Origin of the sequence: Planotetraspora sp. GP83 (assembly GCF_041262585.1) — a bacterium.
Taxonomy (GTDB): domain Bacteria; phylum Actinomycetota; class Actinomycetes; order Streptosporangiales; family Streptosporangiaceae; genus JAOEGB01.
This window is the reverse complement of the sequence record NZ_JBGCBZ010000013.1, coordinates 1-225,993: the sequence shown is the minus strand read 5'-3', so window position 1 is coordinate 225,993 and position 225,993 is coordinate 1. Positions and strand designations below refer to the sequence as shown.

202 protein-coding genes, 3 tRNA genes, 1 other RNA gene and 1 pseudogene are annotated in these 225,993 nt (G+C 69.8%); 109 read left to right on the top strand and 98 right to left on the bottom strand.

The features are described from left to right. Both ABH927_RS20120 and ABH927_RS20115 read right to left on the bottom strand, forming a co-directional pair. Positions 1 to 344, bottom strand: a 344-nt coding sequence (locus ABH927_RS20120; RefSeq protein WP_370023719.1) for a hypothetical protein, incomplete at its 3' end; no start/stop codon positions are given. Positions 345 to 432: 88 nt separating this feature from the next. Next, complete coding sequence (locus tag ABH927_RS20115; RefSeq protein ID WP_370023718.1) at positions 433 to 1,182, bottom strand: hypothetical protein; 750 nt, start codon at positions 1,180 to 1,182, stop codon at positions 433 to 435. Between the two features lie 324 nt (positions 1,183 to 1,506). On the opposite strand from ABH927_RS20115, the gene ABH927_RS20110 reads away from it, so the two are divergent. From ABH927_RS20110 to ABH927_RS20090, 5 genes are all read left to right on the top strand, one after another. Beyond that, positions 1,507 to 2,121, top strand: coding sequence for a dihydrofolate reductase family protein (locus tag ABH927_RS20110; RefSeq protein WP_370023716.1), 615 nt, complete (start codon positions 1,507 to 1,509; stop codon positions 2,119 to 2,121). 143 nt (positions 2,122 to 2,264) lie between these two features. Beyond that, complete coding sequence (locus tag ABH927_RS20105; RefSeq protein ID WP_370023715.1) at positions 2,265 to 2,420, top strand: hypothetical protein; 156 nt, start codon at positions 2,265 to 2,267, stop codon at positions 2,418 to 2,420. Between the two features lie 699 nt (positions 2,421 to 3,119). After that, positions 3,120 to 3,962 (top strand): IS5 family transposase, encoded by an 843-nt coding sequence (locus ABH927_RS20100; protein ID WP_370023713.1) that lies wholly within the window; start codon positions 3,120 to 3,122, stop codon positions 3,960 to 3,962. A 180-nt stretch (positions 3,963 to 4,142) separates the two neighbouring features. Continuing rightward, on the top strand, positions 4,143 to 4,781 hold the full coding sequence (locus ABH927_RS20095) for an HAD family hydrolase (RefSeq protein ID WP_370023711.1): 639 nt from the start codon (positions 4,143 to 4,145) through the stop codon (positions 4,779 to 4,781). 546 nt (positions 4,782 to 5,327) lie between these two features. Continuing rightward, positions 5,328 to 6,374 (top strand): hypothetical protein, encoded by a 1,047-nt coding sequence (locus ABH927_RS20090; RefSeq protein ID WP_370023710.1) that lies wholly within the window; start codon positions 5,328 to 5,330, stop codon positions 6,372 to 6,374. A 46-nt stretch (positions 6,375 to 6,420) separates the two neighbouring features. Here the strand turns inward: ABH927_RS20090 and ABH927_RS20085 are convergent. Continuing rightward, positions 6,421 to 6,751: pseudogene (locus ABH927_RS20085) on the bottom strand (IS5/IS1182 family transposase); the annotation flags it as partial. Positions 6,752 to 6,812: 61 nt separating this feature from the next. Here ABH927_RS20085 and ABH927_RS20080 point away from each other — a divergent pair. Together ABH927_RS20080 and ABH927_RS20075 are read left to right on the top strand one after the other, a co-directional pair. Then, a complete protein-coding gene (locus tag ABH927_RS20080; protein WP_370023708.1) occupies positions 6,813 to 7,628 on the top strand; it encodes a transposase in 816 nt (271 codons plus the stop codon). A 296-nt stretch (positions 7,629 to 7,924) separates the two neighbouring features. Continuing rightward, complete coding sequence (locus ABH927_RS20075; RefSeq protein WP_370023706.1) at positions 7,925 to 8,968, top strand: PAS domain S-box protein; 1,044 nt, start codon at positions 7,925 to 7,927, stop codon at positions 8,966 to 8,968. A 14-nt stretch (positions 8,969 to 8,982) separates the two neighbouring features. On the opposite strand, the gene ABH927_RS20070 is transcribed toward ABH927_RS20075, so the two are convergent. The 5 genes from ABH927_RS20070 to ABH927_RS20050 all read right to left on the bottom strand — a co-directional run bounded on the left by ABH927_RS20070 (position 8,983) and on the right by ABH927_RS20050 (position 13,678). Beyond that, the gene (locus ABH927_RS20070; RefSeq protein WP_370023705.1) at positions 8,983 to 9,861 is read right to left on the bottom strand and encodes a helix-turn-helix transcriptional regulator; all 879 of its coding nucleotides are present in this window, start codon (positions 9,859 to 9,861) and stop codon (positions 8,983 to 8,985) included. A gap of 54 nt (positions 9,862 to 9,915) precedes the next feature. Further along, positions 9,916 to 10,815 (bottom strand): SDR family oxidoreductase, encoded by a 900-nt coding sequence (locus ABH927_RS20065; RefSeq protein WP_370023703.1) that lies wholly within the window; start codon positions 10,813 to 10,815, stop codon positions 9,916 to 9,918. Between the two features lie 78 nt (positions 10,816 to 10,893). Then, complete coding sequence (locus ABH927_RS20060) at positions 10,894 to 11,631, bottom strand: SDR family oxidoreductase (protein ID WP_370023702.1); 738 nt, start codon at positions 11,629 to 11,631, stop codon at positions 10,894 to 10,896. Positions 11,632 to 11,708: 77 nt separating this feature from the next. Continuing rightward, positions 11,709 to 12,716 carry an aldo/keto reductase gene (locus tag ABH927_RS20055; protein ID WP_370023700.1) on the bottom strand — a complete coding sequence of 336 codons (1,008 nt, stop codon included), beginning with the start codon at positions 12,714 to 12,716 and terminating at the stop codon, positions 11,709 to 11,711. Continuing rightward, positions 12,713 to 13,678: an alpha/beta hydrolase gene (locus ABH927_RS20050; RefSeq protein WP_370023698.1), complete on the bottom strand. Its 966-nt coding sequence runs from the start codon at positions 13,676 to 13,678 to the stop codon at positions 12,713 to 12,715. Before ABH927_RS20050 ends, ABH927_RS20055 begins: the two co-directional genes overlap by 4 nt. A gap of 360 nt (positions 13,679 to 14,038) precedes the next feature. Here ABH927_RS20050 and ABH927_RS20045 point away from each other — a divergent pair, with 360 nt between their 5' ends. Further along, the gene (locus ABH927_RS20045) at positions 14,039 to 14,698 is read left to right on the top strand and encodes a response regulator (RefSeq protein ID WP_370023696.1); all 660 of its coding nucleotides are present in this window, start codon (positions 14,039 to 14,041) and stop codon (positions 14,696 to 14,698) included. Here the strand turns inward: ABH927_RS20045 and ABH927_RS20040 are convergent. The 4 genes from ABH927_RS20040 to ABH927_RS20025 all read right to left on the bottom strand — a co-directional run bounded on the left by ABH927_RS20040 (position 14,688) and on the right by ABH927_RS20025 (position 18,278). After that, positions 14,688 to 15,050, bottom strand: coding sequence for a response regulator (locus tag ABH927_RS20040; protein WP_370023694.1), 363 nt, complete (start codon positions 15,048 to 15,050; stop codon positions 14,688 to 14,690). The two genes, ABH927_RS20045 and ABH927_RS20040, sit on opposite strands and share 11 nt — an antisense overlap. 287 nt (positions 15,051 to 15,337) lie before the next feature. Continuing rightward, a complete protein-coding gene (locus ABH927_RS20035; RefSeq protein ID WP_370023692.1) occupies positions 15,338 to 16,372 on the bottom strand; it encodes a DUF4331 family protein in 1,035 nt (344 codons plus the stop codon). A gap of 283 nt (positions 16,373 to 16,655) precedes the next feature. After that, on the bottom strand, positions 16,656 to 17,483 hold the full coding sequence (locus ABH927_RS20030; protein WP_370023690.1) for an NAD(P)-dependent oxidoreductase: 828 nt from the start codon (positions 17,481 to 17,483) through the stop codon (positions 16,656 to 16,658). Between the two features lie 84 nt (positions 17,484 to 17,567). After that, a complete protein-coding gene (locus ABH927_RS20025) occupies positions 17,568 to 18,278 on the bottom strand; it encodes an SDR family NAD(P)-dependent oxidoreductase (RefSeq protein ID WP_370023728.1) in 711 nt (236 codons plus the stop codon). Positions 18,279 to 18,463: 185 nt separating this feature from the next. Here ABH927_RS20025 and ABH927_RS20020 point away from each other — a divergent pair, with 185 nt between their 5' ends. Further along, positions 18,464 to 21,043, top strand: coding sequence for a hypothetical protein (locus ABH927_RS20020; protein WP_370023688.1), 2,580 nt, complete (start codon positions 18,464 to 18,466; stop codon positions 21,041 to 21,043). Positions 21,044 to 21,067: 24 nt separating this feature from the next. Here the strand turns inward: ABH927_RS20020 and ABH927_RS20015 are convergent, their stop codons facing one another. Then, positions 21,068 to 22,537 carry an ATP-binding protein gene (locus ABH927_RS20015; RefSeq protein WP_370023686.1) on the bottom strand — a complete coding sequence of 490 codons (1,470 nt, stop codon included), beginning with the start codon at positions 22,535 to 22,537 and terminating at the stop codon, positions 21,068 to 21,070. A 282-nt stretch (positions 22,538 to 22,819) separates the two neighbouring features. Between ABH927_RS20015 and ABH927_RS20010 the strand changes: the two genes are divergently transcribed. Next, on the top strand, positions 22,820 to 23,425 hold the full coding sequence (locus tag ABH927_RS20010) for a cysteine hydrolase (RefSeq protein WP_370023684.1): 606 nt from the start codon (positions 22,820 to 22,822) through the stop codon (positions 23,423 to 23,425). Positions 23,426 to 23,473: 48 nt separating this feature from the next. Here the strand turns inward: ABH927_RS20010 and ABH927_RS20005 are convergent, their stop codons facing one another. From ABH927_RS20005 to ABH927_RS19990, 4 genes are all read right to left on the bottom strand, one after another. Further along, positions 23,474 to 26,428, bottom strand: a complete 2,955-nt coding sequence (locus tag ABH927_RS20005; protein WP_370023682.1) for a BTAD domain-containing putative transcriptional regulator — start codon at positions 26,426 to 26,428, stop codon at positions 23,474 to 23,476. A 127-nt stretch (positions 26,429 to 26,555) separates the two neighbouring features. Next, positions 26,556 to 26,894 (bottom strand): hypothetical protein, encoded by a 339-nt coding sequence (locus ABH927_RS20000; RefSeq protein WP_370023680.1) that lies wholly within the window; start codon positions 26,892 to 26,894, stop codon positions 26,556 to 26,558. A 161-nt stretch (positions 26,895 to 27,055) separates the two neighbouring features. Further along, on the bottom strand, positions 27,056 to 27,199 hold the full coding sequence (locus tag ABH927_RS19995; RefSeq protein ID WP_370023678.1) for a hypothetical protein: 144 nt from the start codon (positions 27,197 to 27,199) through the stop codon (positions 27,056 to 27,058). Positions 27,200 to 27,326: 127 nt separating this feature from the next. Further along, complete coding sequence (locus ABH927_RS19990) at positions 27,327 to 30,188, bottom strand: BTAD domain-containing putative transcriptional regulator (RefSeq protein ID WP_370023676.1); 2,862 nt, start codon at positions 30,186 to 30,188, stop codon at positions 27,327 to 27,329. Positions 30,189 to 30,701: 513 nt separating this feature from the next. Here ABH927_RS19990 and ABH927_RS19985 point away from each other — a divergent pair. Genes ABH927_RS19985 through ABH927_RS19965 form a run of 5 tightly spaced genes read left to right on the top strand, consistent with a single transcriptional unit; the run spans position 30,702 to position 38,690 of the window. After that, the gene (locus tag ABH927_RS19985) at positions 30,702 to 31,886 is read left to right on the top strand and encodes a glycosyltransferase family 2 protein (RefSeq protein ID WP_370023674.1); all 1,185 of its coding nucleotides are present in this window, start codon (positions 30,702 to 30,704) and stop codon (positions 31,884 to 31,886) included. 1 nt (position 31,887) lies between these two features. Beyond that, complete coding sequence (locus ABH927_RS19980) at positions 31,888 to 34,164, top strand: right-handed parallel beta-helix repeat-containing protein (protein ID WP_370023672.1); 2,277 nt, start codon at positions 31,888 to 31,890, stop codon at positions 34,162 to 34,164. Further along, entirely contained in the window at positions 34,161 to 36,074 is a 1,914-nt protein-coding gene (locus ABH927_RS19975) for a right-handed parallel beta-helix repeat-containing protein (protein ID WP_370023670.1), read from the top strand. The genes ABH927_RS19980 and ABH927_RS19975 overlap by 4 nt, the downstream gene beginning before the upstream one ends. Before the next feature lie 3 nt (positions 36,075 to 36,077). Beyond that, a complete protein-coding gene (locus ABH927_RS19970) occupies positions 36,078 to 37,274 on the top strand; it encodes a right-handed parallel beta-helix repeat-containing protein (protein WP_370023668.1) in 1,197 nt (398 codons plus the stop codon). A 57-nt stretch (positions 37,275 to 37,331) separates the two neighbouring features. Beyond that, positions 37,332 to 38,690, top strand: coding sequence for a UDP-glucose/GDP-mannose dehydrogenase family protein (locus tag ABH927_RS19965; RefSeq protein WP_370023666.1), 1,359 nt, complete (start codon positions 37,332 to 37,334; stop codon positions 38,688 to 38,690). 120 nt (positions 38,691 to 38,810) lie between these two features. Here the strand turns inward: ABH927_RS19965 and ABH927_RS19960 are convergent, their stop codons facing one another. The 3 genes from ABH927_RS19960 to ABH927_RS19950 all read right to left on the bottom strand — a co-directional run bounded on the left by ABH927_RS19960 (position 38,811) and on the right by ABH927_RS19950 (position 42,372). Further along, on the bottom strand, positions 38,811 to 39,029 hold the full coding sequence (locus ABH927_RS19960; RefSeq protein WP_370023664.1) for a hypothetical protein: 219 nt from the start codon (positions 39,027 to 39,029) through the stop codon (positions 38,811 to 38,813). A gap of 148 nt (positions 39,030 to 39,177) precedes the next feature. Then, a complete protein-coding gene (locus ABH927_RS19955; protein ID WP_370023662.1) occupies positions 39,178 to 39,816 on the bottom strand; it encodes a maleylpyruvate isomerase N-terminal domain-containing protein in 639 nt (212 codons plus the stop codon). Between the two features lie 84 nt (positions 39,817 to 39,900). Further along, positions 39,901 to 42,372, bottom strand: coding sequence for a polysaccharide lyase 8 family protein (locus tag ABH927_RS19950; RefSeq protein WP_370023660.1), 2,472 nt, complete (start codon positions 42,370 to 42,372; stop codon positions 39,901 to 39,903). Positions 42,373 to 42,706: 334 nt separating this feature from the next. Between ABH927_RS19950 and ABH927_RS19945 the strand changes: the two genes are divergently transcribed. After that, complete coding sequence (locus ABH927_RS19945) at positions 42,707 to 42,976, top strand: hypothetical protein (RefSeq protein WP_370023658.1); 270 nt, start codon at positions 42,707 to 42,709, stop codon at positions 42,974 to 42,976. Between the two features lie 303 nt (positions 42,977 to 43,279). Then, positions 43,280 to 44,038 carry a trypsin-like serine protease gene (locus ABH927_RS19940; protein WP_370023656.1) on the top strand — a complete coding sequence of 253 codons (759 nt, stop codon included), beginning with the start codon at positions 43,280 to 43,282 and terminating at the stop codon, positions 44,036 to 44,038. On the opposite strand, the gene ABH927_RS19935 is transcribed toward ABH927_RS19940, so the two are convergent. Next, positions 44,010 to 45,044, bottom strand: a complete 1,035-nt coding sequence (locus tag ABH927_RS19935; RefSeq protein ID WP_370023654.1) for a carbohydrate kinase family protein — start codon at positions 45,042 to 45,044, stop codon at positions 44,010 to 44,012. The genes ABH927_RS19940 and ABH927_RS19935 overlap by 29 nt on opposite strands. Before the next feature lie 17 nt (positions 45,045 to 45,061). Beyond that, the gene (locus ABH927_RS19930; RefSeq protein WP_370023652.1) at positions 45,062 to 45,613 is read right to left on the bottom strand and encodes a PLP-dependent transferase; all 552 of its coding nucleotides are present in this window, start codon (positions 45,611 to 45,613) and stop codon (positions 45,062 to 45,064) included. A 31-nt stretch (positions 45,614 to 45,644) separates the two neighbouring features. Between ABH927_RS19930 and ABH927_RS19925 the strand changes: the two genes are divergently transcribed. Beyond that, positions 45,645 to 48,017: a transketolase-like TK C-terminal-containing protein gene (locus ABH927_RS19925; protein WP_370023650.1), complete on the top strand. Its 2,373-nt coding sequence runs from the start codon at positions 45,645 to 45,647 to the stop codon at positions 48,015 to 48,017. Positions 48,018 to 48,111: 94 nt separating this feature from the next. Here the strand turns inward: ABH927_RS19925 and ABH927_RS19920 are convergent, their stop codons facing one another. The 4 genes from ABH927_RS19920 to ABH927_RS19905 form a co-directional block, all read right to left on the bottom strand. Next, positions 48,112 to 48,549 (bottom strand): DoxX family protein, encoded by a 438-nt coding sequence (locus ABH927_RS19920; protein ID WP_370023648.1) that lies wholly within the window; start codon positions 48,547 to 48,549, stop codon positions 48,112 to 48,114. 126 nt (positions 48,550 to 48,675) lie between these two features. After that, the gene (locus tag ABH927_RS19915; RefSeq protein WP_370023646.1) at positions 48,676 to 49,950 is read right to left on the bottom strand and encodes an RNA polymerase sigma factor; all 1,275 of its coding nucleotides are present in this window, start codon (positions 49,948 to 49,950) and stop codon (positions 48,676 to 48,678) included. Positions 49,951 to 50,044: 94 nt separating this feature from the next. After that, positions 50,045 to 50,401: a YciI family protein gene (locus ABH927_RS19910; protein ID WP_370023644.1), complete on the bottom strand. Its 357-nt coding sequence runs from the start codon at positions 50,399 to 50,401 to the stop codon at positions 50,045 to 50,047. Between the two features lie 193 nt (positions 50,402 to 50,594). Next, positions 50,595 to 53,552 (bottom strand): BTAD domain-containing putative transcriptional regulator, encoded by a 2,958-nt coding sequence (locus tag ABH927_RS19905; RefSeq protein WP_370023642.1) that lies wholly within the window; start codon positions 53,550 to 53,552, stop codon positions 50,595 to 50,597. Between the two features lie 378 nt (positions 53,553 to 53,930). Here ABH927_RS19905 and ABH927_RS19900 point away from each other — a divergent pair, with 378 nt between their 5' ends. From ABH927_RS19900 to ABH927_RS19845, 12 genes are all read left to right on the top strand, one after another. Beyond that, a complete protein-coding gene (locus tag ABH927_RS19900) occupies positions 53,931 to 55,370 on the top strand; it encodes an aspartate aminotransferase family protein (RefSeq protein WP_370023640.1) in 1,440 nt (479 codons plus the stop codon). Then, the gene (locus tag ABH927_RS19895) at positions 55,352 to 56,386 is read left to right on the top strand and encodes an NAD-dependent epimerase/dehydratase family protein (protein WP_370023638.1); all 1,035 of its coding nucleotides are present in this window, start codon (positions 55,352 to 55,354) and stop codon (positions 56,384 to 56,386) included. Before ABH927_RS19900 ends, ABH927_RS19895 begins: the two co-directional genes overlap by 19 nt. Before the next feature lie 117 nt (positions 56,387 to 56,503). Beyond that, on the top strand, positions 56,504 to 57,421 hold the full coding sequence (locus ABH927_RS19890) for a UbiA prenyltransferase family protein (protein WP_370023636.1): 918 nt from the start codon (positions 56,504 to 56,506) through the stop codon (positions 57,419 to 57,421). A gap of 89 nt (positions 57,422 to 57,510) precedes the next feature. Further along, positions 57,511 to 58,533, top strand: coding sequence for a glycosyltransferase family 2 protein (locus tag ABH927_RS19885; RefSeq protein WP_370023634.1), 1,023 nt, complete (start codon positions 57,511 to 57,513; stop codon positions 58,531 to 58,533). Then, positions 58,530 to 59,558, top strand: a complete 1,029-nt coding sequence (locus tag ABH927_RS19880) for a glycosyltransferase family 2 protein (protein WP_370023632.1) — start codon at positions 58,530 to 58,532, stop codon at positions 59,556 to 59,558. The genes ABH927_RS19885 and ABH927_RS19880 overlap by 4 nt, the downstream gene beginning before the upstream one ends. Further along, positions 59,555 to 60,550, top strand: a complete 996-nt coding sequence (locus ABH927_RS19875) for a hypothetical protein (protein ID WP_370023630.1) — start codon at positions 59,555 to 59,557, stop codon at positions 60,548 to 60,550. Before ABH927_RS19880 ends, ABH927_RS19875 begins: the two co-directional genes overlap by 4 nt. A gap of 14 nt (positions 60,551 to 60,564) precedes the next feature. Continuing rightward, complete coding sequence (locus tag ABH927_RS19870) at positions 60,565 to 61,860, top strand: endonuclease/exonuclease/phosphatase family protein (RefSeq protein ID WP_370023629.1); 1,296 nt, start codon at positions 60,565 to 60,567, stop codon at positions 61,858 to 61,860. Between the two features lie 26 nt (positions 61,861 to 61,886). Then, a complete protein-coding gene (locus tag ABH927_RS19865) occupies positions 61,887 to 62,918 on the top strand; it encodes a glycosyltransferase family 2 protein (protein WP_370023627.1) in 1,032 nt (343 codons plus the stop codon). Positions 62,919 to 62,922: 4 nt separating this feature from the next. Continuing rightward, positions 62,923 to 64,014, top strand: a complete 1,092-nt coding sequence (locus ABH927_RS19860; protein ID WP_370023626.1) for an endonuclease/exonuclease/phosphatase family protein — start codon at positions 62,923 to 62,925, stop codon at positions 64,012 to 64,014. 227 nt (positions 64,015 to 64,241) lie between these two features. Then, positions 64,242 to 66,674 carry a hypothetical protein gene (locus ABH927_RS19855; protein ID WP_370023625.1) on the top strand — a complete coding sequence of 811 codons (2,433 nt, stop codon included), beginning with the start codon at positions 64,242 to 64,244 and terminating at the stop codon, positions 66,672 to 66,674. A gap of 772 nt (positions 66,675 to 67,446) precedes the next feature. Further along, a complete protein-coding gene (locus ABH927_RS19850; RefSeq protein WP_370023623.1) occupies positions 67,447 to 68,547 on the top strand; it encodes a glycoside hydrolase family 19 protein in 1,101 nt (366 codons plus the stop codon). A gap of 213 nt (positions 68,548 to 68,760) precedes the next feature. Beyond that, positions 68,761 to 70,044 carry a PP2C family protein-serine/threonine phosphatase gene (locus tag ABH927_RS19845; RefSeq protein WP_370023622.1) on the top strand — a complete coding sequence of 428 codons (1,284 nt, stop codon included), beginning with the start codon at positions 68,761 to 68,763 and terminating at the stop codon, positions 70,042 to 70,044. A 52-nt stretch (positions 70,045 to 70,096) separates the two neighbouring features. Here ABH927_RS19845 and ABH927_RS19840 read toward each other — a convergent pair whose 3' ends face one another. Both ABH927_RS19840 and ABH927_RS19835 read right to left on the bottom strand, forming a co-directional pair. Beyond that, positions 70,097 to 71,224: a glutamate--cysteine ligase gene (locus ABH927_RS19840; protein ID WP_370023620.1), complete on the bottom strand. Its 1,128-nt coding sequence runs from the start codon at positions 71,222 to 71,224 to the stop codon at positions 70,097 to 70,099. A 189-nt stretch (positions 71,225 to 71,413) separates the two neighbouring features. Next, complete coding sequence (locus tag ABH927_RS19835) at positions 71,414 to 72,565, bottom strand: glutathione-independent formaldehyde dehydrogenase (protein ID WP_370023618.1); 1,152 nt, start codon at positions 72,563 to 72,565, stop codon at positions 71,414 to 71,416. 297 nt (positions 72,566 to 72,862) lie between these two features. On the opposite strand from ABH927_RS19835, the gene ABH927_RS19830 reads away from it, so the two are divergent. The 3 genes from ABH927_RS19830 to ABH927_RS19820 are packed head-to-tail and all read left to right on the top strand — an operon-like array spanning position 72,863 to position 75,050. Further along, positions 72,863 to 74,269 (top strand): PP2C family protein-serine/threonine phosphatase, encoded by a 1,407-nt coding sequence (locus tag ABH927_RS19830; protein ID WP_370023617.1) that lies wholly within the window; start codon positions 72,863 to 72,865, stop codon positions 74,267 to 74,269. Continuing rightward, positions 74,266 to 74,631, top strand: coding sequence for an STAS domain-containing protein (locus ABH927_RS19825; protein WP_370023615.1), 366 nt, complete (start codon positions 74,266 to 74,268; stop codon positions 74,629 to 74,631). Before ABH927_RS19830 ends, ABH927_RS19825 begins: the two co-directional genes overlap by 4 nt. A 17-nt stretch (positions 74,632 to 74,648) precedes the next feature. Then, a complete protein-coding gene (locus tag ABH927_RS19820) occupies positions 74,649 to 75,050 on the top strand; it encodes an ATP-binding protein (RefSeq protein ID WP_370023613.1) in 402 nt (133 codons plus the stop codon). Positions 75,051 to 75,159: 109 nt separating this feature from the next. Here ABH927_RS19820 and ABH927_RS19815 read toward each other — a convergent pair whose 3' ends face one another. Continuing rightward, complete coding sequence (locus ABH927_RS19815) at positions 75,160 to 77,253, bottom strand: catalase (RefSeq protein ID WP_370023611.1); 2,094 nt, start codon at positions 77,251 to 77,253, stop codon at positions 75,160 to 75,162. A 259-nt stretch (positions 77,254 to 77,512) separates the two neighbouring features. Here ABH927_RS19815 and ABH927_RS19810 point away from each other — a divergent pair, with 259 nt between their 5' ends. Continuing rightward, on the top strand, positions 77,513 to 79,402 hold the full coding sequence (locus ABH927_RS19810; RefSeq protein WP_370023609.1) for a LamG-like jellyroll fold domain-containing protein: 1,890 nt from the start codon (positions 77,513 to 77,515) through the stop codon (positions 79,400 to 79,402). Between the two features lie 690 nt (positions 79,403 to 80,092). Here ABH927_RS19810 and ABH927_RS19805 read toward each other — a convergent pair. Next, positions 80,093 to 80,527: a DUF2243 domain-containing protein gene (locus ABH927_RS19805; RefSeq protein ID WP_370023607.1), complete on the bottom strand. Its 435-nt coding sequence runs from the start codon at positions 80,525 to 80,527 to the stop codon at positions 80,093 to 80,095. A 276-nt stretch (positions 80,528 to 80,803) separates the two neighbouring features. On the opposite strand from ABH927_RS19805, the gene ABH927_RS19800 reads away from it, so the two are divergent. From ABH927_RS19800 to ABH927_RS19790, 3 genes are read left to right on the top strand one after another with little or no spacing between them, the layout of a single operon-like run. After that, positions 80,804 to 82,558, top strand: coding sequence for a PHP domain-containing protein (locus ABH927_RS19800; protein WP_370023605.1), 1,755 nt, complete (start codon positions 80,804 to 80,806; stop codon positions 82,556 to 82,558). 8 nt (positions 82,559 to 82,566) lie between these two features. After that, positions 82,567 to 83,157 carry a hypothetical protein gene (locus tag ABH927_RS19795; RefSeq protein ID WP_370023603.1) on the top strand — a complete coding sequence of 197 codons (591 nt, stop codon included), beginning with the start codon at positions 82,567 to 82,569 and terminating at the stop codon, positions 83,155 to 83,157. A gap of 39 nt (positions 83,158 to 83,196) precedes the next feature. Next, entirely contained in the window at positions 83,197 to 84,192 is a 996-nt protein-coding gene (locus tag ABH927_RS19790; protein ID WP_370023601.1) for an endonuclease/exonuclease/phosphatase family protein, read from the top strand. A gap of 68 nt (positions 84,193 to 84,260) precedes the next feature. On the opposite strand, the gene ABH927_RS19785 is transcribed toward ABH927_RS19790, so the two are convergent. Beyond that, positions 84,261 to 84,509 carry a hypothetical protein gene (locus ABH927_RS19785; RefSeq protein WP_370023599.1) on the bottom strand — a complete coding sequence of 83 codons (249 nt, stop codon included), beginning with the start codon at positions 84,507 to 84,509 and terminating at the stop codon, positions 84,261 to 84,263. A 21-nt stretch (positions 84,510 to 84,530) separates the two neighbouring features. Continuing rightward, positions 84,531 to 85,580, bottom strand: a complete 1,050-nt coding sequence (locus tag ABH927_RS19780) for an NAD-dependent epimerase/dehydratase family protein (protein WP_370023598.1) — start codon at positions 85,578 to 85,580, stop codon at positions 84,531 to 84,533. 207 nt (positions 85,581 to 85,787) lie between these two features. On the opposite strand from ABH927_RS19780, the gene mads6 reads away from it, so the two are divergent. From mads6 to ABH927_RS19765, 3 genes are read left to right on the top strand one after another with little or no spacing between them, the layout of a single operon-like run. Continuing rightward, positions 85,788 to 87,221 carry a methylation-associated defense system protein kinase MAD6 gene (gene mads6 / locus ABH927_RS19775; protein ID WP_370023596.1) on the top strand — a complete coding sequence of 478 codons (1,434 nt, stop codon included), beginning with the start codon at positions 85,788 to 85,790 and terminating at the stop codon, positions 87,219 to 87,221. A gap of 58 nt (positions 87,222 to 87,279) precedes the next feature. After that, positions 87,280 to 87,921: a response regulator gene (locus ABH927_RS19770; RefSeq protein ID WP_370023594.1), complete on the top strand. Its 642-nt coding sequence runs from the start codon at positions 87,280 to 87,282 to the stop codon at positions 87,919 to 87,921. 52 nt (positions 87,922 to 87,973) lie between these two features. After that, positions 87,974 to 88,381 carry a pyridoxamine 5'-phosphate oxidase family protein gene (locus ABH927_RS19765; protein WP_370023592.1) on the top strand — a complete coding sequence of 136 codons (408 nt, stop codon included), beginning with the start codon at positions 87,974 to 87,976 and terminating at the stop codon, positions 88,379 to 88,381. Here ABH927_RS19765 and ABH927_RS19760 read toward each other — a convergent pair. The 3 genes from ABH927_RS19760 to ABH927_RS19750 all read right to left on the bottom strand — a co-directional run bounded on the left by ABH927_RS19760 (position 88,332) and on the right by ABH927_RS19750 (position 92,626). Further along, positions 88,332 to 90,089 carry a GAF domain-containing protein gene (locus ABH927_RS19760; protein WP_370023591.1) on the bottom strand — a complete coding sequence of 586 codons (1,758 nt, stop codon included), beginning with the start codon at positions 90,087 to 90,089 and terminating at the stop codon, positions 88,332 to 88,334. The genes ABH927_RS19765 and ABH927_RS19760 overlap by 50 nt on opposite strands. A gap of 147 nt (positions 90,090 to 90,236) precedes the next feature. Continuing rightward, positions 90,237 to 91,202, bottom strand: a complete 966-nt coding sequence (gene cydB, locus ABH927_RS19755) for a cytochrome d ubiquinol oxidase subunit II (RefSeq protein WP_370023589.1) — start codon at positions 91,200 to 91,202, stop codon at positions 90,237 to 90,239. Positions 91,203 to 91,237: 35 nt separating this feature from the next. Continuing rightward, complete coding sequence (locus ABH927_RS19750) at positions 91,238 to 92,626, bottom strand: cytochrome ubiquinol oxidase subunit I (RefSeq protein WP_370023587.1); 1,389 nt, start codon at positions 92,624 to 92,626, stop codon at positions 91,238 to 91,240. A 122-nt stretch (positions 92,627 to 92,748) separates the two neighbouring features. On the opposite strand from ABH927_RS19750, the gene ABH927_RS19745 reads away from it, so the two are divergent. The 3 genes from ABH927_RS19745 (at position 92,749) to ABH927_RS19735 (ending at position 94,709) form a co-directional block, all read left to right on the top strand. Continuing rightward, positions 92,749 to 93,375, top strand: a complete 627-nt coding sequence (locus ABH927_RS19745; protein WP_370023585.1) for a uridine kinase — start codon at positions 92,749 to 92,751, stop codon at positions 93,373 to 93,375. Positions 93,376 to 93,406: 31 nt separating this feature from the next. Next, complete coding sequence (locus ABH927_RS19740) at positions 93,407 to 94,120, top strand: maleylpyruvate isomerase family mycothiol-dependent enzyme (RefSeq protein WP_370023583.1); 714 nt, start codon at positions 93,407 to 93,409, stop codon at positions 94,118 to 94,120. A gap of 250 nt (positions 94,121 to 94,370) precedes the next feature. Next, positions 94,371 to 94,709 carry a hypothetical protein gene (locus ABH927_RS19735; protein ID WP_370023581.1) on the top strand — a complete coding sequence of 113 codons (339 nt, stop codon included), beginning with the start codon at positions 94,371 to 94,373 and terminating at the stop codon, positions 94,707 to 94,709. A gap of 282 nt (positions 94,710 to 94,991) precedes the next feature. On the opposite strand, the gene ABH927_RS19730 is transcribed toward ABH927_RS19735, so the two are convergent. Together ABH927_RS19730 and ABH927_RS19725 are read right to left on the bottom strand one after the other, a co-directional pair. Continuing rightward, positions 94,992 to 97,628 carry a DUF4118 domain-containing protein gene (locus ABH927_RS19730; protein ID WP_370023580.1) on the bottom strand — a complete coding sequence of 879 codons (2,637 nt, stop codon included), beginning with the start codon at positions 97,626 to 97,628 and terminating at the stop codon, positions 94,992 to 94,994. Between the two features lie 59 nt (positions 97,629 to 97,687). Then, on the bottom strand, positions 97,688 to 98,458 hold the full coding sequence (locus ABH927_RS19725; RefSeq protein WP_370023578.1) for a CPBP family intramembrane glutamic endopeptidase: 771 nt from the start codon (positions 98,456 to 98,458) through the stop codon (positions 97,688 to 97,690). A 111-nt stretch (positions 98,459 to 98,569) separates the two neighbouring features. Between ABH927_RS19725 and ABH927_RS19720 the strand changes: the two genes are divergently transcribed. Next, complete coding sequence (locus ABH927_RS19720; RefSeq protein ID WP_370023576.1) at positions 98,570 to 99,196, top strand: hypothetical protein; 627 nt, start codon at positions 98,570 to 98,572, stop codon at positions 99,194 to 99,196. Between the two features lie 15 nt (positions 99,197 to 99,211). Here the strand turns inward: ABH927_RS19720 and ABH927_RS19715 are convergent, their stop codons facing one another. Beyond that, the gene (locus ABH927_RS19715; RefSeq protein ID WP_370023574.1) at positions 99,212 to 100,231 is read right to left on the bottom strand and encodes a polysaccharide deacetylase family protein; all 1,020 of its coding nucleotides are present in this window, start codon (positions 100,229 to 100,231) and stop codon (positions 99,212 to 99,214) included. A 256-nt stretch (positions 100,232 to 100,487) separates the two neighbouring features. On the opposite strand from ABH927_RS19715, the gene crcB (ABH927_RS19710) reads away from it, so the two are divergent. From crcB (ABH927_RS19710) to crcB (ABH927_RS19700), 3 genes are read left to right on the top strand one after another with little or no spacing between them, the layout of a single operon-like run. Continuing rightward, positions 100,488 to 100,961: a fluoride efflux transporter CrcB gene (crcB, locus tag ABH927_RS19710; RefSeq protein WP_370023571.1), complete on the top strand. Its 474-nt coding sequence runs from the start codon at positions 100,488 to 100,490 to the stop codon at positions 100,959 to 100,961. Next, positions 100,958 to 101,311 (top strand): DUF190 domain-containing protein, encoded by a 354-nt coding sequence (locus ABH927_RS19705; protein WP_370023569.1) that lies wholly within the window; start codon positions 100,958 to 100,960, stop codon positions 101,309 to 101,311. Before crcB (ABH927_RS19710) ends, ABH927_RS19705 begins: the two co-directional genes overlap by 4 nt. A gap of 13 nt (positions 101,312 to 101,324) precedes the next feature. After that, positions 101,325 to 101,684, top strand: a complete 360-nt coding sequence (crcB, locus tag ABH927_RS19700; RefSeq protein ID WP_370023568.1) for a fluoride efflux transporter CrcB — start codon at positions 101,325 to 101,327, stop codon at positions 101,682 to 101,684. 64 nt (positions 101,685 to 101,748) lie between these two features. On the opposite strand, the gene manA is transcribed toward crcB (ABH927_RS19700), so the two are convergent. The 3 genes from manA to ABH927_RS19685 form a co-directional block, all read right to left on the bottom strand. Beyond that, the gene (gene manA / locus ABH927_RS19695) at positions 101,749 to 102,888 is read right to left on the bottom strand and encodes a mannose-6-phosphate isomerase, class I (RefSeq protein WP_370023566.1); all 1,140 of its coding nucleotides are present in this window, start codon (positions 102,886 to 102,888) and stop codon (positions 101,749 to 101,751) included. 269 nt (positions 102,889 to 103,157) lie between these two features. Further along, positions 103,158 to 106,196 (bottom strand): DUF222 domain-containing protein, encoded by a 3,039-nt coding sequence (locus tag ABH927_RS19690; protein ID WP_370023565.1) that lies wholly within the window; start codon positions 106,194 to 106,196, stop codon positions 103,158 to 103,160. 431 nt (positions 106,197 to 106,627) lie between these two features. Continuing rightward, complete coding sequence (locus tag ABH927_RS19685; protein WP_370023564.1) at positions 106,628 to 107,137, bottom strand: hypothetical protein; 510 nt, start codon at positions 107,135 to 107,137, stop codon at positions 106,628 to 106,630. Between the two features lie 189 nt (positions 107,138 to 107,326). On the opposite strand from ABH927_RS19685, the gene ABH927_RS19680 reads away from it, so the two are divergent. After that, on the top strand, positions 107,327 to 108,733 hold the full coding sequence (locus ABH927_RS19680) for an LCP family protein (RefSeq protein ID WP_370023562.1): 1,407 nt from the start codon (positions 107,327 to 107,329) through the stop codon (positions 108,731 to 108,733). 21 nt (positions 108,734 to 108,754) lie between these two features. Here ABH927_RS19680 and ABH927_RS19675 read toward each other — a convergent pair whose 3' ends face one another. Then, complete coding sequence (locus tag ABH927_RS19675) at positions 108,755 to 109,789, bottom strand: hypothetical protein (protein ID WP_370023560.1); 1,035 nt, start codon at positions 109,787 to 109,789, stop codon at positions 108,755 to 108,757. A gap of 386 nt (positions 109,790 to 110,175) precedes the next feature. Here ABH927_RS19675 and ABH927_RS19670 point away from each other — a divergent pair, with 386 nt between their 5' ends. From ABH927_RS19670 to ABH927_RS19625, 10 genes are all read left to right on the top strand, one after another. Then, positions 110,176 to 111,186 (top strand): sulfate ABC transporter substrate-binding protein, encoded by a 1,011-nt coding sequence (locus ABH927_RS19670; RefSeq protein ID WP_370023559.1) that lies wholly within the window; start codon positions 110,176 to 110,178, stop codon positions 111,184 to 111,186. A gap of 4 nt (positions 111,187 to 111,190) precedes the next feature. Then, complete coding sequence (cysT, locus tag ABH927_RS19665) at positions 111,191 to 112,051, top strand: sulfate ABC transporter permease subunit CysT (protein WP_370023557.1); 861 nt, start codon at positions 111,191 to 111,193, stop codon at positions 112,049 to 112,051. Continuing rightward, complete coding sequence (locus ABH927_RS19660; protein WP_370023555.1) at positions 112,044 to 112,841, top strand: sulfate ABC transporter permease subunit; 798 nt, start codon at positions 112,044 to 112,046, stop codon at positions 112,839 to 112,841. Before cysT ends, ABH927_RS19660 begins: the two co-directional genes overlap by 8 nt. Before the next feature lie 5 nt (positions 112,842 to 112,846). Continuing rightward, positions 112,847 to 113,812, top strand: coding sequence for a sulfate/molybdate ABC transporter ATP-binding protein (locus ABH927_RS19655; protein ID WP_370023553.1), 966 nt, complete (start codon positions 112,847 to 112,849; stop codon positions 113,810 to 113,812). Positions 113,813 to 113,815: 3 nt separating this feature from the next. Then, complete coding sequence (locus ABH927_RS19650) at positions 113,816 to 114,208, top strand: Rrf2 family transcriptional regulator (RefSeq protein WP_261588256.1); 393 nt, start codon at positions 113,816 to 113,818, stop codon at positions 114,206 to 114,208. 53 nt (positions 114,209 to 114,261) lie between these two features. Beyond that, positions 114,262 to 115,770: a serine/threonine-protein kinase gene (locus ABH927_RS19645; protein WP_370023550.1), complete on the top strand. Its 1,509-nt coding sequence runs from the start codon at positions 114,262 to 114,264 to the stop codon at positions 115,768 to 115,770. A 137-nt stretch (positions 115,771 to 115,907) separates the two neighbouring features. Next, positions 115,908 to 116,840 carry an ATP-binding protein gene (locus ABH927_RS19640; RefSeq protein ID WP_370023548.1) on the top strand — a complete coding sequence of 311 codons (933 nt, stop codon included), beginning with the start codon at positions 115,908 to 115,910 and terminating at the stop codon, positions 116,838 to 116,840. Between the two features lie 32 nt (positions 116,841 to 116,872). Beyond that, positions 116,873 to 117,259 (top strand): SCO5389 family protein, encoded by a 387-nt coding sequence (locus tag ABH927_RS19635; RefSeq protein WP_370023547.1) that lies wholly within the window; start codon positions 116,873 to 116,875, stop codon positions 117,257 to 117,259. A gap of 131 nt (positions 117,260 to 117,390) precedes the next feature. Then, positions 117,391 to 117,522, top strand: a complete 132-nt coding sequence (locus tag ABH927_RS19630; RefSeq protein WP_370023545.1) for a hypothetical protein — start codon at positions 117,391 to 117,393, stop codon at positions 117,520 to 117,522. Between the two features lie 172 nt (positions 117,523 to 117,694). Then, positions 117,695 to 118,342: a GNAT family N-acetyltransferase gene (locus ABH927_RS19625; RefSeq protein WP_370023543.1), complete on the top strand. Its 648-nt coding sequence runs from the start codon at positions 117,695 to 117,697 to the stop codon at positions 118,340 to 118,342. Positions 118,343 to 118,469: 127 nt separating this feature from the next. Here ABH927_RS19625 and ABH927_RS19620 read toward each other — a convergent pair whose 3' ends face one another. Further along, entirely contained in the window at positions 118,470 to 118,997 is a 528-nt protein-coding gene (locus tag ABH927_RS19620) for a hypothetical protein (RefSeq protein ID WP_370023542.1), read from the bottom strand. A 321-nt stretch (positions 118,998 to 119,318) separates the two neighbouring features. Between ABH927_RS19620 and ABH927_RS19615 the strand changes: the two genes are divergently transcribed. Then, positions 119,319 to 122,333, top strand: a complete 3,015-nt coding sequence (locus ABH927_RS19615) for a BTAD domain-containing putative transcriptional regulator (protein ID WP_370023540.1) — start codon at positions 119,319 to 119,321, stop codon at positions 122,331 to 122,333. A 293-nt stretch (positions 122,334 to 122,626) separates the two neighbouring features. Here ABH927_RS19615 and ABH927_RS19610 read toward each other — a convergent pair whose 3' ends face one another. After that, positions 122,627 to 124,105 carry a methyltransferase gene (locus tag ABH927_RS19610; protein WP_370023727.1) on the bottom strand — a complete coding sequence of 493 codons (1,479 nt, stop codon included), beginning with the start codon at positions 124,103 to 124,105 and terminating at the stop codon, positions 122,627 to 122,629. Between the two features lie 131 nt (positions 124,106 to 124,236). Here ABH927_RS19610 and ABH927_RS19605 point away from each other — a divergent pair, with 131 nt between their 5' ends. Beyond that, the gene (locus tag ABH927_RS19605; protein ID WP_370023539.1) at positions 124,237 to 124,608 is read left to right on the top strand and encodes a hypothetical protein; all 372 of its coding nucleotides are present in this window, start codon (positions 124,237 to 124,239) and stop codon (positions 124,606 to 124,608) included. Here the strand turns inward: ABH927_RS19605 and ABH927_RS19600 are convergent. Then, a complete protein-coding gene (locus tag ABH927_RS19600) occupies positions 124,595 to 125,185 on the bottom strand; it encodes a TetR/AcrR family transcriptional regulator (protein WP_370023537.1) in 591 nt (196 codons plus the stop codon). The genes ABH927_RS19605 and ABH927_RS19600 overlap by 14 nt on opposite strands. A gap of 72 nt (positions 125,186 to 125,257) precedes the next feature. Between ABH927_RS19600 and ABH927_RS19595 the strand changes: the two genes are divergently transcribed. From ABH927_RS19595 to ABH927_RS19585, 3 genes are all read left to right on the top strand, one after another. After that, entirely contained in the window at positions 125,258 to 125,734 is a 477-nt protein-coding gene (locus tag ABH927_RS19595) for a winged helix-turn-helix transcriptional regulator (protein ID WP_370023535.1), read from the top strand. 75 nt (positions 125,735 to 125,809) lie between these two features. Continuing rightward, on the top strand, positions 125,810 to 126,640 hold the full coding sequence (locus ABH927_RS19590) for an SURF1 family protein (protein ID WP_370023533.1): 831 nt from the start codon (positions 125,810 to 125,812) through the stop codon (positions 126,638 to 126,640). Between the two features lie 69 nt (positions 126,641 to 126,709). Further along, a complete protein-coding gene (locus ABH927_RS19585; protein WP_370023531.1) occupies positions 126,710 to 127,906 on the top strand; it encodes an amidohydrolase family protein in 1,197 nt (398 codons plus the stop codon). Positions 127,907 to 127,950: 44 nt separating this feature from the next. Here the strand turns inward: ABH927_RS19585 and ABH927_RS19580 are convergent, their stop codons facing one another. The 5 genes from ABH927_RS19580 to ABH927_RS19560 all read right to left on the bottom strand — a co-directional run bounded on the left by ABH927_RS19580 (position 127,951) and on the right by ABH927_RS19560 (position 131,835). After that, the gene (locus tag ABH927_RS19580; RefSeq protein WP_370023529.1) at positions 127,951 to 128,670 is read right to left on the bottom strand and encodes a DUF1684 domain-containing protein; all 720 of its coding nucleotides are present in this window, start codon (positions 128,668 to 128,670) and stop codon (positions 127,951 to 127,953) included. A 9-nt stretch (positions 128,671 to 128,679) separates the two neighbouring features. Then, entirely contained in the window at positions 128,680 to 129,018 is a 339-nt protein-coding gene (locus tag ABH927_RS19575; protein WP_370023527.1) for a YkvA family protein, read from the bottom strand. Between the two features lie 79 nt (positions 129,019 to 129,097). Further along, a complete protein-coding gene (locus tag ABH927_RS19570) occupies positions 129,098 to 130,132 on the bottom strand; it encodes a PHB depolymerase family esterase (RefSeq protein WP_370023525.1) in 1,035 nt (344 codons plus the stop codon). Between the two features lie 30 nt (positions 130,133 to 130,162). Further along, positions 130,163 to 131,122, bottom strand: coding sequence for an LLM class F420-dependent oxidoreductase (locus ABH927_RS19565; protein ID WP_370023523.1), 960 nt, complete (start codon positions 131,120 to 131,122; stop codon positions 130,163 to 130,165). 65 nt (positions 131,123 to 131,187) lie between these two features. After that, the gene (locus ABH927_RS19560; RefSeq protein ID WP_370023521.1) at positions 131,188 to 131,835 is read right to left on the bottom strand and encodes a TetR family transcriptional regulator; all 648 of its coding nucleotides are present in this window, start codon (positions 131,833 to 131,835) and stop codon (positions 131,188 to 131,190) included. A 167-nt stretch (positions 131,836 to 132,002) separates the two neighbouring features. On the opposite strand from ABH927_RS19560, the gene ABH927_RS19555 reads away from it, so the two are divergent. Further along, positions 132,003 to 132,731 (top strand): hypothetical protein, encoded by a 729-nt coding sequence (locus ABH927_RS19555; RefSeq protein WP_370023519.1) that lies wholly within the window; start codon positions 132,003 to 132,005, stop codon positions 132,729 to 132,731. 19 nt (positions 132,732 to 132,750) lie between these two features. Here ABH927_RS19555 and ABH927_RS19550 read toward each other — a convergent pair whose 3' ends face one another. The 5 genes from ABH927_RS19550 to ABH927_RS19530 all read right to left on the bottom strand — a co-directional run bounded on the left by ABH927_RS19550 (position 132,751) and on the right by ABH927_RS19530 (position 136,659). Beyond that, positions 132,751 to 133,824: an aspartate-semialdehyde dehydrogenase gene (locus ABH927_RS19550; protein ID WP_370023517.1), complete on the bottom strand. Its 1,074-nt coding sequence runs from the start codon at positions 133,822 to 133,824 to the stop codon at positions 132,751 to 132,753. Next, on the bottom strand, positions 133,821 to 135,095 hold the full coding sequence (locus ABH927_RS19545; protein ID WP_370023515.1) for an aspartate kinase: 1,275 nt from the start codon (positions 135,093 to 135,095) through the stop codon (positions 133,821 to 133,823). The genes ABH927_RS19550 and ABH927_RS19545 overlap by 4 nt, the downstream gene beginning before the upstream one ends. 88 nt (positions 135,096 to 135,183) lie before the next feature. Beyond that, the gene (locus ABH927_RS19540) at positions 135,184 to 135,714 is read right to left on the bottom strand and encodes a DUF5063 domain-containing protein (RefSeq protein ID WP_370023513.1); all 531 of its coding nucleotides are present in this window, start codon (positions 135,712 to 135,714) and stop codon (positions 135,184 to 135,186) included. Continuing rightward, entirely contained in the window at positions 135,707 to 136,306 is a 600-nt protein-coding gene (gene recR, locus ABH927_RS19535; RefSeq protein WP_370023511.1) for a recombination mediator RecR, read from the bottom strand. Before recR ends, ABH927_RS19540 begins: the two co-directional genes overlap by 8 nt. Before the next feature lie 5 nt (positions 136,307 to 136,311). After that, on the bottom strand, positions 136,312 to 136,659 hold the full coding sequence (locus ABH927_RS19530; RefSeq protein WP_370023509.1) for a YbaB/EbfC family nucleoid-associated protein: 348 nt from the start codon (positions 136,657 to 136,659) through the stop codon (positions 136,312 to 136,314). 551 nt (positions 136,660 to 137,210) lie between these two features. Between ABH927_RS19530 and ABH927_RS19525 the strand changes: the two genes are divergently transcribed. Beyond that, entirely contained in the window at positions 137,211 to 138,623 is a 1,413-nt protein-coding gene (locus ABH927_RS19525) for a GAF domain-containing protein (protein ID WP_370023507.1), read from the top strand. Between the two features lie 637 nt (positions 138,624 to 139,260). Here ABH927_RS19525 and ABH927_RS19520 read toward each other — a convergent pair. Together ABH927_RS19520 and ffs are read right to left on the bottom strand one after the other, a co-directional pair. Then, on the bottom strand, positions 139,261 to 141,840 hold the full coding sequence (locus tag ABH927_RS19520; RefSeq protein ID WP_370023505.1) for a DNA polymerase III subunit gamma and tau: 2,580 nt from the start codon (positions 141,838 to 141,840) through the stop codon (positions 139,261 to 139,263). Between the two features lie 42 nt (positions 141,841 to 141,882). After that, positions 141,883 to 141,978, bottom strand: an RNA gene (ffs, locus tag ABH927_RS19515) — signal recognition particle sRNA small type. Between the two features lie 82 nt (positions 141,979 to 142,060). Between ffs and ABH927_RS19510 the strand changes: the two genes are divergently transcribed. Next, positions 142,061 to 142,146 (top strand) — tRNA-Ser (locus ABH927_RS19510). A 111-nt stretch (positions 142,147 to 142,257) separates the two neighbouring features. On the opposite strand, the gene ABH927_RS19505 is transcribed toward ABH927_RS19510, so the two are convergent. From ABH927_RS19505 to ABH927_RS19495, 3 genes are all read right to left on the bottom strand, one after another. Then, positions 142,258 to 142,914, bottom strand: a complete 657-nt coding sequence (locus ABH927_RS19505) for a protein-L-isoaspartate(D-aspartate) O-methyltransferase (RefSeq protein ID WP_370023503.1) — start codon at positions 142,912 to 142,914, stop codon at positions 142,258 to 142,260. Positions 142,915 to 142,937: 23 nt separating this feature from the next. Further along, complete coding sequence (locus tag ABH927_RS19500; protein WP_370023501.1) at positions 142,938 to 144,362, bottom strand: NAD(P)/FAD-dependent oxidoreductase; 1,425 nt, start codon at positions 144,360 to 144,362, stop codon at positions 142,938 to 142,940. A gap of 107 nt (positions 144,363 to 144,469) precedes the next feature. Beyond that, the gene (locus ABH927_RS19495; RefSeq protein WP_370023499.1) at positions 144,470 to 145,978 is read right to left on the bottom strand and encodes a dolichyl-phosphate-mannose--protein mannosyltransferase; all 1,509 of its coding nucleotides are present in this window, start codon (positions 145,976 to 145,978) and stop codon (positions 144,470 to 144,472) included. A 252-nt stretch (positions 145,979 to 146,230) separates the two neighbouring features. Here ABH927_RS19495 and ABH927_RS19490 point away from each other — a divergent pair, with 252 nt between their 5' ends. Together ABH927_RS19490 and ABH927_RS19485 are read left to right on the top strand one after the other, a co-directional pair. Further along, positions 146,231 to 147,097, top strand: coding sequence for a neutral zinc metallopeptidase (locus ABH927_RS19490; protein ID WP_370023497.1), 867 nt, complete (start codon positions 146,231 to 146,233; stop codon positions 147,095 to 147,097). Between the two features lie 78 nt (positions 147,098 to 147,175). After that, positions 147,176 to 147,472: a type II toxin-antitoxin system VapB family antitoxin gene (locus ABH927_RS19485; protein WP_370023495.1), complete on the top strand. Its 297-nt coding sequence runs from the start codon at positions 147,176 to 147,178 to the stop codon at positions 147,470 to 147,472. A gap of 89 nt (positions 147,473 to 147,561) precedes the next feature. On the opposite strand, the gene ABH927_RS19480 is transcribed toward ABH927_RS19485, so the two are convergent. The 4 genes from ABH927_RS19480 to ABH927_RS19465 all read right to left on the bottom strand — a co-directional run bounded on the left by ABH927_RS19480 (position 147,562) and on the right by ABH927_RS19465 (position 149,284). Then, positions 147,562 to 147,646 (bottom strand) — tRNA-Ser (locus ABH927_RS19480). Positions 147,647 to 147,803: 157 nt separating this feature from the next. Continuing rightward, positions 147,804 to 148,268 (bottom strand): tRNA adenosine(34) deaminase TadA, encoded by a 465-nt coding sequence (gene tadA / locus ABH927_RS19475; RefSeq protein WP_370023493.1) that lies wholly within the window; start codon positions 148,266 to 148,268, stop codon positions 147,804 to 147,806. 23 nt (positions 148,269 to 148,291) lie between these two features. Continuing rightward, on the bottom strand, positions 148,292 to 148,774 hold the full coding sequence (locus ABH927_RS19470) for a tRNA adenosine deaminase-associated protein (RefSeq protein ID WP_370023491.1): 483 nt from the start codon (positions 148,772 to 148,774) through the stop codon (positions 148,292 to 148,294). Positions 148,775 to 148,789: 15 nt separating this feature from the next. Continuing rightward, complete coding sequence (locus ABH927_RS19465) at positions 148,790 to 149,284, bottom strand: tRNA adenosine deaminase-associated protein (protein WP_370023489.1); 495 nt, start codon at positions 149,282 to 149,284, stop codon at positions 148,790 to 148,792. 135 nt (positions 149,285 to 149,419) lie between these two features. On the opposite strand from ABH927_RS19465, the gene upp reads away from it, so the two are divergent. From upp to ABH927_RS19435, 6 genes are all read left to right on the top strand, one after another. Continuing rightward, positions 149,420 to 150,058, top strand: coding sequence for a uracil phosphoribosyltransferase (gene upp / locus ABH927_RS19460; protein ID WP_370023487.1), 639 nt, complete (start codon positions 149,420 to 149,422; stop codon positions 150,056 to 150,058). A gap of 113 nt (positions 150,059 to 150,171) precedes the next feature. Continuing rightward, a complete protein-coding gene (locus ABH927_RS19455) occupies positions 150,172 to 150,405 on the top strand; it encodes a three-helix bundle dimerization domain-containing protein (RefSeq protein ID WP_370023485.1) in 234 nt (77 codons plus the stop codon). A gap of 95 nt (positions 150,406 to 150,500) precedes the next feature. Beyond that, complete coding sequence (locus ABH927_RS19450) at positions 150,501 to 150,659, top strand: hypothetical protein (protein WP_370023483.1); 159 nt, start codon at positions 150,501 to 150,503, stop codon at positions 150,657 to 150,659. A 12-nt stretch (positions 150,660 to 150,671) separates the two neighbouring features. Next, a complete protein-coding gene (locus ABH927_RS19445) occupies positions 150,672 to 151,199 on the top strand; it encodes a PH domain-containing protein (RefSeq protein ID WP_261587806.1) in 528 nt (175 codons plus the stop codon). A 134-nt stretch (positions 151,200 to 151,333) separates the two neighbouring features. After that, positions 151,334 to 152,662 carry a helix-turn-helix domain-containing protein gene (locus ABH927_RS19440; RefSeq protein ID WP_370023481.1) on the top strand — a complete coding sequence of 443 codons (1,329 nt, stop codon included), beginning with the start codon at positions 151,334 to 151,336 and terminating at the stop codon, positions 152,660 to 152,662. A 99-nt stretch (positions 152,663 to 152,761) separates the two neighbouring features. Continuing rightward, positions 152,762 to 153,451 (top strand): FadR/GntR family transcriptional regulator, encoded by a 690-nt coding sequence (locus ABH927_RS19435; RefSeq protein ID WP_370023479.1) that lies wholly within the window; start codon positions 152,762 to 152,764, stop codon positions 153,449 to 153,451. A 6-nt stretch (positions 153,452 to 153,457) separates the two neighbouring features. Here the strand turns inward: ABH927_RS19435 and dnaN (ABH927_RS19430) are convergent, their stop codons facing one another. The 3 genes from dnaN (ABH927_RS19430) to ABH927_RS19420 form a co-directional block, all read right to left on the bottom strand. After that, entirely contained in the window at positions 153,458 to 154,549 is a 1,092-nt protein-coding gene (dnaN, locus tag ABH927_RS19430; RefSeq protein WP_370023478.1) for a DNA polymerase III subunit beta, read from the bottom strand. A gap of 114 nt (positions 154,550 to 154,663) precedes the next feature. After that, positions 154,664 to 155,311 (bottom strand): response regulator, encoded by a 648-nt coding sequence (locus tag ABH927_RS19425; RefSeq protein ID WP_370023476.1) that lies wholly within the window; start codon positions 155,309 to 155,311, stop codon positions 154,664 to 154,666. Continuing rightward, positions 155,302 to 156,807: a histidine kinase gene (locus ABH927_RS19420; protein ID WP_370023474.1), complete on the bottom strand. Its 1,506-nt coding sequence runs from the start codon at positions 156,805 to 156,807 to the stop codon at positions 155,302 to 155,304. Before ABH927_RS19420 ends, ABH927_RS19425 begins: the two co-directional genes overlap by 10 nt. Before the next feature lie 133 nt (positions 156,808 to 156,940). Here ABH927_RS19420 and ABH927_RS19415 point away from each other — a divergent pair, with 133 nt between their 5' ends. The 3 genes from ABH927_RS19415 (at position 156,941) to ABH927_RS19405 (ending at position 159,166) form a co-directional block, all read left to right on the top strand. Beyond that, positions 156,941 to 157,816: an ABC transporter ATP-binding protein gene (locus tag ABH927_RS19415; RefSeq protein ID WP_370023472.1), complete on the top strand. Its 876-nt coding sequence runs from the start codon at positions 156,941 to 156,943 to the stop codon at positions 157,814 to 157,816. A gap of 41 nt (positions 157,817 to 157,857) precedes the next feature. Next, complete coding sequence (locus ABH927_RS19410; protein ID WP_370023470.1) at positions 157,858 to 158,628, top strand: ABC transporter permease; 771 nt, start codon at positions 157,858 to 157,860, stop codon at positions 158,626 to 158,628. Between the two features lie 73 nt (positions 158,629 to 158,701). Beyond that, positions 158,702 to 159,166, top strand: a complete 465-nt coding sequence (locus ABH927_RS19405) for an SRPBCC family protein (RefSeq protein ID WP_370023468.1) — start codon at positions 158,702 to 158,704, stop codon at positions 159,164 to 159,166. 9 nt (positions 159,167 to 159,175) lie between these two features. Here ABH927_RS19405 and ABH927_RS19400 read toward each other — a convergent pair whose 3' ends face one another. Together ABH927_RS19400 and ABH927_RS19395 are read right to left on the bottom strand one after the other, a co-directional pair. After that, positions 159,176 to 162,721 (bottom strand): protein kinase domain-containing protein, encoded by a 3,546-nt coding sequence (locus tag ABH927_RS19400; protein WP_370023466.1) that lies wholly within the window; start codon positions 162,719 to 162,721, stop codon positions 159,176 to 159,178. Between the two features lie 116 nt (positions 162,722 to 162,837). Next, positions 162,838 to 164,172 carry a carotenoid oxygenase family protein gene (locus ABH927_RS19395; protein ID WP_370023465.1) on the bottom strand — a complete coding sequence of 445 codons (1,335 nt, stop codon included), beginning with the start codon at positions 164,170 to 164,172 and terminating at the stop codon, positions 162,838 to 162,840. A gap of 227 nt (positions 164,173 to 164,399) precedes the next feature. Here ABH927_RS19395 and ABH927_RS19390 point away from each other — a divergent pair, with 227 nt between their 5' ends. From ABH927_RS19390 to ABH927_RS19375, 4 genes are all read left to right on the top strand, one after another. Continuing rightward, the gene (locus tag ABH927_RS19390) at positions 164,400 to 164,975 is read left to right on the top strand and encodes a PadR family transcriptional regulator (RefSeq protein WP_370023463.1); all 576 of its coding nucleotides are present in this window, start codon (positions 164,400 to 164,402) and stop codon (positions 164,973 to 164,975) included. 74 nt (positions 164,976 to 165,049) lie between these two features. Then, positions 165,050 to 165,628, top strand: coding sequence for an AAA family ATPase (locus ABH927_RS19385; RefSeq protein ID WP_370023461.1), 579 nt, complete (start codon positions 165,050 to 165,052; stop codon positions 165,626 to 165,628). Further along, entirely contained in the window at positions 165,625 to 165,930 is a 306-nt protein-coding gene (locus ABH927_RS19380; protein ID WP_370023459.1) for a hypothetical protein, read from the top strand. Before ABH927_RS19385 ends, ABH927_RS19380 begins: the two co-directional genes overlap by 4 nt. Then, positions 165,915 to 166,517, top strand: a complete 603-nt coding sequence (locus ABH927_RS19375) for a LuxR C-terminal-related transcriptional regulator (RefSeq protein ID WP_370023457.1) — start codon at positions 165,915 to 165,917, stop codon at positions 166,515 to 166,517. Before ABH927_RS19380 ends, ABH927_RS19375 begins: the two co-directional genes overlap by 16 nt. A gap of 7 nt (positions 166,518 to 166,524) precedes the next feature. Here ABH927_RS19375 and dnaB read toward each other — a convergent pair whose 3' ends face one another. Next, positions 166,525 to 167,892 carry a replicative DNA helicase gene (gene dnaB, locus ABH927_RS19370; protein WP_370023455.1) on the bottom strand — a complete coding sequence of 456 codons (1,368 nt, stop codon included), beginning with the start codon at positions 167,890 to 167,892 and terminating at the stop codon, positions 166,525 to 166,527. Positions 167,893 to 168,193: 301 nt separating this feature from the next. Between dnaB and ABH927_RS19365 the strand changes: the two genes are divergently transcribed. Next, the gene (locus tag ABH927_RS19365) at positions 168,194 to 169,519 is read left to right on the top strand and encodes an MATE family efflux transporter (protein ID WP_370023453.1); all 1,326 of its coding nucleotides are present in this window, start codon (positions 168,194 to 168,196) and stop codon (positions 169,517 to 169,519) included. Between the two features lie 7 nt (positions 169,520 to 169,526). Here the strand turns inward: ABH927_RS19365 and ABH927_RS19360 are convergent, their stop codons facing one another. From ABH927_RS19360 to rpsF, 7 genes are all read right to left on the bottom strand, one after another. Further along, entirely contained in the window at positions 169,527 to 170,270 is a 744-nt protein-coding gene (locus ABH927_RS19360) for an amino acid ABC transporter ATP-binding protein (protein ID WP_370023451.1), read from the bottom strand. Continuing rightward, positions 170,267 to 171,214 (bottom strand): amino acid ABC transporter permease, encoded by a 948-nt coding sequence (locus ABH927_RS19355; protein WP_370023449.1) that lies wholly within the window; start codon positions 171,212 to 171,214, stop codon positions 170,267 to 170,269. Before ABH927_RS19355 ends, ABH927_RS19360 begins: the two co-directional genes overlap by 4 nt. Positions 171,215 to 171,223: 9 nt before the next feature. Continuing rightward, positions 171,224 to 172,102: an ABC transporter substrate-binding protein gene (locus ABH927_RS19350; RefSeq protein ID WP_370023447.1), complete on the bottom strand. Its 879-nt coding sequence runs from the start codon at positions 172,100 to 172,102 to the stop codon at positions 171,224 to 171,226. Positions 172,103 to 172,273: 171 nt separating this feature from the next. Beyond that, the gene (gene rplI / locus ABH927_RS19345; protein ID WP_261587790.1) at positions 172,274 to 172,720 is read right to left on the bottom strand and encodes a 50S ribosomal protein L9; all 447 of its coding nucleotides are present in this window, start codon (positions 172,718 to 172,720) and stop codon (positions 172,274 to 172,276) included. Between the two features lie 18 nt (positions 172,721 to 172,738). Next, positions 172,739 to 172,975, bottom strand: coding sequence for a 30S ribosomal protein S18 (gene rpsR / locus ABH927_RS19340; RefSeq protein ID WP_061256131.1), 237 nt, complete (start codon positions 172,973 to 172,975; stop codon positions 172,739 to 172,741). An 81-nt stretch (positions 172,976 to 173,056) separates the two neighbouring features. Then, positions 173,057 to 173,599, bottom strand: a complete 543-nt coding sequence (locus ABH927_RS19335) for a single-stranded DNA-binding protein (protein WP_370023443.1) — start codon at positions 173,597 to 173,599, stop codon at positions 173,057 to 173,059. A 92-nt stretch (positions 173,600 to 173,691) separates the two neighbouring features. Next, entirely contained in the window at positions 173,692 to 173,982 is a 291-nt protein-coding gene (gene rpsF, locus ABH927_RS19330; RefSeq protein ID WP_261587788.1) for a 30S ribosomal protein S6, read from the bottom strand. Between the two features lie 184 nt (positions 173,983 to 174,166). Here rpsF and ABH927_RS19325 point away from each other — a divergent pair, with 184 nt between their 5' ends. Beyond that, positions 174,167 to 174,505 (top strand): hypothetical protein, encoded by a 339-nt coding sequence (locus ABH927_RS19325; protein ID WP_370023725.1) that lies wholly within the window; start codon positions 174,167 to 174,169, stop codon positions 174,503 to 174,505. 120 nt (positions 174,506 to 174,625) lie between these two features. Here ABH927_RS19325 and ABH927_RS19320 read toward each other — a convergent pair whose 3' ends face one another. Then, positions 174,626 to 174,802, bottom strand: a complete 177-nt coding sequence (locus ABH927_RS19320; protein WP_261587786.1) for a hypothetical protein — start codon at positions 174,800 to 174,802, stop codon at positions 174,626 to 174,628. Between the two features lie 158 nt (positions 174,803 to 174,960). On the opposite strand from ABH927_RS19320, the gene ABH927_RS19315 reads away from it, so the two are divergent. Next, positions 174,961 to 175,749, top strand: coding sequence for a deoxyribonuclease IV (locus ABH927_RS19315; protein ID WP_370023440.1), 789 nt, complete (start codon positions 174,961 to 174,963; stop codon positions 175,747 to 175,749). A 49-nt stretch (positions 175,750 to 175,798) separates the two neighbouring features. Here the strand turns inward: ABH927_RS19315 and ABH927_RS19310 are convergent, their stop codons facing one another. The 3 genes from ABH927_RS19310 to ABH927_RS19300 all read right to left on the bottom strand — a co-directional run bounded on the left by ABH927_RS19310 (position 175,799) and on the right by ABH927_RS19300 (position 181,089). Beyond that, entirely contained in the window at positions 175,799 to 177,058 is a 1,260-nt protein-coding gene (locus ABH927_RS19310; protein WP_370023438.1) for a glycosyltransferase family 87 protein, read from the bottom strand. Between the two features lie 172 nt (positions 177,059 to 177,230). Beyond that, the gene (locus tag ABH927_RS19305; RefSeq protein WP_370023436.1) at positions 177,231 to 178,538 is read right to left on the bottom strand and encodes a glycosyltransferase family 87 protein; all 1,308 of its coding nucleotides are present in this window, start codon (positions 178,536 to 178,538) and stop codon (positions 177,231 to 177,233) included. Positions 178,539 to 178,674: 136 nt separating this feature from the next. Next, the gene (locus ABH927_RS19300; RefSeq protein ID WP_370023434.1) at positions 178,675 to 181,089 is read right to left on the bottom strand and encodes a transglycosylase domain-containing protein; all 2,415 of its coding nucleotides are present in this window, start codon (positions 181,087 to 181,089) and stop codon (positions 178,675 to 178,677) included. Positions 181,090 to 181,314: 225 nt separating this feature from the next. Here ABH927_RS19300 and ABH927_RS19295 point away from each other — a divergent pair, with 225 nt between their 5' ends. Together ABH927_RS19295 and ABH927_RS19290 are read left to right on the top strand one after the other, a co-directional pair. Beyond that, positions 181,315 to 181,443 carry a hypothetical protein gene (locus ABH927_RS19295; RefSeq protein ID WP_370023432.1) on the top strand — a complete coding sequence of 43 codons (129 nt, stop codon included), beginning with the start codon at positions 181,315 to 181,317 and terminating at the stop codon, positions 181,441 to 181,443. A 126-nt stretch (positions 181,444 to 181,569) separates the two neighbouring features. Next, on the top strand, positions 181,570 to 181,785 hold the full coding sequence (locus tag ABH927_RS19290) for a hypothetical protein (RefSeq protein ID WP_370023430.1): 216 nt from the start codon (positions 181,570 to 181,572) through the stop codon (positions 181,783 to 181,785). A 147-nt stretch (positions 181,786 to 181,932) separates the two neighbouring features. Here ABH927_RS19290 and ABH927_RS19285 read toward each other — a convergent pair whose 3' ends face one another. Further along, a complete protein-coding gene (locus tag ABH927_RS19285) occupies positions 181,933 to 182,346 on the bottom strand; it encodes a DUF5318 family protein (protein ID WP_370023428.1) in 414 nt (137 codons plus the stop codon). Between the two features lie 125 nt (positions 182,347 to 182,471). Here ABH927_RS19285 and ABH927_RS19280 point away from each other — a divergent pair, with 125 nt between their 5' ends. Both ABH927_RS19280 and ABH927_RS19275 read left to right on the top strand, forming a co-directional pair. Further along, positions 182,472 to 183,104: a helix-turn-helix transcriptional regulator gene (locus ABH927_RS19280; RefSeq protein WP_370023426.1), complete on the top strand. Its 633-nt coding sequence runs from the start codon at positions 182,472 to 182,474 to the stop codon at positions 183,102 to 183,104. A 35-nt stretch (positions 183,105 to 183,139) separates the two neighbouring features. After that, positions 183,140 to 184,219 carry an inositol-3-phosphate synthase gene (locus ABH927_RS19275; protein WP_370023424.1) on the top strand — a complete coding sequence of 360 codons (1,080 nt, stop codon included), beginning with the start codon at positions 183,140 to 183,142 and terminating at the stop codon, positions 184,217 to 184,219. Between the two features lie 99 nt (positions 184,220 to 184,318). Here ABH927_RS19275 and idi read toward each other — a convergent pair whose 3' ends face one another. After that, the gene (gene idi / locus ABH927_RS19270; protein WP_370023422.1) at positions 184,319 to 184,900 is read right to left on the bottom strand and encodes an isopentenyl-diphosphate Delta-isomerase; all 582 of its coding nucleotides are present in this window, start codon (positions 184,898 to 184,900) and stop codon (positions 184,319 to 184,321) included. 112 nt (positions 184,901 to 185,012) lie between these two features. Here idi and ABH927_RS19265 point away from each other — a divergent pair, with 112 nt between their 5' ends. Further along, complete coding sequence (locus ABH927_RS19265) at positions 185,013 to 186,311, top strand: MFS transporter (protein ID WP_370023420.1); 1,299 nt, start codon at positions 185,013 to 185,015, stop codon at positions 186,309 to 186,311. A 26-nt stretch (positions 186,312 to 186,337) separates the two neighbouring features. Here the strand turns inward: ABH927_RS19265 and ABH927_RS19260 are convergent, their stop codons facing one another. Both ABH927_RS19260 and ABH927_RS19255 read right to left on the bottom strand, forming a co-directional pair. Continuing rightward, on the bottom strand, positions 186,338 to 187,621 hold the full coding sequence (locus tag ABH927_RS19260) for an adenosylmethionine--8-amino-7-oxononanoate transaminase (RefSeq protein WP_370023418.1): 1,284 nt from the start codon (positions 187,619 to 187,621) through the stop codon (positions 186,338 to 186,340). Positions 187,622 to 187,652: 31 nt separating this feature from the next. Continuing rightward, complete coding sequence (locus ABH927_RS19255) at positions 187,653 to 189,086, bottom strand: CCA tRNA nucleotidyltransferase (protein WP_370023416.1); 1,434 nt, start codon at positions 189,084 to 189,086, stop codon at positions 187,653 to 187,655. Positions 189,087 to 189,220: 134 nt separating this feature from the next. Between ABH927_RS19255 and ABH927_RS19250 the strand changes: the two genes are divergently transcribed. The 8 genes from ABH927_RS19250 (at position 189,221) to trxA (ending at position 198,498) form a co-directional block, all read left to right on the top strand. After that, on the top strand, positions 189,221 to 189,757 hold the full coding sequence (locus tag ABH927_RS19250; protein ID WP_370023414.1) for an aminoacyl-tRNA deacylase: 537 nt from the start codon (positions 189,221 to 189,223) through the stop codon (positions 189,755 to 189,757). A 46-nt stretch (positions 189,758 to 189,803) separates the two neighbouring features. Then, on the top strand, positions 189,804 to 192,107 hold the full coding sequence (locus ABH927_RS19245; RefSeq protein WP_370023412.1) for a DUF6049 family protein: 2,304 nt from the start codon (positions 189,804 to 189,806) through the stop codon (positions 192,105 to 192,107). A gap of 60 nt (positions 192,108 to 192,167) precedes the next feature. Next, entirely contained in the window at positions 192,168 to 193,766 is a 1,599-nt protein-coding gene (murJ, locus tag ABH927_RS19240; RefSeq protein WP_370023410.1) for a murein biosynthesis integral membrane protein MurJ, read from the top strand. Between the two features lie 200 nt (positions 193,767 to 193,966). Further along, positions 193,967 to 195,457, top strand: a complete 1,491-nt coding sequence (locus ABH927_RS19235) for a protein kinase family protein (RefSeq protein WP_370023408.1) — start codon at positions 193,967 to 193,969, stop codon at positions 195,455 to 195,457. Positions 195,458 to 195,465: 8 nt separating this feature from the next. Then, positions 195,466 to 196,110: an RNA polymerase sigma factor SigM gene (sigM, locus tag ABH927_RS19230; RefSeq protein WP_370023406.1), complete on the top strand. Its 645-nt coding sequence runs from the start codon at positions 195,466 to 195,468 to the stop codon at positions 196,108 to 196,110. Further along, the gene (locus tag ABH927_RS19225) at positions 196,100 to 197,011 is read left to right on the top strand and encodes an anti-sigma factor (RefSeq protein WP_370023404.1); all 912 of its coding nucleotides are present in this window, start codon (positions 196,100 to 196,102) and stop codon (positions 197,009 to 197,011) included. The genes sigM and ABH927_RS19225 overlap by 11 nt, the downstream gene beginning before the upstream one ends. A 150-nt stretch (positions 197,012 to 197,161) precedes the next feature. Then, a complete protein-coding gene (gene trxB / locus ABH927_RS19220) occupies positions 197,162 to 198,091 on the top strand; it encodes a thioredoxin-disulfide reductase (RefSeq protein ID WP_370023402.1) in 930 nt (309 codons plus the stop codon). A gap of 83 nt (positions 198,092 to 198,174) precedes the next feature. After that, on the top strand, positions 198,175 to 198,498 hold the full coding sequence (gene trxA, locus ABH927_RS19215) for a thioredoxin (protein WP_370023400.1): 324 nt from the start codon (positions 198,175 to 198,177) through the stop codon (positions 198,496 to 198,498). Between the two features lie 142 nt (positions 198,499 to 198,640). Here trxA and ABH927_RS19210 read toward each other — a convergent pair whose 3' ends face one another. Beyond that, positions 198,641 to 199,258, bottom strand: coding sequence for a GNAT family N-acetyltransferase (locus ABH927_RS19210; RefSeq protein WP_261587765.1), 618 nt, complete (start codon positions 199,256 to 199,258; stop codon positions 198,641 to 198,643). A 371-nt stretch (positions 199,259 to 199,629) separates the two neighbouring features. Here ABH927_RS19210 and ABH927_RS19205 point away from each other — a divergent pair, with 371 nt between their 5' ends. Further along, complete coding sequence (locus ABH927_RS19205; RefSeq protein WP_370023723.1) at positions 199,630 to 200,862, top strand: PLP-dependent aminotransferase family protein; 1,233 nt, start codon at positions 199,630 to 199,632, stop codon at positions 200,860 to 200,862. Between the two features lie 197 nt (positions 200,863 to 201,059). Then, positions 201,060 to 202,010, top strand: coding sequence for a D-alanine--D-alanine ligase (locus ABH927_RS19200; protein WP_370023398.1), 951 nt, complete (start codon positions 201,060 to 201,062; stop codon positions 202,008 to 202,010). Between the two features lie 944 nt (positions 202,011 to 202,954). On the opposite strand, the gene ABH927_RS19195 is transcribed toward ABH927_RS19200, so the two are convergent. The 8 genes from ABH927_RS19195 to rpmH all read right to left on the bottom strand — a co-directional run bounded on the left by ABH927_RS19195 (position 202,955) and on the right by rpmH (position 208,365). Beyond that, on the bottom strand, positions 202,955 to 203,914 hold the full coding sequence (locus ABH927_RS19195; protein ID WP_370023396.1) for a ParB/RepB/Spo0J family partition protein: 960 nt from the start codon (positions 203,912 to 203,914) through the stop codon (positions 202,955 to 202,957). A gap of 142 nt (positions 203,915 to 204,056) precedes the next feature. Next, positions 204,057 to 204,830: a ParA family protein gene (locus ABH927_RS19190; protein ID WP_370023394.1), complete on the bottom strand. Its 774-nt coding sequence runs from the start codon at positions 204,828 to 204,830 to the stop codon at positions 204,057 to 204,059. 305 nt (positions 204,831 to 205,135) lie between these two features. Continuing rightward, positions 205,136 to 205,840 carry a 16S rRNA (guanine(527)-N(7))-methyltransferase RsmG gene (gene rsmG / locus ABH927_RS19185; RefSeq protein WP_370023392.1) on the bottom strand — a complete coding sequence of 235 codons (705 nt, stop codon included), beginning with the start codon at positions 205,838 to 205,840 and terminating at the stop codon, positions 205,136 to 205,138. Positions 205,841 to 205,985: 145 nt separating this feature from the next. Continuing rightward, positions 205,986 to 206,480, bottom strand: a complete 495-nt coding sequence (locus ABH927_RS19180; protein ID WP_370023390.1) for a protein jag — start codon at positions 206,478 to 206,480, stop codon at positions 205,986 to 205,988. 18 nt (positions 206,481 to 206,498) lie between these two features. Then, positions 206,499 to 207,455 (bottom strand): membrane protein insertase YidC, encoded by a 957-nt coding sequence (gene yidC / locus ABH927_RS19175; RefSeq protein WP_370023388.1) that lies wholly within the window; start codon positions 207,453 to 207,455, stop codon positions 206,499 to 206,501. Between the two features lie 4 nt (positions 207,456 to 207,459). Further along, the gene (gene yidD, locus ABH927_RS19170; protein ID WP_370023721.1) at positions 207,460 to 207,750 is read right to left on the bottom strand and encodes a membrane protein insertion efficiency factor YidD; all 291 of its coding nucleotides are present in this window, start codon (positions 207,748 to 207,750) and stop codon (positions 207,460 to 207,462) included. Positions 207,751 to 207,779: 29 nt separating this feature from the next. Continuing rightward, the gene (rnpA, locus tag ABH927_RS19165) at positions 207,780 to 208,157 is read right to left on the bottom strand and encodes a ribonuclease P protein component (protein ID WP_370023386.1); all 378 of its coding nucleotides are present in this window, start codon (positions 208,155 to 208,157) and stop codon (positions 207,780 to 207,782) included. A gap of 70 nt (positions 208,158 to 208,227) precedes the next feature. Next, positions 208,228 to 208,365 (bottom strand): 50S ribosomal protein L34, encoded by a 138-nt coding sequence (gene rpmH / locus ABH927_RS19160; RefSeq protein ID WP_015772801.1) that lies wholly within the window; start codon positions 208,363 to 208,365, stop codon positions 208,228 to 208,230. 514 nt (positions 208,366 to 208,879) lie between these two features. On the opposite strand from rpmH, the gene dnaA reads away from it, so the two are divergent. From dnaA to ABH927_RS19110, 10 genes are all read left to right on the top strand, one after another. Next, entirely contained in the window at positions 208,880 to 210,739 is a 1,860-nt protein-coding gene (dnaA, locus tag ABH927_RS19155) for a chromosomal replication initiator protein DnaA (RefSeq protein WP_407072835.1), read from the top strand. Between the two features lie 533 nt (positions 210,740 to 211,272). Next, positions 211,273 to 212,412: a DNA polymerase III subunit beta gene (gene dnaN / locus ABH927_RS19150; RefSeq protein ID WP_370023381.1), complete on the top strand. Its 1,140-nt coding sequence runs from the start codon at positions 211,273 to 211,275 to the stop codon at positions 212,410 to 212,412. Positions 212,413 to 212,504: 92 nt separating this feature from the next. After that, positions 212,505 to 213,449, top strand: coding sequence for a phosphogluconate dehydrogenase (NAD(+)-dependent, decarboxylating) (gnd, locus tag ABH927_RS19145; protein ID WP_370023379.1), 945 nt, complete (start codon positions 212,505 to 212,507; stop codon positions 213,447 to 213,449). 68 nt (positions 213,450 to 213,517) lie between these two features. Then, a complete protein-coding gene (recF, locus tag ABH927_RS19140) occupies positions 213,518 to 214,729 on the top strand; it encodes a DNA replication/repair protein RecF (RefSeq protein WP_370023377.1) in 1,212 nt (403 codons plus the stop codon). Beyond that, a complete protein-coding gene (locus ABH927_RS19135; protein ID WP_370023375.1) occupies positions 214,719 to 215,243 on the top strand; it encodes a DUF721 domain-containing protein in 525 nt (174 codons plus the stop codon). The genes recF and ABH927_RS19135 overlap by 11 nt, the downstream gene beginning before the upstream one ends. Positions 215,244 to 215,613: 370 nt before the next feature. Then, positions 215,614 to 217,557, top strand: coding sequence for a DNA topoisomerase (ATP-hydrolyzing) subunit B (gyrB, locus tag ABH927_RS19130; RefSeq protein WP_370023373.1), 1,944 nt, complete (start codon positions 215,614 to 215,616; stop codon positions 217,555 to 217,557). A 14-nt stretch (positions 217,558 to 217,571) separates the two neighbouring features. Beyond that, positions 217,572 to 220,196 (top strand): DNA gyrase subunit A, encoded by a 2,625-nt coding sequence (gyrA, locus tag ABH927_RS19125; protein ID WP_370023371.1) that lies wholly within the window; start codon positions 217,572 to 217,574, stop codon positions 220,194 to 220,196. Then, positions 220,193 to 221,347 carry a DUF3566 domain-containing protein gene (locus ABH927_RS19120; RefSeq protein ID WP_370023369.1) on the top strand — a complete coding sequence of 385 codons (1,155 nt, stop codon included), beginning with the start codon at positions 220,193 to 220,195 and terminating at the stop codon, positions 221,345 to 221,347. The genes gyrA and ABH927_RS19120 overlap by 4 nt, the downstream gene beginning before the upstream one ends. A gap of 208 nt (positions 221,348 to 221,555) precedes the next feature. Next, positions 221,556 to 221,632: transfer RNA gene (locus ABH927_RS19115), tRNA-Ile, on the top strand. Positions 221,633 to 222,310: 678 nt separating this feature from the next. Further along, positions 222,311 to 223,390, top strand: a complete 1,080-nt coding sequence (locus tag ABH927_RS19110; protein ID WP_370023367.1) for a hypothetical protein — start codon at positions 222,311 to 222,313, stop codon at positions 223,388 to 223,390. Positions 223,391 to 223,506: 116 nt separating this feature from the next. Here the strand turns inward: ABH927_RS19110 and ABH927_RS19105 are convergent, their stop codons facing one another. The 4 genes from ABH927_RS19105 to ABH927_RS19090 all read right to left on the bottom strand — a co-directional run. Beyond that, positions 223,507 to 224,016 (bottom strand): hypothetical protein, encoded by a 510-nt coding sequence (locus ABH927_RS19105; protein WP_370023365.1) that lies wholly within the window; start codon positions 224,014 to 224,016, stop codon positions 223,507 to 223,509. Between the two features lie 62 nt (positions 224,017 to 224,078). Beyond that, positions 224,079 to 225,077, bottom strand: coding sequence for a DUF932 domain-containing protein (locus ABH927_RS19100; protein ID WP_370023363.1), 999 nt, complete (start codon positions 225,075 to 225,077; stop codon positions 224,079 to 224,081). A gap of 284 nt (positions 225,078 to 225,361) precedes the next feature. Then, complete coding sequence (locus ABH927_RS19095) at positions 225,362 to 225,616, bottom strand: BTAD domain-containing putative transcriptional regulator (RefSeq protein WP_370023361.1); 255 nt, start codon at positions 225,614 to 225,616, stop codon at positions 225,362 to 225,364. After that, on the bottom strand, positions 225,607 to 225,993 hold a 387-nt coding region (locus ABH927_RS19090; protein WP_370023359.1), incomplete at its 5' end, for a BTAD domain-containing putative transcriptional regulator. The genes ABH927_RS19095 and ABH927_RS19090, both read right to left, overlap by 10 nt.

The window sequence follows — 225,993 nt, the reverse complement described above, 5'->3', positions numbered from 1 at the left end:
TACTGCCCGCAGGGCGCCGCTCCCGTGTCAAGGCCCGTACGCGAAAGAACCCGACCAGCAAGTACGGACCAAACGCCGGGCAGCACCCCGCAACCACACAGACCTACAGCTTCCACGCCGACGTCACAATCTTCGAGAAGGGACTTGCCTCCCGTCCCCGACGCTAAACGCAACGGCGTTGAGATCGAGTAGCGCTGTTGATCATCGACCGTGCCGCCCAGCCGAACCAGGCCCAGCGTCGCGCTGGCCAGCTCGGCGCCGCTGCCGCACAAGACCCATGCCTGCCCATTGGAACCCCACAGCAGCATCCGGGTATCGCCCAAATCCCCGGCAATCGGTGTCAAACACCGTCCTTCCACTGCACGACGGCCGAGCCCCTCCGGACCAGGATTCCACCGTCGGCCGAAGCCAGAGCGCTTCCCGAGCAACCCATCAGCGGCAGCAGCCAGTGAGCGGTGCCGCGCAGGGTGTCGACTTCATGACGCCTTCGCCGGTCGTGATCAGCATCCTGGAGTCATCGACGGTGAAACCCGTGATCTGCCCCCACCCCGCGCCTGCGCTGAGCAGATGCTGCAGCGAGACGCCAGCGGCGACGGCGAGCTCGAGTTCCCACGGCATCGGCGACCGGGTGAACGACACGAACGACGGCGGATCGTCACGCCGCGCCGTCAGTACCAGGTCGGTCACGGAGGTGAAGGCTGTGCCGTCGAAGATCGCCCGGTCACCGACCTCCTGCATCGCGTCCTCGATCGTCAGCAGCCCGCACAGCGCGGCCTCGACATGCGTACGGTCCAGCAAGACCACCGCCGGGCTCTGCGGGTCCACGCTCTCGCCGACGCGGGAGTCGAACCCCGACATCGAAATCAGCACGACCTGCACATTGCGACGCCGCTGCGCGGCCTGCTGCCACACAGCGACGTCCTGCGCCGTCAGCGGCGAGTCGCGCCAGACCAGCCCGAGCAGCAGCTTCGTGTCACCACGCCGCAGACCCAGCGTCGGACTCACCCCGACGAGTGGCGCGGCTGGCCGGGGTTGGATGCCCGACCCAGTCAGAAGGTCATGGAGTATGTCCAGCAGGAGTTTGCCGCGCTCACCCTCGTCATGATCTCCGCGCAGGAGCTGCCCGTATCGTGCGATCAGCGTAGGCACTCCGTCCGGATCGTCCAGGTCGGCATCGCTCACTAAGCCCTCCTCACCGCGTATCGGAGATGACGCTGTGATTGTCTCCCCGTCTGGGCCGGACCGAGGAAACGACCACCGCCTTTCCGGTGCACCGGAGTCAGGGATCGCTGGCCGGGACTGCTGTGGCGGCCTGAGCGGCTCGCATGACGTGCGGCCCAGCGACACTTGCACAGGTCGTCCCGACCGTGGGTGATTCACGGTCGGCCGGATGCGCCGAGGCAACAAATCGTGATGAGGTCCCACTGGGGCCGTACTATGCACTGTTCGGCCATAGTGCGTTTCCGGGCTCGTCGGCCGACTGGAGAGGGCGAAGGGATCACCGCGATGGCAAAGGTCATCTCCACTCTGTTCATCTCGGCCGATGGAGTGGCCGAGATCGACCCCGATTGGCACTTCCCGTACTTCGACGAGAACATGGGCCGCGCCGTCGGCGAGGACTACGACACCTCCGACGTGCTGCTCATCGGCCGCCAGACCTACGACAGCTTCGCCGGAGCGTGGCCCGACCGCGAGGCGGCGGGTGGGGACGACGCACCGTTCGCCAAGCAACTCGGGGACGTGCGCAAGGTGGTCGTCTCGCGCCAGCCGCTGGAGTTCTCCTGGCGCAACTCCGAGCTGATCAAGGGCGACCTCCTCGGGGCCGTCACCACGCTCAAGGCCGATGCTGGTATCAGAGGCATCCTGATCCCCGGCTCGATCTCCGTGGTGCAGCAACTGCTCACCGCGGGGCTGGTCGATGAGCTGCGCCTGCTCGTGCACCCAGTGGCGGCGCGTAAGGGCCGCAGGCTATTCGACGACGGCGATGCGCCGTACCACCTGAAGATGATGGCGACGGAGGTGTTTCCGACGGGCGTGATCCGCGTGATCTACTCGCCGACCGAGGCACCCACCAAGGTCGGCTACGACGAGGTCAAAGACCAGGTACCCGGGGGGAAGTAGCGGGCTTTCGCGGGGGAGGATCGACACAGTGGCGCCACATCCGTCGGCCGGTAATCGTGTGATCGTCCGATAGAGCCACAGCCACCCCCCGCAGGGGCACGATCTGCGGACCAGGACCTCACGTCCCGGGCGGCGCAGGACGCATGCTGTCGTACGGCTGCCTACCACGCCGCGCGCTCGCCGGCGGTGTCCTCGCCAACCGGTACGGCCTGGCGTCGCCCTGGATCGTCGGCGGCGTGCTCAACCTCGCCGCGACCGCCGTCACCGTGCCCCTGCTGATCCGCTACCGGAAGCGCTGACCGGGCGGATCCACAGCCGGCACCGCTGCAAACGCCACGCCAACCACAGCGATCCGATCGGCGGCGACACAGACATACCATCTCGTCACTGCGGCAACCGCACGCGATGCTGACAGCGCACCAACCAAGGTCACGTGCACGCTTCTCCCGCGAAGCGCGCGGTCTTCGAGTGTTGCGCCGTCGTCTGACTTTGCCGAATTGAGTGCGTGGCGTCCTGGACCGCTCCATAGGCACGCGTCCCGAATTCGACTCCGGCACCCTTAAGAGCTGGACTTACCGCCTATAGGCGAACGAGTTACGGCGCACGCCCCCGAAGGGGATCCAACTCCCGAGGGCTGAGGTCTGCGTCGCGAGAGCTTCGGGCGCAGCGGGCGGGGATTCGTCGGCTGAAGCCGCGCAGAAAGCAACCGAACCATGTGCAGGAGTACTCCTGTACACCGTTCTGCATGCTCCCCGCGGCCCGATCCGGATGAGATCGGTACATAAGGGCGCGGCACCGGCCGGGCCGTACCACGACGCAGGAAGGGACAGCATGGGGATCTGGACCGATCGGCTCACCGGGCTGGGCATCAGCCTGCTGCACGTCGCGGCACCGGTCGGCGGCTACGCGCCGGCGGTCCACTCAGTGAGTGTTTGAGAAGGGTTGGTAACGGTCTCAGCGTCTCGTCGCGGTGACGGCCGAGGAGTCGCGATCATGGCGTGGTGCCACGCGAGCGCCGCTACCCCTCCGATCTCACCGACGCGCAGTGGGCGCTGATCGAGCCGCTGCTCCCGGCGCCCAGCACGGGCGGTCGGCCGGAAAAGCACCCGCGCCGTGACATCGTCGACGCGATCTTGTACGTGGTCCGCGCCGGATGCGCCTGGCGGCAGTTGCCGTTCGACTTCCCGCCCTGGCAGACCGTGTACTGGTACTTCGTCCGCTGGGAGGAAGCCAAGGTCACCGAGCAGATGCTGGCCGTACTGCGGCGGCGGGTCCGGGCGGCGCAGGGGCGGGCCGAGGAGCCGACCGCGGGGATTATCGACTCCCAGAGCGTGAAGGGCGCCGACACCGTGGGCCGCGAGTCCCGCGGATACGACGCCGGCAAGAAGGTCAACGGGCGCAAACGGTTCATCGTCACCGACACACTGGGGTTGCTGCTGGTCGTGTGCGTGATGGCCGCCTCGGTCCAGGACCGCGACGGCGCGAAGACGACCCTCCTGGCCATGTACCTGGTCACGCCGGTCCGGTACGTGTTCGCCGACGCGGGGTTCGCCGGGGTGCTGGTGGAGTGGACCCAGCGGGTCCTGCACACCGTGCTGCACATCGTCCGCAAGGCACCCGGCCAGATCGGCTTCGCGGTGATCGAGCGGCGTTGGGTCGTCGAACGGTCGCTGGCCTGGCTGACCAGCCATCGCCGCCTGGCGCGGGACTACGAGCGTCACACGGCCACTGCCGAGGCCATGATCCGCTGGGCCGCGATCAGCGGCATGGCCCGCCGGCTGACACGGGGCAGCGCCGCCACCCGCCAGCAGCGATACGTCATCGACGAGCCGACCAATTAGCCCTTCTCGAACGCGGTCTTACGACGGGCGTCCTGTACAGGGCGGTGGCGAAGTCCAGGGGCCGTTCCCAAGACCAGGACTAGGCACCTCCGCAGGAGCGCCTGAGCCGTGGCCGGTCATCGACAAGGCACGTAGGGTGCGAGGGGAGAGTCGATCACCTGCGCGGGGAAGGTGTTAAGAGTGTTGCCCGAACTCCATCCCGGAGACATGGACGCCCTGCTCTTCGACTGGGACGGGACGCTGGTGGACACCCAGCGCGCGAACTATCGGGCAATGGCCGAAGCCCTGGCCGTCGAGGGCGTACGGCTGGAACAGGAGTGGTTCGACGCGCGCACGGGCCTCTCCTCGGCCGAGATGATCCGTCTGCTCGCACGCGAGCGTGAACTCGACCTCCGGCGGCCGGTGGAGGAGATCGTCGCGGATCGCGACGAACGGTTCCTGCGGACGGCGCACGAGATCCGGCTGCATACGGAGGTGGAGGCGGTGGTCTCCGCCTTCCATCGGCGGCTGCCAATGGCCGTGGCCTCCGGCGGTGCTCGACGGGTCATCGAGACGACTCTTCGCCACCTGCCGATACGCCATCGGTTCACCACGCTGGTCACCCGTGACGACGTCGAGAAGGGCAAGCCCGCGCCGGACATCTTCCTACGGGCGGCCGACGTGCTTGGTGTGTCCCCAGCCCGCTGCACGGTATACGAAGACAGCGACGAGGGCATGGCCGCGGCCTGCGCCGCGGGAATGGCCGTCATCGACGTCCGGCCGTTCACCCGCCGACATGGCGGCTGGGGCCCGCGGTGTCATTCCCGCCCGCCAACGTGACCTATGGCGGGAATGACTGGACGGCGAGGGGGCGCATGCGGTCGGCGGCCGCGGGTCGAGTGCGCGCGAACCCAAGTCGAAGCGGCCGTGGATAAGCACGCCGGCGGATCCCCGTCAGCTTGCACACGTTGCGCAGCAGGATTGCGCCTGCCGACAAGTTTGTCCATGCAGCTCAAGCGCATGTGAGTACTGTGCGTCGGTGAGGTCGGAGGGGTAACGGCGCTCGCATGGCACCACGCCATGATCGCGACTCCTCGGCCGTCACCGCGACGAGATACCAAGACCGTTATCAACCCTTCTCAAACACTCACTCAGGCATTCACGCCTACACGTCGGGTGCCGTCGTCGCTGCTCGGCGTCGTTGGGTGACGGTGGCGGGCGCCGCACCGCCGCCTTGATCCTTATGAGCACAATTCGGCAACAATCTACAGTCGACATCATTCTGCCGCGCCGTTGTCGCGGAGGATTGAAGTGCCCGCCACAGGAGCCTTGCCTTGGCCTTGTACTTGGAAAGCTGTGGATACCCAGCACAGCTATAGGAGAGAAATGAATTACCGCACCGCGGATGGCCAAGCTGAGATGGATGCCTGGCTGAATTCCGCTGAGTGCTCGGCATGGCGCAGGACGCGCACGATCCTTATTTTAGCCGTCTTGATTCCATCGCTCGTAACCGTGGGCCTCCTTATTCGAAGTAGCGTTGCGGTACAGAATGAAGCGGACAATGCGCTAGGGTTGTCTGCCGACGCACTGTTTAAGTCTGGCGATGCCAAGAAAGCGGAGATTTCGGCTCGATCAGGGCTTGCTGCTGCAGAGGCTTCGCTACGTAAGGCGGAGTTGTCGTCGAGGACGAGCCCGCAGTACCGGAAGCAACTCGCAAAGCTCATTGATCTAGCTAGGGCTGACGTTTCGAGGGCCGCTGACCGAACGCGAAATGCTGACGACCGACGGGAATCGATCTGGCGCAATGAAGTTGCGACCAGGCAGAAGGTTGAGGAGACCGCAAGCCAATGGTTCCTCTATCTCGGACCGATGACGGCGGCACTTATCGCTTTGGGCCTCACTCTGGGCTACCTGTATTCGGAGAAGCGGCGCGCGTTCAACAATCGCACTATTATTCAGAGTCTTACAGAAAGTCCCTCGCGTGCCGAAAATCCATTAGATCTGAAATCGTTGTGGGTGAACAATAGGGAACGGTTGCAACTCTATCATCAGCTTGTTTTGAACTATGCGGCATCCACGAGGCAAACAACCTTGGTCACCCTGCTGGCTGGATTTACGTTTTTGCTAACTGCGGGAGCTGTCGCCACTTTTGTGAACACTGTCGCATCCGCGGTTGTTATTTCTGTTGTGTCGACGGTTGGTGCGGCCGTAACCGGATTCGTCGCACGAGCTGTGCTCAAAAATGCCGACACCTCCTCTCGCGAAGTGTTGGCATTCTTTGCTCACCCTTTAGAGGTAGAGCGTATGCTCACGGCTGAACGAGTCATCGAGGACATGCCCGAACAGGCTCGTCCGGACGCGAGATTGCTAATCGTTGAGGCGCTTACACGCAATTCGCTCGGAGTCAACCGGTCACCGGAGGAGTCCAAGTGATAAGAGGAAGTGCGGGGAGTCGCAGACGTCGAAGCGGAGTGGAGTTGATGCCACGCCACCGTGAGAAGGCCTGCAGATGCGTGTAGTCATGGCCACCTTCACCGTGAAGTTTGCCGGGCCGGTGCGTGGTCTGTGGCGGGAGCGGATCGGAGGGGTACCGCGCACCAACGGCTCCAGCGCGTCGTGGGTATTGCGGCAGTGATTCCGACAGAGATGAGCAGGCCGGTCCAGTCGGTGATGAGGTGGATCTTTGACACGTTTTGCGCAGTCTACAGGATTCGGACCTGTCAGGTCCCCCCATCGGTGGCCCGCACGCTGACCGAGTCGGTCGCGCATCGCGACCAGTCGAGTTCCCCGCGCGAGCCCTGTTCGTCTACAGAACTAAATGGGTCTTGTCGGTGAGCTGACGAGGGCCGATCTGTTCTGGATGACCGGGGTGTGCGGTATGCCCAAGGCGGCGGCTTCACCCTCCAGGAGCAGCGGCGCCGCGAGGAGGTACGGCTGCGAGCAGCCGAGATGTTCGAGCAGGGGGTTACGAACGCGGCGGTGGCTCGGACGTTGCGGGTCACCGAACGGTCGGTGGAGCGGTGGCGGCGCGCCTGGCGCGAGGGCGGCATTCAAGCGCTGGCCTCGGCAGGCCCGCATGCGCTGCCCCGGCTCAGCCCCGCGCAGTTCGCTCGGCTGGAGGCCGAGCTGGAGCGCGGGCCGCTGGCGCACGGGTTCGCCGACCAGCGGTGGACGCTGATGCGGATCAAGACGCTGATCGGCCGGATGTTCCACATCGGCTACACCGTCCAGGGTGTGTGGGCCCTGCGGCGCGACGGCTGGTCGTGCCAGCGGCCGACCCGGCGGGCGATCGTGCCACTCCTCGGCCGTCACGTATTCCGGCACCAGTGGGAGGACGTCCCTCTCCTCGATCGCGAGGTGCTCGGCCAGCCGGGTGCCCAGCTTCTCGAGGGAGTCGGCGAGTTCTTTCCCATAAACCGCCGACGGCTTCCGGCGCCATGCGCCCAGCCGCACGGACACGTCAGTCATCAGCGTGGCGATCTCCGCGTGCTGGTTTCCAGGAGAGCAACGGCGGGCGCGAGCCTTTCCCCGGCGCGGCCGAGGAGCTTCGGCCACAGCAGGTCGTCCTCGCCCTTGTGGTGGAGGTGCAGGAACTCCTCGATCAACTGGATGTGGTCCGCCACGATTGCGGCACGGCCAACATCGCCGGGAGCCACGCCTATGACCAGTTCGGGCATGCGGCGGTAGCTCTGCCGGAATGCTTCGTGAACCACGAGCATGTCACGGACGTCGGCGCGGTCATCGGATGAGTGGGACATGGATATGCACTTTCTTCGCATACACCCAAGGTCCCGGAGGTCCGCGATCAGCCGGCGACCGTCACCGGCCCCTGTCCGCGGCCATTTGGTGTACGTACCACGTCCTGGTAGTGGGGAGACGGCGGACATAGGGTCGCGTCAAAGCGTTCGTACAGGGGACCAGCCAGAGGTAGCGGGGGACACCGCATGCTGATCACTGGGAACCGAACTGAGCAAGGAAACCTCGTGAAACCCGCGCTCCTTCCGCTGATTTTGGACAGCGTGCCCCAGCCCGTGTGGGTCGTGGACCCGGAGGGGCTGATCCTCTACACCAATCCCGCCGCAGTGGCCGTACTCGGGTACGACGACGGAGCCCAGTTGGACGGCCGGCCGAGCCACGAGACGCTCCACCCGTTCCGCCCAGACGGCTCCCCCTATCCGGCCTCGCAGTGCGCCATGCTGACCCCGAGCACGACCGGGCAGGCGGCTCAGGGGGACGACGAGTGGTTCATGCGCCGGGACGGCTCATTCTTTCCGGCCTCCTGGTGGGCTGCGCCGATCCACCTTCCTGACGGACGCGGCGTCGTCTACTCCTTCTTCGACGTCACCGAACGTCGCGCCTACGAGCAGGCCGTCCGGGAGCGCGACGCGGCCGAGATCCGGGCGGCCGAGTCCCGGGCCGCGCAGCGGCGCATCGTGGAGAGCGTGACCGCCGTCCACCGGCAGACCGCGCGCGACCTCCACGACGGGGCTCAGCAGCGCCTGGTCAACCTCATGATCGGCCTGCGCCTGGCGCGCGAATACCTGTCTGACGCCCCGCCCGACGCCCTGGCTCTGCTCGATCAGTCGGTTGAGGATGCACAGGCGGCCATCGACGAGTTACGTCAACTCGCGGCCGGCATTCACCCCTCAGTGCTGACCATGCGCGGCCTGTGGGCCGCGATCGCCGCACTGGCGGCGAGCTGCCCGATCCCCGTCGTCGTCACCGGGGCCTGCGAGCGGCGCCTGCCTGCCGTGCTCGAGGCCAACGCGTACTATCTGGTGGCCGAAGCTCTCACCAACGCGGTCAAGCACGCGCACGCCTCCCGCATCGACATCGTGGTCCGTCTCGGAACCGAACTGGAGCTCATCGTCGCGGACGATGGTGTCGGCGGGGTCCCGCAGATCGCGGCCGGCTCCGGCGTGGCAGGACTGCACGACCGCGTTGCCGCCTTCGACGGCACGCTCACGATAGAGTCGCCGCCCGGCGGCGGTACGCGAATGATCGCCCGCATCCCGGTGTCCTCTTGAACAGGCGGGCATACTTATGGTCGACCAACGGACGCCTCACCCCGCGCTATCGCGGGCAGGCGCGTCCTGTCCAGCAGACGGCCGGCGACCAGAGACCTCAGCAAAGCCAGTCCCTCTTCACCAGGCGAACCGGGCTCGGTCTGAAAGGTGACAAGTTGCTGACCCGCCACACCATTGATGTTGAAGGACTGCTGGATCAGCGTAAGGTCACCCACCTCAGCATGTCGAAAGCGTTTGACCTCGTAAGTCTTACCTTGAACGTCGTATTGACCCCACAACTGGCGGAACTCGGCGCTCCTCGCGGACAGCTCGACGACGAGGCGGGTCAGCTCGGAGTCGGTGGGGTCTGCACCTGCGGTCGCGCGCAATGCGGCGACCCCGGTGCGAGCGATCAGGTCCCAGTCCCGGTAGAACTCACGGGCAGCGGGATTCACGAACGTGAACCGCACCAGGTTGCCATCCGGGATCGCCACCGAATACAGCCCCATGCCCAGGGCGTTCGCCGCCAGCAGATCGAGACGCGGACCCACGACCAGCGCGGGAGTATCGCTCCACCCTTCTATCAGGCGCAGGATATGGGGCCGCACCTGACCACTGTGTCTGATTCGAGGACCAGACTCGCGGCGAGCCAGTCGGTACAGATGGTCCGCGGCGTCCGCGTTGAGCCCGAGGACGCGGATGAGCGCTTCCAGGACCTGGTCAGACGGATTCTTCTCGCGCCCCTGCTCTAAGCGTGCGTAGTAGCCTTCGCTGAGCCCGGCCAGCATGGCCACTTCTTCTCGACGCAGCCCCGCGGTCCGGCGGGGCCCTCCATTGGGGAGCCCAACCTCAGCCGGCGTGGTAGCCGCCCTTCTGGCCCTGATGAACTGCCCGAGCCGACTGCCACTGTCCATAGCGGCAGGCTACCGCTGGCCTGCCCCTTTGCCGCATCCAGGACCCGGGGCGCGTCAGACGTGTTCCAGGTGGGTGATGAGCAGATCAGCGAGGCCGACACGGGTGAGGAACTCGCGGCGGATGCGGTCGGCGACGTTGGAGACCTCTTCGGAGCCGTCGTCGGCGGGGTCGATGTGGACGCGGTACGGGCGCTTGCCGGCGGGGAGCGCGACGATGCGGGCGATCTCGTCGGAGACCAGGGAGGCGTCCGCGCCTTCGGGCGCCAGCGAGGCGAGCTTCTGGGCGACCTGCTCTATGAGGCCGGGGTACTTCTCCTCGTATTGCGCCTCAATGGTGCGGTCGGCCGGGTGGCCGGAGTGGGCGAAGTGGTTGGTGCCGCTGGTGAATGAGCCCGGGACCACGATCGAGGTTTCCACGCCCCAGCGGGCGAGTTCGGCGGCGTAGCTGACGGCGAGGGAGTCCATGGCGGCTTTGGCGGCGAAGTAGGGGGCCAGGTACGGCGGGGTGCCGCCCTTGACGCTGGAGCTGGACACCCAGATCACCAATCCCCGGCCCGCCTTGCGCAGGTGCGGCAGTACGGCACGGTTGACGCGCTGGGTGGAGAGCACATTCACGTCATACAGCGCGGCGAGTTGTTCCGGGATGAAAGCTTCGGCGGGGCCGGTGACCATGTGCCCGGCGTTGTGGATCAGGACGTCGATGCGGCCACGCTCGGCGATGACCTGACTGATCGCGGCGTCCACCGACTCCTGCGAGTTGACGTCGAGCTCGATGGCGCGCAGGTCGACGCCGTGCTGAGCGCTGTAGTCGGCGGCGGCTTCGACCTGGGGGACGTTGCGGGTGGCCGTCTCTCGCATGCCCGCGTAGACGACGTTGCCGGCGTCGGCGAGGGCGCGGGCGGTCAGGGCGCCGAAGCCGCTGGAGGCACCGGTGATCACGACGACGATGCTCATGAAAGTTCTCCTTGGGAAGAGGGGGTCGCTGCCCTCCTGCAGGAGGGTGGGCGCGACGGTTGTCAGGAAGGGGGGCGGTCAGGCCACGCCGCCGTTGGCGTACAGGACCTGCCCGTTGATCCAGCGCGCCGGGCCGGCGAGGAACGCGACCGCCTCGGCGATGTCCTCCGGCGTGCCCAGACGCTCCAGGGGGGCCGCCTTGGACAGGTTGTCGATCGTGGCCTGGTCCTTGCCCTCGAGGAACAGGGGCGTGGCGGTGGGGCCGGGGGCCACGGCGTTGACCGTGACGTCCTTGCCGCGCAGCTCGCGGGCCAGGATCAGGGTCATGCCCTCGACTGCGGCCTTGCTGGCCGCGTAGGCGCCGTAGCCCGGGAACTGGAGGCGGGTGACGGAGGTCGAGAAGTTGACGATCGCCCCGCCGGGCCGTACCCGCCGGGCCGCCTGCTGGGAGACCACGAACGTGCCGCGGATGTTGGTGCGGTGCATCCGGTCCAGGTCGTCCAGCTCCAGCGTCGAGATCGGGGACAGCAACATGATGCCCGCGGTGTTGACGACCACGTCGATGCCGCCGAGTTTCCGCTCCACGGCGTCGAACGCGGCGGACATCGCGTCCGCGTCCGCGACGTCACCGCCGACCGCGATCGCCCTGCCGCCGGCCGCGGTGACCGCGGTGACCGTCTCGTCGGCCCTGGCCCTGTTCCCGGCGTAGTGCACGCCGACGGCGATGCCGTCCAGGGCGAGGCGCTCCACGACCGCACGGCCGATGCCGCCGGAGCCGCCGGTGACCAGGGCGACGCGACTGATGTTGTCTGTCATGGTGATCCGTCCTTCGGTGAGATGCCTCTCGGTCCGGGTGGGCCGGGCCGAGGCTGTGTGTGGAGTGCGGTCGGGGGTCAACGTTCGCTGTCGAGGGTGGCCATGAGGGGCGCCGCGTAGCGCTCGCCGGCGGCGGCCCCGGCGGGCACGGCGGCTTCGATCTCGGCGAGGGCGTCGGCGTCCAGGGAGAGGCCGGCGGCGTCGAGGGATTCGGCCAGACGCTCGCGTCGGCGGGCACCGACCAGGGGAACGATGTCCCGGCCCTGGGCGGCCACCCAGGCGATGGCGATCTGGCTGGTAGTGGCGCCCAGGCGCTGGGCCACGCGGTCCAGTGCATCGACCAGGCGCAGGTTGGCCTGGAGGTTCTCACCCTGGAAACGAGGGCTGTGGGCGCGGAAGTCGTTCGCGCTCAGGTGCCGCCCGGCGGTCCAGTGCCCGCTGAGCAGGCCGCGGGAAAGCACGCCGTAGGCGGTCAGGCCGATGCCGAGCTCGCGCAGGGTCGGGATGATGGAGGCTTCCGGGCCGCGGGAAACCAGCGAGTACTCGATTTGCACATCGCTGATGGGTGCCACGGCCACGGCGCGGCGGATGGTGTCCGCGCCGACCTCGGACAGGCCGATGTGCTTGATGAAGCCGGCCTGCTGCATCTCCGCGAGCGCGCCGACGGTCTCCTCGACGGGTACGTCGGGGTTGAGGCGCGCCGGGCGGTAGATGTCGATGTAGTCCGTGTTCAGCCGCCGCAGGGAGTACGCGAGGCGATCCTTGACCGCGGCCGGGGACACGTCGTAGGGCACCGGCTGGAAACCGCCGTCGGGGGTACGGCGGGAGCCGAACTTGACGCTCAGAACGACCTCGTCGCGCCTGCGCTCTCTCAGCGCCTGGGCAATGAGCATCTCGTTGGCGCCCGAGCCGTAGAAGTCGCCGGTGTCGATGAGGTTCATGCCCGCGTCGAGGGCCGCGTGCAGGGTGGCGATGCTTTCGGCGTCGTCAGCGGGACCGTACAGGTCGGACATACCCATGGCGCCCAGGCCGATGGCGGATACCTCAGGGCCGTTCGCGCCGAGCTTGCGGGTGGCGATGATCATGCAAGTGCCGTGCGCAGAGCCGCGATGGCCTGGTGGATGGCGGCGTCGGCGGCGTGGGTCTCGCGCAGGGCGTTCAGCATGACGAAGTCGTGGATGATGCCCTGGTAGCGGACAGCGGTCACGGGAACGCCGGCCTGGCGCAGCTTGTTGGCGTACGCCTCGCCCTCGTCGCGCAGGACGTCCGCCTCGCCGGTGATGACGAGCGCCGGCGGCAGATCGGCGAGCTGCTCGGTGGTGGCTCGCAGCGGCGAGGCCGTGATCTCGGCGCGCTCGTTCTCGTCGGTCGTGTACTGGTCCCAGAACCATTTCATGGCCTCGCGGGTCAGGAAGTAGCCCTCGGCGAACTGGTGGTAGGAGCCGGTGTCGAAGTTCGCGTCGGTGACCGGGTAGAACAGCAGCTGGAACTTCAGCGGTACATCGCCGCGCTCCTTGGCCATCAGGGTCATCGCGGCCGTCATGTTGCCACCGACCGAGTCGCCCGCGACGGCCATCCGGGAGGCGTCCAGGCCATTGTCGGCGCCGTCGGTGACGACCCACCGGGCCACTGTGTAGTTCTGCTCGATGGCGACGGGGTAGCGCGCCTCGGGCGACAGGTCGTACTCGGGGAAGACCACGGCGGCGCCGGTCCCCTCGGCGAGCTCGCGGACCAGACGGTCGTGGGTGTCGGCGTTTCCGAACACCCAGCCCGCGCCGTGGATGTAGATCACAACCGGGAGCGTGCCGACGGCCCCGGCGGGCTTGACGATGCGGGCGCGGACCCTGCCCGTCGGACCGCCCTGTACGGTAACCCATTCCTCGTCCACAGCGGGCTTGGTGATCTCCCCCGACTGGACCTCGTCGACCGCCTTGCGGCCTTCGGACGGGGGCATCTGGTACAGGAACGGCGGCTCCGCCGTGGCCTTGGCGAACGCCGCCGCGGGCGCTTCCAGGACGGGGGTGACCGGCGTGAACGTATCGGACATGATGCTCCTCCGCTAAGGGGCGAGGGCTGAACGGGGCTCGGCGGGGAGCCGCCTTGGATGTCTTCCAGTCTGGTCACGGGCCGCCCGGACGGCTGTCGAGCCGCCTTCAAAGGCTGTGTCGGCCACCCCGAGGCCGCATGTGGGGAAAGCCCCACGGCCTCGGGCTGCCGCTGCCGCGCCCGGCCGTGCGCGCCAGCCGCCCGGAGCAGGGCCGTGCTGCCCGGCGGGAGTGCCGTACACCTGGAGAACCCGCTGTCCACATGCCACGCGGCTATGACGCCCGCGGGGGTGCCCCCGAGCAGCGCCCGACCTGGTGGATGCAGGCCAAAGGGGCCGTTTACGGACGAATAGGATGCGTTCATGAGTGAGCCTCTGCGTGCAGTGCTCGGAGAAGACCAGCCGATCGTCCGTGAGGGCATCACAGCCATGCTGGAGCGATCCGGCATCGAGGTCGCCGCGTCCGTCGCCAACGCCGTGGAACTGGTCAGGGCCGCCGCGGAGCAGAAGCCGGACGTGGTGATCACGGACATCCAAATGCCACCGAACCTCGCCGACGACGGCCTACAGGCGGCGCGGCAGATCCGGGCGAAGCAGCCGGGCACACCCGTGATCGTGCTGTCCCAGTTCCTGGATGCCTCGTTCGCGCTCGATCTCGTCGGAGACGATCCGAGCGGAGTCGGCTACCTGCTGAAGGAGAAGGTCGCCAGTTCGCAGATCCTCACGGATGCGGTTCAGCGGGTCGTCGCCGGCGGTTCGGCACTCGACCCGGACGTCATCGCCACTCTCGTCGGCCGCAAGCTTAAGGCGGACCCGCTGAGCGGGTTGACCCCCCGGGAGAGGGAGGTCCTGGCACTGATGGCCGAAGGGCATTCCAATTCGGGCATCGCGGAGAAGCTGGTCGTGACGGTCCCCGCGGTGGAGCGGCACGTCACCGGCATTTTCCTCAAGCTGGGCTTGCAGCAGGCCGAATCCTCACAGCACCGCCGCGTTCTCGCCGTGCTGCACTACCTCAAGCGGTAGAGGAGAAAAGGGCATTCAAGTCGGTGTCGAACAGCCGGTCTTTAGCAACGAATCGCACGATTCCCGCACTGGCGAGTTCCTCCGCTGACCACGCCAGAGGATCAGTGGAGGTCATCACGATCGTCAGCGGGTGTCCCTCTCCTGTGATCGCCCGAGCGACAGAGAAGCCGTCCTCGTCCGGGAGGTGAAGATCGAGGAGCACGCCGTCGGGGCGGTGCTCACGGATCGCCGCGATCGCCGACGCGCCGTCTGGCGACTCAGCGACGACCCGCAGCCCGCGCGCAGCCAGCAGCGCCCTGGCGATGCGACGGAAGCCCGGGTCGTCGTCGACGACCACAATGTTGACTGACATGGGCCCAGCATCACCGCTGGGATGAGCTGCGGGCCATGGGGGCAACCCCACGTTTACTCTCAGGCCGGGAGTGGGATCGGCGCCAGGCCCCGAGGCGGCACCCGATGCCGCGGTGACGAGCAGGGCGATCTCGGGGGGCGTGTCGAATCCGAGGGTGATCCACCCGATCAGGCGCCCGCACCACGCGGGGCGTCGCGGGCAGCCGCGGTCCTTCCAGCGCGGTCAGGCATCCGACGGCGGCCGTGCGGAGGGCTGCTCACTCCGCACGGCGCGGGGCCGCCCCGGTCTCAGGAGGCGGAGGGCACGTAGGGAAAGGTCCGGGACGGCTTTGCCTTCACGGATTCCTTCCCGATGCCGAGCGTGACGGGCGTGTTGGCCGCGAAGGAGAACATGACGTCCGGGGCGTTGTCGGTCAGCGAGCGACCGTTCCACTCCGCGAAACCGTAGGCGGCCGGAGTCCCGACGGTGTACGGCAGGACATTGGGCAGGATCTTGCTGACAACCGTCCGGGCGTAGGCCTCCGGGTCCTCGGCGGTGCCGTAGGCACGCACCACTCCCGCCACCATGTCCATGAGCGGCTCGCCGTGGATCTGGACGTCGTCGGCCGGGACATTCTCGTTGAGCCGGTCGCCGAGGTCCTCGTTGAATTGGGTGAACAGCGGGTGGATCATCGGCAGGCCGGCCCGGTTGATCGGACGCCACCCGCCGGCGTCGGTGGCCAGCGAGGCCAGCCCCCACACACCGATCCGGTGGTCTCCGCCCGCGACCGGCAGCAGCTCCTGGTCGGTGATCTCCAGGACGATGGAGTAGACGGTGTGGCCGGCGAACAGGTTCTTCGCCTCGGCCGGGTTCCAGGAGGAGAGGTCGACGGTGGTGCCGTCCTGGAACGCGTGGCCGACGGCGTGCAGAACGTCCGGCTCGATCCAGAACGGGTCGCCCGCCTTGCCGACCCAGACCCGGCCACCTCCGGCGAGTTCGACGGCCTCGCCGGTGCGGCCCTGGGCGATCAGCGTGCCTGCCGCGAAGGCGTCACGAGCCTCCGGCCCGGCCAGACGGCACAGCTCGTAGCCCTGGGTGCCGTCGGCGTCGGCGTCCGAGAAGGTGAAGCGGTAGGTGAGATCCTCGACGGCGTCACCGTTCGCATCAATTTTGAACTCGTACCTGCCCTCCGGGTGCAGACCGCGCGGGATGTCCTCGCCTGCGAGCGAGTGACTATGGTTCGTCACGAAGACCGTCCCTCGCTCTCCCCGGAAGACGTACAGGTCCGTGATGTCCAGACGCGGGTCCTGACGGGCGATGGGGGAATCGAGGTGGTGAGACATGGCACTCTCGCCTCTCTCTATGGATGGGCAGACAGGAAAGGCACGGCTGCCGGAACAAAGGCTTCCGGTGCCTGGAGGCTTCCGGTGCCTGGCTCTTTCGTGACTTCAGTCTGCTGAGAACGTGCAACGGAGGCTGTCGAGACGCCTCCACAATCACGACCTGCCGTCCCCATGCCGAGCAGGGGGATAACCCCACAACGGGACTCTTTCGTCATGGAGCCCTCGCAGCCCGAGCTGACGCGGGGCTCCGTGGCGCACCCGGTGGGTCGAGTCGGACGGCTTCCTAGATCTGGTGGTACTTGGCGAGGAACTGCGTGGCGAGAGCGGTGACCGGCAGGGCGACCTCCCGGCCGTGCGCCTCCTGTAGTGCGAGAAGCAGGTCCTTGTAACCGAGCCCTATCAGATCGGATTGACGGCCCATCTCAAGAAGCGCGTCACGGTTGGTGCTCATGAAGCTCGCGCCGGTGCCCGCGTTGACGACCTCGAGTACGACCTCGTCGGTCATGCGTGCCGCGCGTGCCAGTGCCAGCCCCTCCGCGATCGCGACGCCGTTCACGCCGGCGAGCATGTTGTTGATGAGTTTCGCGATCTGGGCGTATCCCGGCTCGCCGACTCGTATCGTCCCCGATCCAAGTGTCCGTAGCACCGGAGCACATCGCGCGATGGCGGATTCGGCACCACCGACGATGAACGACAGGGTGCCTTCCACCGCGGCCCTGATGGACCCGGTCACGGGTGCGTCAAGCACCGCGATGTCCTTCTCGGCCAGCCGCCGGGCTGCGGTGCTGACGGCCGCGGGAGAGATGGTGCTGTGGATCAAGACCACCGATCCGGCCTCGAGATTGGCGGCGACCCCGCCGTCCGGCGCGCCGAAGAGCACGTCGTCGACCTGCTCCTCGGTGCGCACGATGATCTCCACGACGTTCGTCGTGCGCGCGACTTCCGCAGGTGAGTGCGCGATTCTCGTACCGAGAGCCTCCAGCGACTCTACGTCGTCGGGCAGGGCCCGAAATACCGTGACCGGGTAGCCGGCTTTGAGCAGATTCTCGACCATCGGCCGACCCATTGCGCCGAGGCCGATAAATCCGATGCGCAGGTCGAGTTCGGTCATCTTGTCACCTTCCTGAATGGCAGATCGTTGCGGGCACGCCGCTGAAGCAGGAGGCCCGGGTGGACGCGCTGTGACTGCTGCCTGTTACCAGGTCTGCTCGCTGGCGCGCACGAGGATCTCATTGACGGAGACTCGGCGGTCCCGGGTGACGATGTAGGACACGGCGTCGGCGATGTCCTCGGGGCGCAGCAATTCCATGCCCTCGACCTGGCGCTCGATGGCCTGTCGCACGCCGTCGCGGAGGTGCGAGCTCAGCTCGGTGTCCACGGTGCCGGGCTCGACCACGCTTACCCGGAGGCGCTTCTGCATGACTTCCTGCCGTAGGGCCTCGGTGAACCCGTTGACGCCGAACTTCGTCAGGTTGTAGACGGCCGTCCCGGGCCGGGCGACCCGGCCTGCGGTGGAACTGATGTTGACCAGGTCCGCCACCCGTCGCGGGGAGTCCTCCGCGGCGCGGAGGAGGTGCGGCAGGGCGGCGTGGGTGGTGTACAGCAGGCCCTGGACATTGACCTCGAGCATGTGCTCCCACTCCCCTAGCGGGGAGTCCACAGCCTGCCCGACGCCCATGAAGCCCGCGTTGTTGACGAGCGTGTCCAGGCGGCCGAGCTCGGCCACCACGCTCTCCACGGCCGCTGCGACCTGCCGCCGGTCGGTGATGTCGGCTTCCACCACGAGGGCGGTCCCGCCATCGGCCCGGACCTTGTCCGCGAGCTCTTCCAGCCTGTCGCGTCGCCGTCCGAGGACGGCGACGGCCGCGCCCTCCGCGGCGAGGCTGTACGCGGTCGCCTCGCCGATGCCGCTGTGTAACCGGAACTGGCTCCGGTTGCAAGTGCGACGGGAAGGGCTGGGATCGGCCGACGACGACAGGAGCGGCGCCGCGCGGCAGCACCGCCGCCGGAGGCTGAGACGCCGTTCGCGGGCGAGTCATTGAGCAGGGGGATACTCATGCGCCCGGAGGGCCGGGGCCGCAAGGTTGGACCATGCGCAGATCCGTGCTCGTCACCTTTCTCATCGTCGTGTTCATGGCGTTCCCGGTGCCTGGCTCTGTGCGGGCGGACGCCGCGTACGTCGACTACGCCACGATCAAACCGCCGGACAACTTCGTGGAGCTCCGCGGCGCGCGCGAGCAGTACAGGGTGCCGTCGTTGCTGGCGGGCGCCTGCAAAGACGCGCCGGGCATCTTCGGCGAGGACTATCCGGCCCACATCCTCGCCGAGGTCACGCTGTTACGCATGCTGGACACCCGGAATGGAACGGTGTCGATCCAGCGGGTGGTGAATGGCGGCGACGACGGCACCACCCACGCGTATCCGCCGATCAGCCAGCCTCCGGACGCCGCCGACTGCCTCACCAAGCGGGTCACCGACTGGAGGGACGACTTCAACAAGGTGCCGTTCAACGGCAAGACCCGGGTGAACTCCCCCGGCTGGGACATCGTCGCGTCCGAGCTCGAACGGATGCCCGAGCTGTACGGCCGGCCCGGCACCGAGTTCCAGGAGCTCTGCCACGACGGGGACTGGGACCTCACGATGGGGATGGCTCTGCGAGCCTGGTCTCTGGCCCGCTATCACTTCGCTCCCGCCGACGCGGAACGGCTGGACCGCAGGATGTCCCGTGTCGCGTGGCTGCAAGGAAGCGCGACCCCGGCCGACACGGTGAACTGCGAGATCGCGGGATTCGACATCAGCGAGACCGAGAACCACAACCTGCTGATCGAGTCCACCCGCTACCTCCACAACGAGCTGCTGCCGGTGCTCAGCCAGTTCGACGTCGAGACCGCCTCCAACGACGCCGTCCGTGTGTACGTCCACGACGCGCACGCCGACAACGCCACCAACGGGCTGCGCGCGGACCTCGACCGCAAGCTGGGCATCTGGCTCACCACCGACTTCCTCGAGTACAACTCCCGCCCCTACGCGCGCCTGCAGATGATCGGGCTGCTCAACCTGTACGACCTGGCGCCGGCGGACGACCCCCTGCGCCCGAAGGTCCGTGCCGTGCTGGACCTGATCACGGCCAAGGCCGCCACCGAGTCCATGGGCGAACTGCGCAACCCGACGTTCCGCCGCAGGGAGAGCGAGCGGACCGACCGCCTGTTCAGCTCCGACGCGGTCTCGCCGATGATGCAGGTCTGGATCGGCGACCTGTCCCCCGTGGCCCAGGCCGCGGCGAACTTCGCCGAGGAGGGCAGCATCGCGGCGTCCTCCCGCTACCGCCCCCCGGACCTGCTGGCCGACCTCCTGCTCAACCCCAGGCATCACGACTACCTGCAGGGCTTCAACGGGCGGAGACAGGGCGAGGTCGCATTCGGCGCGGCCGGGCTCACCATCTCTGGCGGCGGTCTCCCCACCCCCTGCCCGTACGACACGTTCCTCGGCTGCGTCGGCTCGGGCAACGACAAGGGGCACCCGGAGCGGATGCTGCTGATGCCCCGGCGGACCAGGGCCACCGCGGCCGCCACTCCGGTGGAGTCCTGGATGATCCATGGTTCCCAAACGGGCGGCACGTGCCTGGCGCGCGGAATCGCCTGCTCGGCGGAGTGGACCCTCGGCTCGTACGCTCCGGCCGCCACCGCGGAATGCCGCCAGGAGTTCACCCACGGCGGGGACCGGATCCGGGCGCTGAGGTTCGATCCCGTATGCATGAAGGGGCAGGATCCGCCAGGGTTCGGCGCGACCTGGCCCTCGGACTCGTGCTTCTACGTCTACATCCGCGGCCTCCGGCGCGGTCCTTTGGAGAGGCCGCTGTCCTACCTCGTCGTCCACACCTGCGCACCGGCACAGGCGGCGGCCGGTTTCGCCCCGTTCGTCTCCTACCTCACCAACGGTCCCGGCCATCCCACCACCTCCCACTGCGGCCGCGCTCACGGCAAGCACGTGGGGGGCATCTGCTCAGGATGGACCGCCACGCTCACCCCACCCCAGGTGAACGGCCCGCTCACACCCGGGGAAAAGGTGACGATCCGGGTGACCCAGAACGGCGTCTACCAGGCGACCGGAGCCCCCACGCAGAACGGCTCCGCGAACGGCGACGTAGCCCAACTCCTGACCGGCCAGCGGCTCCGCCTCGCCTCGCCGGACCTCGGCGAGCAGTTCGTCGACACCCCGACCGGCACGGTCACCGAGCCGGACGGCCCCCGTCCCTTCACCCTGACGGGGAAGGTCCCGGGCACCGGCACCGACCTCGTCGTCGGCAAGGCGACCGCGACGTTCAGCGACATCGTCCATCCCGAGCTGGTCAGAGACGTGGAGATGACGGTGGTCGACCAGATCAGGGCCGACGAGTGCGCCGCGGAACCCGGCTGCACACCCCCGCCGCCCATCCCGATCGGCAACGGCAAGTGGACGTTCTACTACCGGGGAACCCCGTTCGAGTCGGGGCAGCCCGTCTCGTACTCCTCGGAAGATCTGTACGTGAACCCGGCCCACACCTACCGGATACACGCCTGCCTGACCTGGTGGCGGTTGTACAGCTCCCAGGACTACTGGAACGACCCGTTCGGGACGGCGAACCCGGCCGCTCACAGGACCTGCCAGGACATCTCCGTCACACCCGGCTGACCGGCACGCGGGTGAACACCGGCATCATGCTCCCGTGTACAGCCGCTTCAGGTTGATGAGTTCGACGTCGGGCCGTTTGCCGGTAAGGCGAGTGAGGTCGCTCGAGAAGCCTGAGCGAGCGAACAAGAGGAGCTTGGGGAGAGGGCCCACCTTGGCGCTGGGCAGGAGGCCGCGTAGGTGTTCCAGTCGTTCCAGTTGGGGGGTGTCGATGGGAGCCACGGTGCTCTTGGCTTCGCCGATCGCGATGATGCGGTCAGCGGCGAAGGAGGTCGTCTCCGTGACGACCACATCCAGTTCATGGCCTCGACGGTGTTCGCGACATGGCAGTTCCGTCGGACGTACAGCGGTGGCGGTGCCCCCGAGCGTGTCGGGCGCCGCGTGCTCGAAGCACCACTGCCGTGCGAGGTCCTCAAAGTGCGCGCCATAAATCTGAGAGGCGACAGTGTCCGCGTTGGCGCGCCAGACACGGTCGGCACGGCCCGCGATCAGTTCGGCTTCGTGGCGTTGAATGAGGAGCTGGTGCAGGCGTACGACGGGTTCGGCGATGCGGAAGACGCTGCGCTTACCGCGGAGGGCGTCGTCGATCTGTTCGATCAGGCCAATGTCCTGCAGGCCGGACAGCAGGTGGGCGAGTGCACTGCTGGGGCGGCCCAGTGCCGCCGCTATCTCCGAGCGCCGGTGGTTGCCGGCGCTGATCGCGCTCAGCGTGGCGGAGTATGAGGTCGGATCGGTGATGGAAGGCTCCTCTCGGAGCAGCAGGGCACCTTCACGGAACATCGCGGAGGCCGGATTGAGCAGACGCCGCTGAACCCAGCGGTCGAACCCGGCTATTTCTGCGGGTCCCGATCCGCCGCTCATCTCCAGATAGGCGGGGGTCCCACCGAGCAGAGCGTGCAGCCGAAACGCCAGCTCCGGATCCTGATCCACACCCCAGAAGGCGGCGGCCTCACGGAACCTGAAGGGGCGCACGATCAACTCCATGGCCGCCCGCCCGCGCAGGGGTGCGCCGCCGGCGAGTAGCTGCGCCATCGTGGTCAGGGCGCTGCCGCAGAGGATCGCCCGGGTACGGGTGTGCTGCTTGGCGTACCCGAGCGGGGTGAGCGCCTGCTGAAGGTAGGAGGGCAGCACGGGCGTGGTCGATACGAGGTAGGGAAATTCATCGATGATGAGGGGGGCGGCTTGGTTCTCCCCGAGCCGGAGAAGTTCGTCGATTGCTTCGCGCCATGTACGGAAGGTGATGGGCTGGCGCAGGCCGCGATAGGCGGCATAGGCCGCTCCCAGGTCGGCGAGGTTCTGCGCCTCGGTCTGTTGGGTCGCGCCGAAAAGGAACCCACCGGTCTGCTGGGCCAGCAGTTCGAGCATGAGCGTTTTGCCTTGACGACGGCGGCCGTAAACCAACCCGAGAGTCGCCCCCGGCAAGGGGGATGCCACGAAGTCAGCCAGATCTTCCCATTCGGTGTCTCGGCCGAACAAACGCTCCGGCTTCTGCAGCAACGACAGCCCTCCAGACGCGCGAACCAAACCACAGTTGGATGCCGCCTATGATAGCTGCAACTATAATAGTTGTGGCTATCAATCGATCCCTGAAGCATGCTCATGGCACTGGTCATGACCCATTGCGCGGCGCGCTGCACGGGAAGCGGCCGGGATGGCCGGAGGCACTGGCCCTCGACTGCCGCACTTGGTCGGTACGACTGCGGCCGATCCCGATGGACATCTGATGGCGACGGCGGCGACGGTTTCGGCGCGGAGAGGTAGTACGGCAGGATCGTGACCATGACCTACGATCCGCGGACTGCCGCCGTTCTCGCTCTGCACTGGCAGCTGAACGTCATCAAGCCCGAGGGATTCTTCGGCGCGATGCTCGGCGAGCCGGTCGCGCGCAGTGGCGTCGTGGACCGTGCCGTGCGGTTCCACCAATCCATGCGCGCCGCAGGACTGCCGGTGATCTTCACCCGGTTCACCGTACCTGTGGGAGGTGGTGGTCTGGTGCGCAACACGGGCTTCATGAACGCGGTCGGCGATGCGCAGGAGGCCTTCCGTCCGGACGCTCCGGGGGCGCAGTTGATCCCGGAGATGCGGACTCTGGCCGAGATCGACCAGGTGGTCGACAACCAGAAGCTGTCCGGCCTGGCCGGTAACCACCTCCCCCAGTGGCTGGCCGAGCACGGGATAGACACGCTGCTGGTGACCGGAGTCGCCACCAACCTTACGGTCGAGCAGACCGCCAGGCACGGCACCGACCTCGGCCTCACCGTCCACACCGTCAGCGATTGCGTCACGGCCGCGACCGACGAGGCTCACCACGCGTCGCTCGCCAACCTGGATCTGGCGACGGCCGGCTGCCTGACCTCGGAGGACGTACTCAGGCTGTTCTCCTGAGCCCGCAGGACGTACGAGGGGCCTCGATCGCGTGGTGCGCAGGCCCCCTCAGTGGTTCGCGAGCAGACCGACCAGGAAGGCAGCCAGTTCCGGCAGGGACAGTTCGCGTCCCCGCGCCGCCAGGCGTTCGTACCTGTCCGGCGGGAGGGCGTCGCGTACGGCCGCGGCCTCGCGGGGGCCGTCCAGCGGGTCCATCAGCTCGGGGGAGAAACCCACCCGGCGGCCGACGGCGTCCACTCCGCCCATCAGCACCGCCGCCTGCTCGGCCTGGCCGGTCAGCGCGAGGGCGTGGGCGGCGGTGTGGATGAGCACGAGCCGGGACGTGACGTCGTCGTGGCGGTCGAGCGCGTTCAGGATGTCGGCCGCGATCTCCAGCGCGCGCCGTCCGTCGCCGCGGTCGCAGGCGGTCTTCATCCCTGCCCAGGCCGACGAGCCGGACGCCCAGTCGTGGCCGCAGGCGTCCGCGACGCAGACGGCTTCGGCCAGTACGGCGGCGGCCGCCGGAAGGTCTCCCATGACGCGGGCGAGCATGCCCTGCACCATCAGGGCCTCGGCGACCAGCCAGTCCTCCCCGGTGCGCCGCGCGAGCTCGACGGCGTTGCGGGCCACGGCCGGAGCGTCGAGGGGGACGCCGGCGAGCACGCCGAAGTGCGTCTGATAGATCCGGGAGGAGGCCTCCACGATCGGGTCGCCGGCCTCCCGGGCCTCCCGTTCGGCCAGCACGACGGCCTCGTACGCCTGCGCCGGCCGCCCGGCCAGGTAGCTGAGCCCGCTCACGGCGAGGCGCGCCCGCGCCCGGACCGGCGGCTCGGCCTCCGGCGCCGCCTCGAAGGCCCTGGACATCCAGGACAGGCCTTCGGCGATGTGGCCCATGCGGTACCAGAACCAGTACAGTGCGCCGCCGAGCCGCAGCATGTAGTCGCCGTCCCCGGACGCCAGCGCGGAGGCGAAGGCGGCGCGGAACTCCGGCTGCTCCCGGGTCAGCCGGCCCAGCAGCTCGGCCGCCTGCGGGCCGTGAAGCCTGCGCTCGGCGCTTTCGGCCTGCGACAGGGCCCAGGCCCGGTGGCGTACCTGGGTCCGCGCGAGGTCGTCCGGGTCGAGTCCCCGCAGCGCGTACTGACGCAGCGTCTCCAGCAGCCGGTAGCGGCGGGGCGCGGTGCCTGGCTCGACGCTGACCAGCGACTTGCGGACCAGTGCCGCCAGGGGAGGCAGGACGGGAGTCCGGGCCCCCACCGCGCCCGCGGCGTCGAGATCGAATCCGGCGGCGAACACGCTCAAGCGGTGGAAGAGCCGTTGCTCCTCCGGTTCGAGCAACTGGTGGCTCCAGGCGACGGTGGCCTCCAGCGCACGATGCCTAGCGGGCAGGTCGAGCGGGCCGTCGACCAGCACGTCGAAGCGGTTTTCCAGAGCGTCGGCGATCTGGCCGACGGAGAGCATCCGGCATTGCGCGGCGGCCAGTTCGATGGCGAGCGGGATCCCGTCGAGGCCGGCGCAGAGCCTCGGGATCCGGTCGATGTCGCCCGGGTCGGGAGTCCACGCGGGAAGCGCCGCGGCGACCCTTCTCCGGAAGAGTTCCGTGCCGTCTCCGGCAGGGTCGAGCGGCGGGACCTCATAGACCGCCTCGCCTTCCACGCCCAGCGGTTCGCGGCTGGTGGCCAGCACACGCAAGCCCCCGCAGCGGCTCAGCAGCACGCCGGTGAGGGCACTGGTCGCGTCCAGGAGGTGCTCGCAGTTGTCGAGCACCAGCAGCAGCCGCCGCCCGGCGAGCACGGCCGCCACCTCTTCGGTGCCGGCCGCTCCCGGGATTCCCAGGGCGGCGGCGACGGTGGCCGGTAGCAGTTCGGGCGAGGTGAGGCCGGCCAGCTCCACCAGCCACGGCCCATCCGCGTCGCCAGTGTCGCCAGTGTCGCCAGTGTCGGCGGTGTCGGCGGTGTCGGCGGTACGGCCTCTGGCCGTCTCCAGGGCGAGGCGGGTCTTGCCCACCCCGCCCGGGCCGGTGAGGGTGACCAGCCGGTAGTCGGCGAGCAGGCCGCGGACAGCGGCGATGTCCTCCGTACGCCCCACGAAGCTCGACAACGCGAACGGCAGGTTGCCGGTGGGCGCCGCCGCTGCCTCCCGGCCGGGCCGTACGGCGGGGCCGGCCTCGGAGAGGGTGGTGGCTCCAGTGGTGCCGGCAACGCGGGCGGGCGGCGGATCGAGCCGCAGATCGAGCCGCGGGTCCTGGGCGAGCACCGCCGACTCCAGGTCGCGCAGTCCAGGGCCGGGGTCGATGCCGAGCTCGTCGGCGAGCCGTCGCCGTATCGCGCGCAACGCCGCGCCGGCGTCGGCCTGCCGCCCCGACCTGTACAGCGCGAGGGCGAGCAGTTCCCAGCCGCGTTCCCGCAGCGGCTGCTCGGCCACCAGTGCCTCCAGCTCGCCGACCACGGCGGCATGCCGGCCCAGCTCGATGGCGGCGGCCAGCCGGTCCTCGTACGCGGCGGCGCGCAGCGCCTCCAGCCGTGCCACCTCCGACAGGGCGAAGCCGGAGCCGGCGAAGTCCGCGTAGGCGGAACCACGCCACAGGTCCAGCGCCTCGCTGAGGAGTTCCTCGGCGGGACCGGGCCTTCCGCCGTTCAGAGCGCGCCGCCCGGCCACGGCCATGTCCGCGAAACGCTCGGCGTCGACCGCGGCCGGATCGACGCGCAGCGCATACCCGGGGCCCTCACGGACCAGGAGCCCGGCGGGGGCGCGCACCTCCCGCTCCGGCTCCAGCGCCCTGCGCAACTCGGAGATGTACACGTGCAGGCTGGTCGGCGACGAGGGCGGGGATCCCTCCCATACATCGGACATGATCCGCTCGGCGGGCACCATCCTCCCCCGGGCCATCAGCAGGACGGCGAGGACCGCCCGCTGCCGGGGGCCGCCCAGACGGATCGCCTGTCCGCCCCGCTCGGCCCGGAGCGGACCGAGCACCCCGAACCGCACAGTGGCGACATCGACCCTGGCGACATCGACCCGTTCCATCGGCCTCCCTCGCACAGATCTTGTGCGAGGGTAACCGAAACGGCCGCCATCCCAGAACCCCCGAGCCCCCCGAACCCCGAGCCCCCAGCCCCCGATTCCCCGGTAGCCCCCTGAGCCGACGGAATGATCAGCTGCTGCAGGTCGCCTTGACGGACACGTAGACGCGGGCGGCGCCTCCGTTCGTGGCCGTGACCGTGAGCTTGTCACGGCTGAAGGCGTCGGAGTCGGTGTCCAGGCTGGTCGAGACCGACACCGCGGGACCGGCGGTGATGTTGATCGTGTTCGTCAGCATCGTGGGGGCGTACGAGGGACACATCACCAGGAACGATCTGGTTGTGCCCGGGTCGACCCAGACCGCGTTGCCCGCGCCGGTCGTGTACGCGAGGGCGGGGGCGGCGGTGGCCAGCAGTCCACCGGCCACGGCGGTGGCGGCGAGCAGGACGCGGGCGGTGATGCGCTTGTTCATTGGGATGTCCTTTCCTTGGTTTCCCGCCTCCACGGGCGGGCGTGTCATTGAGTGGCCGGGTTCTCTTCTCCCGGGCCGGAGAGCCGATGTGAGCCCGCCGGAGCGCGGCCCCCGCATGAGCGCGGGCCGGCCGAGGGCGGACGGGGACTGCGGAGGGCCGATCAGCCCCACTGGGAGGGGTCTCCGGCCACGGACCACTGGGAGGGGTCTCCGGTGGCGGCGTGGGCGGCGGTCCCGCCCAGGCCGGCGATGACTCCCAGGGCGATCGCGGCCGTCGCGACGGTACGGACCATTCGCTTGATCATGGTTCACCTCGTTGCCGGGCCGCCCGTGCGGGGCGGCGCTTGCTTCACGACAACGAGGATGCGGGTCGCCGCTTGGCGGGCACTAGGAAATGACTTGTCCTGAAAACGCCCTGGTCAGCGACCGGTTTTAAGTCTCACTTGGAACTCGGCGAGGTGCGATCAGGCCGGCCAGCAGGGCGCTCGCCTCCTGCCGGGACAGCGTGCGCCCGCGGGCCGCATGGCGGTCGTACTCGTCCGGCGGCAGCGCCCCGCGTACGGCGGCGGCCTCGCGCGGCCCGTCAATCGGGTCCATCAGCTCCGGGGAGACACCGGCCCGCTCACCGATGGCCTCCACCGCGCCCATCAGCACGGCCGCCTGCTCGGCCTGCCCGGTCAGCGCGAGGGCGCGCGCCGCGCTGTGGACCGTTACCAGCCAGAAGGAGATGTCACCGTAACGATCCATCGTGGCCAGGATCTCCCCCGCGATGGCCAGTGCCCGGAAGCCGTCCCCGCCGTCCGAGGCCGTCTTCAAGTCGCACCAGGCCGCCCCGTCCGCGACCCAATCATGGCCGCTGGCGTGGGCGGCGGCGATCGCCTCCTGGAGGACGGCGTCCGCGCTCGGCAGGTCCCCCAGGATTCGGAGCACCATGCCCTGGACCATGAGCGTCTCGGCCTCCAGCCAGCCCTGGGCGCTGCGCCGGGCGATCTCGACGGCCGTGCGGGCGAGGGGCGCCGCGTCGAGGGGAACCCGGGCCAGCAGGCCCAAGTAGGCGGTGTAGGCGGTCGCGCTCGCCTCGGTCACCAGGTCGCCGGCCTCGTGGGCCTCCTCGACGGCCGTACGCGCCGCCTGGTGGGCCTGCGCCGTCTGACCGGCCAGGTAGCGGAGTGAGGCGACGGCGAACCGGGCACGCGCCCGGGTGCCCGGACCGGCCTCGGGGGCGGCCGCGAAAGCCTCGGACAGCCAGGCGAGCCCCTCCCCGACATGGCCCATCCGGAACCAGAACCAGAAGAGCGCCGCGCCCAGCCGCAGCGCGTAGTCGCCGTCGCCCGCCGCCAGCGCGGAGGCGAAAGCGGCCCGGAACTCCGGCTGGTCCCGGCTCAGCCCGTCCAGCAACACCGCCCCCTGCGGGCCTCGGAGGTGGCGTTCGGCGCTCTCTGCCCGGGTCAGGGCCCACGCGCGATGGCGTTCCTGGGCCCCGGCCAGCTCGTCGGGGGAAACCGCGCCCAAGGCGTACTGACGAAGGGTCTCCAGCATCCGGTAGCGGCGTGGCCCCGTGCCAGGTTCGGCGGTGACCAGCGATTTGCGGACCAGTGCCGAAAGCGGAGCCAGCACGGGGGTGACTCCTCCGACGGCGGCGGCCGCCTCGAGGTCGAAGCCGGCGCGGAGCACGCCGAGCCGGTAGAAGAGCCGGCGTTCCGCCGGCTGCAGCAGCTGATCGCTCCAGGCGACCGTGTCCAGCAGGGTGCGATGGCGGTCCGGCCGTCCGGCCGACCCGCCCACCAGCAGGGTGAAGCGGTCCTGCAGGGCATCGGCGATCTGGCCGACGGACAGCGTGCGGCACTGCGCGGCGGCGAGCTCGATGGCCAGCGGAATGCCGTCGAGCCCCGCGCACAGGTCGGCGATCTTTTCCCGGTCGCCCGGCCCGGGCGCCCAGCCGGGCTGGGCAGCCGCCGCACGGCGGAGGAAGAGCTCCGCGGCGTCCGTGGCGGCATTCAGGGACGGCACTTCATAGACGGTTTCCCCCGTGATGCCCAGGGGTTCGCGGCTGGTGGCCAGGATCCGTACGCCGCCGCAGCGGGCCAGCAGCGTGTGGACGAGCATGGCGGCAGGGACCAGCAGGTGCTCGCAGTTGTCCAGGACGATCAGCAGGTCGCGGTGGGCGAGCATTCCGGCCAGCTGATCCGGGGACGACGTCGCGGGCAGCCCCAAGGCGGCGGCGACGGTGGCGGTGAGCAGCTCGGGTGTGTGCAGACCTGCCAGTTCCGCCAGCCAGGGTCCGTCGGCGTCGGCACGGGCGCGTGCCGCCTCCAGGGCCAGGCGGGTCTTGCCGACCCCGCCCGGGCCGGTAAGCGTGACCAGCCGGTGCTCGTCCAGCAGACCGGCGACCGCCGTGAGGTCGCCACCGCGGCCGACGAAACTGGACAGCGCGAAGGGGAGATTGCCCGAAGGCGGCGCCGGAGCGGCGGCTTGCGGCTCGGGGGAGGACACACGGCCGGGCTTCACGGCTACGGGGGCCAGCCGCGAATCCTGGGCGAGCACGGCCGCTTCCAGGTCGCGCAGCCCTCGTCCAGGGTCGATGCCGAGTTCGTCGGCCAGCCGTCCGCGCACAGCGCGAAGCGCGGCGAGCGCGTCGGCCTGCCGCCCGGACCTGTAGAGCGACAGGGCGAGCAGTTCCCAGCCGCGTTCCCGCAGCGGATGCTCGGCCACCAGTGCCTCCAGCTCGCCCACGGCCGCGGCGTGCTGTCCGGACGCGATGACGGCGGCGAGCCGGTCCTCCTGCACCGTGGCCCGCAGGTCTTCCAGCCGGTTCGCCTCGGGCACGGCGAACGCGGCCTCGCCTATGTCCGCATAGGCCGGGCCCCGCCAGAGCGCGAGCGCTTCTCCGAGGAGTTCCGCGGCGCGTTCCGGTTCGTCGTCGTCCAGGGCCCGCCGGCCACGCGCCGCCAGACCGGTGAAGCGCTCGGCGTCGATCGCGGCGGGGGCGACTCGAAGGGCGTATCCGGGTCCCTCGCGCACCAGCAGCCGGGCCGGAGCGCGGGGGGCCCGTTCCGGCTCCAGCGCCGTGCGCAGATCGTTGATATGCCCATGAAGCGTCGTCACGGAAGGCAGCCGGGAGCCTTCCCACACCTCGGAGAGGATTCGCTCCGCCGAGATGATCCTCCCCGGCGCGATCAGCAGCAGCGCCAGCAGAGCCCGCTGGCGGGGGCCGCCCAGCCTTGCCGGTCGGCCGCCCACCTCAGCCCGAAGCGGCCCGAGCACTCCGAACCGCACGCCCTCGGCCAGACTCACCAGCAGACCTCCGCCCGAAAGTTAACTGACGGTAAAATCTATCCCAATCAGTCATACAACCAAAAGACGCTTCCAGAATATATGTCGGCATATTCTGACTGGCACCCTTATAAAAGTTGACACTTACTCGAAGTAATCCATCCGGTTAATGCCCTGGCGACCCCGGTGCGACCCACGGCCGCCGGTCTGGGATCATGTGTGCGGCATGCCCCGCTTTGCCACTCCTACGCCGGTGCCGGCCCGAGTCGGGCGCCCCGCGGCGACGCGACGCCACCTCACGAACCCCATAGGCATCCGGTTCCCTATCTTTCACATTGATAACGAGTGGAGCGTTCCAAGCATTTACCGCAAATCAGCCTCTATCGTCGCTACCGCACTGTTGATGTGGGTTGCCCAGAATCACGTGGGCTGGCGGGCGAACGCCCAGGAGGATCCGTGGCGTCTAATTCGAATTGGCTCGATGCTGCCTATGAATGGGTTGTCCGCTCCAGTGCCAACGGGTCCTGGCGGGACGTGATCCCACTCGGGCTGGCCGGCCTGCTCGTCTGGGGTCTGTGGCTCTATCGGGTGGTCCTGTCCCGGCTGGCCAGGCCGATCGTGAACAGCTATCGGACGACGACGTCCGTGGTGATCCCGTCCTATCGGGAGGATCCCGAGATCCTGATCCGCTGCCTGGCCAGCTGGCTGTCCCAGAACCCGACCGAAGTGATCATCGTCGTCGACGTCGCCGACACCGAGTGCCACGCCAAGCTCGCGCAGGTGACGGACAGCCGGCTGCAGGTCCTGATCTACGAGCACGCGGGCAAGCGCTCCGCGCTGGGGGTCGGCATCCGGGCGGCCCGGTGCGACATCCTCGTCTTCGCCGACTCCGACACCTGGTGGCAGCCCGGTCTGCTGGACGCCGTGCAGATGCCCTTCGAGGACCCGGCCGTCGGCGGCGTCGGCACCCAGCAGAACGTGTACCAGCGGACCAGCAGCATCTGGCGGCGCATCGCGGACTGGCTGGTCAACCTCCGCTACTACGACTACGTGCCGGCGATGGGCAGCCGGGGTGGCGTGGCGTGCCTGTCCGGCCGGACCGCCGCCTACCGGCGCTCGGCCGTCCTCCCGGTCGTCCACCACCTGGAGAACGAGTTCTTCCTCGGCCGCCGGTGCATCGCCGGCGACGACGGCCGGCTCACCTGGCTCGTCCTCGCCTCCGGGTACAAGACCGTCCACCAGTCCTCGGCGCGCGCCATCTCGATGTTCCCCGACTCCTTCCGTGCCTTCGTCAAGCAGCGTGTGCGGTGGAGCCGCAACTCCTACCGGTGCTACCTGACGGCGCTGTGGAAGGGGTGGCTGTGGAGGACTCCTCTGGTCACCAAGGTCACCGTCCTGCAGATCCTGCTCACCCCCGTGACCATGGGCATCACGCTCGCCTACCTGCTGTTCAGCCGGCTGGAGCCCACCCCGGCGGGGATCGGGCTCTCCCTCGGCTGGGTGCTCCTCGGCCGGGGCATCCGCGGCTGGTCGCACCTGCGCCGCCACCCCGGGGAGATCCTGCTGCTGCCGCTGCTCGTCCTCGTGGTCATCATGATCGCGCTCCCGATCAAGCTGTGGGCGTTCTTCACGATGAACAAGCAGGGCTGGCTGACCCGCACCTCCGACCAGGTCGGTGGGGCGGGCCAGAGCGCCGCCACCCTCAAGGGAATGGCCTGAGATGACGTCTGTCACGCGCGCCCTCCTGATGGCGGCGGCGCTGGCGCTCGGAGTGGGGAACGGCGTGGCGGTCGCGGCCGCCTCCCCCACCGACCCGCCCGAGATCGTCGTCCCGCTGGACAGCCCGACCCCGACGGCCGAGCCGACCACGGCCGACGCCCCGGCCCCGACGCCCAGCCACACCGCCAAAGCAGGCCACACGTCCAAGGACGGCCAAGACAAGGCCGGCGCGACGCCGAAGGCCACCCCGATGAAGGCCAATCCGATGAGGGCCGCGCCGACTCCCGGGGCCGGCCCGGTGCCGAGACCCGGACAGGTCGTGACGGACACCCCGGCTCCGGACCAGACGCCGCAGCCGGAAGCCACCGCGCCGCCGGAGAAGGCGGTCATGGCGGGCGACGACATCCTGAAGACCGGCATGATCTCGGCGGACGACGCCGAGGCTCAGGCCACCCTCGTGGACGTCGAGGACCAGCGGATCGTCGAGACCCGCGCCGCGCTCACGGCCCTGATGCAGACGGGCGGCGTCGCGGCCGCCCAGCGCAAGCAGCCACAGGTCTTCTCGTCGGTCCACGGCCGGACGCTGGTGCTGCCCGCGCGCAACACCGGTGCGCCGTACACGCTCAAGGACCTGATGGCCGTCGAGAAGGGCCGCTACCTGCGCCGGATGAAGGACGGCTCCTACCTGCTCGGCGTCCACGTCTTCGTGGCCGACGGGGCGACTCTGCAGTTGCGCGCCCCGCTGACGCTGCGCATGGGCAGCCTGCCGGGCTCGTTCAGCTCGATCGTCGCGTTCGGCGGGAACATCGAGATCAAGGGCACTGCGAACGATCCGGTACGGATCTCCAGCTGGGACGTCCGGACGGAGAAGCCGGACGAGACCGTGGCCGACGGCCGCGCCTACATCCGCGCCGTCGGCGGCGTCTTCGAGATGGCGTACGCGCACGTCGATCACCTGGGGTTCTGGAGCGGCCGCACCGGGGGCATCGCGCTCACCGGCACCGAACGGCCGGCCAGCGCCTACCGGCACCGCAATAAGGCGCAACGCCACCAGGACAAGCGGGAGCGTATGGCGAACGCCGGGTCCGAGAAGGGCGGGAGCAACTTCGGCGACGTCGAGACCATCCCGATCGGTCCCGGCACGGCCTCGCACGTGCTCGCGGACGAGCTGGTGTCCGGGTCGATAGAGCACAGCGTCATCACCGGCAACGCGTACGGCCTCTTCGTCTCCGGCTCCAACCAGACGCGGATCGTCGACGACGAGATCGTCGGCAGCCTGGTGCACGGCGTGTTCATGCACCGGTTCGCGAAGAACGCGAAGATCGAGGGGACCAAGGTGATCGGCAGCGGCGGCGACGGGTTCGTGCTGTCGCGGGCGACCGAGAAGGTGCGGATCACGGACTGCCTCGCCGAGCGGAACGGGCGCAACGGCTTCACCCTCAACGGCCGGGCCCTCGCGGACGGCCCGTCCGCGAGCGGCGAGTCACTGGCCGTCTACGGCGACAGCTCGGTCAACAACAGCGTCGCCCGCGACAACGCGCGGTACGGCATCGAGGTGCTCGGCGGCAGCCGGCTGGCCGTACAGACCAGCGAGGTCATCGGGGGCGACATGGGCATCGTGGTGCGCGAGGGCGCGAGCGGGGTGCAGATCTCCGGCAACAAGCTGAGGGGCCAGCGCCGCCAGGCGATCGCGCTGCGCGACGGGGCCACCGGCGCGCAGGTGGCCGGCAACACGATCTCGGACGCCCTCACCGGGATCTACCTGCGCGGCTCCAACGGGAAGATCATCGGAAACACGATCAGGACCGCACCGATGCCCAAGGCCCACGGGATCACCCTTGTCGGCGACGACGGAGCGTCCGAGATCGCCCGGAACACCATCGTCGGGGCGGGGACCAGCGCCATCAGCTCCGCCCGGGCACACGGCGACCTGAACCTGCACAACAACGACGACCATCTCTGGCACGACACGTCGTCGTTCTGGGTCAAGGCCAAGCGCTACGTGAAGCCCATGAACCTGATCTGGGCCGGAGTCATCCTCCTGGTGATCGTGTCGGCGCTCCGCTCCCGCGGCGCCGGCGATCGGCCGCGGCGCCGAACCCGGATCCACAACCCCTACGAGCGCCAGCGGGTGCTCGCGGAGCGGCCTGTCACGGTGCTGCGGCACGCCGCCGCGGCGGCGGGCAACCCGGCGCACAGCAGGGCCCATGCGGTGCACCGTTCCCCGTCGTTCCCGCTGCACGCGAACTCGGCCCCGACGGCGGAGGCCGCCGGATGAGCGGCTCACAGCGGCGGAAGGGCCGCCCCCTCCTCGTGATCCTGGTGCTGGGCCTGGTCGCGGCGGCCACCTGGTCGTACCTCTCCTACCTCGATCGCCCCGCACCGCCACCGGGCGTCGACCAGGTGTCCCAGGCGGCCGCGCAGCAGCAGTCGGCCCTGGTCGACCAGGAGGACCTGCGGATCATGCAGACCCGCGCGACGCTCTCCTCGGCGCTCGCACGGGGCGGCCCGGCCGCGGCCCAGGCCCGCATTCCGCACATCTCCAGCTCGGCCAACGGCCGGACGCTGGTGCTGCCGCAGCGCCGCGAGCCGTACCGGATCACCGACCTGGAACGCCTCGGCATGGAGCAGTTCCAGAAGCAGCAGGACGGCTCCTACCTCCTCGGGATCAACCTGTTCCTCGGTCCGGGCGCCAAGCTGGTGCTGCAGAACGCCACCGGGCCGCTCGTGATCCGGATGCGCAGCGAGCCCGGCACCTTCGTCTCGATCGTCGGCTTCGGCGCGAGCATCCGGATCAACGGCTCGGCCCAGAACCCAGTACAGCTGACGAGCTGGGACCCCCATGCCCGGACGGCGGACACCAAGGTCTCCGACGGGCGGGCCTACATGCGGGTCGTCGGCGGGGAACTCCGGATGAGCCACGCGGTCGTGGAGCATCTCGGCTTCTGGAGCGGCCCCACCGGCGGGCTGGCGCTGACGGGAAGCGACCGGCCGACCCGAAACGCGGAGCAGGTTCCCGTCCCGGCCATCCTCTCCCACCGGTCCTCCGGCCCCCAGGAGCGGGTGCTCCTGCCCAACGGGCTCCTCGTGCCGGTCAGGGGCGACGACGACGAGGTCGAGATCTCCAACGGAGCCGGCGGCGGGAAGGTGTCCTATCGGCTGCCCGATGCCAACCTGGTCACCGGCGTCATCACCGACACCAGGATCGTCGGCAACGCGTACGGGATCTTCATCACGGCCTCCGACGAGACGCGGATCATCAACGTCTCGGTCGCCGACAGCCTGGTGCACGGCGTGCTCCTGCACCGGTTCGCGCGCAACGCCACCATCGAGAACGTCACCGTGACCGGCAGCCGGGGTGACGGGTTCGTCCTGTCCCGGGGCACGCAGAACGTCACGATCACCGGCTCGACGGCCGCGCACAACACCGGCAACGGCTTCACGATCAGCGGTCTGCCGCTGGCGCGAGGGCCGTCGGCGTCCGGTGAGTCGCTGCGCAGCTTCGGCGGCAGCTCGGTGATCAGCAGCACGGCCCGCGACAACGGCCGTTACGGCGTGGAGATCCAGGGCGGCGTCAAGCCCGTCGTGCAGACCACAGAGGTGGTCGGGGGGGAGATGGGCATCGTGGTGAGCAAGGACGCCACCGACGCCCAGATCTCCGGCAACCGTCTCAGGGGTCAGCGCAGCCAGGGCATCGTCCTCCGCGACGGGGTGAAGTCGGCTCGGGTCAGCGGCAACATCGTGCGGGACACCCAGACCGCGATCTACGTACGGAACTCCACGGCCACGGTCGTGGCGAACACCGTGGAGTCGGCCTCGTTGCACGCGATCTCGGTGCTCGGCACGGCCACGGGCAGCAAGATCACGGGTAACACCCTGGGCGGCGCCGGCCGCGGCGCGCTCGACACCGGCCGGACCACGGGGGCCCCGACCGTCGGGCAGAACAACACCGACGGCTGGCAGGACACGGCAGGCTTCTGGACGACGGTCAAGCGGATCGCCAAGCCGATGAACCTGATCTGGTTCGGCGTGATCCTCATCATCGTGATCTCCGCCCTGCGGGCGCTGCGGAGCGACGGCCCCCGGGCGGGCCGCCGTTTCGTCAACCCCTACGACCGGCAGAGGGTGCTCGAGGAGCGGCCGGCCGTACTGCTGGGAACCGCCGACGCTCTAGCGGAGAGGAACTGAGCGATGCGCTTGGACATCGACCGGAAAACCGTCGTGAGCATGCTGGCCGGGTCGGTCATCACGGTGATCGTCGTGGTGGTTCTGCACGGGCTGTTCAGCGGCGGGGACGGCACGGGCACCCCGATCGAGGACATCCGGCCGACGAGCGCGGGTACACAGGCGGCGCAGCCGGAGCACGACACCTCACAAGTGGACGAAACGGATGACTCGGACAAGACAGACGACTTCGACGAGTCGGCGTCGACCCCGGCGGACGAACCGCCCGCCATCACGGTCCCCGTCGGCAAGGAGAAGATCGACTGCCCTGAGGCCACGGTTACCGTCAGTGACGCCACCCAGTTCGCCGACGCGCTCAACGAGGCCCAGCCCGGGACGGTGATCGCGCTGGAACCCGGCGTCTACACCGGCAGGTTCGTGGCGAGCGCCTCGGGGACGGAAGCGCGGCCGATCTTCGTCTGCGGCCCGCCAGAGGCGATCATCGACGGCGGCGGCGTCAAGAAGGGCTACGCCTTCTACCTCAACCAGGTCAGCCACTGGCGGCTGATCGGCTTCGGCGTCCGCAACAGCCAGAAGGGCGTGATGGCCGACCGGACCAGCCACACGATCATCCAGGGGCTGACCGTCCACCACATCGGGGACGAGGCCATCCACCTGCGCAACTTCAGCAGCGACAACACCGTGCAGTACTGCATGATCTACGCCACCGGCCTGCGCCGGGAGAAGTTCGGCGAGGGCGTCTACCTCGGCACGGCCGAGAGCAACTGGGCGGCCTTCTCCGGCGGGCAGATGGACCGCAGCGACCACAACGTCGTGCGCGGAAACGTCATCCGGGCCACGGCCGAGGCGGTCGACATCAAGGAGGGGACCTCCGGCGGCCTCGTCGTCGGCAACGTCTTCGACGGCTCCGGCCTGGCCGGGTCCAAGCACAACGACTCCTGGGTCGACGTGAAGGGCAACGGCTACGTCCTGGAGCGCAACACCGGCAGCAACACCAGCGCGGACGGCTTCCAGACCCACGAGATCGTGGACGGCTGGGGCACCGGCAACGTGTTCCGGGCCAACGTCATCGACCTCGGCGACTCGGGCGGCTACGGAGTCAACGACACGGTCGGCGGCAACACCATCGCCTGCGACAACAAGATCACCGGTGGCGAACTCATGAAAAAGGGGAGCTGTTCCGAAGCGCGGAACTCTTCCTGACTCTTCCTGACTCTTCCTGAACGCGGAACCCCCCACCATCTCAAGGAGAACACTGATATGGGCGAAGCCGAACTTCCCCGGCTGACCGTGATCGGAACCGGCTACCTCGGCGCGACGCACGCCATCTGCATGGCCTCGCTCGGGTACGACGTGGTCGGCCTCGACGTGGACCCCAGGAAAATCGAGAAACTCCAGTCCGGGGAGGTTCCGTTCTTCGAGCCGGACCTGCCCGAGCTGCTGGTCAAGACGGTGGAATCCGGCCGGCTCAGGTTCACCACGTCCTACGAGGAGGCCGCCGAGCACGGCGACGTCCACTTCGTCTGCGTCGGCACCCCGCAGCAGCCGGGCTCGGACGCCTGTGACCTCAGCTACGTGGACGCCGCCGTCCGCGGCCTGGCTCCGTACCTCACCCGCCGCTGTCTGGTGGTCGGCAAGTCGACCGTACCGGTCGGGACCGCCGCGCGGCTGAGCGGCCTGCTGCGCGAGCTGGCCCCGGCCGGCGAGGAGGTGGAGCTGGCCTGGAACCCGGAGTTCCTCCGGGAGGGCTTCGCGGTCGACGACACGCTCCGCCCCGACCGCCTCGTCTTCGGAGTCGCTTCGGAGTGGGCGCGGGAGCGCCTCGCGGCGTCGTTCCGGCCGATCCTCGACCTGGGCACCCCGTCCGTGGTGACCGACCTGGCCACCGCCGAGCTGGTCAAGGTGGCCGCCAACTCGTTCCTGGCCACCAAGATCTCGTATATCAATGCGATGGCGGAGATCTGCGAGGCCACCGGAGCCGACGTCAGCGACCTGGCCCAGGCGCTCGCCTACGACGACCGGATCGGCGGCCGGTTCCTCCAGCCCGGTCTCGGCTTCGGCGGCGGCTGCCTGCCCAAGGACATCCGCGCGTTCGCGCACCGGGCGGAGGAGATCGGCGTCGGCCAGGCGGTGTCCTTCCTGCGCGAGGTCGACGCCATCAACCGGCGCCGCCGTTCCCGGACGATCGACCTGGTCAGGGAGCTCCTCGGCGGCCACCTCAACGGCGCCAACGTCGCCTGCCTCGGCGCCGCCTTCAAGCCCAACTCCGACGACATCAGGGACGCCCCGGCGCTGGACGTGGCGCGGACCATGCATGGGCTGGGCGCCAACGTCCGGGTGTACGACCCGGCGGCGTTGGACAACGCCCGCCGCGCCTACCCCGAGCTGAGGTACGGCACGAGCGCGATGGACGTGGCCCGCGACGCGGACGTGGTGGTCCTGCTCACCGAGTGGGCCGAGTTCCGCGAGATCCAGCCCACGGTGCTGGCCCAGGTCGTCAGGCATCCCCGGATCGTGGACGGCCGGCATGCCCTCGACCGGACCGCCTGGCGCGCCGCGGGCTGGGAGTACCGCGCCCTCGGCCGCCCCCTGACCCACGCCCTTGATCACGCCCTTTGATCTATGCCCTTTGATCTACGCGCCGGCCCCACCTCCCGGGTTCCTTATGAAAGGACGCCCGGCGGCGTGGGGCCGGTGAGCCGGCCGTACGCGCTGAGATGCGGAGCCCCTAGGGGGCGACTAGGGCGCCGGCTTCGCCGCCAGGCCGGCCGCCGCGGCGCCCACGGCGTTCCAGAGTGCCGGGTCCTCCCAGTAGCCCGTGTGGCTGCCCACGCGCGGCAGCGGCTCGCCGTACCGGAACCGGCTCGTGGGCGGGTCGGGAAGCTCGACGTCGCGGCAGAGCGGGGCGGCGAGGGTGGCGAACACCACGATGTAGGTGGCGTTCACCGCCTCGCGCATCCCGGGCAGTTCGCCGCGTCTGGAAGGCCGTCCGCGGCTGGTGCCAGGCGAAGGCCGCCGCGAGGAGCAGCGCGCCGAGCGCGCTCCCCAGCAGAAGGAGGCCCAGCGACTCGGGCCATGCCCGCCGGTGCGCCTCGGGCCGCGCGGCTCAGAAGGCGGCGATGGTGGCCGGGGCGCGCTCGGCTCGGCTGAGGGCCCGCAGGACGGCGGTCGGGCCGTGGCGGCGCACGGCGAGGCGGGACAGCAGGTCGATCACCGTTTCCACGGCGCCCTGTGGGAAGGCCGGGGTCGCGATGCCCACGCTGACCGCGAGGTCGTCCGAGTGGACCGCAATCTCCATCATCCGGGTGATCAGCAGGTCGTCGAGCGTCAGTGACCACGGCCCCCACAACGGGACGCGGACCGGCCGCTCCGCCGCCGAGGCCAAGCCGTCCGTCAGCTCCTTGATGGCGGAGTCGACATGGGCCGCCAGCGCCGCGGGGCCCTCGGCCGCGAGCTCTTCGCCCCCGTTCCGGATGCGGACGTTGATCTCGTCGTCCAGGTCGGCGCCGACCCACTCCACCCGGCCGTAGTGCTCAAGGAGGGTGATGGTCTGCTCCTGCGGCGGCGGTTCAGCCAGGGCTTGCCGTACGGCGAGGACCTGGTAGGCCAGGTGAGCGGCGAGACCGCCCACGCTGAACTCGGGCAACGCGCTCGGCTCGCTCCAGGCGGCGGCGACCGCCGGTTCGCGCAGCAGGTTCGCCGCCGACCGAGCCGTGATGAGGAAATCGTCCCTGATGCCGGTCATCCCCGCACTCTCCTCCTGGCCTCGTAAGCCCGCCGCCCGCATGTGCCCGTGTCTGCTGTCCATTGGCGGCCTGCCGCTTTCCCGTTACGCCCGGGATATCACATGTTCTCGGTCAGGTCTTTCGAGAACGTTCACGCGAGATCGCGGACGACCCCGCTCGTCCACGTCGGCACGCCGGCACGCCGGCTCCGCGGCCAGGCCGGAAGCGCCGGTTCGCTGGCGGAGCCGTACGGTGACCGTCGTGGAGCCGCCGCCCTGGTCGGCCAGCCGTCCGAAGACGAGCGTGAGCTTCGCGCCGGTCGAGGCGCTCGTCAGGAGCGGATCTCCGCGGAGGACCTCGGCCACCGGGCGATCCCAGGTCACGGTCAGCTCGTCCAGGTCGCGGCGCGGATCCGACACGGTGAGCGTGGCCGTGCCGTCGCCGCTCTCCCGGACGAGGATCGCGCATGGGCCGGAGGCGGTCAGGCCGCCGGCGGCTCCGTCGTTCCAGAAGTTGACCGCGGTGATCCCGAGCGACGCGACCTGGACACCCTGCTGGCGAGCGGTGTTGACGAGCACGCGCGCCCAGCCGGGGTCGGTGGCGCGGGTCCGGGTCTCGGCCAGGCTCGCTCCCGGCAGGAGGAGATAGACATAACCGGCCGCACGGGGGTCCACCCCGTGGTCGAGCCAGAGCGCGGCGTAGCTCCGGGTCACCTGGTCCGGGCCGCCGGTGCGGTCCTCCCGCAGCGTCCGCGGACGGCCGCCGCCCTCGGGGAAGACATAGCCGCCGTTGCCTTCCAGGTGGGCCCAGCCCTCCCTCTCGTCCACGGTGAGGATCGCGCCGGTTCTGCGGTTGTCCACGATGGTCTCGACCGGCACGCCGTCCTCGCTGGTGATCCCGGCGCCCAGGCACACCACGGCGTCGTCGAGGAAGACCCACGACTTGAATGCCTCCATCGTGCTTTCGAGGCCGTTGAGGTGCTGGCCGACCGTCGCGTACATGCCGTCTGTGGCGCCGCCGACCCAGCGGCCCGGCGGGCAGGTGTCGCCCCACGCCTCACCCGCGCCGTCGGGCAGCCGCCGGGTGGAGACGGTCGTGCCCGGCAGGCGGTAGGGGTCGACGGTGGGCCAGAACGAGTCGGAGTACTGGTCGCCATGGCCATCCGCCCACCAGTAGAGCATTCCCGAGCCGGTGTGCCAGCCGCGCAGGTTCTCGCCGCTGCCGTGCTCGTAGTGGCCGATCCGGTCGGAGGCCATGCTGAGGCCCGCGCACCATCCCGGCCTGCGATGGACGGCGCGGGCGCTCATCGCCAGCAGCCGGTGCCCGGCGGGCTCCTCCAGTGCCGGGACCGTGTCGTCGTCGAGGATCGCGGCCAACCGCGCGTGGAACCCGAGGTCGCTGCTCTCGGCCGCCTTCAGCATGGGTGTGCAGGCGTCTCGCAGCGCCCATCCCTTGACCATGCCCAGCCACCGGGCCCGCTCGGCGGCGGGAGCCCCGTCCCCCGGCAGCCCCTCCCCAAGCAGATCCTCCCCCAGCAGCAGGATCGCGGAGGCGATCGCGCGCCCCCGCTTGTGATCTCCGTACGGCTCCCGCCCGACCGCGCGGCCGCTGAAGAGGTCCATGCAGAGGCCGTCGTGGACGACCGGCGCGAACGACCGCTCGACCATGTCGAAGATGTTCCGCCTGTTCGGATCGGTGATCTCCCACGGTGAGCCGCGCAACACCGCGAACAGGATCGCGAGCCCCGACAGCAGCGACGCTCCGTACGTGCCCTGATAGGGGATGGTCGTGTGCTGGACGAACGAGCCGTCCCGATAGAACCCGTCGCCCTCGCCGACGTAGGGGAAGACCGGGGAGAGCGCCGCGGCGGCCAGCGCGGCCTTCTCCGGGTCGGACCCGAGAATGGCGCGCAGCAGCATGACCATGCACAGGTCCACGCGGTTGGCAGCGGTGCTGGTGCCGCTGTAGTCGTCCAGGAGGCTTTCCGGGGCGAAGTGGTCGACGGCGTCACGCAGTGCCTCGCTCTGCCGCTCGGTCAGGTGCGGGCCGATGAGCAGGGCCGCGTCGAGGAGCTTCTTGGGGGTGCCGATCTGCCAGTTCCACCAGTTGCCGACCTGGTCGGCGTCCGCGGCGTACACCCTCGCCCGGTAATGGTCGATGCCGGCGGCGACGGCCGCGCCCAGGATCGCGTCACCGGTCAGGCCCGTCCCCGGCAACGCGTACGCGCGGGCCATGGTCTGCAGCCGGGCCGGGGTGGCGACGAGCGAGGGGAACGCCAGGCCGGACCAGAGCGACGCGCCGGCCGGCCTCATGGACTCCCGGTATCCGGCCGCCGTCCTCCCCAGTTTCACCAGCCGAGTCCGGTACGGCTCGGCCGCCGGGTCGAACCCCGACCCCGCCGTCACGTCCTGCCAGCGTCGGCGCAGCAGGGCGAAGGCGCCGTCCGGGACGTCCCTGGCCTGCGCCGGGATCAGGGCTCCAGTGGAGCGGCACGCGGCGGGCACCAGCGCTCCAAGCGCACCGGCCGCGGCGATGCCGCCGAGCTGAAGAAATGACCGCCTGGAGGGCCGATTCACGCATCGATTATCCACAGCCCCGCCGTACGTGATCGGCGGTTCAGCATCCGCCCGCCCGCCGCCCATGGTCAGGCGTGTCCGCTCGACCGGTGAGCCGTCACCCCAGGGGCAGAAGATCTTCGGAAACGGGTGACGTATCGCCTGAGTACCGGACTGGCAATCGCAGGGTCCGGGACGCGGGCGTTATGGGAAACGCGTTCTCACGCGCTGGAATGGAATGCAGGTCACCTGGCCGATTGTGGGTCAATTCGACTAGACGCGCTCGGACATGGACGTCAACCATGGATTTGTCATCGCAATCGCCCCGGTGCGAATGCGAGGAGAGGAGACGCCCATGTACGGCAAGCGCCTGACCCTGCCGCTCGGCGCAGCACTCCTAGCGGCCCTGACCTTCGGGCCCGCCCAAGCATCCCAAGCGTCAGCCGCCCCGAGCGCCCCGAAGACGGTGCTCAGCGCCTCGCAGGATGCGGGAACGAACGGCACGTCTCTCGCCAAGCCGCCTCCGGGGCCCGACCACCACAAGCGCCACCACCACCGGCACCATCACCACAAGCACCACCACGGGCACCACCACCACGGGCACCACCATCACCACATGCACTGAATGCCCAGTGGCGGTAATTCGCCGAAATAGCCGGTGAAAGTGGCCGACGACACATTCAAAACTGGATCAGCACAAATGGCCGCGCATTGGCAACCACAATGCGCGGCCTTTTGCATGCTCTCGCATCGCGCCGATAGGCGTGCGTGGCACGGCGAACCCTCCCGCACCGTCAATCTCATCGGTCACAGCAGTCGCACCGGCGCCTTCGAGAGATGTCACGTAGATCTTTGTGCCCGCCTGTGTCATATGGACCCCATGGGCGGTTACAGTTCCTGAATGCGTTTTGTCCCCTTTGTCGTGATTGTGGCTGCCCTTGTCGCGGGTGTCGCCTCACCCTCGTGGGCCATCACCAATGGATCCCCCGACGAGTCCGGGCACCCGGAGGTGGGGGCCCTCATCGCGGACAAGCAGAACGACGACGGCACGTGGTCGTACTGCACCGGCACCCTCATCTCGCCGACGGTGTTCCTCACCGCCGCCCACTGCGGCGCACGGCGGCAGAAGACCGCCCGGGTCTCGTTCGCCAGCCACTACGAGCCCGGAGCCCCCGTCTACACCGGCCGCTACGTGGCCGACCCACTGCATACGGACAAGTCCGATGCCCACGACATGGCCGTCGTCATCTTCAGCACCCCGGTCTCGGGCATCAAGCCCGCCACCCTGCCCGTCGCGGGCATGCTCGACGACCTCGAGGCCAACGGCACCCTGGAGACCACGCGGTTCACCCCGGTCGGGTACGGCTCGCTGGCTCCGACCAAGAGCAAGCACGGAAACCAGTTCACCTACACCGACACCCGCAACCTGACGTCGATCTCCTTCAAGGCCCTCACCCGCAGGTGGCTGGAGCTCAACCTGCACGAGGGCGACGGCGGAACCTGCTTCGGAGACTCGGGCGGCCCCAACTTCCTGGGCGGGCCCACGTCACACCTGCTCGTGGCCACGACGATCAGTGGAGACGACGACGCCTGCAAGGCGACCAACTACGACTACCGCCTGGACACCGCCTCGGCCCGGGAATTCCTCGGCCGGTTCGTCACGCTTCCCTGGCCGGGTCACCCGTGACTGTCGCCAGGGCGCGTGCCGCCGCGGCGGCGAGGTGCGGATCGACGGACCAGCCGGATTCGAGGGCGTGCGCGACCTGGACTCGCCGGGGCAGGGCGGTGCCCGCTCCCCGGCAGGTGGTCGCGAGGCCGCCGAGGGTGTTGGCCAGCACGAGAGCGGCCTGGTCATCCAGGTCGTGGATGAGAGCGTGGACGACTCCGGCCGCGAAGGCGTCGCCCGCCCCCGTGGTGTCGACGGGCTTGACCGGAAGTGCGGGCATCTCGGTGAAGGAGTCGCCGTGGCGCATGCGGCTGCCGAGGGCCCCCCGCTTGACCACGACGCGCCCGGGCCCCAGCCCGGCCAGGGCCTCGGTGGCCGCGTGGATGTCGTCGAGGCCGGTCAGAGCGCTCGCCTCGGCCTCCCCCACGACCAGCAGATCCAGTTGGGGCAGCAGGCGCCGGGTCTCCTCACGGGCGCCCTCGGCCCCGGCCACCGGGACGTCGAGCGTGACCGGGACTCCGGCCGCGCGGGCCCGCTCGACCGCGGCCCACGCGGCGTCGCGCTGGGGCGACGCGAGCAGCACATACCCGGACAGGTGCAGGGCCGCCGCGGCCGCCAGGAAGCCGGCGGAGAGCTGGTCCGGAGCCAGGCGGGCGTTGGCCCCCCGGTAGGCGAACATGGTCCGCTCGCCGTCGGGGGTGACCACGACGATGTTGAGCTGGGTGGGCTCCCCCGGGTCGACGGACACGGACGAGAGGTCCACCCTCTCCTCGGTCAGCGCGTCCAGGGCGAGCCGTCCGAGCGAGTCCTGCCCGACCCGGCCGGCGAGCCGCGCCGAGTTGCCCAGCCTGGCGGCGACGACCGCGGTGTTGGTGACCGATCCCCCGAGGAGCATCTGCTGGCCGCTGGCGACCGCGTCCCCGCCCACGCCGGGATAGACCGGAATGTCGAGAAGAAGATCGACGTTGATGTCCCCGAGCAGGGCCACAACCGGCGCCTCGACGACCGCATCCCCGTTGCCGCGCACGAACCGCTCCTGATCGCTCAGCTCCGCGCCAGGGCCTGGTCGAAGTCGGCGATGATGTCGCGAGCCGACTCGATCCCGGCCGAGACGCGGATCATCCCATCCCGGATCTCCATCCTCTCCTTCTGCTCGGCGGGGACATCCAGGAAGGCCATCGTCGAGGGCGCCTGGGTGACGGTGCGGACCCCGCCGAGGCTCGCGGCGAAGCTGCACAGCTCCAGCCTCTTAAGGATCTTGGCGGCGAGGGCTTCGTCGTCGACGCTGAACGACAGCATCGCGCCGTAGCCGGCCAGCTGCTCGGTGGCCGTCTCGTGCTGCGGATGCGACGCCAGCCCCGGATACCACACCCGGGAGACGCGCAGGTGCTCCCCGTGATCCTGGCGGGCGGCCTGAGCCCGGACAACGTGGGGTAGGCGATCGAGCGCGTCAGACCGTGGGGCGTAGACTCCCTCAGCCACACCAATCGCCGGAACGCCGACGGTGGCTTCAGCAAGGACCTGGAGCTGGTCGAGCGCTTCGTCGCCGCCGCGCGCGCCGCCTCGGCCGTCCCGGCCGCCGACTGACCGACTCAATCCCCCACACCTCTTGCCAGGGAGGACACGCATGCACGACCACGGCCAACGGCCCGACCCAGAGATTCTCGACGAGATTCAGCGGCGGGTGCTGTGGCTGGCGACGCGCATCATCGACGCCGCCAACCACGACCGGGACACGGCCGACGGAGTCAAGGTCGGCGGGCACCAGGCGTCGAGCGCCTCCCTGGTGACCGTGATGACGGCCCTGTGGTTCGCCCACCTGCGGGCGGCGGACCGGGTCAGCGTCAAGCCGCACGCCTCGCCGGTGTTCCACGCGGTGCAGTATCTGCTCGGCAACCTGGACAAGTCCTACCTGTCCACGCTGCGGGCGCGTGGCGGGCTGCAGTCCTACCCCAGCCGCACGAAGGATCCGGACGAGGTCGACTTCTCCACCGGCTCGGTGGGGCTCGGCGCGGCGGCGCCCCTGTTCGCCGCGGTGACCCGCCGCTACGTGGACGCCCACTTCGGGGCGCGGCCCGCGAGCCGGTTCGTGGCGCTCCTCGGGGACGCCGAACTCGACGAGGGCAACGTGTGGGAGGCGGTCGCCGACCCGGCCACCAAGGGGCTGGGCAACGTGCTGTGGATCGTCGACTTCAACCGTCAGTCGCTCGACCGGGTCGTCCCCGGCGTGCGCATCACGCAGTGGCGCGGGCAGTTCGAGGCTGCCGGCTGGCACGTCGCCGAGGTGAAGTACGGCCGGCGGCTGCAGGAGGCGTTCGCCAGGCCGGGCGGTGAGGCGCTGCGGGCATGGATCGACGCGATGCCCAACGAGCAGTACCAGTCGGTGTTCGGGCTGGCCGGCGAGGCGCTGCGGGATCGGTTCCTGGAGGGCGCGCCCGCGGAGGTGAAGGCGTTCTGCGAGGAGATCGCCGACGATGAGCTCGGGTCACTGGTCACCGACCTCGGCGGCCACGACTTCGACGCCGTTCTGGCCGCCCTCGCCGAGTGCGACGCGGTGACCGACCGGCCCAGCGTGCTGTTCGCGTACACGGTCAAGGGATGGGGCCTGCCGATCGCGGGCAACCCGCGCAACCACTCGGCGCTGATGAGCACCGCCCAGGTCGACGCGATGCGGGACGCGCTGGGGCTGACCCTGGACGACGAGTGGGACCGGCTCGACCCGCTGACCCCGGCGGGAGCGTGGGCCGCGGCGCGCCGCGAGGCGCTGACCCGGCCGGCCCGGTCCCCTCAGCTTCCGCTCGCCGTGCCGGAGTCCACCGGGATCCGCTCGACCCGGCCGGTCTCCACCCAGGAGGTCTTCGGGCGGGTGATCGTCGACCTGTCCCGCGACAAGGAGGTGGGGCGGCACCTGGTGACGACCGCCCCCGACGTGGCCACCTCGACGAACCTCGCCGGATTCATCAACCGGGCCGGGGTCTTCGCGCCGGGCGAGCACCGGAGCTGGCACGAAGACCCGCTGCTGCGCTGGACCGAGGGCCCCGGCGGGCACCACATCGAGCTGGGCATCAGCGAGATGAACCTGTTCCTGCTGCTCGGGCAGCTCGGCCTGGCCTGGGACCTGTCGGAGCAGCCGCTGCTGCCGGTGGGGACGGTCTACGACCCGTTCGTCTGCCGGGGGCTGGACGCCTTCATCTACGGCACCTACTCCGGGTCCCGGTTCGTGGTCGCGGGCACCCCGTCCGGGGTCACGCTCGCCCCGGAGGGCGGGGCCCACCAGTCCACCATCACCGCCTCGATCGGGGTGGAGCTGCCCGGAGTCACGTTCTGCGAGCCGGCCTACGCCGTGGCCCTGGACTGGCTGCTGTGCGACGCGCTGGGCCGCATCGCCGCCGGCCCCTCCGCGGCGGCCACGGCGGCGCCGTACGACGACGGGTCCTACTACTTCCGGCTCACCACCCGGCCGGTGGACCAGGCCCCGTTCGAGGCGGCCCGGGCGCGGCTCGGCGACGCCGTGCTGCGGCGGCAGGTGCTGGCCGGGGCCTACCGCCTCGTCGACGCCGGTGAGCTCGCCGCCACCGGAGCCCCGACCGTGCAGCTGGTGGGCAGCGGGGCGGTGCTGCCCGAGGTCCTCGCGGCCGCGGCCGAGCTGGCCGACGAGGGCATCGCCGCGCACGTCATCGATGTCACGTCCCTGGACCGGCTCTACACCGCCTGGCAGCGCACCCTGCGCCAGGGCGTCCGCACCGCCACGACCCCCAGCGTGCCGGGAGCCCTGCGCGCCGCGTTCGGCGAGCGCGGCGGCCGGGCTCCTGTGGTGACGGTCCACGACGCGGCCTCGCACGCCATGGCCTGGCTGGGCTCCGCCCTCGGCGTGCCCGCCGTGCCTCTCGGCGTCGACGCGTTCGGCCAGTCCGGCACCGTGCAGGACCTCTACGAGCTCCACGACCTGCTGCCGGGGTCCATCGTCAACGCCGCCCTGGCCGCGCTCTCCATGGTCTGATCCGCGGCCTCGGCCCGGACCAGCGCGAACGACCCGTGGCCCTCCGGGGCGCACGGGTCGTTCATTCGCGCGAGCCTGTACGGCCGGCCGGGAGTCAGCCCCGCAGCGAGCGGATGAGGTCCCGGGTCTGCTCCCGGCGGTCCCACGCGACGAGGGCGAACACGACGGCCAGCCCGGCAGGGAACAGCGCCCACGCGGGCTCCAGCACCAGGATCTGGGTGAGCGCCGCGCCCGCCATCAGGCCGATGAGCCCAGTGGCGGCGGCTCCGGCCAGCCGGGGAATGAGCAGGCCGATCGCGCCGGTCAGCTCGACGACGCCGGTCACGTACCGGAACCACTGTCCCCAGCCGATCAGGGTGAAGGTCTCCACCGCGTCCTTCTGACCGGCGAACTTGGGCAGCGCGGACCCCGCGATCAAGAACAGCGCGATGAAGACCTGGAGGCCCCACAGAACCCTGCGGAACACTCGCCGGCGCGCGGCGGCAGGGGCAGGGGCAGAGGAGGCGGCGGGGAGGGTGTGTGCGGCGGTCATGAGCGGTGTCCTTCCATCTCGTTTGCTCTCTGACCACGCGTCGTACGGCCGGACCGCCGATCGACACCGCCGGCGAACTTTTCTCAAAGATTTTTTCGTGGACTCCTCGGACGACATCCGCCCAGTTCAGGGGCGTGCGCAGGCGGCCGCGCGGTCCAGCAGAAGGGTGCGCTCCGGGGCGTTCTGGGTGAGGGAGGCCGCGCGTTCGAACTCGGCGCGGGCCTCCTCGTGACGGCCGAGCCTGGCGAGCAGGTCGCCGCGCACCGAGGGGAGAAGGTGGTAGCTCTTCAACGACGGCTCCTCAATGAGCGCGTCGACGAGGTCGAGCCCGCGCTGCGGGCCGTACGCCATCCCCAGCGCGACCGCGCGGTTGAGCTCGACGACCGGCGAGGGGCTGAGCCGTACGAGCACCTCGTAGAGGGCGGCGATGCGCGCCCAGTCGGTCTCCTCGGCGGTGCGGGCCTGCGCGTGACAGGCGGCGATCGCGGCCTGCAGCATGTAAGGGCCAGGCGGCGCGCCGAGCTTCTCCGCGCGCAGCAGCGCCGCGAAGCCGCGCCGGATCAGCAGTTGGTCCCAGTGGGCGCGGTTCTGGTCGCGAAGCTGGACGGGCTCGCCGGACGGGCCGGTGCGCGCCCGGGCGCGCGAAGCCTGGATCTCCATCAGCGCGACGAGCCCGTGGACCTCGGGCTCCCGCGGGGCCAGCTCGGCCAGGATGCGGCCGAGGCGCAGCGCCTCCTGGCAGAGGTCCATGCGCATCCAGGCCGTGCCGGCGGTCGCGGCGTACCCCTCGTTGAAGATCAGATAGATGACCTCCAGGACGGAGGCCAGCCGTCCGGCGCGTTCGGCGCCCTCAGGCACCTCGAAGGGCACGCCCGCCTCGGCGAGCGTGCGCTTGGCGCGGACGATCCGCTGCGCGATCGTCGGCTCCGCGACCAGGAACGCCCGCGCGATCTCCTCGGTCGTCAGGCCGCCGAGCAGTCTCAGCGTGAGCGCGACGCGGGCCTGCGTCGACAGGACGGGGTGGCAGGCGGTGAACACCAGCCGGAGGAGATCGTCCTCGATGGGCTCCTCTTCGAGGGCGGCGTCGAACTCCGGCGCCGGGTCCTCGGTCTCCAGCCCGTGCCCGATCTCCTCCAGCTTGCGCTTCAGCGTCTGCCGGCGGCGCAGCCGGTCGATGGCCCGGCGCTTGGCGATGGCCATGAGCCAGGCGCCCGGATTGTCCGGCACGCCTGACTCCGGCCACTGTTCGAGCGCCGCCACCAGGGCGTCCTGCGCGAGCTCCTCGGCGAGGCCGATGTCGTTGACCATCCGCGCGACGCCGGCGATGATCCGGGCCGACTCGATCCGCCAGACCGCGTCGATCGCCCGATGAGTGTCGGAGTGGGTCTGTGAAGCCGTCACCCGGACGATGAGAACACTCGCCCCGCCACAGGCGCAAGCCAGGCGGAGCAACCGGCCGCAGGCGCGCCGGGCCCACCGGCCGCAGGCCGCGCGCTCACTGGCCGGGCATCGGGTCCCCGGGGCCGAAGACCTGCTGGATGACGCCCTGGCCGTCACCGACGATCCGCCAGAACCGCTTGGACAGCTCGATCGCCTCCTCCTTGCTGCGCACCTCGATCAGCGCGAAGCCGACGACGGCCTCCTTGGCCTCGGTGTACGGACCGTCCGTCACGGTCACCTTGCCGCCGGAGGACTTGATGTGGGTGGCCCGGGGGTCGAGGCCGCCGGTCGCCAGCAGCACCCCGGCCCTGCTCATCTCCTCGATGAACCGTCCCATCTCGGCCGCCAGCTTCTCGTCCGGGGGGTTGCCCGCCGCCGAGCCGTCGTCCGTGGTCATCATGAGAAACCGCATGGTGGTGATCCTTCCTCGTGGCCGGGCTCGCCCCGGCCTCTGCTGACGCGTCGAACGATAGGCGGCCCGATCGACACGGCTCACAGAATATTTTCTGGATCCCCCGGACGAGTTCAGCCGTGCATGATCACGGATTGGATTGGCGCACTTCAGTGGCCTCGTACGGGAACCCGTGCATGATCACGCCGTGGGTCTAGGTGTCGCCGAGGTGGGCGTAGATCTCCTCGGTGCTGGTGTCCTCCGCTTCGGGGACACCGAGTCCGGTGAGGATGTCCAGGGCCCGCTGCCACTGTTTGCGGGCCTTCTCGTGCCGGCCGAGATCGCGGTGCGCGCGGGCCAGGCCGTGCAGGGCGCGCGCCTGATCGGCGGGGTGGCCGAGGTCGCGGGCGATGTCGAGGGCGGCCTGGTGGTGGGTGAGCGCCTCATCGGGATGGCCGGTGGCCTGGTGGATCCAGCCCAGGCCGTACAACCCCTCGAACTGTGAGTTGCGGTCGCCGATCTGCCGCGCGATCTTCAGCGTGCGCTGGTAGTAGTCGGTCGCCGGCCGGTGCTCTCCCCGCACCAGGTGGGTGAACCCGAGTCCCGTCAGCGCGCGGAGCTCCCCGACGCGGTTGCCGGTGGCGCGGGCGATCCGCAGCGCCCGCTCGAAGTGGTCGGCCGCCTCGCCGTACCTCCTCTTGTGACGGTGGACGCGTCCCAGGCCGCACAGCGCGTTGAGCTCCCCGTCTCGGTCGCCGGTGGCGTGCGCGATCTGCAGCGCGCGCTGGAAATACTCGGCGGCACGGCCGAAATGGCCCTGTGCCCGGCGGACGTGGCCGAGGCCGCAGAGCGCGGTGATCTCGCCCTCGCGGTCCAGGGTGGCGTGGGTGATCTCCAGCGCCCGCTCGAAATACTGCGCCGCCGGGGAGAATTGGCCGAGCGTGATGTGGACGTCACCGAGGCCGCACAGCGCGGCCACTTCGCGGGCCCGGTTGCCGAGGGCGCGGGCGGCGTGCAGGGCGTTGCTGTGCAGGGTGCGGACATAGGTGTAGTGGGCGCCGGTGTGCAGGTGGCGGTGCAGGGTGGCCGACAGGTGCAGGGCATGCGCGGGCCAGCCGTGCCTGGCGGCGTGGACGGCGGTGGCCAGCAGGTTGGTCAGCTCGGCGTCGAGCCATTCCACCGCACTGGCCTGGTCGCCGAGGACGGGGATGAGGCCGCCCGGCTCCCGGACCCGGGGAGGACGGCCGGCCGCCTCGTAGGGATGCGCGATCTCCATGGCGGCCGAGGCCGTCTGTATGTAGTGATCGAACAGGCGGGTCAGCGCCGTCCGCCGGTCGCCGTCGGTGTCCTCGTCGGCGAGGGTCGCGGTGGCGTGCGTGCGCAGCAGGTCGTGAAAGCGGTAGCGGCCGGGAACGGGCTCCTGCAGCAGGTGTGCGTCGACCAGGTCGTCGAGCAGCCGGCTGGCGTGCTGGAGGGTGGTGCCCGCGAGCGCGGCGGCCGCGTACCGCTCGAAGTCGGATCCCGGGTGGAGGCCGAGCAGCCGGTACATGTCCTGCCGCTCGGGGCTGAGGTGGTGGTACGAGAGGTCCATGGTGGCGGTGACGCTGAGCCGGCCGACCTCCAGCTCGCCGAGCCGGTGCCGGTGGTCGCGCAACCGGTGGGCGAGGTGGGCGAGCGTCCAGCCGGGCCGGGCGCGCAGGCGGGCGCCCGCGATGCGGATGGCCAGCGGCAGCCGCCCGCAGAGCTCGACGATCTCGGACAGCAGTCCGGGCGGCTGCCCGGCGAGGCGCTGCTCGCCCGCCGTGCGGCTGAAGAGGTCGAGCGCGTCGGCGCGCGGGAGGACGTCCAGCGAGAGCGGCCGGACGTCCTCCAGACCGGTCAGGCGTCTCCGGCTGGTGATCAGCACCAGCGAGCCGGGCGCGCCGGGCAGCAGCGGTTTCACCTGGGCCTCCTCGGCCGCGTTGTCGAGCAGGATGAGCACGCGCCGGCCCGCCAACCGGGTGCGGTACAGCGCGGCGCGGGCGTCGAGCTCGTGGGGGATCTGCTCGCCGGGCACGCCGAGGGCGCGCAGCATCTGGTCGAGGGCGTCGACCGGATCGACCGGCGACACCCCCTGCGTGAACCCGTGCAGATCGACGAACAGCTGCCCGTCGGCGAACCGGTCGGCCAGACGATGCGCGGCGTGCACGGCGAGTGTGGTCTTCCCGATCCCGGCCATGCCGTCGATGGCGCTGATCATGGGCGCCCCGGACCGGTCCGTCCGGTCCGGTCGCTCCGCCCCGTCCGCCTGATCGGCGAGGGCGCGCAGGTACGCCAGCTCCGCGACCCTGCCGGTGAAGCTGCCGATGTCCCGGGGCAGCTGCCTGGGCACCACCGGCGGGCCGGGATGGACGCCGCCGACGCCCGCCGGCGGGGCCAGGTCGGCGTGGCCGTTGAGGATCTGGCGGTGCAGCCGCTGCAACGGCGGGCTGGGCTCGATGCCGAGCTCCTGCACGAGGTGGCGGCGCAGGTCCCGGTATGCCCGCAGGGCCTCCGCCTGACGGCCGGAGCGGTACAGCGCGAGCATCCAGTGGGCCTGCAGCCGCTCCCGCAGCGGCTGCTCGGCCACCAGCGCGCCCAGCTCGGCGAGCACGTCGCCGTGGTGGCCGAGCGCCAGCTGGGACTCGATCCAGGTCTCCTGCGCGGCGAGCCTGCGCTCCTCCAGGCGGATGAGCTCGACGCCCAGCCGGGGGTCCAGCGCGACGTCCTCGAACGGCCGCCCGCGCCACAGGGCGAGCGCCCGCCGTAATCGTTCGGCGGCCAGCAGCGGCTGGCCGTCGGTCAGGGCCTGCTGTCCCTGAGCGGCGAGCTCCTCGAAGGTCAGCAGGTCGAGGTCGGCCGTGGAGACCCGCAGCTGGTAGCCGCTGGGAACGGTGGACAGGAGCGGGGGGCCGGTTCGGTCGGCGAGTCCGAGGACCTGCCGGAGCGTGGACACGTACGTCCGCAGCGCGACCGCTGCCGTACGCGGTGGCCTCTGTGGCCAAAGGGCGTCGACGAGGCGGTCGGCGCTCACGGGCCGGTTGACGTTGAGGAGCAACACCGCCAGGAGAGCGCGTTGTTTGGCCGCGCCCAGCCGGACGAGGCGGTGACTGTCGGAGCGGACTTCAAGGGTGCCAAGGACACGAAACCGCATGGCCCGGAAATATCACACATTGTTCGCATATCGGGGTAGGGCACATTTAGGACTCCCCAACGATTGGCGACGCGGCCCGAAATCCTCTCCCTAATTGATTGGGCGCAACCGCAACCGGGGTTTGCGGACCCATTCCAGGATGCCCCAGCCGGGACGCAACGCGCCTTCCATTTCCCCTCGGTTGACGCTCTCTCGGATGGTGAGACGGCCTCCGCCCGCCATGGACGCTCGCCCTATGCGCGGTCGTCCGTACGGCCCGGCGTTCATGTAAGGCCGCGCCTTTACCGGCACTTGACGACCCCGCCCCATCGTGACGGAGGAGGCGAGAGCCCCGCACCACCCAATCGATCATCCGATGGCAAGGAAGGGAGAGTGCGCATGTCCGAACTGATCAGCCTCGACGAATGCGAGCGGCTCACCGCGAAACACGTCCACGATCTGTACCGCCAGTATGTCAGTCGCAGCCAGGTCTCGCTCATGACGTCCTTCGGGTTCGGCCGGGAGCTCGTGGAGCGCGCGGAGGGGGCCTGGCTGTGGACGCGCGACGGCCGGCGAATCCTCGACTTCACCGGCGGGGTCGGCGTGCTGAATCACGGCCACAACCATCCGCGAATTCTGGCCGCCCGAAAGAGGTTTCAGGACGAGAAAAGGATGGAGGTCCACAAGACATATTTCTCGCCGTACGTGGCGACGCTCGGCCACAACCTCGCCCAGCTCCTGCCCGGCGACCTCAGCATGTCGTTCTTTCCCAATTCCGGCGCCGAGGCGGTCGAGGGGGCCGTCAAGATGGCCTACAAATACCACGGCGGGCGAAGGCAGCGGATCCTGCGCTCCGACATCGCCTTCCACGGAAAGCTGCTCGGCTCCGGGAGCCTCACCGGCACGCAGGAGCGATTCAGCTTTCCGGGGATCCCCGGCGTGGTCACCTACCCCTACGGCGACCTCGACGCCGTGCGCGCCGCCGTGGCCGGGGCCCGCACCCGCGACGGCGGCTGTGATGTGTACGCGATCCTCGTCGAGCCGTTCAGCGCGTCGACCATGCGCTTCTGCTCCGAGGAGTTCCTCCGGGGCCTGCGCGAGCTCTGCGACGCCAAGGGGATCGTGCTGATCTTCGACGAGATATACACAGGGTGGGGAAAGACCGGGAGCCTCTTCTATTTCATGCGCTATCCCGATCTCGTCCCGGACATCCTCACCACGTCCAAGTCGTTCGGCGGCGGCAAGTCGTCGATCTCGGCGTTCATCGCCAGAGAGCCGGTCTTCCGCAAGGCCTACGACAACCTCACCGACTCCCTGCTGCAGGCCACGAGCACGACGTACTACGGCTTCGGCGAGGAGACCGCCACCGCGATCGAGGCGGTGAACATCGCCGTCGAGGACGACTACCCGAGACGCGCGCGAGAGATCGAACGGATCATGGCGCCGGGCCTGGAGCGGATCCGCAAGGAGCACTCCGACACGGTGGCCGGCGTGCGCGGCGCGGGCGCGCTGTACGGGATCTTCCTGGACGGCGGGCCGAAGATCCTCGACCTCGCCGCGAAGATCGCTCCCGTGGGCCTGGCCCGCGATCCGCACTTCCGGATCAAGCTGATCACCTGCTCCGTCATCGACGCGCTCTACCGCGACCACGGCATCTACACCTACTACACGCTCAACGGCGACAACCCGCTGGTGGCCGCGCCACCGCTGGTCGTCGAGCCGGCGGATGTCGAGTACTTCCTCGACAGCCTCGGCCAGACCCTGGCCCAGGGCCTGCCGCGGCTGCTGACCAGGTTCGTCAGGGAGAAGGTGGCGCCGCGATGGCCGTCCGGATCGTAGTAACCGGCAGCTCCGGGATGCTGGGGGCCACCCTGGTCCAGCGGCTCGCCGGGGACGGGCACGACGTGCTCGGCGTGGACCTTCGCCCCCGGCCCGGCCAGTGCCCCGACGCGCGGTACGCCACCGGCGACATCCGCGACACCCCGCTGATGACCGACCTCATGACCGGCGCCGGCGCCGTGGTGCACTGCGCGGCCGCGCTGCCGAGCTACCCGGCCGACGAGATCCGCGCCGTGATCGTCGACGGCACCCGCAGCGTCCTCCAGGCCGCGCACCGGGCCGGCGTGCCACGCGTCGTGCACATCTCCTCCACCGCCGTGTACGGCCTGCCGACGCTGGTGCCCACGCCGGAGGACCATCCCCGGGAGCCGGTCGACCACTACAGCCGGGCCAAGGCGGCGGCCGAGGAGGTGGCGGAGAAATACCGCGCCGAGGGCATGTGCGTGCCCATCCTGCGGCCGAAGACCTTCCTCGGGCCGGGCCGCATGGGCCTGTTCTCGATGCTCTTCGAGTGGGCGGAACAGGGCCGCAACTTCCCGATCCTGGGACGCGGCGACGTCCGCATCCAGATGCTCGCCATCGACGACCTGGTCGACGCCGTCGTGCGCGCGCTCACCGCCCCCGAGAGCGTGGCCGGCGACACCTACAACATCGGGGCGGCGGACTTCGGCACGCTCCGGGACGACTTCCAGGCGGTCCTCGACGCGGCCGGCCACGGCAAGCGCGTGGTGCCGCTGCCGGCCAAGCCCACCGTGGCGGTCCTGCGACTGCTGGGGAAGACGGGGCTCTCCCCGGTGTACGAGCGCCTGATCTTCAAGCTGCTCGCGGACTCCTACGTCAGCATCGACAAGGCGCGCGACCGGCTCGGCTTCGAGCCGCGCCTGTCGAATCAGGACGCGATCCTGCGCACCTACGAGTGGTGGCGGGAGAACCCCGCGCCGCCTTCACGTGGCGGCCGGACCAGCCGCGACGCGTGGCGGCAGGGCGCCCTGTCGCTCGTGAGAGTCCTCTTCTAGTCCCGGCCGGAGGTGCACATGCGGGTCATTGAACCGCCCTTCAGTGCCGGAAGAGAGGGCACAGGGCGAGAGGGCACAGGGCGAGAGGGCACAGGGCGAGAGGGCACGGTCGAGAGTGTGGCGAGCGGCCGGCCGGGCACGCTGGCCGGCCTCGTGACGCTCATCCGGCCGCTCCACTCGGCCAAGAGTCTTCTCCTCGTCCCCATCGCGCTCGCCGACACCGGCGACTGGACGCTCGCGGCGCTCGGCCGGATCGGCTGGGCCGTCGCCGCGTTCGTCCTGGCCGGCGCCTGCGTCTACGTCGGCAACGACATCGTGGACCGGCACCGCGATCGTCTTCATCCCGTCAAGTGCCATCGGCCGATCGCCGCCGGCCGCGTGCCGGTGCGGGTGGCGCTCGTCTACCTCGTCTTCCTGCTCGCCGTCCTCGGTGGGGTGATCGGCTTCGGGCCGGGCAGGCCGTACTGGCCGGTCCTGGCCTATCTCGTGCTCAACGTCGCCTACAGCCGGGTGCTCAAGCACATCCCGCTGATCGACGTGGGCACGGTCGCCCTGGGCTTCGCGCTCCGCGTCATCCAGGGATACCTCGCGATCGGGGAGCGGATCTCCGGCTGGCTGGTCGTCGCGGTGTTCTCGCTGTCGCTGCTGCTGGTCATCGGCAAGCGCCGGCAGGAACTGGTGGAGAGCGGGCCGGCCCACCGGCCCGCGCTTCGCGGCTACTCGGTGGAGCTGGCCGACCATCTGCTCCAGCTCACCTGCGTGCTCACCGCGGTCGCCGGGCTGATCTACGTGCGCACCGAGGCGCCCCTCGGCCCGTACGGCCAGGCGGCGATGCTGCTGTCCACTCCGCTGGCCCTCTTCGCCCTGTTCCGCTATCTCCAGGTGGTGCTCGTGGACGGCGGCGGGGGCGATCCCGTGCGGGGGTTGCTGCGTGACCGCGGCATCGCCGTCACGGGCGTGGCGCTGGCGATCGTGCTCGGCGTGACGACCGTGCTCGCCCGTCACCCGGCACTGGCCGCCGAGATCCTCCGATGAGGCGCCACGACGATGAACCCGAGCGAAAGGCGGCAGCCGTGTCCCGATCGTCCCCTCCAGTGCCGGTTCCTCCAGTGCCGGTTCCTCCAGTGCCGGTCCCTCTGGTGTCGGTCATCGTCCCGGCCCACAACGCCGAGAAGACGCTGCGCGCCTGTCTCGGGTCGGCGCTGGCGCAGACCTACCCCCGGATCGAGGTGATCGTCGTCGACGACGCCAGCACGGACGGCTCACGGGCCATCGCCGAGGAGTCGCCGTGCGCGCTGGTCGCCCAGCCGTACAACATGGGGGTGTCGGCGGCCAGAAACGCCGGGGCGGCGGCGAGCCGCGGCGAGATCCTCTTCTTCCTCGACTCCGACGTCGGCCTCGCCCCGGACGCGGTCGAGAACGCCGTGCGGCTGCTCCGTGAGGATCCGGGCTGCGGCTGCGTCTACGGCGTCTACGGCAAGGAGCCGCTCATCGACGACGGGCCCGTCGAGATCTATCGGACGCTGCGCATGCACCACGCCCTCGTCAAGGGGGCCGGCCTGACGAAGACCGCCATCTTCGCCCTGGCCGCCGTCCCCCGCGCGGTGTTCGAGGAGGTCGGACCGTTCGACACCAGGCTGCGCAGCGCCGAGGACGACGAGTACAGCGAGCGCCTGCTGGTGCGGCACCGCATCCGCCTCTCGGGCGAGGTCACCGGCCGGCACGACGAGGCCGACCGGCTCCTGCCCCTGCTCAAGGAGCAGTATCGGCGCTCGCAGTTCCTCCTCTTCTCCGCGCGGAACCGGCTGCGCCGCGACGCTCTGGTGATCAACCGGATGTCCGGCATCCTCACGACCGCGCTCACCATGGCCTCCGTCCCGGTCGCCCTCGTGTGGCCGCCGGCGCTGCCGCTTCCGGTGGCCTTCCTCGCCCTGTTCGCCGTCTCCGACCCGCCGCTGTCGCGCTTCGTGCTACGGGAGAAGGGGCCCGCCTTCCTCGCGTACTTCACGGTCGTGCACTTCCTCTCCCACGCGGCGCAACTTTGCGGGGCCGCCACGGGGTGGGTGCGCGCCACCCTCGACTCCTCCTTCGGGCCGTCCCACCGGGCGGCCCTCCACGCCCACCCTCGAAAGGCCGGTGAATCATGACGTCGACCGCGGCACCCCTCGTGTCGGTCATCATCCCCAACTACAACTACGGGGACGTGCTCAAGCTGTGCCTGAAGTCCGTCCTGGCACAGACGTACGCCAACATCGAGATCCTCTACGTGGACGACTGCAGCACCGACGACTCCGTGGAGGTCGCCCGGTCGCTGGGCGTGCGAGTGCTCAGCACGGGGCGCAACAGCGGGGTGTGCGTCGCCCGCAACCTCGGGGTGGAGCACGCGCGCGGCGATGTGCTCTTCTTCCTCGACTCCGACGTCGCGCTCGCCCCGGACGCGGTCGCCGAAGCGGTCCGGCTGCTCCAGTCAGACCCGAAGATCGGCGCGGTCTCCGGCAACTACGAGCCGATCCCGCTGCGGCGCGACAGCCTCGTCAAGGAGTACCGCACGCTCTACCGCCACTACTGGTATCTGGTCGCCGAGGGTCCGATCAAGGGATTCCTCCCCGTGGCGATCATCGCCTTCCCGCGCGCGGTGTGGGAGGAGGTCGGCCCGTGGACGGCCGAGCTCACCCAGTCGGAGGGCACCGACGTGGGCGAGCGGCTCGCCAGCAAGTGGGAGGTGCTGCTCACCTCGGCCGTGCGCGGCCGGCACGACGACGACGCCACGCTCCGCGTCGCGCTGCGCAAGGTCTTCACCCGCACCCGGGTGCACGTGCCGTTCTTCCTCCAGCCCAGGTACGCCCCCGGAGTCATCGGCTCGCCGGAGTCGCGGGCGAGCCTCGCCGCCGCGCTGACGGTCGCGACCCTGCCCGTGCCGCTGCTGACCGGAGCGGCCTGGACGGCGGTGCTGCCCGTGCTGACGTTCCTCGCCTATCTCGCCATCGACTGGCGGATGTACCGGTTCGTGTTCGCCAGCCGTACGGCCGCCTTCGGGCTCTTCTTCGTCGGCGTGCACTTCCTGGTCAACGTGACCATCGCGCTGGGCGCGGGCATCGGGATCCTGCAGTGGCTCACGTCGCGGTCCTTCCGCCGCCTGTACGGCACGGGCCGGGAGAAGGCGCCCGCATGACCGCCGTCGACCAGGCCCGGCGGGCGGAGGGGCGCACGACCCGCACGACCCGCCAGAAGGTGTTCGCGGCGCTGCGCCTGACCGCCTACGTGCTCGTGCTCGGGCTGCTGGGCTACCAACTCTGGCGGGTGCGCCACGGGCTCGGCGAGAGCCTGCGGCTCGTGGGCTGGGGCAACGCGTCGCTGGCGGTGGCGCTCGCCGCCGTCGGCGGGATGCCCGGCTTCTTCGGCTGGCGCATGCTGCTCGCCGGGCTCGGCACCCGCCTGTCGCTGCCGGTGGCGATCCGGGTCTTCTTCCTCGCGGGGGTCACCCGCTACCTGCCGGGCGGCGTCTGGCCGGCTGTGGCGCACGCCGCGCTGGCCCGGCCGCTCGGCGAGCCGCCCGCCCGGCTGGCCGGGGCCTTCGTGGCCAGCCAGGGGCTGGGAGTGGTCGCGGGGCTCGTGGTCGGGCTCGTGGCCCTCCCCCGGCTCGTCGCGTCGAACCCGATCTGGTGGGCGCTGCTGCCGCTCGTGGCCGCCGCGCTCGTGCCCCTGGCCGCGCCCCGGCTGCTGGCCCCGCTGCTCGGCGTCGCACAGCGGATCCTGCGGCGCGGCGAGGGTACGGCTCCCGCCCTGCCCGGCCGGCGGACCCTGCTCGCGGTCACCGGACTGATGACGGTGGGCTGGCTGATCAGCGGCCTGCACGTCACGGTGCTCGCGGTCGCGCTGGGCGCGCCTCCCGCCGGCGCGATGACGATCGGGATCGGCGGTTTCGCCCTGTCGACCGTGGCCGGCATCTTCACCATCGTCATGCCGTCCGGCCTCGGGGCGCGCGAGGCCGTGCTCGGGCTCACGGTGGCCACCCTGCTCACCGGACCCGGCCTGGTCACGCTGGTGGCCCTGAGCCGGGTGCTGATCACCGTGGCCGACATCGCGGGCACGGGGATCGCCCTGGGAGTGGTCGCGTGGTCCGGCCGGCGGCGCCCCCGCCCCTCCCCCCTCCCGGCGCCATGACGCATCCCCTTCGTGTGCGCGAGGCTGAGGCCGAGCCGCGGGGCACGCAGCGCGCGATGACGGCACGGTGGACGCGCTGGGCCGGGAGAGCCGCACTCGGCGCCCTGCTGGCCTGGGTGCTACTGGCGCTCGTCAACTGGCTGACCGGCAGGTTCTGGTGGTGGGGCGGAGCCGTACCGCTCCTGCTGTTCTTCACCGGGCCGGTCGTGGTGCTCGGGTCGGTGCCGATGCTGCTGCTCGTCCGATCGCCGCTGCCCCGTCCGCAACGGGCGCTGATCAGCCTTTCCGTGGCGCTAGTGGCGCTCACCGTCCTGCGCGGGCTGCTCTCGGGCCACACGTGGCTGTGGGTCGTCCCGGACCTGATGGTGCCGCCCCTGCTGTACGCGGCGCTGCCGGTGACGCTGCTCGTGGCCCTGCTGGTGCTGCGGCTGTGCCGGGTCGAGGTCGCACGCGCGACCCACTGGTGGACGGTCGTGCCGACCGCGGCCGCCCTCGTCCTCGCCCTGGTCCTGGGTCAGGCCGGGCTGAACGCGCCGTGGAACGGGGGCGGGGACGGGCCCGCTCCCGCCGGCGCGCTGCACGTGGTCTCCTGGGACACCTACTGCTGGGACACCACCGATGACCCGGCCCGCTTCTTCCGCTACCTGAGGCGGTGGCGTGCCGACGTCTACCTGCTGCAGGAGCACGCGAAGTGCGCGCCGGGGGCGCAGGTGCCGCTCGACGACAGCGAGGAACTGCGGCGCGAATTCCCCGGTTATCACTTCGCCGCCGACGAGGGTCTTCTGACGATCTCGCGCCTTCCGATCGTGAGCCAGACGCCGGTCGGAGCGAATCCGAACCCGTATGCGGCCAACTGGACGCACGCCGCCATGCGCACCGATGTGCGGACGGCCGGGCGCGTTCTCTCGATATACAACGCGCATTTCTACGACATGCTCTATCTGAGCTCCAGCCCGCTGACGCCGGAGTTCTACCGCGCCATCGAAACGCTGGACGCCGAAAGACAGATCCAGCTTCGGCGGCTCGTCGCCGACATCGACGCGAATCCCCATCCCGTGCTGGCGTCCGGAAATCTCAACATCCTGCCCGGCACGGGACTCGCGCGACGGCTCGATCACCTGAAGGACGCGAGCCGGGCCGGGAATTCGCCCTATCCGGCCACGCTGACCTTCGCCGGCCTGCGCCTATGGAAGATGGACTGGACCCTCACCTCGCGCGACGTGAACGTCCACCGCTATGACCTGCGCTCACCGGAAGGCATGTCGAGCCACCACCTTCAGGACATGGTCGTATCACTCGCCACTCGGTAAGGCACCGCTGGAAAGGGAGGTAACACATGGAACCGCTTCGCCCGCTGGTCACCGTCATCGTTCCCAACTACAATCACGCGCGGTTTCTGCCATTGTGTCTCCAGGCCATCAAGGAGCAGACCTACTCCCCCATGGAAATCGTCGTGGTGGACGACCACAGCACCGACGAATCGGTGCGGATCGCGGAATCCATGGGGGTGAACGTGATACGGACTCCGGCCAACGGCGGCGCCGCGGTCGCCCGCAATACGGGGGCCGCCTGGGCCAGTGGCGACATATTGTTCTTCGTGGATTCCGACGTGGCGCTGGCGCCGGACGCGGTCGCCGTAGGCGTGGCGCTCCTTGAGAAGGACCCGAACCTCGGGGCCGCGTGCGGGATCGAGGACCCCGAGCCGCTGATCCGGTCCACCAGGGTCGAGGACTACCGCGCCCTTCAGCACCATTACTGGTCGATCGCGTCGGAGGGCGAGGTCTCCTTCCTGTGGTCGGCGATGTTCGCGATCCGGGCCGCCGTCTTCGCCGAGGTCGGGCCGTTCAACCCGCGACTGCGGTACACCGAGGAGGTCGACTACGGCCACCGGCTCAGCCGCCGGCACACCGTCCTGATCACCTCGGCCATCCACGGCCGGATGGGCCATGACCGCGAGCTGGGGACGCTGCTGCGCAAGCTCTTCCACCGGGGCCGCCTGCGGGTGCCCCTGTACGCGCGACGGCGGAAGTTCGCCCAGGGGTACGAGACGGCGTCACGGGCCTGGGGCTCCGTGGCGGCGCTCCTCGCGGTCGCCGCGCTGCCGCTGCCGCTGGTCTTCGGCCCCGTGGCGACAGCCGTACCGGCGCTGCTGCTGGCGGCCTCGCTCGCGTGCGACGCGGGGATGTACCGGTTCGTGTTCTCCCGGCGGTGCCCGCTCTTCGGCGTGTTCTTCGCCGGCGTGCACTTCCTGGTGAACCTGGTCATCATCGCCGGGGTGGCCGCGGGAGCGGCGCAGTGGTTCCTCTCCGGCAGGTTCCGCGGGATCTACGAGGCGCCGGCCCCGGCCGCGCTGCCGGCCGGAGGCTGATCACTTGTCGAACGCTCTTGGAACAAGGGCCGCCCCGGCCGCCGAGGCCAGGGGCCGCCCGCGCCGGTGGCGGGGCCGCCTGGTCCTCACGGTGACGGCGGCGTGGCTGCTGTTCGTCGCCCTGCACCGCCTGCTGTCCGGCCGGTTCTGGCTGTGGCTGCTGCCCGACCTGGTGCCGCCGCTCGTCTACCTGGCCGGTCCGCTCCTGCTGCTCGCCGCCACTCCCCTCGCGGGCCGGCTCCGGCGGTGGTGCGCGGTCCTGGCGGTCGTGTCCCTCGCCCTCGGCGTCGACCAGAGCGCGCTCAATCTGACCGGCGATGGATCACCGGCTCCGCCTGGCGCTGTCCGCGTGGTGTCGTGGAACACCGAGTACTGGCACCAGGACGACGATCCCGGGCACTTCTACGGTTTCCTGAAGGCCCAGCACGCCGACGTCTACCTTCTGCAGGAATACCTGTCCTGGACGGACGACACTCCCCGGCAGGTCGACGACCTGGCCCGGCTGCGCCAGGAGTTCCCCGGCTACCAGATCGCGGTCGAGGGAGAGCTGGTCACGCTGTCGCGCTTTCCCATCGTGGCCAGCCCGCCGGTGGGACCCGCCAGAGCTCTCAGCTCGGGCTCCCCGTGGCTGTCGGCGTTCACGCTGGGCAAGGTGCTGCGGACGGACCTGCGGATCGGCACGTCCATCCTCTCGCTGTACAACGTGCACATCCCCACGCAGTACATGCTGAACGAGAACCCTCTCACTCCGGCGTTCTACACGTTCCTGCAGGACCGGAACGCCGCCCGCAAGGCGCAGTTCGACGGCCTGGAGGCCGACGTCGGCGCCAACCGCAACCCGCTCCTCGTGGCCGGCGACTTCAACAGCACGTACGCCATGGGGGACATGGGGTGGCTGTTCCACCGGCTGTCGAGCGCCAACCGGGCGGCCCGCTCTCTCTACCCCGCCTCATGGCCCGCCGGAGGCCCGGCCCTGTGGCAGCTCGACTGGGCCTTCACCTCCTCGGCCAGGGTGCACGGCTACCGGCTCCTCGACCCGGAGGGCATGTCCGACCATCGCGCGCAGGGACTGGTCATATCGATCGGCAGCACCTAGACGAGTTCCCATAGCTGCCGGTTCGCTTTTCCCAAAGGGAACAAATAATTCGGAAATGGAGAGAACACAGTCACGCCTTCGTCACGATTACGGTGGTTTCGGCAACCGCGGCTTCGATGCTTTCGTCTTCGATGTACCTGGACGCAGAACACGAGGACAAAATGGGCAAATTACGCATATGGGTCGCACGGTCAGTCGTTTTGGCGTTACTCCTTCCAATAGTCACCGTGCAGGCCCTCGTCTCCCCGGCGGCTGCGGTGAGCTGCTTCGAGCTGCCCGTCGGGGGTTTCCAGCCGGTGCCCGAGGCATGGAGCGTGCACGTGGCCCCGTTCACCGGCACGGTCACCCTCGATGCGGAACGATTCATCGGCTGGAGCAAGGCGGAGATCCGTTGGAGCGACGGAGCGACGACCCCGCTGCCCATCGGCTCCTGCGAGAACGCGGCGAACGAACCGGTCTACACCGTGAAACCCTTCAGCGTCTCCCATACATTCAACGGCGACGGGGGCGCCGCGGCCTGTTTCGCCTATGGCGGGACGACGAACGACGGTCGCACCGAAGAGGTCTCCTGCCCCTATGACACCTGGCGGACCGGATGGGCCGTTTACCCGGCTGACGGCGATCTGGACGGCGACGGCGTGCCGAACAACGCCGACGCCTGCTTTCTCCAACCGGGGCCCGTGGCGAACCATGGATGCCCCGAAGACGCGCCCAGTCCGACTCCGTCCGACTGCGGCAAACCCACGCTCGACTTGGGCCCAGAGGGCGTCGTCGATCATCTGTCGGACGTGGAACTGACGGCGAAGGCGACCTTCCCCGCCGGCTCCGACCCCACCGCCTACTCCTACACCTGGCGGAAGATCACCGGCCCGGGAAGCGTGACCTTCGCCCCGAACCAGGTGGGGACCCGTGTGGGGTCCACCCTCCACGTCAACACGACCGCCTCGTTCTCCAGGAAGGGCACGTACACGCTGGAGTTCGAGGCGAAATCAGGCGACTGCGCCGCCTCGAAGACCCTCACGCTCGACCTGGCGACGCTGAAGGCCGCGCTCACCCTCAGCCCGGCCGGCGGCACCGCTCCCCTGAAGAACGTACGGCTGGACGCCCGCGAGTCCCAGGGCGCCACCACCTACGCCTTCGAGGTACGCCGCCTCGACAGCGCCGGAGCGCCCGCCGGCGACCCGCTGCCGTTGACCGGCTCCGGCGACCCGGCGGTGCGGTCGGTGGACCTGCTGACCGCCGGGAACTACCGCGCGAAGGTGACCGTGGGCGACGGAACCGACACCGATACGGCCACGCGGGACATCACCGTTTCCGGCCTGAGGATCGTCGCCGACCACTCCGACGCGCATCAGAAGATCCGGGGGGCCGTCGTTCCGGCCACAGGAGCATGCCCGGTCTCTCTCACTGTCGAGAGCATCAAGGACGACTCCGCGGTCTGGAACGCGCTCAAGCCGGTCCCGCGCGACGGCGCCACGCTGCCCCCGGGGCCTGAGGCGACCTTGCCCAAGGCCGTCGACCCGAACGGCGCCGCCGCCCTCGCTCCTCAGGGCTATGGCAGCCTCACCTGGCCCAACGCCTGCTTCACCGCGCCCGATCAGGTCATCACCGTCACCTACGACCTGCTCGATCCCCTGGCGCTCAACGCGCAGTACCTGGACTACTTCATCCAGCTCGTCAGCCTGGGCACGATCTCCACGACGGGCCTGCAGTACGACTACCGCAACCTGGCCGCCTTCCAGCGCGGCCTCCGCGGCGACGCGCGCCGAGTGTGGGACTGCCTGACCCGCAACCCCGTCTCGGTGACCACGGCGGAGAACGTGGTGTGCGCGCTGCCGAGCGCGGTGCGGCTGGTGAGTGACCCCGCCCAGCGGGATCGCCTGCTGTCCCAGCTGGCGACCGTCGCCAACGGGCTGTACATCACCGAAGAGACGCGCAGGGCATACGAGGCGATCAGCCAGCTCAATCCCGCGGACATCGCCAAGTACGCGGCCCGGGTGGTCTCCGGGGACCTGGGCGTCGACATCGGCGACGGCCAAGCCGTCCTTGGGGCGTTCAAGCAGCAGGAGGCGGCGAGCAAGGCCCTGTCGGAGGCGGCCGACACCGCGGAGAAGGCTGGTGTGGAAAGCCTGGACAAGTCCCGCACCGACCTCCAGCAGGCCCGCGAGGTCCTGAGGACCGCGGGTCAGGACCGCGCCGTCGCCACCCGTTTCGTCAACGCCGAAAAGGCTCTGGCCACCTGCCAGCAGACGCGCCCCGGGCGATGCGCGAATCTGGTCACCGCACTCAACGCGGCGCGCCAGGCACTGGTACCGGTCGCTCAGCGCTACCAGGTGACGGCCGACTCGGCCGCGCTGGCCCGGATCACCGCCTTCATCACCGCTCAGCAGAGCAGGGTGGACGCCCTGGTCGTCGCCGTACAGGACGCGATCAAGGCCATTCCCGTCCTCCGGCGAGCCGCGACCCAGGCCACCCGCGCCCTGCACGCCGCCGAAGCTCTGACGAAGGTGGCCGTCGCCGTGGGACCGCTCATCATGCTCTTCCAGCAAACCGCGGCCTACCTGGACGCTCGCGACCACGGTGCCCTCACGGGCGCGGTCTACTTCGTCGCCTGTGGCCCGGAGAGCCACAGGGCCGTCTGTCGTGGAGAGAGCCGCTAGAAGGTGCGGGGAGCCGGGCCGCGGCCCGGCTCCCCGCGCTAGCTCTGCCGGAGCGCTGGCATCGGGATCGGGATGGCGTAGGCGGTGGCCCCACCGCCCACGCCGCCTTCGCAGCCGTTCGGAGGGGCGGTCGTCACGCCCCGGGTCGAGGGGCCGCTCGGCCGCCCAGAACATGTAGCCGAGAAGTCCCGAGCTGGTGCCAGCGCCGTTGGGAGCGGCGGTCTGGACGAAGCTTCCCGTGGACTTCTGCAGCGACGTGGCGTAGTCGGTGCACTCGGGCCGGATCTTGCTGCCCTCGGCGATGTAGAGGCTGCCGGTGAACTTGGCCACGCCACGGACAGCGCCCCAGATGCAGGCGTCGTCGCCGCAGTGCCAGGCCCCGTAGACCTGGAGCGGCGTCACGGCGGCCTTCGCCGGGGCGGTGACGAGCAGCGGGATGAGGAGTGGGACGAGTAAGCAGAAGAGCGTGGCAGACGGCGCATGCCAACCTCCCGTGTGCGGAGAAATCGGCATGAACGTAACCGATCATGTGGTCGGCGTCCCTAGCCGTGAAGGGGACAACTGTGCATGATCTCCCACCGCGCCGAGCAGACGGAATGGGCCGAAATTTCGGGACAGGCGAAGCCTTCGCCAGATATTGACCCATGTAAGCGAAATCCTGTTGATTTGCCCTCAGTCCCGTGGTGGCTACCTCGATCCGAGGTAAGGGGGTCGTGGCGGGTCAGTCCTGTCGTCGATCTTGTACGGCTGAGCCGTACGAAGGAGTGATCAAGTGTCAAGACTGCGAATCATGGCGGCTCTGGCCGCCATGGCGGTCGCCACCGCGCTGGCGGTGGCCATGCCGATGACACCCGCGTCCGCCGCCACGTGCGCGACCGCGTGGAGCTCCTCCGCTGTCTACACGGGCGGCATGACCGCCTCCTACAACAGCCACAACTGGTCCGCGAAGTGGTGGACCCAGGGCGAGGCCCCCTCCACCGGCGGATCGGGTGTCTGGGCGGACCAGGGAGCGTGCACCGGCGGTGGCGGTGGCGGCGGTGGCGGCGGCACGACCTGCAGCTACCCGAACTGGCAGGCCGGACACAACTATGTCACCGGCGACATCGTCAAGTACACCAACGGCCAGTACTACAAGGCCTCGCACGACAACCCCGGCTATGACCCCACCATCAGCACCTGGTTCTGGGACCCGTTCACCTGCACCGGTGGCGGTGGCGGCGGTGGCGGCGGAGGCGGCGGCGGCGGCGGCGGCGGAGGTTTCGTCGTCAGCGAGTCGCAGTTCAACCAGATGTTCCCGAGCCGCAACTCCTTCTACACCTACCAGGGCCTGGTCGCGGCGCTGAGCGCCTACCCCGGCTTCGCCAACACGGGCAGCGACACGGTCAAGAAGCAGGAGGCGGCGGCCTTCCTGGCCAACGTCAACCATGAGACCGGTGGCCTGGTCTACGTCGTCGAGCAGAACACCGCGAACTACCCGCACTACTGCGACATGAGCCAGCCGTACGGCTGCCCGGCCGGCCAGGCGGCGTACTACGGCCGTGGCCCGATCCAGCTGAGCTGGAACTTCAACTACAAGGCGGCGGGTGACGCCCTCGGCATCAACCTGCTCAACAACCCCAACCTGGTGCAGACCGACCCGGCCGTGGCCTGGAAGACCGGCATCTGGTACTGGATGTCGCAGAACGGCCCCGGCACGATGACCGCGCACGCCGCGATGGTCAACGGCTATGGCTTCGGCGAGACGATCCGCAGCATCAACGGCTCCCTGGAGTGCAATGGCGGGAACCCCGCCCAGGTGCAGAGCCGGGTCGCCGCCTACCAGAGGTTCGCCGGAATCCTGGGTGTCTCCCCTGGCGGCAACCTGACCTGCTGACCCGCGCAACCCCGAATAACGCTGAATAGCCCCCGAAAGGGTGCGACCCGCCAGGTCGCACCCTTTCTCGTTCCTCCCGCTCGTTCCCGGCGTAGATTGGAAGCGCACGCCACCACGTCGCCAGTGGGCTCCACCGCGGCCACGCCACCGGCAGCCGGCCGAGCCGTACGGCACGCCGGGCGTGGGCGGACAGATCGGGGGCGGTGGACCACGATGGGCATTTCCGGTGCGGAGCGCATGCTGAGCGGACTCCTGGAGGGAAGTCACTACGCCTCCATGGAGCAACTGCCCGCTCTGCTCGCACAGCACGCCACGGGGGCGGGGCTGCACGAGGCGCTGATCTACCTCACCGATCTCCAGCAGAACGTCCTGCGCCTGCTCCCGGCCAAGCCGGAGGACGAGGAGGCGCGGGGCGAGAGCGACGAATCGTGGCGCAAGGACGCCGCGGCCGAAATCCGGATCGAGGGCACGCTCGCCGGGCGGGCGTTCCAGAGATCGCGAGGCGTCCTGGAGTCGACGGGCGAGGGCGCCGGCCGATGGTGGGTGCCGCTGCTCGACGGCACCGAGCGCCTGGGCGTCCTGAGGATCACCCCCGAGCTCGACGACGACGAAGCCAGGGACCGCATGTGGAGCCTGGCCTCGCTGGTCGCGATGCTGGTGGCGAGCAAGCGCGGCTACAGCGACTCCTTCGCCCGCTTGGTGCGCACGCGGGCGATGTCCGTGGCGGCGGAGATGCAGTGGCAGGTGATGCCGCCGCTGACGTTCATCGGCGAGGAGATCGCGATCGGAGCCGTGCTGGAGCCGGCCTACGAGGTGGGCGGGGACGCCTTCGACTACGCGATCGACGGGGACACCGTGCACCTGGCGGTCTTCGACGCGATGGGGCACGACACCGCCGCCGGTCTGACCGCGAACCTGGCGATCGCGACCTGCCGGAACCAGCGGCGCCAGGGCGGCACGCTGCTCCAGAAGGCCGAGGAGATCGAGCGCGCGCTGATCGAGCAGTTCGCCGGCAACCGCTACACGACCGCGATCATCGCGGAGTTCGACCTTCGCACGGGTGAGCTGAGCTTGATCAACCGGGGGCATCATCCTCCGGTCCTCATCCGCGGCGGCCGCTGGAACTGCGAGCTGGAGTGCCCGCCCGGCCATCCGCTCGGCACCGATCTCGGCCTGGAGACCATCGTCTGCCACGAGCAACTCGAACCCGGAGACCGTCTGATCCTCTACACCGACGGCATCACCGAGGCCCGCGACGCCTCCGGGAGGGAGTTCGGCCTGGAGCGTTTCGTCGACTTCGTGATTCGCCACCACGCCGACGGGCTGCCCGTCCCGGAGACGCTGCGCCGTCTCATGCATGCCGTGCTCGACTATCACCAGGGCGATCTCCGCGACGACGCGACCGTGCTGATCGCCGAGTGGCGGGGCCCCGCAGGGCGGAGCCCCAGGACCCCACTGGAGCACTTCGAGCAGCGCTCGCCGCAGGCGGCCACCTGACGGGCCCTCGGCAGTCAGGCGACCTTGATCACGAGCCGGGATCCGCCGTCCTCTATGACGGGAGACCGGTGACCGTCTGCTCGACCAGGAGCCTGGCGACGTCGGTGACGCGGCGGCGGCGTTCGTAGGCGGCACGCTGGCGCGCCGCCCCGGAGCCGCACCGCCGTACGAGATTCAGGGTGGAGGTCACGAACGGCAGGTCACCTGCTTCCATGAGACTCGGCCGCACGTGGTCGAGCAGGCGGCAGGCCAGTTCCCAGGCGGGCGCGCGGCTCCCGGTGAGGAGATCGAACCCCTCGCCTTCCAGGCCGTCGCGGGCCGCCCGCCAGGAGGCCGCCCGCAGCAGCGTCTGATCGACGGCCGGGGCGGGAACGCCGGCGCGCACGTCGCTCAGGGCGGTGGCGGCCAGCGCCCGGACCAGAGCGGCCACCATCGTGGCCTCCTCCGCCGTCGCGCAGGCGTCGGCCGTGCGGAACTCCAGCGTCGGCAGGTGGTGCGACAGCCGGACCAGCCAGTACACCATCCCGAAATCCATGATCGCCCCGCTGGCGTACAGACCGGCGATCAGGCCGTCGTAGTGCCGGGCCGACTCGAAGTACGGCGGAGGCTCCACGCTGGGCCATCGCGCGATCACGATCGACCGCCAGCTCGCGTATCCGGTGTCCATGGAGTCGGCGATCGGCGAGTTGCCCGCGAGCGCCTGCAGGACCGGCAGCCAGGGGCGCACGTGGTTGCTGACCCGCACCGCCTCCTCGCGGTCGGCCATGCCGACGTGGACGTGGCATCCGCACACCCCCTGCCCGCGCATGATCGCGCGAAACTCGCCGGCCATGCGGTCATAACGCGCGGAGCGGCTCAGCGGCGGCATGCCGAGGTTGCCGCTCAGCGCGGTGCCGCAGGCGGCGAGCCCCACGCCGACGGCGGCCGCGGCCTCCGACGCGACGGCCCGCGTCTCCCGCAGATCACCCTGCAGCCGCCGCAGATCCGTGTGCACGGCGCTGTTGGTCTCGACCTGGAATCGGGTGAGCTCCGGCACCATCCGGGCGCCGGTGGGCCCGCCTGCCCGCCTGCGGACTTCCTCCGCGACGGGCGCCACCTCTCCCGTCTCCGGGTCGAGCAGGAGGAACTCCTCCTCCACGCCCACCGTCAGCAGCGGGAAGCGGGCTCTCGCCGGGGCCACGCGACAGGTTCCTCCGGAGGTGCCGAGTCCGGCCTGCGCTGTCACGGCAGGCCCATTTCCGGGTCTCAGCCGCCCCGGCCACGGCCGGTCAGCACGTCCCGTGGTTTCATGTGCGTTCCTTTTCCCGATATTTCTGGACGGGTTTCTCGAAACGGGCGACGACGCCCATGTCATCTGCGCGGACGGGAGTCAGCTCAGCGCGCTGGGATGCATGACGACCTTGGTCCAGCCCATGTCACGCCGGTCGAAGTGCTCGTAGGCGTCGGGCGCCTGGTCCAGGCCCAGCTCGTGGGAGACGACCCAGGACGGCTTGGCCTTTCCCTCGTGGATGAGCGCGCACAGGGCGCGGTTGTAGTTCTTCACGTTGCACTGGCCGGTGCCCATCGTCTGACCCTTGAACCAGAACATGCCGTAGTCGAAGGCGATCTCCCCCTGCTTGTAGAGGTCGTCGGGGCTGCCCGGGTCCTGCGGGAGGTAGACGCCGACGACGCCGATCGAGCCGGCGAACTTGACCGACTTGACCAGGTTGTTGAGCGTCATGTTGGGATGTTCCGTGCCCTGCGGGTCGTGAGCCTGGTAGCCCACGCACTCGCAGCCGCGGTCCGCGCCCGTTCCGCCGGTCAGTTCCATGACCCGGTCGACGGGCGACACCTTGGAGTCGTCGATCGCGATGGCGCCGATCTCCTCCGCCTTGGCGAGCCGGTCCGGATGGCGGTCGACGACCATGACCCTGCTCGCGCTCTTGAGTGTGGCCGAGTAGGCCGCCATCAGGCCGACGGGCCCCGCGCCGTAGATCACGACGCTGTCGCCGGGCTGGACGCACGCGAGCTGGGTGGCGTGCCAGCCGGTCGGGAAGATGTCGGCGAGCATGACGTAGTCCGTCTGCCTCTCCCTGGCGTCGTCGGGAAGCACCAGGCAGTTGAAGTCGCCGTAAGGAACGCGCAGCAACTCGGCCTGCCCGCCGCTGTACGGGCCCATGTCGGCGAACCCGTAGGCGGCCCCGGCCATGCCGGGCTCCGGATTGGTGGTGAGGCAGTAGGCGGTCAGCCGCTTCTCGCAGTTGGCGCAGAAGCCGCAGGCGATGTTGAACGGTATGCAGACCAGGTCGCCGACGCGGACCTGGTCGACCGCCTCGCCCACCTCGACCACCTCGCCGAGGTTCTCATGGCCGAGGACTCGGCCTTTCTCGAAGTCCGTCCGGCCTTCGTACATGTGCAGGTCCGACCCGCAGATGTTGCTCGTGGTGACACGGACGAGCACATCGGTGGGCCGCTCGATCCGGGCGTCCGGAACGTCCTCGACGCTTACCGTACGAGGACCCTCGTATACGACTGCTCTCATGATTCCCTCGCATGCGTCCGCTTCCGAAGGAGAATGGACAAAGCGGAGGTGCGGCACATGGAAGACCGCCTCGGCCGCTTTGGGTGACGGGACATGTGTGTCCGGCAGACAGTCCCTCGTCCATGCCCTTGTCCATGCCCTCGTCGTGGTGCAGCAGCGTGGCCTTACCCGCCTCTGACAAGCCAAAACGATGCCCGGCCGTCCGGTTGTAAGATGTGGCGGTCATATCGGCGCTTATCAACTGTTGTCATCCCCTGACAGCAGGCACCCGGGTGCAGGATTCGAGGCAATGTGACCGTGACCGAGACCCCCCTGGTCTCCGCGGAGGATGAGCCGGCACGGCTGGCGGCCGTTCGCCGGTACAGCATCCTCGACACCCCACCGGACGGGGCGTTCGATCGAGTGGCGGCGCTCGCCGCCCGCCTGTTCGATGTGCCGATCGCCACGGTGACGATCGTCGACGAGGACCGCATCTGGTTCAAGGCGCAGCGGGGCCTCCCCGAGCGAATCCGGCAGATCGGCCGCGATCCGGGCCTCTGCGCGTCAGCGATCATGGAGAACCGCCCGTACGTGGTCAGCGACGCCCTGCACGACCCCCGGACGCTCGGCAATCCGCTGGTGCACGGCGAGCTCGGCGTGCGGTTCTACGCCTCGGCGCCGATCACGACCGCCGACGGCTACCGGCTCGGCACGGTCAACGTGCTGGACGTCAAACCGCGGGAGATCGATCCCGAAGCGGTCGAGGTGCTCTCCGACCTGGCCGCGATCGTGATGGACGAGCTGGAGCTGCGCCTGACGGCCATGACGACCGTGCGGGCCGAGCGCGAGCGCAGGCTCCAGGCGGAGCAGGAACGGTACAGACTGGAGACGCTCACCTCCACCCTCCAGCGCACGCTGCTGCCTCCGGCGCTGCCCGCCGTGCCGGGGATGGAGAGCGCCACGCTCTACCACGTCGCCTCGCCCGACCAGCTCGGCGGCGACTTCTACGACGTCTTCCACCTCGACGACGGGCGCTGGGCGTTCTTCCTCGGGGACGTGTGCGGCAAGGGCGCCCCCGCCGCCGCACTGACCTCGCTGACCCGCTACACTCTGCGCGCCGCCGCGATCTACGACCCCGACCCGGTGGCCGTGCTCCACAACCTCAACACGGTGCTGCTGCAGGAGTACGACGCCGACGACCCGACCTACTGCACGGTGCTGTTCGGCGTGATCACTCCGGCGGAGGACGGGTTCTCCGTGACCGTCGCGGGAGGAGGCCATCCGCCCGCGCTCGCGGTCCGCGCGAGCGGCGTCGTGGAGCCGGTCCATCCGGCCGGGGGCCTGCTGGTCGGCCTGTTCACGACTCCGAGCTTCGAGTCGGTGACCTTCCACCTGGGCCCCGGCGACGGCCTGCTCCTCTACACCGACGGCCTCACCGAGGCCCGGCTGCCGGGCGGCCACCTGTTCGGCGAGGACCGGCTGGCCGATCTCGCGGCGACCCTCGCCGGGGCGAACGCCCAACGGCTGGTCTCAGAGATCAAGAACCTCTTGACCGGATTCGGCCCCGGTCTGGCCGACGACACCGCCATCCTGGCTCTGACCGTGCCCGCCGCCGCGCCGCCGACGTCCCCGGCGTCGCCTTCCGTGTCGTCGTCCCTGTCGTCCCTGCCGCCCCTGTCGTCGTATTCTTCAGCGTCCCGAACGTCTGCCGAGGTGTCCCAGTGACCGCCCCAGTGCATCTCACCCGTGTTCCCACCGACCCTCCCGGCGACGTGCTGGTCATGGCGCTCAACGGGTCGCTGGACTTCTCCAACGCCGAGCGACTCCGCGACGACCTGCAGGCCGCGCTCGCCCCAGAGCACGGCGGCCTCGTCCTCGACATGGCCGGCTTGGACTTCTGCGACTCGACCGGCATCAGGATCCTGCTGGTGATCCGTAAGCTGCTGCAGGAGCGCGGCGGATCCGTCACACTCGCCGGTCTCAACGCCAGGCTCACCCGGATCTTCCGGGTGACCGGGCTGATTCACGCGTTCGCGGTGCACCCAGGCGTCGCGGAGGCTCTCGGATCGAAACGTGGACCCGAATAGGAGCGTGGAGAAGGACGGTGCTGACTCACCGGCAGTGGCCGATCACCGATGACCTCGCCGCGTTGCGCGAGCACATCCAGCGTTACGCCGCCGAGGCGGGCCTGACGGGCACTCGCCTCGACGACCTGGTCATCGCGGCGAACGAGGCCGCCATCAACGTCCTGGAGCACGGGGGCGGAGTCGGCACACTGGCCATCTGGCGCGACGACACCTCCGTGGCCGTCGAGGTGGTCGACAACGCCGGTCTTCTCAGCCCGGCGGACTTGCCTCGCGACCAGCCCCCCGGCCGTGGCAACCGGGGCTACGGCCTGTGGCTGATCAACAGGCTCTGCGACGCGGTCAGCGTCGACCAGTCGCCCGGCCGGTCGCGGATCCGCCTGTCCATCCGCCTGGCCTCCCCAGCGCACACGCCCGCGTAGAACCACCGCGCTCACACCGGCGCTCACACCGGCGCTCACACCGGGGGCTCAGCCGTACGGCCGGCCCGGCCCCGAGCCGTACCGCCGTCCCGGACCGGGCCGGTCCTCGTCAGGCCGGGACCGTGTCGGCGTCGCGATCCCAGTGCCGATGAGCGGCGACGGCGGCGGTCAGCGCGGCGACGAACTCCTCGGACACCGGCCGGAGGTCGGTGACGACCCCCTGGTCGGTCACCGTGCCCTCGCCGGAGCCGGCCGTCCGCACGCCGACCCGCCCCGTATCCAGCGCACTCTCCAGCAGCGTGACCCCCTCTGCGAGGGCCCCGACCGCCTTGCCGTGCTTGAACGCCTCGGCGACGAAGTGCACGGCGTAGCCGTCCCGGGCCAGGGCGTGCACGCCGGCCGGGCCTCCCGGGACGACCACCGCGTCGTACAGCACGGACGCGACGGTCGTGAGGGCGTGGTCCACGGGCACGGCCTCGCCGTCCTGCCCCGCCAGCTCCCCCTCGCGCGGGCCGAGCACCTCGCAGACCGCCCCGGCGGCGCGCAGCGGGCCGCGCACGGCCTCCAGCTGCCCGGCGGCCACGCCGTCGGCGGCGAGGACGGCGATCCGGCGGGTCGCCACGCTCGTGAAGGGCTGGTTGGCCTGGCTGAGCGCGGGCGAGCTGCGGCCGTGGTTCTCGGTCTCCTCCTTGGCGGGCGGCTCGACGCCGATGCCCTCGGCGACCTCGACGGCCAGGGCGTGATCGACGTGGTTGAGGTTCTCGATCACCCGCTCGCGAATGTGGCGGTAGGTGACCTTGCCGAGCTCGAAGCGGAAGGCCGCCACGATGTGCTTCTTCTCCCACGCAGACATGCTGTTCCAGAAGAGGGTCGCCTGGCTGTAGTGGTCGGAGAAGCTGTCGCTGCGCCTGCGCGTCTTCACGCCCTCGACCCGCTCCGGGTAATGGGTGTAGGTCAGCCCATCCGACAGGGCCGGGCACCCGCCCGACAGCGTGTTCGGGTGGTAGCTGGCCGTGCCGCGCGGGATGACCGACTGGTGGTAGCCGTCGCGGTGGTCGTTGCGCACCTCGGTGACCGGCCGGTTGACCGGGAGCTGCGTGAAGTTGGGCCCGCCGAGCCTGATGAGCTGGGTGTCCAGGTAGGAGAACATCCGCGCCTGCAGCAGCGGGTCGTTGGTGACGTCGATGCCGGGCACGAGGTTGCCCACGCAGAAGGCGACCTGCTCGGTCTCCGCGAAGAAGTTGTCCGGGTTGCGGTCGAGGACCATCCGGCCGACCGGCCGCACGGGCACCCGCTCCTCTGGGACGATCTTGGTGGGATCGAGCAGGTCGAAGTCGAAGGCCGCCTCGTCCTCCTCGGCGATCAACTGGAGGCCCAGCTCGTACTCCGGGAAGTCGCCGGCTTCGATCGCCTCCCACAGGTCCCGGCGGTTGAAGTCGGGATCCTTCCCGGCGATCTTCTGGGTCTCGTCCCACACGAGCGAGTGGACGCCCAGCATGGGCTTCCAGTGGAACTTCACGAAGGTCGATCGGCCCTCGGCGTTGACCAGCCGGAAGGTGTGCACGCCAAACCCCTGCATCATGCGGTAGCTGCGCGGCAGCGCCCGGTCGGACATCAGCCACATAATCATGTGGGTGATCTCCGGCTGGAGCCCGACGAAGTCCCACAGCGTGTCGTGGGCCGACGACGCCTGCGGCATCTCGCTGGGCGGTTCGGGCTTCACGGCGTGGACGAAGTCGGGGAACTTGATCCCGTCCTGGATGAAGAAGACCGGGATGTTGTTGCCGACCAGATCGAAGTTGCCCTGCCCGGTGTAGAACTTCGTGGCGAACCCGCGCACGTCACGGACCGTGTCCGCCGAGCCGCGCGAGCCCGCGACGGTCGAGAACCGGACGAACACCGAGGTCTCCAGGGTCGGGTCGCACAGGAACTCCGCCGTCGTGTACCGCGCGAGCGACTCGTAGACCTTGAAGTGTCCGTACGCTCCCGACCCCCGGGCGTGGACCACGCGTTCCGGGATGCGCTCGTGGTCGAAGTGCGTGAGCTTCTCCCGGAAGTGGAAGTCCTCCATCAGCGTCGGGCCGCGCTCGCCCGCACGCAGCGAGTTGTCGGTCTCGCCGATGCGGATGCCCTGGTCGGTGGCGTACGGCGCGTCCGCCGGGTCGAGGCGTTGCGGATCGAGTTGCCGATATTTGTCAGTCATCGTGGTCACCCCCAGGTGTACCAGTTTGTTCACCTTTGGCCATTTCCAGACCTGTAACGCCCAATCGTCCCGGATGGCAAAGCCGCAACTCGCTCATGCCCGTACGGCCGGCACTCTCGTGCGCGCGACCCTGGGTATTCATGTCCTGTTTCAGCCGTGTTGAGGAGTGATGCGCCGTACGCTACCGGGGCTCCCTATACCTTGACGTGCTGTCGCGACAAAAGGGACCAAAGCGACAGTGTTAAAGGATTGGGGAGAAATGGATAGCGACCAGCGGCCCGGCGGGGAGGCGGCTTCCAGCCGCCGTTCCTTCCTGCGCACCACGGGATTGGCCGGGCTCGGCGCCGCCGCTCTGAGCATGACGGGCACGACGGCGGCCTCCGCCGCGACGTCCGCCACGGCTTCGCAGTCGGGTTCGTCCTGGCGGCCCGACACGGAGAACCCGAGGTTCACCCTTGTCGTGATGCCGGACACCCAGTACCTCTTCGACGGCGAGAGCATCGTGCCGGAGCCGGTCGAGGCGTCGTTCCGGTATGTGATCGACAACGCCGGCGAGGAGAACATCGTCTTCATGGCGCATCTGGGCGACCTCGTCCAGAATGCCCAGAAGAGCGAGCTGGAGGCGATCGGCAAGACATTCGACGTCCTGGACCGGCGGCGCGTGCCGTACAGCGTGCTGGCCGGAAACCACGACATCAACTCGTCGACCGACGATCAGCGCGGCCCCTCGCCCTACCTGGACGTTTTCGGCCCGCAGCGCTTCCGGCGGTCGCAGACCTTCAAGGGCGCCAGCCCGGACGGCTACAACACCTACCACATGTTCCACGCCGCCGGGCGTGACTGGCTGCTGCTGGCCCTCGACTGGCGGCCGTCGGCGAAGGGCATCGCCTGGGCGAACGACGTCATCAGGCGGCACCCGAAGACGCCGGTCATCCTGACGATCCACGAGCTCGTCTACGTCGACAACGACGGAGACGAGGCCCAGTTCTCCGACTTCGGCGCCCGCGTGTGGAACGAGCTGGTCGCGGGCAACGACCAGATCTTCCTGACCTTGAACGGGCACTTCTGGCCGCCGGCGCGGACCACCAAGAAGAACAACGCGGGCCACGACGTCCACGTGCACATCACCAACTACCAGGACCGCTACTACGGCGGCTCGGGCATGATCCGGCTCTACCGGTTCGACCTGGCCAGGAACACCATCGACGTCGAGACCATCTCGCCGTGGCTGCTCGGCAAGAAGCCTGAGGAGCTGAACCTCCTGGAGCGCCGGGAGATCGAGCGGACCGGGCCGCAGGACTACTTCTCCGTGGCGATCGACTTCGAGGAGCGGTTCTCCGGGTTCGATCCCGTGCCCGCGCGCCCGGCGAGGCCGGCGTCCGCGATGGTGGTCCCCGGAACGGTGGCCTACTGGCGGTTCGACGGCCCCCATCAGGACGGGGCGCCGTTCGGCGACGCGGAGAGCGTGAAGGACCTGTCGGGTCACGGCAACGACCTGACCAAGGTCGCGGTCCCGGGCAGCCCGGCCGACGTGCTCAAGTGGTCGTCCGAGCACCACCCCGACCAGCCGGGGCACGGCAGTCTGTACTTCGGCGGGAACAAGTCGCCGCTTCGCGGTGCCTACCTCCAGACCGCGTCCGGCGCGCCGCTGAACACGGCCAAGTTCGAGTCCGGCTACACCGTCGAGGCGTTCTTCAAGGCCCCCGCCGACTGGGAGAGCAGTCAGAACCAGTGGGCCGGCCTGCTCAGCCGGTGGGGCATGAGCCGTGAGGCGGGGAAGACGCAGGGCGACCCGGACGAGCCGGTGGTGACTCTCAGCCTGTCGGACGGCCCGGGACTGCAGTGGGCCGTCTACCCGCTGAACCTGGACGGTCCGGTCACGAACTGGAGCCACGATCTGACACTCGACACGTGGTGGCATGTGGCCGTGGTGAACGACGGAAGCCACACCACCATGTACGTCGACGGCTGCCCCGTCGCGCGCAACCCCTCCACCAAGTCGACCGGCCTTTCCACGCTCGGGATGCAGTGGCTCCTCGGAGGCTATGAGTACGGCGGCAAGCTCGACCAGCTCCTGCATGGCTATATCGGCGACGTCCGCATCGTCGAGCGCGCCCTGAAGGTCGGCGAGTTCATGCTCGCGCGCTAGCCGCGCCTGGTCGCGGGCTCCAGACCTGCCTAACGGTCAAGCGTTGACGTTGGCCCCGATTATCATCCCGATCTCGTAAATCGGGCCGCCGGGGCAGTCCGTCCGGCTTAACCTGGGGCCCGCGACCACAGGTGCGTCACCATCGCTACTTGAGGTATGCCCATGACGCGGCGGCAACCGCGATCAGGATGCAGAGGCGGATGGTCCGGGGTGTGCTGTCGACCACTTCCCGGACCGTCCTCGCCACCTCCCCTATCCACGAGCCGAACTCCGGGTCGTGAAACCGCTCCTCGCGACGGCGTTCCCCGCTTGCGCGGGGCCGAATAGCAGTCATTGTGGGCCCCCTCCCAATATGCGCTATTCGCGGCTTTGGACCGTGAATATGATGAAAGGCCCGTACAGGAATCCCTTTTCCATTGGGGTCTGCCACGGGCCGCGGGAATCCCAGCGGCGCCATCGCGCTGACCCGGCAGGAGGGGGATTCCGGACCTTCCATTTCATGGTCACAGGTGACGCACCGTGTACGCAATGGAATCGAGCGGCATTCTACGGACCATACGCAGCGTGACGACGAAATCACCGGCTGTCTATATACTTTGGTCCGGTTATGTCCTCGCAAGGGCGATTTACTGTCCGATATGTCCGGTCGCGGATTCCAGAATTTTACGGTTAGTGCGCGACACGCCGTCATCATCCAGAGGAAGTCCGCCGAATCGGGACCTGAGCCACCAGAAGGCCGAGCGCTACGAGCACGGCGCCGAAGGCGAGGAACGAGAGATCGTAGGCGAGCTGGTACGGCCCGTGCCGGACATGGTGGACGCCGAGGATCTCGTGGTCCACCAGCCCCTCGACAAGGTTGAACACCCCCCAGCCCGCGATCATCCAGCCGGCCAGCTCACGGCCCCGGGCCGGGCGGCTGCGGGCCAGCAGCGCGATGCCGGCGAGCACGAGGACGAGACAGCCCGCGTGGAACAGGCCGTCACCGATCATGTTGATCCGCTCGTCGTGCGGAAACCAGCCGCTGAGCATGTGATGCCACCCCAGCAACTGGTGCAGCAGGATCCCGTCGATGAACCCTCCGACGCCGAGACCCAGCACCAAGCCTGCGGAGCGTGTCGATGCCATGACAACCAGCTACCCTTCCGCCGCGGCGCGGTAACTACGGAGAGCGACCAGCCGATCTCGTAGATGTCCCTGCCGCAGGCGGATTCCTCGATCGTCGCGTCGCCGTCCTCACCATGTACGGCCGGCCCGGTGCCCCTGCGTTCGGCTCGGCGCGAGCCGTAAGGGTCCGGACCCTTACTCGGCTTCGAGAGTTCACGCCTCATTCAGCCAGCCTCGCCAAGGTGCCTACGTAGCCGGAGCAAGATTCTCCGGCGGAGTTGAAGGGGCACGCACAGCATGAGCCACGGGCACGCACACCCGCACTCCCATGACCACGATCACGCGCACGACCATGCGCACGACCACGCGCACGCGCACGACCAGGGCCAGGCGCTCACCGAGGGTGACATGGCGCCTGTCGTCGACATGTCGGTGCCGGACGCGGAGCTTTCGCCGGGACAGCTTTCGCGGCGTCAGATGTTCCGGCGCGCCGGACTGCTGGGCGCGGGCCTGACCGCCGCCGGCGTGCTCGGCGCTCCCGGCCAGGCCGCCGCCGAGACCGGGCGCGGCGACGACTTCGACCGCTTCGAGCCGAGGGACGGTTACCTCTGGCTCGCGGGCGACCACCACATCCACACGCAGCACAGCTCTGACGGGATGTACCGGGTCATCGACCACGTCCAGCACGCCAACGCGTACGGACTGGACTGGATGGTCATCACCGACCACGGCAGCGTGGCGCACGCCAAGATCGGCGTCGACAAGGTCAACCCGGACATCCTGGCGGCACGTCAGGCGGTCAAGGACACCCTGGTCTTCCAGGGGCTGGAGTGGAACATCCCCGCCGCCGAGCACGGCACGGTCTTCGTCGCCCCCGGCCGCAACGAGGTGGCCACGCTCAAGGAGTTCGAGAACGCCTTCGACGGCAGCGTCAAGAACGCCGCCGGGAGCACCCCGCAGAACGAGGCCCTCGCCATCGCCGGCCTGAACTTCCTGGCCGACGCCGTCAAGCGGCGCCGCGTCGACGACGCGCTCTTCCTCGCCAACCACCCGGCCCGCAAGGGCCTCGACTCGCCGCACGAGATCCGGAACTGGCGGGACGCGCAGCCATCCATCGCCGTCGGCATGGAGGGCGCGCCGGGCCACCAGGCCGCCGGCATCCCCAAGCCGAACGGCGGCGGCTCCGGGCGCGGCTTCTACGACAACAGCCCCAGCGCCGACTCCTTCCCGGGCTACCCGGCGGAGAGCTACAAGACCTTCGGCGGCTTCGACTGGATGACCGCGACCGTCGGCGGCCTGTGGGACAGCCTCCTGGCCGAGGGCAAGACCTGGTGGATCACCGCCAACTCCGACTCCCACACGGTGTACGGCGACGCCAGCGACCGGGGCCCGAACAGCGACTTCAACGCCAACGGCCGGTACGAGGACCCCATCTACAAGGGTGTCCCCAACCTGAGCAACGGCGACTTCTGGCCGGGCTTCTACAGCCGCACCCACGTCGGGGCCCGGGGATTCTCCTACGGCGCCGTGATGGAGGGCATCCGGCAGGGCCGGATCTGGGTCGACCACGGCGGGCTCATCAACGGCCTGGTGGTCCGCGCGCGCACGTCGGACCGGCGCGGCGTGACCCTCGGCGGCACGCTGTACGTCCGCCAGGGCGCCCAGGTCGAGGTGTCCATCGAGATCACGCTGGCCAACCGGCCCAACTGGGCGCAGTTCGTGCCGACCCTCGCGCGGGTCGACGTCATCCAGGGCGACGTCACCGGGCCGGCGTCGGACAAGGACGTGTTCACCACGCCCGCCACCAAGGTCGTCCAGTCCTTCGAGGTCGGCAAGAACAACGGGACCGTCACGTTCACCTACAACGTGGGCGCCGTCGACCGTCCCGTGTACGTACGGCTTCGCGGCACCGACGGCAACCGCGGCGCGCCGGGCCTGCTCGGCGCGGGGGTCGACCCCCACGGCCCCCAGATCGACGTCTTCGGCGACGCCGACCCCTGGAAGGACCTCTGGTTCTACAGCAACCCGATCTGGATCCTGCCCCGCCGATGACAGCATCGATGACGGAACCGATCATCCTCGGGATCGACTCCGGATCGCGTACGGTCACCGAGGCCGAGCACCTTCTCCACACCGTGGTGGAGGCGCTCGGCCTGCCGTCCGGCGTGGTCGGCTGCACCCACTTCGTCCGGACCGGGCTGCCTCACGTGGCCTGCTCGCTGGCCGTGCCCGCGCCGTTCGATCTCGCGCTGCTCCCCGAGGGCGTGTCCGGCTCACTGCGCTCCGGTTCGCTGGGCTCCGGTTCGCTGGGCGGCGAGAGCCGTACGGGGCCTGACGCGGACGGCGCGGCACGGGCGGCGGCGGAGCACGAGGCGCGCGGCGGAGGGCGGATCGTGCTCTTCCCGGGCAGGGACGAGCTCGTGGGCACGGTCACCGTGGGCGACCTGCTCGCGCGCTCGGCCATCGACCGGGTGCTCGTGCTGGCCCAGCCAGACCCGCCGCCCGCCGACGTGCTCGTGGTCACCAACGACCACGTCCGGCCGGTGTGGCAGGACGGCCGGATGACGCTGCTCACCATGCCCGCCCTCGGCGGCCGGCTCACGCCCGCCGAGATCCCCAACCCCACCCCCTGCTGCGCCGACCACGCGTGAGCGCCGGACCTTGCTAGGGTCGCCGCGGGGGGTGTGCGCGTGCTCACGGACGAAGTCGTACCGGATCTTGAAGTTGCCCGGCCGCGGCGGTGGTTGCGGCGGGCGGCGAGCGTGCTCGCCTGGCTGACGGTCGTCCCGCTGGCCGGCATCGGGCTGCTCAGGACAGTGGGCTGGGAGACCGCCAGCCTTCCGATCGGGCTCGTCGCGCTGACGCCCTTCGCCGCCGCCGCGTCACTGCTCCCGCTGCTCCTCGCGATCGCGTCGAGGAGCCGGGCCGCGATGGCCGTGACCATCGTCGTCGCAGTCGTCTACGGCTGGTGGGTCGTCCCCCGTGCGGTCGGCGGCGCCGCCGGGACCGGCGGGCAGCCGCTGCGCGTCCTCGCGGCGAACCTCAACGAGGGGCGGGCCGACCCACAGGGCGTCGTGGACCTCATCAGGCGCCTCCGGGTCGACGTCGTCACCCTGGAGGAGCTGACCCCGTCGCTGGAGGCCCGATTGGACGCCGAGGGGCTGGGGACCCTGCTGCCCTACCGGGTCGCCCAGACAGGCAACGGGCCGACCGGCACCGGGATCTTCTCCAAGAGGCCGCTCACCGAGCGCACGGGGCTCTTCCAGCCCGTGGGGCACCACATGCCGGTCGCCGAGACCACGACGCCGGGCGGCGCGCCCGTCGAGATCGTCGCCGTGCATCCCGTCGCCCCGGTGCCCGGCACCGTCGCGGAATGGGCGGCGGGCGTGCGGAGCCTGCCGCCGGCCCCGGTCTCTGGCGTGCCGCGCGTCCTGTCCGGGGACTTCAACTCCACGCTGGACCACTCCATCCTCAGGGATCTTCTCGGCACGGGCTACGTCGACGCGGCGGCGGAGACCGGGCACGGGCTGACCATGACCTGGCCCGCCGGGCACAGGCTCTTCCCGATGGTCGCGATCGACCACGTGCTGGTCGACCGGCGCTCCTCCGCCGTGTCCGCGGCCATCGAGGACGTCCCCGGATCCGACCACCGCGCGGTCTTCGCCGAGCTTCGCATCGCCCGGTAAGCCCGGTCGCCTCCTTCTGGGACGACCTGGCCGCGGACTCCGGCCACACGGCCTCCTACAAGGCGCGGTCAGGCGCCGAGGTCCCGGGCCACGTTGTCGAGACATCGGGCCAGAGACCGGACCTGCTCCTCCGTCACGGGACCGCCGGCACGGATCTCACGGACGTCCGCGCGCCGCATGATCACCATCGCCCGGTGCCTGTCGTCGATCTGGTCGACGGGCAGCACTATGCATTCTCCTCGGACATAGACCAGGGCGACATCCGGATCCGCCGACTCCAGCAGCCGCCGGACGCATTCCGGATCGACGAGCGACATCGGAGTCTCCCCTCTGTGGCGCTATTGGCGTCTTCCGATGCCGGAGGCCATCTCCTTGAGCCGGCCCCTCGGCCCCTCGTCGGGCGCCAGCGGCGGTGTGGCCATGCCCGCTCCGCCGTACACGCCCTCGATGAGCTCGCGGAGCGCGTCCGTGGCGCTGTGGCGGGGACACCAGCCCAGCTCGGTGCGGGCGCGGGTGGTGTCCATGACCGGGGTCCTCAGGGCCAGCTCGATGAGCCCCGGTGAGGCCGGGATGAGGTGCATGTGCCAGCCCGCGGCCACCGCCGACGTGGCCAGCCAGCGCGGCACGGGGACGCGGCGCGCCCCGAGCAGCTCCGCCAGCACGGGCGGATCGACTACGGGGTCCGCGGCGAGGTTGAACGCGCCGGAGACCGGATGCATGATGGCCAGCCGGTAGGCCTGGGCGGCGTCCTCCGTGTGCAGCGTCTGCAGCCGCAGCCCGGGGATGTCCGGCACGAACGGGATCAGGCCGGGCCGCACGAGCCGCTGAGGCAGGAGTGGCCCCGCGAACAGCCGCCGCTGCTCGGTCGCCGACTCCCGCTTGAAGATGAAGCCGGGCCGCATCCGGACCACCCGGATGTCGAGATGATCACGCTCGAACGTGTCCAGGACGCGCTCGACGTAGGACTTCTCCCTGCTGTACGCCGCGTTGGGCCAGCCGTGCGTGGGCCAGCTCTCGTCCACGGGACGGCCGTCGGGCCCCGGCGAATACGCGCCGACCGACGAGGCGTAGATCAGCGCGGGCACGCCCGCCTCCGCCACGGCCTGGAAGACCCGGATGCTGCCGAGCACGTTGGCCCGCCAGGTCGTCACGGGATCGTGGGTCGGCTGGAACAGCCAGGCGAGGTGGACGACGGCGTCGGCCCCCGAGAAGATCTCGGCCAGGGCGTCCTTCCGGACGTCGGCCGTCCGCCACTCGGTCTTGCCGGGCTCCCACGCGGGCAGTCTCCTGGCGACACCGACGATCGAGGTGACGCTGGGCTCGCCTTCCAGGGCCGAGACGACGCTCGTCCCGACATTCCCGGTCGCGCCTATCACGACAACTCGCATAAAAGACCGCTTCCCGCCTCAAACTGGACGAAACGGATCCTCCACCCGCTCACCGTCCGTGTTCGTCGCCGATGGGCGCTTCATCCCATGTGTGACTCTTGAAAGGTTCGTCCTTGGGCAACGCCGGAGGATTCAGTGGTGGCGCGGGAATACCGATACCTAGGAGGATTAAGTTCTCATTCTGGTCAGAGAGGCGGCACGGGGGAGATGGCTCAGATCGTCGGTGGCGGAAAGCCCGTCAATGACGCCGAACGACGGGTCATCGCGCACCTGCGGGACAACGCCCCGGACGACTGGCTCCTGCTGCACAACATCGAGGTGCCGCGCGGCGCGGACCTGTTCGAGGTCGACGTCGTCGTGCTCACCGGGCACTCGCTCTGCGTCATCGACGTCAAAGGGGCCCGCGGCCGGTTCGAGGTGGCGGGGACGCGGTGGTTCCCCCAGCACCGCGAGGCCTTCGGCTCCCCCGTGGCCAAGCTGAGGGGCACCGCCCGAGCGCTCAAGGGCGTGCTCATCGACGAGCACCGGGAGCTCGAACGGCTGTACGTCGACAACCTCGTGGTGCTGACCGCCCCCGGGGCCGTCCTGATCGACCCGAGCGGCCGGGACGCCCGGCACGTCACCAACCTCGCCGGCCTGATCGGCATGCTGAGCGACGTGTCCCGCGTCAGGCACGGCTGCAGCCGGGACGCCACGCCGTACCGGACCGCGATCATCGAGGCGCTCAACGGGGCCGTGCGCCGGCCCACGGCGCCGCCCAGGTTCGGCAACTGGGAGGTCGAGGAGCAGCTCGGCGGCGACAGCCGGGTCACCGAATACCGCGCGGTCAACGCGACGGCCCCGACCAGCGAGACCGTCCTGCTGCGGGTCTACCGGGCCGACCCGATGGCCGAGCAGCAGCGCCGCGTGGCCGAGCAGCGGCGGATCGCCAACGCCTACCAGTCGCTCGCCAAGATCCCGCCGCATCCGTGCGTCGTCCGCTCGCGCGACTTCTTCGCGATCGACGACGAGAGCAGGTTCGTGCTGGTCCTCGACGACGTCCACGGCCAGGCCCTGCACCTGCACCTCACCGGGCGGCAGCTCGCCACCGAGACCAAGCTCGACGTGATGGAGGACATGCTCCTCGGCCTCGCCCACGTCCACGCCAACAACGTGATCCACCGGGCGCTCACGCCGGCCTGCGTGCTCGTCACCGACACCGGCCACGCGATGCTGACCGGCTTCGACTACGCCAAGCCGGGGCCGCGCAAGCACACCGTGGCCAACGAGCTGCCCAACATCCTCGACACGCACTATGTGGCTCCGGAGTGCCGGGCCAGCGCCGGACGGATGACACCCGCGTCCGACGTCTACTCGGCCGGGGTGATCGCCTTCCAGCTCCTGACCGGGGAGCTGCCGTTCCCCGACTCGGACGGCGAGGCGGGCGGTGGCGGGGTCGCTCCCGAGGTCATGGACCTGGTGCGGCGCATGCGCGATCACACTCCGTCCAAACGGCCCGACGCGGCGACGGCTCTGCTGGAGCTGCGGCAGGCCCGCGACGCCCAGACCCACGGCCGCGAACCCGTGGCCAAGGCCACGCTCGGGGACAGGGTCAAGAACGCGCTCCGCCGCCTGTCCGGCCGCGGGCGGCGCCGTACCTGATCTTGTAGGGCCGTAGGTCCCTACCCGAGAAACCGGAAAGGGTATTAGCGTTCAGGACATGATTCGCGTTTTCCTCGTGGACGATCACGAAGTCGTGCGACGGGGCGTCGCCGCGCTGCTGGAGTCCGAGGCCGACATCCAGGTCATCGGAGAGGCGGGGACCGCGGAGTCGGCGGTGGCCCGCATTCCCGCGCTCAAACCGGATGTCGCGGTGCTCGACGTCCGGCTGCCGGACGGCAGCGGCGTGGACGTCTGCCGGGAGGTCCGGTCGAAGATGCCGGAGCTGGCCTGCCTGATGCTCACCTCGTTCGCCGACGACGAAGCCCTGTTCAACGCGGTGATGGCCGGGGCGTCCGGCTACGTCCTCAAGCAGATCCACGGGTCCGACCTCATCGGCGCCGTCCGGACGGTCGCGGCCGGGCAGTCGCTGCTCGATCCCCACACCACCGCCACCATGCTCCAGCGCCTGCGCGACCAGGCCACCAAGAAGGACCCTCTCGCCGCCCTGTCGGAGCAGGAGCGGCACATCCTGGAGCTGATCGGCGAGGGCCTCACCAACCGCCAGATCGGCGAGCGGATGTTCCTGGCCGAGAAGACCGTCAAGAACTACGTGTCCAACCTGTTGAGCAAGCTCAGCATGCAGCGCCGCACGCAGGCGGCCGCGCTGGCCGCCCGCCTCAAGGCCGATCGACAGGAATGACGGGACCTTCGCCCCTAACCGGCGCGAAGCGTGATCCAGCAGGCTTGCTGGCATGAAGCTCGATTCGGCCGGCTTGGAGATCCTCTCGCGGGGCGAGTGCCTCAGTCTGCTGGCCTCCACCCCGATCGGCAGGATCGTTTTCACCGACCGCGCCCTGCCCGCGGTCCAGCCGGTCAACTTCTACCTGGTCGACGGGAACATCGTCATCCGCACCGCGATCGGCTCCAAGCTCGCCGCCGCCGCGCGGAACGCCGTCGTGGCCTTCGAGGCGGACGACTTCGACGCCGAGATGCGCGCCGGCTGGTCGGTGACCGCCGTCGGGCACGCCAGGGCCGTGGACGAGCCCGACGAGATCTCCCGGCTGTCGCTGCTGCCGCTCATGCCGTGGGCTCCCGGCAGCCGCGATCACTTCATCGTGATGGTCCCCGAGCAGCTCTCCGGCCGCCGCGTCCGCCGCTGAGCCCGGCCTCGGGAAGCGGCACGCTCCAGGCGAGGCGGGTGCCGCCCTCCTCGAGAGAGCCCACCTCGAACCGGCCGCCGAGCCGTACGGCACGCTCCTCCAGGTTGCGCAGACCGCTGCGGCCGCCGAGCTCCGGAATGCCGACCCCGTCGTCCCGCACGACGAGCGTGAGGCGGGCGCCGCCCACCTCCACACGGACGTCCGCCCGGCACGCCTTGGCATGGCGGGCGGTATTGGACAGCGCCTCGCGCAGCACGGCCAGGGCCTGCTCGGCGATCTCCGGAGGGACTTCGTCGTCGAGCTGGCCGTCCATTCGCAGGCCCGGCAGGAAGCCGAGCTGGGCCTTGGCGCCGTCCACGAGCTCCACGATCCGGGCCCGCAGCGTCGAGGCGGTGTCCTCGGCGGGCGACCGCAGCGCGAAGACGGTCGAGCGGATCTGCCGGATGGTCTCGTCCAGCTCGTCCGTCGCGTGCCGGAGGCGGCAGGTGGCCTCGGGGCGCTCGACGAGGGGGACGGCGCTCATCAGCGTCATGGCGACCGCGAACAGCCGCTGGATGACCACGTCGTGCAGGTCCTTGGCGATGCGGTCGCGATCTTCCAGGAGCCGGAGCCGCTCCGCGTCCCGCCTCGACTCGGCCAGCTCAAGGGCGACCGCCGCCTGACCGGCGAACGCGTGCAGCATGCGCGACTCGGCCTCACTGAACGGCATGCGGCCGGTCCGCTTGCACACCGACAACACGCCGCGTACGGCACCGGCCGCGCCGATCGGCACGGCGACGACCGGCCCGGCGGGCATATGCCCGGCGACGGCGGCGGGCATACCGGCCTCGGCGAAGTCGGCCACCATGACGGGCCGGCCGAGGGTGAACGCCCGCCCGCCGAGCGACCCTTCCAGGGGCACCTCCACCCGGGCCATGTGCGCGGCCGCCAGCCCGTCGGCGACGACCGCCCGGAGCACCGACCGGTCTCCGCCCGGCAGCAGCACGGTCACCACGTCGCCCCCGGTCATCTCCCTGGCCCGGCGTGCCATGAGCGTGAGGACCTCCTGTGAGGAGCCCCCCGAGAGCAGACTGGTGGTGACCTCGAAGGACGCCTGGAGCCAGGTCTCCCTGCGCCGCGTCTCCTCATACAGCCGGGCGTTCTCGATCGCCACGCCCGCGGCGATGGCCAGCGCGGTGACGATCGCCTCGTCCTCCTCGCCGAACTCCCCGCCGCCGCTCTTCTCGGTCAGGTAGAGGTTGCCGAAGATCTCGTCTCGGACGCGGATCGGCACCCCGAGGAACGCCTCCATCGGCGGGTGGCCCGGCGGGAGGCCGTACGACTCGGGGTGGTCGCCCATGCGTCCCAGCCGCAGGGGCCTCGGCTCCTTGATGAGGAAGCCGAGGAGGCCGAGTCCCCGGGGCCAGTGCTCGATCCGGGCGATCTCCTCCTCGCTCAGGCCTACCGGGATGAACTGGACGAGCGTGCTCTGGTCGCCGATCACACCGAGCGCGCCGTAGTGGGCGTCGACCAGGGAGGTCGCCGTCTCCACGATCCGGCGGAGCACGGTCTCCAGGTCCAGGTCGCCGCCGATCACGACGACGGCCTCCAGCAGCGCGTGCACGCGGTCCCGGGTGGCCAGCACGGTGTCGAGCCGCACCTGCAGCTCCGACAGCAGCTCGTCGAGCCGCATGTGCGGGATGAGATGGCGAGGCTCGATCCCGGCCATATCGCGATTCTCCCACCGGGCCAGGTCAGCGCCCATCCCAGCGAGGTAATGACCGCCGTACGGCCGGCAGTCGGCGGGAAGGCCCTCGGCGACCTACCGAGGACCTGTTCTCCGTCCGTAGCGGGTCAGAAGCCGGCCCGCCGCCGGTCAGCGGAGCCGCTGGCGGAAGATCCAGTAGGTCCAGCCCTGGTAGGCCAGGACGACCGGAGTGAAGATCGCCGCGACCCACGTCATCACGCCCAGCGTGTACGGCGTGGACGACGCGTTGTGCACCGTCAGGCTGTTGGCCGGGTCGATCGCGGGCATGACGTTGGGCCACAGGTTCCCGAACAACGTGACCGTGACGGCCACGATGGCGACGGCGTTGGCCGCGAACGCCCAGCCGTCCCTGCCTCGGTACGTCGCGACGACCGCGCCCGCGATCCCGGCCGCGGCGACCGCCACGCTGAGCCAGGTGACGGGCTTGCCGACGAGGAGTTGCGTCGCCACGAGGAAGAGCCCGCCGGCGGCCAGCGCGACCGGGCCGATCACCCGGGTCAGCCGCTTGGCCCGGTCGCGCAGGTCGCCCGTGGTCTTCAAGGTCAAGAACACCGCGCCGTGCAGGGTGAAGAGCGCGAGCGTGGCCAGGCCGCCGAGGAGCGCGTAGGGGTTGAGCAGGGTGAAGAGCGTGCCGGTGTACTCATGGCCCTTGTCGAGCGGCACTCCGCGCACGATGTTGGCGAAGGCCACGCCCCACAGGAAGGCCGGGCCGAGCGACCCCCAGAAGAAGGCCCGGTCCCAGCCCTTGGAGCTGTCGCTCTTGCTGCGGTACTCCAGGGCGACGCCGCGCACGATCAGCGCGAGCAGGATGAGGAAGAGCGGCAGGTAGAAGCCGCTGAACAAGGTGGCGTACCACTCGGGGAAGGCCGCGAAGGTGGCGCCTCCGGCGACGAGCAGCCACACCTCGTTGCCGTCCCAGACCGGGCCGATCGACGCCACGAGCGTCTTGCGGTCGGCCTCGTCACGCCCCATGAAGGGCAGCAGGATTCCGACGCCGAAGTCGAAGCCCTCCAGCATGAAGTAACCGGTCCACAGCACGGCGATGAGCACGAACCAGACAGTGGTGAGTTCCATGGGTCTGTACCTCTGCGAGAAGATGCCGGGAAGGCTCAGTAGGAGAGGGCGGGGACGGTGTCGGCAGGCTGGTCCGGCTCGTCCTCGGGCTCGGGGCCGAGACGGATGAACTTCAGCAGCAGGCGGACCTCGATGACCGCGAGCACGGCGTAGACCAGGGTGAAGCCCACCAGCGTGATGGCGACCTCGGCCACGTCCGAGCCCGGCGACACGGCCGCGGCGGTGCGCATGATCCCGAAGACGGTCCACGGCTGGCGGCCGATCTCGGTGAAGATCCAGCCGAGGCTGTTCGCGAGGAACGGCAGGCCGATGCCGAACACCGCCAGGCGGTAGAACCAGGGATTCGCGGGCAGCCGCCCCCGCCTCGTCAGCCAGAGCCCGGCGAGGGCGAGCAGCCCGGCCAGCGCCCCGAAACCGATCATCAGGCGGAACGACCAGTACGCGATGCCCACCACCGGCCGGTAGTCGCCGGGGCCGTACTTGCTCTGGTAGCGGGCCTGGATGTCGTTGATGCCCTCCACCTTGCCGTCGAGGGTGTTGGTGGACAGGATGCTCAGGCCGTACGGCACCTGGATGTTGATGTGGTTGCGGCCGTTCTTGACGTCGCCCACCGCGAACAGGGAGAAGCCCGCGGAGGTCTCGTCCTCCCACAGCGCCTCGGCCGCCGCCATCTTCATCGGCTGCTGCTCGGTCATGATCTGCGCCTGCCAGTGCCCCGAGAACGCGACTCCGGCGGAGGCGACCAGGGTGACGGCCATCGCCATCCGGGCCGACGTGCGGAACAGGTCGACGTCGCGCTTGCGGGCGAGCTGCCAGGCGCTGATCCCGATGACGAACGCGCCCGCCGTGACGAACGCGCCGAAGATCACGTGTGGGAAGGTCACCAGGGTGGTGGAGTTGGTCAGCACGGCCCAGATGTCCGTCAGCTCGGCCCGGCCGGTCGCGGGGTTGAGGCGGTAGCCGACCGGGTGCTGCATCCAGGAGTTGGCCGCCAGGATGAAGTACGCGGAGATGTTCGTGCCGATCGCGGCCAGCCAGATCGTGGCCAGGTGGAGTCTGGGCGGCAGCTTCTCCCAGCCGAAGATCCACAACCCGAGGAAGGTCGACTCCAGGAAAAAGGCCATCAGCCCTTCCATGGCCAGCGGCGCGCCGAACACGTCACCGACGAACCGGGAGTACTCACTCCAGTTCATCCCGAACTGGAACTCCTGCACGATGCCGGTGACCACGCCCATCGCGAAGTTGATCAGGAACAGACGGCCCCAGAACCGGGTCAAGCGCAGGTAGGCGGGCTTGCCGGTGCGGTACCAGGCCGTCTGCAACCCGGCGACGATGATCGACAGGCCGATCGTCAGGGGCACGAAGAGGAAGTGGTAGACGGTCGTGATGCCGAACTGCCAGCGTGAGAGGTCAAGGACATCCATCGGGGGCTCCACAAGGAGAAGCGGGGAACTCCTGAAGCCTCCCGAATCGGGACGTCTCGCCGTAGGGGCGGCGGACCCGGCCGCGAAGGACCTTGGTCCTCGGCCCAAGGGATGATGGTCATATGCGCGCCCGACCCGTCTCCCCGTCGCTCCTCGTCGAGGAGCTCGCCGACCGGATCGCCTCGGCACCGCGCGACTCCTGGGTGCGGGTCGCCGTCGACGGCGCTCCCCCGGCGCGTCCCGGACGGCTGGCCGACGACCTGGCCGGGCCGCTGCGCCTGCGCGGCCGTGAGGTCCTGCGGGTGTCGGCCGCCGGCTTCCTGCGCCCGGCCTCGCTGCGCTTCGAGTTCGGCCGTACGGACCCCGACGTGTTCTACGCGGAGTGGCTCGATCTCGGCGGACTGACCCGGGAGGTCCTCGCCCCGCTCGGGCCCGGCCGTACGGGCAGGGTCCTGCCCGCGCTGTGGGACAGCGCCAGGGACCGGGCGACCCGCGCGGCCTACGTCACCCTGCCTCCGGGCGGGGTGCTGCTGCTCGACGGGGCTCTGCTGCTCGGGCGCGGCCTGCCGTTCGACCTGACCGTGCATCTGTCCCTGTCGCCGGCGGCGCTGGCCCGCCGTACGGACGAGGAGGAGCGCTGGACGCTCCCGGCCTATGAACGCTACGAGCGGGAGGTCGAGCCGGCGAAGGTCGCCGACGTGGCCGTCCGGGTCGAGGACCCCCGTCACCCCGCCCTGGTCACCTGGTGAAGGCGGGCCGTACAGGGGTAACGCTGTGAACATGACCTCTGCATCCGATCCGCTGGCCGGTCTGGACCCGTTCGACATCTTCGACACCGAGGCCACGCGGCTGGACCGATATTTCTCCTCGCTGGACGAGAAGGCGTGGAACCGCCCGTCCCGGTGTGAGGGGTGGTCGGTCCGCGACGTCCTCGCCCATCTCGCCGGGGAGGAGCTCTACAACCACGCCTGTCTCGACGGGGACATCGAGGGGTTCTTCGAGATGCTGGAGCGGGAAGGCGTCCGCGGGGGGTTCGTGGACTTCAACGAGTGGTGCGTCCGCAAGCGCCACGGCCTGCCGGTCGAACAGGTCTTGCAGGAATGGCGGGACAAGAACGCCGAGACCCGCGAGCGGATGCGGGCCCTCGGCCGCGACGCGACCCTCGGGACCTCCGCCGGGCCCTATCCGGTGGGCCTGCAGACCTTCCACTACGACTCCGAGTACGCCACGCACGCCGACGACGTCGGTGCCCCCGTCGGGGACGAGGAGGCCGCCGCCCGGGTCGAATGGCGGGTCGAGGTGGGCCTGTTCGCCCTGGCGGAGCGGGGTTCCGATGTTCAGGTCGAGCGCGTGGGCCGGCAGCTCAGAGTGCGCGTGAACTCCGCGACGGTGGATCTGTCCCCGGCCGACTTCATCGAGGCGACGGTCAGCAGACTGCCCGCCGAGCACCCCTTGGATCGCCATGTCCGCAGCGCGCTGCGCTGTCTCGCCTAGCGCGCCGGTCAAGTAAGGGAAGAAGATGTGGCCCCCTTCCGCCCCGCCCTTGCCGCGTGATCATGCATGACGAGGGTGCGCCCGAGGGACGGAGACCGCAGGTGTTCGTGGACTGGTGTGGGGTGGTCTCCGCGCCCTCGCCGGAAGCCGGCTCAGCCCTCGGGCGCGGAGACCTGAGTAATAAGGCGCCGGATAATCCGGCTGCGGGCGGCTCAGCCCCCGGGCCGGGAGGCCGAAGTAATAAAACGCCGTGGCTCCCCGAGATCCGCACGCTCTTTCCCGGCTGCCCCGGTCCCTGCTTTTCCCGCCGAGCCGGGACCTGATTTCCCCGCTGATCGGGGCTCTGCTCTCCCCGCCGGGCAGGGCCCTGCTTCGCCCGCCACAACGGCTCCGGCGTTCGGCGAACCGGCCGCCGGTCGGTCACGGCCGGTCGGGCGAGACCGGCCAGGCCCGGCCGTACGGATACCGGTCGTACGGATACCGGTCGCGTGGGAAGGAGACGGACGCCACGCCGCAGGGGCGGGCGGCGCTGACCTCGATGCTCTACGGGCCTTCTGCGGCGGTCAGCCGTGTGGCGTTCGCCCGATAAAACAGAGTCCATGACTCCGAGTATGGACGCCGGTTGACGTGGCGTGCGCACTGAAATGTGCCTCATGTGAAATCCCCGCGTGAGTCGGCCCGTGAGGCCGGTTTGCCGGGGGGATGTGGACCTGTCGCTCATCCAGTCGTGCAGGCGATTGGCGGCGGCACGTCAACCATGCACCGGGATCGGGCGCTATCGCAATCAGGCGCGCCACACCCATTCATTTGGCACACCTCGGGCGATTCATCCCGAAAAATAAAGCTAAGTCACCATAATTCGGCTAATCGGCTAAGCGCCGGACGCCTGGCCCCGCGCCTCCTCCACGCCCCTCCCGGCCTCCACGCCCTTCCCGGTCTGTACGGCTTTCGCCCCCGACCAGATCGGCAGCGTGAGGATCATGGTGAGGCCGCCGCCCGGGGTCTCCTCGGGCGTCAGGGTGCCGCCCATGGCCTCCGCCAGCCCACGCGAGAGCGCCAGGCCGAGGCCCACGCCGGTGTGGTTGTCACGATCGCCGAGCCGCTGGAACGGCAGGAAGACCCGGTCGTGCGCCTCGCGCGGGATGCCCGGACCCCGGTCGATCACCCGGACCTCGACGTGGTCGCCGTGCGCGCTCGCGGTGACGAGCGTCGTGCCGTCCGCCGGGCTGTACCGGACGGCGTTCGACACCACGTTGACCAGGATGCGCTCCAGCAGGGCCGGATCGGCGACGATCTCGGGCAGGTCCGGGGCGATGTCCTCTTCGACGCGGCCGCTCAAGGGCCCCAGGTCGCCGATCGCCTTCGGGACGACCTCCTCCAGCGCGATGGGCTCGGGCCACACGCCGAGCACGCCCGCCTGGAGCCGGCTCATGTCGAGCAGGTTCACGACCAGCCGATCGAGCTTGATCAAAGATTCGTCAGCCGTGGCGAGCAACTCCTCGCGGTCCTCCTCCGACCACTCGACCTCGCCGCTGCGCAGGCTCTCCACCGCCGCCTTGGCCGACGCCAGCGGCGTGCGGAGATCGTGGCTGACGGCCGCGAGCAGCGCCGTACGCATCTTGTCGGCCTCAGCGAGCGGCCTGACCCGCTCGGCCTCCTCCTCCAGCCGCTCCTGCCTCAGGACCACGGCCGCCTCGTTGGCGAACGCCTCCAGCACTCTCCGGTCGGAGGCGTCGAGCAGGCGTCCGCGCAGCGCCAGCACGAGATCGTCGGCGACCCGCATCGCGGTGTCCGCCACCCCCGGGGAGGTGCACGGCACTCCCCCGGTCGTGGCGACGATGCGCCAGGCCTCCGGGTCGGATTTGTCGCCGACACTCGGCTCGACATCCGGCCGCCGTTCGAGCAGGGTCACCGAGACCAGGCCGAACGTCTCCCTGAGCCGCGACAGCAGCGACGGCAGTGCGGCCTCGCCGCGCAGCACGTGACCGGCCAGCGTGGACAGGACCTCGGCGTCCGCGCCCGCTCTGGACGCCTCCCGGGTACGGCGGGCGGCCAGGTCCACTATCCCGCTGACGGCGCCGGCGACCAGCACGAACACGATCAGGGCGAGCAGGTTCTGCGGTTCGGAGACGCTCCAGGTGTGGAACGGCGGCGTGAAGAACCAGTTCAGCAGCAGGAATCCGCCGACCGCCGCGGTCACCGCCGGCCACAGTCCACCCACGAGCGCGACGACGACCACCGCCGCCAGGAACAGGAGAATCTGGCTCGGCAGGGTCAGCGCGTCCCGCAGAGGCAGCAGCGCGGCCGTGAGGGCGGGGATGCCGAGGACGGCCAGCGTCCATCCCGCCAGCCGGCGGCTCCGCGTGAGCGCCGCGCGGGACGCCGACCGGCGCCTGCCCTTGCTGACCTGGTCATGCGTGATCATGTGGACGTCGATGGACCCCGACAGCGCGGTCACGGTCACCCCCACGCCCCGGAAGAGCACCTGCGCCAGCCGCCCCCGCCGGGAGACCCCCAGCACGAGCTGGGTCGCGTTCACCCCCTGGGCGAAGTCGAGCAGAGCACGCGGCACGTCCTCTCCCACCACCTGGTGATAGGTGCCGCCCATGCTCTCGACCAGGGACCGCTGCCTGGTCAGGTTGGCCGGATCGGCGCCGGTCAGCCCGTCTGCCCGGGTGACGTGGACGGCGAGCAGATCGGCGCCCTTGGTCCTGGCGGCGATGCGGGCGGCCCGCCGGATCAGCGTGTCGCCCTCCGGGCCGCCGGTCAGCGCGACCACCACCCGCTCCCGGGTCTCCCAGGTCCCGGCGATGCCGTGCTCGGCCCGGTAGCGGTCGAGCTGCTCGTCCACCTTGCCCGCGACCCACAGCAGCGCCAGCTCCCGCAGCGCGGTGAGGTTGCCCACCCGGAAGTAGTTGGACAGCGCCGCGTCCACCTTCTCCGGGAGATAGACGTTGCCGTGGGCGAGCCGCCGCCGCAGTGCCTCCGGCGCCATGTCCACGAGCTGCACCTGGTCGGCCCGCCGTACCACCTCGTCGGGCACCGTCTCCCGCTGCGGCACGCCGGTGATCTGCTGGACGACGTCGTTGACCGACTCCAGGTGCTGGATGTTGACCGTGGAGACGACGTCGATCCCGGCGTCGAGGATGTCCTCGATGTCTTCCCAGCGCTTGGCGTTGCGCGAGCCGGGGACGTTCGTGTGCGCCAGCTCGTCGATCAGCGCGATCTTCGGGCGCCGGGCGATCACCGCCTCGGCGTCCAGCTCGGTGAAGGTCGTCCCCCGGTACGGAACAGTCCGCCGGGGGACGATCTCCATACCTTCGAGCAGCTCGGCCGTGCGGGCCCGGCCATGGGTCTCGACGAAGCCCACGACGACGTCCCGGCCGCGCTCCAGCGCCCGGCGGCCCTCACTGAGCATGGCGAACGTCTTGCCGACGCCGGGCGCCGCGCCGAGATAGACCCGCAGGCGCCCGCGCGTCACCCGTTCCCCCGAACCGAGCTCACCCATAAATCCCAAGGTACGGGTAGTCGGTTCGGGCGAATCCCGGACGCAGGCGGCTTTCGGGATCAGGGGAGCCAGGACACCCGCCCGCGCAGCATGCCGTACCCGACGAAGGCGACGGCGTCGATCAGCGTGTGGGCGACGACGAGCGGCATAGCGCGGCCCCAGCGCTGGTACACCCGGCCGAAGACCAGGCCCATCACCACATTGCCGATGAATCCCCCGAAGCCCTGGTAGAGGTGATAGGAACCCCGGAGCAGCGCCGACACGATCACTGAGCGCCATGGCGACCAGCCGAGCTGCGCCAGCCGGTGCAGCAGGTAGCCGCTGACGAGGACCTCTTCCAGGACGCCGTTCTGTGCGGCCTCCAGGAGCAGGATGGGCACCCGCCACCAGATGTCCGGCAGGCTCTCCGGGACCACGTTGAGGTTGATCCCGGACTCGTACGCCACGAAATAGAAGGCCAGCCCGCTGCCACCGATCAGGGCCGCCAGCAGGGCGCCGCGCAGCAGATCGCGGCCGGGCTCCCGCAAATCGACGCCGATCGTCCGGAAGGACTCGCCCGACCGGGCCAGCAGGTAGGCGACCAGCCCGACGGGGGCCACCGTCACGGCGACGCCGGCGATGTGCAGCGTGAGGTCCAGCCAGGGACGGCCGGGCGCCAGCGACCCGACGAGCACCGCGTGCTGCCCGCTGAGCGCCTTCGGCGCGGTCAGCGCGCCGATCAGGCGGATGAGCGCCAGCAGCGCGCTGGCCCCGAGCGAGACCGAGAAGACCGCGACGATCTCCGGCCCGATCAGCCGCCGGTTCAACCCCAGGGCCACATCGTCCTTCATGCCCGCAGGTTAGCGGCCCGCCCCGCACGCCCGTCCCACGCCCCGGCGCGATGTGAGACTCTGCGACCCGGCACGATGATGTGAGAGACCGGACGCGCGAAGGAGACGGCAGTGCCAAGCGACGATCTGTCCGCGACGAGGCGGGCGCTGCATGGCGTGGCCGAGCTGGTGATGGCCGGCCCCCAGTATCGCCAGAGCGGGACCATCCGGCTGCGGGTCACCCCGGGCGGCTTCGCCACCGTCGCCGCGCCCGGCCTGCGCGTCGAGGGCGACACGCTGGTGACCGAGACGGGCGCCGCCCTGGCGCTCGGCGACGCCACCTGTGCCGGGCTGGCCCGCGCGGCGGACGTCGAGGCCGGTAGGCCGGAGGGCCTCTACACGGACGGCTCCGGCGTCGGCCTCGACGAGACCCTGCACGTCGACCCGGCCGCGGCCCGGCACCTGGCGGACTGCCTCGCCATTGGTGACGCGGCGCTGCGCCACCTGGCCGCCGAGGTCACGCCCGTGCTCTGGCCAGAGCACTTCGATCTCGGCATCACCCTCGACGAGGTGAACTACGGAATCTCCCTGGGTGACTCGGCGATCGCCAAGCCGTACGCCTATGTCGGTCCCTGGCGGGCCCGCGAGGGCGCCTTCTGGAACGTGCCCTTCGGCGCCGCCCGCAGGATCTCCGAGCTGGGCGGCGCCGGGGAAGTGGTGGCGTTCCTGGAGGAGGGCCGCCGCCAGGCGGCCCGGTGAACTCAGTACGGCAGGTCAGTACGGCAGGGCCAGGGCGGCGAAGGGCGCGGCCACGAACGGCGCCTTGAACTTCGGGAACGCCACGGTGTTGACGTTGCCGTCCGAGGTGAAGCGGTCGCTCGCGTTGGAGTTGAGCCAGTCGAGCCAGGCGGTCGAGCAGAACTTGACGCAGTCGCCGACCTTCTCCTTGGACCGGATGCGCGGGATGCCGACCGGGTCGAAGTCCTTCGTGAACGGCGACGGCGCGGGGGTGTATCCGGCGAGGAAGACCCCACGGTAGTCGTACCGCACGCCCGAGGCCGCCCCGCGCAGCGCCAGCTTCTTCTCGCTCGGCTGGTTCCCGTACGGCAGGGCCAGCGTGACGGGAGGGGTCTTGATGAGGCTGGTGATCAGGCTCTGCCCCGCGGCGATCTGGCCCTGCACCTGCTCCTGCGACTTGCCGAGAAGGTTGAGGTGGTCACGGGTGTGGTTGCCGATGTCGAACCCGTTGTCCCTCAGCCAGGCGAGGACCTGGACTCTCTCCTCCTGCTTGTCCTTGCCGAACATGTCGCGGATCACGTAGAAAGTCGCGACCGGGCGGAAACCCGGATGCTTGCGGGCCACGTCCTGCAGAATGCCGACGGCCGTGTCCGGCTTGGGCACCCCCATGCCGTCCAAGGTGAGTTGCGATGGCGAGGAGTCGTCGAAGGTCAGCACGACGGGATGGGTCCCGGCCGGAATGCCGATCTTCCCGGTCACGTACTCCGCCGCCGTGATGGGGACGTAGTTCTCCGCCGCCAGCCGCTCCAACTCCGCCCGGAACTGTTCGGGCGTGCGGTCGTCACCGGGCGGCGGGTTCTTGATGATCCGGTGATACATGATCACCGGGATCTGCCCAAGCTCGTTGGCCTTGACCCTGGCCGCGACCTCGACCTCGGCCTTGCGCAATGAGGCCGCTGCGGCCAGGCTCGCCTTGGCCTGGCGCGCGTGGACCTGCTGTTCGGCTTCTTTATCCCCAGACGCGCAGGCGGACAGCGCGACGACGCTCAAAGACACTAGTCCGATCCCGGCAACCCTCAAGCGCCCCATGGCTCCCCCTCAACGGGCCGCGCGATGACGATGAGTCACTTCTACCCCGGTGGCCCGCTTTGCTCACGGAGCGTATGACAAACATCACGTACCGCGAATCTCCGAGGTTCTTACCGCGCTGAGCGCTTAGCGCTTAGCGCTTAGCGCTTAGCGCTTAGCGCTTAGCGCTTAGCGCTTAGCGCTTAGCAGCCCCCGTCTCCAGCCGTACGGCACAATGGGGCGCATGCGGTCGGCTCCCCGGGACGTGTTCGCTCGAAGGAGCGTGGCACGGGAGGCGCGGACGCTGAGCGTGCTCGCCGTCATCGCTCTCGGAGGCGGCCTGGGCAGCGTCGCCCGCTACCTCGTCGGCGCCGCCGTTCCCGGCAGACCCGGCGGTTTTCCGTGGGGGACGTTCCTCATCAACGTGACCGGCTGCTTCGCGCTCGGGCTGCTGATGGTCTACGTCCTGGAGGTGTGGCCGCCTCGCCGTTACGTCCGGCCGTTCTTCGGGGTCGGCGTCCTCGGCGGGTACACGACGTTCTCCACAGTCACCGTCGAGATCCTCCAGCGCCCGGCCGGCCTGGCCCTGCTCTATGCGCTCTGTAGCCTGGCAGGGGGCCTTGTGGCGGTCTGGGCGGGCATGTCCATCGCCCGCCTCACGGCCCTGCAGCTCCGGCAGCGGTCACACGGGGAGCGCTCACACGGGGAGGCTGGATGAGGCTCCATGGCACGGCCTGCCGACTGACGATCTTCATTGGCGAAACCGACCAGTACCACCACCGGCCGCTTTACACCGAGATCGTGCACCGCGCCCATGCGAGGGGCCTGGCCGGAGCCAGTGTGTTCCGGGGGATCGAGGGCTTCGGCGCGTCCTCGCTCATCCACACCAGCAGGCTGCTGTCCCTCAGCGAGGACCTTCCCCTGGCGATCGTCATCGTGGACGCCGAGGAGCGCATCACGGCATTCCTCGCCGAGCTGGACGAGTTGGTCGCCGAAGGACTGGTCACTGTGGAACCGGTGGAGGTCTACCGCTACGTGAGCCGCGAGTCCGTGGACCGCGAGCCGTGAGCGGGCTCCCGTGGTGACGATCCTGCTCGTGTTCGCGGGCGGCATGGTCGGCGCGCCCGCCCGCTACCTGATCGACCGATTCGTCCAACGGCGACACGACAGCGTGTTCCCCTGGGGCACGCTGTCGGTCAACCTGTTCGGCTCGTTCGTCCTCGGAGCGCTCGCCGGCGCCCAGCCTCCCGGCGTGGTCATGACCCTGGCCGGGACCGGGTTCTGCGGAGCGCTCACCACTTTCAGCACCTTCGGCTTCGAGACCGTACGGCTGCTGGAGGACGGCTCCCTGAGGGCGGCGGCGCTCAACGCGTTCGGCGGCCTCGCGCTGGGCGTCCTGTCCGCCCTCGCCGGGTACGGCCTGGCCGTACACCTGATCTGAACATCCCGCGAGCCAGCCGCGGCCCCAGGTCGTGGGCCGGACGTCTCGTGCGCGGCTCTGCCGGCTATCCGACCTGAGGCTCGGCGCTGAACGCGGTCCCGTCGCCGGAGAGCCGGATCGGGCCATCCGACGCGGGAAGGAAGACCGACTCCCCGGGATGCAGCTTCACCTGGTCATGCGACGGGTTCGCCCGGTCATGCGACGCTATTGGGGAGCCGACCTCGACCGTGCCCTCCGTGCAGACAACGATCCTCGGCACCGACCCGTCCAGGACGTGGCCCTGTCCCGGGACTATCCGACGAAGCAGAAACTCCGGACACGGCGGCACGTAAGCTCCCTCCACCGGCGTGATCGGCAGCGGCTGCGCCTCCACCACGGTGATCCGGAGCAATTCGTCGACGTCGATCGGCTTGCTCGTCAGCCCGGCCCGGAGGACGTTGTCCGACCCGGCCATGATCTCCACCCCGAACCCGTCGAGGTAGCAGTGAAGCACTCCCGCGCCGAGGTAGAGCGCCTCCCCGGGGGCCAGCTCGTGGCGGCGCATCAGCAGGGGCGCCAGCACGGCCGGATCCTCGGGATACTGCCTGGCCAGCCGCCTGACCAGCTCGTAGTCAGGCTGGTGCACGGCCCCCGCCGCCCACACGATCGACTCGACCACCTCCCGCCGCGAACCCGGCCACGCCAGCAGCACGCGGAGCGCCCCCAGCACATCCCCCCGGGACAGCTGGGTCACGACCGGCTTGAGCGCCTCGACGTGCAGCCGCTCGACCAGCATGGCCGCCTGGTCGGCCGCCCGGAACCCGGCCAGCCCCGAGAACCGCGTGAGAGCGCAGATCATCTCCGGCTTGGCCCACGGATCGGAGTAGTTCACGTCCCCCCGGGCGAACCCATCGGCGGCCTGCTCCGGAGTGGGGTGGACCTGCAGCGACAGCGGGCGGTCCACCGCGATCAGCTTCATCAGGTACGGCAGGCGCTCTCCGAACCGGTCGACCGACGGCTGCCCCAGCGCCCCCACCGGATCGGCGGCGATGGCGTCGGCCAGCGTCAACTCGGATCCGTCCCTGGTCAGACGCGACGGACCCGACGGGTGCGCCCCCAGCCACATCTCGGCCTCGGGTCCTGAGGCGGGCCGACCGGTCAGCCCCGCGATGGCCGTTCGGGAGCCCCAGGCATAGTCCTTGATTGGGTTGGTAAGCAGATCCACGTGTGTCCTCGCGGCTAGATGACCGTTGCGCCGGTGCCTGAGAGTAACAAGCGGTGCAGGTTACCTGGTCGCGGGTGGTGGCAACACTGCATGAACGGACCAGACCATAGTCACCTGACCGTCCGCTGCAGCCACCTGCGCTACGGACGCCGGAAGGCATAGCCGACCCACCTACCACCGCGTGCCGGACACCCTCGGTTATACCAACCAGTGCCCTGCGCTGTGCTCGCGCCGGCCTGCCCGACGCGGACGTAGCGGTGCCCGACCAATCAGAACGGCGGGACATCCCGCGTGAAGTCCGGCCCCGGATCATCGGCAGACTCCTCCACAGGCCCACAGCCGTCGCCAGCCGTCCAGTCAGACTCGATGTCAGAGTCCGCTGCGGCTTGGGCTTCCTCCAGCCAGGGTGGGCCGTATTCCCAGGTGGAGGGGAGCGGAAGGTCGTCTTCCGACACCGTCTCCGGAGTGGCCGGAATGGCCTGGATGATCGGTTCGGGAAGGGGTTCGATGATCGGTGGCGGTGTGACCGGGTAGCGGTGGCCGGTGCGGCTGATCCAGGTGAGGTGGCCGGGTTGGGGTTGGATGACGCGCCAGCCGTGGTCTCGGAGGTCGTGGTCGTGTGCGCAGGCGGCGCCCAGGTTGCCGTCGGTGGTCGGCCCGCCGTGGCCGTGCTGGTGGGTGTGGTCCAGCTCTGATCGGCTGGCGGGGGCGCGGCAGCCGGGGTAGGTGCAGACGCGGTCGCGGATTTGGACCCATCGCCGCAATCCGGCCCTGGGGAACCGTCGCCGCTCATCCGTACCGTCAGGGCACGTGTTCCCGGCCCGTACGGGGCGTCTGCCCGATGGTTGATCCTTCTCGTTCGCGGCGTCGGCGGCCTGCGCCTGGACGTCCTCGGTTGGAAGGCCTGCGGCGGCCTCGGCACACACATTCTCGGCCTCGGCCTCAGCACGGGGCTCGGCCTCAGCACAAGGGTCGGCCTCGGCGCGGGGGTCGGCCTCGGCGCGGGGGTTGGCGTTGATGCTGGTGTCCTGCTGGGCGTCGCTGTCCGCGTGGGTGTCGCTGTCCGCGCGGGTGTCGGTGGTGTGGTTGTCGGTGGTGGCCTGGTCGAGTTGGCGGGTGATGTCGGTGATGACGTGGGCCCATCCGGCGCCGAGGGCGGTCAGGTCGGAATGCCATTGGCGTAGCAGCGCGAGCGGGATCTGCAACTCGACGATGCCTCGCCGCCGGACCGACCCGCGTGCCGCCCGCCCCGCTGCGCGTCCCGGTGCTTGTTCAGCGGTTTGTCCCGCTGCTCCCGCCGATGCCTGCGGTGATGCCCGTTCCACCGTTCGTGCCGGTGATGGTTGCGCCGCTTGGTCCGATGCCCGTTGTGACGCCCGTTGTGACGCCCGTTGTGATGCCGGTGGCGATGCCGGCTCCGGCACCCATTTCGATGCCGGTTCCGGCGCCCGTTGTGGTGCGGGTTGTGGTTCCGGTGGTGGTGGTGGTGGTTGTGGTGCCTGGGTTGTGTTGGCGGGGTGGCGGGGCCATCCGGCGGGCCGGTAGGAGGTGATCCCGGCGAACAGCAGTTGCCCGTCCTCGTCGCAGATCGCGAACCGCCATTCGCCGTTGATCTGGCGTTTGGCCAGGCGGCGGGCGAGCTGGGCATGGATGGGCCCCCACCCGGCCAGCTCAGCGGGAAGGTCGTCCAGGTGCATCAGCGTGGAGACCCGCACCCGCACCTCCCCGGCCGCGAACCCCGCCCCACCCGCGAGCAGGCCGGCCAACACCCCACCCCGCACGGCCATCGAGGCGGCCGCCCCACCGCCCCCGCCACCTGAGCCGCCCGCAGCGGCACCGACCGCACTCCCTGATCTGTCTGTGGCCTCGCCCGAGCCGCCCGAGCCGCCCGAGCCGTCCGTGGGGGCCTCGGCTGCGCTGCGTCCGCTGCCCGCACTTGCCGCGCCTTCTGCTGTGCCGGCGGCCGTCGCGGTCTGCGGTGTCCGTCTGGCCGCGCGGAGGGTGCCCTTCGGCTGCTGCGCACCGCCGGGGCCATCCCCATCGTGCGATCCTGCGAGGCCGCCCCCGTCCCGCGTGCCGTCGGAGGCGTCGATACTGTCCGCACCGCCTGTTCCAGCCGAGTTATGGACGCCGTCCACGTTGTCCGGGTCGGCGTGGCTGGCGGGGCCCTGAGTGCGGCGGGTGCTGGCCGCGGTGGGAGCGCCATCTGGGTTGTGGGCGCCGCTGCCGACGTGGGGGTGCGCCGGGTCCCGAAGGCCGGCGTCGTCGGTGAGCTGATCGTCGGCGTCCGCGTTGGGCTGCTCGGCGTTGGGCTGCTCGGCGTTGGGCTGCTCGGCGTTGGGCTGCTCGTCGGTGCGCTGGTCGTCGGTGCGCTGGTCGTCGTCGGCGTCGTGATCGGGCTGGTCGTCGTGATCGGGCTGGTCGTCGGGGTCGTTGTTGTGGGGGTGGTCGTTGAGGTAGGGGTCGTAGTCGTCTTCGGTATCGACCGGGTCGGGGTGGGCGGCTTTGCTGAGGAGGACGGCGGTGATGGCGTCGTCGTCGAGACCGGTCAGGCTCCCGTCGAGCAGGCCGAGGAAGACGTCGCTGCGGATGTGGTCGATCGGGGCGTGCAGTCCGGCGCGTTTGGTCTGCCGGGCGATGGCATCCACCCGGGCGATGGCGGCCGCCGCCTGGTCCACGGGCAACTGATGACCGGTGATCGTCGCGGTCCCGTCGGCGTGACGCATGCCCTCGATGCGGCGCCGCTGCAACGCCCGCTCATACTTACGCCGCGCCCACTGCGGATCGGCGGCCACCAGCAGCGTCTTGATCTTGTCTTTCAGCTGGCTGGTCGTGCACGTCCCCGCCTTCGGCAGCAGATGACCGGCCACCGCCCGGGCGAGGGGGTCGGGGACACCCTCCAGCCAGTCATGAAAAACCACGGCGCGGGCTTTATCGATGACCCCCACCGCAAGGGCCCGGCGGACGGCGGGAAGGCGGGTCGACAGATCATAAGCGAAAACGTATTCACGCTCGGCGGCGCGGCGGGTCAACACCAGCGCGGCCCGGATCTCATCAGCGGAGTAGTTGTCCGGGCGCGGCATTTTCTTCATGTCGCACGGGGACGGCTCATACAGGCCGACTTCGGCCATGACGGCGGCTTTGCGGGCTTGGACGTGCGCTTCGAGCCGGGCGTAGGCTTGCAGCACCAGCACCGCGTCGTAGCCACTCAACCGGGCGATGTCCAAACCGTCCAGGACGGCGGCCAGCCCAGGACCGGGCGCCATCTGCGCGAGCCCTTCGGGGATTCGCTGCCGTTCGACAATCACACGGTAAAACTACCAACCACCACCGACAAAAACGCCCCGCTATAACGCCGCCAATTCCCGTCAATCGCCACCAATTTGGCGGCTATGACTAATCCCACCTGCCATACGAGTAGCCCCTCAGCTGATAAAGGTATATGTCACAAAATTACCGCGTCTGAGAACTGAGCGGACGCGGATCAGACGCAACCGGCGCGCTCACCAGCGCAGCACAACCTCAGCGCAGCGGATGGCAGGGCAACTCGCCATGCCGCGCGGCGGCGAGTCGTGGAGGCCGACTGCTGGAGGCAAGTCGCGGGAGCCGCCTCGTGGAGGGGGTGCGGGCCAGGGGTCAGGCCGCGCCGCGCAGCCCGCGTCAGCTCCCGCGCCCCGCCGAGGGACGCCAGGTCCCACGCCGCGCAGCCGGGGTCAGGTCCACGCCGCGCAGCCGGGGGTCAGGATTGCTGGGCCTGGGTAGGGAGGGCCGACCAGTCGATGGCGAGGCGCTGGGGGTTGGCGGGGTCGGACCAGACGCGGACCAGCCTGCCGGGGAGCACGGCGCCCATCAGGAGCCGGGGCAGGATCTGCCGGTGGCTCACCACGTACGGCACGCCGTCGGCCGGCTGGACCTGAAGGTCGAACGCGACGACGAGCTGGTCGTTCACCGATGTGCCCGTGTCTCGCATCGACGTGATGAGGGCCTGCGCCGGGACTCCGGTGCCGATGAGGTCCTTGTTGCCCGTGCCGAGGAAGCTCTTCATCTGGCCGAGGACGCCGGTGGCCGGGCCCTGGCCGTTGACGAGCTTGGTGATGAGGACGATCGAGCTGATGATCGTCACGAACAGCCCTACGATGAAGGCCGGCACACCCCAAGACATCGTGTACAACGAGGTCATGCCGTAGACGCCGCCGATCAGCAGGGTGAGTCCGGCCCCAACGCCGATGACGTATGCCGTGCGCAGCATTTTTCACAACCTTTCGGGTTTCTCATACGTCACAGTGATATGAGCGGACGCTTGATCACCGCTTGCAGCCCGCTTTCGAGAGCGTGAAACCTGACCTTCAGCCTCGATCGCTACACTTGGGCCGGTTTTGCCGCTGTTGGCTCTCGACTCGGGTGAAAGCCCCGGTCCGACCCTCAGGAGTCAAGAAACGTGGGTCTCGTCGACGTCCGTCCTGCGCCCCCGACGGAGGACCTCCCGGCGCCGTCTCGCATTGTCCCCAGGTGGCGGGCGTGGTTGTGGGTGACGCTGTCGGCGGCCCTGGGCGTACTGGTGGGAGCCGCGACCTTCGTGGTCACGGGATACGTCAAGCTCAGCGGCAACGTGCGGCATGAGCAGGTGACCAAGGCGGATCTCGGGACCCAGCCCATCAAGATCAGCAAGGCCATGGACATCCTGATCGTCGGTTCCGACCAGCGCAACGGAGCCAACGCCAAATATGGCAAGTTCCCCGGGGAGCGGACCGACACGATCATCCTCGCCCACATCTCCCCGAAGCGGGACGGCGCGCTCCTGATCAGCTTTCCGCGCGACTCGCTCGTCCAGCTTCCGGCCTGCGCGCCGAAGAAGGGCGTGCCGGGACAGCGCCCGCACATCGGCATGATCAACGAGTCGTTCAACTCCGGCGGCATCGCCTGCACCTGGAAGACCATCCAGGCGCTGACCGGCATCCACATCGACCACTTCGTGAAGGTGGACTTCACCGGGTTCAAGGCCATGGTGAACGCGATCGGCGGCGTCCAGGTCTGCCTGCCCGAGGCGGTCAACGACAAGAAGGCGCTCCTCCACCTGCCGGCCGGGAAGCAGATTCTCAGGGGAGAGCAGGCGCTGGGCTACGTCCGGGCCCGCTACAGCCTCGGCGACGGCTCCGACATCGGGCGGATCCAGCGGCAGCAGATGTTCCTCGCCTCGATGGCCAAGAAGGCGATGAGCGGCGAGACGCTGACCAACCCCACGGCGCTCTTCGGCTTCCTCGACGCGGTGACGAAGTCCATCACCACCGATCCCGACCTCTCACTGGGCGTCATGAAGGACCTCGCGATGAGCGCGAAGGGCCTCACCGCGGGGCAGATCAGGTTCGTCACGACTCCTTGGCGCTACTCGGTGACCAGTCCCGGCCGGGTGGAATGGGTGCACCCGCAGGCGGATCGCCTGTTCAAGATGGTCGCGGCCGACCAGATCAGCCACAACGTCAAGAGCGGCGAACAGAAGATCCCGAAGTCGCAGATCCACATCGTCGTCGAGAACGGCACGGGCTCGCAGGGCCTCGGCACCCAGGTCGCCGCCGAATTGGAGCAGCGCGGCTACCACATCGTCAAGATCGCGCCCGCGAGGAAGCAGTACGCGAAAACGGTGATCAAGTACACCCCGAACGGGGAGGGCCGCGCGCCGCGACTCTTCCGCGAGCTGAAGAAGTCGACCACCTACATGGTCAAGAACGGGCAGACCCAGACGCTCGTCCTGGTCCTGGGGGCCGACTGGCAGGGCATGAAGCCCCCCAAGACCCTGGATGACGTCGAGGGTTTCGACGCCACCCAGGACAGCTGCACGGCCTCATAAAGCCCCGTCCGCGCCAAGGGGTCAGAACAGCCAGCCGAACAGGCCGCCGTCGTGTCGCGGCGGGTCCGGCGGGCTGGACGGTGGAGCGGTCGTGGGAGCGGTCGTCGGCTGCGTCGGGCCGCTGGACGGAGGCGCGGGCGACTCCGTCGACCCGTCCACGACAACGGGCGGCTTCGACGTGGCGGGCGCCTTGGGGGAGGGCCTGTGCGACGCGGGCGCCTTCGTGGTGGGCGGCGCCGTGACAAGAACGCGGCCCGGGGAGGAGGTCGTCGGCGCCGTGGTTACGGCCTCGGTGGGGACCGGGTCGTCGGGCGTCACGTCCGGCTCGCTACCCGCCTCGGTCGCCGTGATCGCCGCCGGGGACGAGACGGGCGCCCGGGCGGCGCAGTCGCCGCCGGACGGACACGCGGCGTCGGACGGCTGGCCGATCCACGCGGTCAGCACCCAGATGGCGCCGACGACCGCCACGGAGATCGCCCCCGCCCGGAGCAGCACGCCCTTTCGCCGGCTGTCCTCGGCCTCCTCGGGGTCCTCGCCGCCCCGCCAGCCGGACCCGAGAAAGCCGCCCGGCTCGGTGGCCCCGTCAACCAGACCCCCCAGGTCGTCACGATTCTCCGAACTTTCCGGGCTTTCCGGGTTCCGTGGACTCTCGGGGTGACCGAGGCTCTCGCGGTCATCCCGGTCGCGCCTGCCCTCGGGCGCGCTCAGGCCGTCCAGCGTGTCGGCGGGATCTGCCGTCACCCGCTCGGCCCCGGAAGCGCGGTCAGCGAACGAGCGGTCAGCGAACGAAAGGGGGTCAAAGGAGTCCGCGGCCGGAGACCGCCTCACCCACTCCTCGGAGAGAAGGTCGCCGCCCGCGACCTCGGGAGCCGCCCCGCCACGGTCCGGAGCGGCCGTTCGAGGGGCCGAGCTCTGCCCGGGGCGTACGGCCATGTCGTCCAGCTCCTCCGACCAGAACCGGTCGCCTTCCGTGCCGTACTGCCCGTTGGCGGAAATGTACGGCCGCACCAGCGGGCCGGTCTGCTCGGGCAGCTCCTCGGGGACCGGGGGGATCATTGCGGTCCTTCCTTTAGCGAATCGGTGCTAACAGATCTTCATAGCAGAATCCGACACCACTTGTCCGGAAATTTCACATCAGTCACTCAAATCACAGCGACAGCCGTACCCCTGCGGTCACAGCTCACCGCCAGTGGACGCCTCGTCACTGGGCCGTTACGAGTCCCTATGGACGGGCACATGCCAGGGACGCATCCAGGGGACATTCAGGGACATTCCGTACGGCAGGCACAGCGAGGCCCGGCCGCTTCTGGCCTGGGGTTGACCACACGCACATCGGCTTGGGAACAGCCGTATAACAAAAACCCACCCAACTTGACGGGAATCCGCGGCTGGACTTTAATTCGACGAAACCGACTTATTTAGTAGGAATCAAGGAGACGGGCATGAGAGTGCGCAGGCTCAGGGGTATCGCGGCCGCTGCCGTGGCGACCACCGCCCTGGTGACCGCCTGCGGGGGAGGGAACAGCTCTGCCGGGGGGGACGGCAAGGTCCAGTTGTCGCTGGTCGCATATTCCACTCCGCAGGCGGCCTACAAGGACATCATCGCGGCGTTCCAGAAGACGCCCGAGGGCAAGAACATCACCTTCACCCAGTCGTACGGCGCGTCCGGCGACCAGAGCCGCGCGGTGGCCGCCGGGCTCAAGGCGGACATCGTCGAGTTCTCGCTGGAGCCGGACATCACCCGGCTCGTCAAGGCGGGCATCGTCGCCGACGACTGGAACAAGAACGCCACGAAGGGCTTCCTGACCAAGTCCGTCGTGGTCATCGGCACCCGCAAGGGCAACCCGAAGGGCATCAAGACCTGGGATGACCTGATCAAGCCGGGCACCGAGGTCATCACGCCCAACCCGTTCACCTCGGGGGCCGCCCGCTGGAACCTGCTCGCGGGCTACGGCGCCAAGTCGAGCAAGGGGACCGACCAGGCCACGGGCCTGACGTACCTCGACTCGCTCCTCAAGAACGTGCCCGTCCAGGACGACAGCGGCCGCAAGGCGCTCCAGACCTTCACCGGCGGCAAGGGCGACGCGATCCTCACCTACGAGAACGAGGCGATCTTCGCCCAGCAGAACAAGCAGGAGCTCGACTACACGATCCCGGACTCGACCATCCTGATCGAGAACCCGGTCGCCGTGACGAAGAACTCCGCGCACCCCAAGGAGGCCGCGGCCTTCCTGAAGTACCTCTACTCGGTCGAGGCTCAGACGATCTTCGCGAAGAACGGCTACCGCCCCGTGGCCGAGGGCGTGACGGGCTTCACCTGGCCGCAGCCGGCGCAGCTGTTCACCATCGACGACCTCGGCGGCTGGCCGAAGATCACGACCGACTTCTTCGACCCGAAGACCGGCAAGGTCGCCGAAATCGAGCGCAAGCTCGGAGTGGCGACCGAGAAGTGACGACGTGACCACCGACACCGCTGTCCGTCCCGCCCCCGCACCCGGCTCGCCGGGTGCGGGGGCGCGGGCGCGTTCGCGCTTCCCGGTGAGCGGGAGCACGGCACTGGGCCTCGGCTCGGCCGTGCTGTACATGAGCCTGATCGTGCTCATCCCGCTCGCCGTCGTGGTGTGGCGCTCCGCCGACCAGGGTCTTGGCTACTTCTGGCGGGCCGTCACGACTCCCGACGCGTGGGCCGCGCTCACCTTCACCGTGGGCGCCTCCGTGATCGTCGCGCTGATCAACCTCGTCATGGGGACGATCATCGCCTGGGTGCTCGTCCGCGACAGGTTCCCCGGCAAGGGGATCGTCGACACGCTCATCGACCTGCCGTTCGCGCTGCCGACGATCGTCGCCGGCCTCGTCCTGCTCGCGCTGTACGGTCCCGAGAGCCCGCTCGGGGTCAACCTGGCCTACAGCAGGATCGGCGTCGTGCTCGCCCTGCTCTTCGTCACGCTGCCCTTCGTCGTACGGACGGTCCAGCCCGTGCTCCTGGAGCTCGACAGGGACATGGAGCAGGCCGCGGCCTCTCTCGGCGCGAGCGCGTTCCAGACCTTCCGGCGGATCATCCTGCCAAATCTCGTCCCGGCGATGCTGTCCGGCACGGCCCTGGCGTTCACCCGGTCGATCGCCGAGTTCGGCTCGACGGTCCTGATCTCGGGAAACCTCCCGTTCAAGACCCAGGTGGCGGCCGTCAACCTCTTCAGCCAGATCGAGGGCGACAACACGACCGGGGCGGCGGCGATCTCCACGGTCCTGCTGGTCGTGGCCCTGGTCGCGCTGATCTCGCTCGATCTCCTGCAACGCTGGGGGAGCCGCCGTGGCTAAGCCGCGTCTGTCTCGATGGGGCCTCCGCACGCTCGCGCTGGTCTACCTGCTCTTCCTGCTGGTCCTCCCGGTGGGTCTGATCATCTGGCGGACCTTCGGCGCCGGGCTCGGCCCGTTCTTCGACGCGCTGACCTCGCCGTCGGCGGTGCACGCCTTCCAGGTCACGCTCACCGTCGCGCTGTGGGCGGTGGTGGCCAACACGATCTTCGGGATCGGCGCGTCCATCCTGCTCGTCCGGCACCGGTTCCCCGGCAAGCGGCTGCTCAACGCGCTGATCGACCTGCCGATGGCCGTCTCGCCGGTCGTCGTCGGCCTGGCCCTCATCCTGGTCTACGGCAGGTACTCCCCCATGGGCGGCCTGCTGGAGAGCTGGGGAATCCAGGTCATCTTCTCCACTCCGGGCATGGTGCTGGCCACCGTGTTCGTGTCGCTGCCCCTGGTCGTCCGGGCGGTGGTGCCCGTCCTGGAGGAGCTCGGCGACGAGCAGGAGCAGGCCGCGCACACCCTGGGAGCCAGCCGGCTGCAGGCGTTCCGCCGCATCACGCTTCCCGGCATCCGGTCGGCCCTGGCGTACGGCGTGGTGCTGTGCCTGGCCCGGTCGCTCGGCGAGTACGGCGCGGTGGCCGTGGTCTCCGGCCGTCTCGTCGACCAGACCCAGACGCTCACGCTCTTCGTCGAGGAGCGGTTCCAGAACTTCGACCAGCCCGCCGCCTTCGCCGCGGCGACGGCCCTCGCGCTCATCGCCGTGATCACCCTGCTGCTCACCAAGCTCCTGCGCCCGAAGGATTGAACCCCATGGCCATCGAAGTACGCGACGTGAACAAGTCGTTCGGGACGACACCCGTCCTGCGCGAGGTGTCCATCGATGTCGAGTCGGGGTCGCTCACGGCTCTGCTCGGCCCGAGCGGCGGCGGGAAGTCGACGCTGCTGCGCGTCATCGCCGGGCTCGAGCAGCCCGACACCGGCACCGTGATGATCTCCGGGGTCGACGCCACCCGCCTGTCCCCGCAGCGGCGCAACGTGGGGTTCGTCTTCCAGCACTACGCGGCGTTCAAGCACCTGTCGGTCTTCCGCAACGTGGCCTTCGGGCTGGAGATCCGCAAACGGCCCAAGGACGAGATCCGCAAACGGGTCATGGAGCTCCTCGAGCTCGTCCACCTGGAGAAGATGGCCGACCGCTACCCGTCGCAGCTCTCCGGAGGGCAGCGCCAGCGGATGGCCCTCGCCCGCGCCCTGGCGGTCGAGCCCGAGGTGCTCCTCCTGGACGAGCCGTTCGGGGCGCTCGACGCGCAGGTGCGCAAGGAGCTGCGCACGTGGCTCCGCCGCCTGCACGACGAGGTGCACGTCACCACGGTCTTCGTCACGCACGACCAGGAGGAGGCGATCGAGGTGGCCGACACGATCGTCGTGCTCGCCAACGGCGCCGTCGAGCAGGTCGGCAGTCCGGCCGAGGTGTACGACCACCCGGCGAACCCGTTCGTGATGCGGTTCCTCGGCCCGGTCACCGAGATCGGCGGCAGTCTCGTACGCCCGCACGACATCGAGATCAGCGCCACCCCGGCCGAGGGGAGCACGGTCGCCACGGTCTCCCGGATCGTCCGGCTCGGCTTCGAGGTCCGGGTGGAGCTGGAGATCGCGGGCCAGGAGGCATGGGTTCAGGTGACGCGGGGATTCGCCGAGCAGATGTCGCTCCAACCGGGCGACGTCGTCAACGTCAGGCCCAATCCCGGGAGCCGGTCGCTGGCCCTGAGCTCCGTGTAGCAGATGCGGCTTTCCGCCCGGACGCAGTACGCCCTGCGTGCCGCCGCCGAGCTGGCGGCGGCACCGCCCGGACCGGTGCCCGCGGAGAAGATCGCGGCCGCCCAGGACATCCCCCGGAGGTTCCTGGACAACATCCTGCTCCAGCTCCGCCGCGCCGGGTTGATCCACAGCCAGCGCGGCCCCGACGGCGGCTACTGGCTCGCCCGCCCCGCCACGGAGATCAGCCTCGCCGACATCATCGTGGTCGTGGAGGGAGTCTCCCAGGACAGCGAGCGGTTCCCGGGGGTCGCCGAGCCGCTCGCCGACGTCTGGACGGCCCTGCGCCAGTATGAGCACGCGACCCTCACAGAGATCACGCTGGCCCATATCGCAAGTGGTTCCCTTCCGCCCCTTTAGTTGTGGAAGACTCCGCATTCAGTGATATTTGCCCGGGTGTAGAGGCAGGCGGGATGGGTACTGCGGGGCAGCTGATCGTCAAGCGATATCGGCTGGTGCGCGCTCTCGGCCAGGGCAGCATGGGCATCGTCTGGGAGGCCCACGACACCCTTCTGGACCGGCCCGTGGCCGTCAGGCAGGTGCTCCTCCCCTCCGACCTCCGGGAGAGCCGGCGGATCGAGCTCGCCCAGCGCGTCGCCCGCGAGGCCCGCCAGGCCGAACGGCTCCGCCACCCCAGCATCGCGGCCGTCTACGACGTGGCCGAGGAGGACGGCGTCCCCTACCTCGTCATGGAGCTGGTCCGCTCGCGCTCGCTCGACGGCATCGTCGCGAGCGACGGCCCGCTCACCCCCGAGAAGGCCGCGCCGATCGTCAGGAAGATCCTGGCCGCGCTGACCTACGCCCACGCGTCCGGCGTGCGGCACGGCGACGTCCGGCCGTCCAACGTGCTCGTCGGACACGACGGGCGGGTGCTCCTGGCCGACTTCGGGACGGGGGCCCTGGCCGCCGATCCGGCCTTCGCCCGGGCCGCCGCCGAGCGGTCGCCCGCGCACGGCGATCCGGCGAGCGTCGCCCGGGGCGTGTCCGCGTTCCTCGCCCCGGAGCGGGCTAGCGGCTCCGGCACCGGGGGGACTGGGGGCGGGGTCCCCACCGTGGCGTCGGACCTGTGGTCTCTCGGCGCCGTCCTCCACCTGGCCGTCACCGGGCGGCGGCCCACCGGCACTCTGGACGGCGTTCCCGACGCGCTCAGGACGGTCGTCCAGGGGCTGCTCGCGCGGGACCCGAAGAAGCGGCTGACCCCCGAGGCGGCCGACCGCCTGCTGGCCGCGATCGAGCCCGTGGCCGCCCCTCAGGCGGCTCCTGCGGGCGGGAGCCGTACGAGACTGATCGCGGGGATCGCGGCGGCGGCGCTGGTCGCCGGAGCGGTGGGCGGCTGGGCGGTGCTGCGCCCCGGAACCGGCGTCACCGAATCGGCGATCCCGCTCGCGGCCACCGTGTCTCCGGTCGCGTCATCACTGGCGCCCACACCGTCTTCGAGCCCGGTGCAGGTGACGAAGCTCAAGCTGAAGTGGCACAAGGCCGACGCGGGCTGGCGTGCCGGGGTGCCGAAGGACTGGACCCTCGAACAAACCGACTACTCCACGCGGTGGCTCGACCCCGAGGGCCGGGCCCAGCTCAACATCGAGGTCACCGGCCAGAGCGGGACCGACCCGCTGGGAGCGCTCCACGAGGCCGAGGCGATCCTCTACCCGAGCGTGAAGGCCTACCGGAAGCTCCGCCTCAAGACCGTCACCAGCAAGTACGGCACGGCGGCCGACTGGGAGTTCACCTGGACGCAGCGGAAGGCGTCGGCGGACACCCATCTGACCAAGGGGGTCGCCTACCACCAGTTCCGCCGGGTGATCTCGGCGGGCACCACCACGAGCGTGCTCACCTGGACGACCATGGCCGACGACTGGGACCGCCTGCGGCCCACTCTCATCAAGGTCTTCACGCTCTTCCAGCCGCCGCCCTCGGCCTGAAGGCCGGCTCGAAGCCTGCCCGCCTGAAACCGGACGCCACGACCGCGAATCACCGTGTCCGCGCGGTCGCGGTGTGCCATGATTGCCATCGAGCGAAAATGGCAATGGTTTTCATCATCAGATGAGGTGACGATCTCGTGCGGGTGGCGTTCGTCGGCAAGGGCGGGAGCGGGAAGACGACCCTGTCGTCGCTGTTCGCGAGGTATGCGGCACAGCGGGGTCCGGTCGTCGCGGTGGACGCCGACATCAACCAGCATCTCGGCCTGGCGCTGGGCGCGACGGCCGTTCCCGAGCCACTGGGCGGCATGATCAGCGAGATCAAGGACTACCTCCGCGGCGACAACCCGCTGATCCGCGACGCCGCGGCGATGGTGAAGACCACCCCGCCCGGCCGGGGCTCCCGCCTCGTCCGCCTCGACGATCCGTTCTTCCCGTCCCGCGACGTCGAGGGCGTCTCGCTCATGGTCACCGGGCCCTTCACCGAGGACGATCTCGGCGTCGCCTGCTACCACTCCAAGGTCGGCGCGGTGGAGCTCTACCTGAACCACCTGGTCGACGGCCCGGGCGAATACGTGGTCGTCGACATGACCGCCGGGGCCGACTCCTTCGCCTCCGGCCTGTTCACCCGGTTCGACCTCACGTTCCTGGTCGCCGAGCCCACGAGGCAGGGCGTGAGCGTCTACCGGCAGTACCACGACTACGCCGCCGACTTCGACGTCCGGATCGCGGTCGTGGGCAACAAGATCCAGTCACCGGGCGACGTCGACTTCCTGCGCGAGCACGCCGGCGACGACCTGCTGACCTGGTTCGAGCACTCCCCCGCCGTGCGCGCGATGGAGCAGGGCAGGCCGTTCACGCTCGCGGCCCTGGAGCCCGCCAACCACCAGGCGCTCGGCACGCTCCTGGCCCACCTGGACGCCCAGCCGAAGGACTGGGAGAAGTACGGCAGGCAGGCGGCCGAATTCCACATCAAGAACGCCGGAGCCTGGGCGAACCGGGCCACCGGCGAGGACCTCACCGCACAGATCGACCCCGGCTTCGTGTACGGCCCTGCCGTCGCGGCGCCGTGAGGAATCCCATCGGCTCCGAGAGGAGAAGCCACATGTCGCTGACCGTTCCGAACGATCTGCTCGACCAAGCTCGCACCGGGGAGATCGACGACGAGGCGTTCGTCGCCTGCGTCCGCGAGTCGCTGCCGTACGCCTGGGCGACGATCGGCGAGCTGGCCGAGCGCCGTGACCGGTCCGGCGCCGAGTTCGCCGACAACCAGGTCCCGCCGCCGGACGAGGCCGCCCGCGGCCAGCTCCTGCGCTGCCTGGCGAGCGACGCCATGCGCGGCGCGCTCGAACGGCACTTCGGCGTACGGCTCGCGTTCCAGAACTGCCACCGGGTCGCCGTCTTCCACCCGGCGGCCACGGACGCCTATGAGGAGTTCGTGACCCCGCGCGCCCAGATCCTCAACCAGAAGCCCGAGCTGGTCGACTGCTAGGCGGTCACGGGCCCCCGGAAGCGGGGGTTCGTGCCCGTCTTTCCGATTATCGCGGTGGGAAGGGGCATGAACCGGCGCCTGGGTGCTGGACTGGACGCGCGCCCAGGTGGCGCTCATGCGGCCGGACCCCCGTGCCCGAGCGGCCCGAGCTGGCCGGACTGCTCGTGCGGCCAGACGGGTTCGTGGCCTGGGCCGCGGACGCGGATCAGGGGGACCTCGGCGCCCTGAAGCAGGCCCTCCCGGCCTGGCTCGGCACCCCCTGAGGCCGTTTGTGATCATTGCCCAAATCTTTACCCGGCACGGCCGGGCGGCCCGCTCGAATTTGTGCCTCTGACCTGCGATTTTGTCGACGGGCGGCTAGGTTAACCTGAGGCCACACAAGATGCCTCGTGTCATTTGGTTCCAGCCAAGTTACGCAGACCCCATCATGTGCTCATGCCCGCTTTTGTCACCCTGTCCGGGCGCTCCGTGCGCCTGGAACCGCTCAGCCTCGCGGTGCTCGACGACCTCGTCGCCGCGGCGAGTGAAGACCGTTCGACGTACGCCTTCACTCGCGTTCCCGCTGGCCGGGAAGAGATGGTCTCCTATGTGGAGGCCGCCTTGGCTGAGCAGGCGGAGGGCCGCACGATGCCCTTCGCCATCCGGTGGCTGCACACCGACCGTGTGGTCGGTGCCACCCGTCTGATGAACCTGGAGTACTGGCAGGGGCCCATGCCCTGGCCTCCCGGTACCAAGGGTGTGGTCGGCGAGGTCCCGTCCGTGGCGGACATCGGTTACACCTGGCTCGCGGCGTCGGCCCAGGGAACCGGTGTGAACAGGGAGAGCAAGTTCCTGATGCTCTCCCTCGCGTTCGAGACCTGGCAGGTTCACCGGATCACCCTTAAGGCCGATGTACGCAACACCCGATCCCGGGCCGCCATCGAGGCCCTCGGCGCGCACCTGGACGGTGTGCGACGAGCGGACAGCCGAGGCGCCGACGACACGGTCCGAGATACGGCGTACTACTCGATCCTCCGTCCCGAATGGCCCGCCCTTCGAGAACGTCTCCGCGCGAGGCTGAGCCTCGTGGAAGCGGCCGCCTGACCCTTCGACCACACGGAACCAACGGAACGTATGGAAGCGGCGCGGCCCGCCCCCTGAAGAGGGGACGGGCCGCGTCTGTGTGAGTGCGATCAGGCGGTCGGGTGCGGTCGGGTTGCCCCGGGTGCCGTCACGCCTCGTAGTCGTAGTCGTCGTCGTAGGCGTTGTACAGGTCGTTCCACGAGCCGCACTTCACCGGGTAACTGCTGTGCAGACCGATCTGGCAGACCTTGGCCTGGACCTGCGCGACGTCGTAGCGGTAGAAGCTGAACTGCTTGTAGCCGCCGGCCCCGCAGTACTTGTACGACTTGAAGCTCGAGGACCAGTCGTCCTCCTCGTCGTCCCAGTTCTGGACGCGGAACTTGATGTAGGCGCACTTGCCACCCTCGCCCTCGGTGCGGTGGTCGAGGTCCCACAGCTTGCCGGTGATGTGGACGCTGTTGGACTCGTCGTCGTCGTAGTTGACGTCGATGTAGCCCTTGGCCTTGGCGAGGTGGTTGCTCGACCAGTACGGGCCCCAGTAGCCGTCGTAGTCGGACGAGGCGGAGGCGGCCGAGGCCGTGGAGGCGTTGGCGGCCGTCGAGAGGGCCGGGACGCCGATGGCGAGGGCGGCGGTCGTGGCGGCGAGACCAATGACGGTGCGGACGGAGCGACGCATTTCGGTTCTCCTGTGGTTGAGGACGATCCCCCGGCTGCTTTCCGGGTGCAAGCCATTGATACGGCCGACCGCCTGCAAGCCGCTTTCACCGGCCTGACACCCGTTTGCAAGCCGCTTTCAGACCCCTGACGAGACCCCTGAACCAAGACATGGCCGCCCCCGCAGGGGCCATGCCTCGGTGATCTCAGGATGGCGATCGGCGCTCAACGCCCGATCAACGGCCGATCAACGCGTGGATTAACGACAGAGCCCTTCCCTATTGGTCCCGCGCCGCGGGATCTATCATTTGGTCGGAAAACTTGCCATTGGAGAAAAGCGCACATGCCTGATGACGTCACCGAGGACGGCCTCCGCTTCGCCGTGCTCGGACCCGTCCTGGCCTGGCGCGGCGGCGTCGAGCTCGATCTGGGCACGCCCCTGCAGCGCTCGATCCTCGCGATGCTGCTCCTCCGGGAGGGTCGCGCGGTCACGCCGACCGAGATGATCGACGCGGTGTGGGGCGAGGACGCGCCCCCTCGCGCGCTCGGCGCCCTGCGCACCTACGTCTCCCGCCTCCGGACCGTCCTGGAGCCGGAACGTTCCCCCCGGACCCGTCCCGAGCTGCTCACCTCCGTCGGGCGCGGCTACGCGCTGCGCCTGGAGACGGCCAGGCTCGACCTCGGCGTCTTCGAGCGCGAAGCCGCCGCCGCGGAGGCCGCCCGCCGATCCGGCCGGACGGACGAGGCGGCCCGCCTCCTGCGTGACGCCCTCGCCCTCTGGTCGGGAGAGCCGCTGGCCGGCGCGGTCGGGCCGTACGCCGACCACCAGCGCGACCGGCTCATCGAGCGCCGCATGGCGACCGTCGAGACACTGATGGAGCTCGACCTGGAGCTGGGGCGGCACGCCGAGGTGGTCTCCGAGCTGATCGCCCTGACCGCGGACCACCCGCTGCGCGAGCGGCTGCGCGCCCAGCTCATGCTGGCGTACTACCGCTGCGGGCGGCAGGCCGAGGCCCTGTCCGTGTTCACCGACACCCGGGACGCCCTGATCGAGGAGCTCGGGATCGAGCCGGGCACCGAGCTGACGGAGCTGCACCGCCGCATCCTGGCCGCCGACCCGACCCTCACGCTCGCCAAGACCCCTGATCTCGTACGGCTCGCGCCCGTACGGCCCACACCCCCGGCGGAGAACGGCGAGGACGACGCGGCGGAGCACGAGCCGGCCGTCGAGATGCCGAAGCCTGCGCAGCTTCCGGCCGCCGTGAGCGACTTCACCGGCCGCGCCGGGCTCGTCCACCGGCTGCTCGGCCTGCTCCGCGGCGGCGGTGAGGGGGTGCCGGTCGCCGCCATGTCCGGCATCGGCGGCGTGGGCAAGACGACGCTCGCCGTCCACGTGGCCCATCTGGCCGACGACCTGTTCCCCGACGGCCAGCTCTACGCGGACCTGCGCGGATACGGCCAGGAGCCGACCCCGCCCGAGACCGCGCTGGTGGCGTTCCTGCGGGCCCTCGGCATCCCGGTCGACGTCATCCCCGACGGCCTGGCGGACCGGTCGGCCCTGTTCCGGTCGCTGCTGGCCGACCGCCGCATGCTCGTGCTGCTCGACAACGCCCGCGACGCCGAGCAGGTCGAGCACCTGCTGCCCGGCTCGCCCGGCTGCGCGGCGATCATCACGAGCCGGGGCAAGCTGGCCGACCTGCCGTCGGCGCGGCTCATCGACCTCGACGTGATGGAGCCCGACGAGGCGCTCTCGCTCCTGGGGGCCGTCGCCGGGCCGGAGCGGGTGGCCGCCGAGCGCGCCGCCGCCATGGACGTGGTCGCCGCGTGCGGCTTCCTTCCGCTGGCGGTCCGCATCGTGGCGGCCCGGCTCGCCGCCCGCCCCTCCTGGACGGTGGCCTCCCTCGTCCCCCGGCTCGCCGACGAGCGCCGCCGCCTCGACGAGATGAAGATCGGCAACCTGGCGGTCTCCGCCACCTTCGCGCTGGGCTACGGCCAGCTCGACCCCCAGCAGGCCAGGGCGTTCCGGCTGCTCTCGCTGCCCGCCGGGTCGGACATCTCCGTCCTCGCGGCGACGGCCGTACTGGATCTGAGCCCGGTCGGCGCGGAGGACCTGCTGGAGTCGCTCGTCGACGCCAGCCTGCTGGAGGCCCCGGCTCCCGGGCGGTACCGCTTCCACGACCTGCTCAAGCTCTTCGCCCGGCGGCAGGCGGAGGACACCGACGACCCGGCGGCCCGGGCGCTCGCGCTGCGGCGCCTGCTGGGTTTCTATCTGGCCTCCGCGCGGTCGGCCCACCGGCTCGCGTACGAGGGCAGCGCGGTCGCGGACAACCTCATGGTGATCGGGCCGCACGGCCACACGTTCTCGTCGGCGGACGAGGCCGTGGCCTGGCTGTCGGTCGAGGCCGAGGACCTGTTCGCCGCCATCGGCCAGGCCGCCGAGTCGGCGAGCGGCGGGGAGGACCTCCTCCCCGCGGCCGACCTGCTGCTCGCGATGGAGCCGCTGCTGGAGTCGGGCACGAACCAGCGGGAGTTCGAAAAACGCGTCGCGGCGATGCTGGACGCCACGCGGCGCGTCGGCGACCGGCGCAGTGAGATGCGCTGCCGCTACGTCCTGGGGCGCGTCCTGTTCGGGGCGAACCGGCTCGCCGAGGCCGAGGAGCAGTTCCTGGCCGCGCGGGCGCTCGGGGAGGACACCGGGGACCACATCGTGCTCGGGGAGACGTGCAACGCCCTCGCGGTGGTGGCCGGGCGGCAGCGCCGCCACACCGAGGCCCTCCAATGGTTCGACCGGGCGACGACCGTCTACCGCGAGGTCGGCAACCCGGCGGGCGAGGCTCTGGTGCTGAGCTACTCCGCCCGCGACCACATGGGCCTCGGGCATCCGGAGGACGCCATCGCCGCGTCCGAGCGGGGCCTGGCCATCTTCACGGAGATCGGCAGCGGCGCCGGCGTCGCCCGCGCGCGCTACCACCTCGGCACCGTCCTGTCCTACGTCGGCCGGCTCAACGAGGCCGTCGTCCACCACGCCGAGTGCCTGGCCTTCTTCCGGGCCAGCAACCAGCGGGTGTGGGAGCAGCGGGTCTGCTACCGGCTCGCGGCCACGTTCATCGCGGCCGGGCGGTTCGCGGAGGCGGCGCGGCACGCCGATCAGGCGCTGACCGTCAGCCGCGAGATCACCCACCCGTACGGCGAGGCGCAGTCTCTGGCCGCGCTCGGGAAGGCCCTGCGCGGCATGGGCGAGACCCAGCGCGGACGGGACGCCCTAGTCAAGGCCCTCGACCTCTTCACCCGGCTCGGCTCCCCCGAGGCCGAGGACGTCCGGGCCCTCCTCCTGGAGCTCGACCAGGTCGAGACGTAGGTCACCGCGCAGGTCCTCGCGTAGGTCGTCGTCCATCCGCGTCATCCGGACGTGGTTGATCACGCTGTCTCCGCTCCCGAAGGACCGCGCCTTCCTGTGCCGGCGCGGCGAAAGGTTGGGGACGCCCGGCCGGCCGTCGGACCACCACCAGGTGCGCAGGGGGCCCGGTGCTTCCGGAGCGCCTGGTGACGGCTAGCCGCCTCACTAGGACGGCCGGCCGGACTTGGCGCGGATCTCGAAACCCCCCAGACCCGCGCCCATGACCAGGGTCGCGGTTCGCGGTCAACGTCCGATCAACGCGTGCTTGCAACCCGGAAGTAGCCCTCGGCGATGAGCGGCCGCAGCGTCTCCGGCGCGCGTCGCAGCAGGTCGGCGGGGTCATCACCGAGGATTTCGGCGATCGCCGCGAGCAGTGGCCGCACCGGCAGCTCGCCATCGCACACCCCGGCGAGCGCCGCCTCCACCGTCCCCACGGCGGTCGTACGGCGCAGCCCCCGGGTCTGCCGGAGGACGATCCGCGACGGGTCGTCCGCGCCGGGTGGGCCCATCCGCTCCTCCACGACCCCGTCGGCCACGGCGAGGAACGCGTCGAGCAGCGCCTCGTCGGTCATCCGGTGGCCCAGCTTGATCGCTTCGAGGATCTCCTCGACCTGCGCGCCGATGGGAAGCTCGACCTGCTGGGGGAGCTCCTCCACGCGGACGACCGGATCCATCGCGCCCGAGTTGTGCAGGGCGATCCAGCCGAACCCGATGCCGGTCACGTCCATCGACTCGAACCACGCGAGCCACTCGTCGTACCGCTCCCGATAGGCCGAGGTGCCCTGCTCGGCCGAGTCGCGCAGCCACAGCTCGACGTACTCCGAGGGATCCTGCACGTCACGTTGCGCGGCCCAGCCGTCGCAGCCGGTCTCCGCCAGCCAGCCGCCCACCCTGTCCTGCCAGTCCTCGCCCTTCACGTGCAGCCAGTTGGCGAGGAACCGGCCGTGCCCCCCGTGATCGAGGTGCCGGGGCGTGAGCCGTACGAGATCGCGGCAGAAGTCGTCGCCGCGGAAGCCGGACTCGCGGTAGGTGAGCCGGGCCGCGGGCGAGATGACGAACGGCGGGTTGGAGACGACCAGGTCGAAGCGCTCGCCGGCGACCGGGTCGTACATCGAGCCCTCCCGGGCGTCGACCTCGGGGACGCCGGAGAGGCGCCAGCTCAGCCGGGCCAGCCGCAGCGCCCTGCGGTTCACGTCGGTCGCGACGATCTCCTCCGCCCGCCCGGCCAGGTGCAGGACCTGGACGCCGCAGCCGGTGCCCAGATCGAGCGCTCTGCCGACGGGCCCCGTCACGCCGAGCTGCGCGAGGTTGGCCGACGCGCCGCCCGCGCCGACGACGTGGTCCCCCCGGATCGCGGGGTCGCCGGGCCGCACCTTGCGGTCGGAGACCACCCAGGCGGGCGCGCCCGAGCCGGTGTCCCACGGCTGCAGATGCACCGTGGCCTGTACGGCGTCGCCGAGCCGGACGAGCAGCCCGGCCTCGATCAGGTCGTGCAGCGGCAGGTCGGCGGCGGCGATGCTGATCGGTGCGCCCAGCCACCACAGGCGGATGAGCATGGCCAGCGGGTCGCCGTCCCTCGTCGCGCGCATCGCGGGGACGATCTCCTCGCGGGCCAGGGCCGACGCGGCCATGTCGCCCAGCCGCTCCCGCACGCCGTCGATCGTGTAGCCGGACTCGACGAACCTGTCACGAAGCCGTCGGACCAGGTCAGATGGGGCGTCCACGGAACGAATCTATCGTGAGCCGGCGGCCCGGCGGGCCTTGTCCGGCTGATCACCGCACGCGGGGATAAGCGCGCTGCAAGTCCCCGTCAAGGGGTCCGTCCTAAGACTGACGGGTAGCCGCCGTCCCGAGGAACCCCGCGATGATGATCCCCTGCCTGGCCTGCGAGTCCCGCTTCCACCCCGACGAGTTCTTCAGCGCCTGCCATGACTACAACCGCGGCAGGGATCTCGTCGCGTGGACCTGCCCGCGCTGCGGGAACCGGGACGACATCCGCGTCTATCCGGGAGAGCTCGGCTTCGGGTACGTCCGGCGCGGGCGGTATGACGTGCACGACCGGATCCGGGTGCCGGGAATGCGCCGCCGGCGTCACGACCTGCGGCTGGACATCTCGCTCGACGAGCGGGTCTGGCGCGTCCGCACCCACGGCCTTCCGCTGGTCCCGCCGGTCGTCACGCCGATGGTCCCGCCGGTCGTCACGCCGATGGTCCCGCCGATGGTCAGGGCATCCTGAGGCTGTTCCACGCGGCCTCGCCGAGCCCGCGGATCTCCTCCTCGGTCGGCTGGTGCGCCCCCCCGAACCACAGGCGGCACATCTCCTGGGCCGGGCCGAGCCACAGGACGTAGCACATGGTGGGGTGGACCGGCCGGAGCAGGCCGTCCTTCATGTGGGGCCGCCACCAGTCGGACACCTGGCGGAAGAAGGTGCGCCTGAGCTCGGCGACCTCGGGGCCGCCCGGCTCCTCGCGACGGGGCGGCCGCTCGCTGATGAGGATCCGCGCCCGCTCGGGATGCTCGCCGCACCAGGCCATGTGGAGGGCGACGATCGCCTCGATCCCGCTGCGGGCGTCCTCGTGGCGGATGAGCTCGCCGACGAAGGCGTCCTGGTACATCTGGAGGATCTCGGAGTACAAAACGCCGAAAACATGTTCTTTGCTGGTGAAGTGGTGATAGAAACTTCCCACGCTGACACCGCTCTCCTCGCGGAGGCTGGCGAGCGTGGTGGCGGACACACCGTCCTGGCTGAAGCGGCGCAACGCGCCCTCGATGATCCGGGTGCGGCCGTCTCGCCCGTTCTTCGCGCTTTTCACGTGGTCAATGGTGACCCAACAGAACCTTGTTCTGCAAATCCGGCCAAAGGGCCGGGCGCAAATGGACTTACGATGCCTGACATGCGGCGCTACCGGGTGGACAACTGCTCGATCGAGCGGACACTCACCGTGCTCGGCGAGAAGTGGACGTTCCTGGTCCTGCGCGAGGCGTTCAACGGGGTGCGGCGCTTCGCCGACTTCCAGGCGGGCACGGGCGCGCCCCGGCAGGTGCTGAGCGCGCGGCTCGCCCGGCTGGTGGCGGAGGGGCTGCTGCGCAAGGAGCCCTACCAGGAGCCCGGGCAGCGGCAGCGCGACGAGTACCGCCTCACCCAGAAGGGCCTCGACCTCTACCCGATCATGATTTCGCTGATGCACTGGGGCGACCGCCACCTGGCCGACCCGGACGGCGCTCCGATGATCGTCACCCACCGCGAGTGCGGCGCGCCCGTCCGGCTGCACCTGCGCTGCGCCGAGGGCCACGAGGTCGCCGGCCCTCGTGAGGTCACGCCTCGCCCTGGCCCGGGCGCCCGGTGGAGCGCCTCGGCCTGACAGCGTGGCCTGACAGCTCGACCGAGAGAGGACGCTGGAAGCAGGACCACTCCCCCCTCTGCCTAGGCTGGTCACGTGTACCGGTTCCTCCTCACGCCGCGCTGGGTCGGGCTCCACCTGCTCGTGCTCGCGCTGATCCCCGCCTTCCTCTTCCTGGGGAAGTGGCAGTACGGGCGGTTCGAGGAGCGGTCGGCCGCGAGCAGCCGGATCACCGCCAACCTGAGCACGCCGCCGGTGCCGCTGGCCCGGCTCGACTCGGTGGGCGCGGCCGTGCCGGACTCGGTGAAGTACCGCCTGGTCACCGTCACCGGGCGCTACGACACGGGGCACGAGCTGGCGGTGAGGCGGCGCACCCAGAACAGCCGCCTCGGGTTCTACGTGGTCACGCCGCTGGTCACCCCGCAGGGAGCCGTCCTGGTCAACCGAGGCTGGGTGCCGGCGGGGGCGACCGCCGACGCGCCGCCCGTGATTCCGCCACCACCGGCCGGCGAGGTGACGGTCACCGGACGGCTCCGGCCCACCGAGACGGAGGACTCCACCGGCATCAGGAACCGCTCCGGACTGCCCCCCGGCCAGGTCCTGCTCATCAAAACGGCCGATATCGGGAAGGGCCTGCCGTACCGGCCGTTCGGCGGGTTCGTGGAGCTGACCGGGCAGCGACCGCAGGGCGGCCCCGCGCCGGAGCCGGTGCCGGCCCCCGACGTGGGCGGCGGCGGTGGCCTCAACCTGGCCTACGCCGTGCAGTGGTGGCTGTTCATCGGCGTGGCGGTCGGCGGCTGGGCGCTCCTCATCCGGCGGGAGGCCCGCGACCTCCAGTCGGCCCGAGAGGCCCCCCAGGACCCGGCGGAGGACGCCGAGCCCCTCACGACCAGGGCGACTTTACAAGATCGTGACATCACGCGGTGAACGAACGGATACCAACCGGAGACCTTGCAGCTTGTTCGGTGTTATCCCTAGGCTCTAACGTTTACTACCGTGACGACGCCGCTGCATCCCGACCCAGAGCCGAGGCGGCGGGACTACGTGATCATATCGGTCGACGATCACCTGATCGAGCCGTCTGATCTCTTCGAGGGCCGCCTGCCGGAGAAGTACAAGGACCAGGCGCCCAAGGTCGTGGAGACCGACGCCGGCCACCAGGTGTGGCGATACGCCGGGACGACCTATCCGTGCGCCGGGCTCGACGTCGGCGCGGGCCTGCCGAAGGAGCAGTGGACGCTCGACCCCGTCCGCTTCGAGGACATGCGGCCCGGCTGCTACGACATCGAGGAGCGGATCGCCGACATGGACCGCGCGGGCGTCTGGGCGGCCCTGTGCTTCCCCGGCATGCTCGCGACCCAGGCCGGCATGCCGTTCGCCAGGACCCGCGACCAGGACCTCGGCCTGGCCCTCGTCAAGGCGTGGAACGACTGGCACGTGGACGTGTGGGCCGGCACCTATCCCGAGCGGATGGTCGCGCTGCAGCTCCCCTGGCTGCCCGACCCTGAGGTGGCGGCCAAGGAGATCAGGGCCAACGCGGCCCGCGGCTTCAAGGCCGTGGTGTTCCCCGAGTTCCCCACGAGGCTGCGGCTGCCGTCGATCCACAGCCGCCACTGGGACCCGTTCTTCGCCGCCTGCGAGGAGACCGGCACGGTCGTCTGCCTGCACACCGGAGCGTCCTCCTGGGCCCCCGTGCCCTCGACCGACACCCCGATCGAGGCGATCACCACGCTGATCCCGGCGAGCGCGATGTTCGCGTGCGCCGACTGGCTCTGGTCGGGCGTGCCGCTGCGGTTCCCCGCGCTGCGGATCCTGATCGTGGAGGGCGGCGTCGGCTGGCTGCCGATGCTGGCGGAGCGGGCCGACTACGCGCTCGACCACCCGGTCGCGTCCGAGGCGGGCTGGGACGGCGGCCTCAAGCCCAGCGAGGTCCTCCGGCGCAACTTCTTCTTCGGCACGCTCGACGACAGCGCGCTCGGGGCGGTACGGCTCGCGGTCGGCATGGAGCACGTCCTGCTGGAGAGCGGCTACCCCCGCGCGGAGTCGAACTGGCCCGACAACCAGCGCGCGGTCGCCCGCAACCTCGGCAGCCTGCCGCCCGCCGACCTCGCCCGAGTCGCGTACGGCAACGCCGCCCGCCTCTTCGGGCACCCGCTGCCCTCCCGCGCCTGGCTCCGCATGGAGGAGCTGTAGGCCCTGGGCTCCAGGCGCTCGTGCGACACCGTCAGCCCGCGCCGTCAGCCCGCGCCGTCCCGGAAGACCGGGCGCTTCTCCCCGGCCTCGATGGCTATGGGGAAGCGGTTCTGCGGCGGGGGGAGGGGGCAGTTGAAGTGGGGGGAGAGCCCGCACGGCGGCACGTACGCGCGGTTGAAGTCGAGCACCACCCGGTCGTCGCCCGGCACGCGCGGCACGGTGAGGAACCGGCCGCCGCCGTAGGTCACGGCGCCGTTCGTCCGGTCGCCGAAGACCAGGATCAGGGTCCCGTCGTCGTCGAAGGCGCTCAGGGTGTACGGCGTGCCGTCGAGCGTGAAGGTGATGTCGCCGGGGACGACGTGGTCGCGCGTGCCGCCGTTGTCCCCGACGTGCTCGAACGGCACGAGCCTGGAGTCGGACACGGGCGTGAAGGCGGCCTCGATGACCCAGTCGGGGTTGAAGGGGAAGACGTCGATGGTCTCGAAGTGCCGGATCGCCGGGGACTTGGCGTCCCAGAGGCGGATACCGCGCTCCGGCCGGCCCGTGCCGATGTGGCGGCGCTCCAGGCGCGTCGCGGTCACGCTGTCCGGCTGGCCGGCCAGCGCGTCCTCCAGCGTCTGCTCAGCCGCCTGCGGCAGCCACCGGGTCTCGATGAGCGCCAGATTGCCCGTGGGCGCGGTGACGGACGCGATGCGGGACGCCCTCCAGGCGTCCCACCCGGCGCGCGCGGACTCGATCGTGGGGGCGGAGGCGAGATCGGGCATGGTCGTCACTCACTTCGTCAGGACGGGCTGAGCCGTGTTCTCCCACTCGACGTAGCGGCCGCCCTCGCCGAGCAGCGCCGTCACCAGCCAGAGGAGGACCCCGAAGTCGTCCACGACGCCGATGCCGAGCAGGAAGTCGGGGATGGCGTCGATCGGGGACACGATGTACGCGACGGCCATGCCCAGCATGGCGAGCTTGCCCTTGCCGAGCCCGGGGTACTGGCCCTTCGCCGCCGCGCGGACCATCCGGGGCAGCGCCTTGATCCGGGCCGCCAGGCCGGGTGAGCCGGGCCGGGACACCTCCCGGTAGGCACGCCAGGTCGCCGCCGCACGTCCCGCCTTCGCCATGATGGCCACCTCCGGGAGGCAATCTGCCCGCTTTGCCTTCTTGTTAACGTGCGAACCGTTCCCGGCGTTCCGAGGGTGGCTAGCGAGCGGCCGCGTGCCGGCTGAACGCCTGGAGGATGAGCCCGGTGGCGTCGAGCCTGGTGGTCTTCCCCAGCGCGCCGAGCTGGATGCCGCCCGGCCAGGTGTGCCCGCCGCCGTCGATGACGTACGCCTCGACCGTCGCGCCTCCTCCGCAGCGGAACGTGCGGAGCGCCACATCGGAGGCCGGCCTGCTCCTCACTCCCCGGCCGCAGGCCATCGAAGCCGTCCACCGCGACAGGGTCGTCTCGAAAGGCGGAAGCCGTACGCTCCTGAGCCAGGCGGGCACCGAGAACCCGCGGATCTGGGCCGGCAGGTTCACCCGGCCCCCACCGTACGGCACGACCTGGTCGGCGGTGCCGTGAAACGTGATGATCGAGGTCGGCCGGGGGTGGGCGCAGGGCCGGGCGATCGTGATGCCGCTGACCGGCGCGACCGCCGCGAGCCGCCCGCCGAGCCCGCAGACGAGCGCGGCCGCCATCCCGGCGCCGTTGGACATGCCCGCGGCGAACTCCCTGGTCCTGTCGACGCACAGCGTCGCCTCGAGGTGGTCGAGCAGCACCCGGGCCGCCTTGATCTCAACCTGCTGTGCGCGCGACGGGCCACCGCCGAAGCCGGGGAGGATCCATCCCGGCAGGCCAGAGGCTGTCTCAGGGGTGACAATGATGTAGCCGAGGTTGGTCCCCGCCACGGGCAGCCGGGTGTAGGCGTCCTGCTGGACGGCGTTCGACCCCAGGCCGTGGTAGTTGAGCACGAGCGGCGCGGGCGACGTGTTGGGGAAGCCGACCGGCATGCTCAGCACGTAGTCGAGCCTGATCCCACGCACCCGGACCTGGTTCCTGCCTCCGATCGGCGGAGTTTTTCCACAGCCTGTGGACACACCGGGGGACATGCCGGAGAACATGGGCGACGCCTTCCCCGCGGTGCTCGTCGTGTCAGGCGTCTTACCGGTCTCGATCGAGGACGGCGAGCAGCCGACGAGGGTGGCGAACAAACCGGCGCAGAACACGACACACAGCCCGGGCGGCCTCCGCATCCCGACACTCCCTCCAGGCCCGGGGCCCGGCTAACCGAGACCGGGGGCCAGGTCCCGTACGGCCTGCGCGACCGGCACGTCGCCGCCCGGCAGCGGGGCGAGGACGGGGGTGTCCAGGCCACTCGCCACATACTCGCGGATGCGGGCACGGCATGTCGCGGCGTCGCCGTACACGATGAGATCGTCGACGACCTCGTCAGGGATGGCCTTGACCGCGGCCTGCCGGTCGCCCGCCGCCCACGCCTCGTGCATGGGCCGCAACACGTCGCCGCGCCCGAGCCAGTCGTGGAAGGCCGCGTACACCGGAACCGTGAGGTAGGCGGCCAGCATCCGGCGGGCGAGGTCCCGCACGCGCCCGGCGTCCTCGCTCACCACGACGAACAGCCGGGCGATGAGCTCGGTCTCCGGCCCCAGCTCGGCGCGGACCTTCCGTACGTCCTGTGGCGACACCCAGTTGGTGATCGCGCCGTCCGCCTCGCTCGCGGCCAGGTGGAGCATGCGGGGGCGCAGCGCCGCCAGCACGATCTTCGGCGGGACGGCCGGAGCCCGCTCCAGCCGGAAGCCGTTCACCTCGAAGGTCTCGTAGCTCTCGGTGACCTTCTCCCCGGCCAGGGCGGCGCGCAGGAACCGCAGGGTGTCACGGGTGCGGGCATACGGCTTGACGAACTCCCCGGCGTTCCAGCGCTCCACGATGACGGGCGAGGACGCGCCGATGCCGAGCACGAACCGGCCGGGGGCCACGTCGGCCAGCGTCGCGGCAGACATGGCGAGCAGGCCGGGGCCGCGCGTGGACACCGGCACGATGGCGCTGCCCAGCCGCAGGCCGGGCGCCCACTCGGCGGCCAGGGCCAGCGGGACGAACCCGTCCGTGCCGCTCACCTCGGCCGACCAGGCATCGGTGTATCCCAGCGCCGGCAACTCCGCGATCAGCGCCTTCGACTCGGTCAGCGTCTCGTCGAAGAACGGGATCGTGATGCCCCAGCGGTCCACGGCCACTCCTTCCGGGAATCCTTCCGAAGCTCTGACCATACCAACCGGGCGGTATGGCCGGACGGTCAGACGCGGAGTTCGCGGACCACCTCGATGAAGTCCCGGGCCACCCCCCGGATGCCGGGCAGGTGCGAGAGCCCGACCAGCCGGTCCACCAGCGGGACCGTGCAGTCGATCAGCCGGTAGGTACGCTCGCAGCCCGGCGAGGTGTCGTGGACCCAGAACAGCACGACGCCCATCGACAGCAGCCAGAGCAGCTCCGGCAGCTCGGCCCGCAGTTCGGAGTCCATCCGGTCGGTGGAGCCGTCCACCACCTCCCGGTAGATGGCGATCGCCGACTCGCGCGCCGGGGCCGACTCCGCGCTGAACGGGCTGAGCGGGTTGCTCGGCTCGGCCGCGTGCTTGAAGAACTTGACCGCGAACTCGTGGTACGGCTCGGAGATCCGTACCCACGCCCGGAGCACGCCGCCGAGCCGCCCGGCGAACGATCTCTCGACGGCCAGGACCTCGCGGCACGCGGCCTCGTGCTCCGCCTGGGCCCGGTCGTAGTACGCCTGGATCAACTGCTCCTTGGACGTGAAGTAGTAGTAGGCGTTCCCCACCGACACGCCGGCCTCGGCGGCGATCGCCCGCATCGTCGTCGCCTCGAAGCCCCGCTCTCTGAACAACCGGAGGGCCGTCTCGACGATCAGCTCCCGTGTCTTCTCGGCCACGCACGTCACTGTACGGCTCCGGCCCGCGTCCGGTCATGGACCCACTAGATGATCGACAGTCCTTCGCAAATTCCGTCGCGGCGCGGGAATGCCGGGGCCCGAAATGTGGGATCGATCACCATGGCGAGCTCCCCCGCCACCGACAGACGAGCGACCGGGGAACACACATGGACATCCGTCCGCCGTGGTGGGGGCTGGCCGGGATGACGACCGTCGTCCTGACGTCCCTGCCCGCGCAGCTGACCACTCCGCCAGGCGGCCCGGCCACGGCACCGCCGACCACGGCGGAGAGCCCTGGCCCGGCCGCCATGGCCGCCGCCCCCGCGGCCACTACGGCCGCCACGCCCGCCGCCACTCCGGCGACGGTGGCGGGGAGCCTGGCCGGCGCGGTCGGGGCCCAGGTCCACGCCGCCACCGGGTCCGCGGCATACGGGTCCACGGCCACGGGCTCTGCCGCCACGGGCTCCGCTGCCGACGTCCGGCTCACCCAGCCGGACGCGATGCGCCTCCTCCAGGCGGCCGGTCTGGGCTGGCGGTCGTCCGGCCACTGCACCGACCCGCAGCGGCGCGAGTGCACGTCCCTGAACTCCATCAGGTACGGCACGCTGACGCAGACGATCGAGCTCAAGCGGGCCAGCAGGTGCGTGATCACCGTCACCGGCGGGACCGAGGTCGGCCACTCCAGCGGCTACTACAGCCACGAGAACGGGTTCAAAGTCGACATCGACCACAACAAGTGCATCGACGCGTACATCACCGGGACGTTCCGCTTCTGGAAGACCCGGGGAGACGGCGCGGCCCTCTACTGCCCGTGGCTGTTCCCGGGCCTACCGCCGCCTCCCGACACCGACATCTACGCGGACGAGCCCAGCCACTGGGACATCCTCTACCGCTGATCCGGGATTTCCTCTGCGATCAGCCTTCGAGGAACTCGGTGGCCACCAGGGCGGCGATCTCGGCCGTGTTGAGCGCGGCCCCCTTGCGGAGGTTGTCGCCGCACACGAACAGGTCGAGGGTGTTCGGGAAGTCGAGCGCCTGGCGGATCCGGCCGACGTAGGTGGGATCGGTGCCCACGACGTCCGCCGGGGTGGGGAAGACCCCGTTCGCCGGGTCGTCCAGCAGCACCACGGTCGGGGCGGCCTCCAGGATGGCGTGGGCGCCCTCCACGGTCACCGGCCGCTCGAACGTCGCGTGGACGGCCAGCGAGTGCGTCGTCACGACCGGGACGCGAACGCAGGTCGCCGACACCTTGAGGTCCGGGATGCCGAGAATCTTGCGCGACTCGTTGCGGACCTTGAGCTCCTCGGAGGACCAGCCGCCGTCCTTGAGCGAGCCCGCCCACGGCACCACGTTGAGCGCCAGCGGAGCGGGGAACGGCGAGTCGGCGAGGTCGGGAACGGCCTTGCGCACGTCACCGGCCACGGTCCCCATCGTCCGGTCACCGGCGACCGCCTCGATCTCGGCGTAGAGCCGCTCGGGACCGGCCACGCCGGCGCCCGAGACCGCCTGGTAGGAGGCGACGACCAGCTCGCGCAGGCCGTACTCGCGGTGCAGGGCGCCTATGGCGGCCATCATCGACAGCGTCGTGCAGTTGGGGTTCGAGATGATCCCCTTGGGCCGGCTCCGCGCCTGCTCGGGGTTGCACTCGGGCACCACGAGCGGCACGTCCGGGTCCATGCGGAAGGCGCCGGAGTTGTCCACGGCCACCGCGCCGCGCGACGCCGCGATCGGCGCCCACTCGGCGGACACCTCGTCGGGCACGTCGAACATGGCGATGTCGACCCCGTCGAACGCCTCCGGGGACAGGGCCTGGACGACGACGTCCTCCCCGCGGACCTGGAGGACCTTCCCGGCCGACCGCGGCGAGGCGATCAGGCGGATCTCTCCGTACGCGTCGGACAGGTCGGTCCGGTTCGTCAGGATGTCGAGCATGACGGTGCCCACGGCACCGGTGGCGCCGACGACGGCGAGGGTGGGCTTGCGACTCATCGTCCGGTACCTCCGTACACAACGGCCTCGACCTGGTCCGCGTCGAGGTCGAACGCCCGGTGCGCGGCCGTGACGGCCTGGTCCACCTCGTTCTGCCCCACGACGACCGAGATGCGGATCTCCGACGTGGAGATCATCTCGATGTTGACGCCCGCGTCCGCGAGGGCGCTGAAGAACTTCGCGGTGACACCCGGGTGCGACCGCATCCCCGCCCCGATCAGCGACACCTTGCCGATCTGGTCGTCGTACAGCAGCGACTCGAAGGCCACCTGGCTCTGGATCTTCTTCAGCGCCGTGAGAGCCGTCTGGCTGTCGTTCGTCGGCAGCGTGAAGGAGATGTCGGTCCGCCCGGTCGCGGCCGCCGACACGTTCTGCACGATCATGTCGATGTTGATCTCGGCGTCCGCCAGCGTCCTGAAGATCGTGGCAGCCTCTCCGACCTTGTCGGGCACCCCGACCACAGTGATCTTGGCCTCGCTCCGGTCGTGCGCGACTCCGGAGATGATGGGCTGCTCCATCTGGGTTCCTTCGATCTTGGGGTCGGAGACGACCCACGTGCCTTCCCTGGTGCTGAACGAGCTTCTGACGTGGATCGGCAGGTTGAACCTGCGGGCGTACTCCACGCAGCGCAGATGCAGGATCTTGGCCCCGCAGGCCGCCATCTCCAGTGTCTCCTCATAGGAGATCCGCGGGATCTGGCGGGCCGTCGAGACGATGCGCGGGTCGGCGGTGAAGATGCCGTCCACGTCGGTGTAGATCTCGCAGACGTCGGCGCCGAGCGCGGCCGCCAGCGCGACGGCCGTGGTGTCCGAGCCGCCCCGGCCGAGCGTCGTGATGTCCTTAGTGTCCTGCGACACACCCTGGAAACCGGCGACGATCGCGATCTGGCCCTTGTCCAGCGCCTCCCGGATCCGGCCGGGGGTCACGTCGATGATGCGGGCCTTGCCGTGCGTCGAGTCGGTGATGACCCCGGCCTGGGAACCGGTGAAGCTGCGCGCCTCGTGGCCCAGGTTGGCGATCGCCATGGCGAGCAGCGCCATCGAGATCCGCTCGCCGGAGGTCAGCAGCATGTCCAACTCGCGGCCCGGAGGCAGCGGGGACACCTGCTGTGCCAGATCGAGCAGCTCGTCGGTGGTGTCCCCCATGGCGGAGACGATCACGACGACGTCGTTGCCGGCTTTTTTCGTCGCGACGATCCGCTGGGCGACCTGCTTGATGCGGGACGCGTCGGCGACGGACGAACCACCGTACTTCTGGACAACGAGCGCCACTGGAATCTCCGAACGAAATCAGGCGTGGAGCTCACAGTGTACTTGGGGCGCCCAACGACCCAACTGGATTAGACCAGCATGTGGACGGTCAGACGGTCGTGCTCTCTTCCACCACGTCAAGGCGGGTGTGCGCGACCAGGGCGTGGAGCGCGCGAAGCGCCGCCCCGGCGTGGTTGCCCCAGGTGTTGAAGTAGGAGTACTGCCACCACCACAGGGCCTCCAGCGGACGCCCCGCCCGGTAGTGCCGCAGCCCGTGGATCAGGTCCGCCGCCACCGCCGTGAGATCGTCCGACAGCCGGTACGGCGTGACCACCGTGTCCTTGTACGGGTCGAACACCTCGGCGTAGTCGTCCACTGGGCCCAGCCGTGTGGCGAGAGCCGTACGGAGCGGGTCGATGTCGGGATCCTCGCTCAGGGCCGGCTCGAAGTTGCCCTGCAGGATGACGTCCTGCATCGCGCCGAGCTGGGTGCCCGCGAGGCTCACCTGCGCCACCTCGACCAGCAGCAGCGGCAGGGTCGCGTCGCCGCCCTCGCCGCCCGCCAGGCGGGTCAGACCGTCGATGTAGTTCTGCGCGTGCCCGGCGATGCGTGCGGCCAGGTCGTCCCACTCGTCAGACATCCAGCAGCCTCCGTCCTTCGAAAGCGCGGCCCAAGGTGACCTCGTCGGCGTATTCGAGGTCACCGCCCACCGGCAGACCGCTGGCCAGTCGTGTCACTTTCAGCCCCAGAGGCTTGACGAGCCTGGCCAGGTAGGTGGCCGTCGCCTCGCCCTCGAGGTTCGGGTCGGTCGCGAGGATCAGCTCGGTCACCTGGCCGTCGGCCAGCCGCGCCATCAGCTCGCGGATTTTCAGGTCATCGGGGCCCACGCCGTCGATCGGGCTGATCGCCCCGCCGAGCACGTGGTAGCGGCCACGGAACTCGCGGGTCTTCTCGATCGCCACGACGTCCTTGGACTCTTCGACGACGCAGATCACATGCGGGTCGCGCCGCTGGTCACGGCAGATCCGGCACTGCTCCTCCGCGGCGACGTTGCCGCAGATCCGGCAGAAGCGGACCTTCTCCTTGACCTCGAGAAGCGCGTGCGCCAGCCGCTTCACGTCCACCGGATCCGCGGCGAGAAGGTGAAAGGCGATGCGCTGCGCGCTCTTGGGACCGACGCCGGGCAGCAGCCCCAGCTCGTCGATCAGATTCTGGACGACCCCTTCGTACATGGCTTCTAGAACCCCGGCAGCTGGCCGAGGCCGCCTCCGAGTCCCTGCGCGAGCGGGCCGAGCTTCTCCTGCTGCAGCTCGGCCGCGGCGCGTACGGCGTCGCGGACGGCGGCCAGGACGAGGTCGGCGACCGTCTCGGCGGTCTCCTCCAGATCACTCGTGTCGATGGCGGTCGGGCTGATCTCGAGCTCCAGCAGCTCGCCGCTCCCGTTCACGGTCGCGACCACGAGCCCGCCCCCGGCGCTCCCCTCGACCTCCGCATCGCTGAGCTCCTGCTGTGCGGTGACGAGCTGCTGCTGCATCAGCTGAGCCTGCTCCAGCAACTGCTGGAGGTTGACATCCCCTGGATTCACAATCGTGCGCTCCTCAGCGTCCAGCGACGTGTTCGTCGCGACGAGCCTACGGTGTTCGCCGCTGTTCTGGCACCGGCGCCCATGCGTGTTCCCCGCAATTGGAGCCGCAACCACGACACGCCAATCCAGTGGAAACAGCCGCGAACCCCCAGGAACCGTACGAGACTCCACCGGCGTACGGGACCGACGGCCGACGGCGGACGACGGATCGGGAGACCTGATGGGAACCCCGCTGGATCCGCTACGACCAGCATCGCATTTGGAACCGCACGGATGAGGGCCGCGCTACCCCCACGGATCTCACCCATGCGGCTTGAGGACTGGCCGGGCCCCGTCCCCCCTCCAAAGCGTCCGGGACCCGGCCTGTCCACCGCGCCGGTCGAGCTCTTGACCTCGCCCGACGTGACACGCCAACCCTAATCAGCCGAACGTTGCATACAGGTTGCGATCACCTGGTTACTCATGGAGATTGGCAAATATCGTCTCGGGTGCTAGTCAGTTGTCCAGAGGCAGTCGTGCAACGCTCCATTGAACGGACCCGGGGGTGATCGGTGCCGAATCCGGCAATCCGCCGACTTCACGAGGCGGTGGTGACGGGAGAGCGGCCCAAGGGGAAGGGACCACGTGACGTCATCTCCAAGTCGTGGCGGCGGTCCCTCGACGCCGGGATCGACCCCGAGATTCACGCGGCCCCACTGGTCTATGACGCCGGGGACATCCGCGACGCCCGCACGGCCAACCCGATGAACCCGCTGCTCCCCCTGCTGAGCCACACACTGCTGCAGATCGCCGACGAGACCGCCCACATCATGGTGATCACGGACGCCGACGGCGACGTGCTGTGGCGTGACGGGCACCGCCAGGTCCTCCGGCAGGCCGACCGGATCGGCCTCGCCGACGGCTTCCGATGGGCCGAGCAGGCGGTCGGCACCAACGGCATCGGCACGGCCCTGGCCACCGGAGTCCCGACCCACGTCTACTCCGCCGAGCACCTGGCCCTGGTGCTGCACGAATGGTCCTGCGCGGGCGCGCCCGTCGTGGATCCCGACTCGGGCCGGGTCCTCGGCTGCCTCGACATCAGCGGAACCGCACGCGCCCTCCACCCCGCGACGGTCGCCCTGGTTGCGGCGGCGGCCCGGCTCGCGGAGAGCCAGCTCACGCTGCGGATGCGGGAGCGCGACGAGCGGCTGCGCACCCGGCACTATCGCCACCTGTCCCGCCCCGGCGCGCTCGTCACCCCGACCGGGCGGATCATCGGCGGCGACCAGTGCCTCGGCCCCCGCATCCGCCTGCCGGAAGTGGGCGATCGGGTGTCCCTGCCCGACGGGCGGATGGCAGCGGTCGACTGGCTCGGCGACGCCTACCGGCTGGTCCCGGTCGGCACGTCCGCCGCCCCGCGGCTCGCGCTGACGCTGCTGGGGGCCGACCACCCCTTCGCGTACCTCGACGACGTCCGCATCACGCTCTCGCTCCGCCACGCGGAGATCCTCACCCTGCTGGCGTCCCACCCCCGCGGCCTGACCGCGGAGCGGCTGTCGTTCCTGCTGTACGGCGACGAAGGCAACCCCGTGACCATCCGCGCCGAGATCCACCGGCTGCGGGCCCAGCTCTCCGGGGCCATCGCCGCAAAGCCGTACCGATTAACCTGCGAGGTCGCCGGCGACTTCCTCGAGGTACGGCAGGCCCTGACCGGAGGAGACCTCTCCGCCGTCGCCCGCCTCTACCAGGGACCGCTGCTCCCGCGCTCGGAGGCTCCGGCCATCCGCCGGGCGCGCGACGAGCTCGAAGCCAGCGTGCGCTCGGAGCTCCTGGCGAAGGGCACCGCCGAAGACCTCTGGTCGTACGCGCAGACCTCCACCGGCCACGACGACTTCGAAGTGCTCGAACGCCTCGTCGCGGCCCTTCCCCCCGGCGACCGACGCCGCGCCGCCGCAGTCGTACGGCTCAACCCCGCCTACGAATGACCGCCCAGCCTCCCCGCCCACGACCGATTCCGAGATAGCAGATTCCCCGACAAAACACCCATCCACTAGCTGAAACGCCAGCGCTCACTGCCACACCCCGCGCGACACCGAAACCACCGCGACAGCCGCACCCGTGCGACGCCGAAACTGCCGCGACAGCTGCACCCGCCCGTCCCCGCGATTTCCGACCACCGCCGTCTCGCCCGTGCTGTCGCCCATCGATAAGTTCGAGGTCCGCATCAGCTCCTCCTTCGCCGCCGCCTTCTTCTGAATCCCCCCGCATTGCCCTCTTACGGCTGAGGCGCCCCCTTGTGTCGACCGATCTCGGCGGAGGACGACAAGCCCCACTAACGGCCAAGCGGCGGCTGCTGGCTCGGCAAGCAAGGCCATGGCAACCCGCCTTGAGTGACAAACCTTGGCCGACCGGGTGGCCGACGTTCGTGCTCGCTGTTCCGATGCCGGTTGCCGGAGGCCGTCTGTCCCCGTACGGGCCCGTGATCGCGCTATGGCAGGCACCAGTGCGCCGTGCGCTCGGCATGGAGCGGGGCTGAACCCTCCAATAGTGGCCTGACCATGGCGTTGTCAGAGAGCTGGACTTAGCGTCGGGGAACCGAGCATGGGTGGCCGGTTCACCTGGTCAGGAGTGGTCGATCTCTTCGATGATCCGCCCGCCGAGCTCTCGCTGGATGAGGGCCATGCCGGTCAGTTCGTTGACATCGGCGTTGGCGTCGTTCAGCGGGTCGACTTCGTCGGCGTCGGATCCGGGGGCGGTCTTTCCGCGGCTTGGGACCGACTCCGGCCACGCCTGACGCGGCCCAGCCTGGGCAGCGGCCCGCGCGGCCGACTTCGCGGCGGCGAGACCGGGGCTCGATACGCGCCGAGACCCCAAGCCCGTCGCGGACCCGGCCGGAGCATCGACATCGTCCGACGGCTCGTCGGGCCACGTCTCGTCCGTCGTCACCGCCGACCTGGCGGCGGCCGCGGACTGCGGCGCGGAGGAGCCCGATGCGCCCTGATGCGTCCCGTTCTGTACGGCATGCGGCTGCCCGGCCTCACCTGGACCGTTTCCCCGAGCATCATCGGCTGAGGAGCCGGGGTTGGCGGGGTCAAGACTTGGAGTCCCGCCGGGAGCGCCCTTGGCGCCGGAGGGACCTGAACCTGGGACGCCTCCCGAACCTCCGGACACCGAGCCTGCGGGACCGGCTGATGCCCCGGACCCCGAGTCGATCGGCCCTCCGGCCGGCCCTCCGGCGCCTTCTGGCGTGGCAGGGCCTCCCGGCCCGGAGGCGCCACCCCCGGCGTAAGCGCCCGTTCCTGAGGCACCCCTGGCGGAACTTGTGTCGGAAACGCTGCCGCCGGCGTAAGCCCCCGTTTCGGGAGAGCTTGCCGTTTCGCTGGCACCAAATCCGGGCGAACCGGCTGGGCTTGGCGAACCGGCTGGTCCAGAAGAGCTCACTGGCCGCGGAGAGCTGGCCGGTCCCGGTGAACCGGCGGGGCCACGTGCGCCACCGGCCGCGGGGCCGGAGCCGCCGACTACTACGTCGACCCGCCAGGTGCCGCCGAGAACGTCGCTCAGCGCGGCCGCGACCACCTCGTCCCGCTTTCCCTTGAGGAAACCCTGCACGTCACCGGGCTTCTCGAAGCCGACGGTGACCACATTCCCCTCGACCCCCAGCAACCGGCCCTGGGCATTGAGGATCATCCAGGCCACGCGCTGCCGGTTCTTGATCGCTTCGAGGACCTGGGGCCATGCCTGCTGGATCGGCCCGGCCCCGGACGCGGGCTCGACCGGCCCTGCCGAACCAGACGGCGCGGGAGAAGGGGCCGAAGCCCTCGGCGACCCCGGTCTGGCGGGCGTCGGCCAATCATCCGCCCCCTGGCCCCCCGCGGCGGGAGCCGTACCGGCGGGCAGAGACGGCTCCGACCGGGGAGCCTGGCCTGCCGGCGCCGGGACCGGGCTCTGACTCGCGGGGACCGCAGGGGCCTGCCCGGTGATCGGGGCCGCCTGACCGAGGACGGGGGCGGCGTAGGCCCCGGCGGGGAGGCCCCCACGTTCGAGCCGTTCGAGCCGTTCGAGCCGTTCGAGCCGCGCGAGCATCGCGGCCTCGCCCTGCTCCGCGGCGGGGAGGAGGACCCGGGCGCACATCAGCTCCAGCAGCAGGCGAGGAGACGTGGCACCGCGCATCTCGGTGAGCCCGGCGTTGAACACCTCGGCGGCGCGGGTCAGCTCGGCAGGTCCCATCGATACGGCCTGCACCTGCAGGCGCTCCAACTCGTCCGCGGGGCGGTCGAGAAGGCCGTTGGAAGCGGCTTCCGGCACGTTGGCGAGGATCACCAGGTCTCGGAAGCGCTCCAGCAGGTCCATGGCGAAACGGCGCGGGTCGTGGCCGCCCTCGATGACCCGGTTGACGGTGTGGAAGACCGCGGCGCCGTCTCGCTTGGCGAAGGCGTCGATCACCTCGTCGAGCAGGTCGCCATCGGTGTAGCCGAGCAGGGAGACGGCGCGCTGGTAGGTGATCCCCGCGTCGTCGGCGCCGGCGAGGAGCTGGTCGAGGATCGACAGCGAGTCTCTGGCCGAGCCCGCGCCGGCCCGGACGACCAGGGGCAACGCGGCCGGCTCGTACGGCACGGACTCCGACTCGAGGATCTCCTCCATGAGCTGGCGGAGAGTCGCGGGCGGCATCAGCCGGAAGGGATAGTGGTGGGTCCGGGACTTGATCGTCCCGATGACCTTCTCGGGCTCGGTCGTCGCGAAGACGAACTTCAGGTGCGGCGGTGGTTCCTCGACGAGCTTGAGCAACGCGTTGAAGCCCTCACGGGTGACCATGTGGGCCTCGTCGATGATATAGATCTTGAAGCGCGCGGCGACCGGGGCGAAGAAGGCCCGCTCGCGAAGGTCGCGGGCGTCGTCCACGCCACCATGCGAGGCGGCGTCGATCTCGATGACGTCGAGATGGCCGGGGCCGGTGGGCGCCAGGGCTATGCACGAGTCGCACTCGCCGCAGGGATCGGGCGTCGGGCCCTTCTCGCAGTTCAGGGAGCGGGCGAGGATACGGGCGCTGGACGTCTTACCGCACCCGCGGGGGCCACTGAAGAGGTAGGCATGGTTGATCCGGCCGCTACGCAGGGCCTGGCGCAGCGGCTCCGTGACGTGCTCTTGCCCCTTGACCTCGGCGAACGTCCCGGGCCTGTACTTGCGGTACAGCGCAAGACTCATGCCGTCTCCTCGGGGGGTCGACCTGGTCGGCGGTTCCGCTAACTGAGAGACCCCTCGCGCACCCGCCAGAGCCCGCTTATCCTTGCTGCCTTCCGGCCCTGGGGAGGTTCACAGGATGACGCCGCGCGAGGGGTCCGGGGACAGTCTAACCACTCCGAGGCAATGCGGAGGCCGCGAACTATGGTCACCGCACACCGGAAAGTCCGCTAAGCTTTTCGGCGGAGGATTCGCCTAGTTGGCCTAGGGCGCACGCTTGGAAAGCGTGTTGGGGGCAACCCCTCAGGAGTTCGAATCTCCTATCCTCCGCGCTTGGTTGAGCAGCAAGAACACGAAGGGCCCGGACCGATACAGCCGGGCCCTTCGTGCGTCTCCGCTCAGTTTCCGTCTCAGTTTCGCCCAGTTCCCCGAGTTCCTGTCTCACGCGTGGAAGCCGTACTCCCCGTACAGGCGGACATACCTGGCAAGCGTAAGGACCTGTCGGGGTTCCAGGCCGGTTGCGGTGCGTTCGAACAGGACGACCTCCTCATGCCCGCCCGGACCGATCGGCTGGATCAGGCGGCCACCGGGGCGCAGTTGCCCGGCCAGCGGCGGGGGCACCTCGGGGAAGGCCGCCGACACCACGATGGCGTCGTAGGGGGCGCGGGCGGGCACGCCGCGGCTGCCGTCCCCGGTGAGAAGCTCGACGTTGCCGATGCCTTGCCGCGCGAGATTCGACCGGGCCTCCCGGACGAGGTCCGGCCACCGGTCGATGCTGACCACGTCGGCGGCGAGGCGGGCGAGCAGCGCGGTCTGGAAGCCGAGCCCGGTGCCGATCTCCAGGACGTGCTCTCCGCCGGTGAGGGCGAGGCCTTCGATCACCCTCGCCGACAGCGACGGCTGGGTCGTGACCTGCCCGTGCGCGATCGAGACGGGCTCGTCCTCGTAGGCCGCGGCGACACGGTCCTCGGGCACGAAGCCCGCGCGCGGCGTCGCGCGGATGGCTTCGAGCAGCCGCGGGTCGCGGACGCCCGCCTCCCGCACCGCGCGGACCAGATCGTCCGGGGAGGCGCCGTGATCGTGCCTGCCTCCGCGCATACCGTGGTGATGTCCGGCGCACGTCACAGGCCGTACTCCTCCAGGAGGCCGAGCCAGACCTCGCTCACGGTGGGAAACGCCGGAACGGCGTGCCACAACCGGTCGAGGGGGACCTCGGCGGTCACCGCGATGGTGGCCGCATGGAGAAGATCGACCACCGCGGGTCCGGCGAAGGTGACGCCGAGGAGCATCTGGCGGTCCTCGTCGACGACGGCCTTCGCCCGGCCCGTGTAGCCGTCGGCCTGGAGGTAGGCCCCCTCGACCGCGCTCATGTCGTACTCGACGGCGCGTACGGCGTAGCCGTCGGCGCGGGCCCGGGACTCCGTGCGCCCGACCACGCAGACCTGCGGGTCGGTGAAGACGACCTGGGGAGCGCCCCGGTCGTCGGCGGTGTCGCGGAGCGCCGGCAGGTCGTCCGGGAGACCCTTGGCGCGCGCCGCGATCACGTCGCCGCACACCCGGGCCTGATACTTGCCCATGTGGGTGAGCAGGTTGCGCCCGTTGACGTCGCCCACGGCGTACAGCCAGCCGTCGGGGACGCCCGTCGCCCGCATGCTGGTGTCCACCTCGATGGGGCCTTCCGCCTCCAGACCGACCGTTTCCAGGCCGATGTCGCCCACGGTCGCCCGGCGGCCCGTGCCGACGAGGATCTCGTCGGCCTCGATCCGCGATCCGTCGTCGGTGTGGACGGTCACCGGGCCGTCCTCGGCCGGGCGCTCGACACGGGTGGGCGAACGGCCGAAGCGCAGATCGATGCCGGACTCCTGGAACGACTTCGCCAGCAAGTCACCGGCGAACGGCTCGGTCCGGGCGAGGAGGCGGTCGCCGCGCACGAGCACGGTCGTCTCCTCGGCGCCGAGGGCGTGCAGCGCCTGGGACATCTCGCAGGCGACGGGCCCGCCGCCGATCACGACCAGCCTCTTCGGCACCTGCTGGACGCTGGTCGCCTCCCGGTTCGTCCACGGACGCGCCTCGCGCAGCCCCGGCACGCCGGGGACCAAGGGGTCGCTGCCGGTCGCGACGACGACGGCGTGCCGGGCCCGCAGCGCCCGGGTGCCGCCGTCCGGGGTAGCCACGTCGACCCGGAGGGTCCCGGCCAGGCGTCCCCGGCCCCGGACGAACGTCGCCGGGACGTTCCGGATCCAGCTCACCTGGCCGTCGTCGTTGTAGTGGGACACGGTCTCGTCGCGGCGGGCCAGCACCGCGGCGGTGTCGATCGGGTCGCGCAACTCCAGCCCGGGCATCCGGCTCACCTCGGCGGCCAGGTCCACCGGCCGCAGCAGCGCCTTGCTCGGGACGCACGCGTAGTAGGCGCACTCGCCGCCCGCCAGGCGCTTCTCGACGACGGCCGCCGTCAGACCGCCTCGTACGGCACGCCCGGCGACGGTCTCCCCGACCGGCCCCGCGCCTATCACGATCACGTCGAAGACGTCATTCTCGTCAGCCATGGCGCCTGCACCCCCGTTGCCGCAGGTCACGCAGCGAAGTGCCGAGCACGCCCAGTCTTTCACCCTCGCGCCGGCAGGGCGGAAGGGGATGGGCGAAGGGACCTGAGCTAGATCCAGCTCCGGAAGAACATGCGCTTGAACCACATGTCGTACGGGATGGGCTCGGCGGCGAGGATGGGGGACAGCCACCAGAAGTTGACCAGCGCGAGCAGCGCGAAGGCGCCCACGACGGCGGTGCCCATCACGCGCCGCCTGGACGGAGCGTCCACGGGACCGATGATCAGCCCGCACACCAGGACGATGGCGAGGATCATGAACGGCACCATCGGGAGCGCGTAGAACAGGTACATCGTCCGGTGGTCGGCGATCGCGAAGTAGAACCACGGCAGCCACCCGGCGGCGTACGCCAGCAGCACCGCTCCCGCCCGCCAGTCGCGGCTCGCGACGTACCAGGCGATCAGCGCGAGGAGGGCGAGGACGCCCGCGTACCAGATGACCGGAGTGCCGGTTCCGAGCACGGCCCAGGAGCAGTTGTCCGCGCCGCAGACGCCCTTCGGCGACTGGTAGAAGAACGCGACCGGCCGGAGCAGCAGCGGCCACCCCCACGGCTGCGACTGGTAGCCGTGCGGGGTGTGCAGGCCCTCGTGGAACCCGAGCACCTGGACCTGGTAGCTCACCCACGAGCGGAGCGAGTCGAAGACGAAGAAGGCCCAGCCGTTCGACGTGGCCTCCTCCCAGTTGCGGCCCCAGCCGTCGGCCGAGACGAACCAGCCGAGGAACGACGCGGTGTAGACGACGATCGGCACGACGCCGAGCCAGGCGAGCCCGAGGGGCCAGTCGAGTCGCCGCGCGGCCGTGTACGGCCGGCGCAGGCCGATGGCCCGGCGGGCGCCGGCGTCCCAGACGAGCGCCACGATCGCAAAGGCGGCGATGAAGAAGACGCCGGTCCATTTGGTGGCCAGCGCGGCGCCCAGGCAGAGCCCGGCGGCGAGCCGCCACGGCCGCCAGCCCAGGCGCGGCCCCGGATCGACCAGCGACGACGTCTGGTACCAGTCGGCGAGCCGCGCGCGGCCGTGGTCCCGGTCCGTCACCAGGCAGGCGAAGGCCGCGAGCACCCAGAACATCAGGAAGATGTCGAGCAGCGCCGTCCGCGAGAGCACGAAGTGCAGGCCGTCCAGGGCGAGCAGGAAACCGGCGAGGCAGCCCAGCACGGTCGATCGCGTCATGCGCCGGGCGGTCCGGGCCAGGATGAGGATCGAGATCGTTCCGGCGAGGGCGGCCACGAACCGCCAGCCGAAGGGTGTCAGGCCGAAAAGCCATTCACCGACGCCGATCATCCACTTGCCGAGCGGAGGATGCGCGACGAAGTTCGCGCACTGGTCGGCCTGGTCACACGTCCTGAAGACGTGGGTGTTTCCACTCAGCAGCAGGTCGTCAGCCTTGTCGACGAAATGCCGCTCGACGCCGTACTTGATCGTGGAGAAGGCGTCCTTGACGTAGTAGGTCTCGTCGAAGACGACCGCCTTGGGGGTGCCGAGGCGGGAGAAGCGAAGGAACCCTCCGAAAAGGGCCACGATCAATGGCCCGAGCCAGCCCCACAGAGGACTTCCAGGCATCGGCGGCACCAGCCGGTCGCGGAGCGAATTGGGTGAACCGCCATCCGGCTCCCCAATCGCCTGATTGGCGGCAAGAGGCATCGGGGCATCGTAGCGCCGCATACCTCACAAAATCCCCAGGATGACGATCATCTTTCGCCTTTCCATGCCGAACGGCAGGCCAGAAGGCGAATGATCTTCCATTTCCGGGGCAGAACGCTTGGGCGATAAGATCGACCGCGCAATCAAGCGCCCCACGCATGGGAGCGTCGTATGGATTTCGATGATCGAGCGGAACTCGACGCCTCGCAGGTGGAGGACGTCGGCGGAAGCCGTGGAGGGTTCCGGGGCGGGGGCCTCGCGATCGGCGGCGGAGCCGCGGGCATCATCGCGTTGATCGTGGCCCTGATCTTCGGGATCAACCCCGGTGACATCACCGGCGGCGGCAGCGAGCCACCCGCCAGGGTCCAGCCGAACTCCGATCTGGCCAAGCAGTGCAGGACCGGCGCGGACGCCGACCAGTCCGACAAGTGCCGGGTCGTCGGGGTGGTCAACAGCATCCAGAAGTTCTGGGACGGCCAGATCCAGAACTACACGCCCGCGAAGACGACGCTGTTCTCCGGCGGCGTGCAGACCGGATGCGGCGCGGCGGACTCCTCGGTGGGCCCGTTCTACTGCCCCCGCGACAAGCACGTCTACCTCGACCTGAGCTTCTTCGACGACCTCCAGTCCAGGTTCGGCGCCAAGGGCGGACCGTTCGCCCAGGCGTACGTGATCGCCCACGAGTACGGGCACCACGTGCAGGACCTGCTCGGCACCATGGACAGGGCGGGGCAGGGCCAGGGCGCCGAGGGCGGCTCCGTACGGCTCGAGCTCCAGGCCGACTGCTACGCCGGTGTGTGGGCCAACAACGCGTACAAGACCGGCTTCTACACCGAGAAGTTCAGCACCGCCGACATCGCCGAGGCGCTCGACGCCGCGGCGGCCGTGGGGGACGACCGGATCCAGGAGCAGGCGCAGGGCAGCGTCAATCCCGACGCCTTCACGCACGGCACGTCGGCCCAGCGGACAAAGTGGTTCACCAACGGCTACGAGTCCGGCGACCCGGCGCGCTGCGACACCTTCTCCGGAGGAATCTGAGGCGATATCTGAGGTGTTAGAGGCCGGTGGTGACGCCCGGGAAGGCAATCACCGGCATTCTTGCCTAAACTACATAGCGTGATCTTTAAGTTGGTCGGCGACGGACGGCCCTACCCCGAGCACGGCCTGTCGCATCGCGAGTGGGCGCAGATTCCGCCACGCCAGGTCAGGCTGGACACCCTGATCACCACGAAGGCGGTGCTCGACCTGCACTCCCTGCTCGCCAAGGACTCCACGTTCTACGGCGACCTGTTCCCGCACGTCGTCCAGTGGAACGGCGACCTCTACCTGGAGGACGGGCTGCACCGCGCCCTGCGCGCCGCGCTGCACCAGCGCTCGGTGCTGCACGCCCGCGTCCTGGAGCTCGACCACTGAAGAAGACCGGCCACTGAAGACCGGCCAATGCACCGGCCTGAACGAGAAGAGCCGCCGACCTGGTCAGGTCGGCGGCTCTTGTCGATGAGCGGTGGAGGTGGGATTTGAACCCACGGTAGGTTGCCCTACACACGCTTTCGAGGCGTGCGCCCTCGGCCACTAGGCGACTCCACCGCGCAGAAGCCTACCGGACAAACGCCTGTGCCCGCGCATCCGTTTCGGCCCCGCCGTACGACCCGCGACGACCCGCGACGACCCGTGACAATCCGCGACGAACCACGGCGAAGCATGGCGATCCCAGCGAACCCTCCGGAAGCAGTCGGTGTACGGCTCAGCCGCGGCGGTCTCCGAAGAAGTCCCTGAGCACCGCGGCGCACTCGTCGGCCAGGACGCCCATGACCACCTCGGGACGGTGGTTGAGCCGCCGGTCCCTGATCACGTCCCAGAGCGAGCCCGCTGCCCCGGCCTTCTCGTCGGCCGCGCCGTACACCACGCGCCGCACCCGGGAGAGCACCGCGGCGCCCGCGCACATGGTGCAGGGTTCCAGCGTGACGACGAGCGTGCAGCCGGTGAGCCGCCATTCGCCGGTCGCCCGCGCGGCGGCGCGCAGGGCGAGGACCTCGGCATGCGCGGTGGGATCGCCGGCGGCCTCCCGGTCGTTCCCCGCCGCGGCGAGGACGTCGCCGCCCGGGCCCAGCACGACCGCACCGACCGGAACCTCCCCACGCTCTCCGGCCCGTACGGCCTCCGCCAGCGCGAGCCGCATCGCCGCGTCGAACTCAGCCGGCGGATTCATCGGGTGAGGCGGTCAGAGGCCGGTCACCGCAACCGGTCGAGCTCGTCGGCGAAGGAGAGGCGCTCCGCGATGACGGACAGGGTGTCCGCGGGCAGCACGCCCTCCTCCATGCTGAGCTCCAGCAACTCGTCACCGCTCAGGGAGAAGTCGCTCAGCAGCTCGAAGTCTCCGGCGGGGCGGACGCCGAGGTCGGGAGTGTCCTTGTCCACCGCCACGCCCGCCAGCTCGGCGAAGATCTCGCCGAGCGGATCCGTCTGACCGGCGTGGGCGTCGGAGAGGAACACCCGGGGGTCCGAGTCGCCCTCGTATCGGACGAGCGCGAACCACTCGTCCTCCACCTCGACGCAGAGCAGGGCCAGCTCGTCGCCGTTGAGGCCGAGCGCCTCCTGCACGGCGTCGCCCAGGTCGTCGGCGATCTCGGCGTCGCCGAGGTCGACCTCGGTCCCGGTCCAGCCGTTGCCGGTCTTCACGAAGGCGGCGGAGAAGAGGTTCGGTCGCGAGGGCATGGCCGTCTCCCGTGGTCAGCCGATGGCGGCGTCGACGGCGCGCTCGAACGGCTGGGAGAAACCCAGCCGCGCGGCGATGCTGGAGAGCACCTCGTCCGGAAGCAGATCGAGATCCCCGGAGAGGGCTCCGAGCTCCATCTCATCGAGGCCGAGGTCGGCGAAGATCGACAGGTCCCCGGCGGGGAGCACGCTGTCGAGCTCCTCCTCTTCCGGAATGGGCACGTCGAGGTATTCGAGGACCTGCTGCGCCAGCGGCCAGTCCCAGGAAGCGGTGATGTCGGAGAGAAAAACGCTTACTCGTTCACCGAAAACCCGCAATGCCACAAAGAAGTCATCCCCCACGGCGACCAGGCCAATCGTCGCGCCCATGCTCGGCGTCTGGCGGAGGGCGTGGAGCAGACCGCGCAGGTCCGAAGTGAGCGCCACGGGAAGCATCTCCGCCTCCCACTGGTCGTCCTCGCGATAGACCACGATGGCGAAGTCAAGCGCGTCTACGTCTGTCATCGTCATCCCCACCGGCACGGTCCTCACGTCATGTAATGGTCCCAGACTCGGACTCCCACCGTACGGCGCTCACCCCAAATTGTGATCAAAACAGTCAGGCGACGTCGATGCGCCTTCCAGGGGAAGGTAACTTCTGTAGCCATGGAAACGCTCGTCGTCGACCACCCGCTCGTCGCCCACAAGCTGACCGCGCTTCGCGATGTGCGGACCGACTCGCCGACGTTCCGGCGCCTCGCCGACGAGCTGGTCACGCTCCTCGCCTACGAGGCCACCCGTGACGTCCGCGTCACCGACGTGACGATCGACACGCCGCTCGCTCCGGCCCACGGTGTACGGCTGGCCCGCCCGGCGCCGATCGTCGTGCCGATCCTGCGCGCCGGGCTGGGCATGCTCGACGGCATGACCCGTCTCCTTCCGACGGCCGAGGTCGGCTTCCTCGGCATGATCCGCGACGAGTCCACGCTCAAGGCCCAGACCTACGCCACCCGGCTGCCCGAGGACCTGTCCGGACGGCAGTGCTACGTGCTCGACCCCATGCTGGCGACGGGCGGCACGCTCGCCGCGGCGATCCACTTCCTCTTCGACCGCGGCGCCGAGGACGTCACCGCGATCTGCCTGCTGGCCGCGCCCGAGGGCATCGCCCACATGGACGAGGTCTTCCAGGGCACCGGCAAGCCCATCCGCGTGGTGACCGCCGCCCTCGACGAGCGGCTCAACGAGCAGGGCTACATCGTGCCGGGCCTCGGTGACGCCGGAGACCGTCTCTACGGCGTGGTCTGACTCTCCCGGCGCCTCTCCCGCGCCATAGTTACATTACGCACTCTTACGGGTACGGAGAGTGACGACGACGTCTCTTCGCGTTCGCGCGAGCGGGCGCGCCACCAGGGAGAGCCATGAGTCAGCTTCCGGACAGTGAGCACCATAAGGGTGAGCACTACGAGCAGGTCGAGGCCATGCTCAGGGACGAGTTCGCCGGGGTCCACCCCGCCGCCACCGTCACCCGCTGTGTCCAGGCCGCGCATCACGGCGCGGTGGAAGTGACCGGCCATGCACCTCCCGCGCTGGTGGAACGCATCGCCCGCAAGCACCTTCGGGTTCTGGCGGCCGCCGCGGCGGAGCGGGGATGACGGCGCTCCTTGTCGGCATGGCGCGATGTTCGGATTTTGCCGCTTTACCGAACTAGGCGCCTGGGTAATCTATAAGTCATGGGAGTGGTGACGGCATGCAGGTCAAGAAGATCGTCAAGTGGGGGGCCATAGGGATGGCGGCCTTCTATCTGGTGCGGCGGCCAGAGGACGCCGCGCAGACCGTGCACGGCGCGTTCGACGGAATGATGAGCGCAGCCAACTCGATGGCCCAATTCTTCGCCACACTGACATGAGGCCAAGCTGACATGAGACTTGTGACCCACGGGGACTCCGCCCCGTCGTCGGTCAACCGTTACCTCCTCCCCCACGAGCACCAAGTCATCATGGTCCGGCGTCATCCCGCCGTGCTTCTCCGGCCCGTCGCAGAGATCTTCGGCGGGCTGATCCTCGCCGGCGTGCTGAGCAAGTGGCTGAGCGGCAGCGGCGGAAGCCAGGCCCTCGTCATCATCTGGTGGGCCTGGCTGCTGCTTCTCATCCGCTTCGTCTGGAAGGTAGCGGAGTGGTCGGTCGACTACTTCGTCGTCACCTCCCAGCGCATGCTTCTCACCACCGGCCTCGTCACGCGCAAGGTCGCGATGATGCCCCTGGGCAAGGTCACCGACATGAGCTTCCAGCGCTCGCTCCTCGGCCGCCTGGTCGGCTACGGCGAGTTCGTCCTGGAGTCGGCCGGCCAGGATCAGGCATTGCGGTCGGTTCCTTACATCCCCTACCCCGAGACCTTGTACCTCGAGGTCTGCCAGATGATCTTCCCTAGCAAGGACGACGACGACTAGCTGGTCGTCCACCCTGAAGTGCTGTCTCGTGATCGAACCTTCACCGTCGTGATTCTTGACGGAGGGTTACACGATTCGGTCGCTTCGTGCCATTATGGCGAGACCATTGACCATCCCCCGCCCTGAGAGATCAGATGCCGAGTCAGGGAACCATCGGTGACCGCGTCCGCGGATTGCGGTTGAGCAGGCGTATGTCCCAGGCCCAACTGGCCGGACCCGACCTGTCAGACAGTTACGTCTCGCTCATCGAGTCGGGTAAGCGGACGCCCACGCCGGTCGTCGCGCGACTCCTCGCCGAACGGCTCGGTTGCACCACCGAGTTCCTGCTTCACGGGATAGAACCTCGGCAGCGAATCGACACCGAGCTCGGCCTGCGTCACGCCGAACTCGAGCTGTATCACGGCGATCCCGCCGTGGCGGGCGACCGCTTCGGGGACATCGTGAAGGCGGCGGGCGAGGACAACGCCATGCTGGCCGCGCACGCGCGGCTCGGCCGGGCGCGCGCGCTGGAGGCCCAGGGGCAGATCGGCCGCGCGGTCGAGGCGTACGAGCGGCTGCGCCGTGAGGCCGCCGCGCACCCCGAGCGTCTCGCCGACCTCCCGCTCACCGTGGCGCTGTGCCGCTGCTACCAGCGGGCGGGCGACATGCTGAGGGCCCGCGACCTCGGCGCCCACGCGCTCCTCCAGGTCGACCGGCTCGGGTTCGTCCAGGGCGAGCTCGCCGTGGAGCTGGCGCTGGCGCTGGTGGAGACCGAGACGGGCCTGCCGTACGTCGAGCGGGTGCTGTCGGAGGCCGGTGTGCTGGAGGCCTGCGACCGCAGCTCCGAGGTGCTCGCCCTGTGGCAGGCCAGCGTGACCGCCGCCGAAGGGGAGGACTCCGCGCTCGCCGTGCAGCTCGCGGACGACGCCCTGGCCGCCGGCCGGTCCGCCCGGATGGCCGTGCGCTACGCGCGGATCGCCATGCGCTGGGCCCGGATCACCACGGCGAACCCCGAGGACGCCGATTTGGACCGAGCCAACGAGCTCGCCACGTCCGCGACCAGCGTTTTCGCGGCCTTCCCCGCCGAGGCGCTGGAGCACGCGAGGAGTCTCGTCGTGCTGTCTCATGTACGGCTCCGCTCCGGTGATACGGAATCCGCGGTGAATCTGGCCGATCAGGCACTGGATCTGCTGGTGAGCGTCCGCGGGACGACTGCCGCCACCGCGCACCTGGTGCTCGCCGAGGTCGCTTTGGCACGCTCCGGAGACGCCACGCCCTCGCTGCGGCGCGCGCAGGAGCTGCTGGAGAGCAACCCGGCGGCGCCCGACCGCGAGAGCGCGCGGGCCTGGCGGATGCTCGGTGACCTCTGGGGTCAGGCCGGTTCCATTGATCAACAGGCGGGGGCATATCGTAGGGCCCTAGAAGCCGTCGGGATCCACGTGAACATACCGGGCTCAACCGCCTCGGCGGTGCTCACCCGTTAGCCTCCTGGAGCTCCGGACTTGTTCTGGCGGCTCTGGAATAATTAGGGTCGACCAGTCATTCAGTCATAGGATGACTGGTTTCCCCGGAGGAGGCGGACTGTGAGTCTGCGAACGGCCCAGCGGGCGTCTCTCGTGGACCAGGTGATCGATCAGCTCAAGGAGCAGATCACCTCTGGTTCCTGGCAGATGCATGCCAAGATTCCCACTGAGACCGTGCTCGCCGAGCACCTCGGAGTCGGGCGCAACACGGTCCGCGAGGCCGTGCGCGCACTGACCCACGCCGGCCTGCTGGAGTGCCGCCAGGGCGACGGGACGTATGTCCGGGCCACGAGCGAGCTCTCCGGCGCCATGGCCCGGCGGCTGCGGGCGGCCGAGCAACTGGAGATCCTCGAGGTGCGCCGCGCGCTGGAGGTCGAGGCGGCCAGGCTCGCCGCGACCCGGCGGACCAGCGGCGACATCACCACGATCGAGGCGGCGCTGGCCGCGCGGGAGAAGGCCTGGGCGAATGGCGACCCCGACGGGTTCGTCGAGTCGGACCTGGCGTTCCACGTCGCCGTCGTCGAGGCCACCCACAACAACGTGCTCATCGACCTCTACCGCGATTTCTCCACGGCCCTGCGCGCGAGCATCGCGGCCGCGGGCGGCTCGCTGGAACAGAACTACATCCCCCACGACGCCATCGTGCGGGCCATCGCGGCAGGAGACGCGGCCGCGGCCGAGCGGGCGGGCCACGCGTGCATGGAGCACATCCTCATCGCCCTGACCGACTCGCAGGACCTCACCGCCTGACCGGCGTCAGGCGAGGCGGAGGGACATGACGAGATAGCGGAAGTCGGGGTCGTCTCCCTCATTGGCGATCAACGCGGGACGGGTGGGCGAGTCCATGTTGAGACGGACCCGCTCGGTCTCCACGCCGGCCAGGCCGTCGAGCAGGAAGTGGGGCTGGAAGGCGATCTGGATGTCGTCGCCGTCGAGCTCCGCCTCGATGACCTCGGCCCCGCGGCCGATCTCACCGCCTCCGGCCTGGATCAGCACCTGGCCCTGCGAGAACGTGAGCCGGACGGCCGTGTTCCGCTCGGCGACCAGCGTGACGCGCTTGATGGCCTCGACGAAGGGGGCGACCTCCAGGTCGGCGTGGATGGCCCAGCTCTCCGAAAGCCGTGACCGGTAGTCGATGAACTGGTCGTCCAGGAGCCGCACGGTGGTGATCCGCCCCTGGCTCTCGAAACCGGCCACGTTGTCGCCGAGACCGATCGCGACCTCGCCGCCGCGCAGCGAGCGCGCCACCTCGACCAGCACCCGGGCGGGCACCATCGCGGCGTGCCGCTCGTCCTGCCGCTCCGGGTGCCAGAGGAAGTCCCTGGCCGCGATCCGGTAGCGGTCGGTGGCGGCCATCGAGACCTGGACGCCGTCGATGTCGATGCGGACGCCGGTCAGCATCGGGAGCGTGTCGTCCCGGCTCGCGGCGGTCGCGACCTGGCCGACGGCGGTGGCGAAGACACCCCCGCCCACCGCGCCGATCCTGGGCGGCATGGCTGGCATGGTCGGAAAGTCCTCATCCGGTATCGTGAGCAGCCCGAACTCGGCGCTGCCGCACGTCAGGACGGCCTCCGAACCGCTCCTGACGATCTCGACCGGCCGGCCGGGCAGGCTGCGGGTGATCTCCGCGAGCACCCTGCCCGGGATCAGCACGCGGCCGGGCTCGGCCACGTCGGCCTCGACCTCGGCCCGCGCCGACACGTCGTAGTCGAACGCGGAGACGCGCAGATCGTCGGTCGCCTCCAGCAGCAGGCCCGCGAGCACGGGGACGGCCGGGCGCCCCGGTAGCACGCGGGCCGTCCACGCCACCGCGTCGGCGAGAACATCGCGGTTCACCTGGAACTTCACCCTGACCCCCTGACCCTTGCCGCCCTGCGCGAGCCGTGCCTGTACTCGAAAGGTAGCTCCTGGGACCGACAGAATCGGCCGTCCCGATCCGTCTCAGTGTGTCACCGAAGGGCGCTACCTGCCGTTGAGAAAGGCGAGCACGGCCAGCACGCGGCGGTTGTCGTCATCCGAGGGGGCGAGACCGAGCTTGGCGAAGATGCTCGCCGTGTGCTTGCCGACCGCGCTGTCGCTCAGATAGAGCCGCTGGCCGATCGCGGCGTTGGACCTGCCCTCCGCCATGAGTTTGAGCACCTCGCGCTCGCGCGGGGTGAGGCGGCCCACGGGCTCGTTGCGGGCGTTGCTGACCAGGAGCTTGGCGATGACCTCCGGGTCCATCGCCGTCCCCCCGGCGGCCACGCGGCGGACGGCGTCGATGAACTGCTCGCCATTGAAGACCCGGTCCTTCAGCAGGTAGCCGATCCCGCCCGTGCCGTCGGCCAGCAACTCCCGGGCGTAGAGCTGCTCGACGTGCTGCGAGAGCACGAGGATCGGCAGCCCGGGGATCCGCCGCCGGGCGGCCAGGGACGCCTGGAGGCCCTCGTCGGTGAACGTGGGCGGGAGCCGTACGTCGACGATCGCGACGTCGGGGCGCTCCCTGACCAGGGCGTCGAGCAGCTCGGGGCCGGACTCGACCGCCGCGACGACCTCGCAGCCGTGCGCGCGCAGCAGGTGGACCAGCCCCTCCCGGAGGAGGTGCAGATCCTCGGCCAGCACTACTCGCACTCGTGGGCCCCCGCTTCGCTGTGCCGCTCCTTGTGCTGCGCGGTCAGGACCGAGGCGACGGTGAGCATCGTGGCCCCGAGGGCGATCATGCCGACGATCACCGGCCATTGGAAGGGCTCAGGCAGGTAGAGCGCGAGGAACCACGCCTTCTCCGACGATCCGGCCAGCTTGAAGCCCATCGTGACGAATCCCTGCGGGATCATGGGAATCCAGCACAGGGTCCAGCACAGGGCCATCGTGACCGTCCGCCACCTGGGAATCGGCGGCCGCCGCACCTCGAAGGCGCGCGGCAGCTCGATCACGACGGTGGTGGGGCCCCCGGCCGGGCTGCTCAGCGCGAGGACTCCATCGAAAGCGGCGATCCTGCGCTCGATGCCCGTGAGGCCGGTGCCCCTCGACGGGTCGGCGCCGCCCTGGCCGTCGTCGGTCACCGTGATCCGCAGGGCCGTGCCGTGGTGGCTCAGGTCGATCCAGGCCTCCGTCGCGTCACCGTGCCGTGCGGCATTGGTGAGCAGTTCGCTCACGGCGAAGTAGGCGGCCGACTCCAGGGGAGCGTCGGGCCTCGCGGTGAGGTCGATGGTGACATGCGTCCGCAGCGGGCTGTCCAGGGCCATGGCCCGTACGGCGTCGCCGAGCCCGCGCTCGGCCAGCACCGGCGGATGGATGCCGCGCACGAGCCGCCGGATCTCCTGGAGGGCGTCCGACGAGGCGTCCCTCGCCTTGGCGAGCAGCGCCTTCGCGGCGGCCGGGTCCGATTCCATGAGCTGCTCCGCCGCGCCGATCGTCATGCCGACCGCGACCAGCCGCGCCTGGGCGCCGTCGTGCAGGTCTCGCTCGATCCTGCGCAGCTCGGCGGCCTGCGAGTCGGCGACCTCGGTTCGGGCCCTCGCCAGGGTGCTCACCCGGCGCGCCAGCCGGGCCTTCTCGGTGGGGCCGAGCAGCGCGCGGGCGACCAGCCCATAGGCGCGCACTGCCCACGGGGCGTACCAGGGTGCGCTCACCACGGCCAGAACGAGCCAGGTCAGGCCGAGGACGGAGCCCCCCGCGAGCTGCGCCACCCCGAGCACGACCAGGAGCAGCGGCGCCCCGGCGAGCAGGCCGCCCACCCACGCGCCCGGCAGGAGGAACGCGAGGTCGCGCCAGGTGGCCGGGTCCTTGAGCAGCCAGTTGAGCCGCAGGTTGAAGGCGGGGATCATGGGCGTCTTGTAGAGCGAGCGACCCTCCCGGTACCAGCCGTCGCGCTGCGGCCTCGGCGGTGGGGGCGGCGGGAGGTAGGGCTCTTCCACGTCGATCCCGCCCCACTCGCGGATCACACGCCGGTTCAGCCTCGCCATCGCCCGCGCCAGCCGTACCGCCGGCGGGAAGAGGAACACCAACCCGAAGATGAAGCTGAGCAGAACGCCTGCCAGCACCACGAGAGCCACGAGCTGCCCGAGCAACGCCAAGGAGAACAGGGCGAGGCCGCGTGCCACCGCCACAGCCGTTCGTCGGTTCATGCGCCCAGTGTGGAACGGCACGGCCCGGTCGCACAGTGGCCGCAGCCACCCGGCTGGGGTGGGGATAGGTGCACCCCCCACTGGGTCTTCAGCCGCATTCCCGGCGGTCACGCCGATACCTAGCGTCGTCGGCATGGCAATCATCACGGTACGGAACCTCCGCAAGACGTACGGCACGCGGGTGGCGGTCGAGGACGTCTCGTTCTCCGTCGAGGAGGGGGAGATCTTCGGGATCGTCGGCCGCAACGGCGCCGGCAAGACGACCACGATCGAGTGCGTCGCCGGTCTCCGCGTCCCCACCTCCGGGACGATAGAGGTGAAGACCGACCTGAAACAGCAGGTCGGCGTGCAGCTCCAGGACTGCTCGCTGCCCGACAAGATCAAGGTCGGGGAGGCGCTGGACCTCTACGCCTCGTTCTACTCCCGCCCCGCCGACTGGCACGCGCTGCTCGACGAGGTCGGCCTCGATCCCGGTACGGCTTTCGCCAAGCTGTCCGGCGGGCAGCGGCAGCGGCTGTCGATCGCGCTCGCCCTGGTCGGGGATCCGCGGATAGCGATCCTGGACGAGCTGACGACCGGCCTTGATCCCCAGGCGCGCCGGGAGACCTGGGACCTCATCTCGCGGGTGCGGGAGCGGGGCGTGACGGTGGTGCTGGTCACCCACTTCATGGAGGAGGTCGAGCGGCTCTGCGACCGGGTCGCGGTGATCTCCGCCGGCCGGGTGCTCGCTGTGGACACGCCCGCGGGCCTGGTCGCCCGGGTCGGGGGCGAACAGCGGATCGCCTTCCGGACCTCGGCCCCCATCGACGTGCTGAAGGCAGCCCTGAAGACGCTGCCCGAGGTGGCGGCCGTCACCCGAGACGGCGACGAGGTCGTGGTCACCGGCACGGCCGGCCTGCTGGGCGCGGTCGTGGCCGCGCTGCCCGCCTCCCAGATGTCCGGCCTCCGCATGGAGCGGACCACCCTCGACGACGCGTTCCTCGCCCTCACCGGCCACCCGGCCTCCTAGCCCTACCTCCCAGACCCGCCTCTCAGACCCAGGAGACTTTCATGGCAACCATCACGCGCACCCCGGCGGCCCGGCTGGGAAAGCTGGCCTTCGTCGAGACGAAGCTCTTCCTGCGCGAGCCCGTCGCGGTGTTCTTCGCGGTGTTCTTCCCCGTCGCACTCCTGCTGGTCCTCGGCGCGTCGATCCCCGGATTCCGGGATCCCGATCCGTCCCTCGGCGGCCAGCGTGTCGTGGACACGCAACTGCCCGGCATGATGGTCCTGCTCTCGGTCGCGACGCTGGCCCTGACCTCGCTTCCTGCGGTGCTGGTCGTCTACCGGGAGCGGGGCGTCCTGCGGCGGATGTCCACGACTCCCGTCCGGCCGTGGACCCTGCTGGCCGTCCAACTGGCGATCAACGCGGTGGTCGCGGTCGTCGCGACGACCCTCACCCTGACACTGGGCCACCTGGTCCTGGACGTGCCGGTTCCGCGAGCGCTGCCGGCGTTCGCGGAGGTCTTCCTGCTCGGCTCGGTGGCACTGTTCTCCATCGGGCTGTATCTGGCGGCCGTGGCACCCAACTCGCGGGTCATCCAGGGCGTGGGCGCGGCGGTGATGTTCCCGCTGCTGTTCTTCGCCGGCATGTGGCTTCCCCGCGACCTCATGCCCTCGGTCCTGCGCCGGATCAGCGACTTCACCCCGACGGGGGCCTTCGGCCAGGCGCTCAGGGACACCATGGCGGGCCACGCCGCGCAGCCGCTCCACCTCGCCGTGCTGGCGGGCTGGGCCCTCGTGGCCGGTGCCGCCGCCGCCCGGATGTTCCGCTGGTCATGATCGTCTGTCCCCAGGTGACCGGCCGGGTGCCAGAATTCCGGGGATAGATCATGCTCCATGCCGGGAGGCCCAGGTGGCGAAGAGGCTGCTGACCCACACGTTCCACGTCGACGCCCCTTCCGAGAAGGTGTTCGAGCACCTCACCACCCCGGAAAGCTACGTCGGCCTGTCACCCATCGTCGTCGCCGTCAGGGACGTGGACCGCTCCGAGCCGGGAGTGATCCGGTACACCGCCATCGAGCGCTTCCGCTTCCTCGCGGGGTGGTGGTGGAAGAGCGGCATCACGCACGACAACGCCATCGAAGTCGCCCTGCACACCGATGGTCTGTCCGTCTACGGCGAGGTCAGGAGCCCCGGCGGCATCCGGATGGCCTACCGCTTCAGCCTCACGCCGGACGGCACGGGCACCCGGGTCGACGACCGCCTCGACATGACGGCCCCCTGGTTCCTCATCGGCTACGCCTCCGGTGAGGCCCGCAAGGTCCAGCTCGCTCGCGCCCGGATCCTGGCCCAGCGGCTCTCCACCAGCCCGGCGTGATCTCGCGTCCTACGGGGCGGACTCGTGGCAGACGTCCCGGTACGGCACGCCGGGTAGGTCCCGGGCCCACTCGGCCTCGGTCAACGTCCGCCCCGCCCGGGCGCAGACCGTGGCGGCGGCCCGCTCGGGATCGATGGAGATCTCCCGAAGGACGCCTCCGACGTCCAGGGTGCGGAGGACGGAGCCGCCCGAGCCGAACGCGGCCGACAGGATGTCCGCCCCTCCTCCGGTGATCGGCTGACCGAGCTTGCGCGGGGTCGCGGCGTCCCAGAGCTGTATGGCGTGGTCCCTGCCGATGGATGCCGCCACGTCGCCCCTGGGCGAGAAGACGATCTCTCCGACGCCGTCGACCAGGTGCGCCCGGAAGATCGGCCCCCGCCTTCGGCCGGTGCGCAGGTCCCAGAACGCGATCCGCCCGGAATAGTCGCCCACCGCCATGGTCGCCCCGTCGGGGCTGAAGGCGAGCGCGCGGACGTCGGCCCCCAGCCCTCCGGAGCCGAACACGGGACCGGTCGCCTGCCCAGTGGAGAGGTCGATGAGCCGGTTGGCGGAGCCGTCCGCCTGTGCCACCATCGCGCTGCCCGGACGGAAGACCACGTCGGCAGGCATTCGGAGGTCGATCGCCCGGAGCCAGTGACGGCGACGCACGTCCCACACCAGCAGGCGTTCCCGTGAGCCGCTGTCATCCGCGATCATGCTCGCCCCAATTCCGAGAAGGCTGCCGTCGGCGTTCATGGCCACGGAGCCCGCATCCGAGTTGTCGGGAAGATCGATCTTGGCCACCTGCGTGTGCCTCGCCGTCTCCCAGAGGCGCACAGTCTCGGCGTTCGCACCGTCGATGGCGGCGATGAGCCGGCCGTCACGGCTGAACGCCGGGTAGTGGCCGTTGTCTCCCGCCGTCAGCCGCAGCGGGGGGCCGGCCGGTCGGCGCCTGGAGACATCCCACAGGGCCAGAACATGGGAGTCCGCCTCATGGGTCGCGACGAGCCTGCCGTCCGGGCTGAACATCGCCGTTTCCGGTGTCGTCTGCGGCAGCCGTACGGGCTGGGTCAGGTCGGAGACGTCGAGGCCGACCACGGTGTCGTCGACGAGGTAGCGCAGGGTCGTGCCGTCGAAGCCCACCGCGTCGGCGGAGGTGCGGTAGGTCAGCAGGCTCTCGCCGTTCGAGACCCGGATGAGCTGGAAGCTCTTCGGGCCGCCGGCGACGAGGAAGCGACCGTCCGGGCTGAACAAGATCCGGCCGCCGTTCCAGTCCCATCCCCAAGGCGGGGCCTCAAGGAGCGACCGGCCGGTGCGCAGGTCGACGAACTCGATGGTGGTGCGCCCAGCGCAGGCCAAGGTGCGCCCGTCAGGGCTGATCGCCACCGCCTGCCCGGACTTGGGGCACGCGCTGTATCCCTCCCAATGCGTGACCGGCGCGCCGCCGGGAAGCCGCAGCAGGTGGAACCGCGTCTGGGTGTCGACGGTGGCGACCATGTCGCCGGCAGGGCTGAAGGCGGCGTCGATGGCGCCTTCCGAGGGGGTGAACCGCGCACCGGTACGGGTGTCCCAGAACGTGGCGCCGTCGCCCTGGCCGACGATGACATACCGGTCGCCGAACGCGAAATCGACTCCGGTGAAGAAGTTCGGATCGACCAGGTTGAACCGCGCACTCGCCGGCCGGCCGGTGGTCGTGTCCCACACCTGGATGGCACCTCCCGCCACCACGGCGAGGAACCGTCCGCTGGGGCTGAGGGCGGCGTCCAGGAATTCGCCCCCACCGATCGAGCGATCGTCCCAGCCGCCGATCCGCTTCCGGGTCCGCAGGTCGTAGATCCGCACGCTCGTGGGCGTCACGCTGACGAGCCTGCGCCCGTCCTGGGCCAGCAGCCGCACCGTCTGCCCGCTCGTCTGGGGGTCGGTGAACACGCTGCGTTCGCGCTGCGCCCAGGAGTTCTCCAGAGCCGATCGGGTGGCCATCGAGGGGGCCAGCCGCCAGGCGGCGACGCTGAGCAACATGGCCCGCACCGGGTCGGACGTGCGCAGCGTGTCCGCTCCCGCAGCGATATGCCCCGCGACAGCCAGGTCACGCTGCGCGGAGGCGGCTCTGCTCTGCTGTACGGCTGTCGCCCCGGCCACGACGGCGACGGCGAGCAGTCCGGCGAGGACGCCGCTCACCAGGCGGCGCCGCCTGGCACGGTGTCGCGTGGCCGAGTTGCACGCGTCGAGGAAGTCGCGCTCCAGCCTGTTCAGCGTGAGGTGACGGCGGCCGGTCGCGGCCCAGCGCAGCGCCGTCTCCAGACGGCTGCCCTGGAAGACGTCGCCGTCCCGCCGTCCGTGGGTCTGCCATTGCCGAGCGGCCGTACGGATCTGGCCGTGTACGGCGAGGCCCTCGCGCTCGTCGTCCACCCACGCGCGCAGCCGGGGCCACGCGCGCAGCAGGGCGGGCCGTGCCAGCACGATCTCGTCACCGCGGCTCACCACCAGGTAGCCGAAGACTTCGAGGATCCGGTGAAGAGCGGCCTCCTCCTCCGGAGGCCGTCCCTCGAAGAGCTCCTCCCCGGGCACGGGCCGCACGGTGACCTCGCCGCCTTCCCCGGCGGTCACCATTCTGAGGAAGACGTCGGGCAACAGGTTGCGCTCGGGAGGACTGAGGATTCCGTAGGCGTCCTCGGCCAGGGTCCCGAGCGCCGGGTCCGGCGCGGCGTTCCGGCTCAGCAGGCCGGCCTCCGCGCTGCCCAGGGTGAGAAGGTCGGCCTGGCTGCCGTGGAATCCGCTGACCAGTCCGAGGAGAAGCTCCTTGGCGGTCGGCCGCCCGGACGGGTCCTTGCTGAGGGCGGCCGCGACCAGGGCGCGCAGCGACCCCGGCAGGGCGCCCAGATCGGGATCGGCCGACAGGACGCTGTGCATGACCGCGCCCAGGCTGTCGCCCTTGAACGGGTCCTCCCCGCTGGCGGCGTAGACGACGATCGCGCCCCAGGAGAAGACGTCGGCGGGGGCGCCCGCCCGCTGCCCGGTGAAGACTTCGGGGGCCATGTAGGTCGGCGTCCCCCTCACCAGGCCGCTGGCGGTGAGTGACATCTCCTCCGTCCGGGCCAAGCCGAAGTCGATCACCCGTGGGCCGTCCGGGCCGAGCAGCACGTTGTCCGGTTTGAGGTCGCGGTGGATCACTCCGGCGTCATGAATGGCGGCCAGCGCGGTCGCCACGGCGGTGGCCAGGCGGTGCAGGTCGTCGCCCACGAACCGGCGGCCGTCCATGACCGCCCGGCGCAGGCTGGGCCCCTCGACGTACTCGCTGACGATGTACGGCTTGGGACCGTCCAGGACCGCGGTGAGCACGCGGGCGGTGCAGAAGGAGGCCACCCGCTGCGCCGCCACGGCCTCCTTGCCCAGGCTGACCCGCAGATCGGGGTCGCCGGCCGCGTCGCCGTGGAGCACCTTGACGGCGACCCGTCTGCCCTCGCCGTCGTAGGCCTCGTACACGACCCCCTGTCCTCCGGCGCCGAGGCGTCCGGCCAGCCAGAAATCCCCAAGGCGCGGAGGGTCTCCGGGAAGCAGAGCGGACGCCTGTGCCATGTGATCACCCCGTCGTGTCGGACCGGCTCGCGAGGTTAGATGCCGCCAAGGGCACTCAGGTTGGGCACAGGGGCGCAGGTCTTCCGTGACATCGTCCGACTGGACGGGCGTGTTCGTCAGTCGCCGGGGATCCAGGACCCGTGGAAGCCCGCGGGGACGCGGCGCGGGAGCCGTACGGACGCGACCTCCTTGAGGTCCGACGCGTCGAGGACGAGCAGCTCGGCGCCGTGGTCCGTGCCGACGATCGACAGCAGCCAGCCTTCGTCCTCGGAGCCGGAGCCGGAGCCGGAGCCGGTATCAGGGCCGGAGCCCGAGTCCGGACCGGCGGGAACGAACACCGCCTCCCCCGGCGAGGCCTCGCCCGTGCCGAAGGACTGGCTCCCGCCCGTCACGGTGTCGTACTTCACGATCGCGTCGCCGGCCGCGGTGTAGACATAGCGGTTGCCCAGGCCTGTGTGCCTGTCGTTGATCGTGGGGAACTCGACGTCGCGGTCGTCCAGCCACTCCTCCCCGACGGCGCCGGTGGCGGGGTCGAGCACCCAGCGGTAAAGGCCGGACCCTCCGGTCTCGGCTGCCGGGTTGACGCTCCCGCCGATCCGCGGCCACAGCGCCGTGAACGACCCCGGGGAGTAGCGGATCCCGTCGAGGATGACGCGCCCGTGCTCGTCTTCCCGGGCGTTGCCGACGTGGAACACGTAGCAGGGGTCGATGTCGAACCACCGCACATCCCCGCCGTTGCGCGGCATGACCCCGAGGCGCGCGCCGTAGGAGTCGTCCCAACGGTACGGCAGGCCGCGCCCGGCCAGCCTCAGGTCGAACACCACCGGCAGGTCCAGCCACACCACGGCGTTCCGGGTGATCGCGAAGTCGTGCATCATGGTCGGCCCCGGGACCGGGATCTCCCGGCTCTCCACCAGCTCCCCGCTCGCCGACAGGCGGTGATAGGTGAGGTACGGCGCGGCGAAGCCGTACCCGAAGAAGTGCAGCTCACCGGTGATCGGGTCCTCCTTGGGGTGGGCCGTCATCGCCGTGGTCAGCCTGCCCCCGAAGTCGCACGGCCCGACCGTCTCCAGTTCGCCCGTCATCTCGTACGGCAGGCCGTTCTCGACCAGCGCGAGGATGCGGCCGGCGTGGTGGATGACGTGGGTGTTGGCGCGCACCGCGGTCAGGTCGACGCCGTTCGGCCCGACGAACTCGGCGCCCTCCAGGCTCCGCGTGCGGACCCACCGATTGCGGTACCACTCGGCGCGGCCGTCCCTGAGCCGGATTCCATGGATCATGCCGTGCCCGGTGAACCAGTGGCCCGGGTCCTGGCCGGGCAGCGGGTTGGGGCCGTTGCGGAAGTAGCGGCCGCTCAGCTCGGACGGCAGCGATCCGGTGATGGGCAGGTCGAGGGCGTCGATCTCATCCGGGACCGGTGCGAACCGGCCGGTCAGGTAGTAGGCGGACATCGGACATCTCCTGTCAGGCGGCGTAGCGGGCGCGGACGATCTTGGGGTACTGGACGGTGAAGAGGGCTACTCGCCGTTCGTGCTGAGGACGGCGAAGGCGATCCAGGGGAGGAAGGTGCGGAGGTAGCGGATCACGCGGGGGCTCCGGTTAGACATTCCAACACTGACATGTCGAACGTAGAACCACTCCTGGCGACATGTCAATACAGGAATGTAGGATTCCTGGCATGAGCCTCCGCCACGCCATGCTCGGCCTGCTCGCCGCCGGCCCCGCCAGCGGCTATGACCTGCTGAAACTCTTCGAGATCTCCCTCGCGAACGTCTGGCCGGCCACCCAGAGCCAGGTCTACGCGGAGCTCAGCCGCCTGGCGAACGCCGGTCTGGTGAAGGCCGCCGCGGAGGGGCCGCGTGGCCGCAAGGAGTACGCGATCACCGACGAGGGGCTGGCAGAGCTGCGCCACTGGCTGACCGAGGTCGAGCCGAAGCCGGTCAGGCGCATCGACATGCTGCTACGCGTGTTCTTCCTCGACCGGCTCGACCCGGCCGACGCCCACGACTACCTGGAACGGCAGGCCGCCGAGGCCACGCAGGACCACGAGCAACTGCTCGAGTTGCGGGAGACCGTCAGCCAGGGTGGGGACGCCCTGTCGGTCTATGGCAGCCTCGCGCTCGAATGGGGCCTGCGCTTCACCGCCATGCAGCGCGAGTGGGCCGAATGGGCCGCCGGCCAGGTCACCGCCCTGAGCGGCCGGACGTTCGACCCCGTGCCGACCGATCCGCGGCTTTTCGGGTCGGGTGATTGAGTCAACTGACTCAAGCCGGTCCCGCGTGGTTTCTTTAACGTCGTGTGCATCAGATGCACTCGGAAGAGGAACCAATGCCCACAGGGGTGCTCGTCGGCAGGCAGCGAGAGATCGAGGTGCTGACCGAGATCATCGATCGTACGCCGCCGCGCGGAGCGGTCCTGCTGCTGCTCGGCGACCCCGGCATCGGCAAGTCGGCCCTGCTGAGCACGGCGGAGTCCAGGGCGCGCGCCCACGGCTACCGCGTGCTCAGCGTGGTCGGCGTGGAGTGTGAGACGACGCTGCCGTTCGCCGGGCTGCACCAGTTGCTGCGGCCGTTGCTGCGCTCCGTCACCCGGCTGCCCGCCGGCCAGCGCGACGCACTGCTGTCGGCTTTCGGGCTGGCCGAGGGCCCTCGCCCCGAGCCGTTCCTCATCGCCCTGGCGGCCGTCAACCTGCTGGCGGCCGCGGACCAGCCGATCGCCATCCTCGCCGACGACGTGCAGTGGCTCGACCCGCAGACGCATAAGGCCCTCACGTTCGCCGGCCACCGGGTGGACGAGAGCCCCGTCCTGATCATCGGAGCGATGCGCACCGGCCACCTCGGGCCCTTCCTCAACGCCAGATCAACGACCACCTCCTGCTGGGCGACTGGGAGCGGGCGGCCGCCGTGACGGAGGACGGCCGCAGGGTCGCCGGGGAGACCGGGCAGCCGCTCTGGACGACGGGCTCGCTCGTCCAGGACGCCATCGCGGCGGCCCTACGCGGTGACGGCGACCAGGCGCTGCGAATGGCCGCCACGGCGGAGTCCGCCGCCAACCAGCAGCGCCTCAACGACCTGCTGGCCTGCGTGCAGCTCGCCAGGGGCCTGGCGTGGGCCGCCACCGGCAGGTACGCCGAGGCGTACGAGGCCCTGCGGCGGCTGTTCGACCGCGCGGACCCCAGCTACCACCAGCGAGAGTGCTTCGACGGGTGATGTTCCTGGCCGAGGCCGCGGCGCACAGCGGCAATCACGACGAGGCCCGGGTCATCATCGGCGAGCTGGAGGAGGTCGCCCTCGTCACCACTTCACCGCTCCTGCACGTCCATCTGATGTACGCCCGCGCGGTGCTCGCGGACGACGCCGAGGCCGAGGAGCTCTACCTGACGGCCCTCAGCAAGGACCTGACCCGCTGGCCCTTCGTCAAGGCGAAGACCCAGCTCGCGTACGGCACGTGGCTGCGCCGCCAGCGCCGTGCCACCGAGGCGAGGACGCCGCTGCGGGCGGCGCAGACCACGCTCGGCCTCATCGGCGCCACCACCTGGGCCGCGCAGGCCCAGGCCGAGCTCCGGGCCGCCGGCGAACGCGTCGAGCAGCCGAGCTCCGACGGGTCACCGGCGCTGTCGCCTCAGGAGCTGCAGATCGCCCGGCTCGCCGCCGAGGGGCTGTCCAACCGGGAGATCGGGGAACGGCTCTACCTGTCACCGCGGACGATCGGCTCGCATCTGTACCGCATCTTCCCCAAGCTCAACATCACGTCGCGGGCACAGCTCGCGTCCCGGCTGACCATGGACGCCACCTGAGCGCCCGTCAGTGCGTCGCCATGTCGACGAACCGGCTGTAGTGGCCCTGGAAGGCCACCGTGACGGTCGCCACGGGCCCGTTACGGTGCTTGGCCACGATCAGGTCGGCCTCTCCCACCCGGGGGGACTCCCGCTCGTAGGCGTCCTCCCGGTGCAGCAGGATGACCATGTCCGCGTCCTGCTCTATGGAGCCGGATTCGCGCAAATCGGACACCTGGGGGCGCTTGTCCTGGCGCTGCTCCGGACCGCGGTTTAGCTGGGAGATCGCGATGACGGGGACCTCGAGCTCCTTCGCCAGAAGCTTGAGGGCACGTGACAGCTCGGAGACCTCCTGCTGGCGGCTCTCGGTCTTCTTGGGCGAGCTCATCAGCTGGAGATAGTCAACGATCACGAACCGGAGATCGTTACGCTGCTTGAGGCGGCGGCACTTGGCCCGGATCTCCATCATCGACATGTTCGGGGAGTCATCGATGAACAGCGGCGCCTCGGCGACCTCGCCCATCCTCCGGGCCATGCGGGTCCAGTCGTCGTCGCTCATCGTGCCCGACCGCATGTTCTGCAGGCTCACCCGCGCTTCGGCGGACAGCAGTCGCATCGTGATCTCATTGCGCGACATTTCAAGCGAAAAGATGACAGTCGTCATTCCATGCTTGATAGCGGCAGATCTGGCGAAATCTAGCCCCAAAGTGGATTTGCCGATCGCGGGGCGTGCGGCTACGACGATCATCTGGCCGGGGTGGAGGCCGTTCGTGAGGGTGTCGAGGTCCTGGAAGCCGGTGGGCACGCCGACCATCTGGCCACTGCGGCTGCCGATCGCCTCGATCTCGTCGAGCGCCGACGGCATGATCTCGGCTAGGGGCAGGTAGTCCTCCGAGGTGCGGCGCTCGGTGACCTTGTAGATCTCGGCCTGCGCACGGTCGACCAGGTCGTCGACCTCCTCACCCTGCCCGCCGTACCCGTAGGAGACGATCCGCGTGCCGGCCTCGATGAGCCGGCGCAGCACGGCCTGCTCGCGGACGATCTTCGCGTAGTAGCCCGCGTTGGCGGCGGTGGGGACGATCGCCGTCAGCGTGTGAAGGTAGGCGCCGCCGCCCACGCGGGCGACCTCGCCGCGCTTTTGCAGCTCGTCGAAGACGGTGACGGAGTCGGCCGGCTCACCACGGCCGTACAGGTCGATGATGACTTCGAAGACGATCTGGTGGGCGGGACGGTAGAAGTCCTCGGAGCGCAGCACCTCGACCACGTCGGCGATGGCGTCCTTGGACAGCAGCATGCCGCCCAGCACCGACTGCTCGGCCTCGATGTTGCTCGGCGGAGTCCGCTCGAACGTCGAGTCCGATCCCCCGGGACCGCCCGGGAAGTCGATCACGCTCACCTTCACACCCCCCAACTCAGCCGCCCCAGCATCCCCAACTTGTAGCTGCCGGGTCCGACAGTTTCGCGCTCCCGGCTACCAAGCGGCAACTTGAGCTGTTGACAACGCTGTGGACAACGTGTGCAGACGCGCCCCGCCACGTGTGGGAACTCTGGGGACAGGGCTGTGGACAACGCCGGGCTCCACCGCGAAAAGCCCGCCTGGCCAGGGCTCTTTATTTCCACGTGCTGTGGATGGAAGAAAGTCGGCACGGCAGGCCGATACCGATCGGGCATGGGACCGTAAGCTGCAAAATAGGCTTATGCCTCTTACGACCGGAACCGGCCGCGACGACCGGCGGGGCCGAACCCATGACAGGGAGATCCTGCGGCTGGCGGTTCCGGCGTTCGGGGCCCTGGTCGCCGAGCCGCTGTTCCTGCTCACCGACTCGATCATCGTCGGCCACCTTCCCGATCCGGCGCTCGGCGCTCTCGGCGTGGCCAGCGCCGCGCTGACGGCCCTGGTGGGCCTGTGCGTCTTCCTCGCGTACGGCACGACGGCGGCCGTGGCCCGGCGGCTCGGCGCGGGCGACATCAGGCAGGCGATGCGACAGGGCATCGACGGCCTGTGGCTGGCGGCGGTCATCGGCGTCGCGATCGGCGTGGCGGGCTGGCCTCTTGCGCCATTTATCGTACACCTGTTCGGTGCCACGGGCGAGCTCGCCACGCTCGCCGTCACCTACCTGCGCGTCAGCCTGCTCGGCACCCCGGCCATGCTGGTGGTCCTCGCGGGCACGGGCGTGCTGCGCGGCCTCCAGGACACCCGGACCCCCCTCGCCGTGTCGGTCGGCTCGTTCGTGCTGAACGGGCTGCTCAACCTCTGGTTCGTCCTGGGGCTGGGCTGGGGGATCGCGGGGTCGGCCTGGGGCACGGTCGCCGCCCAGACGCTGTCCGCCGCCGTCTATCTCACGCTGGTCGTGCGGGCCGCCCGGCGGCACGGCGCCGCGCTGCGGCCCGACCTTCCCGGTGTGCGGGCCGCCGGCACCGCCGGACTCGCCCTGGTCATCCGTACGGCATGCCTGCAGATCGTCCTGCTCGTCGCCACGTCGATCGCGACCCGCATGGGAGAGGACCAGATCGAGGCGCACACCATCGCCGCCCGGATCTGGACCTTCCTCGCGTTCGCCCTCGACGCCATCGCCATCGCCGGACAGGCGATCACCGGCCGCACGCTCGGCGCCGGGGACGCGGCGGCCACTCGTGCGGCGACGAAGCGCATGGTCATGTGGGGAATCGTCTGCGGCGTCCTGTTCGGCGCCGTCGTGCTGCTGGCCCGGCCGCTCATCCCGCGCCTGTTCGACGCCGACGCGGCGGTGACCGCGCAACTCATGGCCGTGCTGTGGCCCGTGGCGCTCTTACAGCCGATCGCGGGCATCGTCTTCGTGCTGGACGGCGTGCTGATCGGCGCCGGCGACCAGCGCTATCTCGCCTGGGCCGGAGTGTGGACCACGCTCGCCTACCTGCCGTTCGCCGCGATGGCCGGGAGCCTGGTCGCGCTGTGGCTGGCGCTCGGCGTGTGGATGGCCGCCCGGATGATCACCCTCGCCACCCGCGCGTACGGCACGGCCTGGCTGGTCACCGGGGCCTGAACCGGCACTAGAGACGGCCGGCCTCAAGCACGCGCTGGAGGAACTCCCGGGTCCGGGGATGCTCCGGGGCGGTGAAGATCTGCTCGGGCGGCCCGTGCTCCAGCAGGACGCCGCCTTCGAGGAAACAGACCGTGTCCGCGATGTCGCGGGCGAAGCTCATCTCGTGAGTCGCCAGGATCATCGTCATCCCCGAGTCCTTGAGCTCGCGGATGACGCCCAGGACCTCGGTGACGAGCGTGGGGTCGAGCGCGGAGGTGACCTCGTCGAGCAGGAGCAGTCGCGGCTGGGTGGCGAGCGCCCGGATGATGGCGACGCGCTGCTGCTGGCCGCCCGAGAGCCGGTCGGGGTATGCCCGCGCCTTGTCCGACAGGCCGAACCGGGCGAGCAACTCCCCGGCCTGCTCCTCCGCCCGCGCCCGGCTCACCTTCCGCACCTTGCGCGGGGCGAGGGTGATGTTGTCGAGCACGGTCATGTGCGGGAACAGGTTGTAGGACTGGAAGACCATGCCGACCCGGCCGCGCACCTGGTCGGCGTCGGCCCGCACGTCGGTGATCTCGGCGCCGTCCAGGTAGATCGCGCCGTCGTCGATCGTCTCCAGGAGGTTCACGCAGCGCAGCAGCGTGGACTTCCCCGAGCCCGAGGCGCCGATCAGGCAGACCACCTCGTGCGGCGCCACCTCCAGGTCGATCCCGCGCAGCACGCTGTGATGGTGGTAGTGCTTCCAGACACCTTCGATCGTCAACAGGCTCATACGTGCCCCGCTCCCATCTGGCGGCGGGCCGCGCGGGCGGCGAGATGGTCGGTGAAGCGGGCCATCGGCACGGTCAGCGCGATGAACAGCGCCGCGGCGCACAGATAGGGCGTGTAGTTGAACGAGGACGACGCGTGGATCGAGGACTGGCGAAGCGCCTCCAACGGCCCGAGGAGGGCGACGAGCGCGCTGTCCTTCTGCAGCGAGGCGAAGTCATTGAGCAGCGGCGGCACCACCCGCCGGACGGCCTGGGGGACGACCACGTAGCGCATCGTCTGGCCGTGGCTCAGCCCCAGCGACCGGGCGGCCGACCGCTGGCTCGGGTGGACCGACTCGATTCCCGAACGGAACACCTCCGCGACGTACGCGCCGTAGGACAGCACGAGCGCGACGATCCCGAGCGTGACGGGGTCGTTGGGCGCGCCCTGGAGCTGGAGCGCGGGAATGCCGAAGCCGACGAGATAGATGAGCAGGATCACCGGGACGCCGCGGAAGACGTCGGTGTAGAAGACCGCCAGCGCCCGCAGCGAGAAGAACACCGGCGTCCGCAGGCCCCGCACGAGCGCCACGACCAGGCCCAGCACCAGGATGATCGGCTCGGCGATGAGGAAGATCTTGACGTTGAGCAGGAACCCGCGAAGCACGTCGGGGAACGCCTCGGCGAGCTGCCCGAAGTCGAAGAACGTCTCCCGCACCCGGGGCCATCCCGGCGACGAGGTGACCAGGATGACGAGCACGACGGCGACCAGCACGGTGGAGGCCGTGGCGATCGAGATCGACCGCCTGGCCCGGCCGCGCAGCTCGGCCTCGCGGCGGACCTGCCGGTCGCTCTTCACCCACGCCGGGGCGGCCGGCTCCCCCGCCGCCGCCTCGGCCGCGGACCCACGCGCGGCGGCGGGATCGTCCTTCACCTCGCCCGCCGTGGCGGTTTCCCTTTCGGTCACTTCAGCCCGTCACTTCAGCTCGGGGGCACCGGCGGCGGCCGTCAGCCACTGGCTCTCGATCTTGGCCAGCTCGCCGGACGACTTGAGCTCACCCACGGCCTTGTTGACGCAGGTCACCAGGGCGTTGCCCTTCTGGAACAGCAGGCCGAACTCCTCCGGGGCGCCGGAGTTCGCCGCGAACTGGCCGACGATCGTGGAGCCCTTGATCTGGGCGGCGGTGACGTAGAACGCGGTCGGAAGGTCGACGACGATGGCGTCGATCTGCTTGTTCTTCAGCGCGTTGACCGCGTCGATCTGCTGGTTGAAGACGCTGGGGTCGTTGCCCGGCTGGATGACCTGCTGTACGGCCCGCAGGGCGGTGGTGCCGGCCTGCACCCCGATCTTGGCGTCCTTGAGCTGGGCCAGACCGGCGGCCTTGGCGTACTTCGAGCCCTCAAGGGCGACCACGCCCTGCTTGACCGTGTAGTACCCGTCGCTGAAGTCGACGGCCTTCTGGCGCTCGGGCGTGATGGAGATCTGGTTGATGTCGAAGTCGAACTGCTTGGGCCCGGGGGCGAACGACGAGTCGAACGGCACGACGGCCCAGGTGACCTCGTCCTTCGTGAAGCCCATCCGCTGCGCGACCGCGTAGGCCACCGCGCTCTCGTAGCCCTGGCCGTTGGAGGGGTCGTCGTTCTTGAACCACGGCTCGTAGGCGGGCTTGTCCGTGCCGATCGTCAGCTTGCCCGGCGTCGCCAGCTTGAGCTGGTCCTTGGCGCAGGTGTCGGAGGCAGCCCCGCTCGCCGTACCGGCCGGGCTCGCGGACGTGGACGTGTCGGAGGCCGGCGCGCACGCGGCGACGGCCAGCGTGAGGGCACCGGAGGCCAGCAGCAGCGACGGACGGGGCATTCCAGCCTCCAAGAGGGACATCTTCCACGGAATCCGCAAAATGGGTTGGGAAGATACTAGCGTTGCGTGTATTCCGGCTTTACCTGGGGAGAATATCCGGCTCGCTTGGGCCGGAGACGAGCAAGGGCCCCTCCCGAGGTCGGAAGAGGCCCTTGACGGCTTTCACCGGGGTCAGCCGGCGATGACCTCGACGTCGACGGTCGCCGCGACCTCCGGGTGCAGCTTGACGCTGACCTTGTGGGTGCCGAGGCTCTTGATCGCGTTGCCGATCTCGATGCGGCGGCGGTCGAGCTGCGGACCGCCGGCGGCCTTGACGGCCTCGGCGATGTCGCCCGTGGTCACGGAGCCGAACAGGCGGCCGGACTCGCCGGCGCGGGTCTTCAGCTTGACCTTGAGGGCGCCGAGCTGGCCGGCGACCTCCTTGGCGGTGCCCAGGTCGCGGATCTCGCGGGCGTCACGCGCCTTCTTGATCGAGGCGATCTGAGACTCCGCGCCACGCGTCCAGCGGATCGCGAAGCCGCGCGGGATGAGGTAGTTGCGGCCGTAGCCGTCCTTCACCTCGACGATGTCGCCCGGAGCGCCGAGGCCGGAGACCTCAGTGGTGAGAATGAGCTTCATGTCCTGAGACTCCTTTCCTTAGCGCGCGGTGCTCGTGTACGGCAGCAGGGCCATCTCACGAGCGTTCTTGATAGCGGTGGCCACGTCGCGCTGGTGCTGGGTGCAGTTGCCCGTCACCCGGCGGGCACGGATCTTGCCGCGGTCGGAGATGAACTTCCGCAGCAGCGCCGTGTCCTTGTAGTCGACGTAGGAGATCTTGTCGTGGCAGAACAGGCAAACCTTCTTCTTCGGCTTGCGCAGTGCCGGCTTCGCCATCGTGGTGCTCCTTTCAGAGCCCCGCATGATGCGGGAATGGTCGCTCGGATTACTTGTGGTGATGTGACGAGACAGGTGTGGCTAGAAGGGCGGTTCGTCGCTGAAGTCGCCGCCGCCGAACCCGCCGCCCTGGCCGCCGCCGCCGCCGAAGCCACCGCCACCCTGGCCGTAGCCGCCGCCCTGCGGAGCAGGGGCGGCGCTCGCCCAGGGGTCGTTGGCCGGGCCGCCGCCGAAACCACCGGCGGCACCACCCTGACGGGCGGTCTTGTTCACCTTGGCGGTGGCGTTGCGCAGCGAGGGGCCGACCTCGTCGACCTCGACCTCGTAGACCGTGCGCTTCTCGCCTTCCTTGGTCTCATACGACCGTTGGCGCAGCCGTCCCTGCACGATGACCCGCATGCCGCGCTGGAGGCTCTCGGCGACGTTCTCCGCCGCCTGGCGCCACACGTTGCAGGTCAGGAACAGGCCTTCGCCGTCCTTCCACTCGTTGGTCTGCTTGTCCAGAAACCGCGGAGTGGACGCGATGCGGAATCGGGCCACGGCTTGCCCCGTCGGGGTGAAGCGCAGCTCCGGATCGTCGACTAGGTTGCCGACGATGGTGATCGTGGTGTCGCCTGCTGCCATCGGTCGCTTTCGCCTTCCTATCCCGTCAGCTAAGCCGTTAAGGGCTCAGAGTACGGCTACCGCCCGACAATTGGCCGGACTTCGCCGCACCGTCAGTGAAGCTCGGGGCGGATGACCTTGGTGCGGAGAATGCCCTCGTTCAGGTTGAGCTGACGGTCCAGCTCCTTGACGGTGGCGGGCTCGGCGCTCAGGTCCACGACGGCGTAGATGCCCTCGGACTTCTTGGCGATGTCGTAGGACAGCCGGCGGCGTCCCCAGACGTCGACCTTCTCCACGGTGCCGCCGTCATTGCGGACGACGCTGAGGAACTGGTCGAGCGAGGGCTGCACGGTGCGCTCATCGAGGGACGGGTCGAGGATGACCATCATCTCGTAACGACGCATGCGGAATCCAACCTCCTCTGGACTCTTGCGGTCACGACGCCTTGCCGTGACAGGAGGACACTGCGAAGGGACCCGGGCGGATTGCGCCCCGGCCCATATCAGACGCAGTCGAATAAGGCTATCAGGCACCTGGTTGTGCGAGGCCACGCGCGGCAAACTGGGAGGAAGAGAGGGGGTGACCGCGATGCGGCACGTCATCGACTCCACGGGAGGCGTTTCCGGCTCCGCGAAGGGCGGCCCTTTCCACTTCACGCTGAATACCGACGGCAGACGGCACCCGAAGGAGAACGCCCTGGCGATCTGCACGCTGGTCGTCGGGCTCGTGGCGTTCGTCACGGGATTCGTCGTCAGCGCGCACGTGATCGCGTCCTGCCTGGGGGCGATCGGGTTCTGCGGCGGTCTCTACGCACAGTACGTCTCGTCCACCACGGCGCAGCGCAGCCTCATCATCGTGGGCGTCGTGGCGTCGTTCGTCGGGGTGGCGCTGGGGATCGCGCACGGGGGGTTCGTCCCGAGGCCCTGACGCGACCCGGCAGAGCCGCGAGGACCCTCGTGGAACACCGGGGGTCCTCGCCGTCGTCTCGGGGTGGTCTCAGGGGCGCCGCGGACGTCGTGGGGTCGCCGGGGACGTCGCGGAAGGGGGTCAGCCTCCGATGTGCAGGTCCACGCCCAGGAGGACGAGGAACCAGAGGAAGATCGCCAGCAGGGCCTGGGCGATCTGCTTGAGGAGGGTCGGCGTCAGGTAGTGGTGCACCCAGGCCACGTAGAGTCCGACCAGGATGTAGATGAGTAACAGGAAGCTGCCCAGCCGATATCTCATGTTCGTCTCCTTGTATCATCGGCGCGCGGGTCTCAGGGCGTGCGACACAGCGACTGCCCGGCCGCGCCCTCTTGAAACGCTCTTGGAAGACGCCTAGGGTTCGCCTTTCGCCTGGGCAGCCTGGAAGCATGGCCAACGCCCGGAGGGATGGGGAAGAAGTGACATCACCGCAGCGACCACAGCGCATCGGGGCCCACGTCGACCAGGACGACCCGCTCGCCCACGCCGCGACGCGCGACGCCGACGTCGTGCAGTTCTTCCTGGGCGACCCGCAGGGGTGGAAGGGCCCGGTCATCCCCGCGTCGGCCGACGCCCTGCGCGCCTCGGACGTGGATGTCTACGTCCACGCGCCCTACGTCATCAACGTCGCGACCGCCAACAACCGGATCCGCATCCCCAGCCGCAAGCTGCTGGAGAGCCATCTGAAGGGCGCCGCGTCACTGGGGGCCAAGGGCCTGATCGTGCACGGCGGGCACGTCAACGCCGGAGACGACCCGCAGGCCGGGTTCGACAACTGGCGCAAGGTGTTCGAGCGCATGGAATGCCCCATCCCCGTGCTGATCGAGAACACGGCGGGCGGCGGCAACGCGATGGCGCGCAGGCTCGACCGGATCGCCCGTCTCTGGGACGCGGTCACGGCCGGAGCGCCGGACGCGTCGGTCATCGGGTTCTGCCTCGACACCTGCCACTTCCACGCGGGCGGCGAGGAGCTCCTCGGCGTCGTGGACCGGGTGATGGCCATCACCGGCCGGATCGACCTCGTCCACTGCAACGACTCGCGTGACGTCTTCGACTCGGGCGCCGACCGCCACGCCAACCTGGGCGCCGGCCAGATCGACCCGGAGCTGATCCTGGCCGTCTGCCGGGCGGCCGGGGCCCCGATCGTGGTGGAGACCCCCTTCGAGGGCCAGGCCGACGACATCGCGTTCCTGCGGAAGAACCTCTAGCCACAGGCGGTCGTCCACAGCCTGTGGATAAATCTCTGGATTGGCGAGCTCACAAAGTGGGTATTCGCACCGGACGCGCCGGCAGCTCCCCTGACCGGGTCCGGCGGCGGGTGCCGCGCCAGAGCTGGACGAACGAGACGACCGCGGCCGCGAGAAGCACGAGGTTGCGGGCCACCAGGACGAGGGTCCCCGGCAGGTCGCCCCGCCAGCTGTAGTCCTCCTCGATCCACGGGTACATGATCCCCGTGAGCAGCGTCGCCGCCAGGACGAGCCAGGCGGCCGGCCGCTGGCTGGGGCCGGGGCGGGTCCGCGGCAGGGTCAGCACCACGGCGGCGACGCCGACCACCCACACGAGATACTGCGGCGACAGCACCCTGCTGGTGACCACGAGAAAGAGCACCGCCGTGAGCGCCGCGTCATAGAACGACCTGGCGCTCGGCACGGCGAGGAGCCACCAGACGGCCAGCAGCCCGAGTGCCACGGGAGTCGCGACCAGGCTCAGCCGTTCGGCCGTCTCCACGCCGGTCCCCACGAGCTCCATCGCGCCGTGCTGGTAGTTCGTGAAGCCGCCCCACCACCCGAGGGCCCGCGCCAGCGCGAACGGAGTGGCGGCCAGCGACTCGACCTGGAGCCCCCGGTCGTGCTGTGCCGTCAGGAAGTCGAGCGCGTGCGGCATCACGAGGGCGGCGACGCCGCAGCCGGTCACGGCGATGGCCAGCATGGAGGCGGTGCCGGTGAGCAGCTCGCGCCAGCGCCGCAGGCCCACCAGGAGCGCGACCGGCCACACCTTGATGATCAGCCCGATCCCGACGAGCGACCCGCGCACGGCCGGATCGGTCGAGGCGGTCAGCGCCATGACCGCTACGAACGTGACCATCAGGTCATAGCGGGAGATCAGGAGAGGCCCCAGCAGCGCCGCGCCCACGGTCCAGGCCCACAGCCCCGTACGGCTCCCGCCCCCTCCACCCGCTTCACCGGCTTTTCCGGCTTTGGCGGCGAAGCGCCACAGCAGCAGCCAGATCCCGAGGTCGCAGAGCAGGGCGAGCACGTAGAAACTGACCCGGTAGTCCCACGGCAGCAGGTGAGGGGCCAGCATGGGCAGCGCGGCGAACGGCGGGTACTGCCACTTGTCATCGCCGTCGGGGAACTGGCCGCCCAGCAGGACGCCGGACCAGTCCCGGTAGAGCGAGACGTCGTTCTCGAAGGAGCCCGCGTGGCCGACGGGGATGATCTGCATCGCGGCGAGGAAGAGCGCCGCCCTCGTCAGCGCCCAGACCAGCATCGCCGGCAACGGCACCCTGTTTCGCACGTGAGGCCCTGCCCCCGCATCCCGCTCGTGCCTTCCGGAAGGCTCTCCGAAACCCCGCCTCAAGGCTATCGGTGTCAGGTGGCCCATGCGCCCAAGGGAAACGCGGCACCCAGGGGAAACGCCGGGCCCTGTGGAAAACCCGCGTCGGAGGCCGGTCGCCGTACGGGCCGGTTCACCTGGCGGCGGGGAGCAGGACGAGGCGGTCCGGCGCCTGGTCGAAGACCCCGCCCGACTGGTCGTCCACACCGCCCTGCCGTACGGTGTCCTGCTCCGGCCGGAGGACGTCTTTCACCACGAGCGCCATGAGGACGACGATCGTGATCAGCCGCGCCCATACCGACAGGAAGTAGGCCGTGTCACCGATGCCGAGGTTCGCGTGCTCGGAATCCCGGCCCACGAGGTAGAGCCAGATCGAGAAGAAGTACCAGCATTCGGCGATCTGCCAGGCCAGCAGCGCGCCCCACTTCGGCCTCGCCAGCACGGCGAACGGCACGAGCCACAGCACGTACTGCGGCGACCAGACCTTGTTGGTGATCATGAACGCGGCGAGGGCCAGGAAGCACAGCTGCATGAGGCGCGGCCTCTGGGGCGCCAGCAGCGCCAGCGCGGCCACTCCCAGCAGCAGCACGGCGAGCACCGCCATCGCCATGGTGTTCAGCGAGTCGGGGTCGGCGAGGAAGCCCCACTGCTTGGTCTGGAAGAAGTACCACAGGCCGCCCCAGTCGGCGCCACGCTCGCTGCTGAAGGCGTAGAACCGCTTCCAGCCCTCGAAGTTGATCACCATGACCGGCACGTTGACCACCAGCCACGTCAGCACCGCCGCACCGGCCGTCTTGAGGAACGGCAACCACTTCGCCGTGCGGACGGTCAGCAGGAACAGCGCCCCGAAGAACATCAGCGGGTAGAACTTCGTGGCCACGGCCAGCGCGAGCAGCGCTCCCGCGAGGTATTGCCGCTCCCGCGCCCACGCCAGCAGGCCGCCGAGGGCGAGGGCTCCGGCGGCCAGGTCCCAGTTGATGTACGCGCAGAGGATGACCGCCGGGCCGATGGCGTACCACAGGGCGTCCCAGCGCCGAGTGGGCCCGGCGAGGGCGGCCATGAGGAGGACACCCGCGACCAGCGAGACGCCCATCAGGATGACCGTGATGTCGTAGAACCGCACACCGTCCCCACCCGCGAGGCGGCGGGCGAACTCCATGATCCCGCCGATGCCGACCGGATACTCGACCGGATAGTCGACGTAGGGGATCTTGCCCTCGTTCAGGTGCTCGGCCCAGAACAGCGGATAGATGTCCGTGTAACAGAAGTTCGTGAACTGGCCGACCCCGGTGTTCCACACGCCGCCGAAACGGCAGGGCCATTTCCACAGGAAGGCGAGCACGGCGCCGAGGCCCGCGAGAAGCCCGAGAGGCAGGTACGGCACCGCCCTCTGGGCGACCGCGGACAAAGGGCCGGAAGCGTTCGTGGTCCGGGTCGTCATGGCAGGTATTGCATCACCGATGGACGGCGGCGCGCGACCTTCGGCCCAATAAAGCTTTCGTGTCCCTGCCGTCCCGTGCGGTGTCCGTGGACGTGAGCGGGCCCACGACTCCCATCGGCGTCGTGGGCCCGCACGATCACGACGTGGGTATTCCCCGCCGATCACCGGTCGCCACCGGTGTCGGAAGGGCGGCCGACGCCGGGGAGCCGTTCCCGCTGCCGTCGCCGTTGCTGCCGAACGGATCGCCGCCGTCGCCGAGGTCCACCTGGCACGACACGTCGCCCGGCTGGCACTCCTCACCGCCACCCGGGGGCGGGAAGTCGGTCGGGAAGATGTCCGACGGAGTCGGCGTCGGCGTCGGCGTCACGATGTTCTCCGGGGTGCCGATCCCGGCCTTGGCGGGGAACTGCTCCACCGGCTGCCCCGCGAGAGCCTCCATCATGAAGGTGCGCCAGATCGTGGTCGGAGCGTCGGCACCCTGGATGTTGCCCAGCGACACCTCGTAGGCCTTGCTGTAGGGATTGAGTTCGCTGTACTTGGTGTTCCTCTTGCCGTCGCTCCAGGGACAGTTCGAGAATTCCGGTTGGACGACCTTGCCGCTCTTGGTCCGGCACTCTTCGCGGTACATACCGACAGCAGTGGAAATCTGTGGGGTGAAACCGACGAACCAGGCTTCCTTGTTGTCGTTGTTGGTACCGGTCTTGCCGGCGGCCGGGCGGCCGATGCCCCTTCCGGCGGCCGTACCGACCTTGAGGACCTGCTCCATCGCGGTCACGGCGTCGGCCGCCGACTCCGGAGCGATCACCTGCCTGAGGGCCTTCTTCTCCGGAAGGACGACGGTCTTGCCCTGCCGTACCTCCTGGATGACGTGGTAGTCCGCGTGCTTGCCCTCGTTGGCGAAGATCGAGTAGCCCGCGGCCTGCTCGACCGGCGTGACGCCGACACTGCCGATCGCCAACTGGTAGCCGTGGCCGTTGTCTTTGTTGACACCATTCTTGTCATCGTCCAGAGCCTGCTTACTGATCCCGGCTGATTCGGCGATTGACCTGACGTCGTCGAGTTTGCCCGGCAAGGCGTACGCCATGGAGGCGAAGGCCGTGTTGATCGAGTGGGCGGTGGCGTAGGTGACGTCGATCGCAGCCGGGACGCGCTCGCCGTTGGTGATCTTCGTGGTGCCTGGCAGCTCTTCGGGCTTCGTCTTGTTGCCGGGCACCCAGCTGTTGAGGCTGTAACCCGCCTCAAGCCAGGCGGCGAGCACGTAGGGCTTGAAAGCGGACGCCGCCTGCTTTCTCGACTGGAAGGGCTCGTTCCAGGGGTCCTTGAGGTAGTTGCTGCCCCCGTAGAAGGCCACCACACGGCCATTCCGGGGATCCACCGCCGCGAGACCCGCGTGGAACTCCTTGGACATACCTGAGGTCGTGCTCACCACGGCCTTCTTCGCGACCTGCATGAGCTTCTTGTCGAACGTGGTGATGATCTTGTATCCGCCGCTCCTGACCTGGGGAGGGAAGATGCCACGGGTCTTCAGCTCCTCGTAGGCCTGGATGACCATGTAGCCCTTGAGGCCGCCGAAGACGTTGCTGTTGTTGTCCGGAACGGTTTTCGGGAACTTCGCCGTGCTGGGCAACTGGCCGTACTTCTGCGGGTTCAGGATCGCCATGGCGTTGACGACGTCCTTGAACCGGCCCTGAAGCTGAGGAGCGTCCGCCGCCAGGCTGGGCGTCTGGACGCGGGCGGCGAGGTAGGCCCCCTGCGCCTCGTTGAGCTGGTCGACGTGCTTGTGGAAGTAGGCCATGGCCGCCGCCTCGATGCCGTAGGCACGGCCGAAGTTGACGGTGTTGAGGTACTGCTCAAGGATCTTGTCCTTGGTCATCGACTTGTCGAGCTTGACCGCGACGAAGATTTCCTTGAACTTTCGCTTGATCGAAACTTCCTGGCTCAGGCCGTCGTAATAATTCCGCGCCATTTGCTGGGTAATCGTCGAAGCGCCCTGCAACTGCTGACCAGTCGCCGTCATCCACACCGAGCGGAGCATGCCCGGGATGGAGATTCCCGCGTCCTCGCGAAACGTCCTGTTCTCGATCGCGATGACCGCGTCCTGGACGTGCGGTGGAACCTTCTTGATATCAACGATCACACGGGGAGTGCCAAGACGGGCGATGACGGTCTTGCCGTCGTTGTAGTAGAGGACGCTGCCCTGCGCGAGGGCATCGGCCTGCGTGGCGGTCGGCAGTGGAGTGTTCGCGTAGGCGACCCAGATCATGCCGAACAGGCCTGCGACGATCACGGTGAAGCCCGCCACGACGATCTTCCAGCTGGGGATGAAGCGCTTCCAGCCGCGCCGGCGGGGCTCTTCGTCCTCGAAGTCACGCGGATCACGAGGGCCGCGCCCGCCCGGGCCGCCCGGGCCGCCCGGTCCACCAGGACCGTCGGGGCCTCCAGGTCCGCCGGGGGCGCCACGGCCCCGGCCCCGGCCACCGCGGCCCGGCTCGGGCCTGCGGCGCCGGCCACCCGAGGGGCCCCCTGAGGGCATCGCCTCGGTGTTCTGCACGTCCTGATCGCGGCGGAAGCCGTCCTTGGGCGCCGCGAGCGCCTGCGTACGGTCCCCCGGCCCAGCAACGCCGCCAGGAATACCAGGACCGCCGGCTCCGCGAGGGGCGTCGGGTCCACCGGGGCCACCGGGGCCACCGGGGCCACCGGGGCCACCGGGGTTGCCGGGACCTCCCGGGCCGCCGGGGCGGGCGCCGTAACGGGGACCCCGGGCCGGACCGGGCTCATGCCCGAGGCCGGACTGACGCGGATCGGGCTGGCGGGGGTCGGGCTGACGCGGATCGGGCTGCCGGGAGTCGAGTTGGCGGGGGTCTGGACGGTGTCCCGAGCCGGGCTGCGATGCGCCGGGGCCTGACGGGGGCACCGCGCCCATCGAGGCCGTGTCCTCGAACGCGGCGGCGTCCCTACGGCGGGGGTCCGGCGCGCCCTGACGTCCGGAACGGGGATCCTGCGCGGCCTGCCGTACGGGGCCGGGGGCGGCGTGCGGAGGCTGGCCCTGCTGGGGACCCAACGGCTGGCCCTGCTGCGGACCCGACGGGCGGCCCTGTTGCATGCCCTGGTGTGGGCCCTGCTGGGCGGGAGGACGGCCCCATCCGGCCGGGGCCTGCTGACCGGCGACCGGGTCCCGGTGGTCCCCGCGTTCTCCGTACTCATCCGCTTCCTGGGGCGTGCGACGGCGGCGCCCAGGGCGGGCTGATCCACCGGAGCCCGAGGAGTCCTCGGGACGGCCGGTCGGCTCCGGTCCGTAGCTGCTGTAAGTCACGCGTCCTCGTTAGGTGATTGGGGGTGTCGTCGACATCGGTCGGCAGGCCGGTGAGCGTACCTCCTGGAGCAGAAAGCCGCCCTAAACGGAGGAGCCCGGGGGATCGCCTGTGCCAGTGCCAGTGCCTGTGCCTGTGCCTGTGCCGAGGACGAACGAGACCGCCAGGTGGTTCCAGGAACAACCTTGGCAGACCTCCACCACGTAGACCCTGAATTCGCCGTATTCCCGAGCCATCTCGGCGAGGTCAGCCGTGGTTTTCACCCGGCCGGCGAACCGTCCTAATTCGTCCCCGTACACGTATGTGACGTTGGTCACGTTCCGGCGCTCACAGATGGGGCAGTTGCGCTCAGTCGGCTCGCCGTGGAATCGGGCCGCACGCAGCAGATAGGGGTGAGCGTCGCAGACATCCCGCGCCGTCATGTGGCCGGAGCGGATCGACTGGATCGCCGCCCGCTTGGCGAGGCCGTAGTCCACGACCGCCCGCTGTGACCACATACGGCCAGATTACGACTGTTTGCCAATTCTTGCCCAACGGTTGACACGTTGCGCGCTATGACAGGCCGACGTATCCTGCAGATGTATCGGGTCGATACATCGGTCAGACACAGGAGGTGGTTCCAGTGACGGGCTCTCGTGGAGGTGTGCTGGAGCTCGCCGTCCTGGGATCGCTGCACGAGACGCCGCTGCACGGTTACGAGCTGCGTAAACGGCTCAACACCCTGCTCGGGATGTTCCGTGCGTTCTCCTATGGCTCGCTGTACCCCTGCCTCAGGGGACTCCTCAACGACGGCCTCATCGTTGAGGAGGAGCCTCCACAGGACACGGTCATCGGCCGCCGGTCGAAGATCGTGTACAAGCTGACCGCGGAGGGCAAGGAGCGGCTGCAGGAGCTTCTGACGCAGGCTGGTCCGTCCGCCTGGGAGGACGAGAGCTTCGGCATCCACTTCGCCTTCTTCCGCCACACGGAGGCGGAGGTGCGGCTGCGCATCCTCGAAGGCCGCCGCAGCCGCCTGGAAGAGCGCCTCGAAGGTGTCCGTACGGCTCTCGCCCGCACGCGGGAGCGGCTGGACAGCTACACCCTCGAGCTCCAGCGCCACGGGCTGGAGTCGGTCGAGCGTGAGGTCCGCTGGCTGAACGAGCTGATCGACTCCGAGCGGCGGAGCACCACGACTCCGCGCCAGGCGGATAAAGAACCGGGCGCAACCGGCCCGGACGCCGCGCAAGCCGTACAGGAAAGAAACTCAGAGGGCTGAGACGCCCGAGGCGGATAGGTAAAGGAGCGGGTGCGATGGGTTCGGTGCGCGTAGCCATCGTTGGTGTGGGTAACTGCGCCGCGTCGCTGGTGCAGGGCGTCCACTACTACAAGGACGCAGATCCGGGCAGCAGAGTGCCGGGCCTGATGCACGTCCGGTTCGGCGACTACCACGTCGGTGACGTGGAGTTCGTGGCCGCTTTCGACGTGGACGCCAAGAAGGTCGGCCGCGACCTCTCGGAGGCCATCGTGGCCTCGGAGAACAACACGATCAAGATCTGTGACGTGCCGCCGCTCGGTGTCACCGTCCAGCGCGGTCCGACGTTCGACGGTCTGGGCGAGTACTACCGCGAGATCATCGAGGAGTCCGACGAGCAGCCGGTCGACGTCGTCCAGGCGCTCAAGGACGCGCGGGTCGACGTCCTCGTCTCCTACCTGCCGGTGGGATCGGAGGAGGCCGACCGGTTCTACGCCCAGTGCGCCATCGACGCCCGGGTCGCCTTCGTCAACGCGCTTCCGGTCTTCATCGCGTCCGACCCCGAATGGGCCGCCAAGTTCGCCGAGGCGGGGGTCCCGATCGTCGGCGACGACATCAAGTCGCAGGTCGGCGCGACCATCACCCACCGCGTGCTGGCCAAGCTGTTCGAGGACCGCGGCGTGGAGTTGCTGCGCACCTACCAGCTCAACTTCGGCGGCAACATGGACTTCATGAACATGCTGGAGCGCAAGCGCCTGCAGTCCAAGAAGATCTCCAAGACGCAGTCGGTGACGTCCCAGATCCCGCACGAGATGGCCAAGGCCGACGTGCACATCGGCCCGTCCGACCACGTGCCGTGGCTCGACGACCGCAAGTGGGCCTACGTCCGCCTGGAGGGCAGGTCCTTCGGCGACACCCCGCTCAACCTGGAGTACAAGCTGGAGGTCTGGGACTCGCCCAACTCCGCCGGCATCATCATCGACGCCGTCCGCGCCGCCAAGATCGCCCTCGACCGGGGCATCGGCGGGCCGCTGCTGTCGCCCTCGTCCTACTTCATGAAGTCGCCGCCGGAGCAGTACTCCGACGACGCCGCCCGCGAGGCCGTCGAGAAGTTCATCCGCGGCGAGGTCGAGCGCTAGGCCGTTCGTTACCGCCGTACGAATGGGTGCGGCGTGAACACATATGGTGCCCCGGCTCACCGCCGAGCCGGGGCACTCGGCTGTCCGGTGTCGCTTCGCCTATCGTGCCGCGGGCGGCAGGTCGGCCGGGTCGGCCACCGGCCAGGCGAGCGGATCCGGGCCCAGCGCGACGAGCAGCGGCACCTGGAGGCGGGCCCACGGGGAGATGTCCATCTCCCCGGCCAGCACCAGGTCGGCGAACTGCTTCCACGGGATCCACCGGACCGCGTCCACCTCGTCGGAGTTCGGCGCGGCGTCGCCCGCGACGACCGCCCGGTAGACGGGGCACAGCTCGTGCTCCATGACGCCGTTGTCCATGACGGCCTGATAGGAGAAGCGCGGCAGCACCAGGTCGACGGAGTCGACGCGCAACCCGAGCTCGAAGGACAGCCGGCGGATCACCGCCGAGGCCATGGGCTCGCCGGGCAGCGGGTGCCCGCAGCAACTGTTGGTCCACTCGCCCGGCCACGTGAGCTTGTGCCCCGCGCGCTGCGACAGCAGCAGGCGAGCGTCCTCGTCGAAGACGTAGCTGGAGAACGCCAGATGTAGCGGCGTCTCCACGCCGTGCACCGTGGACTTGGGAGCGGTGCCGATCGGGTTTCCCTCGCCGTCGACCAGTACGACATGTTCGTCAGAGGTCACGTATCCGAGAGTAACTGATCATGTGCGTTACGGAAGGCAGACGCGCGTGCTCAGGGGTGTGCCAGGGTGATTCCCGATGTTCACCGATGATCGGGCCGCGTAGGCTGTCGCCGTGTCCTTCGTCTCCGATCTGCGTGTGGTCCTCGAAGGCCGGAACTTCCGGCGACTGTTCGCCACCCGCCTGGTCTCGCAGTTCTCAGACGGGATCTTCCAGTTCGCGGTCGCCGGCTACGCCTTCTTCAACCCGGAGAGGCAGACCACGGCCACGGAGATCGCCGCCGGCATGGCCGTGCTGTTCCTGCCGTACAGCGTTCTGGGGCCTTTCGCCGGGGTCTTCATCGACCGCTGGTCTCGGCGGCAGATCCTCGTCGTCGCCCCGATCGTGCGGGGGACGCTGTTGCTCGTGGCGGCCGGTCTCGTGGCCGCCGGGGTGTCCAACGGGGTCTTCTACGCTGCCGCGCTGGGCGTCCTCGGCGTGAACCGGTTCTTCCTGGCGGCTCTCGGGGCGTCGCTTCCCCATGTCGTGCCCACCGACCGGCTCATGATCGCCAATGCTGTGACGCCCACGTCGGGCACGGTCCTCACGTTCGTCGGCGCGGGCACGGGCTTCCTGCTGCGCGAGCACCTCTTCGGGGCCGGCACGAGCGGGACCGCCTTGCTGCTGGTCTGCTCCGGGCTCGTCTTCGGGGTGACCCCGCTGATCGCGAGGACGATGGAGCGGTCGTTGCTCGGCCCGGCGTACGATCCCGCGCTTCCCCAGGCCCGCGAGGCCGTACGGCACGTGCTGAGCGGCCTGGCCGACGGGGCCAGGCACATCGTGCACCGCCGGTCGGCGGCCGCGGCGCTGGGTGGCATGGCGACCCACCGCCTGCTGTACGGAACGTCGGTGGCGGCCGTGGTGATGCTCTACCGCTACTACTTCACGACCGACGCCGAAGCCGCGCTCAAGGGGATCGCGCTCGTGCTGGCCACCTCGGGCACGGGCTACTTCGTGGCGGCGCTCGTCACCCCATGGGCCACCGAGCGGTTCCGCATCGAGAACTGGATCCCCGCGATGCTGGCCACGTGCGGGGTGCTGGAGTTCGTGCTGTGCGCGACCTTCCAGCCGTGGGCCTTCATGGTCGCCGGGTTCGTGCTCGGCGTGGCCGGCCAGAGCGTCAAGATCTGCGCGGACACCGTCGTGCAGCGCGACGTCGAGGACGCCTACCTGGGCCGGGTGTTCTCCCTCTACGACATGCTCTTCAACGGCATGACGGTGCTCGGGGCGGTGCTGGCGGCGGTGCTGCTGCCGCCGAACGGCAAGTCCTACCTGGCGCTCGGCGTGATCGCGGCGGGCTACCTGCTGGGCGCTCTGACCTACCGGCTCGTCGTTCCCACCGCCGCCAGGCAGCCCGCCGTCGCGACGGACTGAGCGCCGGGTGCTCAGAAGGTGGGTGCTCAGAGGGCAGCCGCGGCGGCCGTCATGGCGTCGGTGATCCTCTCGATGTCGCCGGGCTCGCAGGCGTAGGGCGGCATCGTGTAGATCAGGTGGCCGAACGGCCGGAGCCAGACGCCCCGCCCCATCACGATGTCCTGAATTTTCGGGACATCTACTGGCTCTTTGGTCTCGATCACGCCGATGGCGCCGAGCACGCGGACGTCCTTCACGCCCGGCATGCGGGCGGCCTCCGCCAGGCCGTCGAGCAGCCCGGCCTCGATCCGCTTGACCTCGTCCCGCCAGGGGCGCTCGGACAGCAGCTCCAGCGAGGCGCCCGCCACGGCGGTCGCGAGCGGGTTGCCCATGTAGGTCGGCCCGTGCATCAGGACGCCGATCGCCTCGGCCACCTCGTCGGTGCACAGAGTGGCCGCCAGCGTCATGTATCCGCCGGTCAGGGCCTTGCCGACACACATGATGTCGGGACGGATCCCCGCGTAGTCGCAGCCGAACATCTCCCCCGTGCGGCCGAAGCCGGTCGCGATCTCGTCGGCGATCAGCAGGATGCCGTGCTCGTCGGCCAGCTCCCGCAGCCGCCGGAGGTAGACGGGGTGGTAGAAGCGCATGCCCCCGGCCCCTTGCACCACCGGCTCCACGATGATCGCCGCCAGCTCGCCCGCGTTGGCCGCGACGAGGGCGTCCAGCTCATCGAGGTAACCGGCGTCGTGAGCCGCCTCAGAGCCGTGCCAGGCGGGGGGCAGGGGCGCGAAGACGTGTTTCGGTAGCACCCCGGAGTACAGGTGGTGCATGCCGTTGACCGGGTCGCAGACCGACATCGCGCCGAACGTGTCGCCGTGGTAGCCGCCCCGCACGGTGAGCAGCTTGGATCCCCGGCCCGTGGCGGCGCCGTGCTGGACGGCCATCTTGATCGCGACCTCGACGGCCACGGAGCCGGAGTCCGCGAGGAAGACTCGGCCGAGCCCGGTCATCTCGGCGAGCGTCCGCGACAGCCGTACGGCCGGCTCGTGGGTGAGGCCGCCGAACATGACGTGGGCCATGGCGTCGAGCTGGTCGCGGATCGCCTGGTTGAGCCGGGGGTGGTTATAGCCGTGGATGGCCGCCCACCACGAGGACATGCCGTCCACGAGCTCACGGCCGTCGGCGAGCGTCAGCCGCACCCCTTCGGCGCGGCGGACGGCATGGACGGGAGCACCGGAGGACACCGCCGCGTAGGGATGCCAGACGTGCTCGCGATCCAGCCGAATGATCTCGTCACCATCCACACCCCCACCATAGGTGCTGATCACTCAGAGACCATCTCGGGGAATCCGTGCATGATCACGGGAGGTCGTGGGTGCTGGCCCACTTCAGCAGGGCCTCCCGGGCGGCCTCCTTGCCGATCAGACCCTCGTCCATGCGGATCTCCAGCATGTGCTTGTACGCCTGGCCGATCATCGGGCCCGGGGGGATGCCGAGGATCTCCTGGATCTCGTTGCCGTCGAGCTCCGGGCGGATCTTGGCCAGCTCCTCCTCCTCGGCCAGCCGGGCGATGCGCTCCTCCAGTTGGTCGTACGTCTGGGATAGCGCGGCCGCCTTCCGCTTGTTCCGAGTCGTGCAGTCCGCCCGGGTGAGCTTGTGCAGCCGTTCCAGCAGATGCCCGCCATCCCGGACGTATCGCCGGACGGCGCTGTCCGTCCACTCCCCGGTGCCGTAGCCGTGGAACCGCAGATGCAGCTCGACCAGCCGGGACACGTCGGACACGACGTCCTTGGGGAACTTGAGCTCGGCCATCCGCTTCTTGGCCATCTGCGCCCCGACCACCTCGTGGTGGTGGAACGAGACCCGCCCCCCCGGCTCGTTGCGGCGCGTCTTCGGCTTGCCGATGTCGTGGAGCAGCGCGGCCCAGCGGAGCACCCGGTCCGGGCCGGAGGTCTCCAGCGCGATCGCCTGTTCCAAGACGATCAGCGTGTGCTCGTAGACGTCCTTGTGCCGGTGGTGCTCGTCGATCTCCAGCCGGAGCTTGGGCAACTCGGGCAGCACGTGGGCCGCCAGCCCGGTGTCCACGAGCATCGTCAGCCCCTGACGCGGCCACGCGCCCCCGATCAGCTTGTCGAGCTCGTCGCGGATCCGCTCGGCGGAAACGATCTCGATGCGCCCGGCCATCGCCCTCATCGCCGCGATCGCCTCCGGGGCGACCGTGAACCCGAGTTGCGAGGCGAACCTGGCCGCGCGGAGCATCCGCAGCGGGTCGTCGTCGAACGACTGCTCGGGCGTCCCGGGGGTCCGCAGCACCTTCGCGGCGAGGTCGGGGAGCCCGCCGTACGGGTCGACGAACTCGTGGCCGGGCAGGCGCACCGCCATCGCGTTGACCGCGAAGTCGCGGCGGGCGAGATCGCCCTCCAGCGTGTCGCCATACGCCACCTCGGGCTTGCGCGACGCGGGGTCGTACGACTCGCTGCGATAGGTGGTGATCTCCAGCAGCCGGCCGCCCTTGCGGACGCCGACCGTGCCGAAGTCGATCCCGATCGTCCAGATGGCGTCCGCCCAGTCCTTGACGATCTCCAGCACGCGCTCGGGGGCGGCGTCCGTGGTGAGGTCGAGATCGTTCCCGATGCGGCCGAGGAAGACGTCGCGTACGGAGCCCCCGACCAGGGCCAACTCATGCCCGCGGGCCGCGAACAACTCGCCGAGCTCGTCGGCCACGGGGGCGATCCGACGGAACAGGTCGTTGACGGCGCGCTGCTGGCTGTCGCTCAGATTTGAAACGGACAAGGCTGGGTAGGTCCTTCGGTCACGGAACAGGTTCTCCCCCGATGCGTCTGGTGTCACCTAGGGGAGATACACACCTAGCGATCACCAGGCTACGGTCAGTTCGGGGGCGCTGGACGACGCAAGGAGCACACGAGATGAAGAACGCCCTCGCGATTCACCGCTGGCTCCTCGCCCACCAGATCCACCATGAGATCGTACGTCTTTCTCGTCCGTTGACGTGCTCGGACGAGTTGCCGGAGGTTCTGGGCGTCGCACCGGAGACCTGCGTGTGCGTTTCGGTCTTCGAGGTGCCGCTGCGGGGCGGCAGGCAGCCCGTGGCCGTGGTGAGCGCCGTGAACAGCCCGCCGCGAGCGGCCGTCGTCAGCGCCCTGCTCCGCGCCCCCCAGGCACGGCCCGCGCCCGCCTTCACGGTCAACTCGGCCACCGACTACGCGGACGGTCTGGTCTGCCCGATCCTGCTACCCGACGATCTCACCGTTCTCGTGGACCAGCGCCTGATCGACGACCTCGACCCCGACGAGATCGTTCACACCGCCACGGGCGAGCGCCGGACGGCCCTGCGGCTGCGCGCCCTGCATCTGTTCTCCCTGATCTCCGCCAAGCCGGTCGACCTCACGGCTCCCCCGGTTCGGGGCGCGGCGAGCCTCGCCCGTCCAATGCGGACGGCTTAGGCCATAGCATTCTGGGCGTGCGCCGTACCTCACCCCTGGCCCGCACATGATCTGTAAGGCCGCTCTGCTGACCCTGATGACCGCAGCCCTGCTCGCCCCCCCGAGCATGGCCGGTACGGCTGTCGCGGCCCCGGGACGTGTGGTCGCAGTGGCCGCGGCTCCGGCGGAGCCCCTCCTCGTGGAGCAGATCACCCCGGAGGTCACGAACGAGCCCGCCACACCGATCACGATCTCGGGAACGGTCACGGGCAGGCCGCAGGCCCTTGTCGAGGTCCGGATCCTCTACTCGCGAGGCCAGCCGTTCCGGCTCCGCTCCGACATGGAGAGCTTCGCGGCGGAGGACGGCGCCCTCCCCCTGTCGTGGATTACGAAGGTGCCGGCCACTCCGGTCGACCAGTCGGGAAAGCTGCCTTTCCAGTTCACCGTGACGCCGCAGGATCTCGGCATGTCGCGGCTCGGGGTGTATCCCCTCGCCATCGAGGCGCTCGACGCCACGACCAAACAGCGCATCGCGATCGAGCGGACCTTCCTGCCGTACGTCCCCAAGGGCGAGCCGGTCCCCAAGGTCAAGCTGGCCCTCGCGCTGCCGATCGTGGACCGGCCGCACCGCGCGGACGACGCGACCTTCATGGACGACGATCTCCGCACGTCGGTCGCCTCCGGCCGCCTCGCGCAACTGCTGAAGCTCGCCCAGAGGGCGGACAAGAACGTCACGTGGTTCGTCGACCCGGCTCTGCTCGAGGACGCCCGCCAGATGTCGGCCGGGCCGTACACCGTGTGGAGCGACGACAGCGGCGAGCGGAAGACGGCCGACGCCGGGGCCGGGCAGTGGCTCGACGGCCTGCGCACGGCTCTCGCGGGCAAGCACGTGGTGGCGACGCCGTACGCCGACCCGGACATGGCCGCGCTCGTCCACAACGGGCTGGACGCGCCGGCGGTCGCGGCCCTGCAGCGCGGCGCGGCGGTGGCCACCGGGCTGCTCGGCCGGGAGATCGGGACCTCGACGGCGTGGCCGGCCGGCGACACGATCGACCGTGACGCGATCGACGAGCTGGCGACGGCCGGGGTGACGTCCGTGGTGCTCTCCGGCGACGCGCTCCCCCCCGCCTCTCCCCCGGCCTCGCATGACCTCGCGACGGCCGACCCGGCCGCCGGGGCCGCCGCGACGGAGGCGGCGACCGGCCTCGACACCGTCTCCGGACGGATCACGGCGCTGCTCGCCGATCCGGTGCTGAGCCAGATCCTCAGCGGCGAGGTCTCCGCGCCGGGAAGCGCGACCATCGCCCGGCAGCGGTTCCTCGCCGAGACCGCCATGCTCGCCTTCGAGCAGCCGAATCAGACAGGTCAGACAGGTCAGACAGGTCAGCCGGGCCGGCCCGGCCGGCAGCTCCCGCAGGGTCAGAGTGTGCGGCACGCCGCCCGGACGGTCGTCGCGGCGCCCACGACGCGGCTCTGGAACCCCGATCCCGCCTTCCTCTCGGCGCTGCTCCAGTCGACGTCGAGCGCCCCCTGGCTGCGGCTCACCTCGCTCGACTCGGTCAGGCCGCCGCGGTCTCCGGCGCCGCGGGCGGACCTGGTGTACACCGAGCGCGACCGGCAGGCCGAGCTGGGCCGCTCCTACCTGAGCAGCGTGCGCAAGCTCGGCCGCAAGGCCGACGCGGCGGCGACGATCACCAAGGAGCACACCCAGCTCTTCCACGACGCCATCCTCAGGCTCACCTCGGCGTCGTGGCGGGGCGACACCAAGCGGGCCGGCGCCTACGTCCTCCGGGTCGAGGCCGCGATCGACGACCGCATGGACGACGTGTCGGTCATCGACACCCCGCGCGCGGTCGCGGGCGCCAACGGCCAGGTGCCGGTGAGCGTGGCGAACAACCTGGACAAGGACATCGTCATCAAGATCCGGGTCACCTCGGACAACACGTCCCGGGTGGCGATCGACGTCCCGGGAGGGGCGTACGAGACCGACCAGATCACGGTCCTGAAGGCGCGCAGCCAGCTCGTGAACGTGCCGGTCACCGTACCGGGCGGCGGTGGCGAGGCGACCATCGCCATCCAGCTCCTCACGGGCGAGGACAAGCGGTACGGCAAGCCCGTGCACGTCACCGTCCGCGCCACCGGCTACACCGGGATCGCCCTCGTCATCGTCGGAGCCGCTCTCACGATCATGCTGGCGGCGGTGGTCATGCGGATGCTCCGCCGCCGATCCCGGAAGTCCTTCCCGTTCAGCCCGGCGCAGCCGGCCCCCCAGCCGGCCCCCCAGCCCGAGCCCGGGGGCGAGCCCGAGCTCGGCGACCTCCCCGGCGCCCGTGCCGTACCGGTCGAGCGCGGGGAGACGCCGCCCGCGTAGTTTGGACCACCCGAGGAGGCTGCCCGTTCACTCCGGGCCGCCGCGAGCTGAAGGAACAACATGAGCAGGATGCTGCGGGCCAGCGCGATCATGGCGGCCGGCACGATGGTCTCGCGGCTCACCGGTTTCCTGCGTACGGCGGTGCTCGCGGCGGCGATCGGCACGCTGGCGCTCGGCGACGCGTACAACGCGGCCTACCAGATCCCGTTCATCCTGTTCGACCTGCTGATCGGCGGCGTGCTGAGCAGCGTGATCGTCCCCATGATCGTGCGCGCGCAGAAGCGCGACCCGGACGGCGGCAAGGCCTTCGAGCAGCGCCTGATGACACTGGCGATCGTCGTGCTCACCGCGATCGCCGCGATCGGCGTGCTGCTCGCCCGGCCGATCATGGAGCTCTACACGGCCGCCAACTGGACGCCGCACAAGCTCGACGTGGCCACCACACTCGCGCGGTTCATCCTGCCTCAGATCGCCTTCTTCGGGGTCGGGGCCATGGCGGGGGCGATCCTGAACACGCGGGACAGGTTCGCCGCCCCGATGTGGGCGCCCGTGCTCAACAACGTCGTCGTCATCGGCATCGGCATCGCCTACTGGGCCGTCGGCTCCTCCAGCATCGACGAGGTCACCGGCCGCGACCTGGCGCTGCTCGGCGCCGGCACCACGGCGGGGATCGTGGCCCAGGCGCTGGTCCTGGTCATCGCGCTGCACCGGGCCGGCTTCCGGTTCCGCCTGCGGTTCGGGGTGCGCGACACCGGCCTGGGCGAGGCGGGCAGGACGGCCGCCTGGACGTTCGTGTACGTCGGCGTCACGCAGCTCGGGTTCTGGGTCACCACCAAGCTCGCCACCGGCGCGGGCGAGCGGGCCCCCGGCGCGGGGAACAGCGCCTACGCGTACGCCTTCCAGCTCTTCCAGCTCCCGTACGGGATCATCGCGGTGTCTGTGATCACCGCGATGCTGCCCAGGATGAGCAGGTTCGTCCACGACGGGGAGCTCGGCTCGGCCCGGTCGGAGTTCGCCTCCGGCGTGCGGCTCGTGGCGGCGGCCATCGTCCCGGCGGGGCTGCTGCTGCTGGTCCTCGGCCCGGCGGTCACCACGCTGATCTTCTCGTGGGGCCACATGACGCCGGAGAACGCCCGCTACATCGGCAACGTGCTCCAGGTCTTCGGCCTCGCGCTCGTGCCGTTCTCGATCTTCCAGCTCCTGCTGCGGATCTTCTACAGCTTCGGCGACACGAAGACCCCGGCCGTCATCGCCGGAGTCAACGTAGTGATAAACGCGACTTTGAGCCTCGTGGCGTATTTCATCCTTCCGGCTCGCTACATCGTCATCGGCCTGGCGTTCGCCTTCACGATCACCTACGTCATCGGAAGCGGCGTGGCGTGGGTCCTGGCGAGCCGGAAGGTCGGCGGCCTCGGCGGCCGCGACGTGGCGTCCGGGCTGTCGCGGATGTACGTCGCGGCGATCCCGGCGGCCGTCCTCGCACTGGCCGTACTATGGCTGACCAGGGAGATCACCGAGATAACCGCGTTCAGCTCCGCTGTCGTGCTGGCGGTCGGCGGGGGGCTCGGCCTGGCGCTGTACATGCTGACGGCCCACCGGATGCGGGTCCCCGAAGTGAGCTCCATCATTGGACTCGTCACAAGCCGGGTAGGACGATAAGAGTCCTCAAGAGTGACCAGAAGCGGAAGCTAACCCAAAAAGTCCGATTCGGACGTCTTCGATCGGGAAGGCGGGCAGGACCGGCACGGCACTAGCATGGTCGCCTAGAGTTCGACCGGCGAGCGGAAGCGGGAAGGCGTGGGCGAAACCACCCGGCATCGGCTGATGCATGCCGATCGGCCGCGGATTGAGGCGGCCCCATGAGTATGTCCACAGTCGAACCAGGCACCCGGCTGGCGGACCGCTTCCGTCTGGAGGACCGGGTCAACGAGTCCGGCGGTGCGACGCTCTGGAAGGCCATCGACGAGATCCTCGCCCGGCCGGTCGCGGTCCACACCTTCAGCCCCGAATTCCCCCGCGTCGACGAGGTCGTGACCGCCGCGCGCTCGGCGAGCCGCCTCACCGATCCCCGCCTGACCCAGGTCTTCGACGCCGCCGACGAGGACGGCACGGCCTACGTGGTGAGCGAGTGGGTCAGCGGCGAATCCCTCCTCGACCTGCTGGCCGCCGGGCCCATCGAGCCCGAGCGGGGCGCCGCCCTGGTGGCCGAGGCCGCCGAGGCGCTCGCGCACGCCCACGCGGCCGGGCTCATCCACCTGAACCTGAACCCCGGCCGCCTCGTCTGGACGTCCGGCGGGACCGTCAAGCTGCTCGGCCTCGCGGTGGACGCCGCGATCCTCGGCCTGTCCAGCGACGAACCCGCCCGGGAGGACGCGGAGGGCCTGGGCCGCCTGCTGTACGCCGCGCTCACGGGCCACTGGCCCGGCGACGTCGACTGCGGGCTTCCCCCCGCGCCGCTCGACGACGGCAAGGTCTGCACGCCGCGCCAGGTCAGGGCGGGAGTGCCCGGCTATCTCGACGCCATCGCCTGCCGCGCGCTGCTGCAGGAGGCCCGGCGGGGCCAGCCACCGCTGGCGACCCCCGCGGACGTCGCGGAGGCGCTCTCCGAGGTGCCTCGCCCCGCACCCGCTCCGGCGTCGGCCACACCGCCCGCGCTCAACCTGCGATCCGAGGCGCCGGACACGATGGCCCCCGGCGCCATCCCCATGCCCCAGACCATGCCCAACCGGCCCGCCCCGCATCCCCAGACAGGGGCCGCGAGCAAGGTCCTCCTGACGATCATCGTCCTGCTCGTCATGGCCGCGGTCGGCGTCAGCGCGTGGACCGTGGGCAAGAGCCTCGGAAACAACCCGAGGACGACGGAGACCACCGTGGCCTCGCCGTCGGCGTCGCACAAGCCGGTGACCGTCAAGCCCACCAGCGCCACAGGCTTCGACCCCCTGGGCGACGACAAGGCGGAGAACCCGGACATGGCCGCCCTCGCCATCGACGGCAAGTCCTCCACCGACTGGCACACCGACACCTATCAGAGCCCGGAGCTCGGGCGGCTCAAGGACGGCGTCGGCCTCATCCTCGACATGGGCAAGCCGGTCCCGATCGCCAACGTGGTCGTCTCGCTGGCCGACACGGCGGGATCCGACGTGGAGCTCAAGGTCGGCGACGTCGCCGATCTCGCCTCGCTCAAGACCGTGGCCAAGGCCGACAACGCGTCCCGTACGGTCACACTCACGCCGTCCAAGGCCACAACCGGTCAGTACGTTTTGATCTGGTTCACACGTCTGCCCCCCTATGAGGCGAAGTATCGTGGCACCATCTACGACGTAACGGTGCATTCCCCAGGATCGGCATAGCAGGCCTTGTGAACTCCCCACCAGAGAATCCCCCAACGGCTGAGCACGCCGCGCGGTCGGCGCTGACAGATGCCGATCTTCTGACCCGCCACATCGGCGGCGATCCGCACGCGTTCAGCGAGATCGTCAAGCGCCACCGCGACCGCATGTGGGCGGTCGCCCTGCGGACGCTCGGCGACCCGGACGAGGCGGCCGACGCCGTGCAGGACGCCTTCGTATCGGCCTACCGGAAGGCCGAGAGCTTCCGTGGCGAGGCCGCCGTCACCACGTGGCTCCACCGCATCGTGGTCAACGCGTGCCTGGATCGGATGCGCCGCAAGACCGTGCGGCCCGTCGCCGACGACGAGCTGATGGAGGCCGCCGAGCGGGACACCCCGACGGCCGACCAGACCGGCGACCGCGAGGTCTCCATGGAGGTCACGGCCGCGCTCAAGCTCCTGCCCGCCGACCAGCGAGCGGCTCTCGTGCTGGTCGACATGATGGGCTACTCGGTCGAGGACGCGGCCACCGTGCTCGGCGTCCCCGCCGGAACCGTCAAGAGCCGATGCGCCCGCGGACGGGCGAAACTTGTTCCGATTCTTTCGCATCTGCGGAACCGATCAGACCTCACTCGCGTCTCATCCGCGAAGGGAGCAGAACTTCGTGACGGGTGACACGCACTACGACCTGGAGATTCTCGCCGAGCTTGCAGAGGGCCTCCTTGACGACGCCACGGCCCGGCAGGTCCGCGAGCATCTCGCGATCTGCGATCCCTGTGGGGAGAGCCTTGCCGACCTGGCGGCGGTTCGCGAGGTCCTCGCGGCGATGCCGGTGCCGGCGATGCCTCTCGGCGTCGCCATGCGCATCGACCGCGCGCTGGCCGCCGAAACGACCCGCTCGCTTGGCGAGCACGATCCGGAGGGCCGTCGCGACGGCGGGCTCCGTGTCGCCGAGGCGCCCGACTGGGACCGCATCATGCAGGACTCCCCCTGGGAGACCGCACCCGACCCGGCCCCCGACCTCGCACCGGTCTCCCTGGGCGTGGTCGCGGACGACGGGACGATCGTGACGCCGGTCAGGCGGAAGAAGGGGTCCCGCCGGCGCCTCTGGGCGATGCCGGTCGCCGCTGCCGCGGCAGCGGCCGTCGTCATCGGCGGCGCGGGACTGGCCACCAGCCTGATCTCGGCGGGCGGCCCGCAGTCGCCGTCCGTGGTGGGAGCGGGAGGCCCGAGCATCGCCCCTTCCAAGACGGAGCTGAAGGGGCGGGTCTCCTACTCGGTCTACGCGAGCGGCCACAACTACACCACTCGCGAGCTGAGCGGGCCGCTGCTGGGCTACTTCGGCGTCGCGCCCGGCTCGTGGACCAACGACGACCAGGACCTCGACAAATGCGTCAAGCGGTTCTCCAGCCAGCTCGACCGCAAGCCGATCGGCGTCGACAAGGCCCTCTACAACGGCAACGAGGCCACGATCATGGCCTTCTGGGAGGACAAGACCATCAACGCCGTGCGCGTGGTGGTCGTGGACTCCGACTGCAAGAGCCTGCGTTCGCAGGGCCTCGCCACGTGGCGCTGACGGGACGCGGCAGCCGTACGCACTGATCGAACGAAGCCCCTCAGGCGACCCGCCCGGGGGGCTTCACCGTGTCCGCATGTCGGGGGGGAATCCCCAACGCCTAGGATCTGTTGACGCGACTGCACACACCGCATCGGGAAGGCGATTCCGTTGAGCGACGTCCGTAACGTGATCATCATCGGGTCGGGGCCGGCCGGCTACACGTCGGCCGTCTACTCGGCGCGTGCCGACCTCAAGCCGCTCGTGTTCGAGGGGTCGGTGACCGCCGGCGGCGCCCTCATGAACACCACGGAGGTGGAGAACTTCCCCGGCTTCCCCGACGGCATCATGGGGCCGGACCTGATGGACAACCTGCGCAAGCAGGCGGAGCGGTTCGGAGCCGAGCTGGTCGCCGACGACGTGATCGAGGTCGACCTCGAGGCCAACCCCAAGGTCGTGAAGACCCACACCGGCACGTTCTACGGCAAGACCGTCATCCTGGCCACCGGGTCGGGATACCGCGAGCTGGGCCTGGAGAACGAGAAGCGCCTGTCCGGCCGCGGCGTGTCGTGGTGTGCCACGTGTGACGGCTTCTTCTTCCGCGACCAGGACATCGTGGTCGTCGGCGGCGGCGACACGGCGATGGAGGAGGCCACCTTCCTGACCCGGTTCGCCCGGTCGGTCACGGTCGTCCACCGCCGGAGCGAGCTGCGCGCCAGCAAGATCATGCAGGACCGCGCATTCGCCAACGAGAAGATCCGCTTCCTCTGGGACAGCGAGGTCGTCGACATCCAGGGCGACGCCCGCGTCACCTGCGTGCGCGTCCGCAACGTCAAGACCGGCGAGGAGACCGAGCTCCCCGTCACGGGACTGTTCGTCGCGATCGGCCACGAGCCGCGCACCGAGCTGGTCAAGGGCCAGGTCGCTCTCGACGATGAGGGCTACATCCTCGTGGAGGCGCCCACGACCCGGACCAACGTCGACGGGGTCTTCGCGGCGGGCGACGTCGTCGACCATATCTACCGGCAGGCCATCACGGCCGCCGGCACGGGGTGCTCCGCGTCGCTCGACGCCGAGCGCTGGCTCGCCAGCCGAGGCTGACCGGAGCTGCCTCGGGGGCTGACCGGGAATGCGGGGGCCGCCCCCGCGGTTACACCGACCACACAGAGCTAGGGGAGAAAACCTTGGGCGCCATCAAGAGCGTGACCGACGGCAACTTCGAGGCCGAGGTCCTCAAGAGCGACAAGCCGGTCCTCGTCGACTTCTGGGCGGAGTGGTGCGGGCCGTGCCGCCAGGTCGCGCCGATCCTGGAGGAGATCGCGAACGAGCACGCGGAGAAGCTGACCGTGGTCAAGCTGAACATCGACGAGAACCCGTCGGTTCCGCGGGACTACAACGTACTCCAGATCCCGACGCTGAACGTCTACAAGGGTGGAGAGGTCGTGAAGCAGATCATCGGCGCCAAGCCGAAGGCGATGCTGCTCCGCGAGCTCGAGGGCATCATCTGACGCCCCCTGCGGCACGCGAGCCGTACCACCGCCTTCCCGGCGGCACCCCACCCAACGGAAAACCCCCCGCGCTCCGGCACGGGGGGTTTTTCACGATAGGCCCCCTCAGATGGCCCCCTCAGATAGGCCCCCTCAGATGGCCTCAGACGGGCCGCAGGGCTCGCTCGGGGGACATCGACCCGAGGAGCCGCTCCAGGGCCACCTCGACGTCCTCACGCCAGGAGACGGCCGTCTTGAGCTCCAGGCGGAGCCGGGGGAACCGCAGATGCGGGCGCACCGTCTTGAACCCGACGGACAGCAGGTATTCGGCCGGCATGACGCAGCTCGGCTGCTCCCATTTCAGGTCGCCGAACGCCTCGATCGCGCGGACGCCCCGGCGGGTCAGGTCCTTCGCGACGCCCTGCACGAGCATCCGGCCGAGCCCTCCCCCGGAGAACTCGGGGATAATGTGCGCCGTCATCAGCAGCACGGCGTCCGAGCTCACCGGTGAGGTCGGGAACGCGATCGAGCGCGGCACGTAGAGCGGCGGCGCGTAGAGCACGAAGCCCGCCGCCACCCCGTCGACATAGGCAATCTTCCCGCAGCTCCCCCACTCCAGGAGCGTCCCGGAGATCCACGCCTCCTTCTCCAGCCCCGGATCACCGGCCTGTACGGCCCGCTCGCCGCTGACGGGGTCGAGCTCCCAGAACACGCAGCGTCTGCATCGGCGTGGCAGGTCGTCGAGGTTGTCGAGAGTGACATTGGCCAGCCGACGCGACACGTGATGCCCCAATCCCCGCCAGGAGTCCTGCCAGAAAAGCGCGCGAATACGGCGTCTCCAGCTCGCATCGTAACTCAGGGAGAGGTCACAGGTCGGCCGCCACAGCGTTCATCTGGCCCTGTTTCCCCGGCCGTCCGCGCCGTATCACAGGGCGCTGCGTCCCCACTAATGGCATGGAGCCGCAAGAACGGAGGCCCTTCATCGTCAAGGGCCTGCTGTGATCGGCGTGGCGCGCTACCGTACTCTGGATTTCTCGGCTATGTGATCGGAGGTGGACCGTGTCGCAGGAGCTCGATCACGGTCGGACTAACGCGGCCCACGGGTCGCGAATTGACGCCTACGTCGACCGATACGCCGCCCGCGCCGCCGGGATGGTCGCCTCCGAAATCCGAGCTCTGTTCGCCGTCGCGTCGAGGCCCGAGGTGGTCTCGCTCGCCGGCGGCATGCCGTACGTCACGGCCCTGCCCCTCGACGTGGTCGGCGAGCTCGTCGCCGAGCTGGTCGCCAAGCGCGGCCCCGTCGCCCTGCAGTACGGCTCGGGCCAGGGCGACCCCGCCCTGCGCGAGCAGATCTGTGAGGTCATGCGGCTGGAGGGCATCGAGGCGGGGGCCGACGACGTGGTCGTCACGGTCGGCTCGCAGCAGGCCCTCGACCTCATCACGCGCATCTTCATCGACCCCGGCGACGTGGTCCTGGCCGAAGGGCCGTCCTACGTGGGCGCCCTCGGCACGTTCAGCGCCTACCAGGCCAAGGTCGTGCACATCGCGATGGACGACCAGGGGCTCGTTCCCGAGTCGCTCGCGCAGACCATCTACGCGCTGCAGACCGCGGGCAACCGCATCAAGTTCCTCTACACGATCCCGACGTTCCAGAACCCGGCGGGCGTGACACTCAACGAGGTCCGCCGTCGCCAGGTGCTGGAGATCTGCCAGCGGGCGGGGGTGCTCGTCGTCGAGGACAACCCCTACGGGCTGCTCGGCTTCGACGGGGAGCCGCTGCGCGCGCTCCGCGCCGACGACCCCGATGGCGTCGTCTACCTCGGCTCGTTCTCCAAGACGCTCGCGCCGGGCTTCCGCGTCGGCTGGGCGCTCGCTCCGCACGCCGTGCGCGACAAGCTCATCCTCGCGATGGAGTCGGCCGTGCTCTCGCATTCGTCCTTCACCCAGCTCGCCGTGGGGCACTACCTCGCGAGCCAGCCGTGGCGCGAGCAGATCAAGACGTTCCGAGAGCTCTACCGCGAGCGACGCGACGCGCTGCTCGGCGCTCTACAGGTGCTCATGCCGCCCGGCTGCTCGTGGACCCATCCCGCGGGCGGCTTTTTCGTCTGGATGACCCTTCCCGAGGGGCTGAACTCCAAGGCGATCCTGCCGCGCGCGGTCGCCGAACGCGTCGCCTTCGTCCCGGGCACCGGGTTCTACTCGGACGGCGGCGGCGCCCAGCACATGCGGCTGTCCTACTGCTACCCCGAACCCGACCGCATCCGTGAGGGCGTGCGCCGCCTCGCCGGAGTGATCGACCAGGAGCTGCAGCTCCGCGACACGTTCGGCACGGGGTCCGTCCCGGGGCACGCCGGCGTCGACACGCCAGGCCCCGACCTCGCCTGAGTCGCTGTACGGCGGTTGCCGGGAGGGCACTAGCCTGTTTGGGCTGGCCGTACAGGACTCCTCGAGGCGAGAAAGGCCCTCTCCGTGAGCGAGCGAACGATGACCGAAAGACGGCCCTCCGCGGCGGCGGCGCGAGGGGGGCCGGTGCCGGTGAGAACCGGGCGGGCGGGCGCCCCGCCGCTTCCGGGGAGGCCCGCATGAGCGATCTCGGGCACGTGCTCATCCTGGCGGGCGGGCTGTCCTACGAGCGCGAGGTGTCCATCCGCTCGGGCCGCCGGGTCGCGGAGGTGCTCCGGGCGGCGGGGGTCGACGTGGAGACGCGGGACACCGACGCCACTCTGGTTCCCGCCGTGCTGTCGGATCCGCCGGACGCGGCCTTCGTGACGCTCCACGGCGGCGCCGGTGAGGACGGCGCCATCCGGTCCGTTCTGGAGCTCCTCGGCGTGCCCTACGTGGGCGCCACACCCGACGCGTGCCGGGTGGCCTTCGACAAGCCGACGGCAAAGGCGGTCGTCCGGTCCTGGGGACTGAACACGCCGGACTCGGTGGCGCTGCCCAAGGAGACCTTCCACGATCTCGGCGCGGCCGCCGTTCTCGCCCGGATCGTGGAACGGCTCGGGCTGCCACTGTTCGTCAAGCCGTCACGCGGCGGCTCCGCGCTCGGTGCGTCGATCGTGCGGACCGCCGAAGAGTTGCCCGCCGCGATGGTCGGGTGCTTCGCGTACGGCGACACCGCGCTGATCGAGAAGTACATCAAGGGAGTGGAGGTCGCGGTCTCCGTCGTCGATCTGGGCGACGGGCCGGTGGCGCTGCCGCCCGTGGAGATCGTGGCCGACGGCGGCGTCTACGACTACGCGGCCCGCTATACGGCCGGGCACACGGAGTTCTTCGCCCCCGCCCGGCTGCCCGCCGATGCGACGGAGGCATGTGCGGCGATGGCCGTGGCCGCTCACACCGCGCTCGGTCTGCGGGACATCTCCCGCACGGACCTCATCGTGGACGCCACCGGCCGGCCGTACTTCCTTGAGGTCAACGTGGCACCCGGCATGACGGAGACGTCGCTGCTGCCGATGGCGGCCGGGGCGGCAGGCCGGGATCTCGGCACGCTCTGCAAGGGCCTCCTCGAGATGGCCGCCCGCCGCGGCTAGAAGCCGCGCTCAGTTTCACGTGAAACAGGGTGGAACAGCGATGGCGAACAGCGGCGCACGGCAAGGACAAGCGACAGGTCGCGCTCGCCAGGGTCGACGGGAACGGTCGGACTGGAGCGGCTGGAGGGACGCGGACGGAAGCAAGATACGAGAGCGAGCGGGTGCTCCGGCCGGCCGTGATAGTTGCGGTCTGGTGAGGCCGCGTTCGCGGCCCATCGCGGGCGCGGTGGTCTCTGGCACGGTCTTACGCCGGCCTCCGCATCCGCCCGCCCCCGCATCGCCTCAGGTTTCACGTGAAACAGCCGGGAACGCGATGGGGCTGCGCTTTCCCTCGTGCCCCCACGACTTGAGCGCGCGGCCACAGCCGAGAGCTGGGGAGGACAACTTCGAGCTTCTTGCGGTTTCACGTGAAACAGCGCCGTTGAAGGGCCATGTGCCGTTCGTTCCCACATTTGTTGGAGGGGCATGGTCGGCGGTTCTCGTAGCGGACGCAGGAAGGGCCCGCTGCCGATCTCCTCGGTTTCACGTGAAACAAGCCATAGCCTTGCCATGTGTAGCAACCGCCCGACCGTCGGCCTGAGCCGCGCGGTATCCAGCGCCTGGGTTGGGGGCGCTTGGAGAGAGCCCTTTCAGGTGAAACGGCATCGCCGTGTTTCACGTCAACTACCGACGGCCCTTCTTCAGGCGAAGCCGAGAGCCAAGACGAACATGATGCGGGTGCGGAGGCCGGCGTAAGACCGTGCCAGAGACCACCGCGCCCGCGATGGGCCGCGAACGCGGCCTCACCGGACCGTAACTATCACGGCCGACCGGAGCACCCGGCCGCTCTCGCTGTACTGACCCGTTCCGTTCTCGGTCCCGGGATACGGCTGAGCTCTGCATGCCCTTCCTGGTCGCGGGTATCACGGCCAGCCGGAGCGCCCGGCCGTACTCGCGGTTCCTGGCTACTCGGCCGAGAGGCCGCGCATCGTGTTGCTCGCCTCGGGGGCCATCGTGCCGATGATGCGCTCAAGGTCGTCGATCGTGGAGAACTCGACGACGATCCGGCCCTTGCGGCGGCCGAGGTCGACCTTCACCTTGGTCTCGAAGTGATCCGAGAGGCGGTCCGCGAGGTGGCGGAGCGCCGGGGCGGTGGGCTGCTTCGCCCTCGGCTTGCGCGGCGCGGGTCCTGAGGCGGCGTCTCCCAGCGCGACGATCTCCTCAACCGTCCGGACCGACAGCCCCTCGGCGACGATCCGGCTCGCGAGCCGCTCCTGTGCCCCGTGATCGTCAAGTGCCAGGAGCGCCCGTGCGTGTCCCGCGCTGATGGTGCCGGCCGCGAGGCGGACCTGGACGTTGGGCGGGAGGTTCAGCAGGCGCAGCGTGTTGCTGATGTGCGAGCGGGACCGCCCGACCTTCTTGGCCAGCACCTCGTGGGTGGCGCCGAAGTCGTCGAGCAACTGCTGGTATGCCGCCGCCTCCTCCAAGGAGTTGAGCTGCTCGCGCTGGAGGTTCTCGATGAGCGCCTCGCGCAGCATCTCGTCGTCCTGGGTGCTCCGGACGATCGCCGGGATCCGCTCCAGACCGGCGAGCTGCGAGGCGCGCCACCGCCGCTCTCCCATGATGAGCTCGAAGCGCCCGCCTCCGACCGAGCGGACGACCACCGGCTGGAGCAGACCCACCTCGGTGATCGAGGCGGCCAGCTCTTCAAGGCGATCCTCGTCGAAGACCTCACGCGGCTGCCGCGGGTTGGGCGAGATCGCGGTGACGGAGATCTCCTGGAAGTGGGCCCCCTCGACGGGCCGCAGCCCGGAGTCGCCCGGATCCTCAGAGGGAGAGCTCGTCGCGACCGCTGGATCGACGATCGGTCCCGTGGGAATCAGAGCTCCAAGGCCCTTGCCCAGTCCCCGACGCTGCTGAGTCACCGCTGCTCCTTACGCACCGCACAGAAGGCGGTGCCCAGCGACCCGAAGTCGCTGGGCACCGTCACGCACACACCAGGAGAGGGTACCGCCGCGCGGACTCCCCCATGAGCATCACCACACGGAGCCGGGCGCGACGGGGGGTCTACGCCTGGTAAAGGGCCGCCGCCCGGTAGGCGATCTCGCGGGCCGCCTCCATGTACGCCATGGCCCCGCTCGATCCGGGGTCGTAGGTCATGACGGACTGCCCGTAGCTCGGCGCCTCGGAGACCCGGACACTGCGCGGGATGACCGCGTCGAGCACCGTGTCGCCGAAATGGGAGCGCACCTCCTCGGCCACCTGGGAGGCGAGCCTCGTCCTGCCGTCATACATCGTCAGCAGGATCGTGGAGACCGACAGCGTCTGGTTCAGGTGGACGCGGACCAGCTCGACATTCTGTAGAAGCTGGGTGAGACCTTCGAGCGCGTAATACTCGCACTGGATGGGGATCAGCACCTCCTGCGCCGCCGCCATCGCGTTCACGGTCAGCAGCCCGAGCGACGGCGGGCAGTCGATGAGGATGTAGTCGAACTCCATCGCCTCGAAATTGGCCAGCGCGCGCTTCAGCCGGGTCTCGCGGCCCACCATGGGGACCAGCTCGATCTCGGCACCCGCCAGGTCGAGGGTCGCGGGCGCGCAGAACAGCCCCGGCATGTCGGGGACCGGCGTCACGATGGACGAAAGGGCGAGGTCGTCGACCAGTACCTGATACACCGAGGGCACACCCGCCCGGTGCTCGGTCGCCAGGGCGGTCGAGGCATTCCCCTGCGGGTCGAGGTCCACAACGAGCACCCGCTGCCCGTGCATGGAGAGCGCGGCGGCAAGGTTGACGGCCGTGGTGGTCTTTCCCACCCCGCCCTTCTGGTTGGCCACGGTCATCACCCGGCATTTGGGCGGCCTCGGCCAGTCCCCTTCACTGCGTGCCGAATAACCGACGGCAGGCGCAGCCGCGAGTGGGGGCGCGGCTGTTTCACGTGAAACCACAGAGCTCAGTGCCTCTCGTACCAGCGGCGAATCACCGGAGTTAAGGGGGGTCTGGGACACGGTCGTCGTCCTTTCGACCTGCGAAGCAGAGAAAAGAGGCCAGCCAACCCCCGAAGGCCGGCTTGCTGTCGCGATCTCCAAGGGTAGGCCGAGGGGGCTCTCCGGCCAACCCAGACCCTGTGCCGCAACCGGCAAGACGCTCACCTCTTCCGTCGTCGCCGCGCACCCCGTCCACTCGACTGCGCCGCTGTCGAATAAGGGGATGGTCCGGCGACCACGCGGACGAGAGTGGCGGGCGGCTCGACCCTACCGTGCCCCACCGTGACAAGCTCGGCCGATCTCACCCCAGAGGCTTTCAGTTGGGGTCTGGTCGCCTCCAGTTCCTCGGCGGCCCGCTCCCCTTTCATCGCCAGCAGCTCTCCGCCGTCCCGGAGCAACGGCAGGGACCAGGCGAGCAGGCGGTCGAGCGGCGCGACCGCCCGTGCCGTCGCCACGTCGAAGGTCCGCTTGCCCGCCAGCTCCTCCGCCCGGCCGCGCAGCACCTCGACGTTGGCGAGCTTGAGCGCCTCGGCGCACTCGGAGAGGAAGACGGTCCTCCGCAGCAGCGGCTCGAGGAGCGTCACCGTGACATCGGGCCGGACGATCGCGAGGACGAGACCGGGCAGCCCGGCGCCGGAGCCGATGTCGACGACGGTCGTGTCCTCCCCGAGCGCCTCCGCCACCACGGCGCAGTTCAGCAGGTGCCGATCCCAGATCCGGGGAACCTCACGCGGGCCCAGCAGCCCGCGGACGACTCCCGGCCCGGCGAGCAGCTCGGCGAACGTCCGGGCTCGGTCCAGCGCCTCCCCGGTGAAAACCTCTGACGCCACAGGAGGCGGCTCGGGCAACTCGTTGCTCTCGGTCATTCACTCACTCATCCAGGAACGCTCTCGGGCCAAGGTTAGTGCTCCCACCCCCACCCGAAGGGCAAGGCCGTACAGGATGGAGAAAGCCGCCGGCCCCGCGAGGAGGACCGGCGGCTTTCCCGCACGAACTCTGTGATTACCCCTGCTACGCGGGGAGGACGACGACGAACCGGCGCGGCTCCTCGCCCTCGGACTCGCTCCGAAGCCCGGCCGCGGCGACCGCGTCGTGCACGATCTTGCGCTCGAACGGCGTCATCGGCTGGAGCGCCTTCGGCTCGCCGCTGCGCTTGACGTCCTGGGCCGTGGCAGAACCGATCTTGGTCAGCTCGGCCCTGCGCCGCTCCCGGTAACCGCCGACGTCCAGCATGAGCCGGGACCGCTCCCCCGTCTGGCGGTGCACCGCGAGGCGGGTCAGCTCCTGGAGCGCCTCCAGCACTTCTCCCCCAGGGCCCACGAGGTCGCCGCCCTTGATGCCGACGACCGAGACCATCGCCCGGTCGCCCTCGACATCCATGTCGATGTCGCCGTCGAGGTCGGCGATGTCGAGCAGGCCCTCCAGGTAGTCGGCCGCGATCTCGCCTTCCTGTTCCAGGGCCTCGACGTCGGGAGCAGGCTTGAGGGTCTCCTCAGTTTCAGTCACTTCCGGACTCTCCTTCTCCTACGACTTCTTGCTGCCGGTGCGCTTGCTCCGCGGCTGGCGCGCCGGCTGCTGACGGACGATCTTGGCCTCCGGCTCCGGGGACGGCTCCACCGGGGCCGCTGCCTTGGGCTTTCCCACCAACTTCGTGAAGATGCCGTTCGTCGGTTCGGGCGTGACGATGTTGCCCTTCTCGTCGATGACCGGCATCGGGTGACGGCTGTAGAACCAGTGCTGCTGGCCAAGCGTCCACAGGTTGGTGGTCACCCAGTAGAGGATCAGGCCGAGGGGGAAGTTCAGGCTGAAGACGGCGAACAGCGGCGAGATGTACATCAGGATCTTCTGCTGCTGCGCCATCGGGTTGTCCGGCATCTGCTGCATGGAGCGCGTCACGCTCTGCCGGACGGTGAGGAACGTCGTGAACGAGCTGATCGCGACGAAGCAGGCCAGCACGATCTTCGTCATCACGGGATCGGCGCCGAACTTCGCGACGTCCGCGGCGCTGGTGAAGAAGGTGGCCGGCAGGGGGGCGCCCAGGATGTGCGCATGACGCGCGCTGTCCACCAGCTGCGGCGTCATGCCGAACTTGGCCTGGTCGCTCGCGATGGCCCGCAGCACGGTGAACATCGAGATGAAGATCGGGAACTGCGCGACGACGGGAAGGCAGCCGCCGAGGGGGTTGGCGCCGGCTTCCTGGTAGACGCGCATGACCTCCTGGTTCATGCGCTGCTTGTCGTTCTTGTACCGCTTCCGGAGCTCCTGCACCTTGGGCGCGAGCTCCTGCATCTTCCTCGACGAGCGCATCTGCTTGAGGAAGAGCGGGAAGATCAGCAGGCGCATCAGCACGGTCAGCGTGATGATGGTCAGCGCCCAGTTCAGCCCGTTGTTCGGGGGGATGAAGGTGCTGTAGCCCGTGTGGATCTGGGTGATCACCCAGGCCACTGCCGTGTACAGCCAGTTCAGGAATGGCAGCTCCACCGAGCTAGCTCCCTTGCGTTTCGTCGTGAGACCGGACTCGGGGTGGGGGCACCGGGTCGAAACCGCCCGGATGGAACGGATGGCATCGCCCGATACGCCTAACGGTCAGCCATACCCCCATAGGGGCCCCATGAACGGCGATCGCTTCCAGGCCGTAGGCGCTACAGGATGGCTCGAACCGGCAACGTGGCCCGAGCATCGGGCTGATGAAGGCCCGGTAAAACCGGATCAGGGCAATCAGGACGTGGGCGACCGGCCCGGCCGAGGCGGCCGGCTGGGTGCCAACGGCTGCGATCCCCCGCTCCGGGATCGGCTGCTCCCCTGTCATGACCGTCCATCCGTAGGGGTCCGGGACTCGGACCCTCGCCGCCGGAGTAAACGATCGAGCGCGACGTCGAGTTCGGCGGCCAAGTGCTCGCTTCGCGCGGACGCGGCCGGTGGATTGGCGCGTACCACGAGCAGGCTACCTCTCGGCAGCCGGTCCACACGGGTCCGCATCAGGTGTCTCAGCCTGCGCTTCACCTGGTTCCTGATGACGGCGCCGCCGACGGCCTTGCTCACCACGAACCCCACCAGTGGCGGCTCGTCGGCTTCGCGCACGCTGAAATGCGCGACCAGGGTGGGACGGCCGGCGCGTCGCCCGCGGCGTATCGCGTCGGCGAACTCGTCACCCCGTCGCATGCGCGACGCGGACGGCAACACCGGGCCTTCCTCAAGGTACGGCTGTCGCCCGCCGACCCTGAGGACGGCGGGCGACGGCGGCTTCGCGTCGTCAGACGGTCAGCTCGGCGCGGCCCTTGCGGCGCCGGGCGGCAAGGATCGCACGGCCGGCACGGGTGCGCATGCGCAGCCGGAAACCGTGGGTCTTCGCACGGCGACGGTTGTTCGGCTGGTAAGTACGCTTGCTCACGAGTGGGCTCCCAGGCTTCAGATGCGCCCGCAGCAGTCTGCGGGCGCGGTACATTCCAAGGTTACGGCTCGTCAAATGCGTGGGCATGCGAAATAGCCGTCGCGTGATTAGCCGACCGGCATACGTTACGGGCCGATCCCACGTCAGGTCAAACCAGCCACCACCCTACCCACGGTCTCCCTGTGCTCTGACCACCCGTCGTCCCACGGAGTGTGTCCCGCAGGGTTTTGTCCCGCAGGGTTTTGTCCGGCAGAGTTTTGTCCGGCAGAGTGCCACCCCGCTGTCCGCGGAGGACCTCTACGGCGCTCAGACGACCACCGGGCGTCTCCTGGCGCACGGCATCTCCCAGCGCACGGCATCTCCCAGGCGCGGAGGAGCGGGAAAGAGCAAGCCAGTACGGCGAGCAACCTCGGCCCGTTAGGCTGTGGACAACGTCTTGAACGCAGGTTGGGCACACCACTACTCTCGGCCCTCCGGCCCTTCCCCTCATCACCGTGGATTGCGCCCGGAGACGATGTGCGGGCTGTGCACATCGTGTGGATCTCATGTGGATCTCCATGTGGATCACGTAGCGGGGGCCGGGACCACCGGACGCCCCGGCCGGGCTGGAGTGGAAACGGATCGCGGCGAGCCAGCGGGGGCCGCGCAAGGGAGGAGGGGCCGAGCCATGGAAGGCGTCGACCTCAACGCGGTATGGGCTCGGGCGCTCGGGACCTTGCTCGACGAGGGCGTCTCGGGACAGCAGCGCGCGTTCCTCCAGATGACCCAGCCGTCCGGTCTGATCAACGACACGATCCTCCTGGCCGCGCCCAACGACTTCGCCAAGGAGGTCCTGGAGGTGCGACTGCGCCCGCTGATCGCGCACGCGCTCTCCCAGGAGTTCGGCCGGCCGGTGCGGATCGCCGTGATGGTCGACCCCAGTGCGACCGCGAACGACGGCGGCCGGCGCGACGGCTACCCACCGCCGCAGGACCAGGGTTATCCCCAGGCCGGGCAGCCCGGTGGACAGAACAGTGGACAACGTGGTGGACAACACGGTCCACAACCGCAGCCCCCGTACGGCCAGCAGCATCGGCCCGGGCCCCTCAACTCGTCCACCGACTATCCACAGGGCCGCCCACAGGGGCAGGGCTTCGCCTTCGGCCAGGACGACTCTTCTCCACAGGACATGGCCGAGCCGTACGGCTCGCAGCAGTACCAGCCGGGGCAGCAGTATCCGGCCGCGCCGCAGTATCAGGCGCCCAACGGCGGGTTCTCGCCCGAGCCGCCCCCGGCGCCCAAGCCGGAGCCTGTGCAGAACCGCTGGGACAGCCGCGGCGGCCGCACCACCAGCGAGCCGGCCCGGCTCAACGCGAAGTACACCTTCGAGACCTTCGTCATCGGCGCGAGCAACCGGTTCGCGCACGCCGCGGCCGTCGCGGTCGCCGAGGCCCCGGCCAAGGCGTACAACCCGCTGTTCATCTACGGCGACTCCGGGCTGGGGAAGACCCACCTGCTGCACGCGATCGGCCACTACGCGCAGAGCCTGTACGACGGCGCCCGCGTGCGGTACGTGAGCTCCGAGGAGTTCACCAACGACTTCATCAACTCGATCCGCGACCACAAGGCGGACGGCTTCCGTTCCCGCTACCGCGCGGTCGACATCCTGCTCGTGGACGACATTCAGTTCCTGGAGGGCAAGGAGCAGACGCAGGAGGAGTTCTTCCACACCTTCAACACCCTCCACAACGCCAGCAAGCAGATCGTCATCTCCAGCGACCGGGCGCCCAAGCAGCTCGTCACCCTGGAGGACCGGCTCCGCAACCGCTTCGAGTGGGGCCTGATCACCGATGTCCAGCCGCCCGAGCTGGAGACCCGCATCGCGATCCTCCGCAAGAAGGCGATCCAGGAGGGCCTGGCCGCGCCGCCCGACGTGCTGGAATACATCGCCAGCCGGATCGCGACGAACATCCGCGAGCTGGAGGGCGCCCTCATCCGGGTCACCGCCTTCGCGAGCCTCAACCGCCAGTCCGTGGACATCGGGCTGGCCGAGATCGTCCTCAAGGACCTGATCAGCGAGGACGCCAGCCCGGAGATCACCATCTCGCTCATCATGTCGACGACCGCCGAGTATTTCGGGGTGTCGCTCGACGATCTGTGCGGCAGCTCCCGCTCGCGCGCCTTAGTCACGGCCCGGCAGATCGCCATGTATCTGGCCCGCGAGCTCACCGACCTGTCCCTGCCGAAGATCGGGCAGCAGTTCGGCGGCCGTGACCACACGACCGTGATGCACGCCGAGCGCAAGATCCGGTCGCTCATGGCGGAGCGCCGCTCGATGTGGATCCAGGTCAACGAGCTGACGACGCGGGTGAAGCAGCGCGCTCGCAACACATGATGCACAGCCTGTGGATATCTCTGTGGATCAAATCCGCCGCACGCTGGCGGCGTCTTCTCCGCGCTTCTTCCCGGCCCCGGCCCGTCGCTCGCCCGAAATAGGCTGTTAAGAGTTGGGGACGAACATGGGGAAAGCCTGGGGATGGCCTTGGGACAACTCGTGGACGAGTTGGGGACGCCCTGTGCGTTCCCGTTCCGCCGGTCTCGCCGGCCCCTTTTGTCCCGTGGACAACCGGTGGAAACATCGTGGGTAACTCGTGGATGAAGGGCCCTCAAGCTGGGGAACCGGTGTGGGAACACCGTCCTTCCCCACAGTCACAGGGCTCCCATCCACCACTTCCCCACACGGGCGGTGGATGAAACATCGTGCCTGACCTGCGAATATGCTCGTAATCCACATATCCACGGCCCCTAATGAGATGACCAATATCTCTCTAACCAAGAACTCAAGAACCATAGAAGGGGTTCTGGAGGAGCCACGGTGCGAGAGATGGAACACTTGACGACGCACCGACACCCAGGAGGCTGATCCCCGTGATGTTCCGGATCGAACGCGATGTGCTCGCCGAGGCCGTGGCGTGGACCGCACGCAGCCTTCCGGCCCGGCCTTCGGTGCCGGTGCTGGCGGGCATGAGGCTGGAGGTCACCGAGGAGCAGCAGTTGAAGCTCTCCGGATTCGACTACGAGGTCTCGGCGGAGGTGACCCTCGAGCCGCAGACCGGCGAGCCGGGCGTGGTCCTGGTCTCCGGCAAGCTGCTCGCCGAGATCACTCGCGCGCTGCCCGCCCAGCCCGTCGACTTCGCCGTGGACGGGGCCAAGGCCGTCGTCACGTGTGGCAGCGCCCGGTTCACCCTGTTGACCATGCCTGTGGAGGACTACCCCTCGCTGCCCGCGATGCCCCCCGCCGCCGGACGGGTCGGCAGCGACGTGTTCGCCTCGGCCGTCGCCCAGGTCGCCGTGGCCGCGGGCAAGGACGACACGCTGCCCATGCTGACGGGCGTCCGGATGGAGATCGAGGGCGACACCGTCACCCTGGCGGCCACGGACCGCTACCGGCTCGCCGTACGCGAGCTGAAGTGGCAGCCGGAGCAGCCCGGCTTCCAGGCGATCGCGATGGTGCCGGGCCGTACTCTCGCGGACACGGCCAAGGCTCTGGGCGCCACGGGGGCCGAGGTCGAGATCGCGCTCAGCTCGGTCGGCGGCACCGGTGAGGGGATGATCGGGTTCTCCAGCTCCGGCAGGAGGACGACGACCCGGCTCCTCGACCCGGAGTTCCCCAAGTACCGCTCGCTGCTCCCCACCGAGTTCTCCGCGCGCGCCGACCTGTCCACAGGGGCGTTCGTCGAGGCGGTCAAGCGCGTCGCCCTGGTGGCCGAGCGCAACACGCCCGTACGGCTGGCCTTCCGCGGCGACGAGGTCGTCTTGGAGGCGGGCAGCGGCGACGAGGCGCAGGCGGTCGAGGCGCTCCCGGTCGAGTTCGACGGCGAGGAAATCAACATCGCGTTCAACCACCAGTTCCTGCTGGAGGGCCTGGGGGCGATCGACTCCGACGTCGCGCGGCTGCAGTTCACCACGTCCACCAAGCCGGCCATCCTCACTGGGGGCAAACCTGTGGATGACGGGGTGAGCGAGGACTACCGCTACCTCATCATGCCGATCCGTCTCTCCAGCTGACTCAGGCGTACCATCTCCCGGGGGCATGGACCCCTCATGTCGGGGTACTTGCGTGCCCGTGGGCGATTGACACGCGTTGGGGAGTGGCTGAAATGCAGATCGGCATGATCGGGCTCGGCAAGATGGGCGGGAACATGGCCGAGCGGCTCCGCCGTGGCGGCCATGACGTGGTCGGCTATGACCGTGATCCGTCGATCAGCGACGCCGGCAGCCTGAAGGATCTCGTCGATCGGCTCCAGGCGCCGCGCCTCGTGTGGGTCATGGTCCCCGCGGGCGGCCCGACGCGGGCCACGATCGAGCAGCTCCGCGACCTGCTTTCCTCTGGTGACCTCGTCGTCGACGGCGGCAACTCGCATTACAAGGACGACCTGAAGCACGCCGCCGAGCTGAACGAGCACGGCATCCAGTTCGTCGACGTGGGCGTGAGCGGCGGCGTCTGGGGGCTGCGGAACGGCTACGCCCTGATGGCCGGGGGGAGCGCCGAGGACGTCCAGAGGCTCGACCCGATCTTCCAGACGCTCAAGCCGGAGGGTGAGGACGGCTTCGTCCACGCCGGCTCGGTCGGCGCCGGCCACTTCGCGAAGATGGTCCACAACGGCATCGAGTACGGCATGATGCAGGCCTTCGCGGAGGGCTGGGAGCTCCTGGAGGCCAGCGACGTCGTCAACGACGTCCCCGGGACGTTCAAGAGCTGGCGGAACGGCACGGTGATCCGCTCGTGGCTGCTCGACCTGCTGGTCCGGGCTCTGGAGCACGATGCCGACCTGGACGATCTAAAGGGCTACGCCGAGGACTCCGGCGAGGGCCGGTGGACCGTCCAGGCCGCCGTGGACCACGCCGTTCCGCTCCCGGCGATCACGGCCGCCCTCTACGCGCGGTTCTCCTCCCGCCAGGCCGACTCGCCGGCGATGAAGATGGTGGCCGCGCTGCGCAACCAGTTCGGCGGGCACGCGGTCGCGTCGGTCGAAGGCCAGACGAGCAAGGGCGCCGACTCCCCCGGCGCCGATGTGACGCCCCCCGTCGAGGCCGATCGCTGACCCCGGTGGCCCCTGCCGTACCTCGCGGGGCCAGGGGCCAGGAGAGCACGACCTAGTAGCCTTGCGGCGTGCATGTGGCCAGCCTGTCGCTCACCGACTTCCGGTCGTATCCCGCGGTCGAGCTCGATCTCGAGCCCGGCGCGACGGCCTTCGTCGGACCGAACGGGCAGGGGAAGACCAACCTCGTCGAGGCGCTGGGCTACCTGGCGACGCACTCCAGCCACCGGGTGGCCACGGACGCCCCGCTCGTACGGCACGGCGCGCAGCGGGCGATCATCCGGTCTGTGGTCGTGAAGGACGACCGCCGCGCGCTCATCGAGCTGGAGATCAACCCGGGCCGCGCCAACCGCGCCCGGATCAACCGTTCTCCCGTCCCCAGGCCGCGTGACGCCCTGGGCCTGCTGCGGACGGTGTTGTTCGCCCCGGAGGACCTCGCCCTGGTCAAGGGCGATCCGTCGGAGCGTCGCCGCCTCCTCGACGAGCTGCTCGTGGTCCGCGCCCCGCGGTTCGCCGCCGTCCGGGCCGACTACGACCGGGTGCTGAAGCAGCGCAACGCCCTGTTGCGTACGGCTGCCGCGGCGAAGGCCGGGCGGCGGCGCGGCCCCCGCAGGCAGGACGACGAGGCGGCGTTCGCCTCGGCGGGAGCCGGAGACGTGCAGAGCACGCTGGAGATCTGGGACACCCATCTCGTGAGGCACGGCGCCGAGCTTCTGGCGGCCCGGCTCGACCTGGTCGAGGCGCTGCGGCCGCTGGCGGCCAAGGCGTACGCGACCCTCGCCCCGACCTCCGCGCCGGCCGATCTGGCCTATCGGAGCTCTGCCGACGACGCGGAGACCGGCGAGAAGTTATCCACAGATATCCCCACCCTGGGGACAAATCGGGAAGTTCTGGAGGAACGCCTGCGCGCCGGCCTCGCCCAGGTGCGGCAGGCGGAGCTCGACCGGGGCGTCACGCTGGTCGGCCCGCACCGCGACGACCTGCTGCTGAGCCTGGGGGAGCTGCCGGCCCGCGGCTACGCGAGCCACGGCGAGTCGTGGTCGTTCGCGCTGGCGCTGCGGCTCGCGGCCTACGACCTGCTCCGGGCGGACGGCGGCGACCCGGTGCTCATCCTGGACGACGTGTTCGCCGAGCTGGACAACCACCGGCGCAGACGGCTGACCGAGATCGTCGCTCCGGCCGAGCAGGTCCTCATCACGGCCGCCGTGCCGGACGACGTGCCTCCCGAGCTCGCCGGCGCCCGCTTCGACGTGACCGCAGGGAGCGTGACTCGTGTCCGATGAATCCACAGGCGGTGGACAGTCGCCACTGGGCGCGGCCGCGAGGGGCGCCGCCCTGGCGCGGGAGAAACTCGCACAGGCCAAGGCCGACGCGGCCAGGCGGGGTCAGCTCCCCCGGACCGAGCCGCGGCGGCGCGCCGGAGGCACGAAAAGGGACTCGGGCGATCCGCTGCCCTTCGGCCGGGCCATTCGCGACCTGCTCGCCGACCGGGGCTGGGAGCAGCCGGTGGCCATCGGCGGCGTCTTCGGCCGCTGGCGCGAGATCGTCGGCCCGGACCTGGCCGAGCACACCAGGCCGGAGAGCTTCGAGGAGGGGGAGGTCGTCGTGGCGGCCGACTCGACAGCCTGGGCCACGCAGGTGCGGCTCCTGGCGTCTACGCTGGTCAGAAGGCTGAATGAGGAGCTCGGCGACGGCACGGTCACGCGCGTGAAGGTCCACGGGCCCAACACCGGACCCCGGCCGGGAGGCGGTCTCCGGGTCCACGGGAGCCAGGGCCCCCGGGACACCTACGGCTGACGGTGAGATCGCCGGCGGGGCGAGAGCCGCAGGGGAGTCGGTAGGGCGGTGGGTCCGTGGGGGCCGCGTGAGGGCCTGAACCGCCCAAAATCGCGTCTGAGGCCATGACACCCACCCCGAGTGGGGGAGGTTCAAAACCATGATCGTCACGCGACAGGGCATCACAGCCCCCGTCAATGCCCCCTGAGGTCCTCCAGACCGGTAGAATGAAAGCGGACTCAAGGACACGTCCGGTTTGCGCTACCCCCCGGCCCGGAGGGCCGATTCCCCTGGGTGCGCATCGGGGCACTCAAAACGGTGACGGGCACGGCTGGGGCAGCGTATTGGCAGAGGGCCCCCGCCGCGTGTCCGCGGCAGGAGGATTTCGCACTTGTCCTACGACGCTAGCTCTATCACCGTTCTCGAGGGACTGGAAGCGGTCCGCAAGCGCCCGGGAATGTACATCGGCTCGACGGGCGAGCGCGGTCTCCACCACCTGGTCTACGAGATTGTGGACAACTCGGTCGACGAGGCACTGGCCGGATACTGCGACACGATCGAGGTCACGCTCCTCGCCGACAACGGCGTCAGGGTAGTGGACAACGGTCGCGGCATCCCCGTCGGTGAACACCCTGTGGAAAAGCGGCCGGCAGTCGAGCTGGTGCTCACCACGCTGCACGCCGGTGGAAAGTTCGACAGCAAGTCGTACGCCGTCTCGGGCGGCCTGCACGGCGTGGGCGCCGCGGTCGTGAACGCGCTGTCGACGAGGCTCAAGGTCGAGATCCGCCGGGACGGCTACCACTGGCGGCAGACCTACGACCACTCCAAGCCGACCGGGCCACTGGTCAGAGGCGAGCCGACCGAGAGCACCGGCACCTCGACCACCTTCTGGGCCGACGACACCATCTTCGAGACGACCACCTGGAACTTCGAGACGCTCTCGCGCCGGTTCCAGGAGATGGCCTTCCTCAACAAGGGCCTGACGATGATCATCCGCGATGAGCGGCCCGATCACGTCAACGGCGAGCCGGTCGTCGTCACGTACCTCTACGAGGGCGGCCTGTCCGATTTCGTCACCCACCTCAACTCCAAGAAGGAGCCGATCCACAGCTCGGTGATCGACTTCGAGGAGCACGGCGACGGCATCTCGGTCGAGATCGCCATGCAGTGGAACGCCTCCTACAGTGAGTCGATCTACACGTTCGCCAACACGATCAACACGGCCGAGGGCGGCACCCACGAGGAGGGCTTCCGCGCGGCGCTGACGACCATCGTCAACCGCTACGCGCGCGAGCAGAAGTTCCTCAAGGAGGGCAAGGACGACAACCTCACGGGCGACGACATCCGCGAGGGTCTCACCGCGATCATCTCGGTCAAGCTGGCCGACCCGCAGTTCGAGGGGCAGACCAAGACCAAGCTGGGCAACACCGAGGCCAAGTCGTTCGTCCAGAAGGCGTGCAACGACCACCTTCGCGACTGGTTCGAGCGCAACCCCGGCGAGGCCAAGGACATCATCAACAAGTCGCTCCAGGCCTCCCGCGCCCGCATCGCGGCCCGCCAGGCCCGCGACCTGACCCGGCGCAAGTCCCTGCTGGAGAGCGGCAGCGGGCTGCCGGGCAAGCTCGCCGACTGCCAGTGGTCCGAGCCGGAGAAGTGCGAGCTGTACATCGTCGAGGGCGACTCGGCCGGCGGCTCCGCCAAGGGCGGCCGGGACCCCAAGTTCCAGGCCATCCTGCCCCTCCGCGGCAAGATCTTGAACGTCGAGAAGGCGCGGATCGACAAGGTCCTCAAGAACAACGAGGTCCAGGCACTGATCACGGCTCTCGGCACCGGCGTGCACGACGAGTTCGACATCGAGAAGCTGCGCTACCACAAGCTGATCCTGATGGCCGACGCCGACGTCGACGGGCAGCACATCACCACGCTGCTGCTGACGCTGCTGTTCCGTTTCATGCGGCCACTCATCGAGGCCGGCCACGTCTACCTGTCGCAGCCGCCGCTCTACAAGATCAAGTGGGACCGGAAGGGCGAGGACGCGTCCTACGCGTACTCCGACCGGGAGCGCGACGCGATCATCGAGGACGGCATCGGCCGCGGCAGGCGCGACCCCCGGGCCCACGACGGCGTGCAGCGCTTCAAGGGTCTCGGCGAGATGAACGCCAACCAGCTGTGGGAGACCACGATGAACCCGGACACCCGGGTGCTCCTGCAGGTCACCCTCGACGACGCGGCCCAGGCCGACGAGCTGTTCAGCGTCCTGATGGGCGAGGACGTCGAGGCCCGCAGGAACTTCATCATCCGCAACGCCCGTGACGTCCGATTCCTCGACGTCTAGCAGAAGGACTTTTCGTGACGGAAGTAAACACTCCGCCTGGGCCGCCTGCCGACCGCGTCGAGCCGGTCGACATCCAGTCCGAGATGCAGCGCAGCTACATGGACTACGCGATGTCCGTCATCGTGTCCCGTGCGCTGCCGGATGTGCGTGACGGCCTCAAGCCCGTGCACCGCCGCGTGCTGTACGCCATGTTCGACGGCGGCTACCGCCCCGACCGCGGCTACTTCAAGTGCTCGCGCGTCGTCGGCGACGTCATGGGTTCCTACCACCCGCACGGCGACACGTCCATCTACGACACCGTCGTACGGCTCGCGCAGCCGTGGTCGCTGCGCTATCCGCTGGTCGACGGGCAGGGCAACTTCGGCTCCCCGGGCAACGACCCGGCCGCGGCCATGCGGTACACCGAGTGCCGCCTGGCGCAGATCGCCATGGAGATGCTCCGGGACATCGACAAGGAGACCGTCGACTTCCAGCCCAACTACGACGGGCGTTCGCAGGAGCCGGTCGTCCTGCCGTCGCGGTTCCCGAACCTGCTGGTCAACGGGTCCGCCGGCATCGCGGTCGGCATGGCGACCAACATCCCGCCGCACAACCTCCGGGAGGTCGGCGAGGCCGTCAAGTGGGCGCTGGAGCACCCCGAGGCCAGTGACCCGGAGCTGCTCGAAGCGCTCATCGCCCGGGTCAAGGGGCCCGACTTCCCGACCGGCGCGTTGATCGTCGGACGGCGCGGCATCGACGACGCCTACCGCACCGGTCGCGGCTCGATCACCATGCGGGCCATCGTCGAGGTCGAGGAGGACGCCAAGGGCCGGCAGTGCCTGGTCGTGACGGCCCTGCCGTACCAGGTGAACCCGGACAACCTCGCCCTCACCATCGCCGAGCTGGTCAAGGATGGCAAGGTCACCGGCATCGCGGACGTCCGCGATGAGACCTCCTCGCGCACCGGCCAGCGGCTCGTCATCGTGCTGAAGCGCGACGCGGTCGCCAAGGTCGTGCTGAACAACCTCTACAAGCACACCCAGCTACAGACCACCTTCGGGGCGAACATGATCGCCCTGGTGGACGGCGTACCGCGCACGCTGCGGCTCGACCAGTTCGTCAAGTCCTACATCGAGCACCAGATCGAGGTCGTCGTCCGGCGGACCCGGTTCCTGCTGCGCAAGGCCGAGGAGCGGGCCCACATCCTGCGCGGCCTGCTCAAGGCGCTCGACCGGATGGACGAGGTCATCGCGCTCATCCGGCGGTCACCGTCGGCGGCCGAGGCCCAGGGCGGCCTGATGGCGCTGCTGGAGATCGACCAGGTTCAGGCGCAGGCCATCCTGGACATGCAACTCCGCAAGCTGGCGGCCCTGGAGCGGCAGCAGATCCAGGACGAGTACGACGGCCTGATGACGCAGATCGCCGACTACCACGACATCCTCGGCTCCGAGGCCCGGCAGCGGCAGATCGTCTCGGACGAGCTGTCCGAGATCATCACCAAGTTCGGCGACGAGCGGAAGACCGAGATCATCGCCTACGAAGGCGACATGTCCATCGAGGACCTGATCGCCGAAGAGGACATGGTCGTCACGATCACCCGCGGCGGCTACGCCAAGCGCACCAACATGGACCTCTACCGGGCCCAGAAGCGCGGCGGCAAGGGAGTCCGCGGCGCCCAGCTCCGCCAGGACGACATCGTCGAGCACTTCTTCGTCACGACGACCCACCACTGGCTGCTGGCCTTCACGAACAAGGGCCGGGTCTACCGGGTCAAGGCGTACGAGCTGCCGGACTCCGGCCGCGACGCCCGCGGTCAGCACCTGGCGAACCTGCTCGCCATGCAGCCCGACGAGCACGTCATGGAGATCCTCGACCTGCGGGACTACGACGTCGCGCCGTACCTCGTGCTGGCGACGCGGAGCGGTCTCGTCAAGAAGACACGGCTCTCCGAATACGATTCACCCCGATCTGGGGGTCTCATCGCCATCAATCTGCGCGAAGATGACGAGGTGATCGCCGCACGTCTCGTCTCCGAGGACGACGATCTGCTGCTCGTCTCCAAGAACGCGCAGTCGATCCGCTTCACCGCGTCCGACGACGCCCTGCGCCCGATGGGCCGCGCCACCAGCGGCGTCATCGGCATGCGGTTCATCGACGGTGACGAGCTCCTCGCGATGAACGTCGTCGGTGACGGAGATGACGTGTTAATCGCCACTGAGGGCGGGTATGCGAAGCGGACCCCCGCCGACCAGTACCCGGTCCAGGGCAGGGGCGGGAAGGGGGTGCTGACCGCGAAAATCGTCAGCGCCCGCGGAAAGCTGGTCGGAGCCGTCATGGTGAGGCCCGAGGACGAGGTCTTCGCCATCACCTACGCCGGTGGGGTGATCCGGACGAGCGCCGGTGAGATCAAGCAGTCGGGCCGTCAGACCATGGGGGTGCGCCTGATGAACCTCGCCGACGGGGACAGTGTCGTGGCCCTCGCCCGCAACGCCGAGTCGGCCGAGTCGGCTGAGTCGATCGTGGCCGAGTCCGCGGAGCCGGGTTTGGCCGTGCCGGATCTGGCCGTGCCGGATCTGGTTGAGCCGACGTCGGCGGAGCCCGAGTTGACGGAGCCCGAGTCGTTGGAGACCGAGCAAAACGGGGCAGGAGACGAGGCATGAGCGACACCGGCAGGGCCCGGACGACCGGCGCCGCCAGGAAGAAGGCGGGAGGCGCGCGTCCCGCGTCGTCCTCGATGAGGGACGGTGTTACCGCCAGGGTCGACGATGCCGGTAGCGTCGTCGAGGTGGTGCCCGATGAAACTGACGTGACTCCTGCCGACAAGGCCGCCTCGGACAGAGGCGGGTCCGACCGGGCCGCCTCGGACCGGGACGCGGCCGACAGGGGGGCGGCCGACAACGCCACCGTCCGTATCCGGACGTCGGCGGCGGACCAGCCCTGGAAGCAGCCGTCGTCCAAGGACGGGGACAAGCCCGGGGACGGCAAGGTGACGGGCGCCGAGCCCACCGCGCCCTTCGCCAAGCCTGGCCCCGTGACATCGTCTCCCTCCGGATCGCCAGGCCGTACGGCTGCCCCCGGCGCCGGAACCTCCGGCCGTCCGGCTCCTGCGGGAACCCCCGGCCGTCCGGCTGCCGCCGGGGCCCTCGGAGCGGGCGCCGGGAGGCCCGACCCTGCCGGGAAGCCGGGCCCGGGAGGCAAGCCCCCGGCCGGCGCCCCTGGTCCGGGCGTCTCCAGGCCGTCCACATCATCTCCGCCGTTCTCGCAGACGCCTCCTTCAGGAGAGGCGCCCCGTCCCGCCTCGGCGGGATCGGCGGGCGCCGTGTCACCGGTCTCCCGGCCGGTCGACGGCCTCGCGCGAGGCCTCACGTTCGGTGAGGCCGAGCGGCCCGGACTCAAGACGGAGGGGAGCAAGGACAAGAAGCAGGGTGTCCGGGCTCCCCGGAAGGCCCACCTGGTCCTACGCCGGGTCGAGCCGTGGTCGGCCATGAAGTTCAGCTTCGTCGTGTCGCTGGTCTGCTTCGTGGTGCTGTTCGTGGCCGTGGCCGTGCTGTACGGCGTGCTGTCGGCCCTGGGCGTCTTCACCTCGATCACCGACGCCGTCACCCAGCTCACCACCGGGGACGGCAAGACGGCCAGCACCATCGACATCGGAAGCTGGTTCGACCCGGTCCGCATCCTCGGCTACACGGCCCTCCTGGGCGCGGTGAACGTGGTGCTCATCACCGCCCTGTCCACCCTCGGCGCCGTGATCTACAACATCTCCTCCGACCTGGTCGGCGGCATCGAGGTCACCTTCAGCGAGGCCGAGTAGCGTCTCGTACGGCTACCGCCCGGCCGCTCGGCTTGCGGTAGCCGTACGAACCGATCGGCCCGCGTGAGGCGGCAGGAGTGCTGTCGAGAGTCCCGAGGGTGGGTGCCCGGCGGCGCGACCAGGGGCCCGGACACGGTAAGCTTTTTCTCGTTCGGGTACGGATTCGCCTCCCGTTACGGGATGCGGTAACGTTCCTTGCGCATAATGCGGGGCTATAGCTCAGACGGTTAGAGCGCTTCCCTGATAAGGAAGAGGTCCCAGGTTCAAGTCCTGGTAGCCCCACCATGAAGTACCAGCTCAGAGGCCAGCAACCACCTCCAGAAGCAGTAGATGTTCGCTGGGGCCGGCCACCTTATGGTCTCCCATGCCACATCGTCCGATTGCGCGTAGGCTGCTAAGCGACCGCTCTCACCGTTTTCTTGGTCGATTTCAGTGAGTTAGGTCGGAGGGCCGGTTCCTTCGCGGGCCGGCCCTCTTCACTTTCGTAGTCCCCGACACCCGGGCCCACTACGACCGCCGGCGCGCCGAAGGCGACCGGCACTCCAGCGCGCTACGCAACACCTTCAACCGGATGCTCGGCTGTCTGCACCACTGTCTCCAGAAGGGCACGACCTATGACGAACACGTGGCCTTTCCGGCGCGCCTGGAGGCTGCCGCTTGACGCCCTTACGCAGGTCGGATGTCTTCGCACTCGCGTTGATCTTGCTACGTGTCGCTGAAGGCCTTCACCACTTGAAAGAGCCTGCGCAGTGATCAGGGGAGATGTGCGTTTCGAGGTAGAGCGCCGTCTCTGTGTGCCCTCTTCTCACTGTGTTCGGTGGGCGATCCGTCGTCTTCGTGGTCTTCCCGGCCGTCGGCTCCCCAGCAACGACCCTATCGCCACGAACGGCTCTGGGCCCTACGCTCATCCAGCTGAGTACGAATACTCATGAGCCGTTCTGGCGGCCTTTATACGCTTCGATCATGTTTCTGAAGCTGGCCGCCACCGGGCGGTGGCTCGGGTGGGCAGCCGCCGTCGCGGCGGTCGCAGCCGCCGCTGGCCTCTGGCTCCGGTGGACGACCCCTTGGGACGACGGCAACGACCGCTGGAAACTGGTGGCCGCCCAATCGTCGGTCACCTACGGACAGGTCATCGCCACCAGCGAGCACGACGCCTGGGCCGTCGGCTGGGACATCCTCGGCATCGGCGCCTGGCTGCCGATGGCCGACGGCCCGCACCGCCCCACAGTCTTCCACTGGGACGGCGACCGCTGGACGAAAAGCGACTTCCCAGTGAATCGCGGCAACATCGGCTCGATCGCCGCGTCCGCCCCCTCCAACGTGTGGGCCCTGGCCAGCGACGAGAGCAACACCTCCGTCCTGCGCTGGGACGGACACACCTGGGCGATCGTCCAGAGGCTGCCCGTTACGGCCGGGAGCCTTGCCGTCGCTGACAACGATGTGTGGGTCTTGGGCGACTACAAGGCCTGGCACTACAACGGCGCCACCTGGTCGGAACAGAGCGTCTCCTTTTCCGCCTTCCGAGTCAGCGCCCGCTCCACCTCCGACATCTGGGCCCTCGACGGCGACGCCCCCTGGGTGCACCACTTCGACGGCAAGGTCTGGACCCGAGTCAGCTTGACCGCGGCGCTGCCCACGGCTCCGCCCCCGGCCGACGATTTCCCGCCCGACCCTGCCGGTCCTCGGCTGACCGCCATCACCGCCGACCCGTCCGGCATCTGGATCACGGGGGAGATCGGGGCCTCGTCGTTCCTGCTCTCCCAGACCGGTTCCGGCTGGCGCAGCGAGGACACCTCCGCGAAGGCCGGACGCATGATCCGTGCCCTCCCGCCCGTCCCCGACGGCAAGGGCGGCCACTGGTTTCTCGGCTCCACCGACATCAACGGTTACGACTCCGCCCTCGCCCACCGCGACTCCTCCGGCCACTGGACAAGGGTTCCGTCCGGCGGAGAACTGACCTCGCTGTCGGCCGTCCCCGGCGGTCCGCTCCTGGCCACCGGAGTGATCGGCAAAGCTTCAGGCGTCTTCCGCAACCTTCCCTGAAGAGGACCCTGCAGAAGCAACCAGTCGGACATGACTTGACAGGTTAGGCAGATCGGATGTCTTGGCACTCCAACCCCCCATAGCTAGATTTACGATCGCTACATGCTTTCGTCTTCTCATCTCTCTGGCGAAGGACTGTCCGCCTCGTTCCTAAGGCATGCCTGAAGCAGGGTAAAGCCGGGCATGGTCTCGTGCGGTCTGACTCCTACGGTGAACACCTCGGGATCATCGAAGATCGGTTCCCCGTTGGGGCGCCGGCCATACGGGACCCGGCCGTAGTCCACGCCGTCGTCTCGATCGCAGCTCATCCAGGTGATGGCTTCTTGCTCCCCTTCGCGCAGGGGATGGTTCGACACCGCTCGCATAGCCACGGTGCTCGGCGGAATGAAAACCCAGACCTGCGGTACGGCCAGTACCCACCAGCGTGCACTGATCTCGCGGGCCTTAGCGGCGACCCGTGTTTCGAAGGCGGCGGCCGTCGCCTCGTCACGCAGGTAGTCATAGTCGCTGAGCACGAGCCTGCGGTCCCCGTCCAGGACGACGATGGCGGGACAGTCTCGGGCGACGATGCTCTTCTCCAGTCGCGCGACAACATCGTCGAGCAGCGCCGCCATCTTGTCGTTCATCTCGCCCTCCCGAGCACACGTCGCCATCCCTGATCCTGCCCGATGAGGCGTCGCTCAGTTGACTACATCTCGTACGGCCCGCAGCAGGGTCGGCGGGCCGTACGAGGCGGCAAGATCATGCGGCGCCTGGCAGGACGGGCCGATCGAGCACCTTCTCCAGCATGCGGATGGTCTCGCGGTCGAGGTCGTCGACGCCGCCGGTCACGGCGCGGAGCATGTTGCGTTCGGCACGGCAGGCGCCGCGGACGGTCTGCTCGTGGTGGGCGTAGGTATTGGCGGCTTGGATGACGCCCCAGCCGGTGCCTGCCCAGGGGGACACGCGGTCGTCGTGACGCCAGAGCCGGGTTCATGGTCTGGCGTTTGGTCTCGGCGAGGCTGCGGGAGCGGCCGGGCTCGGTGGGTACGGGGGCGAGCTCGTCAAGCAGGGCGGCCCATTGGCGCGGGCTGACGGTGATGTCGCAGAGCCGTTTGACCTGGTCGGCGAAGTCGTCGGCGACCTGGTAGACGATGTTGAGCGCGTCGCGGGCTTCGTTGAGGCGCAGCTTGGAGTGCCTGGAATGCTTGATCTTCACCTGCTGCCCACGCTCGGCCAGACCTGCGGCCATCGTGTTGTCGCAGATCACGTTCGTGATCACTCGTTTGAACGTCGTCGCGAGAGACCCGTCGAAGGAGGTGGCGCCGAGCAGGTGGGGCCGGAACTCGACTCCTTCGGGGGTGGTGATGGTGTCGGGCACCTCGACGGAGACCCAGGCAACGGCCCCATTGCGGAGCAGACCCGCTGAGCCGATGGACAGGTCATCGTCCAGCAGGCGGCCGATGGTGCCGATCAGCCATTCCACGTACGGGTGGGGCTGGTAGGCGTCGGAAAAGATTCCCATGACATGGCCGGTGTCGCTGCGGACGATGGCTTGGCGCTCGGGGACGGTCACCAGGCCGCCAGTGATGGGGTCTTCGACGTAGATCGGCCGGGACAGGGCGTCCCAGCCGAACAGGCGGCGCTTGACGTCGTCGACCGGGACGGGCCCGGGGTAGTGGTTGGGCTCGGCGCTCCTGCGAGCCAAGACTCCCAGCCGGTGGAGGGCGCGCATGCCTGGAAAGAACAGTTAGCCTCATGGGTGTCCGCGGCGACGACGTGCTGGCTACTGGCTGCGTTGATTTCCCAGGGAGCGGCCACCGTCTCCACGCCCTGCCCTGCAACGCCCCAACCTTGTGGTTGCGCGTGGCCCTTCCGGCGCTATTCAGTTTCGGTCCGACTCTGAGAAATAACGCTGCCAAGAGTGGGGGGAACGCTTTACGCCAACGCTGAAGAGAGCTTGCCGGGCCCGTTGGATAATCTGATCCGTCGTCAATAAGTCAAGGCTAGGTCAGACCTCAGAATTCGGCTATAAAGGTCCTGTCCTGCGGCGGTCGGTTCGGCACCGAGTTGTTCGATGAGATGACGGCGGAGTTGCTCGTAGACGTAGAGCGCTTCAGAGCGACGGCCGTCTCGGTGAAGAGCCAGCATAAGCTGACCATGTGGACGCTCACGCAACGGATTTTTTTGGGCCCACGACCGGAGTCCGCCGATTACCTCTGCGTGCCTGCCAAGTGTTAGCCGCACGTCGAAGGATCAGTGACCCTACGATGGTCTTCGTGTAATCGCCCTGCCCAAGCGGCCATTTCACTATCGAGCTCGATCCCTTCGAGAGGATTGCCACGCCATAACGCCAACGCCTGCTCAAACGCGTTGATCGCCTTTGAGTGTTGGCCCCTTCGGCTTGCACTTGCGGCTTCGGTGGCCCATCGGCTGAAGATCACAACGTCGAGTTCGTTATCCGGCACGTCGAACACGTAGCCGCTCGCTGTGGTACGGATGCGCGTGTCTAAGAGGAACCGTCGAAGGCGCGCAAGGTAGGTGTTGAGGTTACTCCGGGCTGACGCCGGAGGATGGCCATGCCACAGCCGCTCGATAAGTTGCCCGCTGGAGACGGGCGTCCC

What these genes read in the sequence shown, in the direction of transcription:
- ABH927_RS19865 (WP_370023627.1), top strand. Translation starts at nt 61,887, where the DNA reads ATGGAACCGCTTCGCCCGCTGGTCACCGTCATCGTTCCCAACTACAAT.
- ABH927_RS19980 (WP_370023672.1), top strand. Translation starts at nt 31,888, where the DNA reads ATGACGTCTGTCACGCGCGCCCTCCTGATGGCGGCGGCGCTGGCGCTC.
- ABH927_RS20030 (WP_370023690.1), bottom strand. Translation starts at nt 17,483, where the DNA reads ATGACCGAACTCGACCTGCGCATCGGATTTATCGGCCTCGGCGCAATG.
- ABH927_RS20055 (WP_370023700.1), bottom strand. Translation starts at nt 12,716, where the DNA reads ATGATCATCGCCACCCGCAAGCTCGGCGCGAACGGCCCTGAGGTATCC.
- ABH927_RS19780 (WP_370023598.1), bottom strand. Translation starts at nt 85,580, where the DNA reads ATGCGAGTTGTCGTGATAGGCGCGACCGGGAATGTCGGGACGAGCGTC.
- ABH927_RS19495 (WP_370023499.1), bottom strand. Translation starts at nt 145,978, where the DNA reads ATGCCTGGAAGTCCTCTGTGGGGCTGGCTCGGGCCATTGATCGTGGCC.
- ABH927_RS19740 (WP_370023583.1), top strand. Translation starts at nt 93,407, where the DNA reads ATGACCTCTGCATCCGATCCGCTGGCCGGTCTGGACCCGTTCGACATC.
- ABH927_RS19795 (WP_370023603.1), top strand. Translation starts at nt 82,567, where the DNA reads ATGACGGAACCGATCATCCTCGGGATCGACTCCGGATCGCGTACGGTC.
- ABH927_RS19875 (WP_370023630.1), top strand. Translation starts at nt 59,555, where the DNA reads ATGACCGCCGTCGACCAGGCCCGGCGGGCGGAGGGGCGCACGACCCGC.
- ABH927_RS19725 (WP_370023578.1), bottom strand. Translation starts at nt 98,458, where the DNA reads ATGAAGGACGATGTGGCCCTGGGGTTGAACCGGCGGCTGATCGGGCCG.
- ABH927_RS19705 (WP_370023569.1), top strand. Translation starts at nt 100,958, where the DNA reads ATGAGGCTCCATGGCACGGCCTGCCGACTGACGATCTTCATTGGCGAA.
- ABH927_RS19685 (WP_370023564.1), bottom strand. Translation starts at nt 107,137, where the DNA reads ATGCTGCGCACGGCATACGTCATCGGCGTTGGGGCCGGACTCACCCTG.
- ABH927_RS20010 (WP_370023684.1), top strand. Translation starts at nt 22,820, where the DNA reads ATGACCTACGATCCGCGGACTGCCGCCGTTCTCGCTCTGCACTGGCAG.
- ABH927_RS19905 (WP_370023642.1), bottom strand. Translation starts at nt 53,552, where the DNA reads ATGCGGTTTCGTGTCCTTGGCACCCTTGAAGTCCGCTCCGACAGTCAC.
- ABH927_RS19200 (WP_370023398.1), top strand. Translation starts at nt 201,060, where the DNA reads ATGAGCGATCTCGGGCACGTGCTCATCCTGGCGGGCGGGCTGTCCTAC.
- ABH927_RS19570 (WP_370023525.1), bottom strand. Translation starts at nt 130,132, where the DNA reads ATGCGGAGGCCGCCCGGGCTGTGTGTCGTGTTCTGCGCCGGTTTGTTC.
- ABH927_RS19975 (WP_370023670.1), top strand. Translation starts at nt 34,161, where the DNA reads ATGAGCGGCTCACAGCGGCGGAAGGGCCGCCCCCTCCTCGTGATCCTG.
- ABH927_RS19205 (WP_370023723.1), top strand. Translation starts at nt 199,630, where the DNA reads ATGGTCGCCTCCGAAATCCGAGCTCTGTTCGCCGTCGCGTCGAGGCCC.
- ABH927_RS19120 (WP_370023369.1), top strand. Translation starts at nt 220,193, where the DNA reads ATGAGCGACACCGGCAGGGCCCGGACGACCGGCGCCGCCAGGAAGAAG.
- ABH927_RS19555 (WP_370023519.1), top strand. Translation starts at nt 132,003, where the DNA reads ATGGACATCCGTCCGCCGTGGTGGGGGCTGGCCGGGATGACGACCGTC.
- ABH927_RS19925 (WP_370023650.1), top strand. Translation starts at nt 45,645, where the DNA reads ATGCACGACCACGGCCAACGGCCCGACCCAGAGATTCTCGACGAGATT.
- ABH927_RS19765 (WP_370023592.1), top strand. Translation starts at nt 87,974, where the DNA reads ATGAAGCTCGATTCGGCCGGCTTGGAGATCCTCTCGCGGGGCGAGTGC.
- ABH927_RS19955 (WP_370023662.1), bottom strand. Translation starts at nt 39,816, where the DNA reads ATGACCGGCATCAGGGACGATTTCCTCATCACGGCTCGGTCGGCGGCG.
- ABH927_RS19490 (WP_370023497.1), top strand. Translation starts at nt 146,231, where the DNA reads ATGGATTTCGATGATCGAGCGGAACTCGACGCCTCGCAGGTGGAGGAC.
- ABH927_RS19505 (WP_370023503.1), bottom strand. Translation starts at nt 142,914, where the DNA reads ATGCGCGGAGGCAGGCACGATCACGGCGCCTCCCCGGACGATCTGGTC.
- ABH927_RS19675 (WP_370023560.1), bottom strand. Translation starts at nt 109,789, where the DNA reads ATGATCCCCCCGGTCCCCGAGGAGCTGCCCGAGCAGACCGGCCCGCTG.
- ABH927_RS19880 (WP_370023632.1), top strand. Translation starts at nt 58,530, where the DNA reads ATGACGTCGACCGCGGCACCCCTCGTGTCGGTCATCATCCCCAACTAC.
- dnaA (WP_407072835.1), top strand. Translation starts at nt 208,880, where the DNA reads ATGTGCGGGCTGTGCACATCGTGTGGATCTCATGTGGATCTCCATGTG.
- ABH927_RS19550 (WP_370023517.1), bottom strand. Translation starts at nt 133,824, where the DNA reads ATGAGTCGCAAGCCCACCCTCGCCGTCGTCGGCGCCACCGGTGCCGTG.
- ABH927_RS19800 (WP_370023605.1), top strand. Translation starts at nt 80,804, where the DNA reads ATGAGCCACGGGCACGCACACCCGCACTCCCATGACCACGATCACGCG.
- ABH927_RS20045 (WP_370023696.1), top strand. Translation starts at nt 14,039, where the DNA reads ATGAGTGAGCCTCTGCGTGCAGTGCTCGGAGAAGACCAGCCGATCGTC.
- ABH927_RS20000 (WP_370023680.1), bottom strand. Translation starts at nt 26,894, where the DNA reads ATGAACAAGCGCATCACCGCCCGCGTCCTGCTCGCCGCCACCGCCGTG.
- ABH927_RS19760 (WP_370023591.1), bottom strand. Translation starts at nt 90,089, where the DNA reads ATGGCCGGGATCGAGCCTCGCCATCTCATCCCGCACATGCGGCTCGAC.
- ABH927_RS19445 (WP_261587806.1), top strand. Translation starts at nt 150,672, where the DNA reads ATGAGACTTGTGACCCACGGGGACTCCGCCCCGTCGTCGGTCAACCGT.
- ABH927_RS19450 (WP_370023483.1), top strand. Translation starts at nt 150,501, where the DNA reads ATGCAGGTCAAGAAGATCGTCAAGTGGGGGGCCATAGGGATGGCGGCC.
- ABH927_RS19470 (WP_370023491.1), bottom strand. Translation starts at nt 148,774, where the DNA reads ATGCCCTCGCGACCGAACCTCTTCTCCGCCGCCTTCGTGAAGACCGGC.
- ABH927_RS19110 (WP_370023367.1), top strand. Translation starts at nt 222,311, where the DNA reads ATGTTTCTGAAGCTGGCCGCCACCGGGCGGTGGCTCGGGTGGGCAGCC.
- ABH927_RS19335 (WP_370023443.1), bottom strand. Translation starts at nt 173,599, where the DNA reads ATGGCAGCAGGCGACACCACGATCACCATCGTCGGCAACCTAGTCGAC.
- ABH927_RS19605 (WP_370023539.1), top strand. Translation starts at nt 124,237, where the DNA reads ATGATGATCCCCTGCCTGGCCTGCGAGTCCCGCTTCCACCCCGACGAG.
- ABH927_RS20020 (WP_370023688.1), top strand. Translation starts at nt 18,464, where the DNA reads ATGCGCAGATCCGTGCTCGTCACCTTTCTCATCGTCGTGTTCATGGCG.
- ABH927_RS19670 (WP_370023559.1), top strand. Translation starts at nt 110,176, where the DNA reads ATGAGAGTGCGCAGGCTCAGGGGTATCGCGGCCGCTGCCGTGGCGACC.
- ABH927_RS20005 (WP_370023682.1), bottom strand. Translation starts at nt 26,428, where the DNA reads ATGGAACGGGTCGATGTCGCCAGGGTCGATGTCGCCACTGTGCGGTTC.
- upp (WP_370023487.1), top strand. Translation starts at nt 149,420, where the DNA reads ATGGAAACGCTCGTCGTCGACCACCCGCTCGTCGCCCACAAGCTGACC.
- ABH927_RS19920 (WP_370023648.1), bottom strand. Translation starts at nt 48,549, where the DNA reads ATGACCGCCGCACACACCCTCCCCGCCGCCTCCTCTGCCCCTGCCCCT.
- ABH927_RS19575 (WP_370023527.1), bottom strand. Translation starts at nt 129,018, where the DNA reads ATGGCGAAGGCGGGACGTGCGGCGGCGACCTGGCGTGCCTACCGGGAG.
- ABH927_RS19540 (WP_370023513.1), bottom strand. Translation starts at nt 135,714, where the DNA reads ATGTCTGACGAGTGGGACGACCTGGCCGCACGCATCGCCGGGCACGCG.
- ABH927_RS19995 (WP_370023678.1), bottom strand. Translation starts at nt 27,199, where the DNA reads ATGATCAAGCGAATGGTCCGTACCGTCGCGACGGCCGCGATCGCCCTG.
- ABH927_RS20060 (WP_370023702.1), bottom strand. Translation starts at nt 11,631, where the DNA reads ATGACAGACAACATCAGTCGCGTCGCCCTGGTCACCGGCGGCTCCGGC.
- ABH927_RS19500 (WP_370023501.1), bottom strand. Translation starts at nt 144,362, where the DNA reads ATGGCTGACGAGAATGACGTCTTCGACGTGATCGTGATAGGCGCGGGG.
- ABH927_RS19245 (WP_370023412.1), top strand. Translation starts at nt 189,804, where the DNA reads ATGATCTGTAAGGCCGCTCTGCTGACCCTGATGACCGCAGCCCTGCTC.
- ABH927_RS20040 (WP_370023694.1), bottom strand. Translation starts at nt 15,050, where the DNA reads ATGTCAGTCAACATTGTGGTCGTCGACGACGACCCGGGCTTCCGTCGC.
- ABH927_RS19945 (WP_370023658.1), top strand. Translation starts at nt 42,707, where the DNA reads ATGTACGGCAAGCGCCTGACCCTGCCGCTCGGCGCAGCACTCCTAGCG.
- ABH927_RS19250 (WP_370023414.1), top strand. Translation starts at nt 189,221, where the DNA reads ATGAAGAACGCCCTCGCGATTCACCGCTGGCTCCTCGCCCACCAGATC.
- ABH927_RS19190 (WP_370023394.1), bottom strand. Translation starts at nt 204,830, where the DNA reads ATGACCGTGGCCAACCAGAAGGGCGGGGTGGGAAAGACCACCACGGCC.
- ABH927_RS19785 (WP_370023599.1), bottom strand. Translation starts at nt 84,509, where the DNA reads ATGTCGCTCGTCGATCCGGAATGCGTCCGGCGGCTGCTGGAGTCGGCG.
- murJ (WP_370023410.1), top strand. Translation starts at nt 192,168, where the DNA reads ATGAGCAGGATGCTGCGGGCCAGCGCGATCATGGCGGCCGGCACGATG.
- ABH927_RS19295 (WP_370023432.1), top strand. Translation starts at nt 181,315, where the DNA reads ATGCCCGAGGCCGGACTGACGCGGATCGGGCTGGCGGGGGTCGGGCTG.
- ABH927_RS19625 (WP_370023543.1), top strand. Translation starts at nt 117,695, where the DNA reads ATGCCCGCTTTTGTCACCCTGTCCGGGCGCTCCGTGCGCCTGGAACCG.
- ABH927_RS19910 (WP_370023644.1), bottom strand. Translation starts at nt 50,401, where the DNA reads ATGCGGTTTCTCATGATGACCACGGACGACGGCTCGGCGGCGGGCAAC.
- ABH927_RS19960 (WP_370023664.1), bottom strand. Translation starts at nt 39,029, where the DNA reads ATGCGCGAGGCGGTGAACGCCACCTACATCGTGGTGTTCGCCACCCTC.
- ABH927_RS19745 (WP_370023585.1), top strand. Translation starts at nt 92,749, where the DNA reads ATGCGCGCCCGACCCGTCTCCCCGTCGCTCCTCGTCGAGGAGCTCGCC.
- ABH927_RS19645 (WP_370023550.1), top strand. Translation starts at nt 114,262, where the DNA reads ATGGGTACTGCGGGGCAGCTGATCGTCAAGCGATATCGGCTGGTGCGC.
- ABH927_RS19320 (WP_261587786.1), bottom strand. Translation starts at nt 174,802, where the DNA reads ATGAGATATCGGCTGGGCAGCTTCCTGTTACTCATCTACATCCTGGTC.
- ABH927_RS19615 (WP_370023540.1), top strand. Translation starts at nt 119,319, where the DNA reads ATGCCTGATGACGTCACCGAGGACGGCCTCCGCTTCGCCGTGCTCGGA.
- ABH927_RS20105 (WP_370023715.1), top strand. Translation starts at nt 2,265, where the DNA reads ATGCTGTCGTACGGCTGCCTACCACGCCGCGCGCTCGCCGGCGGTGTC.
- ABH927_RS19465 (WP_370023489.1), bottom strand. Translation starts at nt 149,284, where the DNA reads ATGACGATGACAGACGTAGACGCGCTTGACTTCGCCATCGTGGTCTAT.
- rpsR (WP_061256131.1), bottom strand. Translation starts at nt 172,975, where the DNA reads ATGGCGAAGCCGGCACTGCGCAAGCCGAAGAAGAAGGTTTGCCTGTTC.
- ABH927_RS20035 (WP_370023692.1), bottom strand. Translation starts at nt 16,372, where the DNA reads ATGTCTCACCACCTCGATTCCCCCATCGCCCGTCAGGACCCGCGTCTG.
- ABH927_RS20050 (WP_370023698.1), bottom strand. Translation starts at nt 13,678, where the DNA reads ATGTCCGATACGTTCACGCCGGTCACCCCCGTCCTGGAAGCGCCCGCG.
- ABH927_RS19275 (WP_370023424.1), top strand. Translation starts at nt 183,140, where the DNA reads ATGGGTTCGGTGCGCGTAGCCATCGTTGGTGTGGGTAACTGCGCCGCG.
- mads6 (WP_370023596.1), top strand. Translation starts at nt 85,788, where the DNA reads ATGGCTCAGATCGTCGGTGGCGGAAAGCCCGTCAATGACGCCGAACGA.
- ABH927_RS19325 (WP_370023725.1), top strand. Translation starts at nt 174,167, where the DNA reads ATGCGGCACGTCATCGACTCCACGGGAGGCGTTTCCGGCTCCGCGAAG.
- ABH927_RS19385 (WP_370023461.1), top strand. Translation starts at nt 165,050, where the DNA reads ATGCCCACAGGGGTGCTCGTCGGCAGGCAGCGAGAGATCGAGGTGCTG.
- ABH927_RS19730 (WP_370023580.1), bottom strand. Translation starts at nt 97,628, where the DNA reads ATGGGTGAGCTCGGTTCGGGGGAACGGGTGACGCGCGGGCGCCTGCGG.
- ABH927_RS19655 (WP_370023553.1), top strand. Translation starts at nt 112,847, where the DNA reads ATGGCCATCGAAGTACGCGACGTGAACAAGTCGTTCGGGACGACACCC.
- gnd (WP_370023379.1), top strand. Translation starts at nt 212,505, where the DNA reads ATGCAGATCGGCATGATCGGGCTCGGCAAGATGGGCGGGAACATGGCC.
- cydB (WP_370023589.1), bottom strand. Translation starts at nt 91,202, where the DNA reads ATGGAACTCACCACTGTCTGGTTCGTGCTCATCGCCGTGCTGTGGACC.
- ABH927_RS19520 (WP_370023505.1), bottom strand. Translation starts at nt 141,840, where the DNA reads ATGAGTCTTGCGCTGTACCGCAAGTACAGGCCCGGGACGTTCGCCGAG.
- ABH927_RS19750 (WP_370023587.1), bottom strand. Translation starts at nt 92,626, where the DNA reads ATGGATGTCCTTGACCTCTCACGCTGGCAGTTCGGCATCACGACCGTC.
- ABH927_RS19815 (WP_370023611.1), bottom strand. Translation starts at nt 77,253, where the DNA reads ATGACTGACAAATATCGGCAACTCGATCCGCAACGCCTCGACCCGGCG.
- ABH927_RS19105 (WP_370023365.1), bottom strand. Translation starts at nt 224,016, where the DNA reads ATGAACGACAAGATGGCGGCGCTGCTCGACGATGTTGTCGCGCGACTG.
- ABH927_RS19390 (WP_370023463.1), top strand. Translation starts at nt 164,400, where the DNA reads ATGAGCCTCCGCCACGCCATGCTCGGCCTGCTCGCCGCCGGCCCCGCC.
- ABH927_RS19305 (WP_370023436.1), bottom strand. Translation starts at nt 178,538, where the DNA reads ATGACGACCCGGACCACGAACGCTTCCGGCCCTTTGTCCGCGGTCGCC.
- rplI (WP_261587790.1), bottom strand. Translation starts at nt 172,720, where the DNA reads ATGAAGCTCATTCTCACCACTGAGGTCTCCGGCCTCGGCGCTCCGGGC.
- ABH927_RS19770 (WP_370023594.1), top strand. Translation starts at nt 87,280, where the DNA reads ATGATTCGCGTTTTCCTCGTGGACGATCACGAAGTCGTGCGACGGGGC.
- rpsF (WP_261587788.1), bottom strand. Translation starts at nt 173,982, where the DNA reads ATGCGTCGTTACGAGATGATGGTCATCCTCGACCCGTCCCTCGATGAG.
- ABH927_RS19400 (WP_370023466.1), bottom strand. Translation starts at nt 162,721, where the DNA reads ATGGCACAGGCGTCCGCTCTGCTTCCCGGAGACCCTCCGCGCCTTGGG.
- ABH927_RS19810 (WP_370023609.1), top strand. Translation starts at nt 77,513, where the DNA reads ATGGATAGCGACCAGCGGCCCGGCGGGGAGGCGGCTTCCAGCCGCCGT.
- ABH927_RS19650 (WP_261588256.1), top strand. Translation starts at nt 113,816, where the DNA reads ATGCGGCTTTCCGCCCGGACGCAGTACGCCCTGCGTGCCGCCGCCGAG.
- ABH927_RS19410 (WP_370023470.1), top strand. Translation starts at nt 157,858, where the DNA reads ATGGCAACCATCACGCGCACCCCGGCGGCCCGGCTGGGAAAGCTGGCC.
- ABH927_RS19235 (WP_370023408.1), top strand. Translation starts at nt 193,967, where the DNA reads ATGAGTATGTCCACAGTCGAACCAGGCACCCGGCTGGCGGACCGCTTC.
- ABH927_RS19440 (WP_370023481.1), top strand. Translation starts at nt 151,334, where the DNA reads ATGCCGAGTCAGGGAACCATCGGTGACCGCGTCCGCGGATTGCGGTTG.
- ABH927_RS19965 (WP_370023666.1), top strand. Translation starts at nt 37,332, where the DNA reads ATGGGCGAAGCCGAACTTCCCCGGCTGACCGTGATCGGAACCGGCTAC.
- ABH927_RS20090 (WP_370023710.1), top strand. Translation starts at nt 5,328, where the DNA reads ATGAATTACCGCACCGCGGATGGCCAAGCTGAGATGGATGCCTGGCTG.
- ABH927_RS19845 (WP_370023622.1), top strand. Translation starts at nt 68,761, where the DNA reads ATGGGCATTTCCGGTGCGGAGCGCATGCTGAGCGGACTCCTGGAGGGA.
- ABH927_RS19420 (WP_370023474.1), bottom strand. Translation starts at nt 156,807, where the DNA reads ATGAACCGACGAACGGCTGTGGCGGTGGCACGCGGCCTCGCCCTGTTC.
- ABH927_RS19415 (WP_370023472.1), top strand. Translation starts at nt 156,941, where the DNA reads ATGGCAATCATCACGGTACGGAACCTCCGCAAGACGTACGGCACGCGG.
- ABH927_RS19285 (WP_370023428.1), bottom strand. Translation starts at nt 182,346, where the DNA reads ATGTGGTCACAGCGGGCGGTCGTGGACTACGGCCTCGCCAAGCGGGCG.
- tadA (WP_370023493.1), bottom strand. Translation starts at nt 148,268, where the DNA reads ATGAATCCGCCGGCTGAGTTCGACGCGGCGATGCGGCTCGCGCTGGCG.
- recR (WP_370023511.1), bottom strand. Translation starts at nt 136,306, where the DNA reads ATGTACGAAGGGGTCGTCCAGAATCTGATCGACGAGCTGGGGCTGCTG.
- ABH927_RS19970 (WP_370023668.1), top strand. Translation starts at nt 36,078, where the DNA reads ATGCGCTTGGACATCGACCGGAAAACCGTCGTGAGCATGCTGGCCGGG.
- ABH927_RS19900 (WP_370023640.1), top strand. Translation starts at nt 53,931, where the DNA reads ATGTCCGAACTGATCAGCCTCGACGAATGCGAGCGGCTCACCGCGAAA.
- ABH927_RS19350 (WP_370023447.1), bottom strand. Translation starts at nt 172,102, where the DNA reads ATGCCCCGTCCGTCGCTGCTGCTGGCCTCCGGTGCCCTCACGCTGGCC.
- ABH927_RS19365 (WP_370023453.1), top strand. Translation starts at nt 168,194, where the DNA reads ATGCCTCTTACGACCGGAACCGGCCGCGACGACCGGCGGGGCCGAACC.
- ABH927_RS19895 (WP_370023638.1), top strand. Translation starts at nt 55,352, where the DNA reads ATGGCCGTCCGGATCGTAGTAACCGGCAGCTCCGGGATGCTGGGGGCC.
- ABH927_RS19595 (WP_370023535.1), top strand. Translation starts at nt 125,258, where the DNA reads ATGCCTGACATGCGGCGCTACCGGGTGGACAACTGCTCGATCGAGCGG.
- ABH927_RS19635 (WP_370023547.1), top strand. Translation starts at nt 116,873, where the DNA reads ATGTCGCTGACCGTTCCGAACGATCTGCTCGACCAAGCTCGCACCGGG.
- ABH927_RS19805 (WP_370023607.1), bottom strand. Translation starts at nt 80,527, where the DNA reads ATGGCATCGACACGCTCCGCAGGCTTGGTGCTGGGTCTCGGCGTCGGA.
- ABH927_RS20110 (WP_370023716.1), top strand. Translation starts at nt 1,507, where the DNA reads ATGGCAAAGGTCATCTCCACTCTGTTCATCTCGGCCGATGGAGTGGCC.
- ABH927_RS19395 (WP_370023465.1), bottom strand. Translation starts at nt 164,172, where the DNA reads ATGTCCGCCTACTACCTGACCGGCCGGTTCGCACCGGTCCCGGATGAG.
- ABH927_RS19835 (WP_370023618.1), bottom strand. Translation starts at nt 72,565, where the DNA reads ATGAGAGCAGTCGTATACGAGGGTCCTCGTACGGTAAGCGTCGAGGAC.
- ABH927_RS19620 (WP_370023542.1), bottom strand. Translation starts at nt 118,997, where the DNA reads ATGCGTCGCTCCGTCCGCACCGTCATTGGTCTCGCCGCCACGACCGCC.
- rsmG (WP_370023392.1), bottom strand. Translation starts at nt 205,840, where the DNA reads ATGACCGAGAGCAACGAGTTGCCCGAGCCGCCTCCTGTGGCGTCAGAG.
- ABH927_RS19580 (WP_370023529.1), bottom strand. Translation starts at nt 128,670, where the DNA reads ATGCCCGATCTCGCCTCCGCCCCCACGATCGAGTCCGCGCGCGCCGGG.
- crcB (WP_370023571.1), top strand. Translation starts at nt 100,488, where the DNA reads ATGCGGTCGGCTCCCCGGGACGTGTTCGCTCGAAGGAGCGTGGCACGG.
- ABH927_RS19455 (WP_370023485.1), top strand. Translation starts at nt 150,172, where the DNA reads ATGAGTCAGCTTCCGGACAGTGAGCACCATAAGGGTGAGCACTACGAG.
- ABH927_RS19360 (WP_370023451.1), bottom strand. Translation starts at nt 170,270, where the DNA reads ATGAGCCTGTTGACGATCGAAGGTGTCTGGAAGCACTACCACCATCAC.
- ABH927_RS20065 (WP_370023703.1), bottom strand. Translation starts at nt 10,815, where the DNA reads ATGAGCATCGTCGTCGTGATCACCGGTGCCTCCAGCGGCTTCGGCGCC.
- ABH927_RS20070 (WP_370023705.1), bottom strand. Translation starts at nt 9,861, where the DNA reads ATGGACAGTGGCAGTCGGCTCGGGCAGTTCATCAGGGCCAGAAGGGCG.